At 36.1% G+C, this 230,686-nt stretch carries 189 protein-coding genes, 3 tRNA genes and 1 rRNA gene (2 of these 193 running past the window's edge); 111 read left to right on the top strand and 82 right to left on the bottom strand.

Annotation, left to right across the window (positions count from 1 at the left end; all coding sequences use genetic code 11):
• A protein-coding gene (locus EXIGUO8A_RS13385) for a hypothetical protein (RefSeq protein ID WP_116771996.1) crosses the window boundary here: on the top strand, nt 1–213 show its 3' portion. The gene continues 294 nt to the left of window position 1, outside the view; the window shows 213 of its 507 coding nt (coding positions 295–507); its start codon lies beyond the left edge, outside the window; it ends in the stop codon at nt 211–213.
• Between the two features lies 1 nt (nt 214).
• Here the strand turns inward: EXIGUO8A_RS13385 and EXIGUO8A_RS13380 are convergent, their stop codons facing one another.
• Entirely contained in the window at nt 215–757 is a 543-nt protein-coding gene (locus tag EXIGUO8A_RS13380; RefSeq protein WP_159303521.1) for a Smr/MutS family protein, read from the bottom strand.
• A 59-nt stretch (nt 758–816) separates the two neighbouring features.
• Here EXIGUO8A_RS13380 and EXIGUO8A_RS13375 point away from each other — a divergent pair, with 59 nt between their 5' ends.
• Genes EXIGUO8A_RS13375 through EXIGUO8A_RS13365 form a run of 3 tightly spaced genes read left to right on the top strand, consistent with a single transcriptional unit; the run spans nt 817 to nt 1,788 of the window.
• The gene (locus EXIGUO8A_RS13375; RefSeq protein WP_116771994.1) at nt 817–1,122 is read left to right on the top strand and encodes a DUF2752 domain-containing protein; all 306 of its coding nucleotides are present in this window, start codon (nt 817–819) and stop codon (nt 1,120–1,122) included.
• 15 nt (nt 1,123–1,137) lie between these two features.
• Nucleotides 1,138–1,476, top strand: coding sequence for a CCC motif membrane protein (locus EXIGUO8A_RS13370; RefSeq protein ID WP_159303520.1), 339 nt, complete (start codon nt 1,138–1,140; stop codon nt 1,474–1,476).
• Complete coding sequence (locus tag EXIGUO8A_RS13365) at nt 1,477–1,788, top strand: CCC motif membrane protein (RefSeq protein WP_159303519.1); 312 nt, start codon at nt 1,477–1,479, stop codon at nt 1,786–1,788.
• Nucleotides 1,789–1,839: 51 nt separating this feature from the next.
• Here EXIGUO8A_RS13365 and rocD read toward each other — a convergent pair whose 3' ends face one another.
• Complete coding sequence (gene rocD, locus EXIGUO8A_RS13360) at nt 1,840–3,123, bottom strand: ornithine--oxo-acid transaminase (RefSeq protein WP_159303518.1); 1,284 nt, start codon at nt 3,121–3,123, stop codon at nt 1,840–1,842.
• A 249-nt stretch (nt 3,124–3,372) separates the two neighbouring features.
• Here rocD and EXIGUO8A_RS13355 point away from each other — a divergent pair, with 249 nt between their 5' ends.
• From EXIGUO8A_RS13355 to EXIGUO8A_RS13340, 4 genes are all read left to right on the top strand, one after another.
• The gene (locus tag EXIGUO8A_RS13355; protein ID WP_159303517.1) at nt 3,373–4,545 is read left to right on the top strand and encodes a mechanosensitive ion channel; all 1,173 of its coding nucleotides are present in this window, start codon (nt 3,373–3,375) and stop codon (nt 4,543–4,545) included.
• Nucleotides 4,546–4,729: 184 nt separating this feature from the next.
• Nucleotides 4,730–6,142: a 23S rRNA (uracil(1939)-C(5))-methyltransferase RlmD gene (gene rlmD / locus EXIGUO8A_RS13350; protein WP_159303516.1), complete on the top strand. Its 1,413-nt coding sequence runs from the start codon at nt 4,730–4,732 to the stop codon at nt 6,140–6,142.
• A 1-nt stretch (nt 6,143) separates the two neighbouring features.
• Nucleotides 6,144–6,650, top strand: a complete 507-nt coding sequence (locus EXIGUO8A_RS13345; RefSeq protein ID WP_159303515.1) for a DUF6452 family protein — start codon at nt 6,144–6,146, stop codon at nt 6,648–6,650.
• Nucleotides 6,631–7,419 (top strand): DUF6048 family protein, encoded by a 789-nt coding sequence (locus EXIGUO8A_RS13340; protein WP_159303514.1) that lies wholly within the window; start codon nt 6,631–6,633, stop codon nt 7,417–7,419. The genes EXIGUO8A_RS13345 and EXIGUO8A_RS13340 overlap by 20 nt, the downstream gene beginning before the upstream one ends.
• Before the next feature lie 221 nt (nt 7,420–7,640).
• Here the strand turns inward: EXIGUO8A_RS13340 and EXIGUO8A_RS13335 are convergent, their stop codons facing one another.
• Nucleotides 7,641–8,810 (bottom strand): THUMP domain-containing class I SAM-dependent RNA methyltransferase, encoded by a 1,170-nt coding sequence (locus tag EXIGUO8A_RS13335; RefSeq protein WP_159303513.1) that lies wholly within the window; start codon nt 8,808–8,810, stop codon nt 7,641–7,643.
• A 94-nt stretch (nt 8,811–8,904) separates the two neighbouring features.
• On the opposite strand from EXIGUO8A_RS13335, the gene EXIGUO8A_RS13330 reads away from it, so the two are divergent.
• A complete protein-coding gene (locus EXIGUO8A_RS13330) occupies nt 8,905–9,576 on the top strand; it encodes a ZIP family metal transporter (protein ID WP_159303512.1) in 672 nt (223 codons plus the stop codon).
• Nucleotides 9,576–10,001 carry a DUF4268 domain-containing protein gene (locus EXIGUO8A_RS13325; protein WP_159303511.1) on the top strand — a complete coding sequence of 142 codons (426 nt, stop codon included), beginning with the start codon at nt 9,576–9,578 and terminating at the stop codon, nt 9,999–10,001. Before EXIGUO8A_RS13330 ends, EXIGUO8A_RS13325 begins: the two co-directional genes overlap by 1 nt.
• 22 nt (nt 10,002–10,023) lie before the next feature.
• Here EXIGUO8A_RS13325 and trhA read toward each other — a convergent pair whose 3' ends face one another.
• Nucleotides 10,024–10,656 carry a PAQR family membrane homeostasis protein TrhA gene (gene trhA, locus EXIGUO8A_RS13320; protein WP_159303510.1) on the bottom strand — a complete coding sequence of 211 codons (633 nt, stop codon included), beginning with the start codon at nt 10,654–10,656 and terminating at the stop codon, nt 10,024–10,026.
• Nucleotides 10,657–10,790: 134 nt separating this feature from the next.
• A 5S ribosomal RNA gene (rrf, locus tag EXIGUO8A_RS18860) occupies nt 10,791–10,897 on the bottom strand.
• 634 nt (nt 10,898–11,531) lie between these two features.
• On the opposite strand from rrf, the gene thrS reads away from it, so the two are divergent.
• From thrS to rplT, 4 genes are all read left to right on the top strand, one after another.
• On the top strand, nt 11,532–13,472 hold the full coding sequence (gene thrS, locus EXIGUO8A_RS13315; protein WP_159303509.1) for a threonine--tRNA ligase: 1,941 nt from the start codon (nt 11,532–11,534) through the stop codon (nt 13,470–13,472).
• Nucleotides 13,473–13,500: 28 nt separating this feature from the next.
• Nucleotides 13,501–14,058 carry a translation initiation factor IF-3 gene (infC, locus tag EXIGUO8A_RS13310; RefSeq protein WP_116770903.1) on the top strand — a complete coding sequence of 186 codons (558 nt, stop codon included), beginning with the start codon at nt 13,501–13,503 and terminating at the stop codon, nt 14,056–14,058.
• A gap of 113 nt (nt 14,059–14,171) precedes the next feature.
• On the top strand, nt 14,172–14,369 hold the full coding sequence (gene rpmI, locus EXIGUO8A_RS13305) for a 50S ribosomal protein L35 (protein ID WP_027064530.1): 198 nt from the start codon (nt 14,172–14,174) through the stop codon (nt 14,367–14,369).
• A gap of 98 nt (nt 14,370–14,467) precedes the next feature.
• Nucleotides 14,468–14,812: a 50S ribosomal protein L20 gene (rplT, locus tag EXIGUO8A_RS13300; protein WP_027064529.1), complete on the top strand. Its 345-nt coding sequence runs from the start codon at nt 14,468–14,470 to the stop codon at nt 14,810–14,812.
• Nucleotides 14,813–14,848: 36 nt separating this feature from the next.
• On the opposite strand, the gene EXIGUO8A_RS13295 is transcribed toward rplT, so the two are convergent.
• Nucleotides 14,849–15,127, bottom strand: a complete 279-nt coding sequence (locus tag EXIGUO8A_RS13295) for an EF-hand domain-containing protein (RefSeq protein ID WP_159303508.1) — start codon at nt 15,125–15,127, stop codon at nt 14,849–14,851.
• A 34-nt stretch (nt 15,128–15,161) separates the two neighbouring features.
• The gene (locus EXIGUO8A_RS13290) at nt 15,162–15,584 is read right to left on the bottom strand and encodes a secondary thiamine-phosphate synthase enzyme YjbQ (protein ID WP_159303507.1); all 423 of its coding nucleotides are present in this window, start codon (nt 15,582–15,584) and stop codon (nt 15,162–15,164) included.
• A gap of 92 nt (nt 15,585–15,676) precedes the next feature.
• Between EXIGUO8A_RS13290 and EXIGUO8A_RS13285 the strand changes: the two genes are divergently transcribed.
• On the top strand, nt 15,677–16,471 hold the full coding sequence (locus EXIGUO8A_RS13285) for an HAD family hydrolase (protein WP_159303506.1): 795 nt from the start codon (nt 15,677–15,679) through the stop codon (nt 16,469–16,471).
• Nucleotides 16,472–16,508: 37 nt separating this feature from the next.
• On the opposite strand, the gene EXIGUO8A_RS13280 is transcribed toward EXIGUO8A_RS13285, so the two are convergent.
• Complete coding sequence (locus EXIGUO8A_RS13280; protein ID WP_159303505.1) at nt 16,509–17,480, bottom strand: helix-turn-helix domain-containing protein; 972 nt, start codon at nt 17,478–17,480, stop codon at nt 16,509–16,511.
• A gap of 147 nt (nt 17,481–17,627) precedes the next feature.
• Between EXIGUO8A_RS13280 and EXIGUO8A_RS13275 the strand changes: the two genes are divergently transcribed.
• Both EXIGUO8A_RS13275 and EXIGUO8A_RS13270 read left to right on the top strand, forming a co-directional pair.
• The gene (locus EXIGUO8A_RS13275; protein WP_159303504.1) at nt 17,628–20,045 is read left to right on the top strand and encodes a TonB-dependent receptor; all 2,418 of its coding nucleotides are present in this window, start codon (nt 17,628–17,630) and stop codon (nt 20,043–20,045) included.
• Between the two features lie 20 nt (nt 20,046–20,065).
• Nucleotides 20,066–21,433, top strand: coding sequence for a hypothetical protein (locus tag EXIGUO8A_RS13270; RefSeq protein ID WP_159303503.1), 1,368 nt, complete (start codon nt 20,066–20,068; stop codon nt 21,431–21,433).
• 91 nt (nt 21,434–21,524) lie between these two features.
• Here the strand turns inward: EXIGUO8A_RS13270 and EXIGUO8A_RS13265 are convergent, their stop codons facing one another.
• The 6 genes from EXIGUO8A_RS13265 to tgt all read right to left on the bottom strand — a co-directional run bounded on the left by EXIGUO8A_RS13265 (nt 21,525) and on the right by tgt (nt 28,773).
• On the bottom strand, nt 21,525–22,745 hold the full coding sequence (locus EXIGUO8A_RS13265; RefSeq protein WP_236564540.1) for an asparagine synthetase B: 1,221 nt from the start codon (nt 22,743–22,745) through the stop codon (nt 21,525–21,527).
• A gap of 209 nt (nt 22,746–22,954) precedes the next feature.
• A complete protein-coding gene (gene dnaB, locus EXIGUO8A_RS13260) occupies nt 22,955–24,505 on the bottom strand; it encodes a replicative DNA helicase (RefSeq protein ID WP_116770895.1) in 1,551 nt (516 codons plus the stop codon).
• Between the two features lie 166 nt (nt 24,506–24,671).
• On the bottom strand, nt 24,672–25,625 hold the full coding sequence (locus EXIGUO8A_RS13255; protein ID WP_116770894.1) for an acetyl-CoA carboxylase carboxyltransferase subunit alpha: 954 nt from the start codon (nt 25,623–25,625) through the stop codon (nt 24,672–24,674).
• Between the two features lie 49 nt (nt 25,626–25,674).
• On the bottom strand, nt 25,675–26,574 hold the full coding sequence (locus EXIGUO8A_RS13250) for a DMT family transporter (RefSeq protein ID WP_159303501.1): 900 nt from the start codon (nt 26,572–26,574) through the stop codon (nt 25,675–25,677).
• On the bottom strand, nt 26,561–27,643 hold the full coding sequence (locus EXIGUO8A_RS13245) for an LptF/LptG family permease (protein ID WP_116770892.1): 1,083 nt from the start codon (nt 27,641–27,643) through the stop codon (nt 26,561–26,563). The genes EXIGUO8A_RS13250 and EXIGUO8A_RS13245 overlap by 14 nt, the downstream gene beginning before the upstream one ends.
• On the bottom strand, nt 27,643–28,773 hold the full coding sequence (gene tgt / locus EXIGUO8A_RS13240; protein WP_159303500.1) for a tRNA guanosine(34) transglycosylase Tgt: 1,131 nt from the start codon (nt 28,771–28,773) through the stop codon (nt 27,643–27,645). Before tgt ends, EXIGUO8A_RS13245 begins: the two co-directional genes overlap by 1 nt.
• A gap of 238 nt (nt 28,774–29,011) precedes the next feature.
• On the opposite strand from tgt, the gene EXIGUO8A_RS13235 reads away from it, so the two are divergent.
• Nucleotides 29,012–29,602 carry a porin family protein gene (locus EXIGUO8A_RS13235; protein ID WP_159303499.1) on the top strand — a complete coding sequence of 197 codons (591 nt, stop codon included), beginning with the start codon at nt 29,012–29,014 and terminating at the stop codon, nt 29,600–29,602.
• Between the two features lie 70 nt (nt 29,603–29,672).
• Here the strand turns inward: EXIGUO8A_RS13235 and EXIGUO8A_RS13230 are convergent, their stop codons facing one another.
• The gene (locus EXIGUO8A_RS13230) at nt 29,673–30,632 is read right to left on the bottom strand and encodes an FKBP-type peptidyl-prolyl cis-trans isomerase (protein ID WP_159303498.1); all 960 of its coding nucleotides are present in this window, start codon (nt 30,630–30,632) and stop codon (nt 29,673–29,675) included.
• A 78-nt stretch (nt 30,633–30,710) separates the two neighbouring features.
• Between EXIGUO8A_RS13230 and EXIGUO8A_RS13225 the strand changes: the two genes are divergently transcribed.
• Nucleotides 30,711–31,139, top strand: a complete 429-nt coding sequence (locus EXIGUO8A_RS13225) for an RNA-binding S4 domain-containing protein (protein ID WP_159303497.1) — start codon at nt 30,711–30,713, stop codon at nt 31,137–31,139.
• 48 nt (nt 31,140–31,187) lie between these two features.
• Nucleotides 31,188–31,685, top strand: a complete 498-nt coding sequence (locus EXIGUO8A_RS13220; protein ID WP_159303496.1) for a phosphoribosyltransferase family protein — start codon at nt 31,188–31,190, stop codon at nt 31,683–31,685.
• Here the strand turns inward: EXIGUO8A_RS13220 and EXIGUO8A_RS13215 are convergent.
• Nucleotides 31,677–32,192, bottom strand: coding sequence for a shikimate kinase (locus EXIGUO8A_RS13215; protein ID WP_159303495.1), 516 nt, complete (start codon nt 32,190–32,192; stop codon nt 31,677–31,679). The two genes, EXIGUO8A_RS13220 and EXIGUO8A_RS13215, sit on opposite strands and share 9 nt — an antisense overlap.
• A gap of 143 nt (nt 32,193–32,335) precedes the next feature.
• Between EXIGUO8A_RS13215 and EXIGUO8A_RS13210 the strand changes: the two genes are divergently transcribed.
• Nucleotides 32,336–32,411, top strand: a tRNA-Lys gene (locus EXIGUO8A_RS13210).
• A gap of 96 nt (nt 32,412–32,507) precedes the next feature.
• Nucleotides 32,508–32,580, top strand: a tRNA-Lys gene (locus EXIGUO8A_RS13205).
• A gap of 115 nt (nt 32,581–32,695) precedes the next feature.
• On the opposite strand, the gene EXIGUO8A_RS13200 is transcribed toward EXIGUO8A_RS13205, so the two are convergent.
• The 6 genes from EXIGUO8A_RS13200 to EXIGUO8A_RS13175 form a co-directional block, all read right to left on the bottom strand.
• Nucleotides 32,696–34,648, bottom strand: a complete 1,953-nt coding sequence (locus tag EXIGUO8A_RS13200; protein WP_159303494.1) for an OmpA family protein — start codon at nt 34,646–34,648, stop codon at nt 32,696–32,698.
• 11 nt (nt 34,649–34,659) lie between these two features.
• Nucleotides 34,660–35,598: a PorP/SprF family type IX secretion system membrane protein gene (locus EXIGUO8A_RS13195; RefSeq protein WP_159303493.1), complete on the bottom strand. Its 939-nt coding sequence runs from the start codon at nt 35,596–35,598 to the stop codon at nt 34,660–34,662.
• A 32-nt stretch (nt 35,599–35,630) separates the two neighbouring features.
• Nucleotides 35,631–49,352, bottom strand: a complete 13,722-nt coding sequence (locus tag EXIGUO8A_RS13190; RefSeq protein WP_159303492.1) for an Ig-like domain-containing protein — start codon at nt 49,350–49,352, stop codon at nt 35,631–35,633.
• A gap of 742 nt (nt 49,353–50,094) precedes the next feature.
• Nucleotides 50,095–52,032: an OmpA family protein gene (locus EXIGUO8A_RS13185; RefSeq protein WP_159303491.1), complete on the bottom strand. Its 1,938-nt coding sequence runs from the start codon at nt 52,030–52,032 to the stop codon at nt 50,095–50,097.
• A 10-nt stretch (nt 52,033–52,042) separates the two neighbouring features.
• Nucleotides 52,043–52,975: a PorP/SprF family type IX secretion system membrane protein gene (locus tag EXIGUO8A_RS13180; protein WP_159303490.1), complete on the bottom strand. Its 933-nt coding sequence runs from the start codon at nt 52,973–52,975 to the stop codon at nt 52,043–52,045.
• Nucleotides 52,976–53,000: 25 nt separating this feature from the next.
• Nucleotides 53,001–61,502 carry a T9SS type B sorting domain-containing protein gene (locus EXIGUO8A_RS13175; protein ID WP_159303489.1) on the bottom strand — a complete coding sequence of 2,834 codons (8,502 nt, stop codon included), beginning with the start codon at nt 61,500–61,502 and terminating at the stop codon, nt 53,001–53,003.
• A 951-nt stretch (nt 61,503–62,453) separates the two neighbouring features.
• Between EXIGUO8A_RS13175 and EXIGUO8A_RS13170 the strand changes: the two genes are divergently transcribed.
• The 20 genes from EXIGUO8A_RS13170 (at nt 62,454) to EXIGUO8A_RS13075 (ending at nt 77,498) form a co-directional block, all read left to right on the top strand.
• The gene (locus EXIGUO8A_RS13170) at nt 62,454–63,545 is read left to right on the top strand and encodes a sensor histidine kinase (protein WP_159303488.1); all 1,092 of its coding nucleotides are present in this window, start codon (nt 62,454–62,456) and stop codon (nt 63,543–63,545) included.
• The gene (locus tag EXIGUO8A_RS13165; RefSeq protein ID WP_159303487.1) at nt 63,545–64,864 is read left to right on the top strand and encodes a sigma-54-dependent transcriptional regulator; all 1,320 of its coding nucleotides are present in this window, start codon (nt 63,545–63,547) and stop codon (nt 64,862–64,864) included. Before EXIGUO8A_RS13170 ends, EXIGUO8A_RS13165 begins: the two co-directional genes overlap by 1 nt.
• 215 nt (nt 64,865–65,079) lie before the next feature.
• The gene (locus EXIGUO8A_RS13160) at nt 65,080–65,526 is read left to right on the top strand and encodes a GreA/GreB family elongation factor (RefSeq protein WP_159303486.1); all 447 of its coding nucleotides are present in this window, start codon (nt 65,080–65,082) and stop codon (nt 65,524–65,526) included.
• Nucleotides 65,527–65,544: 18 nt separating this feature from the next.
• Nucleotides 65,545–65,904, top strand: coding sequence for a hypothetical protein (locus tag EXIGUO8A_RS13155; RefSeq protein ID WP_159303485.1), 360 nt, complete (start codon nt 65,545–65,547; stop codon nt 65,902–65,904).
• A gap of 130 nt (nt 65,905–66,034) precedes the next feature.
• Entirely contained in the window at nt 66,035–66,658 is a 624-nt protein-coding gene (locus EXIGUO8A_RS13150) for an MCP four helix bundle domain-containing protein (RefSeq protein WP_159303484.1), read from the top strand.
• Between the two features lie 241 nt (nt 66,659–66,899).
• Entirely contained in the window at nt 66,900–68,189 is a 1,290-nt protein-coding gene (locus EXIGUO8A_RS13145) for a Glu/Leu/Phe/Val family dehydrogenase (RefSeq protein WP_159303483.1), read from the top strand.
• 165 nt (nt 68,190–68,354) lie between these two features.
• A complete protein-coding gene (locus tag EXIGUO8A_RS13140; RefSeq protein ID WP_116770879.1) occupies nt 68,355–68,774 on the top strand; it encodes a GreA/GreB family elongation factor in 420 nt (139 codons plus the stop codon).
• Between the two features lie 129 nt (nt 68,775–68,903).
• The gene (locus EXIGUO8A_RS13135; RefSeq protein ID WP_159303482.1) at nt 68,904–69,752 is read left to right on the top strand and encodes a universal stress protein; all 849 of its coding nucleotides are present in this window, start codon (nt 68,904–68,906) and stop codon (nt 69,750–69,752) included.
• 74 nt (nt 69,753–69,826) lie between these two features.
• On the top strand, nt 69,827–71,077 hold the full coding sequence (locus EXIGUO8A_RS13130; RefSeq protein WP_116770877.1) for a mechanosensitive ion channel family protein: 1,251 nt from the start codon (nt 69,827–69,829) through the stop codon (nt 71,075–71,077).
• Nucleotides 71,078–71,271: 194 nt separating this feature from the next.
• Nucleotides 71,272–72,036 carry a DUF6090 family protein gene (locus EXIGUO8A_RS13125; RefSeq protein WP_159303481.1) on the top strand — a complete coding sequence of 255 codons (765 nt, stop codon included), beginning with the start codon at nt 71,272–71,274 and terminating at the stop codon, nt 72,034–72,036.
• 116 nt (nt 72,037–72,152) lie between these two features.
• Complete coding sequence (locus EXIGUO8A_RS13120) at nt 72,153–72,464, top strand: hypothetical protein (RefSeq protein WP_159303480.1); 312 nt, start codon at nt 72,153–72,155, stop codon at nt 72,462–72,464.
• A 382-nt stretch (nt 72,465–72,846) separates the two neighbouring features.
• Nucleotides 72,847–73,149, top strand: coding sequence for an ArsR/SmtB family transcription factor (locus EXIGUO8A_RS13115; RefSeq protein ID WP_159303479.1), 303 nt, complete (start codon nt 72,847–72,849; stop codon nt 73,147–73,149).
• 44 nt (nt 73,150–73,193) lie between these two features.
• Nucleotides 73,194–73,463: a CBU_0592 family membrane protein gene (locus tag EXIGUO8A_RS13110; RefSeq protein WP_116770874.1), complete on the top strand. Its 270-nt coding sequence runs from the start codon at nt 73,194–73,196 to the stop codon at nt 73,461–73,463.
• A gap of 10 nt (nt 73,464–73,473) precedes the next feature.
• Entirely contained in the window at nt 73,474–74,076 is a 603-nt protein-coding gene (locus EXIGUO8A_RS13105) for a short chain dehydrogenase (protein ID WP_159303478.1), read from the top strand.
• 251 nt (nt 74,077–74,327) lie between these two features.
• Complete coding sequence (locus tag EXIGUO8A_RS13100; RefSeq protein WP_159303477.1) at nt 74,328–74,834, top strand: flavodoxin family protein; 507 nt, start codon at nt 74,328–74,330, stop codon at nt 74,832–74,834.
• 1 nt (nt 74,835) lies between these two features.
• A complete protein-coding gene (locus EXIGUO8A_RS13095; RefSeq protein ID WP_159303476.1) occupies nt 74,836–75,585 on the top strand; it encodes an arylamine N-acetyltransferase family protein in 750 nt (249 codons plus the stop codon).
• A gap of 85 nt (nt 75,586–75,670) precedes the next feature.
• Nucleotides 75,671–76,135, top strand: a complete 465-nt coding sequence (locus tag EXIGUO8A_RS13090) for a RidA family protein (RefSeq protein WP_159303475.1) — start codon at nt 75,671–75,673, stop codon at nt 76,133–76,135.
• Nucleotides 76,136–76,271: 136 nt separating this feature from the next.
• Nucleotides 76,272–76,628: a hypothetical protein gene (locus EXIGUO8A_RS13085; protein WP_201304116.1), complete on the top strand. Its 357-nt coding sequence runs from the start codon at nt 76,272–76,274 to the stop codon at nt 76,626–76,628.
• A complete protein-coding gene (locus EXIGUO8A_RS13080; protein ID WP_201304115.1) occupies nt 76,588–76,803 on the top strand; it encodes a hypothetical protein in 216 nt (71 codons plus the stop codon). The genes EXIGUO8A_RS13085 and EXIGUO8A_RS13080 overlap by 41 nt, the downstream gene beginning before the upstream one ends.
• Nucleotides 76,804–76,868: 65 nt before the next feature.
• Complete coding sequence (locus EXIGUO8A_RS13075; protein ID WP_159303474.1) at nt 76,869–77,498, top strand: chloramphenicol acetyltransferase; 630 nt, start codon at nt 76,869–76,871, stop codon at nt 77,496–77,498.
• Between the two features lie 29 nt (nt 77,499–77,527).
• Here the strand turns inward: EXIGUO8A_RS13075 and EXIGUO8A_RS13070 are convergent, their stop codons facing one another.
• Entirely contained in the window at nt 77,528–79,753 is a 2,226-nt protein-coding gene (locus EXIGUO8A_RS13070; protein WP_159303473.1) for an FUSC family protein, read from the bottom strand.
• A 235-nt stretch (nt 79,754–79,988) separates the two neighbouring features.
• On the opposite strand from EXIGUO8A_RS13070, the gene EXIGUO8A_RS13065 reads away from it, so the two are divergent.
• From EXIGUO8A_RS13065 to EXIGUO8A_RS13055, 3 genes are read left to right on the top strand one after another with little or no spacing between them, the layout of a single operon-like run.
• On the top strand, nt 79,989–83,078 hold the full coding sequence (locus EXIGUO8A_RS13065) for a hypothetical protein (protein ID WP_159303472.1): 3,090 nt from the start codon (nt 79,989–79,991) through the stop codon (nt 83,076–83,078).
• Between the two features lies 1 nt (nt 83,079).
• Nucleotides 83,080–84,327 (top strand): hypothetical protein, encoded by a 1,248-nt coding sequence (locus EXIGUO8A_RS13060; protein WP_159303471.1) that lies wholly within the window; start codon nt 83,080–83,082, stop codon nt 84,325–84,327.
• Nucleotides 84,308–85,855 carry a cellulase family glycosylhydrolase gene (locus EXIGUO8A_RS13055; RefSeq protein WP_159303470.1) on the top strand — a complete coding sequence of 516 codons (1,548 nt, stop codon included), beginning with the start codon at nt 84,308–84,310 and terminating at the stop codon, nt 85,853–85,855. The genes EXIGUO8A_RS13060 and EXIGUO8A_RS13055 overlap by 20 nt, the downstream gene beginning before the upstream one ends.
• Nucleotides 85,856–85,917: 62 nt before the next feature.
• Here EXIGUO8A_RS13055 and EXIGUO8A_RS13050 read toward each other — a convergent pair whose 3' ends face one another.
• The 5 genes from EXIGUO8A_RS13050 to EXIGUO8A_RS13030 form a co-directional block, all read right to left on the bottom strand.
• Nucleotides 85,918–87,147: a glycosyltransferase gene (locus tag EXIGUO8A_RS13050; RefSeq protein ID WP_159303469.1), complete on the bottom strand. Its 1,230-nt coding sequence runs from the start codon at nt 87,145–87,147 to the stop codon at nt 85,918–85,920.
• 55 nt (nt 87,148–87,202) lie between these two features.
• A complete protein-coding gene (locus EXIGUO8A_RS13045; protein ID WP_159303468.1) occupies nt 87,203–88,471 on the bottom strand; it encodes an oligosaccharide flippase family protein in 1,269 nt (422 codons plus the stop codon).
• A gap of 40 nt (nt 88,472–88,511) precedes the next feature.
• Nucleotides 88,512–89,651 (bottom strand): response regulator, encoded by a 1,140-nt coding sequence (locus tag EXIGUO8A_RS13040; RefSeq protein ID WP_159303467.1) that lies wholly within the window; start codon nt 89,649–89,651, stop codon nt 88,512–88,514.
• A gap of 266 nt (nt 89,652–89,917) precedes the next feature.
• Nucleotides 89,918–91,147, bottom strand: coding sequence for a glycosyltransferase (locus EXIGUO8A_RS13035; RefSeq protein ID WP_159303466.1), 1,230 nt, complete (start codon nt 91,145–91,147; stop codon nt 89,918–89,920).
• Between the two features lie 257 nt (nt 91,148–91,404).
• Complete coding sequence (locus EXIGUO8A_RS13030) at nt 91,405–92,265, bottom strand: polysaccharide biosynthesis protein (RefSeq protein ID WP_159303465.1); 861 nt, start codon at nt 92,263–92,265, stop codon at nt 91,405–91,407.
• A 225-nt stretch (nt 92,266–92,490) separates the two neighbouring features.
• Here EXIGUO8A_RS13030 and EXIGUO8A_RS13025 point away from each other — a divergent pair, with 225 nt between their 5' ends.
• The 3 genes from EXIGUO8A_RS13025 to EXIGUO8A_RS13015 all read left to right on the top strand — a co-directional run bounded on the left by EXIGUO8A_RS13025 (nt 92,491) and on the right by EXIGUO8A_RS13015 (nt 96,973).
• Entirely contained in the window at nt 92,491–94,551 is a 2,061-nt protein-coding gene (locus tag EXIGUO8A_RS13025; protein ID WP_236564486.1) for a tetratricopeptide repeat protein, read from the top strand.
• 217 nt (nt 94,552–94,768) lie between these two features.
• Nucleotides 94,769–96,556, top strand: coding sequence for a sensor histidine kinase (locus EXIGUO8A_RS13020; RefSeq protein WP_159303464.1), 1,788 nt, complete (start codon nt 94,769–94,771; stop codon nt 96,554–96,556).
• Between the two features lie 3 nt (nt 96,557–96,559).
• Nucleotides 96,560–96,973, top strand: coding sequence for a response regulator (locus tag EXIGUO8A_RS13015; RefSeq protein WP_159303463.1), 414 nt, complete (start codon nt 96,560–96,562; stop codon nt 96,971–96,973).
• A gap of 14 nt (nt 96,974–96,987) precedes the next feature.
• Here the strand turns inward: EXIGUO8A_RS13015 and EXIGUO8A_RS13010 are convergent, their stop codons facing one another.
• From EXIGUO8A_RS13010 to EXIGUO8A_RS12960, 11 genes are all read right to left on the bottom strand, one after another.
• Entirely contained in the window at nt 96,988–97,698 is a 711-nt protein-coding gene (locus EXIGUO8A_RS13010) for a LytR/AlgR family response regulator transcription factor (RefSeq protein ID WP_159303462.1), read from the bottom strand.
• Nucleotides 97,699–98,019: an Hpt domain-containing protein gene (locus EXIGUO8A_RS13005; RefSeq protein WP_159303461.1), complete on the bottom strand. Its 321-nt coding sequence runs from the start codon at nt 98,017–98,019 to the stop codon at nt 97,699–97,701.
• Nucleotides 98,016–99,080: a sensor histidine kinase gene (locus tag EXIGUO8A_RS13000; RefSeq protein ID WP_159303460.1), complete on the bottom strand. Its 1,065-nt coding sequence runs from the start codon at nt 99,078–99,080 to the stop codon at nt 98,016–98,018. Before EXIGUO8A_RS13000 ends, EXIGUO8A_RS13005 begins: the two co-directional genes overlap by 4 nt.
• Nucleotides 99,080–100,210, bottom strand: coding sequence for an FIST signal transduction protein (locus EXIGUO8A_RS12995; RefSeq protein ID WP_159303459.1), 1,131 nt, complete (start codon nt 100,208–100,210; stop codon nt 99,080–99,082). The genes EXIGUO8A_RS13000 and EXIGUO8A_RS12995 overlap by 1 nt, the downstream gene beginning before the upstream one ends.
• Before the next feature lie 7 nt (nt 100,211–100,217).
• Nucleotides 100,218–102,197, bottom strand: a complete 1,980-nt coding sequence (locus EXIGUO8A_RS12990; protein ID WP_159303458.1) for a PAS domain-containing sensor histidine kinase — start codon at nt 102,195–102,197, stop codon at nt 100,218–100,220.
• Nucleotides 102,190–102,732: a heme NO-binding domain-containing protein gene (locus EXIGUO8A_RS12985; RefSeq protein WP_074672884.1), complete on the bottom strand. Its 543-nt coding sequence runs from the start codon at nt 102,730–102,732 to the stop codon at nt 102,190–102,192. The genes EXIGUO8A_RS12990 and EXIGUO8A_RS12985 overlap by 8 nt, the downstream gene beginning before the upstream one ends.
• An 81-nt stretch (nt 102,733–102,813) precedes the next feature.
• Complete coding sequence (locus EXIGUO8A_RS12980; RefSeq protein ID WP_159303457.1) at nt 102,814–103,215, bottom strand: response regulator; 402 nt, start codon at nt 103,213–103,215, stop codon at nt 102,814–102,816.
• Between the two features lie 120 nt (nt 103,216–103,335).
• Nucleotides 103,336–104,586 carry an NAD(P)/FAD-dependent oxidoreductase gene (locus EXIGUO8A_RS12975; protein WP_159303456.1) on the bottom strand — a complete coding sequence of 417 codons (1,251 nt, stop codon included), beginning with the start codon at nt 104,584–104,586 and terminating at the stop codon, nt 103,336–103,338.
• A 17-nt stretch (nt 104,587–104,603) separates the two neighbouring features.
• Nucleotides 104,604–105,611: a 4-hydroxyproline epimerase gene (locus EXIGUO8A_RS12970; protein WP_159303455.1), complete on the bottom strand. Its 1,008-nt coding sequence runs from the start codon at nt 105,609–105,611 to the stop codon at nt 104,604–104,606.
• A 21-nt stretch (nt 105,612–105,632) separates the two neighbouring features.
• Nucleotides 105,633–107,210, bottom strand: a complete 1,578-nt coding sequence (locus tag EXIGUO8A_RS12965) for an aldehyde dehydrogenase (NADP(+)) (protein WP_159303454.1) — start codon at nt 107,208–107,210, stop codon at nt 105,633–105,635.
• A gap of 118 nt (nt 107,211–107,328) precedes the next feature.
• Nucleotides 107,329–108,246, bottom strand: coding sequence for a dihydrodipicolinate synthase family protein (locus EXIGUO8A_RS12960; protein ID WP_159303453.1), 918 nt, complete (start codon nt 108,244–108,246; stop codon nt 107,329–107,331).
• 132 nt (nt 108,247–108,378) lie between these two features.
• Between EXIGUO8A_RS12960 and EXIGUO8A_RS12955 the strand changes: the two genes are divergently transcribed.
• From EXIGUO8A_RS12955 to EXIGUO8A_RS12930, 6 genes are all read left to right on the top strand, one after another.
• Nucleotides 108,379–109,224 carry an AraC family transcriptional regulator gene (locus EXIGUO8A_RS12955; RefSeq protein ID WP_159303452.1) on the top strand — a complete coding sequence of 282 codons (846 nt, stop codon included), beginning with the start codon at nt 108,379–108,381 and terminating at the stop codon, nt 109,222–109,224.
• An 85-nt stretch (nt 109,225–109,309) separates the two neighbouring features.
• Nucleotides 109,310–109,393: transfer RNA gene (locus EXIGUO8A_RS12950), tRNA-Leu, on the top strand.
• A gap of 111 nt (nt 109,394–109,504) precedes the next feature.
• Nucleotides 109,505–110,404: a MerR family transcriptional regulator gene (locus tag EXIGUO8A_RS12945; RefSeq protein WP_159303451.1), complete on the top strand. Its 900-nt coding sequence runs from the start codon at nt 109,505–109,507 to the stop codon at nt 110,402–110,404.
• 13 nt (nt 110,405–110,417) lie between these two features.
• A complete protein-coding gene (locus EXIGUO8A_RS12940; RefSeq protein ID WP_159303450.1) occupies nt 110,418–111,875 on the top strand; it encodes a phytoene desaturase family protein in 1,458 nt (485 codons plus the stop codon).
• 6 nt (nt 111,876–111,881) lie between these two features.
• A complete protein-coding gene (locus EXIGUO8A_RS12935; RefSeq protein ID WP_159303449.1) occupies nt 111,882–112,721 on the top strand; it encodes a phytoene/squalene synthase family protein in 840 nt (279 codons plus the stop codon).
• A complete protein-coding gene (locus EXIGUO8A_RS12930) occupies nt 112,721–113,167 on the top strand; it encodes a sterol desaturase family protein (protein ID WP_159303448.1) in 447 nt (148 codons plus the stop codon). Before EXIGUO8A_RS12935 ends, EXIGUO8A_RS12930 begins: the two co-directional genes overlap by 1 nt.
• A 4-nt stretch (nt 113,168–113,171) precedes the next feature.
• On the opposite strand, the gene EXIGUO8A_RS12925 is transcribed toward EXIGUO8A_RS12930, so the two are convergent.
• The 6 genes from EXIGUO8A_RS12925 to EXIGUO8A_RS12900 all read right to left on the bottom strand — a co-directional run bounded on the left by EXIGUO8A_RS12925 (nt 113,172) and on the right by EXIGUO8A_RS12900 (nt 122,657).
• Complete coding sequence (locus EXIGUO8A_RS12925; protein ID WP_116770842.1) at nt 113,172–113,726, bottom strand: TlpA family protein disulfide reductase; 555 nt, start codon at nt 113,724–113,726, stop codon at nt 113,172–113,174.
• Between the two features lie 78 nt (nt 113,727–113,804).
• Nucleotides 113,805–116,078 (bottom strand): aconitate hydratase, encoded by a 2,274-nt coding sequence (locus EXIGUO8A_RS12920; protein WP_159303447.1) that lies wholly within the window; start codon nt 116,076–116,078, stop codon nt 113,805–113,807.
• 163 nt (nt 116,079–116,241) lie between these two features.
• Entirely contained in the window at nt 116,242–119,016 is a 2,775-nt protein-coding gene (locus EXIGUO8A_RS12915; RefSeq protein WP_159303446.1) for a bifunctional aconitate hydratase 2/2-methylisocitrate dehydratase, read from the bottom strand.
• A gap of 367 nt (nt 119,017–119,383) precedes the next feature.
• A complete protein-coding gene (locus EXIGUO8A_RS12910) occupies nt 119,384–120,337 on the bottom strand; it encodes an AAA family ATPase (RefSeq protein ID WP_116770839.1) in 954 nt (317 codons plus the stop codon).
• Between the two features lie 3 nt (nt 120,338–120,340).
• Nucleotides 120,341–121,786, bottom strand: a complete 1,446-nt coding sequence (locus EXIGUO8A_RS12905; RefSeq protein WP_407658231.1) for a peptidylprolyl isomerase — start codon at nt 121,784–121,786, stop codon at nt 120,341–120,343.
• Complete coding sequence (locus tag EXIGUO8A_RS12900; RefSeq protein ID WP_159303444.1) at nt 121,758–122,657, bottom strand: peptidyl-prolyl cis-trans isomerase; 900 nt, start codon at nt 122,655–122,657, stop codon at nt 121,758–121,760. The genes EXIGUO8A_RS12905 and EXIGUO8A_RS12900 overlap by 29 nt, the downstream gene beginning before the upstream one ends.
• A 206-nt stretch (nt 122,658–122,863) precedes the next feature.
• On the opposite strand from EXIGUO8A_RS12900, the gene EXIGUO8A_RS12895 reads away from it, so the two are divergent.
• From EXIGUO8A_RS12895 to EXIGUO8A_RS12880, 4 genes are all read left to right on the top strand, one after another.
• Entirely contained in the window at nt 122,864–123,103 is a 240-nt protein-coding gene (locus EXIGUO8A_RS12895) for a hypothetical protein (protein WP_159303443.1), read from the top strand.
• A 15-nt stretch (nt 123,104–123,118) separates the two neighbouring features.
• Nucleotides 123,119–124,252 (top strand): serine hydrolase, encoded by a 1,134-nt coding sequence (locus tag EXIGUO8A_RS12890; RefSeq protein ID WP_159303442.1) that lies wholly within the window; start codon nt 123,119–123,121, stop codon nt 124,250–124,252.
• Nucleotides 124,253–124,268: 16 nt separating this feature from the next.
• Nucleotides 124,269–125,012 carry a 23S rRNA pseudouridine(2604) synthase RluF gene (rluF, locus tag EXIGUO8A_RS12885; RefSeq protein ID WP_116770835.1) on the top strand — a complete coding sequence of 248 codons (744 nt, stop codon included), beginning with the start codon at nt 124,269–124,271 and terminating at the stop codon, nt 125,010–125,012.
• A gap of 106 nt (nt 125,013–125,118) precedes the next feature.
• Nucleotides 125,119–126,429: a carboxypeptidase-like regulatory domain-containing protein gene (locus EXIGUO8A_RS12880; protein WP_159303441.1), complete on the top strand. Its 1,311-nt coding sequence runs from the start codon at nt 125,119–125,121 to the stop codon at nt 126,427–126,429.
• Nucleotides 126,430–126,520: 91 nt separating this feature from the next.
• On the opposite strand, the gene recQ is transcribed toward EXIGUO8A_RS12880, so the two are convergent.
• Nucleotides 126,521–128,731, bottom strand: coding sequence for a DNA helicase RecQ (recQ, locus tag EXIGUO8A_RS12875; RefSeq protein ID WP_236564484.1), 2,211 nt, complete (start codon nt 128,729–128,731; stop codon nt 126,521–126,523).
• 174 nt (nt 128,732–128,905) lie between these two features.
• Between recQ and EXIGUO8A_RS12870 the strand changes: the two genes are divergently transcribed.
• Genes EXIGUO8A_RS12870 through lptB form a run of 4 tightly spaced genes read left to right on the top strand, consistent with a single transcriptional unit; the run spans nt 128,906 to nt 131,868 of the window.
• Nucleotides 128,906–129,883 carry a KpsF/GutQ family sugar-phosphate isomerase gene (locus EXIGUO8A_RS12870; protein WP_236564483.1) on the top strand — a complete coding sequence of 326 codons (978 nt, stop codon included), beginning with the start codon at nt 128,906–128,908 and terminating at the stop codon, nt 129,881–129,883.
• On the top strand, nt 129,883–130,743 hold the full coding sequence (gene tatC / locus EXIGUO8A_RS12865; protein ID WP_116770832.1) for a twin-arginine translocase subunit TatC: 861 nt from the start codon (nt 129,883–129,885) through the stop codon (nt 130,741–130,743). The genes EXIGUO8A_RS12870 and tatC overlap by 1 nt, the downstream gene beginning before the upstream one ends.
• Nucleotides 130,727–131,071 (top strand): carboxymuconolactone decarboxylase family protein, encoded by a 345-nt coding sequence (locus EXIGUO8A_RS12860; protein WP_116770831.1) that lies wholly within the window; start codon nt 130,727–130,729, stop codon nt 131,069–131,071. The genes tatC and EXIGUO8A_RS12860 overlap by 17 nt, the downstream gene beginning before the upstream one ends.
• 56 nt (nt 131,072–131,127) lie before the next feature.
• Nucleotides 131,128–131,868 carry an LPS export ABC transporter ATP-binding protein gene (gene lptB / locus EXIGUO8A_RS12855; protein ID WP_058103464.1) on the top strand — a complete coding sequence of 247 codons (741 nt, stop codon included), beginning with the start codon at nt 131,128–131,130 and terminating at the stop codon, nt 131,866–131,868.
• A gap of 18 nt (nt 131,869–131,886) precedes the next feature.
• On the opposite strand, the gene EXIGUO8A_RS12850 is transcribed toward lptB, so the two are convergent.
• From EXIGUO8A_RS12850 to EXIGUO8A_RS12840, 3 genes are read right to left on the bottom strand one after another with little or no spacing between them, the layout of a single operon-like run.
• Entirely contained in the window at nt 131,887–132,267 is a 381-nt protein-coding gene (locus EXIGUO8A_RS12850; RefSeq protein WP_159303440.1) for a DUF4345 domain-containing protein, read from the bottom strand.
• Nucleotides 132,245–133,528 carry an MFS transporter gene (locus tag EXIGUO8A_RS12845; RefSeq protein ID WP_159303439.1) on the bottom strand — a complete coding sequence of 428 codons (1,284 nt, stop codon included), beginning with the start codon at nt 133,526–133,528 and terminating at the stop codon, nt 132,245–132,247. Before EXIGUO8A_RS12845 ends, EXIGUO8A_RS12850 begins: the two co-directional genes overlap by 23 nt.
• Nucleotides 133,525–134,004, bottom strand: coding sequence for a GyrI-like domain-containing protein (locus EXIGUO8A_RS12840; protein ID WP_159303438.1), 480 nt, complete (start codon nt 134,002–134,004; stop codon nt 133,525–133,527). The genes EXIGUO8A_RS12845 and EXIGUO8A_RS12840 overlap by 4 nt, the downstream gene beginning before the upstream one ends.
• 166 nt (nt 134,005–134,170) lie before the next feature.
• Between EXIGUO8A_RS12840 and EXIGUO8A_RS12835 the strand changes: the two genes are divergently transcribed.
• The gene (locus EXIGUO8A_RS12835; RefSeq protein ID WP_159303437.1) at nt 134,171–135,868 is read left to right on the top strand and encodes an alkaline phosphatase D family protein; all 1,698 of its coding nucleotides are present in this window, start codon (nt 134,171–134,173) and stop codon (nt 135,866–135,868) included.
• A 54-nt stretch (nt 135,869–135,922) separates the two neighbouring features.
• Here the strand turns inward: EXIGUO8A_RS12835 and EXIGUO8A_RS12830 are convergent, their stop codons facing one another.
• Genes EXIGUO8A_RS12830 through EXIGUO8A_RS12805 form a run of 6 tightly spaced genes read right to left on the bottom strand, consistent with a single transcriptional unit; the run spans nt 135,923 to nt 142,034 of the window.
• Nucleotides 135,923–138,103, bottom strand: a complete 2,181-nt coding sequence (locus EXIGUO8A_RS12830) for a B12-binding domain-containing radical SAM protein (protein ID WP_159303436.1) — start codon at nt 138,101–138,103, stop codon at nt 135,923–135,925.
• A 59-nt stretch (nt 138,104–138,162) separates the two neighbouring features.
• Nucleotides 138,163–138,672, bottom strand: a complete 510-nt coding sequence (locus EXIGUO8A_RS12825) for a hypothetical protein (protein ID WP_159303435.1) — start codon at nt 138,670–138,672, stop codon at nt 138,163–138,165.
• Between the two features lie 37 nt (nt 138,673–138,709).
• Nucleotides 138,710–139,654, bottom strand: coding sequence for a tRNA dihydrouridine synthase (locus tag EXIGUO8A_RS12820; RefSeq protein ID WP_159303434.1), 945 nt, complete (start codon nt 139,652–139,654; stop codon nt 138,710–138,712).
• A 4-nt stretch (nt 139,655–139,658) separates the two neighbouring features.
• Nucleotides 139,659–140,726 carry a flavin monoamine oxidase family protein gene (locus EXIGUO8A_RS12815; protein ID WP_159303433.1) on the bottom strand — a complete coding sequence of 356 codons (1,068 nt, stop codon included), beginning with the start codon at nt 140,724–140,726 and terminating at the stop codon, nt 139,659–139,661.
• A 28-nt stretch (nt 140,727–140,754) separates the two neighbouring features.
• Nucleotides 140,755–141,270 (bottom strand): DinB family protein, encoded by a 516-nt coding sequence (locus EXIGUO8A_RS12810; protein WP_159303432.1) that lies wholly within the window; start codon nt 141,268–141,270, stop codon nt 140,755–140,757.
• A 26-nt stretch (nt 141,271–141,296) separates the two neighbouring features.
• Nucleotides 141,297–142,034, bottom strand: a complete 738-nt coding sequence (locus tag EXIGUO8A_RS12805; protein WP_159303431.1) for a CDP-alcohol phosphatidyltransferase family protein — start codon at nt 142,032–142,034, stop codon at nt 141,297–141,299.
• Between the two features lie 393 nt (nt 142,035–142,427).
• Between EXIGUO8A_RS12805 and EXIGUO8A_RS12800 the strand changes: the two genes are divergently transcribed.
• The 13 genes from EXIGUO8A_RS12800 to EXIGUO8A_RS12740 all read left to right on the top strand — a co-directional run bounded on the left by EXIGUO8A_RS12800 (nt 142,428) and on the right by EXIGUO8A_RS12740 (nt 159,422).
• Nucleotides 142,428–145,880 (top strand): pyruvate carboxylase, encoded by a 3,453-nt coding sequence (locus tag EXIGUO8A_RS12800; protein WP_159303430.1) that lies wholly within the window; start codon nt 142,428–142,430, stop codon nt 145,878–145,880.
• Between the two features lie 169 nt (nt 145,881–146,049).
• Nucleotides 146,050–147,234, top strand: coding sequence for a lipoprotein N-acyltransferase Lnb domain-containing protein (locus EXIGUO8A_RS12795; protein ID WP_159303429.1), 1,185 nt, complete (start codon nt 146,050–146,052; stop codon nt 147,232–147,234).
• 17 nt (nt 147,235–147,251) lie between these two features.
• Nucleotides 147,252–149,123, top strand: a complete 1,872-nt coding sequence (locus tag EXIGUO8A_RS12790; RefSeq protein ID WP_159303428.1) for an ABC-F family ATP-binding cassette domain-containing protein — start codon at nt 147,252–147,254, stop codon at nt 149,121–149,123.
• Nucleotides 149,124–149,277: 154 nt separating this feature from the next.
• Nucleotides 149,278–149,538, top strand: a complete 261-nt coding sequence (locus EXIGUO8A_RS12785; protein WP_159303427.1) for a hypothetical protein — start codon at nt 149,278–149,280, stop codon at nt 149,536–149,538.
• 369 nt (nt 149,539–149,907) lie between these two features.
• On the top strand, nt 149,908–150,168 hold the full coding sequence (locus EXIGUO8A_RS12780) for a hypothetical protein (RefSeq protein ID WP_159303426.1): 261 nt from the start codon (nt 149,908–149,910) through the stop codon (nt 150,166–150,168).
• Between the two features lie 384 nt (nt 150,169–150,552).
• Nucleotides 150,553–150,813, top strand: coding sequence for a hypothetical protein (locus tag EXIGUO8A_RS12775; RefSeq protein WP_159303425.1), 261 nt, complete (start codon nt 150,553–150,555; stop codon nt 150,811–150,813).
• Between the two features lie 331 nt (nt 150,814–151,144).
• Complete coding sequence (locus EXIGUO8A_RS12770) at nt 151,145–151,453, top strand: hypothetical protein (RefSeq protein WP_159303424.1); 309 nt, start codon at nt 151,145–151,147, stop codon at nt 151,451–151,453.
• 30 nt (nt 151,454–151,483) lie between these two features.
• Nucleotides 151,484–151,630, top strand: coding sequence for a hypothetical protein (locus EXIGUO8A_RS12765; RefSeq protein ID WP_164674169.1), 147 nt, complete (start codon nt 151,484–151,486; stop codon nt 151,628–151,630).
• Between the two features lie 73 nt (nt 151,631–151,703).
• Nucleotides 151,704–152,279, top strand: a complete 576-nt coding sequence (locus tag EXIGUO8A_RS12760; protein ID WP_159303423.1) for a cob(I)yrinic acid a,c-diamide adenosyltransferase — start codon at nt 151,704–151,706, stop codon at nt 152,277–152,279.
• Between the two features lie 134 nt (nt 152,280–152,413).
• Nucleotides 152,414–152,638: a DUF2795 domain-containing protein gene (locus tag EXIGUO8A_RS12755; RefSeq protein WP_027064442.1), complete on the top strand. Its 225-nt coding sequence runs from the start codon at nt 152,414–152,416 to the stop codon at nt 152,636–152,638.
• Nucleotides 152,639–152,853: 215 nt separating this feature from the next.
• Complete coding sequence (gene secA / locus EXIGUO8A_RS12750; protein WP_116770815.1) at nt 152,854–156,213, top strand: preprotein translocase subunit SecA; 3,360 nt, start codon at nt 152,854–152,856, stop codon at nt 156,211–156,213.
• Nucleotides 156,214–156,497: 284 nt separating this feature from the next.
• A complete protein-coding gene (locus EXIGUO8A_RS12745) occupies nt 156,498–157,718 on the top strand; it encodes a sensor histidine kinase (RefSeq protein WP_159303422.1) in 1,221 nt (406 codons plus the stop codon).
• 144 nt (nt 157,719–157,862) lie between these two features.
• Nucleotides 157,863–159,422: an amidohydrolase family protein gene (locus EXIGUO8A_RS12740; protein ID WP_236564538.1), complete on the top strand. Its 1,560-nt coding sequence runs from the start codon at nt 157,863–157,865 to the stop codon at nt 159,420–159,422.
• Nucleotides 159,423–159,589: 167 nt separating this feature from the next.
• Here EXIGUO8A_RS12740 and EXIGUO8A_RS12735 read toward each other — a convergent pair whose 3' ends face one another.
• The 4 genes from EXIGUO8A_RS12735 to EXIGUO8A_RS12720 form a co-directional block, all read right to left on the bottom strand.
• Complete coding sequence (locus EXIGUO8A_RS12735; protein WP_116770812.1) at nt 159,590–159,847, bottom strand: hypothetical protein; 258 nt, start codon at nt 159,845–159,847, stop codon at nt 159,590–159,592.
• A 232-nt stretch (nt 159,848–160,079) separates the two neighbouring features.
• Entirely contained in the window at nt 160,080–161,435 is a 1,356-nt protein-coding gene (locus EXIGUO8A_RS12730; RefSeq protein WP_159303420.1) for a DEAD/DEAH box helicase, read from the bottom strand.
• Nucleotides 161,436–161,581: 146 nt separating this feature from the next.
• Entirely contained in the window at nt 161,582–162,058 is a 477-nt protein-coding gene (locus EXIGUO8A_RS12725) for an OsmC family protein (protein WP_159303419.1), read from the bottom strand.
• Nucleotides 162,059–162,128: 70 nt separating this feature from the next.
• Nucleotides 162,129–162,350, bottom strand: a complete 222-nt coding sequence (locus tag EXIGUO8A_RS12720) for a PLD nuclease N-terminal domain-containing protein (protein WP_159303418.1) — start codon at nt 162,348–162,350, stop codon at nt 162,129–162,131.
• A 98-nt stretch (nt 162,351–162,448) separates the two neighbouring features.
• Here EXIGUO8A_RS12720 and EXIGUO8A_RS12715 point away from each other — a divergent pair, with 98 nt between their 5' ends.
• The gene (locus tag EXIGUO8A_RS12715; RefSeq protein WP_159303417.1) at nt 162,449–163,036 is read left to right on the top strand and encodes a hypothetical protein; all 588 of its coding nucleotides are present in this window, start codon (nt 162,449–162,451) and stop codon (nt 163,034–163,036) included.
• A gap of 35 nt (nt 163,037–163,071) precedes the next feature.
• On the opposite strand, the gene EXIGUO8A_RS12710 is transcribed toward EXIGUO8A_RS12715, so the two are convergent.
• Nucleotides 163,072–165,570, bottom strand: a complete 2,499-nt coding sequence (locus tag EXIGUO8A_RS12710) for an ABC transporter permease (protein ID WP_159304455.1) — start codon at nt 165,568–165,570, stop codon at nt 163,072–163,074.
• Nucleotides 165,571–165,617: 47 nt separating this feature from the next.
• Complete coding sequence (locus tag EXIGUO8A_RS12705; RefSeq protein WP_159303416.1) at nt 165,618–166,307, bottom strand: ABC transporter ATP-binding protein; 690 nt, start codon at nt 166,305–166,307, stop codon at nt 165,618–165,620.
• Nucleotides 166,308–166,369: 62 nt separating this feature from the next.
• Here EXIGUO8A_RS12705 and EXIGUO8A_RS12700 point away from each other — a divergent pair, with 62 nt between their 5' ends.
• On the top strand, nt 166,370–167,110 hold the full coding sequence (locus EXIGUO8A_RS12700) for an arylesterase (RefSeq protein WP_159303415.1): 741 nt from the start codon (nt 166,370–166,372) through the stop codon (nt 167,108–167,110).
• On the opposite strand, the gene EXIGUO8A_RS12695 is transcribed toward EXIGUO8A_RS12700, so the two are convergent.
• Nucleotides 167,107–167,346, bottom strand: a complete 240-nt coding sequence (locus EXIGUO8A_RS12695) for a hypothetical protein (protein WP_159303414.1) — start codon at nt 167,344–167,346, stop codon at nt 167,107–167,109. The two genes, EXIGUO8A_RS12700 and EXIGUO8A_RS12695, sit on opposite strands and share 4 nt — an antisense overlap.
• A gap of 264 nt (nt 167,347–167,610) precedes the next feature.
• Nucleotides 167,611–168,312, bottom strand: coding sequence for a peptidoglycan DD-metalloendopeptidase family protein (locus EXIGUO8A_RS12690; RefSeq protein ID WP_159303413.1), 702 nt, complete (start codon nt 168,310–168,312; stop codon nt 167,611–167,613).
• A gap of 103 nt (nt 168,313–168,415) precedes the next feature.
• Between EXIGUO8A_RS12690 and msrA the strand changes: the two genes are divergently transcribed.
• Both msrA and EXIGUO8A_RS12680 read left to right on the top strand, forming a co-directional pair.
• Nucleotides 168,416–169,123 (top strand): peptide-methionine (S)-S-oxide reductase MsrA, encoded by a 708-nt coding sequence (gene msrA, locus EXIGUO8A_RS12685; protein WP_159303412.1) that lies wholly within the window; start codon nt 168,416–168,418, stop codon nt 169,121–169,123.
• 212 nt (nt 169,124–169,335) lie between these two features.
• Nucleotides 169,336–170,070 carry a sugar-binding protein gene (locus EXIGUO8A_RS12680; protein ID WP_159303411.1) on the top strand — a complete coding sequence of 245 codons (735 nt, stop codon included), beginning with the start codon at nt 169,336–169,338 and terminating at the stop codon, nt 170,068–170,070.
• Here the strand turns inward: EXIGUO8A_RS12680 and EXIGUO8A_RS12675 are convergent, their stop codons facing one another.
• From EXIGUO8A_RS12675 to EXIGUO8A_RS12665, 3 genes are read right to left on the bottom strand one after another with little or no spacing between them, the layout of a single operon-like run.
• Complete coding sequence (locus EXIGUO8A_RS12675) at nt 170,071–171,489, bottom strand: DUF4097 family beta strand repeat-containing protein (RefSeq protein ID WP_159303410.1); 1,419 nt, start codon at nt 171,487–171,489, stop codon at nt 170,071–170,073. It abuts the gene before it with no gap.
• Nucleotides 171,461–172,048 (bottom strand): RNA-dependent RNA polymerase family protein, encoded by a 588-nt coding sequence (locus EXIGUO8A_RS12670; RefSeq protein ID WP_159303409.1) that lies wholly within the window; start codon nt 172,046–172,048, stop codon nt 171,461–171,463. Before EXIGUO8A_RS12670 ends, EXIGUO8A_RS12675 begins: the two co-directional genes overlap by 29 nt.
• A complete protein-coding gene (locus EXIGUO8A_RS12665; protein ID WP_116770799.1) occupies nt 172,032–172,574 on the bottom strand; it encodes an RNA polymerase sigma factor in 543 nt (180 codons plus the stop codon). Before EXIGUO8A_RS12665 ends, EXIGUO8A_RS12670 begins: the two co-directional genes overlap by 17 nt.
• Before the next feature lie 104 nt (nt 172,575–172,678).
• Between EXIGUO8A_RS12665 and EXIGUO8A_RS12660 the strand changes: the two genes are divergently transcribed.
• From EXIGUO8A_RS12660 to EXIGUO8A_RS12645, 4 genes are all read left to right on the top strand, one after another.
• The gene (locus EXIGUO8A_RS12660; RefSeq protein ID WP_116770798.1) at nt 172,679–173,593 is read left to right on the top strand and encodes an aldose epimerase family protein; all 915 of its coding nucleotides are present in this window, start codon (nt 172,679–172,681) and stop codon (nt 173,591–173,593) included.
• 75 nt (nt 173,594–173,668) lie between these two features.
• Nucleotides 173,669–174,664: a methylmalonyl Co-A mutase-associated GTPase MeaB gene (gene meaB / locus EXIGUO8A_RS12655; protein WP_159303408.1), complete on the top strand. Its 996-nt coding sequence runs from the start codon at nt 173,669–173,671 to the stop codon at nt 174,662–174,664.
• Nucleotides 174,665–174,747: 83 nt separating this feature from the next.
• Entirely contained in the window at nt 174,748–175,707 is a 960-nt protein-coding gene (locus EXIGUO8A_RS12650; RefSeq protein ID WP_159303407.1) for a glycosyltransferase family 2 protein, read from the top strand.
• Nucleotides 175,691–176,578 (top strand): lysylphosphatidylglycerol synthase transmembrane domain-containing protein, encoded by an 888-nt coding sequence (locus tag EXIGUO8A_RS12645; RefSeq protein WP_159303406.1) that lies wholly within the window; start codon nt 175,691–175,693, stop codon nt 176,576–176,578. The genes EXIGUO8A_RS12650 and EXIGUO8A_RS12645 overlap by 17 nt, the downstream gene beginning before the upstream one ends.
• On the opposite strand, the gene EXIGUO8A_RS12640 is transcribed toward EXIGUO8A_RS12645, so the two are convergent.
• From EXIGUO8A_RS12640 to EXIGUO8A_RS12625, 4 genes are read right to left on the bottom strand one after another with little or no spacing between them, the layout of a single operon-like run.
• Nucleotides 176,575–178,170 carry an ArnT family glycosyltransferase gene (locus EXIGUO8A_RS12640; RefSeq protein ID WP_317164604.1) on the bottom strand — a complete coding sequence of 532 codons (1,596 nt, stop codon included), beginning with the start codon at nt 178,168–178,170 and terminating at the stop codon, nt 176,575–176,577. The genes EXIGUO8A_RS12645 and EXIGUO8A_RS12640 overlap by 4 nt on opposite strands.
• A gap of 59 nt (nt 178,171–178,229) precedes the next feature.
• Nucleotides 178,230–178,799 carry a phosphatase PAP2 family protein gene (locus tag EXIGUO8A_RS12635; protein WP_116770793.1) on the bottom strand — a complete coding sequence of 190 codons (570 nt, stop codon included), beginning with the start codon at nt 178,797–178,799 and terminating at the stop codon, nt 178,230–178,232.
• Between the two features lie 5 nt (nt 178,800–178,804).
• Complete coding sequence (locus EXIGUO8A_RS12630) at nt 178,805–179,032, bottom strand: hypothetical protein (RefSeq protein WP_116770792.1); 228 nt, start codon at nt 179,030–179,032, stop codon at nt 178,805–178,807.
• Between the two features lie 38 nt (nt 179,033–179,070).
• Entirely contained in the window at nt 179,071–180,438 is a 1,368-nt protein-coding gene (locus tag EXIGUO8A_RS12625; RefSeq protein WP_159303404.1) for an MATE family efflux transporter, read from the bottom strand.
• A gap of 351 nt (nt 180,439–180,789) precedes the next feature.
• Here EXIGUO8A_RS12625 and EXIGUO8A_RS12620 point away from each other — a divergent pair, with 351 nt between their 5' ends.
• On the top strand, nt 180,790–181,194 hold the full coding sequence (locus EXIGUO8A_RS12620; protein ID WP_159303403.1) for a response regulator: 405 nt from the start codon (nt 180,790–180,792) through the stop codon (nt 181,192–181,194).
• 3 nt (nt 181,195–181,197) lie between these two features.
• Here EXIGUO8A_RS12620 and mazG read toward each other — a convergent pair whose 3' ends face one another.
• Nucleotides 181,198–181,974, bottom strand: coding sequence for a nucleoside triphosphate pyrophosphohydrolase (gene mazG, locus EXIGUO8A_RS12615; RefSeq protein WP_159303402.1), 777 nt, complete (start codon nt 181,972–181,974; stop codon nt 181,198–181,200).
• Nucleotides 181,975–182,133: 159 nt separating this feature from the next.
• Here mazG and EXIGUO8A_RS12610 point away from each other — a divergent pair, with 159 nt between their 5' ends.
• From EXIGUO8A_RS12610 to EXIGUO8A_RS12585, 6 genes are all read left to right on the top strand, one after another.
• Nucleotides 182,134–182,967: a sugar phosphate isomerase/epimerase family protein gene (locus EXIGUO8A_RS12610; protein ID WP_159303401.1), complete on the top strand. Its 834-nt coding sequence runs from the start codon at nt 182,134–182,136 to the stop codon at nt 182,965–182,967.
• Nucleotides 182,968–182,976: 9 nt separating this feature from the next.
• Nucleotides 182,977–183,879, top strand: a complete 903-nt coding sequence (locus EXIGUO8A_RS12605) for an SMP-30/gluconolactonase/LRE family protein (RefSeq protein WP_159303400.1) — start codon at nt 182,977–182,979, stop codon at nt 183,877–183,879.
• A gap of 179 nt (nt 183,880–184,058) precedes the next feature.
• Nucleotides 184,059–184,820, top strand: a complete 762-nt coding sequence (locus tag EXIGUO8A_RS12600; protein WP_262885582.1) for an MIP/aquaporin family protein — start codon at nt 184,059–184,061, stop codon at nt 184,818–184,820.
• 10 nt (nt 184,821–184,830) lie between these two features.
• A complete protein-coding gene (locus EXIGUO8A_RS12595) occupies nt 184,831–185,706 on the top strand; it encodes an alpha/beta hydrolase (protein ID WP_159303398.1) in 876 nt (291 codons plus the stop codon).
• Between the two features lie 6 nt (nt 185,707–185,712).
• On the top strand, nt 185,713–186,402 hold the full coding sequence (locus EXIGUO8A_RS12590) for an SGNH/GDSL hydrolase family protein (protein ID WP_159303397.1): 690 nt from the start codon (nt 185,713–185,715) through the stop codon (nt 186,400–186,402).
• A 12-nt stretch (nt 186,403–186,414) separates the two neighbouring features.
• Nucleotides 186,415–188,025: a family 20 glycosylhydrolase gene (locus EXIGUO8A_RS12585; protein WP_159303396.1), complete on the top strand. Its 1,611-nt coding sequence runs from the start codon at nt 186,415–186,417 to the stop codon at nt 188,023–188,025.
• 68 nt (nt 188,026–188,093) lie between these two features.
• On the opposite strand, the gene EXIGUO8A_RS12580 is transcribed toward EXIGUO8A_RS12585, so the two are convergent.
• Genes EXIGUO8A_RS12580 through ruvX form a run of 3 tightly spaced genes read right to left on the bottom strand, consistent with a single transcriptional unit; the run spans nt 188,094 to nt 189,584 of the window.
• Nucleotides 188,094–188,522 carry a DUF5606 family protein gene (locus EXIGUO8A_RS12580; protein ID WP_159303395.1) on the bottom strand — a complete coding sequence of 143 codons (429 nt, stop codon included), beginning with the start codon at nt 188,520–188,522 and terminating at the stop codon, nt 188,094–188,096.
• Nucleotides 188,523–188,582: 60 nt separating this feature from the next.
• Nucleotides 188,583–189,173 (bottom strand): peptide deformylase, encoded by a 591-nt coding sequence (def, locus tag EXIGUO8A_RS12575; RefSeq protein WP_159303394.1) that lies wholly within the window; start codon nt 189,171–189,173, stop codon nt 188,583–188,585.
• Nucleotides 189,174–189,584 (bottom strand): Holliday junction resolvase RuvX, encoded by a 411-nt coding sequence (gene ruvX / locus EXIGUO8A_RS12570; RefSeq protein ID WP_159303393.1) that lies wholly within the window; start codon nt 189,582–189,584, stop codon nt 189,174–189,176.
• 99 nt (nt 189,585–189,683) lie between these two features.
• Here ruvX and EXIGUO8A_RS12565 point away from each other — a divergent pair, with 99 nt between their 5' ends.
• The 3 genes from EXIGUO8A_RS12565 (at nt 189,684) to EXIGUO8A_RS12555 (ending at nt 192,683) form a co-directional block, all read left to right on the top strand.
• Complete coding sequence (locus EXIGUO8A_RS12565) at nt 189,684–190,499, top strand: 2,3,4,5-tetrahydropyridine-2,6-dicarboxylate N-succinyltransferase (protein ID WP_159303392.1); 816 nt, start codon at nt 189,684–189,686, stop codon at nt 190,497–190,499.
• Nucleotides 190,500–190,540: 41 nt separating this feature from the next.
• Nucleotides 190,541–191,617: a glycosyltransferase family 9 protein gene (locus EXIGUO8A_RS12560; protein WP_159303391.1), complete on the top strand. Its 1,077-nt coding sequence runs from the start codon at nt 190,541–190,543 to the stop codon at nt 191,615–191,617.
• A gap of 271 nt (nt 191,618–191,888) precedes the next feature.
• Nucleotides 191,889–192,683 (top strand): glycosyltransferase family 2 protein, encoded by a 795-nt coding sequence (locus EXIGUO8A_RS12555; protein WP_159303390.1) that lies wholly within the window; start codon nt 191,889–191,891, stop codon nt 192,681–192,683.
• On the opposite strand, the gene EXIGUO8A_RS12550 is transcribed toward EXIGUO8A_RS12555, so the two are convergent.
• Nucleotides 192,665–193,483, bottom strand: a complete 819-nt coding sequence (locus tag EXIGUO8A_RS12550; RefSeq protein WP_099189085.1) for a glycosyltransferase family 2 protein — start codon at nt 193,481–193,483, stop codon at nt 192,665–192,667. The genes EXIGUO8A_RS12555 and EXIGUO8A_RS12550 overlap by 19 nt on opposite strands.
• Nucleotides 193,484–193,649: 166 nt before the next feature.
• Between EXIGUO8A_RS12550 and EXIGUO8A_RS12545 the strand changes: the two genes are divergently transcribed.
• The 6 genes from EXIGUO8A_RS12545 to EXIGUO8A_RS12520 are packed head-to-tail and all read left to right on the top strand — an operon-like array spanning nt 193,650 to nt 199,098.
• Complete coding sequence (locus EXIGUO8A_RS12545; protein WP_236564482.1) at nt 193,650–194,405, top strand: zinc-binding alcohol dehydrogenase; 756 nt, start codon at nt 193,650–193,652, stop codon at nt 194,403–194,405.
• A 17-nt stretch (nt 194,406–194,422) separates the two neighbouring features.
• The gene (locus tag EXIGUO8A_RS12540) at nt 194,423–194,983 is read left to right on the top strand and encodes an L-threonylcarbamoyladenylate synthase (RefSeq protein WP_159304454.1); all 561 of its coding nucleotides are present in this window, start codon (nt 194,423–194,425) and stop codon (nt 194,981–194,983) included.
• Nucleotides 194,984–194,987: 4 nt separating this feature from the next.
• A complete protein-coding gene (locus tag EXIGUO8A_RS12535) occupies nt 194,988–196,412 on the top strand; it encodes a CCA tRNA nucleotidyltransferase (protein ID WP_159303388.1) in 1,425 nt (474 codons plus the stop codon).
• Nucleotides 196,413–196,423: 11 nt separating this feature from the next.
• Nucleotides 196,424–197,458, top strand: coding sequence for a COX15/CtaA family protein (locus EXIGUO8A_RS12530; protein ID WP_159303387.1), 1,035 nt, complete (start codon nt 196,424–196,426; stop codon nt 197,456–197,458).
• A gap of 26 nt (nt 197,459–197,484) precedes the next feature.
• Complete coding sequence (locus EXIGUO8A_RS12525; protein WP_159303386.1) at nt 197,485–197,982, top strand: IS1096 element passenger TnpR family protein; 498 nt, start codon at nt 197,485–197,487, stop codon at nt 197,980–197,982.
• Nucleotides 197,983–198,039: 57 nt separating this feature from the next.
• A complete protein-coding gene (locus EXIGUO8A_RS12520; protein ID WP_159303385.1) occupies nt 198,040–199,098 on the top strand; it encodes a nucleoid-associated protein in 1,059 nt (352 codons plus the stop codon).
• An 81-nt stretch (nt 199,099–199,179) separates the two neighbouring features.
• Here EXIGUO8A_RS12520 and EXIGUO8A_RS12515 read toward each other — a convergent pair whose 3' ends face one another.
• Nucleotides 199,180–200,268 (bottom strand): hypothetical protein, encoded by a 1,089-nt coding sequence (locus tag EXIGUO8A_RS12515; protein WP_116770770.1) that lies wholly within the window; start codon nt 200,266–200,268, stop codon nt 199,180–199,182.
• A 162-nt stretch (nt 200,269–200,430) separates the two neighbouring features.
• On the opposite strand from EXIGUO8A_RS12515, the gene EXIGUO8A_RS12510 reads away from it, so the two are divergent.
• The 6 genes from EXIGUO8A_RS12510 (at nt 200,431) to uvrB (ending at nt 221,179) form a co-directional block, all read left to right on the top strand.
• Nucleotides 200,431–213,264 carry a T9SS type B sorting domain-containing protein gene (locus EXIGUO8A_RS12510; RefSeq protein ID WP_159303384.1) on the top strand — a complete coding sequence of 4,278 codons (12,834 nt, stop codon included), beginning with the start codon at nt 200,431–200,433 and terminating at the stop codon, nt 213,262–213,264.
• A gap of 136 nt (nt 213,265–213,400) precedes the next feature.
• On the top strand, nt 213,401–215,452 hold the full coding sequence (locus EXIGUO8A_RS12505; protein WP_159303383.1) for a DUF11 domain-containing protein: 2,052 nt from the start codon (nt 213,401–213,403) through the stop codon (nt 215,450–215,452).
• A 65-nt stretch (nt 215,453–215,517) separates the two neighbouring features.
• Complete coding sequence (locus EXIGUO8A_RS12500; protein ID WP_159303382.1) at nt 215,518–216,420, top strand: ABC transporter ATP-binding protein; 903 nt, start codon at nt 215,518–215,520, stop codon at nt 216,418–216,420.
• Between the two features lie 12 nt (nt 216,421–216,432).
• On the top strand, nt 216,433–217,266 hold the full coding sequence (locus EXIGUO8A_RS12495; RefSeq protein ID WP_159303381.1) for an ABC transporter permease: 834 nt from the start codon (nt 216,433–216,435) through the stop codon (nt 217,264–217,266).
• 95 nt (nt 217,267–217,361) lie between these two features.
• Nucleotides 217,362–219,131: a T9SS type B sorting domain-containing protein gene (locus tag EXIGUO8A_RS12490; protein WP_159303380.1), complete on the top strand. Its 1,770-nt coding sequence runs from the start codon at nt 217,362–217,364 to the stop codon at nt 219,129–219,131.
• A 59-nt stretch (nt 219,132–219,190) separates the two neighbouring features.
• Entirely contained in the window at nt 219,191–221,179 is a 1,989-nt protein-coding gene (uvrB, locus tag EXIGUO8A_RS12485) for an excinuclease ABC subunit UvrB (RefSeq protein ID WP_159303379.1), read from the top strand.
• A gap of 633 nt (nt 221,180–221,812) precedes the next feature.
• Here uvrB and EXIGUO8A_RS12480 read toward each other — a convergent pair.
• On the bottom strand, nt 221,813–222,238 hold the full coding sequence (locus EXIGUO8A_RS12480) for an Hsp20/alpha crystallin family protein (RefSeq protein ID WP_116770763.1): 426 nt from the start codon (nt 222,236–222,238) through the stop codon (nt 221,813–221,815).
• Between the two features lie 207 nt (nt 222,239–222,445).
• Between EXIGUO8A_RS12480 and EXIGUO8A_RS12475 the strand changes: the two genes are divergently transcribed.
• Nucleotides 222,446–223,714 carry a DUF2254 domain-containing protein gene (locus EXIGUO8A_RS12475; protein ID WP_159303378.1) on the top strand — a complete coding sequence of 423 codons (1,269 nt, stop codon included), beginning with the start codon at nt 222,446–222,448 and terminating at the stop codon, nt 223,712–223,714.
• On the opposite strand, the gene EXIGUO8A_RS12470 is transcribed toward EXIGUO8A_RS12475, so the two are convergent.
• Nucleotides 223,711–224,112: a TerB family tellurite resistance protein gene (locus EXIGUO8A_RS12470; RefSeq protein ID WP_159303377.1), complete on the bottom strand. Its 402-nt coding sequence runs from the start codon at nt 224,110–224,112 to the stop codon at nt 223,711–223,713. The two genes, EXIGUO8A_RS12475 and EXIGUO8A_RS12470, sit on opposite strands and share 4 nt — an antisense overlap.
• A gap of 238 nt (nt 224,113–224,350) precedes the next feature.
• Between EXIGUO8A_RS12470 and EXIGUO8A_RS12465 the strand changes: the two genes are divergently transcribed.
• Nucleotides 224,351–224,728, top strand: a complete 378-nt coding sequence (locus EXIGUO8A_RS12465; protein WP_159303376.1) for a DUF1456 family protein — start codon at nt 224,351–224,353, stop codon at nt 224,726–224,728.
• Nucleotides 224,729–224,776: 48 nt separating this feature from the next.
• Here the strand turns inward: EXIGUO8A_RS12465 and EXIGUO8A_RS12460 are convergent, their stop codons facing one another.
• The 4 genes from EXIGUO8A_RS12460 to EXIGUO8A_RS12445 form a co-directional block, all read right to left on the bottom strand.
• Entirely contained in the window at nt 224,777–225,112 is a 336-nt protein-coding gene (locus tag EXIGUO8A_RS12460) for a hypothetical protein (protein WP_159303375.1), read from the bottom strand.
• Between the two features lie 367 nt (nt 225,113–225,479).
• The gene (locus EXIGUO8A_RS12455) at nt 225,480–225,815 is read right to left on the bottom strand and encodes a hypothetical protein (protein ID WP_159303374.1); all 336 of its coding nucleotides are present in this window, start codon (nt 225,813–225,815) and stop codon (nt 225,480–225,482) included.
• Nucleotides 225,816–226,045: 230 nt separating this feature from the next.
• Nucleotides 226,046–227,239, bottom strand: coding sequence for an ADP-forming succinate--CoA ligase subunit beta (gene sucC, locus EXIGUO8A_RS12450; protein WP_116770757.1), 1,194 nt, complete (start codon nt 227,237–227,239; stop codon nt 226,046–226,048).
• 152 nt (nt 227,240–227,391) lie between these two features.
• On the bottom strand, nt 227,392–228,030 hold the full coding sequence (locus EXIGUO8A_RS12445) for an LON peptidase substrate-binding domain-containing protein (protein WP_116770756.1): 639 nt from the start codon (nt 228,028–228,030) through the stop codon (nt 227,392–227,394).
• Nucleotides 228,031–228,183: 153 nt separating this feature from the next.
• Here EXIGUO8A_RS12445 and lysA point away from each other — a divergent pair, with 153 nt between their 5' ends.
• The 3 genes from lysA to EXIGUO8A_RS12430 all read left to right on the top strand — a co-directional run.
• Nucleotides 228,184–229,422, top strand: coding sequence for a diaminopimelate decarboxylase (gene lysA, locus EXIGUO8A_RS12440; protein ID WP_159303373.1), 1,239 nt, complete (start codon nt 228,184–228,186; stop codon nt 229,420–229,422).
• Between the two features lie 57 nt (nt 229,423–229,479).
• Entirely contained in the window at nt 229,480–230,016 is a 537-nt protein-coding gene (locus EXIGUO8A_RS12435; RefSeq protein ID WP_159303372.1) for a thioredoxin family protein, read from the top strand.
• 150 nt (nt 230,017–230,166) lie between these two features.
• Nucleotides 230,167–230,686: the start of a M1 family metallopeptidase gene (locus EXIGUO8A_RS12430; RefSeq protein WP_159303371.1), read on the top strand. It continues 2,045 nt past the right edge of the window; the window shows 520 of its 2,565 coding nt (coding positions 1–520); the start codon lies at nt 230,167–230,169; the stop codon falls past the right edge of the window.

Genomic DNA, 230,686 nt, shown 5'->3' with positions numbered 1-230,686 from the left:
TTCTGTGATTCACCACCACCTGTAACACCTACCGTCTCTGAAGAAATTGAAGCTGAAAGCGGTAGCATATTGGTAACTACTACAACCGAAAACGACACGTTATTTACACATACCATTCAACTAAGTGGTATATCGTTCTTAAATGAAAATGGTAGTAGAATTACAGATTTACAGATCAATGAGTTTGGTTCTATTACAACTTCTATAGAATAACTTAATAATTCTGAAAGATATATACCTCGGTAGCACCTAACCCGTATTTTTGATAGTCGGCATCATAGAACTTTACATTGTCATATTTTCTAAAAAGGTATCCGAGCTCTTCTTTTAACACTCCCTCACCTACCCCATGAATAAACACTACTTTTTGTATGCGTTTATTAATGGCAAAGTTCAATTGTCGTTTGGCGGTATCTAATTGCAAATTTAGCATATCAAATTTCCCCATCGATTTCGGGTTCTTAACAAGTTGGTTAATATGTAGATCAACTTCCATTTTAGGAGCGGTGCGTTCTTTGGCCTTTACCGCGGGTGCTTTTCTACGTTTTGGAATTTCCTTTTCTTTTTTAATTTTAGCTATATCATAATTAGACACACGAATGTCATCTGATATCAATACCAGTTCTTGAGCATTAAAAGACAACGGAAAACCATCATCACTTACAATAGTGATTGTACTACCATTAATAGATTCTACAACACCTTTAATGACATCATCAATCGTTTCTACGGTATCACCAATCTTAAATTGAGGCATGTTTTTGTTTTGTATGCACAAAAATAATGGTAATTTTCCGACTATTAATTTATTTACAGATGCGCCTTAAGGCATTAATTCTTTTTTTGGCATTAGAAAACTTTATGCTTCCCTGCTTTACTAAACAGTTGCTTGGGGTAGATTGCCCTGGGTGCGGATTGCAACGTTCGTTGTTATTTTTAATTAAGGGAGAATTTATTTCCGCCTTTTTAATGTATCCGGCTATATATCCTATGCTAGCCTTATTTGCCTTTTTGGGCATCAATAAATTTTATCCGATTAAACATTCAAATACTATTACGATTATACTTATGGTGAGTACCGTAGGTTTTATATTGACCAATTACATATTAAAATTTATTTAACTAAACCTTTAAATTATGGAACAACAAAAATTACCCAATGTAACATTAATATTAGTGCTTGGTATTGCATCTATTATACTTTGCTGGTGTTATGGTGTTTTAGGCCTAATACTTAGTATCATTGCTCTTATATTAGCCATGAACAGTTCAAAAACCTATAAAGCTAATCCAGAAGATTACACTAACTATTCAGCATTAAAAACCGCTAAACTAGTTTCTATTATTGGTCTAGTTTTAAATATTCTCTTCTTGATATTTATTATAGGTTTTATAATGTGGATTGGTTGGGACGTTGTTATGAGCCAGGATCAAGAGTTAATACAAGAAAGAATGAATGAACTATTAAATAATTAAATGAACAACTCAGAATATCAACAAATACCAGGTTCTAGCAATGCATTGACATTTGGCATATTATCTATTGTATTAACCATTTTCTGTTGTGGTCCTTTTGGGGCTATATTCAGTTTTTTGGGCTTAAGCAATGCTAATAAAGCCAAAAGATTTTATGAAGAAAATCCTGGTAATTACCGAGGTTTCGAAAATATTAGCACAGGAAAAATTCTATCGTATATAGGTTTGGCACTAGCGTTAATTTATTTAGTTCTCGGTATCATTTATTTCGGATTGATTATCGCATTTTTTGCAAATGGCGAGTTTCAATAAGAATAAAAAGCTCAAAAAAAATCCCCGATGTAGATCGGGGATTTTTTATTTCTATTTTTTAAACTCTTGCAGTGTTTTAATAATAATAGCAACACAATCTAAAAGTTGTTCTTTAGTCATAACCAACGGTGGTGCAAACCTTATAATATTACCGTGAGTTGGTTTCGCAAGCAGACCATTTTCCTTTAGAGCCATACAAATATCCCATGCGGTTGAACTTTCTTCACTATCATTAATAAGTATAGCATTTAAAAGACCTTTACCACGAACACTATTCACCAAATTAGTTGTAGGTATAAATTTATTAAGCTCTGATCTAAAGAGTTCGCCCAACTCAAATGCATTATTTGCAAGCTCTTCATTTTTCACTACTTCAAGAGCTGCCATGCCCACGGCTGCAGCAATGGGGTTTCCTCCAAATGTACTTCCATGATTTCCTGGGCGAATAACTCCCATAATATTGTCATTTGCCAAAACTGCTGAAACAGGATATGCTCCACCAGATAAGGCTTTGCCTAAAATTAGAATATCTGGTTTAATTTCAGGAGTACCGCTACAATGCTTATCTGAACAAGAACAATTGCCACAGGTTGCCAATAAACGACCCGTTCTTGCTATACCTGTCTGTACTTCATCGGCAATGAACAAAACATTATACTTTTCACATAATGCTTTTGCACCACTTAAATATCCTTCAGAAGGCACATAAACCCCTGCTTCACCTTGTATAGGTTCCACTAGAAAGCCTGCTATATTATCATTAGATCTTAAAACTTCTTCCAAAGCTTCTAAATTATCGTACGCTATTTTAATGAACCCGTCTGTATATGGTCCAAAATTTTTACGAGCTACCGGATCATTAGAAAAGGATATAATAGTAGTGGTACGACCATGAAAATTGTTTTCACAAACAATAATCTCAGCATTGTTCTCTGCAATACCTTTTTCTTCGTAAGCCCATTTTCTACAAATTTTTAAAGCCGTTTCAACAGCTTCAGCACCTGTATTCATAGGTAACAGCTTATCGAAATGAAAAGTTTCGGTAGCATATTTTTCATACTTACCCAACATATCATTGTAAAAAGCCCTTGAGGTCAACGTTAAGGTTTTTGCCTGATCCGTCATTGCATTTACAATCTTTGGATGGCAATGACCTTGGTTTACCGCAGAATAAGCAGATAAAAAATCATAATACTTTTTTCCTTCAACGTCGCATACATAAACACCTTCTCCCCTGCTCAATACAACAGGTAATGGGTGATAATTGTGTGCTCCGTGTTTATCTTCTAATGCAATTGCATCTTTAGAAGATGTGATGTTTTCTAAAATTGACATGATAAAAAATTACTTTAAATAAAACTTTAGCAATTCCTTCTATACCTTTTTCCTTTCAGATCCCGATAAAGCCATCGGGACGAAAATTCAGCGTGGGAGAGAAATCATCCTGTAGAATTACAAACTTAATAAATAATTTTTTTGAATCACCATAAAACCTGTAAGAAGCTATGAACTACGATATAATGTGACCTCTAACAAAAAATTGTGTCTTAACCAATACAACCAATTAATTATAAAAAGAACACTATGAACTATTTAGAGAACATTATGACCAGCCTTTCCAACTCAGTTGGCGATTTTTTACCAACTACTATTGGCGCTATACTAATACTTATTATTGGCTGGTTTATTGCAGGATTTTTAAAAAGGCTGATTACCAAATTAATCAAAAAAACGAATGTAGACAGCAAACTTGGAACGGGCAAAGTTGTACTATCATCCTTTATTGGAAAACTAGTATACTTTTTTATCATGATTTTTGTTTTCATGCTTGCGCTAGAAAAGCTGGGAATGAGAAGTGTTTTAGATCCGGTCAAAAATTTACTTAATGGGTTTACAGATTACATACCTAATATTGTAGGTGCAGGCTTAGTAGGTTATATTGGTTATATGTTAGCAACCATAGTTTCTGAACTTGTTGGGCTTTCTGGTGAAACCATACAAAGCTTTGTTCCTAAATTAAAATTACCCGAGAATTTAAATTTAGTGAACATACTTAAAAAAGTCGTTTTTATTTTCATATTCATTCCATTATTGATCACTGCTCTTAATATTTTAAATATGGATGCCATTTCTGTTCCGGCAACACATATGTTAGAACAGTTTTTCAATGCCATCCCTAAAATTATTGTTGCAGTACTAATTCTACTAATATTTGTAATTGGAGGTAAATTTGTTGCTGGCTTAATAACCGATTTATTAGAGAGTTTAAATTTAGATGGCATAGTTAACAAAATGAACTTAAGCAGTATTTCGTCTAAAACCAATCTTGCAAAATTAATTGGTAACGTGGTTTACTTTTTCATTGTTCTTTTTGGGATTATTACCGCACTGGAAAAATTAGAATTTGAAAAACTAACAAATGTATTGGACACCCTAGTTGGGGTTTCAGGAAATATTCTATTTGGACTTGTTATACTGATCATAGGTAATTGGATTGCTTCAACGGCTCACAAAACAATGGCCAAAGATGAAAATAATCTTTTTGTAGCCTCGATAGTAAGAATGTGCATTTTAGCTATTTTCTTAGCGATGGGTCTTAAAACCATGGGCATTGGTGATGACATAATAAACATGGCCTTTGGTATTACATTAGGCACCATTGCAGTCACCATTGCACTATCTTTTGGCTTAGGCGGAAGAGAAGCTGCAGGTAAACAAATGGAGAGAATTTTAAATAAATTCAACAAAAAGAAATAGTAGCTTTTTCTACCAAATAAAATTTAAAAGTCAGGAAATCTTTCAAAACGATATTCCTGACTTTTATTTTTATGAAAACCCAAACCAGTGCATTACAATATTGAACTTCCTTTTTAACTAAATATAACAAGTCAACAGTACTTATTAGTTATAATAAATGCAACGGGATGCTTACTTTTGCCACATGCGAAAAAAGAAAAAGCGACTGGTTTTTGAAAATGTTTTGGTGACCGATGCAGCTGCAAAAGGTAAAACTATTGGTAAAGCCCCAGATGGCAGGGTTATTTTCTTGAACAACACTGTACCTGGTGATGTGGTAGATATACAAACCACTAAAAAGCGAAAAGCATATTTCGAGGGCACAGCAATTAATTTTCACTCCCTTTCAGATAAAAGGGTAGATCCAGTTTGTCAACATTTTAATGTCTGTGGAGGTTGCAAATGGCAAGATATGGGCTACGAGCATCAACTATTTTACAAACAAAAAGAAGTAGAGAACAATCTTAAAAGAATCGGCCATTTAGATTTACCGGAAATGACGCCGATTTTAGGTTCTGAGAAACAGTATTTCTACAGAAATAAGATGGAATTTTCATTTTCCGATAGTCGTTGGCTTACCCTAGATGAAATTCAATCTGACAAGCAAATCGATGATAAAAATGCTTTAGGCTTTCACATACCAGGTATGTGGGATAAAATATTGGACATTAAAAAATGTCATCTTCAAAAAGACCCTTCAAACGCTATTCGATTAGAAACAAAAAGATTTGCAATTGAAAACGGATTAACGTTTTTCAACCCAAGAAACCAATATGGTATGTTACGCACATTAATGCTAAGAACATCATCTATTGGCGAGATAATGGTATTGGTGCAATTTTTTGAAAATGACAAGGAGAAAAGAGAGCTTTTATTGAACCATTTAACAACTAGGTTCCCTGAGATAACATCTCTGTTATATGTAATAAACCCGAAGCAGAACGATACTATTTATGATCAAGAAATCATCTGTTTTTCTGGAAGAGATCATATTTTTGAGGAAATGGAAGGGCTTAAATTTAAGATCAATGCAAAGTCGTTTTATCAAACCAACTCCGAGCAGGCTTATGAGCTTTACAAAATCACCAGAAATTTTGCCGATTTAAAAGGTGATGAATTGGTGTATGACCTTTACACAGGCACGGGAACAATAGCTCAATTCGTATCAAAAAAAGCAAAGAAGGTTGTTGGTATTGAATCTGTTCCTGAAGCTATTTTAGATGCAAAAGCCAATGCAGAAAGAAATGCAATTAAAAACGTAGACTTTTTTGTTGGGGACATGAAAAATGTTTTTAACGAACAGTTTATAGCTCAAAACGGTGTTCCCGATGTTATAATTACCGACCCACCACGTGATGGAATGCATAAAGATGTTGTTCAACAAATATTGAACATTGCGCCTAAAAAAGTAGTGTATGTTAGCTGTAATAGTGCTACCCAAGCTAGAGATTTAGAATTGATGAAAGAAATGTACAACATTATCAAGGTTCAACCTGTAGATATGTTTCCGCAAACTCATCACGTAGAAAATGTTGTACTTTTAGAAAAGAAAATTTAGGATGAGAAGATTATATTTCGGGATATTACTTTTCTGGGCAATTATTTGGGCAACTTCATGTGAAAAGGATGACATCTGTGTTGAAGGTGATACTCCCCTTTTGGTCATAGAGTTTTATGATGCCACAGACACATCGACTTTAAAAGAAGTTACAACTTTGAGAGTTGTTGGCGTCGGGCAAACTGTTACAGTAGGTACATTTACAGATCGCTCAAGTGTAAGCTCCATTACAATACCCTTAAAAACCGACGAGGATAGTGCTAGTTTCATTATAATCAATGAATCTGCTTCAGACGATAATGGTTCAGAAACAGGTAATTTAGATACTATCAATTTTTCATATTCTAGAATTGAAGATTTTTTATCACGTGGTTGCGGTTTCATCGTTAATTATGATGAGCTTGAAGCAAATGTTACCGCAGATACAGATAATTGGATTCAAGATATAGAAATTACGCAGTCTTTAGTCACCAACTCAGATTCTACACATGTCAAGATTTTTCATTAATCTATTATTAGTTCTAAGTACGTTTTTGGCGCTGGGCCAGAGCAAGCCTATAGATTTACACCCGAAAGATTCGGTAGAATACAAGCAATCTTACGGACTAAGAGCAGGTATAGATATAAGCAGAATTATTACGAGCTCATTAGATGACAATTATAAAGGTTTAGAATTTGTAGCCGATTATAGACTAACCCAAAATCTTTACTTGGCAGCTGAACTAGGTAGCGAAGAAAAAACGCGGCAAGAAGATCTTTATAACTTTACTACTAATGGCAGTTATATCAAAATTGGTATTGATAAGAATAACTATTTTAACTGGTATGGAGAACGAAACATGATCTATATGGGTGGTAGAATAGCGTATAGTTCTTTTGACAATACGCTTAATAATTATCAATATTTTGATACCAATAGATACTGGAATCCAGATGATTTTGCTACAGGATCTACCGAAGCTGAGGAATTTTCAGGTCTTTCCGCCACTTGGATAGAAGGTGTTTTTGGCACAAAAGTAGAATTGCTTTCTAATATATATGTTGGTGCAAGTATTCGTTTAGGTCTTATTCTAAGTCAGAAAGAAGATGAACGGTTTCCTAATCTTTGGGTTCCCGGTTTCAACAAGGTAACTTGGGACAGTAATTTTGGAGTGGGTTATAATTTTAGCATCTCATACTTTATTCCTTTCTACAAAAAGAAGAACAAAGCAAAGAAAAAAACTGAAAATTCAACAGAGCCCCAAGGACCACCTCCAAGACCGAACGAAGGTTTATAAAATTTTAAATCCTTTTATAAAAATCCACTTCATAACTATTTTTTTAACACCTTCAATTTTGACTACTGTAAACTTAGGCGCTAAAAATGATGCCGAAATTGCCGCAATTACAGATAAATAAATTGAACTTATTGTTAAAGTCATATGTAGTACAACACGGAATACTATGAATAATAGTGCAAAGGCTAAAAAATTATATACTAATACCTTGTGTTTCAATTTCATTTCTCAGTTCTATTTTGATATTTGGCTTTTTTACTACCTTCATACATTTCATACTTCACCAACCGTGATTCCAAATGACTGTTGAAAACTTTAATCTTTCTTGAAGGTCGTAAACCTACAAATTTCAAAGCTGGTAAATTACTGGTTACAAACCAAGCATTAGTTCCCGGATAACCTTGTTTTAAGGTGTCACCAATGGCACTATAAAAGTTTTCCATCTCTATATCCAAACGTTCGCCATAAGGCGGATTAAAACACATGTGCAATGTTCCTTCTGTTTGTTTAGAGGTTTTAAAGAAATCTTTTCTTTCTACAGTTATATATTCATCAAGATTTGCATTCTCAATATTATCTTGTGATTTTCTTACTGCAGAAGGGGCTTTGTCGTAACCAATGATCTTATGGTGAAACTCTCTAGTTTTCTTTAAACTAGAGTCCACGATTTTCTCATATAACTCCGCATCGAAATCCGTCCATTTCTCAAAAGCAAAACCCTTTCTATTAATATTGGCAGGTATATTACAAGCAATCATTGCTGCCTCTGTCAACATAGTACCACTACCACACATAGGGTCCATAAAATCACATTGACCGTCCCAACCACTCAATAAAAGCAAACCAGAAGCAAGCACTTCATTAATTGGGGCGATATTGGTTGCGGTGCGATATCCCCTTTTGTGCAATGAATACCCAGAACTATCTAAAGATACATTACACTCATTATTATGAATATGAATATTTATTCGTAAATCTGGATCTTTAACATCCACATCTGGTCTTGTTCCATCCGTATCCCTAAACTTATCTACTATGGCGTCTTTTGTCTTTTGAGACACATATAAAGAATGTGTGAACTGTTCTGAATTTACGGTAGTATCAATAGCAAAAGTTTCACTAACAGATAGGTATTCGGTCCAATCCATTGCATAGATTTTTCTATACAGATCTTTTTCATCCCTAACGCGAAACGAATGAATTGGCTTTATAATTTTAATAGCGGTACGCAAACAAAGGTTCGCTTTGTACATAAATCCATTGTCCCCTTCGAAAGAAACATTTCTTACCCCTTCTACTACATTACTAGCCCCTAGATTTCTAAGTTCTTTTGACAAAAGCTCTTCAAAACCGAATAAGGTCTTAGCGACCATTTTAAAATTATTACCCATATTCATCTTTTCACGAACCACAAAAATACGCTAATTTTGACGCTAGTTTAAAATATGACCCAATTCCTTTAGCAAAAGCTTAATTAGCATTTATATGATCTATATTTTACCAATTTTGGGAGTGCTGATTAGTTTTCTTTTTGTGGTGGTTACAAAACCTCAAAAGAATGAATCCTTTAAACTTTTATTGGCATTCAGCGGTGCTTTTCTTTTAGCCTTGACCATCTTTGAAATGCTACCCGAAGTCTATTCAACCATAGCGCCAAAAACAATCGGTGTCTTTATTATGTTGGGTATTCTGTTTCAAATATTTTTAGAATTCTTTTCAAAAGGAGCTGAGCATGGTCATGTACATATATCAACGGATAGTCAAAATTTTCCTTGGTTGCTTTTTATTAGTCTTTGTATACACTCACTTTTAGAAGGCTTGCCCATTGATGCAAATGACACTATTATTTATGGCATATTAATACACAAAATACCCATCGCAATTGTACTTAGTATTTTTCTATTGGCATCTAATATCAAACCACTATATGCCGGTCTGTTCATGTTATTATTTTCAATAATGACACCCATAGGTACCTATTTAGCACATACAATAGAATTATTTACCACTTATGGAATTTATTTAAATGCATTAGTTATAGGTGTGTTCTTACATATTTCAACTGTAATACTATTTGAAAGTTCTGAAGGGCATAAATTTAATTTAAGAAAGTTATTAGTTATTTTACTAGGTATTACAATCGCATATTATCTATAATGTTCAGTAAAGAAGAATCACGAAAATTACGAGAAGAATTTTGGATAGCATTTGGTAAATCATTTCCGTACAAATGGACATTGTACAAAACTGAAGTAAAAGGATTATCCTTTAAATTCCATTTTGATGTAAAGATGGCAATGGTCTCAATTGATGTAGATTCAGATTTTGAACAAAGAATCAAAGTATGGGATAAATTAATAGCACTAAAATCAATTTTAATAGACGAATTTCTTCCAGAAGCCAACTTTGAAGATTTCTATATTCTTAAAAACCAAAAAGAAATTTCAAGAATATATGTAGAATTGAATAATGTTTCCATTCATAATAAAAATACATGGAGGCAAACAATGGAGTTTTTGAACAATAATATGCTTCAAATAGAAAAATTCTACCTAGAGTATAAAGATTTTATTGAATCATAAAAGGGCAAGACAAAATCATTTATCAAATAACATCTAGATAAATAAAAAACCAATGACTAATGGCTCCACCTAATACAAAAAGATGCCAAATAAAGTGATTGTAAGGTATTCTTCTCACAGCATAGAATAGTATGCCTATAGTGTAGAACAACCCACCTAACATAAGTAATTGAATTCCTAATTCTGAAGTATTATCCACTAAATTTTGAAAATCTAATACTATTAACCATCCCATTGCCAAGTACAATAGTAGTGATACCATTTCAAATTTACCGGTGAAAAACAATTTCAATATAGTTCCAATAGCTGCAATTCCCCAAACTATAAAGAAAATCAGCCAACCATTACCATTAACAAGTGTTATTAGTGCAACGGGTGTATAAGTACCAGCGATTAAGTAATAAATATTTATGTGGTCAAGAATTCGCGTTCTCATTTTCCACACCTTATCATCAACGGCATGATATACTGTTGACATCGTCAACATACTTATTAAGGAAATACTATAGATAATGATAGCAAAGGTTGCATATGCAGATTTATACGTATTAGCTGAGAGTAATATAAATAGAGCTACAGTAGCCAATACCGCCCCAACACCGTGGGAAATTGCGTTAAACCTTTCCTCTTTATCCAATAATTTTAGAAGTGGCATATGAATCTATAATTAGTCCTTTAGTATTTCTAAAGAGGTAGTGTATAATTATATTAAAATTATTAAAAGATCAATCAAGTATTAGAATATATTCCATAAAAAAAGCCCCTTACATTGATGTAAGGGGCTTTCGAAAAAGGCGGCTACCTACTCTCCCACTTGGTATAGCAGTACCATCGGCGCAAACGGTCTTAACTTCCCTGTTCGGAATGGTAAGGGGTGATTCCTTATATATACCTCGCGGTATACTATATTCGTATGTTTCTTAATTCGTGTTCCTCTCGTCCAGGTCCTCACCTGAACTCGATTCTTAAATCTCCACAATATTTCAATGAACTTCTATCCACTCGGCTCCAAAGATCTTACGACATTTTCGCTTCGTTTCCCTTAGGTGTTTCCCTAAGCGGCTGCAAATATACAACTGTTTTTTAACCTGGCAACTTTTATCGAAAAAAATATCTTTCTTTTTTTTTCGCCAAACCAAAACAACATATATATGAACCTATTTCCAACTCCCGATTCCAAATTATCTTCCTCGTTTGCGGGGTGCAAATCTACAACCTATTTTCCATTACACAAGACTTTTTACATAAAAAATCGAAAGACTTTCCATATAAAATCTCAACATATTTATTTACAGCTATTTAACTTTAAAATAAAAAAAAGCGGTATTAAATTTAATAAAAAAATTAATACATAAACACCAAATTTTAAAAATTATCACACTTAAAACCAAGACCAAATTACCGCAAAACGAATCAAACCATATAACATGACATCATATACTTTATATAGACACTTCAAAACATAACACTATTCTATTGCGGACATGGATAGTTCATATTATCTTTGGCACCCTATAATATGTATGAGAAATGATTAAAATTACACTTCCCGACGGATCGGTCAAGGAATTTGAAAAAGCAACTACTCCAATGGACGTTGCAAAAAGCATAAGTGAAGGATTAGCACGTAACGTTATATCTGCAAAATTCAACGAAACCATTGTTGAAACCACTACTCCGTTAGAAACGGACGGCACCTTAACCCTATTCACATGGAAAGACAAGGAAGGGAAGACAGCTTTTTGGCATTCCACTTCACATATTGTAGCACAGGCCATAGAAGAGTTATACCCTGGAGTTAAGTTAACTATAGGACCTGCAATTGAAAATGGATTCTATTATGATGTTGACTTACCCAATGGCTCCATATCGGAAAAAGACTTCGCCACAATAGAAAAGAAAGCATTAGAAATAGCTCGGGGAAAGCATGATTATAAAATGAGAGCGATATCAAAAGCTGATGCTCTATCATTTTATAAAGAACAAGGCAATGAGTACAAGGTTGAATTAATTGAAAATCTTGAAGATGGCACTATAACATTTTGTGATCACGATACATTTACAGATTTATGTAGAGGTGGTCACATTCCTAACACAGGTATTGTAAAAGCAATTAAAATTCTGAGTGTAGCAGGTGCATATTGGAGAGGCAACGAAAACAACACACAACTTACCCGTATATATGGTATTTCTTTTCCTAAACAGAAAGAGCTAACTGAATATTTAGCACTTTTAGAAGAGGCAAAAAAACGAGACCACAGAAAATTAGGTAAGGAATTGGAATTATTTACATTTTCACAAAAAGTTGGTCAAGGATTACCACTATGGTTACCAAAAGGTGCCGCTTTACGAGAGCGACTGGAGAACTTTTTAAAGAAAGCACAAAAAAAAGCCGGTTACGAAATGGTGGTTACACCACATATTGGACAGAAAGAATTATACGTAACTTCTGGACATTATGAAAAATATGGCGAAGACAGCTTTCAGCCCATACACACACCGAAAGAAGGCGAGGAATTTCTATTGAAACCAATGAACTGCCCTCATCACTGTGAAATCTACAACACTAAACCTTATAGCTATAAAGAACTTCCAAAAAGATTTGCTGAATTTGGAACAGTATATAGATATGAGCAAAGTGGCGAATTACATGGTTTAACAAGAGTACGCGGCTTTACGCAAGATGATGCACATATTTTTTGTACACCAGATCAATTAGACGCGGAGTTTAAAAATGTAATTGACCTATCATTATATGTATTAGGTTCTTTAGGTTTTGAAAATTTTACAGCACAGGTTTCGGTACGCGACCTTGACAACCCTGAAAAGTATATTGGTTCTGTAGAAAATTGGGAAAAAGCAGAGCAAGCCATTATTAATGCCGCAAAAGAAAAAGGACTGAACTTTATCGTAGAACCAGGTGAAGCTGCTTTCTATGGTCCGAAATTGGATTTCATGGTAAAAGACGCCCTTGGAAGACAATGGCAACTAGGCACGATACAAGTAGATTACAACTTACCAGAAAGATTCGACTTAAGTTATAAAGGCAGTGATAATGAACTACATAGACCGGTAATGATACACCGTGCACCCTTTGGTAGCATGGAGCGTTTTATAGCTTTATTATTGGAACATACAGGAGGTAATTTTCCACTATGGCTAACACCTGAACAAGCTATTATTTTACCTGTAAGCGAAAAACATGAAAAATATGCCGAAAAAGTTTTAAAATCCCTAGAAAATAACGAAATTCGCGCCCTTGTAGACAGTAGAAATGAGACTGTAGGCAAAAAAATACGTGAAGCAGAAATGGCCAAGATACCTTTTATGCTGATCGTAGGAGAAAACGATGAGGCAGACAACACTATATCTGTTCGAAGACATGGAGGTGAAGATTTAGGAGCAATAAGCATTGCGACATTTACAGACTTGGTAAACACAGAAATAAATAGTACCTTAAAGACGTTTTAAATAAAAGTTTAATTAAAAAGAATTAGTCATAGCAATACGTAAAAGATTTAGACCGCAACCTAGAAGGGAAAATAAGAATCCTCATAATATTAATGAGAAGATTACTGCCCCTAAAGTTAGGTTAGTAGGTGACAATGTTGAAGTAGGTGTATATCCTTTTCCTCAGGCTCTTGAAAAAGCAGAAGAATTAGGTTTGGATTTGGTTGAAATTTCTCCAAAGGCAGACCCTCCTGTTTGTAAGATAATGGAGTATAAAAAGTTTTTATACGAGCAGAAGAAGAGAGATAAGGCCATGAAAGCCAAAGCTTCAAAGGTTGTCGTAAAAGAAATAAGATTTGGTCCCAACACTGACGACCACGATTATGAATTTAAAAAGAAGCATGCTGAAAAGTTCCTGAAAGAAGGAGCTAAATTAAAAGCGTATGTTTTCTTTAAAGGACGATCAATTGTCTATAAAGACCAAGGGGAGATTTTATTATTGAGATTAGCATCTGAATTAGAAGAATTAGGAAAAGTAGAGCAGATGCCTAAATTAGAAGGAAAGCGAATGACAATGTTCATTGCGCCGAAATCTAAAGGAAAATAACATAACACTTCGGCATCGTTCAACGACCGAAGTATTTAAAATACTGAACGCTGCTTGCTTTTGTAGGCAGCGTTTAGCATGCAAAGTGAGATTAATATATAAACTAGGAGAAAATGCCTAAACAAAAAACAAAATCGAGTGCTAAAAAGCGTTTTAAGCTTACAGGTACCGGTAAAATTAAAAGAAAGCACGCTTTTAAGAGTCATATTTTGACTAAAAAATCTAAAAAGCGTAAGCTTAAGTTAACTCATGATGGTTTAGTTCATCAAGCAGATGTTAACAGTATTAAAGAACAATTACGTTTAAAGTAATTTCAGTTCTTTAAAAGGTAAAATTATTAACCATGGAGTTAGGCAATAAAAGTTCCTTAAAATAAACAGGGCGCCTACTACAAAAAAAATTAGAAAAAATGCCAAGATCAGTAAATGCAGTAGCTTCCAGAGCCAGAAGAAAAAAGGTGATGAAGCAAGCCAAAGGTTACTTTGGAAGACGTAAAAACGTTTGGACAGTAGCCAAAAACGCGGTTGAAAAAGCAATGTTATATGCTTATAGAGACCGTAGAAACAAGAAAAGAACTTTTCGTTCATTATGGATTACCCGTATTAATGCAGGTGCCAGACAACACGGAATGTCCTACTCTCAATTTATGGGAAAAGTAAAAGCTAACAACATAGAACTTAACAGAAAAGTTCTTGCTGATTTAGCAATGAACCACCCAGACGCCTTTAAGGCAGTTGTAGATCAGGTAAAATAAATTAATAACAATCTCACTTTTTGAAAAATCCGATTCTTATGAGTCGGATTTTTTAATTTTAGCTATTGCCGATTTAAACTCTAGCCAATCTATAAGCTCATCTCCATTTTTGTCATAACCTTCTATAAGCTTTGAAGAAACAATACCCCGTATAAAACCACTAATTTCAGCTTTTTTCAATAATTTTACGATTTCAGATTTTGTTAGTTTCTGATCATTATCTTCATCAAAAAAGTTGAATGCCATTTCAGGAGTTTCAAAATGGTTCGTAATCAATATTTGAATTTTATTTAAAATAGATTCTTCTGTTGTCATACTATCGTACTTTTATTTTAATTTATAAAAAAATTCAATTTCCCCACAACGTAAGAACTATGTTTCTACCAGAAGCATAATTTCTATGTTCGCATAAGTAAATACCTTGCCATATCCCCATATTCAATTTTCCGTTCGTTACAGGTACTTGAACTGAAGCTCCCATTAAAGATGCTTTTATATGTGCAGGCATATCATCTGAGCCCTCGTAATTATGCTTATAATATGGCGCATTCTCTGGCACCATTTTATTAATATGAGACTCAAAATCATCACGAACTGTAGGATCTGCATTTTCATTTATTGTTAAACTAGCAGACGTATGTTTTATAAAGACCTGAAGAAATCCATTATCAACTTTATTGATTTCCGGTATTTTAGATAATACTTTATCTGTAATAATATGAAAACCTCGTTTATACGCAGGTAAAGTAAATTCATTCTGAAATAACTTCATACACTATAATTTATTAAATAAAGGTAAAACTTTGAGCAATAATAACTACGTTAAGCCGCATTCAAATATCTTTGTCTCAAATTTAGAAATATATGGATTTATCGAAGATTAAAATGGTTGTTTCTGACATGGATGGAACACTTCTAAACTCAGATCACAAAGTCAGCGACCAATTCTTTGACCTCTTTAAACAATTAAATTCTCAAGGCATTACTTTCGTAGCTGCAAGTGGCAGACAATATAATAGTATTATTGACAAACTTGCACCAATAAAGAACGATATAATTGTAATTGCTGAAAACGGCGGTTTTGCAAAGAAGAAAGAAACAGAACTTTTAGTCACTCCTTTAGAAGACCACCATGTTCAAGATATTCTAAAAACTTTAAATACAATACCTAATATTCACCCCGTTTTGTGCGGTAAACATGAGGCATACTTGACAGGAAAATCAGAGGAGTTCGTAAGCAAACTAGCGGAGTATTATACCGAGTTTAAAATCATTGATGACTTAAGTGCATTCAATTCTGAAGTCATAAAAATTGCTATCTATCATTTTGAAAGTTCCGAACAGCATATATACCCCTATGTAAAACATTATGAGGGAGATTTAAAGGTAAAAGTGTCCGGAGAAAATTGGTTGGACATTTCCAATATAAATGCACACAAAGGCTATGCATTGATCAAACTTATGGAAAGCTATAATCTAAAATCTGACGAGGTAATGGTATTTGGAGATTACAATAATGACTTAGAAATGTTGGCATTGTCAGATTATGGGTTTGCTATGGAGAACGCGCACCCAAATGTAAAGAAAGCTGCAAAATACACTACATTAAGCAATGATGACAATGGCGTAGAACACATACTTAAGCTCCTTATTAAATAACACCAATCAATTCTGCTTTCCGAAAGTAGCAAAAGTACTATTTTACCGCAGGTTTTAATTCGCTTGGCACATACCCCATTGTTCTTTTAAAAGCAGTAGTGAAATGTTGCGGATTTGCATAACCAACTTCATATGCGGCATGAGCAATAGTAGCCCCATCTTGGGTAATTAAACTTTTGGCCACTTCCATTCTTAGCGCAGTTATATATTTGAATATAGTTACTCCATACAATTTTTTAAAATCTCTTTTTAACTTAGTAGAATTGAACCCCGCTAAATCTGCTAAATCAATTATTTTCAGGGGTTCCTTTAAATTTTTTCTGATATGATCCTCTACCCTAACCAAAGCAAGATAGTCAGTATTCAATAATTTCACATTATTTTTTGAAACCTTAGAAGTTTGTCGACCCAAAAGAAAATCGATCAACAAGACGGTCAATTTACTTTCTAAATATTTTTTCCTTATTTCTCCATTATAAGGACATTGAATAATTTCATTTATTTTACTACGAATATTAGGGGGAATAAATTTACTCTTATCCCACAATACAAATGAATTAGAGTTTTGAATGGCATTCTTCAGTTTCTCAAAAGACTCTTCAAATTCATTGCCTAACAGATTCTTCAGTAATTTAGGTTTTACATATATTTCAAATGATTTCGCGTTACCCTTATAAAATATATCTCTTCCTTCAGTTATTGGGTAATAAAACATATTGCAATGATTCTCTGGTATTTGAACTAGATATTTTATATGCCTAAGCGGTTGATAACAATAGGTGCCTTCTAATGAGAAATGTAATTTTATTAAATGTTTATCGCTAGAAACACAAATTTCAGAATTAAATTCTTGCAACAACTCTGTATTTGAGAAATCTGCCCCTCTAACAAAAGAACTATTATCTTTTGTAGTAACCTCTACTTCATTGAACTGTACGGAGTTATCTAAAAAACTATTTCTAAACAGTTCTTTTACCCTTATTTCTTTCCTTAACAACTCCTCTCTCATATACTTGTTCTCACGGAAATCAATACTTCCTTTTGCGTATGTTTAAATTCCTTTCTCGGTACTACCCTCTTAGAACCTTCTTTAGTTTTGCAAAACTAATTTATTTAGACTAAATCTTAATAAAGATAGTTACCTTTTTTATACCAAATGAAAAACTTCTTTACTGTCATATTTCTTTCACTGTTTCTTTGTGCTCAATCTCAGGAAATTTCAAGTTCAGTTTCAGGTACTGTTAAAGACAATTCTGGCAAACCATTACCGTTTGCAAGTGTTTTTATACAAGGTCTAAAATTAGGTGTACTTACAGATGATAATGGTCAATTTACTATCGAAAAAATACCTCTGGGCAAATACAATGTTATAGTCTCTTTTATTGGTTACACTACACAGTCTAAAGCCATTGAAATTGTTGAAAATAGCCGCCATATTAAGGTCAATTACATATTAAAAGAAAACGTTGAAAATTTAGATGAAGTCAACGTTAACGGAAAGTCTAAAGAAACACAGATCGAAACCAAAGGATTTGCCGTAAGTGCCATAAAAACAGAAGAAGCCAGCTTAAGAAATATACAGACAAACGAATTACTGAACACCACCGTTGGTGTAAAAATTCGTCAAAACGGAGGTCTGGGTTCTGAAGTAACTTATAGTTTAAATGGCTTGTCGGGCAACTCTGTTCGTATATTTATTGATGGTATACCTATCTCCACTTACGGTAACTCCTTCAATCTTAACAGCATCCCGCCTTCTATGATTAAGAATATAGAAGTTTATAAAGGAGTGGTTCCCGGACATTTGGCAGATGATGCATTGGGCGGAGCCATTAATATAGTACTGCATAATGATGCAAAAACAAATTTTAATGCATCAGTATCTTACGGATCATTTAACACCTTACAGGCAAGTGTAAACGGCTTATATCGCTTTGAAAAAACAGGGCTTACAGTTAAAGCTTCGCTGTTCCATAATTATTCAGATAATGACTATAAAGTATCTGGTCGTAGTGTTGTTGTAACCGGACTTGGAGGTGTACAAACACCCATTACCGCCAGAAGGTTCAATGATGCTTACAGATCAACCGGAGGAAAAGCCGAAATAGGATATACAGATGTGAAATGGGCAGATCAATTCTTTGTTGGTATTACGGGATCGGACGACTACAAAGAAGTGCAACATGGTGCATTTATGACCATAACACCTTATAAAGATAGATTTTTAGAATCTGACGCTTTACTTGGTAGCTTAACATACCAAAAGAAAGATTTATTTACTAAAGGGCTTGATGTAAACATAAACGGTTTATATGGAAAAAGAAACCGTGCGGTAAACGATACGGTATCTTGGGCCTATAGTTGGACAGGTGAACGTGCTATAGATTTTAGAGGTGATGAATATCAATATACATGGCGCTCACAACAAGAAGGCGGACCTACTTTGGCTAAAATCAAAAGAAATGTAGCTTCTATTAGAACAGGCGTTTCATATGCTATTAACAATCATCATAAAATATCAGCGAACCATGTATATAGTGGTATAGACAGAGAAGATAGTGATGCCCTTAGGTCTGTATTGGAAAACACATTTGTAGGAACCAGGGATTTGAAGAAAAATATTTACTCTCTTACCTATGAAGTTTCTGCTTTTGATGATAAGTTGAAGACCAGTTTATTTGGAAAACACTATCAACAAAAAACAACAAGTGCCGACCCCGCAATAGAAACCGATGAAAACGGAAACGATGTAATTGTAGACGAAATCGTTAGCAGTAATAATAATTACAATGGCTATGGGTTTGCTGCATCCTATGAATTTGTTCCGAACGTTACCCTATTGACTTCTGCAGAAAAAGCAATACGCCTACCTAACGAGACTGAAGTATTCGGGGATGATGGAGATAATGTAGTAGCGAATTCCAGTATTGACCCCGAAAGTAGTAATAACTATAATTTAGGATTTCGGTTTGGCAATTTTAATATCAAAAAACATGCCTTCACCATTTCTACCAATGTTTTTACGAGAAACATTAAAGATAGAATAGGTTTACCTATAGAAACATCATTAAATATAGATGATGAACTAATCGTTTATGTAAACCAAGGTAGCGGCACATCAAAAGGGTTTGATGCTCAATTAAATTACTCCTACAATAACAATTTTGGTCTGAATTTCAATATATCAAAGTTCGACCTGAAAATAGAAAATCAAGGAATAGAAATCGATGTTCCCAACACTCCTTTCTTTACAATGAACGGCGGTTTACGTTATTCGTTTAAAAACTTGATACAAAAGAAGTCTAGACTTAATGCCTTCTATAATGTGTATTTCACTGATGAATTTTCATTCTTAACGGCACAAGGTAGCAATACCGTAGGCAATGAGTTTTTTGAGGTACCACGACAATTAGCTCAAGATATTGGTTTAAGCTATGCTTTTCCTAATAATAAATTTGTGCTGAGTTTTGATATTAAAAACATTTTTGACGAACCGGTTTACGATAACCTATCCGTACAAAAACCGGGAAGAGCATTCTACCTAAAATTAAATTACGCAATTAATAAATTTTAATCTTTTAATCAATACAGAAAATGAAAAGAACAATTCTAAATCTTAAAACATTTGCTGCCGTTATTTTAACAGCCGGTCTAATGACCGCATGTAGCAGTGATGACGATACCGTTGTACCAACAGATCCCGATACTGAAGAACCAGACACCGAAGAACCGGTTGAAGAAGAGTCAAGATGGATTACCGTTGCAGGTGCCAAGATGGGAGATGAACCAGGCGATGGTAACGGAGGTACCTTAATTTATGCGGTAACAAGTGAAGAAGCAAAAGACCCTACAGTTTCTATTGACCCATTTGAAAACGGGTTTATAGCTCCTTCTAACAGAACGGCCAGATTACAATCTTCAGAAGATGGAAATACAATTTTTAATATTAGCTATGCAGGTGATACCGGTGGAAACTACACCAAGTACACAGTTGAAGGCGGACAAACCTTTACACCATCTGGTTCAGAGGTAAGTATTGCTCCATATGTAGGTACGGCCCCAAGATGGATAAAACTTTTTGACGGGGACCAAACTGGTGCAGCGGTTTACGTTTCTAATGAAAATGAATTTGACGAAAACGACAACTACACGCGTACCGAAGCTACAATTGGCGTTGTAACTCTAGACTTGGTAAATTCTTCTATAATTGAATTCCAAGAGCACAGCGTACCCTTATCTGCTGAAGAAGAAGCCGAAGGTTATTATATTTCTAGAATTGACATGCCAACTTTGAACGCAGCCGGAGATAAATTATATATTGGTGCTCGTTTAAGCAAAGTAGATCCTGCTACAGCAGAAAGTGATAGTGATTATGACAAATTAGGTTCTAAAACTATAATTTTGGACTACCCATCTCTAATGAACCCAACGGTTATTACTTCTACAGTAGGTCATGGTGATACAAATGGTTACCGAAGTATTAATGCTTTTGAATATAATGGTAGTGTTTACCAAGCAAACCAAAATGACCCAGAAGGATCACATATCTTAAAAATTGATGCCGATAATGAATATGATGACACGTACGATTTTAATTTAGATGATGCTTTAGGTGTAGAAGGCGCATATGTTCTTGCCTGGAGACCAGCTGCAAATGGCAAAGCTGTTTTAGCTTACCGTCATAATGGATCAGAAATTGGTCTTGCAGGAGCTCAAGGTTTCTTTGCCCTAGTTGATTTGAATGCTCAAACTGCAGTAAAGATCGAAGATATCCCTTACGATCCAGATTTCTACTTATTCCAATACCAAGGATTTGTAGTTGAAGGAACTGAAATCTACCTTACTCAAGGTGCTGTTGGGCAAAACGGAAACATTTATGTTGTAGATACAGAAACTGGTGCAGTTACTAAAGGTGCTGAATTAGTAAATGCTACAGGAAGTCACTTTATAGGAGTATTCTAGTAGTCCTAAATACTGTTATAAAAAAACCGTTATCAAAACAGTCGTTTTGATAACGGTTTTTTATTTTTTTCTATTACTATTAAAATTACAATTAGGTTTTCTGTTTCTTTTTTCGAGCTGCCGGAAACAGCACGTTGTTTAGTATTAAACGATAACCTGGTGAAGTAGGGTGCAGCTCTAACTCCGTTTTAGGGTCCCCTACCCTATGTTGGTAATCTTCTGGATCATGGCCTCCATAAAAAGTAAAAAAACCTTTCCCTTTTATACCGTGAATATATCTTGCCTCTTCATTTATTTTGTTCTCGCCCAATACTAATACCGTTGGCTTAATTTCAGAACGGGTAAAAGCAGTAGTTTGCCCCATAAAACCTTTTACTAAAGATGTATGATTTTGGCAAAGCATTGTAGGTACTGGATCCCATTTCGCTGAAAAATCCATTAAAGAAAAATAATCAGATTCTTTTGGTACATTACCTCTTTTGCTTGTCATATCAATAGAAGAAAATTCATATTTAAGCGGGCTACGTTCCAAAATAAAATCTGTAAAGGCAAAGGTCTTTCCAAAATCCAAATTAGCTTGGTAGTTAGGGTCTGATGCATCACCATCGAACATTGGCTCAACAATATCAACACCATCTGCAGCCAAGGCAATATCAAAACTATCTGTTGCCGAACACATGGCGAACATAAAGCCACCACCAATTACATAGTTTCTAATCTTTAACGCAACGGCTCTTTTCTCTTCAGAAACCTTATCATACCCTAATTTTTTAGCTAATTTTTCCGCATTTTTCTTTCCTTCTATGTACCAAGGAGTTGCCCTATAAGCTCCATAAAATTTACCATATTGACCTGTAAAATCTTCGTGATGTAAATGAAGCCAATCGTACAATGCCAACTTATCGCCCAACACCTCTTCATCATAAATTGTGGTGTATGGTATTTCGGCATAGGTCAGTGCCATTGTTACCGCATCGTCCCAAGGTTGTTTATCTTTTGGCGAGTATACAGCAATTCTTGGAGCCTTTTCTAGTATTACCGCATCTTGATTTTTAGAAGGACTACCGATTTCATCTAAAATAGCGTTTGCTTGTCCATCAGAAATTATTTCAAAGCTTACGCCCCTAATTTGGCATTCTTTTCTAATGCTTTCCCCATCGGGCAATAAAAATGAGCCCCCTCGGTAATTTAGCAACCATTGTACCTTTTGTTGCTTTGCCAATACCCAATAGGTAATACCGTATGCTTTTAAATGATTTTTTTGAGTGTCGGCATCCATCGGTATTAAAATTGATGACGCAAACATTTGCATTGATAAAAAAAGAAAAAAGACTGAGGTTATAATTTTAAACATATATTATATTTCATTCACTCAAAGATAGAGCAAATTATAAGGTAGAATAATCAAGAACTTGTTAACCCCTTGATAGTTAAGATAACGCTGAATTAGCAAAACGAATTGTTATAAAAACAAAAAAGTCTTCTAAACGAAGACTTTTTTGTTTTATGATTCACCAACTATTAGAATGGCACATCATTGTCCTCTTCAAAATCTGGACTATTGTTCATACTACTACCAAAGGCATCATCTGCACTTGGCAAGTTTTTAGTGGCAAAAGGATTCTCTTCGTTCGCATTCATTTTTGATTGAAATTCAAACGGAGAGTCAAAATCATCAAGGTTATCGAATTTACCTTGATTACCGATAAACTTCAATCTAATATTTTCGAGTCCACCATTACGGTGTTTAGCTACAATAAATTCACCCTGACCTTGCGTTGGTGTACGCTCTTCATCATCCCACTCTTCAATCTTATAATACTCAGGTCTATATATGAACGATACAATATCGGCATCTTGCTCAATAGCACCAGATTCCCTCAAATCCGAAAGAATCGGTCTCTTACTGCCCCCACGAGTTTCTACGGCCCGTGATAGCTGAGATAATGCGATTACAGGCACGTTCAATTCTTTTGCCAAAGCTTTTAAGTTTCTAGAAATAGTAGAAATCTCCTGTTCCCTGTTTCCTCCTTTTTGACTACCACCAGCCGTCATTAACTGCAAATAATCGATCATAATCATTTTTATACCATGTTGAGAAGCAAGTCGCCTTGCCTTTGCACGTAAATCAAAAATGGATAATGAAGGTGTATCATCAATGAACAGAGGTGCTTTCTCTAAAGATTTCACCTTTACGTTCAATTGTTCCCACTCATGTTTTTCTAATTTACCAGTTCTTAATTTTTCTGAAGACAATCCCGTTTCAGAAGAAATCAATCTGGTTATAAGCTGTACCGATGACATTTCAAGGGAAAAGAATGCTACGGGCGTATTTGTATTCACGGCCATATTTCTTGCCATGGATAAGGTAAATGCTGTTTTACCCATACCAGGACGTGCTGCAACGATAATTAAATCACTTGGTTGCCAGCCCGACGTAAGTTTATCTAACTTATCAAACCCAGAAGGAATACCACTCATACCCTCTTTACCGGCAATCTCCTCAATTCGTTTTTTAGCCTGTATAACCAAATCTTGAGCCGTTTCAGCAGAACGTTTAAGATTCCCTTGGGTAACATCATAAAGTTTTGCTTCGGCAGTATCTAACAAATCAAAAACATCGATTGCCTCATCATAGGCCTCCTCTATAATTTCTCCTGAAATTTTGATCAGACTACGTTGAATATACTTTTGAAGTATGATACGGGCGTGAAACTCAATATGTGCAGAAGAAGCTACTTTTTGAGTGAGCTTAATCAGATAAAAATCACCCCCACAAACCTCTAATTTACCAGCTTTCTTAAGTTGAGAAGAAACGGTTAATAAATCTACAGGTTGCGATTCTTCAAAGAGAATAAAGATAGCTTCATAAATAAATCTATGAGCATCTTTGTAGAAAACATCGGGGTGTAAAATATCGATCACTTCATCGACACCCTTTTTATCTATCATCATAGCACCCAGCACAACCTCCTCTAAATCAACGGCTTGTGGCGGAATTTTCCCTTTTTCAAGGTTTATAATAGTAGATTTGTCGATCTTTCGACCTACAAAAGGTTTAGTGTTCTCCATAATGCGAAAGTATACAATTAACCTTTAGTTAACGTGAAAAACATTGATTTCGATGTTCACAGTTGACTAACAATTGATTGTTAATAAATTACAATTTTCTGTTGATAACATAAAAAAACCGAGGAATAAAATCCTCGGTATATTTTTTAGAAGCCTAAAATGCAGATTAGCCGTTAAAAACACCCATTTGGGCATATTTATCCATACGCTGATTTACCAATTCTTTTGGTGATAACTTTTGCAATTCTTCAAAATGAGAAGAAATTTTATTTTTTACCGTCTCAAAAGTTTTTTCTCTGTTGGCATGTGCACCACCTGCAGGTTCACGAACAATTTCATCGATAAGTTTCAACCTCTTCATATCGGTCGCGGTCAATTTCAAAGCTTCAGCAGCTCTTTCCTTATACTCCCAGCTTCTCCATAAAATAGAAGAACAAGATTCTGGTGAAATTACAGAATACCATGTATTTTCTAACATTAGTACCTTATCACCAACACCTATACCTAAAGCTCCACCTGAAGCACCTTCACCAATTATAACTACAATTACAGGTACTTTTAAGCGCGTCATTTCAAGAATATTTCTTGCAATAGCCTCACCTTGACCTCTTTCTTCTGCTTCAATACCAGGATATGCACCAGGTGTGTCTACAAAACAAACTACTGGTACCTGAAACTTTTCTGCAGATTTCATTAAACGTAGTGCTTTTCTATACCCTTCTGGGTTGGCCATACCAAAGTTTCTATATTGACGTGTTTTGGTATTGTACCCTTTTTGCTGACCAACGAACATATAGCTCTGATCACCAATTTTACCCAAACCACCGATCATAGCCTTATCGTCTTTTACGGTACGATCCCCGTGTAGCTCTAAGAACGTATCACCACAAATAGCTTTAATATAATCTAGCGTATAAGGTCTATTTGGATGTCTTGACAACTGTACGCGCTGCCAAGCAGTTAAATTCTTATATATCTCCTTTCTAGTATCAGAAAGTTTTTTTTCTATTTGCTTACAGGTCTCAGTAACATCTACATCACTTTCTTCACCAATTACCATGCACTTGTCCAATTGCTCTTCCAATTCTTTAATAGGAAGTTCAAAATCCAAATATTCCATATTTCAATAAAGTTTCTTTAGTTGCGGCTCAAAGATAAAACTTTAATACCTAAATCTTGGGTACCCTTTTTTTAATATTTGCTCTTTGTTTCAAAATACCGTTCGCAATGACCGTACTGAGTATAATTAAGGCTCCCACATAAAACAAAGGTTTCATTTTTTCTTCTGAGCCAAATATAAACCATGCTAACAGAATACCATACACTGGCTCTAAATTTGTAGTAAGCATAACCGTATAGGGCGTTAATATTTTCATCACTTTTACAGAGGCAATGAAAGCATACGCAGTACATACCAGAGCCAATATGGATAAATAGACCCAATCTGAAGTTGATAAAATGATTAAGCTCATACTCCAATCGCCTTTAACCATAAGAATTACCGTTAAGAATAAAACACCAATTCCCAATTCATAAAAAGATATTATAGATGGTTTATGGGTCTGTACCAGCTTACCATTGATCAAAGAAAAAACCGCAGCTAAAAATGCAGATATTAAAGCTATGGTCATGCCATATACGTACTGGGTTTCGACTTTAAAAATTAAATACAGCCCAATAACCACCAATAAGCCGAAAAAGATTTCATAGCCTATAATTTTTCGTTTATACAAAAATGGCTCCATCAAAGCGGTAAAAAATGCACCTGTAGACATCATAGCCAAAGCAACGGATACCGTAGACACTTTAATCGCCAAAAAGAATGTTACCCAATGCATTGCAACAACAATACCACCACCAAGCAACCACCAAAACGCTTTTCTTGAAATTTTTAGGCTAAATTTTGCAATGATTATATAAACTATAATAAAAAGAGTAGCCAGCCCCATTCTTATCCACACCAATGGAAGTGAATCTATGGTGATCAACTTTCCTAAAATAGCCGTAAAGCCCCAAATAAAAACAATAAAGTGTAAATGCAGTAGATTAAGTAGTCTATCTTTTTGCATTTTGAAGTAGATAAAAAGCCAAACATCCAAATACTACGTTGGGTATAATAACAGCCAACAACGGAGAAAAACCAGATTGTTCTGCAAGGGTACCGAACACCTTATCAAAAAAGATAAATACGAAGGCAATTAAAATACCGAATGCCAAATTAGCTCCCATACCACCACGCCTTTTCACTGAAGAAACGGATACCGCAATAATCGTCAAGATAAAAGCTGTTAATGGTAAAGCCCATCTTTTATATTTTACAAGTACATAGGTATTAATATTAGAAGCTCCTTTTCTCCTTTGATCTTTTATAAAGGTATCCAACTCAAAAAGGTTCTTGGTCTCGGCTACATAAGAAACTGGTGTTAAATCACCTATGTCAAACGCAAAAATAGTATCTAACCTTCTTTTGCTTTCTATAATAGCGGTATCACCAATAACCGTTCTTTTTCTATATGATGTTAAACGGTAGCTAGAGTCTTTATCTACCCAACGTATATTGGCAGCAGAAATCTTAAAATCGAGTTCATTATTTTCCTTAAAGCGCTCAAAGGTAAAATTATGTCCTAACTGCCTTGCAGGATCAAAACTACTCACGTAGATAAAATCGGTCTCGTTTAGCTGATTAAATATGTTATTGGTAACCCTATCCTGTTTACCTTTTTTTAAGTATTTGTATTTAAATTCATTGAAGCCTACACTGGCATTGGGCACAATAAACATGGTCATAAAGAACATGAGTACAGCAATCATTGAAGCCCCTATAATATAAGGTCTTAAAAACCGACCGTAAGACACTCCCGAACTTAAAATTGCAACAATCTCTGTGTTGTTAGCCAATTTAGAAGTAAAGAAAATAACAGAAAGAAATAAAAATATAGGAAATAATAGATTACCGATGTAAATAGTAAAGTTTACATAATACATTACAATTTCGTCCAATGGCGCTTCGTTATCGATCATTTTACCGATCTGCTCTGCCAAATTCACCATAATACCTATGGGAATAAACAATAAGAGCATCAACGAAAAAGTTGCCAAATACCGCTTAAGAATGTATTTATCTATTATTGATAGCATTATAGCCTTTTATCCATTTGTTTAACCATCATATCCTTCCAGGTTCTAAAATCACCTGCTATAATATGTTTACGCGCTTCGCGCACCAACCACATATAAAAGCCTAAGTTATGAATTGTTGCAATTTGTTTACCTAAATATTCATTGGCGGCAAACAAATGTCTTAAATACGCCTTAGAATATTCATGGTCTACAAAAGTTGTTCCCATTTCGTCAATAGGTGAGAAATCGTCTTCCCACTTTTTGTTCTTAATGTTAATGGTACCGTGTGCCGTAAACAACATTCCGTTTCTAGCATTTCTAGTCGGCATTACACAGTCGAACATATCTATGCCCAACGCTATATTCTCTAATATGTTAATAGGTGTACCAACACCCATTAAATATCGTGGTTTATCCTCTGGTAAAATTTCACATACTACCTCGGTCATACCATACATTTCCTCAGCTGGCTCACCAACCGACAGACCGCCAATTGCATTACCTTCGGCACCCGCATTGGCTATGTATTCGGCAGATTGTCTTCTTAGGTCTTTATAAGTGGATCCTTGAACAATAGGAAAAAATGTTTGTTCATAGTCGTACTCATATGGTGTTTTTTCCAAATGATTAATACATCTATCTAACCATCTATGCGTCATGTGCATAGAGCGCTTAGCGTAATTATACTCACAAGGGTATGGTGTACACTCATCAAAAGCCATGATAATATCGGCACCTATTACACGCTGAATTTCCATTACATTTTCAGGTGTAAATAAATGCATAGATCCATCTATATGCGATTTAAATTTTACTCCTTCCTCTTTTATCTTTCTATTCCCAGATAAAGAATATACCTGATAACCACCACTATCGGTAAGAATATTTCTATCCCAACCCATAAACTTATGGAGTCCGCCCGCTTTTTTTAAAATTTCTGTTTTAGGGCGAAGAAATAAATGATAGGTGTTACCTAAAATTATATCGGGGTTTATCTCTTCCTTTAATTCTTTTTGGTGCACTCCTTTTACAGATGCAACCGTACCAACGGGCATAAAAATTGGGGTTTCAATGGCACCATGATCGGTAACAACGGTTCCTGCCCTTGCTTTCGATTGTGTATCGGTAGTATGTAATGTAAATTTCAAACTTTCTAATTCTAGCTGCAAATATAATGAACTGTAGGTGGTAAAAACTTAATAAAAAGCAAAGATGTTTACGAACTACCTAAACCTAATTAGGTTGAATTGTATCCTAATAAAATTGAAATTGACCCAATTGCGTAGGCAAACAATAAAGATATTTTACCTCCGTTCTCCTGATATAACGAGAAATGGAACATTTGGTATTGTATTTGATACTTGTTCCACTTAAAACAACAACGATATGAAAAAAACATTTTTAGTAGCTTTTTTGGCACTCTCTGGGTTTTATGGAATAGCACAGAGTGATTCTGGATTCGGAATTAAAGGGGGATTAAACTATAACGCGAACGGAGATTATTTTGAGTCTGCCGGTGACGCTGCTAGAAACCCAGATAGAAATGTAGGTTACCACTTAGGGGTTTTCGGAAAAATTGGAGCATCAAAAGTTTATCTGAGACCAGAATTGGTGTATACAAAGACAAAATCTGATTATGACGATGCAGATTTTGATATGAGCAAATTAGATGTACCTGTTTTACTAGGAGTCAACGTAATAGGACCTTTACATGTTTTTGCCGGACCTGCTTTCCAGTACATTTTAGATACTGAATTTGATGGAGTTACCATTGATGATGTAGAGAATGATTTTTCTGTAGGAATGAACATTGGGGCCGGAGTAAGCTTTGGTAAACTTGGAATAGACCTACGTTACGAAAGAGGTTTTAATGATAACGAAGCTTCATTCATTAACACTAATATTACCAATGTTGGTCCAAGTAGAATAGACACTAGACCAGATCAATTAATACTGAGCTTGTCATTAATGTTATAAATGAAGTAACAGAAAACAAAAAACCTCTTAAGAATTCTTAAGAGGTTTTTTTATGTTCAAAAATTCTAGATTATAGATCATTATCTAAATGATCAGGTGTACCATCACCATCGGTATCTAAGAAACCAACAAAATTACCATCGGCATCCAATTCAATTTCATCGATGGTTAAAATACCATCGCCATCATCATCATTGTCAGTATGGTTAGCTGAACGAGCAAAAATAGACTCCAGGTCTATATCGGTATTATCGTCATTAAGATTTCCATTACCGTTTAAATCTTCCAAAATTGAAGGAATTCCGTCACCATCCAAATCAGAATCCGGTTCATATGCAAAGGCATCTACCTTAAAAATTAATGGTGAATATGTCGGCACATCCGAGTTTGGAGATGAATCAAAATAAGCCAATGCAGCCGGCATAAAAATAGCGCCTATACCATAGCCCTCATAGCTAACGGTACCATCACCATTTTCAATAGGACCGTTACCTGTCTGAAAATTTTTCATTCCGTTACCAAAACCTTGCACAACGGTAGACAGATTAAAACGAACCGGTTGATTTGTTGAGGCGTCAAAAAGTGTACCGTCCAACAACAAACCTTCATATCTTAAAATCGAAAAATCACCAATTGTCGGCTTTCCTTCTACTATCCCTTGCCTAACGACTAACGTATAAAGCGTTTGGTCTATAATTTCATTATCATCTTCCCTGCCTAAATCTTCAGAATCGACAGTAATTGTTTGTGTAACTAAATAAGGACTATCATAAATAGATTGTTTTGTACTGTTTTCGCCAGCAATGGTGTCAAAACGTATTTTATAATCAAAACCTTCTGGGGGCGTCTCAAACTCATCTGCGTTGTAGAAATGTGTTTGTAAGAACTCAATGATTTCCGCATCATCCTCCTCGGTAACTTCACTTAACAACCTTGGCGGAACAACTTCACCAATAGCATCATCGTCATTTTTACAGGACCCTAGTAATAGTAAACCAGCTATTAACAAATAAGCATTTCTCAATTTCATCAATAATTTATTTTAAACGCGCAAGATACAATTTTCCCTTATTTTTGTTTGGAAGTTAACAAAGAAATGCCCGTCATAATGCGCATAGATAAATTCTTGTGGAGTACACGATATTTTAAAACACGTAACATTGCCACCAATGCTTGTAAAAAAGGTCATGTAAAAATAAATGGTATTACCGCCAAACCAGGTAGAGAGGTATTCCCCATGGACGAAATTGTGGCACGAAAAAATCAAATCGATTACAAATTTACGGTACTTGATATTCCACCGAGCCGCGTTGGCGCCAAATTGGTTGATATATATAGAAAGGATACTACGCCAAAAGAAGCCTTTGAACATAATGAGCTATTACAATATTCTAAAGATTATTATCGAAAAAAAGGCATTGGTAGACCTACAAAAAAAGACCGTCGTGATATTGATGAGTTTTTAGATACTCCTACAAATGACAATAAAGAAGAAAACAGCCCTACCGAAAATTCAAGTAAAGAAATTGACGATTAGTCAAAATTTTTAAAAACATAACTATCTTTATTGTTTTAAGAACTACACATGCAACAGACCATACTTTCACACCAGCAGATTCAACATAAAATTGAGCGTATAGCCTATCAAATTTATGAAGCCAACGTTTATGAAACGGAGATTATAATAGCAGGTATAGAAGGTGGTGGGCTACAATTTGCAAAAAAGATCGTAGCAAAACTTAAAAAGATTACAGAAGCGAAAATTGTACTGTGCAAATTGTCAATGGATAAAAAGGACCCTTTATCTAGCGGAGTTACCACATCGCTACCCGATAATGAATTCGTGAACAAATCGGTAGTTATAGTCGATGATGTTCTAAATTCTGGCACCACACTGATCTATGGAGTTCACCACTTTCTCAAAACACCTCTAAAACAGCTTAAAACAGCCGTATTAGTAAATAGAAATCATAAGAAATACCCTGTAAAAGCAGATTACAAAGGAATTTCTTTATCCACTTCTTTACAAGAGCATGTAAACGTTCTTTTTGAACCTAAAAATGACAGGGTATTTTTAGACTAATTTGTTCACGATTATTTCTGCGATTTCTGTGGGCGTATTGTTATTACTCTTTATTTTATGATGTGCTTGATTGTAGAAGAAGCTTCTCTCAAACAAATGCATGCCAATAAATTCAGTTAACTTGTCGTCCTCTAAATGAGAAATCATTGGACGATGATTTTTTTCTTTCTTTAAACGATCGGTCAGTTCATTTATACCTACATTTAAATAAAAAGAATTGGCTGTTTTTTCATTAATAAGCTCCATATTTTTTCCAAAACAAGGTGTACCACCACCTAATGAAAGCACAAAACTATCATCAATTGAAAAAACTTTTTCAAGGTATTCTATCTCTTTTTTTCTAAAATATATCTCCCCTTTAGTTTCAAAAATGGAAGCTATAGACATATTTTCACCTTCTTCAATATAGTCATCTAAATCTAAAAAATTAACATTCAAATGGTTAGCAACAATTCGACCTACAGTTGTTTTACCACTACCCATATAACCTACCAAAACTATTTTCACATCTTTCTTTTGTACAAAATTGGACTAAATAAAAGGGTTTTCAAAAAAAAATAAATTTATCTCAAAAATGACTTGCAAAATAAAGTTAACGACGTATATTTGCACCCGCATTGAGGGAAACAAATTTCTGAAATGATGAATTTGACCTGGTAGCTCAGTTGGTAGAGCATCTCCCTTTTAAGGAGAGGGTCCTGGGTTCGAGCCCCAGCCAGGTCACCACTAAATATTAGCCTCTTCAAAAAAAAGAGGCTTTTTTATTTAAGCGTTCGAGTTGATTTATTAACTCGTAGACCTTGTAAGTTCTTTTTAAATTTTGACCTGGTAGCTCAGTTGGTAGAGCATCTCCCTTTTAAGGAGAGGGTCCTGGGTTCGAGCCCCAGCCAGGTCACAAAAACCTTCCAATAGTTATTGGAAGGTTTTTTTGTTTTAAGACCTTATCATAATCATAAAGAAAGGTAAGAAACAATGTTCCTTACCTTTTTATAATATCTCTGGACACCTGTTTATTCCACCACAATAAACTCAGATCGTCTGTTTAGCTGATGGTTTTCTTTACTACAAGGAACAGCGTTGTCACAACTATTTGCAAGCGTTGTTTCCCCATAACCTTTATACGAAATTCTATCACTTGAGATGCCTTTTTCGATTAGATATTCTGCAGTAGCCTTTGCCCTATTTTCCGATAATAATTGGTTGTACTGCTCGTTTGCACGAGAATCGGTATGTGAACGCACCTGTATATTCACTTTCGGGTATTCGTTCAAATATGCCAATACCTTGTCGATACTTGCCCGTGCATCATCACGAATAAAATATTTGTCAAAATCAAAGTAGATCGGTTCTATGTTTAAATATTTGGCAAGATCGGTTCCTAAAGGTGCAGATTTATCTACTTGATTCAACATGATCTCCACATCACTTACATCTCCACCCTTTTCTATTACAAAGGTACTTTCGCCCTCATCGTAATCATTCTTGCTTGCTACGATTTTATAGCTGCCTTTTGCGCAATTACCTTCGGTGGTAAAAACTCCCATTTCGTTTGTACTGGAACTAGATACCAATCTATTTTCACTGTTAAAAAGTTTGATCTCGGTATTACCTAATGCCCCTCCTGTTTCTTTATCTTTTACAACGCCTGTAATAATCGTCTTGCATATTAAATCCAAGGGTTTTGTTTCCGTAAAACTATAAATGTCATCGCTACCAACACCACCTTCCCTACTAGATGCAAAAAGACCTTTTTTTGTTTCTTCATCGATAATAAAGGAAAAATCATCTTGTACACTGTTTACAGGTTCTCCAAGATTTAAAATATAAATTGCATTTAAATCATCTATTTTAGTTGCAAATATATCTAGACCTCCAAGACCTGGGTGTCCATCCGATGCAAAATATAAAACATCGTCACCCGTAACAAAAGGAAATGTCTCGCGACTTTCAGTGTTTATTTCATTTCCTAAATTCTTGGGTACGCCAAAAGTGCCGTCTTCATTAATATCTACCTCAAAAATATCCGATTGCCCATAGGTTCCAGGCATATCACTGGCGAAATAGAGTTTTTTCTCGTCCTTACTTAAAGTAGGGTGTGCAACAGAATAGTTTTCACTATTAAAAGGAAGTTCCATAACATCTTTCCATAAACCATCGATTAAAGTTGCTCGGTAAATTTTTAACCTGCTAAGACCTTCCTTATCCCTAAGAAAATTTCCATTCTTGGAATTGTTTCTGGTAAAATAGACCGTTGAACCATCTTTTGTAAATGCGGTAGAACTCTCGTGCGTCTTTTTGTTAAGCTTTTTAGATAGTCGTTCAGCTGCCATATATTCACCGTTTTCAGAAACTTTAGCAGTATACAGATTGGTAAATGGCTTGTTGTTCCATTTATGCACACTTTTTAAAATTCTACCTGTATCTCTTGCTGTTGAAAAAATTAATCGCTCACCAAAAAAAGAAGGAGCAAAATCTGCCGATGTTGAATTAATAGCAATATTCTTTAAGTCATATCTACCACTATTTTTTTTTATCGATTGTAAATAATCTTTATTCTGTTTGAATTTAAGTGCTCTTATATCCGCTTTTTTTTGTTCTGTGAATTTCTGCATCCAAGCATCGGACCCTGTATAATCTCCACTTGATTTTAATGTCTGTGCATATTTGTATAAATATTCAGCATCAACAGTTATATCTGACAGATTAAATAATTGTTCATACCAGTATGCCGAAGCATTATAATTACCTTTTTGATAGTAAGCATCTCCTAAATTTTTATAAATCTCTTCTGAAGTATAACCTTCTTTAACTAATTTTTCATAAGATTCAATTGCCTCTGCATAGGCATAACTATTAAAATCTTGCTTAGCTCTTTGTGTTTTCTTGTCTTGTGCATGAAGTATAAAACCAAATGAAAAAGCTATAAAAAGTAAGCACTTCATGTTATTAATTCTGTAGTTCATAATTTATTAGTTTAAAAGAATCTTGGTGCAAGAATGTTTTTATAGCGGGTTAAAAATTCAAACCTTAAAAAGATTTCGAAAGATCCATCGTTGAACGAGGTGCTTCCCAATTCCGTTATCTCTCGGTCATATGCGAGCCCCAGCATTAGTTTTTCGTTCAGCTGAAACCCGACAAGGGCACTCATCGCCGCATCCCATCTATAGGCAGCTCCCAACGAAAACGTATCATCCAATAAAACCGTCGCCGAAAGATCTGCCTGTAAAGGAGCTCCTTCAACAGCCTTAAAGAGCAATGCCGGTTTTAATTTCAGATCGGGATTGATATCAAAGACATACCCCGTTATCAAATACCAGTTCATGCGCTCTTGGGCTATGTACGAATTACTGTTGCCGCCAGAATCAAAATGTTCGGTCTCAAGAAAATTGGGAACTGAAAGTCCCGCATAGAATTGTTCGGTATGGTAATACACTCCCGCCCCGAAATTAGGGGAGAACTTATTATCGATGTTCGTTTGACCGATAGCGGCATTGGACGGATCATAATTTCTCAACCTGTTAAAATCGATATTCAGAAAATGACCTCCCGCCTTTAACCCAAAGGAGAGCTTTCCTTCTTCCGATGTAGGCACTGTATACGAGAATACCGCATCGAAATAGGTATCTTGATTGGTACCGTTACCTATCTCGTCGTTTACTATGGAAAGTCCCAGACCCACTCGACCGGAAATAGGGCTATGCACATTAAGGGTCTGTGTTGTAGGCGCACCGTCCAGACCTACCCATTGGGAACGGTGCAGGGCGGCTATACTCAGCACCCCTCTAGAACCGGCATAGGCTGGGTTCACCGCTACCGTATTGTACATATATTGTGTGTACTGGGCATCTTGCTGGGCATATACGCCCCAAAAGGATGCCGAAAATAATAGTATGGTTATTAATAAATTCTTCATAGTTAATTTTAATGTTGTAGGATATCCTTCCCTTATCTGTTGATATATAGGTAACCGTTCATTGATTTTGACTGTTCTCCATTCGCATAATCGATAATATAGAAATACACCCCTACCGGAAGTTCATCGTTCTTTTTGACAGTGACCCTACCGTTCGAAATACCTCTAAAAGCATTACCGTTGTTATCATACCCATTCATCTCAAAGACCAGCACGCCCCATCTATTATAAATACGTACCGTATTATTTGGGAACGATTCAATGTTATTGATGATAAAGACACCATTATTCGTATTCGGGTTGATCAGATCGCTCTCTATGCTGATATCGCATGCTACACCTGCAGGTGGTGTACCGCCAATAGAACTACAACCATCCAAAGGATCGGTGTTGCCCTGTATTTCCTGGCCATCGTTGATACCGTCGCCATCGGTATCCTCATTTTCAGGGTCCGTACCCAACGAGTTCTCCTCATCGGTCGTCAATCCGTCTTCATCACAATCGGATGTACCTATCGGACTACCGCCAATCGAATCACAAGCATCTAAAGGGTCGGTATTGTCCAATACTTCTTGCCCGTCGTTTATACCGTCGCCGTCTGAATCAGGGTTCAATGGGTCCGTACCCAAATCTACTTCCTCCCCGTCCGTAAGTCCATCGTTATCGGTATCCGGGTTGTTCGGATCAGTACCCAATGCCGTTTCCTCATCGGTGGACAAACCATCATCGTCACAATCGCTAGTACCCAATGGAGTACCATCTACATGGTCACAATCGTCTAAAGGATCTGTAGTATCAACGTTTACTTCTTGACCATCGTTGATACCGTCCCCATCTGAATCAGGGTCATTGGGGTCCGTTCCTAAAGCAGCTTCTTCGCTGTTCGTTAATCCATCATTATCAGTATCCTCTGAAATGGTCACCGTACCAGTCCCTGAATTACCGGCTTCATCCGTTACAATAACTTGTATAACATCTTCATCAGAAAGAGCAGTAAGACTACCACTATCAGGAGTAGCGGAACCGGTATCTATACTCCAATCACCATTTGGATCAACTGTCACACTATAGGTTACATCAACTATATTATCACCATTAGTATCCAATTCAACTACAAGACTTTCGTTAGCGTCACCTTGCCCAGTTACTACCGGAGTGACATCCGAAGTGCTAAAACTATCGGCACTAGGAGCCGTAGTATTGAGCACTATTGATTCTAAGTCATCGGCAGTATTACCTGCAAGATCAGAAACCACAGCATTGACCGATATCGGACCATTGTTTAATCCGGAAATATCCGCTTCATTAGCCGTCCAGGTCCCAGCAGTAACCGTTGCTGTTGTAGTAACAGAATTTACACCATCATCTAAAATAACGGTTACCGTTTGATTGTCTTCAACCCCTGTGGTTACACCTGAGATTATCACGTCGTTATCTTCCGCTTCATTAACAATATTATCTATTTCTATTGGAGTATTTATCTCAATGTCAATAATAACATCATGAACAATATCGCGACTATCTTGCGCAGCAGGGTTTCCTGCCAAATCACTCACATCTGCAGTGATGGTTTCATTAACATCCAACGCCTGTGCATCTGCTGCAGGTACATCTAAACTCCAAACGCCACCGGTAACTGTTGTTGTATAAGTTTGACCGTTCAAGGTTACCGTTACGGTTTGACCATCCTCGGCATCTGTAGTACCACTAATAGTAACATCATTATCATCTTCAATTCCACTGATAACATCATCGTTAGATACAACATCTATAATTATTGTTGGCGGAGTTACATCATGTTCGATATCTCTTATCGCCTGAATAGCAGGATTACCGGCTACATTACTTACATCTGCAGTAATGGTTTCGTTTGCATCTAATGCCTGTACATCTGCAGCTGGCACGTCTAAACTCCAAGTACCACCTGTTACCAAAGTAGTGTAGGTTTGTCCGTTCAAGGTTACCGTTACGGTTTGACCGTCTTCGGCATCTGTAATACCATTGATGATAACGTCACTATCGTCTTCGACCGCATTAATAATATCATCGATAGATACTACATTGATGCTTATCATTGGTGCCGTGACATCATGTTCAATATCGCGTGTAGCTTCAACAGCAGGGTTACCGGATATATCATTTACATTAGCAGTAATCGTTTCATTTGCATTTAATGCCTGAGCATCAGTCGCAGGTATATCTAAACTCCAAGTGCCACCAGTTACCGTTGTTGTATATGTTTGTCCATTCAACACCACTGTAACTGTTTGACCATCTTCGGCATCTGAAGTACCATTGATGGTAACATCACTATCATCTTCCACAGCGTTAATGATATCATCTGTAGAAACCACATCTATTGCGATTGTTGGCGCAGTGACATCATGCTCAACATCTCGTGTTGCCTGTGTTGCAGGATTACCAGCCAAATCACTAACATCTGCCGTAATCGTTTCCGTTACACCCAATGCTTGGGCTGCAGCTGCAGGTAGATCAAAACTCCATGTTCCTCCGGTTACCGTTGTCGTGTATGTTTGTCCATCTAATAAAACGGTCACTATTTGACCATCTTCAGCATCTGTAGTACCATTGATAATAACATCGCTATCATCTTCAATCGAGTTGACAACATCATCTAAAGCAACTACATCAATCGTAATTACAGGAGCGGTAACATCATGTTCAATATCTCTAGTAGCTTGTGTTGCAGGGTTACCTGCTAAATCGCTTACATCTGCAGTAATCGTTTCATTAGGGTCTAAAGCTTGGACGTCTACTGCCGGAACATCTAGGCTCCATGTGCCACCTATTACCGTAGTTGTATAGGTTTGACCATTTAAGGTAACCGTTACAGTTTGACCATCTTCGGCATCTGCAGTACCACTGATGGTAACATCACTATTTTGCTCAAATTCATTTATAATATCATCTGTAGAAACCACATCTATTGTGATTACCGGAGCGGTATCATCATGAATAATATCTCGTGTTGCTTGTGTTGCAGGGTTACCTGCCAAATCACTAACATCTGCCGTAATCGCTTCCAAAGGATTTAATGCCTGTGCATCTGCTGCAGGTAAATCAAAACTCCATGTTCCTCCAGTTACCGTTGTAGTGTACGTCTGTCCATTTAATATAACCGTTACAGTCTGACCATCTTCAGCATCTGTAGTGGTTCCGCTAATAGTCACATCACTATCATCTTCAACAGCACTGATAATGTCATCGCCCGATACAACATCTATTGCAATTGTCGGAGCCGTAACATCATGCTCTATATCTCGTGTTGCCTGTGTTGCTGGGTTACCCGCCAAATCACTTACATCTGCCGTAATGGTTTCCGTTGCGCCTAATGCTTGAGCTGCTGCTGCGGGCAAGTCAATACTCCATATTCCTCCTGTTACAGTAGTCGTATATGTTTGTCCGTCTAAAACTACAGTTACGGTTTGACCGTCTTCGGCACCTGTTGTTGTTCCACTAATAGTTACATCAGAGTCATCTTCCAAAGCATTTATAACATCGTCTCCAGATACTACATCAATTGTTATTGTTGGCGCAGTGACATCATGTTCAATATCTCTGGTTGCCTGTGTTGCAGGGTTACCCGCTAAATCACTCACGTCTGCAGTAATCGTTTCCGTAACATCCAATGCTTGGGCATCTGCCGCAGGCAAATCAAAACTCCATATTCCACCTGTTACTGTTGTAGTGTATGTTTGTCCGTTCAACTCTACAGTTACAGTCTGACCGTCTTCTGAACCCGTAGTGGTACCACTAATAGTAACATCTGTGTCGTCTTCAATAGCATTAATAATATCATCGGTAGATACTACATCTATTGCTATAGTTGGGGCAGTTACATCATGTGTAATAACTCTGGATGCTTGAGTGGCAGGGTTACCGGCTGCATCACTTACATCTGCCGTAATCGTTTCCGTTACACCCAATGCTTGAGCAGCTGCTGCTGGCAAGTCCAAACTCCATACTCCTCCTGTAACCGTAGTGGTATACGCTTGTCCATGTAAAATTACCGTAACGGTTTGACCGTCTTCGGCATCTGTTGTTGTGCCACTGATGGTTACGTCCGTATCGTCTTCAACCGCATTGATAATATCATCGGTAGTAACTACATCTATCGTAATGGTAGGTGCAGTGACATCATGTTCGATATCTCTTGTCGCCTGAATTGCAGGGTTACCAGCAACATCACTTACATCTGCTGTAATTGTTTCATTAGGGTCTAATGCTTGGGCATCTGCCGCAGGTAAATCAAAACTCCAAGTGCCACCGGTTACCGTTGTAGTGTGCGTCTGACTATTCAATACAACCGTTACAGTCTGACCGTTTTCGGCATCTGTTGTTGTACCACTTATGGTTACATCAGTGTCATCTTCAACTGCATTGATAACATCATCGCCCGATACAACATCAATTGTGATTGTCGGAGCCGTTACATCATGTTCAATATCTCGTGTAGCCTGTGTTGCAGGGTTACCCGCTACATCACTGACATCTGCAGTTATGGTTTCTAAAGCATCCAATACTTGGGCATCTGCTGCAGGTAAATCAAAACTCCAAGTACTACCTGTTACCGTGGTCGTATATGTTTGTCCGTTCAATACCACTGTTACAGTCTGACCGTCTTCGGCTCCAGTCGTGCTTCCACTAATGGTGACATCAGTATCATCTTCAAGGGCATTAATAATATCATCAGTAGATACCACATTAATTGCTATTGTTGGAGCAATCGCATCGTGTTCAACATCTCGCGTTGCTTGAACTGCAGGGTTACCAGCATCATTGCTCACATCTGCCGTTATTGTTCGGGTCGTACCCAATGCCTGAGCATCTGCAGCAGGTAAGTCAAAACTCCATGTTCCACTTGATACCGTAGTCGTATAAGTTTGACCATTTAAGGTTACCGTAACTGTTTGACCGTCTTCAACATCTGTAGTTGTTCCATTTATGGTCACATCGTTATCGTCTTCAACTGCATTGATAATATCATCAGTAGCTACCACATTTATTATAATTGTTGGTACGGTTACATCATGTTCAATATCTCGTGTAGCCTGTGTTGCAGGGTTACCAGCTACATCACTAACATCTGCAGTTATTGTTTCTAAAGCATCCAACGCCTGAGCGTCTGCCGCGGGTACCTCTAAAGTCCATGTACCACTAGTTGCGGTAGTCGTATAGGTTTCTCCGTTCAATACGACAGTAACCGTCTGTCCATCTTCGGCATCTGTAGTACCATTAATTGTTACATCTGTATCATCCTCCAAAGCATTTATCACATCATCGCCCGACACCACGTTGATTGCAATTGTAGGTGCAGTTACATCATGTGCTATATCTCGTGTAGTTTGTGTTGCAGGATTACCGGCTAAATCACTCACGTCTGCAGTTATGGTTTCGGAAGGGTCCAACGCTTGGGCATCTGTCGCTGGCATATCTAAAGTCCATGCATCGCTAGTTACCGTAGTCGTGTATGTTTCTCCATTTAGAACTACTGTTACGGTCTGACCATCTTCAGCCCCGGTGGTCGTACCACTAATAGTAACATCACTATCATCTTCAAGGGCACTAATAATATCATCTGTAGAAACCACATCAATGGTAATTGTAGGTGCCGTATCATCATGTACAATATCTCGTGTTGCCTGTACTGCAGGATTCCCCGCCAAATCACTTACATCTGCAGTTATGGTTTCAGTATCATTCAATGCCTGTACATCTACTGCCGGTACATCTAACGACCATACACCACCGGTTACTGTAGTAGTATACGTGTGCCCGTTTAAAACTACTGTTACGATCTGACCGTCTTCGGCTCCTGTAGTCGTACCACTAATAGTAACATCACTATCGTCTTCAACCGCATTGATAATATCATCGGCAGCAACTACATTTATTGCTATTGTTGGCGCAGTTACATCAATCGTAAGTAAAGCCGCATCAGAAGTAAGAGGAGAACATACAAAAGTTAAATCGGTAATTATAACTCGGTATTCAAATCCGTCTTCGGCAACGGTAGCACCTGTTAGTGTTAGGGTTTCTGTTGTACTGCCTGTATAAATATCCGTACCATTGGCATCATCGATAGCTACAAAACCACCACCTAGCTGATCGTCTACCTCCCATTGGTATGCTAATGAGATTCCTGATGCCGTAGCGGTGAATGTTTCTGGAGAACTACCATTTGTCAATACATCTTGTGGTTGATCTGCGCTTGATGCTATAGTTGGAGTTTCCCCTGGCTGTTGAAAATCGAAATCTGTATTTGTAGCACTATCTACATTATTTGGTTCGGTATATCCGTCCACCACGTTGGTACCAGTTACAACACCATCTGCGTCTACTACCAGAGCTCCGTCTCCTAAAATTCCGTCGCCATTATCATCGGTAAACCCTGCTTCTAGCACATCATTACATAAATCGCCATCCGCATCCAATTCCAAGAAATCGGCAATACCATCTGGAGTTGTCTCCGAATCTAATACCGTATAATTTACAGTACCACTATCTTGTTGACCGCTTGCTTGAACCGAATCTGGAATACCATCTGTACCAACATCGCTATCTAATAGACCATCAGTAAACGCTTGTCCACTACCCGATTCTACAATATCATAAATTCCGTCATTATCGGCATCTAAATCGAAATGATTAGGTACTCCATCACCATCGGTATCAAAATCATCTACAATACCATCACCATTTGCATCGACACCCAAATCAGTATCTCTATAATTTAAAATTCCGTCAGAGTCATCATCGGCACTTGGGTCTATACCTGAAGGACTTTCTAAAGTATCCAAGATTCCGTCATTATCATCATCTAAATCAGCAGAATCAGCGATGCCATCCAAATCATTATCATCTATAGCATTTTCTCTATAATCTACTTCAGGAGTTGTGGTCACAGCTATATTTGGTAAATCTGATGCACCATTATCTTGATCATCGTTAGAATCGAACGGTAAACCTGTAGTATCGACATCATCATAGTCATCAAACAAACCATCGTGATCATTATCTAAATTATTGGATGCCGCAGTAAAACCAGCTTCTTCGGTATCCGAAAGTCCGTCACCATCGGTATCCAAATCCAAATAATCTGGAATTCCATCGCCATCCGTATCTATTGGTGAGACGCCTTCATCACCTGTACCTTCATACTCGTCTCCTAAACCATCACCATCGGTATCATCATTTCCATTGCCATCTGTATTGGCATTTCTTGCAACGTAACCACTTGTAGTTTGCGCTTCAACATTATCTGGAATACCATCGTTATCAGAATCAATATCCAAATGATCTTCTATACCATCATTATCACTATCAATACCTTCGTTAATGGTATACACAGGAGCTGTACCCGGACCAGATGTTTCACCTGAAGGCGTACCGGCCGAATTTACTGCCGATGTAGTATTTGTAGGTGTAAATAATCCGTTAATATCACAAGTTTGAAACAATATAGACCCTAAATAATCATTGGATGAAAAACCTGATTGCAACTCACCTGAGAAGGTTACCGTAAAGTTAGTAGTATCATAATAATTGAAATAAACGGCAAGTTTTGGTCCAAAGTCAACTCCTGACCATGTTTGCGCGGGACCTTCAAAAGTAGTTGTTCCCGTAGCAGCGTTTTCTGAAATATTTAGTAATGTATTACTATCTACAGCATACAAGCCTGGTTGAGCCAAGGTTACACTTTCTTCGGTATTGGCACCGTCAATATCATAAATTACACCACCAAAACGAATTAGATTTACTTGAAAATCTGTTCCTGTTGCCACCAACCTAATATTGAAAGTAATACTACCAACAGCACCTACACCACCACCTACATCAAAACTAGGTTGCCAAGCATCATCACTACCAAAACCACCATTATCAATAGAAGTTAAGGTTGCATTGTTTATATCGGTAATGGCAACAATTGCATCTAATACCCCTAGAGACGAGGTAACCACAGTTGAAAAACGATACTCGGCACCTACAGTGCCCGCACCACTACCTGTAGCCGCTATATATGATCCACCTGTAAAAGATCCTGGCGGTATACCACATTCATCTCCTTTAGTATCCGTAGGTTCAAAACCTAATGATTCCACATAATCCAAAATACCATCATTGTCATTATCCTTGTCCAAATCATTATTAACACCATCACCATCAGTATCTATAGGTGTTAAATGCACATTGGCATCCCTAAAATCTACTTCACTGGTAAAGGGATCTTGATCATTCGGAAAATTATCTACATCTTGATTGTTATTCGTTGCCCCATTTGCATCTGCAATTCCATTTGGTGCACTAATACTTAAATCGAAATTATCATCTAAACCATCATTATCGGAATCTACACCGGAAATTGGAGTATCTGCCGTATTATCCGCATCTGTGTCATATGCTTCTACATAATCGCTTACACCATCATTGTCAGAATCTAAATCTCTAAAATCTGGGCTACCTTGTCCATCGGAATTTTCAGGTTGATTAATAGACTCACCAGAACCGGCAGGAACCACTTCGTAATTATCTGCCAAACCGTTACCGTCAGAATCTGTAGAAGGACTCAAATAACCCGAAGTTGATTGCCATTCTATGTTATCTATAATTCCATCATCATCACTATCCAAATCTAAATAATCTGGATGCGAATCACTGTCAGTGTTTACCAATGTATTGGTAAAGCTACCTCCGTTATCTGCATCAAAAACATCATCGATACCATCGTTATCACTATCATTGTCCGATAATTGAACCAGACCGGCATCGGTTTGAGATTCTACCAAATCTTGAATACCATCATTATCAGAATCAATATCCAAGTAATTGGCACCTCCGGTATTATCACTATTAACAGGAACCGCAGAAACTCCGTTTCCATCAACACCTCCATCTTCTGCAGAATCAGGAATACCATTAGAGCCTGGATCGCTTTCACTTGGGTCTATAGACCCATTACCATCGATATCTAAACTTCCATTACCTGTCTCTACGACATCTGGAATACCGTCATTATCACTATCTAAATCTTCATTATTAGGAATACCGTCATTATCAAAATCGGTTGTTCCTTCAACAGTATCAAGAATACCATCATTATCATCATCTTCATCATTAGTATTACATATTCCATCACCATCTGTGTCTATACCGTCATTATCAGGATCAAAATTAGCTCCAGCCGTAAAATCAGTACTTGCCGTTGCACCACAATCATCACAACCATCGCCATCCAAATCTTGACAAACGGAAGGGTCTAAAGGATTAGTATCAGAACCATCTGCTACGCCATCATTATCATCATCAGGATCACTAAAGTCACATAAACCATCACCATCGGTATCAGTACCATCATTGGCAGGGTCAAAATTAGCGCCCGCAGTAAAATCATTGTTTGCGGTTGCGGAACAATCATCACAACCATCACCATCAGAATCTTGACAAATGGAAGGGTCTAACGGGGCAGTATCTGAGCCATCGGGCACACCATCATTATCATCATCGGGATCACCAGAGTCACATAAACCATCACCATCAGTATCCGTACCATCGTTGGAAGGTTCATAATTATCACCTGCGGAAAAGTCAGTACTTGCTGTTGCCGAACAATCGTCACAACCATCACCATCCAAATCTTGACAAATGGATGGGTCTAAAGGAGCAGCATCCGAGCCATCGGCTACGCCATCATTATCATCATCTAAATCTGAAGAATCACAAATACCATCACCATCGGTATCGGTACCATCATTATCCGTATCAAAATTAGCGCCCGCCGTAAAATCAGTACTTGCATTAGCAGAACAATCATCACAACCGTCGCTATCTAAATCTTGACAAATGGAAGGGTCTAACGGGGCAGCATCCGAGCCATCGGCAACGCCATCGTTATCATCATCGGGGTCACTAGAATCGCAAATTCCGTCACCATCGGTATCGGTACCGTCAGTATCCGTATCAAAATTAGCGCCTGCAGTAAAATCAGTACTAGCCGTTGCGGAACAATCGTCACAACCATCACCATCCAAATCTTGACAACTACTTGGGTCTAAAGGAGCATTATCGTCACCATCCAAAACTCCGTCATTATCATCATCGGGGTCACTGTCATCACAAATTCCATCGCCATCGGTATCGGTACCATCATTAGAAGGGTCGAAATTATTTCCTGCAGAAAAATCGTTATTTGCCGTGGCAGAACAATCATCACAGCCATCACCATCTAAATCTTGACATACAGAAGGATCTAATGGAGCTGCATCCGAGCCATCGGCTACACCATCATTATCATCATCGGGGTCACTAGTATCACAAATTCCATCACCATCGGTATCCGTACCATCATTTGAAGGATCAAAATTATTACCGGCGGAAAAATCTGTACTAGCCGTTGCCGAACAATCATCGCAACCATCGCTATCTAAATCTTGACAAACAGAAGGATCTAATGGGTCTGCATCCGAACCATCGGCTACACCATCATTATCATCATCGGGGTCACTAGCATCACATATACCATCTGCGTCGGTATCTACACCGTCATTATCAGTATCAAAGTTGGGTCCTGCGGAAAAATCTATGCTTGATGTTGCAGAACAATCATCACAACCATCACCATCCAAATCTTGACAACTGCTTGGATCTAAAGGTGCATTATCATCACCATCTAGAACTCCATCATTATCATCATCTTGGTCGCCAGAATCACATAATCCATCACCATCGGTATCGGTACCGTCATTAGAGGTATCAAAATTATTACCTACCGAAAAATCGTTACTAGCTGTTGCCGAACAATCGTCACAACCATCACCATCTAAATCTTGACAACTACTTGGATCAAGGGGCGCATTATCATCACCGTCTAGAACTCCGTCGTTATCATCATCGGCATCGCCTGAATCACAAATACCATCTCCATCGGTATCGGTGCCGTCGTTATCCGTATCAAAATTATTTCCAACAGAAAAATCAGTATTTGCTGTTGCGGAACAATCATCGCAACCATCGCCATCCAAATCTTGACAGCTACTTGGGTCTAAAGGTGCATTGTCATTTCCATCCAGAACCCCGTCATTATCATCATCGGCATCACCAGAATCACATAATCCATCACCATCGGTATCTATGCCATCATTAGCAGGATCAAAATTATTACCTCCTGTAAAATCGTTGCTTGCCGTTGCAGAACAATCGTCACAGCCGTCACCATCCAAATCTTGACAGCTACTAGGGTCTAAAGGTGCGTTATCATTTCCATCTAAAACTCCGTCATTATCATCATCGGTATCGCCAGAGTCACAAATACCATCTCCGTCAGTATCCGTACCATCATTGGCAGGGTCAAAGTTATTACCTGCTGAAAAATCAGTACTTGCGGTTGCCGAACAATCGTCACAACCATCATTATCCAAATCTTGACAGCTACTTGGATCTAAAGGTGCATTATCATCACCATCTAGAACTCCGTCATTATCATCATCTGGGTCACCAGAGTCACATAAACCATCTCCGTCCGTATCCGTACCGTCATTAGTAGGGTCGAAATTATCGCCGACAGTAAAATCATTATTAGCCGTTGCAGAACAATCATCACAGCCGTCACCATCCAAATCTTGACAGCTACTTGGATCAAAAGGTGCATTATCATCACCATCTAGAACCCCATCGTTATCATCATCGGCATCACTGGAATCTGGTGTACCATCACCATCAGTATCAGGATCATTGGTTACCGTTATATTCACTGTTGCGATTTCACAAACATCTGGATCTGGATCCGTGTTACAAACTTGATAAATTACCGTTACCGTTGACCCATTTTCCGTTATTAACGGAGTGTACGCCAATTCACCGGTTAAAGCATCTAAAATCGCAGTACCACCCGCAGTACCTCCAGTTCTGGTTATTGTCGTAGTACCTTGGTTATTTGGATTATTATTTGGTAAGTAATCATCATTACTTAAAATATTGATATTAGTAGCCACACCTAACGTAGCATTAACGCTTTCATCTTGAGCAGTTGGTGCATAAGGGTTTGGATCCGTAGCGTCTAAATGACCATCACCATCACTATCTATATCTAAATGATTAGGCAATCCATCATTATCAACATCGTAAGCATCGGGCACTCCATTTCCATCGGCATCTGTATATATGGTAGTAGAACCGTCGCCAGTATTACCTACATCTTGGCTAATATCCTTAAAATTTAAAATTCCGTCCCCATCTTCATCACCAAAAGGATCAAGACCAGGGTATTCATCTAAATCTAAAATTGTATCATTATCATCATCGGTATCATCATTGTCACTAGTTCCATCACCGTCACTATCCCTTGGATCTCTCCAATCTCTTTCTCCACCAGCGGGATCATCATCTGGAAATGAATTTGGAGTTTGACCATTGTTGGTTGCGGCATTGGGGTCATCCATACCGTTAGCGTTCTGATCAAAATTATCATCTATACCATCTAAATCGGTATCATTACCCGATAAGGTAATCTCTGGTATATCATCTCCGTTTGTATCGTAAGCTTCAACAGCATCTGAGATACCATCATTATCACTATCTGGATCTAAAAAATCTGGGACATTATCTGGTGTTGCAAAAGCTACATCTGTATTAATAGGAATAAGACCTTGATTGCCTGTACCTTCATAATTATCGTCTAAGCCATCGCCATCAGAATCATTACCCGATGGTGCTATGTATGATCCTGAAGCCTGAGCCTCTACATTATCTGGAATACCGTCATCATCGGAATCTAAATCTAAATGATTTGGATAGCTATCATTATCTTGACTCGCTTCAAAAACATCGGGAACCCCATCAGAATTAGCATCGGTGTAGTTGGTTGTACTACCATCGGCATTTGCATTATATGTAGGCACGCCGTCACCAGAATTATCTAAAACATCTTGAAAATTTGGAAGTCCGTCACCATCTGCATCACCATTTGGATCATTACCATTAGATTCTACAACATCTAAAATACCGTCATTGTCATCATCTATATCAACATTATCAAAAACACCATCACCATCTGCATCGCCCACACAAACCGAATACAGAAACGTATTTATTTGATATTCACTTTGGTTAAGGTCAAATTCTTTTACAAACCCAGGATTGGCATAAATATCAAACTCTATAAAATTTATATCGTTAAACTCGAACATTAAATTACTTTCAGGACCATTGGCTTCAGATTCCGTACCAGCAGAAAGAAGTGTAGGTGGTGTAGTATCTATATCAATATTTGTAGGGATATCAGTAGCCGTAAACCGGACAGAATTACCACAATCCGTACCTACAGCTTCATTCTCTATAGGTACATTGGGGTCGGCAGGCGCCGGTGTACCATCAATATCGTTAATTATAATTCTAAAATCGTTCAGAGGAATCAGTGTAGTTTGATCTGCTTGTAAAAAACTGATTCTAATTCTTGATGGAGCACTAGTACCGCTATTGCCAGGGTTGCTATAAAAGAAGTTATCTACAGCGCTAGAATAACCAAATTGACCATTATTTCCTACTCCGCTAATTTTTTGAACTCTAACAAAAGCTAATGAAGATATAGTTGGTGAAGTAGCATTAAAATATGCATCAGTATTGGTTCCGCTCGATATACTGATTATAGAAACTTCTTCAAAATTTTGTGCTTTTACAATACCAGTTAACAACAATGTAATGACTGAAAATAATAGCTGAAAACTACTTTTACTTTTCATGAATGATAGGTTTGATATCACAATCAGAAGCGTTTTTAATACATTGAATACACTTCTCGATTTAAAAGATTGATTTTTGAATGGTAAAATGCCGAATATTTTGCGTGTTTTTAAGTAGGATGTTTTCATATTCTAACTAGGTTGATAACCCCCTATTTCTTTAAGTCATAACCGATATTGAATGGTCTTAAATTCACTCTATCAATTAAGACTCCTGTAGGAAATTTACTTTTTAATGTTCTTAGCTACTATTAAAGTACACAAATTGTAATCTAATGACTACACAATTGTAGTAATTTTTCCTAAATATAAAGTAGGATTAAAATAAACATGTAACATTGTTGCATGAATACCCTAGATTGTTGTGAAAGAGTTCTTTTTGTATGTGTTTGTAAGTGTAAAGAATGCACTTAATCGATGAAATGTTAATTTTAAAAGGGTTACAAGGTCTTAAACTAATCTTTTTGTTGCAAGAATTATTAGCAACAACGATGTCTATTGACCTTTTAAGAGTTGGAAATTTGCATGAAACTGTAAATTTCTATCATGTTCAACCCTAAATGGATTTTAAGATATTTTTTGTAAGAAGAATAATTAATAATGGTAACAAATTATTTTAATAAATCTCTATTAATTTAAAAACCATAATCCGTAAAAAGGAATTTCAATAAAATTTATTCCATAAAAAAAGTGGATAGAAGCATTGCTTCTATCCACTTTCAATACATGAGATTTTCATATTCTATTCCACCACAATAAACTCAGATCTTCTGTTTAGCTGATGGTTATCTTTACTACAAGGAACAGCGTTGTCACAACTATTTGTAAGTGTTGTTTCCCCATAACCTTTAAACGAAATTCTATCACTTGAGATGCCTTTTTCGATTAGATATTCTGCGGTTGCCTTTGCCCTATTATCCGATAATAATTGGTTGTATTGATCGTTTGCACGAGAATCGGTATGAGAACGCACCTGTATATTTATCTTCGGGAATTCGCTCAAATATGCCAATACCTTGTCGATACTTGCCCGTGCATCATCACGAATAGAATATTTGTCAAAATCAAAGTAGATCGGTTCTATATTTAAATATTTGGCAAGATCGGTTCCTAAAGGTGCAGATTTATCTACTTGAGTTAATTTGATCTCCACATCACTTACATCTCCACCCTTTTCTATTACAAAGGTACTTTCGCCCTCATCGTAATCATTCTTGCTTGCTACGATTTTAAAAATACCTTCTTTACATTCGGTTTCAAGCGTGAATGCACCATTCTCGTCTGATTGAATAGTAGATAATTTTTTACTATCGTTGTCAAATACATTTATTGCTACATTGCTAAGTGGTGCTCTTGTTTCTTCATCTGTTACAATACCAGCTATTGTAATATTGCACGTAAAATCTAACGGTTTCAATTCTACGAAGCTATAAATGTCGTCGTTACCTTGCCCACCTTTTCTATTGGATGCAAAAAAACCTTTTCCGGTCTCTACATCAATAATATAAGAGAAGTCATCTTCCTCTCCGTTTAAAGGTCTTCCAACGTTAAAGACTTCTCCGTTTTCATTTTTTAGGTCGGTTGCAAATACGTCTAGCCCTCCAAGTCCCGGATGACCATCAGATGAAAAATATAAAATATCTGAATCTGTCACGAACGGAAAGGTCTCCCTTGCTTCGGTATTGATTCTTGGTCCTAAATTCTTCGGCGTACCGAAAGTATTGTCTTTATTGATTTCAACAACATAAATATCCGATTCGCCTTTGGTTCCCGGCATATCAGAAGCAAAATATAATTTTGTTTCTTCTTTATTTAGTGTTGGGTGAGCTACCGAATAGCTGTCCCCATTAAATGGGAGCTCTTCAATATTGTTCCATTCTCCATCAACCAAAGTAGCTTTATAAATCTTTAATCTACTCACTCCGGCTTCATCCCTTTCAAACTTACCGTCGACTGAGTTGTTACGTGTAAAATACATCGTTTGTCCGTCTTTGGTAAATGCGGTTGAAGATTCGTGTGTTTTCTTATTCAGCTTTTTAGAAAGCCTGTCCACATTAGTAAAATTGCCTTGGTCATCTTGAACTGCCTTATATAGATTTAGAAACGATCCGTTATTCCATTTATGAATATTCTTGGTTATAAGTCCACTATCCCGTGCGGTTGAGAATACTAATTCTTTCTCATAAAACGAGGGTGCAAAATCTGATACCTTCGAATTCAACCCTATATTCTTAAGTTGATACCTACCAGAACGTACTTCAATCTGTTCTAGGTAGTTTTGATTTTGATCAAACACCAATGCCCTTTGATCCGAAGCTTTTGCTACCTTAAATTTTTGCATCCACTCATCGGATTCATTATATTTCCCCAACGATTTCAATGTCTGTGCGTAGCGGTATATATATTCTGGGTCGAAATCCGCTTTTTTCAGTGCGAATAATTTCCCGTACCAGCTTGACGCCTCTTCATAGTTCGCATTCAGATAATTAGCGTTACCGAGATTCTTATATATCTCTTCTTCTGCATACCCATCTTTGACCAATTCTTCGTACGATCGTATTGCCGAAGCATAAGCATAGCTTGTAAATTTTGAATCAGCTTTCTTTATTTTTTTGTCTTGAGCGTTTGCCATTATAGCCATTACCGCCAAGCCACAAAATATATATCGAGTTTTTTTCATGTTGTTTTTATTAAAAGAATCTTGGGGTGATCACTCGTTTGTAATTCTTTAAAAATTCATATCTCAGCATAATCTCAAAAGAACCGTCGTTAAAAGTTGTAGCTCCAAGATCGGTAACTTCTTTATCGTATGCCAAACCTATCATCAACTGCTCGTTCAACTGAAAACCGAAAAGTGCACTCAATGCTGCATCCCATCTATAGGCAGCTCCTAAAGAGAACTTATCATTAAATAGAAAATTAGCACTTAAATCTATTTGCAAAGGAGCTCCTTTAACCGCTTTTACAAGTGCTGCCGGTTTAAACTTCACGTTATTTTTTAGGTCAAACACATAACCTGTTATCAGGTAGAAGTTCATTCGCTCTTGGGCGATCAAACTTGAACTGTTTGAATCTGAACTATCAAAATGCTCGGTTTGTAAAAAATTAGGGACCGATAGCCCAGCGTAAAAACGGTCGGTATGGTAATAGATACCAGCACCAAAGTTAGGAGAGAACTTATTATCGATATTCGGCATATTGCTTTCTGCGCCATAATTACGAAGTTTCGTAAAATCTACATTTAATAAATGCCCACCTGCTTTAAGTCCAAAAGATAATTTACCTTCTTCAGAAATATGTACCGTATAAGAAAATGCGGCATCTATGTACGTGTCTTGATTTGTTCCATTACCAATTTCATCGTTTACCACAGACAGACCTAAGCCCACATTATTAGAAACAGGAGTATGAAAATTAAGTGTCTGTGTAGTTGGCGCTCCATCTAATCCCACCCATTGTGAACGATGAAGTGCAGCAATACTTAACACCCCACGAGAACCAGCGTATGCAGGATTAACCGATATGGTGTTATACATATATTGCGTGTACTGTGCATCTTGCTGTGCATTTGAAACTGCAAATACAGCTACTGTGAGTACTATGGATATGAATATTTTTTTCATGATTTTTTATTTACTGCTAAATATTTTATCTATTGATATATAAGTAACCTGATTTGCTTAGGTTATCGCCATTGTTATTAAACTTGATAACATAGAAATATACACCTACAGGTAATTCTGAATCTGTACTAATGGTAGCCCTTCCATCTGAAGTTCCAGTAAATACATTTGTACTATTATCATAGCCAGACATTTCGTAGACTACAATTCCCCATCGGTTATATATCTGAACTGTGTTATTTGGGAATGACTCTATATTCTCAATTCTAAAGAAGTCATTTACACCATCATTATCTGGTGTTAAAACCTCATTAGCAACCGCTATACCCGTATCTACAACCTCAGCATTACAACCAGCTTCTAAACTTGGAACGCCACCTATAGAATCGCAAGGATTTAATGGATCTGTACCATCTGTTACTTCTTGTCCGTCAGGTATGTTATCACCATCTGAATCTGCATTGTCAGCATCTGTTCCTAATGCATCTTCCTCTGCAGTTGTTAATCCGTCACCATCACAATCACTTGCCGGTAAAGCTTTACCACCTATATGATCACAATCATCTAACGGATCTGTATTATCCAATACTTCTTGACCGTCCAATACACCATCTCCATCAGAATCTGAATTATTTGGGTCAGTACCTAACGAAGCTTCTTCATCAGTTGTTAAACCATCATTATCACAATCACTTATGCCTAAAGGTTCACCACCAATTGAATCACAATCATTTAACGGATCAGTACCATCTGCTATTTCTTGACTATCTGAAATTCCGTCACCATCAGTATCCACATTATATGGGTCTGTACCGTTGATCAATTCTGTACCATTGTCGATCCCGTCACCATCACAATCTGCCATCATCCAAATAGTATTGGTTGCATCGTATCCTATATAACCAACAACTTGGTTAGGATCACAAGGGTTCAGCGCATTGACATCTGTATCATCTGCAACACCATCACCATCGGTATCACCATTATATGGATCCGTACCGTTTGTTACCTCGTCTCCATTCGCTATTCCGTCTCCATCACAATCTGCTGTCATCCAAATTGTATTTGTAACATTATAACCTGTGTAACCAGGCATTTGAGCTGGATCACAAGGATTTAAAGCATCACTATCTGTATTATCTGGAACGCCATCGCCATCAGAATCCTCATTATAAGGATCAGTACCATTTGTAAATTCTTGACCATTTGTGATACCGTCTCCATCACAATCTGCTTCCATCCAAAGTGCATTTGTAGCATCATAACCTATATAACCAGGTGCTTGTACTGGGTCACAAGGATTTAATGCATCAGTATCCATATCATCTGGAACACCATCTCCATCAGTATCCGTATTATAAGGATCAGTACCATTTGTAAATTCTTGACCATTTGTGATACCGTCTCCATCACAATCTGCTTCCATCCAAAGTGCATTTGTAGCATCATAGCCCGTGTAACCGGCATCTTGCGAAGGATCGCAAGGATCCATTAAATCACTACCATTAACAACCTCAACATCATCCAATACACCATCACCGTCAGTATCATTATTATAAGGGTCTGTTCCATTGGTAACCTCTGTTCCATTAGGAATACTGTCACCATCACAATCGGCTGCTGCCCAAATCGCATTTGTTGCATCATAACCTGTGTAACCAGGTACTTGTGCTGGATTACATGGATTTAAAGCATCACTATCTGTATTATCTGGAACACCATCGCCATCAGAATCCTCATTATAAGGATCAGTACCATTTGTAAATTCTTGACCATTTGTGATACCGTCTCCATCACAATCTGCTGCCATCCAAAGTGCATTTGTAGCATCATAACCTATATAACCAGGTGCTTGTACTGGGTCACAAGGATTTAATGCATCAGTATCCATATCATCTGGAACACCATCTCCATCAGTATCCGTATTATAAGGATCAGTACCATTTGTAAATTCTGTACCATTTGTGATACCGTCTCCATCACAATCTGCTGCCATCCAAAGTGCATTTGTAGCATCATAGCCCATGTATCCTGCATCTTGTGAAGGATCACAAGGGTCTATAGGATCAGTAGCATCTGTTACTTCTTGACCATCTAGAATACCATCACCATCGGTATCATTACTATATGGGTCTGTACCATTAGCATCTTCTGTACCGTTAGTTACTCCGTCTCCATCACAATCGGCCACTGCCCAAATAGTATTACTAGCATCATAGCCTGTATAACCAGGTGCTTGTACTGGGTCACAAGGATTTAATGCATCAGTATCCATATCATCTGGAACACCATCTCCATCAGTATCCGTATTATAAGGATCAGTACCATTTGTAAATTCTTGACCATTTGTGATACCGTCTCCATCACAATCTGCTGCCATCCAAAGTGCATTTGTAGCATCATAACCTATATAGCCAGGTGCTTGTACTGGGTCACATGGGTCGGTTCCATTTGGGTCCGCGTTGTCTGGTACACCATCACCATCGGTATCGGTATTGTACGGATCTGTACCATTCGCATCTTCAACACCATTGGTTACCCCATCTCCATCACAATCGGCTGCTGCCCAAATAGCATTACTAGCATCATAACCAGTATAACCGGCAACTTGTGAAGGATCACATGGATCAAACGGATTATTATCTATATCATCTGGAACTCCATCTCCATCGGTATCATTATTATAAGGGTCTGTTCCATTAGTATCTTCCGTACCATTGGCTATACCGTCACCATCACAATCCGCTGCTGCCCATGTGGCATTTGTTGCATCATAACCTGTATATCCTGGAGATTGTGCTGGATCACAAGGATCTAAAGGATCAGAATCTGTGCCATCTGGCACACCATCACCATCGGTATCCGTACTATATGGGTCCGAACCACTCGCATCCTCAGCTGCATTACTTTCTCCGTCACCGTCACAATCGGCTACCGACCACGTAGTATTTGTAGCATCATATCCTGTATAACCTGCTTCTTGTATTGGGGTACAAGGATCGGTAGCGCTAGTATCTGTATTATCTGAAATACCATCACCATCGGTATCTGTATTATAAGGATCGGTATTATTTGTATGTTCTGTACCATTTGTTACTCCGTCTCCATCACAATCGGCTGCTGCCCAAATCGCATTTGTTGCATCATAACCTGTGTAACTAGGTACTTGTGCTGGATCACATGGATCGAAAATTCCAGTATTATTAGAAACTTCTGTTTGATTATCCACTCCGTCACCATCGCAGTCCTCATCATTCCAACTTGTACTCGGCGTTTCTGTAGCACTGCTTAAAACAAAATCGCACCGGTCGGAAGGATCAGTGTAATCTACCTTCACCTCGTTACCATCCAAAACACCATCACCATCAGAATCTGGGTTGTTTGGATCTGTACCTGCAATGGTCTCTTCGTCATTTGTAAGTCCATCATTGTCGCAATCACTAGTTCCAAGTGGTGTACCACTTAGAGAATCACAATCATCTAAAGGATCGGTTAAATCTGTATTTATTTCTGTACCATCATTTACACCATCACCATCAGAATCTGCATTTGCAGGGTCTGTACCCGCAGCTGCCTCTTCATCGTTAGTAAGTCCGTCACCATCACAATCATTCGTACCTTGTGGTTGCCAATTTGGATCACCTGTAGGCTCACATGGATCGTTCTCACTACCTGCCGGTTCTAACGAATCACAAATATTATCACCATCAGTATCAACACAAGCTGGAATGTCTATACTTAATACTGCGGTATCGCATATACCGCCATTACAAACTTGATAATTTATGGTTACGGTATTTGGACTTTCAGTAGGTAAGGCTGTATATGTAATTTCACCGGTTGTCTGATCAACACTTATTGTTCCAGCAGCTGTACCCGTACCTAAATTGGCTATCGTACTACCTACAAGGAAATCATCATTATTTAGCACATTAAACGTTTTTGGAATTCCTACATCTGCCGTAGTAAAATCGTCTATTGCCGTTGGAGCAAACGGATTTGGGTCTGTATCGTTTATATTACCATCGCCATCACAATCTGCCGCCTGCCAAATAGCATTCGTAGCATCATAACCTGAATAACCTGGAGCTTGTGCTGGATCACAAGGATCTAAAGGATCAGCATCTGTATCATCTGGCACTCCATCACCATCGGTATCTGTATTATAAGGGTCAGTACCATTGGCATCTTCTGTACCATTATCAACTCCATCACCATCACAATCGGCTGCTGTCCAAATAGCATTTGTGGGATCATAACCTGTGTATAATGGAGACTGAGTTGGACTACATGGGTCTAAAGCATCGGTATCGATATTGTCTGGCACACCGTCGCCATCGGTATCTGTATCATATGGGTCTGTACCATTAGTTACTTCGTCTCCATTAGTTATGGAGTCTCCATCGCAATCTGCTGCTTGCCAAGTAGTATTTGTTGCGTCGTAACCAGTGTAACCTGGTGTTTGTGAAGGGTCACATGGATCAAACGGATTAGTATCTATATCATCTGGAACTCCATCACCATCGGTATCATTATTATAAGGGTCTGTTCCATTTGTATCTTCCGTACCATTGGCTATACCATCACCATCACAATCGGCTGCTGACCAAATGATATTGCTGGCATCATAACCTGTATAGCCTGTCGCCTGCGTTGGAGAACATGGATCAGATGGATCTGAATCGGTATTATCAGGAACTCCATCACCATCGGTATCATTATTATATGGATCCGTACCATTGGTATTTTCCGTACCATTGGTTACCCCGTCACTATCACAGTCTGCTGCCGCCCAAATGGCATTACTTGCATCATAACCAGTATAGCCTGCTGCCTGTACCGGCGAACAAGGATTAAGAGGGTCCGTATCTGTATTATCTGGCACTCCATCACCGTCTGTATCGGTATTATATGGATCTGTACCATTGATAGCTTCGTCTCCATTATTTATACCGTCTCCATCACAATCGGCTACCGACCACGTAGTATTTGTAGCATCATATCCTGTATAACCTGCCAATTGAACCGGAGAACAAGGGTCTAACGGATCAGAATCCGTGTTATCCGCAACACCATCACCGTCGGTATCGATACTATAAGGATCTGTTCCATTAGTAATTTCCGTTCCATTGGTTACACCATCGCCGTCACAATCGGCTGCTGCCCAAATAGCATTTGTTGCATCGTAACCTGTATAACCTGCTGCTTGAACAGGCGTACATGGGTCTAATGGATCGGCATCTGTATTATCTGGAACACCATCACCATCGGTATCGGTGTTGTATGGATCTGTACCATTGGTATCTTCTGTAGCATTAGTAACCCCGTCACCATCGCAATCTGCTGCTGCCCAAATGGCATTACTTGCATCATAACTGGTATAACCAGCTGTTTCTGCTGGATCACATGGATTAAAAACATCATTTCCGTTAGCAGATTCTGTTTGATTATCTACGCCATCACCATCACAATCGGCACTATTCCACGCAGCACTTGGTGTTTCGGTAACGCTAGAACTCTCAAAACTACAAAGGTCTAATGGATCAGTACCATCAATATTAGCTTCGGTTCCATCCAAGACGCCATCGCCATCAGAATCAGCATTTGTTGGGTCTGCACCTGCTGTCGCCTCTTCTGCTTCTGTTAAGCCGTCGTGATCACAATCGCTACTAGCCAATGGAGTGCCACCGTTAGAATCACAATCATTTATTGGGTCTGTATTATCTACATTGATTTCTGTACCATCGTCTATACCATCACCATCACTATCTGCATTATTAGGGTCAGTACCCGCAGCAGCTTCTTCATCATTCGTTAATCCGTCACCATCACAATCATTGTCACCCTGTGGTTGCCAATATGGATCACCTGATGGCTCACATGGATCATTTATAGTCGCAGCATCTTCTTCAACATCGCACACATTATCTCCGTCTGCATCGGCACAAGCCGGTATTTCAATATAATATGTAGCTATGGCACATACAGTACCGTTACAAACTTGATAATCTATAGTAACCGTGCTAGGGTTTTCACTAACCAATGCCGTATAGGTTATTTCACCCGTAGCTTGGTTAATCGCTATTATGCCCGAAGCAGAACCTGTACCTAAGTCGGTAATGGTACTACCTACTAAAAAGTCATCATTATTTAAAACATTGAATGTTTTTGCTACCCCAACGTCTGCAGTAGTAAAATCATCTGAAGCGGTTGGAGTAAAAGGATTGGGATCCGTGTCATTTATATTACCATCGTTATCGCAATCTGCTGCTGCCCAAATGGCATAATTTTCATCTGTACTCGCAGGTGTTGTGGCACTAGTAACAGAGCAAGGGTCTGCTGGATCCGTTCCGTTTGCCACTTCGGTACCATTATCTTCACCATCACCATCACAATCGGTAGAATTCCAACTCGCATCTGCATTGGCGGTTACTTGATTTGTACTGTACACACAGGCATCATTAGGGTCGGGATCAGTGACATCAAGATCGCCATCGCCATCGTCATCATTGTTTTCTATTGTAATCGTTTCTTCTAAATCATCGGCAGTTTCATTAAAATCTACCTGATCTTGAGTATTTGATATCGTATTGGTTACCGTTATTTCTTTAGTTGGTGCCGCTATAGGGTCTGGGATAGCAACAAGCGTTAAAGTTTGTTTTTCCCCGCCCGTCATTGTTCCAATATTCCAATTTGGTTCTGTAAATGTACCAGTAGAAGGTGTAGCACTACTTAAAGTTAAACCGGTTGGCAATACATCTGTAACAACCACATTGGTTACATCATATACCCCTAAACTCTCTACGGTTATGGTAAAGGTTACCGATTCTTCTTCTGAATAGGTTGATTTATCCGCTGTTTTTGAAAGGGCAATATCTGGATTACAGTAATATATATTGATAACGTTTGAGTCATAAAAGCACCCACCTGAAGATACTTTAACATAGTAATCACCAATATCAGTTGGTGTATACGACGCAAGGTTAGCTCCTACAATCAATTGACCGTCTTTATACCATTGATAGGTATCAAAAGTATTTATCAAATTAATTTCACTACCCACACAACCATCACCAGATATGGTATAATCTACAACGGGTACAGTATCGAATCCCGAGAAATAACCACCTATACCCAATGCACCACTAAGCCCTACAACACCAACTGCGATAGGACCAGAAGATTCTACAGATACATTACCCGTTAAGCCCGGTAAATAAAAACTTTTCCAAGGTAAACCGGTAGCTTCTTGTGCTGCAGGCAAAGCAACAGTACCTGAGCCATCGGTTACAATAATATTACTATCTAAGGTAGTTGTAGAAGCCAAAATAGTTAAACCACCATTAATATCCACTCCAGCCAAATCTTCAATGTTCGCGATATTACTTAGCGTATTTGGCAGTAAACAGTTTACTGGTGCAACAAAGTTTAAGCCATTGGTTGCTGCACTTGTACTACCTGCTAAAGATTGATATGCGTATACGTTGTTTGATGTAGTTACGGTTAAATTACTACCTGCGGTGGATCCAGAATAATTCGATCCTGGAATCACAAAAAATTCGCCATTATTTATGGTAGCTATTGGTGTGGTAGCACCATTTACAAATATATCGGTACCATTTACAGTACCAATAATTATAGGAAATTCTAGAGCGTCATTTCCACCGCCCCTAATAAAAACATATTCTCTACCAATTACATCAATAGGTACTGGCTGGTCTAAACCTGCATCTTGCAAGTTAGACCCAGAGACTACACCTACCAATACATTACCATTACTAATGGCAATATCCCTGGTTGCAGTAATGTCTGCTCCCAACCACCCATAGCGGTTAGCGTCTGTATCGCCGGCCGTTCCTTGGTTATGACCTACATTTTCTAAAACAAAGCTTTCACCTTTATCTAAACTGATGGTGATGGTGTTATCTGGATTATCAATAAAACCATCTGAATCATTGCCTAACCTAAATTTGGTATCTGGGTCATAATCTGAAATGATAATATCGGTATCATCTTCCGTTGCCATAATACCTAAAGTGGCATTATAAATTGTTCTATTATGCAAAAATGGCACCCCACCCCATTTAAAGTGAGTACCCAAACCAATTCTACCTTTAGAGGTTAAAGATGCTCCTTGAGCATTATTCCTACCACGATAATTCACATAGAATTTTTCTCCTCCTGGAGCTATTAATCGAAGTCCTGCAGTCGTAAGTTTTACCCCTACACTGGCATCTGGCATCATGGTAATACCATTATCATTACTTCCTAAGGTATATGTAAATGGAGATGTATTGGACACACTTACCGTGGTTACAGGTGTAGCCGATACCCCTATATATATTTCTACACTAAACGCAGTTTCGTTCGGTGTAGAAATGTACACCGCTTGATCGCGCATATGATTTCCTGTTTGAGTAAGTGGTGGTAAATAATGCAGATCACTTAACTGGGCATATGTACCCAAAGTAGCGAAAAAAATAAGTACCAAACTTAAAAAGCACTTTTTGAATGTAAGAACCTTCATATTCATAATATTTTATTATAACTGATAACTAAGTATCAAATGAAATTTGCTGTTAAAGAAAATCAACTATATTTTAAATAATAGTTTCTAAAGCTTGATTACCAAATTGGTATAGATGAAATTAGATAAAGTGTCTTTCACTGGTTTTTGTATACCTATAAGACCAGTGAAGTAATACTTCTATTCTTTCTAAGAATTAATAGAATTGAATTACTATTTTAGTTGATCACTTTCATAACTTCCAATCAACACCAAATTAGGTTCAATAACTCATTAAGCCCTTTCGAATTTGTTTAGAAAACCTGAGCAAAAAATTAGCGGGGGATAAAAAAATCATAATAAAATGGTTAGTGTTATATTTAAAAGGACTACTCTAAAAGTAAGTGTAGGACTACAAAATAAATGTTACAATTACGAAGTTACTTCAGACATCAAGTGTTCTAAATTTTTTGTTGTGAACTAGTCTACTTTGTATGAGAAATACTGACTTCTGTATACGTAGAAATAAATAAATAATGTATTTAATCGATTACACTAGTAACGACGGACTATCACAGCGTATTGATATTTTTTTAAAAAACACCTAATTTTTCTTATTTGCAAAAAATGTACTAAAACCGGGGGTTGCAAAGAATTCTTTTATAAGAGCTAAATCAATTAAATCTTTTCCAGCAAGTGTAAAACACAGGCGGAGATAAAATTGGCAAACCAGTATTTCTTACAAAAATTATCATAAAAAATAGTAGCGATTCCATTGTTATTGCAAAAAAAATTCCTACAAAAATACTCACCTTCAGAAATCAGATATTCGCAAACCAACGAAAGCTTACACTTATTGAAATTCTCCTAAAAACACGAATTCTGATTAAGAAAAAAGATTTAAATATTCGTTAATACATTTCCTGCCAAATATTGTTCATCTTTATATATCAAACTTGAAATGGAATATCTATGAACACAGTAGAGGCTAAATTAAAAGAACGTGTAAAAGAACTTACCTGTCTTTATGAGGTCACCTCTATTATTGTAAATGCAGATTATGACCAAATAGAAGCCACACTTGAAGCTATTGTCTACTGCTTAAAAAGAGCATGGCAATTTGAAGAAGTCACCGAAGTCTTTTTAAAGGTAGGTAAATGCACGGTTAAAACAGATGATTATAAACCAACAATGGTATGTTTATCATCAAAAATTAAAGTATTTAACAAATTGGAAGGTGAAGTATTAGTGGGCTACCCTTCTGACAAGTATTCACTAGACGACTTTTTAGTTGAAGAGCAGACCCTATTGAACAACGTTGCCCTAGACATAGGTAACCTTATAGAACGCAAGCAAATACGTGATAGTGAAGCACTAACCAGAAGACAGATTGAAAGAGCTGACCGTTTACATATATTAGGTGAAATTACCGCGGGTATTGCGCATGAGTTAAATACACCGCTTGCCAATATACTCGGCTTTGCCGAATTACTGGCGGAGAAAATGACAGACCAACAAGCTGTTAGGGATCTTGAAAAAATAATGGACAATGCCATTTTTAGTAGAGAAATCGTAAAAAAACTAATGTTCTTTGCTTGCGAAATGCCACAGGAAATGCAAAGGGTAAAATTGATTCCTATTGTTACCAACGTCATTAAGTTATTGGCACCATCATTACGTGATAAAAAATTAAAACTGGTAACAACTTTTGAAAATGAAGACTTAGAATTAAAGGCAGACACGGTGCAGTTAACACAGGTAATGTTCAATCTCATTATGAATGCCATTTATTACTCCCCAGAAAATGGAACAATTACAGTCAAGGTCTTAGATACGGAAAGCCATATTCTTTTAAAAATCGCCGATCAGGGCGATGGTATACCTACAAAATTGGAAGATAAGGTCTTTGAACCCTTTTTCACTACTAAACCCATTGGCGAGGGCACCGGACTAGGTCTTAGTGTGGTACACGGTATTATCACGAGCCATAAAGGTAGTATAGAGCATAGTAAAAACACCCCTAAAGGCACTATATTTACGGTTGACTTTCCAAAATTAAACTGATGGATTTGCGCAAAGAGAACATATTAATAGTAGATGACGATATAGATATATTAGAGCTTTTGCAACGACATTTACAAGCTATGGACTACCATACCTACAAAGCTGTGTCTGTAAAGGAAGCCCTGTTTATTCTTAAAGATACTTATATTGATTTGCTCATTACCGATATTCAAATGCCGGAAATTGACGGATTACAATTATTGAAATTTACCAACGAACATTACCCAGAGATACCGAAATTAGTGGTAACCGGTTATCCCTCGGTAGAAGATTCGTTAGAAGTCATAAAATCTGGCGCAACGGATTATTTGACCAAACCATTTACGAAGTCCGAACTAAAAAAAGCTATTGAAAAAGCATTTGAACAAAATGCTACTCGAAAGAATAGAACTGTCCCTTCAACACATACCAACCTCTATTCGGATATGGTGGGCGAATCGGCCGCTTTTAAAAAAGTAACGAATATTATTGAGCGTGTTAAGGACAATAAAGCTACTATTATTATAACAGGCGAAAGTGGCACGGGAAAAGAACTAGTGGCAAGAGCCATACATTATTCGGGCAAATTTTCTAGGGAGCCTTTTATTGCGGTCAATTGCGGTGCCATACCAGAAAATCTTCAAGAGGCAGAACTTTTCGGGTACATAAAAGGTGCCTTTACAGGGGCTAATGAAAATAGAAACGGTTTCTTTCAAGCAGCCAAAGGTGGTACCCTGTTTTTAGATGAAATAGGCACAGCGTCACTTGCCGTACAGACCAAATTACTTAGAGCTTTACAAGAAAAAGAAATTACACGGGTAGGATCGCAAAAAGTGGAAAAGGTTGATATAAGAATTATAGCTGCGACCAATGCAAATTTAAAGGACGAGATAAAGAATGGCACGTTTAGGGAAGATTTATATTATCGACTAACCGTAGTTGAAATTAAAGTACCACCACTACGGGAAAGAAAATCTGATATTGCTATCCTCACAGAAAAATTCATTCGGAAATATGGTATTGAATTTAAAGACCGTTTAGTACGTATTGCCCCCGAAGCGCTTCAAATTTTAGAGCGATATAACTGGCCCGGAAATATTAGAGAGCTTGAAAACATAGTTCAGCGTGCCGTAATAATGTGCGATGGCATCATTAAAGTAAAAGACTTACCAGATATTTTAAAATATCAAATCAACTTCCCTGAAAATGAATTGCGCCCCTTGCATGAAATGGAAAAAGAATACATTCAGCGTGTATTGGTGCATACCGAAGGTAACAAGACCAAAGCCGCCCAAATTCTACAAATAGATCGTAAAACCCTTCGTGAAAAACTGAAGTAAAATCGGGGAGAATATACCCGATCGGGGAATTTTTACCCGATTTTAAAAACACCCATTAATATTTATAAATATTTAAATATTTGATTTTCAGATATTTAATCACAACAACCCAAAATATCTCTTTTTAGGGCATACCAATTGCATTTTCTATTGCGAACAAAAAAGCTACAAGACCTTTTTAAAGGATTCAAGTAGAATTATTAAAAATGCAGTAGATGAAATACGGTAGTCTAGTTTTAGAAGAGAGCGAATTCTTGGCGATTAAAAAACACCTTGAGAACAACCTTTCTATTGAAGATTATGCCCATAAGAACGTGCTAGAAATTCTAGCTCAGAATATGGCCATGGCCATGGTATTGAATACTGCAGATATTCCATTTGATATTGTAACAATTAATTCAACCATTAAGGTTACCGGAGCATCGGGCGTTCATCAAACTTTTAAAATTGTGCCTCCTGAGCAGAATGATGTAAAGCAGCATAAAATTTCTGTGATCAGCAGTTTAGGAGCATCAATTATTGGTCGCGCCGTAGGTGATAGAATTTCATTTGGGCTACCAGGTGAGATAATGTCTTTGGTTATCGAAAAAGTAAATCAGCCGAACACAGCCAACAAAACCACAACTAAAGTTCAATCGACCACAAAAGAAAAAATTCATTAACTCTAAAATCAATTAATTATGTTAAAATACGCAATCGCACTATTATTCTCAGTAAGTCTTTTAAACGCACAAGACAATGTTACAACACAAACAGATGTCAATGTTGGTGATGTTTTAGAAATAGGCAAACCAGAATCGAACAAATACAAGCACATAGATTTCCCAAGAGAAAACTTCATTATTAAACGTGGTGGTATAGCCAATTATAGAAGTGCTCATGGCGAAAAAGTAGTTGTTACCGCAGTTAAACTAAAAAAGGACGGTACAACACAGATTAAAATAAAGAGAAATGATGGCAACCGTTTCTTTGGCAGTCATACGGTAGTAACCGCAGATTACAAAGACGCTATCAGCTCTGGTGAATTACAAATTTTATAAGCTCTTTTTAGTTGGTTGATGCAATCCACTTGGCATCTATAAATAAGTTGGCTGATTTATTAAGATAACGCCGAGTGGATTCATTTTTACAATCATTAGTACAATCTCAATATCAAAACAGAAACCTATTATGTTTTCAAAATTAAAAACACAACAAAGAATGCATGCCATCTTTATATTAGGCATCACCTTCTTATTGGTTTTAGGTTCAAATAGATTGTACCAAAGGCATTTTTCTACACTACAAACTACTGTAAACACAGTTTATGAAGACAGAGTAAAGGTTCAAGACTATATCTATGAGCTAAATAACATTTTTCATGAAAAAAAATTTGAACTCCTAACAGAGAATAACTTTATTATTAGCAAAGAAAACAATGTAAGGGCTGAAAAACTATTGGACGAAGTTGCTCTAACAGAACTTACCAATAAAGAATATACAGCCTTAAACGAGTTGAAAAGTCATTTCAACAAATTAAAAATATTAGAGACCAAAGAACTTCAATCTAACAATGGTCTTCAAAGTACTAACCGATCAAATTCTTTAGAAACACTTGCCCAGATCAGTACCAATTTAAATACGCTGGCAAAAATACAATTAGAAGAGAGCAAGCAACTAACACAACTTTCTAACAAAACTTTAGACAATAATATACTAATGTCAAAACTGGCATTTGCCCTTCTGATTCTTATTGGCATTACACTGCTATTATTAATTTTTTACCCTGTAAAGTCACAGCCAGTTTTTGAATAACGAACAACAGGAAGAACATTTTAATACATCATAATATGGGCTCGATGAAAAATTATATGCGGAGCATATGCTCAACCTGCACACACATTTCTTATTGTTCAATAACAAGAGATAAAAATAGCATTTATGCGTGCAGTGAATATTATCATTTTTTGGATAACACCAATGAAGCCACATTGGTAATTTCCAACGAATTGTCAAGTAACGAAGAAAAAAGAAAATTAGTCTTAAACTAAAAAGAATGATAGCAAAAGTAGCGCCCAAAAAAGCACCTAAACAAGGTATGCTAGAAAATGTAATGCGGCAGTTTGATAATGCCGCAGACATTATTGACCTTAATAAGAACATTAGAAAAATTCTTGAGGTCACCAATAATGAATTTGTTGTTCACTTTCCAGTAAGAATGGACAATGGTGAAGTTGAAATATTTACCGGTTACCGCGTTCAACACAATAACTCATTAGGACCATATAAAGGCGGACTTCGTTATCACCCTACGGTAGATATCGATGCTGCAAAGGCTTTGGCAATGTGGATGACCTGGAAAACCTCATTGGCAGGTTTGCCCTATGGCGGCGCTAAAGGAGGCATACAATTAGACCCGACAAAATATTCAGGTTCTGAATTAGAACGTATTACCAGAAGGTTTACCTATGCCTTAGGAGACAATATCGGTCCGGAATTGGATATACCCGCCCCAGATGTGAATACCAATTCGCAAACCATGGCTTGGATACTTGACACCTACATGTCTACCAAATCGCCGGCGGAACGTTCTACCAATATGCACGTAGTTACGGGTAAACCTATTGGTGCCGGTGGATCTAAAGGAAGGGACAGGGCTACCGGCTACGGAGTTTTCTTGACCATTAAATTTTGGGCAAAAAATAACAATGTAGACCTAAAGAACAAGAAGTTTATTGTACAAGGTTTTGGTAACGTAGGTTACTGGGCCTCTTATTTTTTGGTAAAGGAAGGAGCTCTGTTGACTGCAGTACAAGACGCCTATGGCAGTATAGTCAATGAAGATGGTATTGACGTAGACCAATTACTGGCCTACAGCCAAGGGAACAAAGGAAGCATATTAGGGTTCTCAAAAGCCAGAACCATTGACAACGCAGATTTCTTCTCTTTAGATTGCGATATCTGTATTCCTGCTGCACTAGGTAATCAGATTACGGCGAAGAACGCCAATAAAATAAAGGCATATTTAATTGCCGAAGGTGCAAACGGACCAACCGATGTAGATGCCGAGAACATCCTATTAAAAAAAGGTATAGACATTATTCCAGATATTCTTTGCAACTCCGGTGGGGTTATTGGAAGTTACTTTGAATGGCTACAAAACCGTAACGGTGAAATATGGTCTTTGGAAGAGGTGATGGAAAAGTTAGAAAAGAAAATGTTGACGTCTTTTACCACGGTAATAGAAACCTCTAAAAAAAGAAATGTTGATATGCGCACCGCTGCTTTCATCATTGCTATTGAAAGATTAGAGGAAGCTTATGTACAACGAGGTATTTTTCCTTGATCTGTTGTAATTGACCAAAAAACGATAAAGAATTTTAATACATAAAACTGCCACAAAGAGCGTGGTCGAAATTATTTGAAATAAGCTAGCTACTGTTCTGGGCTGCGCTTAGAATGGCAAGGAACAATATTTTAAAATTCAATTTACACTCATAAAATACAGCATATGAAGTACGGAAATCTGGTTATAGAAAAAAAGGAATTTGTAGTACTAAAGCGATTAATGAACCTATCTGGTTATTACAAAGATGACACCCTACGTAAATCTGTTAGAAAGCTGGCATCAGAATTAGAGACTGCCATAATTTTGGATGCGACCGATATGCACGATGATGTTATACGCTTTAATACTTTGGTTACGATAGTTTCGGAAAGTGGATGGCACAAGAAATTTAAACTGGTACTGCCTACCGATAGTGATATAAAAAACAACAAAATATCTATTCTTACCCCAATGGGCGCTGCAGTAATGGGCTATAGTGAAGGCGATTCGGTATTATGGGAATTTCCATCCGGAGAACAAAAATTAACCATTGAAAAAGTAGAACAAGAGAATGAACATATAAACCTTAACATGGTATTATAACAACAACACAATGGTATTACATATGTGAATACAATGAAAAAAAACATAATATCTAAAGATGAGTACACCAAGGTCTAATACGAACCCGTACTATTAAAAAGAGCACAAACAAAAACTAAAACAAACCATATGGAAAATAGTATTTTAATACCCACAGATTTCTCAAATAATTCATGGAATGCCATACTTTACGCCATAAAATTATTTGAAGACAGAAAGTGCTCTTTTTATATATTACACACCTATTCAAAAGAAACTTATGGGCTAGATAGTTTATCCTTGCTCGATCCAGATGAGGCATTCAATAAAATGTCGGCTATTAAATCAAAGGAAAAGCTTAGGGAGTTAATCGCTAAAATATCCCATTTAAATAAAAATGAAAACCATAAATTTCATGCGGTCTCGGAGTCAATATCATTATTGAGCGCAGTTAAGAATTTAAACAAGAAATTTCAGTTCGACCTTATTGTTTTAGGTGCCAAAGGTTTGGCGAACAAAAATGAAGCTTCTTACGGACAACATACCTTGGATATATTGAAAAACGTAAGGGAAAATCCCATTTTAATAGTTCCCGGCAACGTTAATTTTGACCAGCCCAAAGAAATTGTGTTAACCACAAACTTTAAAACAAATATCAAAAAATCTGAAATTAAATATTTGGTACAGTTAGCCAAATTAAGCAATGCCAGCATACAGGTGTTGAGCATGGAGCAACCTAATAGTTTATCGTTTACCCAAAAAAGAAACAAAGTGCAAATACGCAAACAATTAAAAGGCGTAGCGCACAGTTTCACCACCATGCGCAACGTAAAAATTGCTACCGCAGTAAATTGTTTTGTAGCGATAAGGCATTCTAACATGATCAGCTATGTAGATAAAAAGCCATCATTTTGGGATCGTCTCAATTTTGGCAGAATATCGCTTAACAATTTGGGTTACTATGCAGATGTACCAGTATTGGCCATACATAGCAAATGATAAAATTACCTTAACTGCTTCGGGTTCTTACTTAGGCAAATTGTACCTTTGCCGAGCATAAAAAGAACCTGATAATGAACGACGATTTTCATAGAATACTCTTTAATTATCTTGTGGAAGCGGGTCTTAGCGATACCGCGGCATCATACCTAAATTTAGCCATACTATTAGTCATTGCTTTGGTATTGGCGTGGTTCTTGGACCTCTTGATCTGGAAAGTTTTACGTTCCCTATCACTGAAGTTAGCTAGAAAATCGAAAACCAATTTCGATAATTTTTTAGTGGCGAATAGAGTACCGAGGTATTTGGCGCACATTATCCCTTTAAGTACACTTATAGAATTTGTACCATTTGGCTTTATAGGTTTTGATTTTGCAGCTGAAATAACCATGAAATTTCTACATGTGCTTTTTGTAATCTTAGCACTGTATGTGGTTAAAAGTGTGTTTACCAGTATCAATGATTATCTAAAGACCAAGCCAAGGTTTAGAGATAAGCCTATGGGGAGTTACATACAGGTATTTATGATCTTTGCCTGGGTGGTAGGCATATTTACCATTTTCGCCATTATAACAGAAATTAAGGTTTGGAAATTCTTTACCGCTCTTGGTGCGGGGTCTGCAGTTATACTTTTAATTTTTAAGGATTCCATTTTGGGGCTGGTTGCCAGTATACAGGTAAGCATTAACGATATGGTTCGTATTGGAGACTGGATCAGTTTTGACAAATTCGGGGCAGATGGCGATGTTATTGAAATATCTTTGGCAACGGTAAAAGTGCAGAATTTTGATAAGACCATTACCACCATACCTACCTATGCCCTAATATCCGATTCTTTTAAGAACTGGCGCGGCATGCAAGATTCTGGCGGTAGACGTATAAAACGAGCCTTGATCATCAGTCAAAAAAGTATACGCTTTCTTTCAGAAACAGATATAGCGGAGTTTGAAAAAATACAATTAATAGCGCCGTACCTTAAAACAAGAAACGAGCAGATCAATTCTTACAACACTTCTAACGACATCAATAAAGAACTCGCTATAAACGGTAGAAATTTGACCAATATAGGCGTGTTCAGAAAATACGTAAACGATTATTTAGAAAACCATTCTGCCGTAAATAAAGGTATGACCTTAATGGTACGTCAATTACCCCCAACTCCGCAAGGTATACCCTTAGAAGTCTATGCGTTTAGCTCAGATAAACGATGGGAAAACTATGAATATGTAATGGCAGATATCTTTGATCACCTACTGGCCGCCCTACCCTATTTTCACTTACAGGTTTATGAAATTCCGGTGCCTTCCATTTCCGTTGAAAATTAATTTTTTTATAGCGATATTCTATTGAGCAAAATATATAAAAACAAATATAACGGCTTGTTATAATTTTTGCTCAACGGCTATATATATCAAAAGCCCTTAGTTATTGAATTTCAAGGAAAATTGTATCTTTCTTACAAATAACGCCTATTGCATTTTTTTATGTGTTGTACTTCTTTATGAACAACCTTTAACCAATGATACATTTCTTTAGAAAAATAAGGCAAAAATTACTATCTGATAATAACTTCAGCAAATATCTAATTTATGCAATAGGAGAAATAATTCTTGTTGTTATTGGAATTTTGATTGCTCTTGCCATCAATAACATGAATCAAAATCGGGTTATTCAGGAAAAAGAGCAAACTTATTTGAATGGTTTAAGAGCAGAATTTCAAATCAGTAAAGTTAAATTAAGTGAATTGATTGAAGTTAACAAGAGTAATTTCCAAGGAGCAAAGAAGTTATTAAAATATGTTGGTAATAAAAATGAATCACCATCCGAAAAGCATTTTTCTGAATTATTGTTCAATACATTTTCATCTGATATTTCTTTTAACCCTAACAACTCCCTTTTACACGAAATAATAAACTCTGGGAGCTTGAAAGACATTTCAAATAATGACTTAAGAATACAACTAACCAATTGGATTTCAACAATAGAAGATGTCTCAAAACAGGAAAATGAACTTGGCATCCAAAGGGAAAAAGTTCTTGATATTTTTAGAACAAATGATAACAGCCTGAGAACAATATTTGACCTAACCGGTGTAAACCAAGAAATAGGATTACAAAAAACAGAGCAGAATATTAGTAATCTAGAACTATTAAATTCGAGGAAGTTTGAAAATAATATTTTAATGTTTGTGCTAACAGCTAAGGCAATGGAAAAAGCACATTATCAACCCCTAATGGAAGATTTAGATTCTATTTTAAAACTGATTGAAAATGAAATAAAATAATGTGAGTATAATATCATATATGAATAATACCTAATTAATTGGTTTTTAAATAATTCAAAGCTCAGTGGAACGGCCAATGAAAATTATTAAAAAAGCATGTTTTCAACAAAGCCGGAATGATCAATACTCAATACATTGATAATGCCGATTTCTCGAATATTCCAGAATATGTATTCCGTTATGAGAGAGACAACTTAAATCAATGGCAATCTGTTGAAGGTCATCGGATGGATGAAGTAGTAGGAGCTGGAGGTATCTATCTTAGATTGAATGTTTATGCTAATTATATTGAGAAACTGCGTAATAAATCTCTATTAACTAAAGAATCACATGAATTAATTTTCAAGCCAATTTCAATGAACATGGAATTGCATTCAGAAGATTTAAAAATTCTATTAGATAAAGAATCTTCCTATGCGATGGGTTAGGAAGTGACTGATTCATTAGCTCTTTCAACCGGACTTTGGTATGGGACAAATACTTTCGTGATTTATGACCGAAAGGGCCCCTTAACAATTGTAATGCTTTCAAATTACAACGACTTTTTCAAGCATAGACTAGTAGACAAAACTTATTCAATTGTATACGATTACTTCTTTAATACTACCAACAACCTACAATAGCTAACACTAGCATACCTACAAAAAACTTCACAGATTTTTCATTGGCTTTGTATTTACTAAATTAGATGCTTGAACATCGTAACTAGCTTTATACGAACTTGTTAACAACCAACTATATAAACATTGCACTTCAAATATTATTATGCTTTCATTTTTATATATCGAGAATTATAGATATATTAAAGGTATGAATTTGAAAATAGCGACAGAAATCGGTAAATGTTTATCGAACCAAACCAGGTTTCAGATATTAGAATGGTTGAAAGAACCAGAGAAACATTTTCCGCCACACGAGACATTAAAGCATTTTAATGATGGTGTTTGTGTTACCTATATTCAAGAAAAAGCTGGATTATCACAGTCGACCATTTCAACTTATCTAACCAATATGGAAAAGTGCGGACTTTTAATATCAACAAGACACGGAAAATGGTCTTATTTAAAAAGAAACGAAAAGACAATTCAACAGTTTACAGATTTTCTAACATAAAAAAAATCACCCAAACATATCGACATTTCGCAATATAACAAACTATGAAGTTATTAATTGACATTTTAGGTTGGTCTGGTTCAGGGTTAATAATCCTTGCCTATGCCCTAACCTTAATTGAAAATAAAAAGTATGTAGATTATGGTAAGTATTTGAACTTGCTAGGAGGACTTTTAATAGCTATAAACTGTTATTACTATAATGCAATTCCACCATTTGTAACTAATTTACTTTGGAGTGTCATTGCAACTTTAACGATATATAAGTCAAGAAATAAAAAAGAGAAATGCAACAAGACTAAATGTTTAACGTAAAAATAAAACAATGAAAATTTTAATAATTGGAGGAAACGGAACAATAGGAAAAACTGTTGTTTCACATTTTGAAGAAAAGAACGAAATTTTAATCGCTGGACGAACCAATGGAGATGTGAATGTCGATATAGCCGATAGTAGTTCAATAAAATCAATGTTTGATGACATTGGCAAAGTGGATGCTATAATTTGTATCGCTGGAGAAGCCAAATGGGCTGATTTTAATGAACTTACCGAAGAAGACTATTACATAGGTTTGAAAAGTAAATTAATGGGGCAAGTAAACCTTGTACGCATCGGACAGAATTATTTAAGTTCAAATGGTTCCATAACTCTTTCCACAGGAATTTTAGCAGATGATCCAGTTGTAAAAACAACTAGTGCTGCAATGGTAAATGGTGGAATTCATAGTTTTGTACAAGCGGTTGCACTTGAAATTGAAAACGGAATTAGAGTAAATGTTGTTTCTTCTGGAATGGTAGAAGATGCTTACGACAAATACAAAGACTATTTTCCAGGACACAATCCGATACCAATGAAAAAAGTAATTAATGGCTATGTAAGAAGTGTAAACGGAAAAGGAAATGGCGAAATAATTAGAATTTATGACTGAAAAAGCCAAGGACCAACACTTTAATCGTTGCACAAGCCTTTTTATAAGATGATTTAAAAAATCAAATCATTTGTAACCAAATAGTTATAATTTTAACAAAGTTGAAAAAATAGGTTTTAATATTATATTGTTGCGCAACAGCCGCAATTACTATAAGTAATCGATTGTTCTTACCAATTTTGCTAAGGACCACCGTACTGTTAAGAGGTCAACTTTTGGCTACAACCTAAAAAACGGGTAGATAATAACCAATGAAAAAAGGAATCATAATTCTTGGAAGTGCAAACAGCAATGGAGAAACAAAAAAGATTGCATCGTTTGTAGCAGATAAATTAAACTACCCGATTATAGATTTAAAGACAAAAAACATTTCGGAATTCGACTATGAGTTTAAAAATAGAAATGATGATTTTCATCCCTTGATCGAGGAAATCGTTCGTAACTATAACGTAATAATTTTTGCTACTCCTGTATATTGGTATTCCATGAGCGGAATAATGAAAACATTTTTTGATAGAATATCAGACTGTTTAAAAATAGAAAAAGAGACGGGCAGAAAATTGAGAGGTTTAGAAATAGCGGTTATAAGTTGTGGCTCAGATAAGGTGCTAAAAGATGGATTTCATATGCCTTTTATAGAAACTGCAAAATATCTTGGAATGCATTATATTTCAGATGTGCACTGTTGGGTTGAAAATGGAACAATCCCAATTTCAGTACAAAATGAATTGAATAAGTTCATAACATCGATAGAATAGCATGGATGTACAGGTTTATTTAGATAGAATTGATTTTGAAGACACTATCGCACTACATAAAAATGTCCTTTTTAAACTTCAAAGAAAGCATCTTTTAAATATTCCTTTCGAAAATTTAGACATACATTATAACAGAAAAATAAAGCTATCGGTACCAGCCATTTATCAAAAAATAATAAATGAAAAACGAGGCGGATTTTGCTACGAACTCAACGGACTTTTTCACAGTCTATTAAAACAAATTGGCTTTGATGCAAAATTAATATCAGCTAGAGTACATATAAAAGACGATGACTATAGTCCTGAATATGACCATTTGGCAATAATCGTGAATTTGGAAAACAAACAGTTTTTAGTTGATGTAGGTTTTGGAAAATTTTCTTTAGAACCTTTAAAATTAGAAATGAATCAAACCATCTCCGATAGCTTTGGAAAGTTTCAATTTGATAAATTCAACAAAGAGTATTACCGAATAAATGAAGTAAAGGACACTAATGTATTACCCCAATACATATTTAAAAACGAAGAGCGCAAACTTTCTGAATTCAGCAAAAGATGCGAATTTCATCAGACTAGTGAACATTCCCATTTCACGAAGAAAAAACTAATCTCAATAGCAAAAACTAACGGAAGAATAACTCTGAATAATTCGCAATTAAAAATTACTCACCTTGAAAATGAAGAAGAAATCAACTTTGATGAGCGTGAGTTTGAATCTAAATTGAAGCACTATTTTGATATAGAAATCTAAAAAGGTAATGGTCAAAAAAAGGTGATTTACCACCAAGAACCCAGTAGTATTATTGAAAAAATAAGACAAAACAAAAGTGTCAATTATGACCCCAAAAGAAAACTTGAAAAATTTAGGGCTGCAACTCCCAAAGGTATCAACACCCGGTGGCAGTTATGTTTCAGTAAATGTGCGAGAAAATATTGCTTACATCGCAATTCAATTCCCAATATTGAACCAAAACTATCTTTATCAAGGTAGATTAGGAAAAGAAATCACTACGGAACAAGGGTATAAAGCAATGGAATTATGTGCCTTAAATGTTTTGGCTCAAATAGACCATAAAATAGGTTTTGAAAATATTGTAGGACTTAACCACATTGATGCTTATTTTCAATCAGGACCGGATTGGGACGACTCGCCCATTGTTGTCAACGGAGCATCAGATCTGTTCGTTAAGGTATTAGAGGAAAAAGGCAAACATTCAAGAGCAATTTTTGGGGTTGAAAAATTACCAAGAAATTTTAGTGTAGGGTTAACGGCATCATTTACCATCAATAAAAAGACATAGTAACATAACCTATTTTCCGTAAGCACTTAAATGCCAAAAGGTCTATTTCACTTAATATTTTTATTTTTTAAAAATCACCATATTATATTTATAGCAAATTTGAATAATGACTACAACAGGTTATTAAATTCTATAAATGAATATAACGCCTTTAACAAAACTCAAATTTTTTCTAATACTATTATTGGTTATTGGTTGTGCAGAAAAGAAGCCTAGAAATAAAACTGGTGAATGTAAAGATAAGCCAGTAACAAAAGCATATACGGGTACTGCAAGTGTAAGCCAGGGCATAGCCACTACAATAGCAGAAGATTTGTATTTATGTGATCGTGGCAGAAAAACAGATGTTGGTGAAATTACTTCTAGTGATGGTAAAAATGGACCGCAGCTGCAGAAACCAATTATACGAATGACAGTTCTCCGTATGCCACTGATTTATATAACTCATGCATTTGCAGATTCCAGATGGTTGGATGCAAACCGATTTCGATGACTCCAATTGGCAAGATGCATCAATATACACCAATGAAACCATAGGTGTAGCCAACAAACCTTCTTACACCAATTTCACTACACTATTTGATGACCCTGGCAACGATGGTAAATTTATTTGGACAACCAATGTTATTCTAGATAATGAAGTGCTTGTAAGATATACTGTAAAATAACTTTTTGATTACGCCCATAACCAATATCTTGTAAGCTAAAATTCAATTTGAACGAAAATTAAATGATGCGTAAAGAACTAAATATTGATGAATGGTCTAGAAAAGAACACTTTGAGTTTTTTTCAAAGTTCAGTGAGCCTTTCTTTGGAATTACGGCAAAAATAGATTGTTCATTAGCTTACAAAAAGTCTAAAGAAAACGGGTATTCTTTCTTTATGTACTACTTACACAAATCTTTAAAAGCCGCAAACAGTATATCGGCATTTAGGTACCGCATAGATAATGGCAAAGTTTATGAATATGAGGTCGTAAATGCATCGCCCACCATAGATCGTGCGAACGGCACTTTTGGTTTCTCTTATTTAGATTATAACGAAGATTTTAAAACCTTTTGTGACCTTGCGGTACCCAGAATAGAAGACGTAAAAAACTCCAACAGCCTTATGCCCGCCTTATCAGGAGAAAACGTAATTCATTTCTCGTCTTTGCCATGGATCGATTTTACATCGTTATCCCATGCCAGAAATTATGATTTTCCCGATAGTTGCCCTAAAATAAGTTTTGGTAAAATGACCACGGTAGATGGCAAACAACAGATGTCCGTTTCCGTACATGTACACCATGGTTTGGCAGATGGCTTACATGTTGGTCAGTTCTATGAAAAACTACAAGAGCTTATGGACCATGATGATTAGTTAAAAAAACTTGAATACTAACATCTCATCTATAAAGTAGAAGTCAATTTCATCATATTGGCACTCAAAGAATATAACCAACGTAGCTGCTCCCAAATCAGTTGTTCTTCTTGATGATTTCTTTTGAATTCATGAGTGTCGTTCGAACTTAGGTTTACTTGCTCAGATTGAAATTTGGGCAGTTGCTTTTGAAATGATATGACCTCATCTAAATTCATTTTCTCGCTATTTTTAGAAACTGCAGAAAGCATTTTCAAAACGGACGAAAGGTTCTCATTAATTTTAGAAGTGATGTCATTAAATCGCTCAGAAGCTTCTGTAGTGGTGTGGTGCTGAATATAAATACTCAATGAAGCCAAAGCCGATAAGAAATTATGGTTAAGCTCTACCAACTCATAAATCTTGTTTAAATTTTTCTGTTTTGAATGCGGCTCTTGCGTCATTCTTTGAAATGCAGAACTAAGGTTTGAAGTCTCTAAAAAAGCACTTTTACGTGCCAGACGATAACTCGTTGGCACAGTACCTTTATGAACATAAAAATCTGAAATCTCCTTTAGGTATGTACTATTGGCAGCTACACTTTTAGCTACATCTTTACGTATTTCCTGAAAACTCCAGCTGGGCCATAAAAATAAAAATCCCAAATATGAAAGTGCCGCACCTAATAGCGTATCTAAAATACGATATTGTATAACCGTCATTACATCTGGTTGAAGTATTCCGTAAATAAAAACGATACTTAACGTTACATATATAGCCGATAACTTATAGTTCTTTTGAAGCATCGATAAGGCAATAACAAACGAGATCAAAGCCAAAGTTGCATACACATATACATCTTGTACTAAAAATACAATAACGGTTGCTATGAGTCCGCCAATAATGGTTCCCACAGTTCTATCTTTTGATCGTGTTTTCGTTAAACCATAATTGGGTCTCATTATTAAGATAATGGTCAGTAAAATCCAATATGCGTTCTGAAAAGCGAATAGGTTACCCAATACAAAACCGATCATTAGCGTAATGGACATACGCAGAGAATGCCTAAAAATGGTTGACCTAAAACTTAGGTTTCTTAACAGGATACGCGGACTATAATCTTGTGAAATTAAGAAACGTTTTAAAATTTCTTTATCTATAAATTCTTCCGATGCCACATCATGGTCACTCAATAACCACTTGATCCTTTTAATCTTATCAAACTGTTTTTCTTGATATTCAAGAAAGTTCTGAAACATGATAAATGCTTCATAAGACTTAGCATCTTTCACTTTGCCCAATTCCTGAATCTTTAATGCCAAGTCATCAAAACGATCCTTTAGATGGTTATGCTTGGGTATTTTCTTTGGTTTGTTACCTATTGCCGCAATCATTTGTAACTGCTCAGCCATTTCAAAAATGAGATTTTGAAACAGTGCGGTAAACTCCGGATGCGCTTGAAACTGCTTATCCATCTTGGTATAATTTACAGGATTTGCACCAGCGGTCTCCAACATTTCTATCAGTTGGGCCAAAACCAAAACACGTTTGCCATTATACACCGATCTACCAGAATTTTTACGTGAAAGAATAAGAATTTCACGAAGGGTATCATGTTGTTCGGTCAATTCGCTTTGCATCAAGAACAGACTTTTTAAAAGCTTTTTTCTGTTTGAGAGCTCACTGATCAACTTGCCCCGTTTTTTCATTAACTTACCCGTTCTACCAATAGTTTCGTACAGAATCTCTTCGGTTTGCCCTTTCGGATTTATTTTAAACCACAACAGCGACAAAGCCAAATACCACATTCCGCCAAGGCCAACCAACAACGAATATTCGTAAATTTTTAACTGATCGGGTGTATGTGCAAAACTTATGACCAAGGCCAACAGACCCGAAAAACTAATTAGCGAAGCTCTAAAACCGTAAGAAGAGATCATGGATATCGCAAAACTGACCACACCCAAAATAACCAATGACAGCCATGGGGAAAAGTGCAAATACCCTCCAATAAAACTTACGACCATAACCAAGGCTGCAGAGAATAAAATGCCATATACTTTGTGCTTTAGGCTACCGTGAACATCACTAGGATTACACCAAAAAGCACCAAAACAAATAGCTACGCCGATTTCAGCATATCCCGTAGAAATACCAATGGCCAAAGGAGTAACCACGGCAATTACCGTTAATACAGATTTGGTAAAGTTGGTACTCCCCAAAAATTGAGTTAGCGATTTGATCGTATCTAAAATATAAACTTGAATTTTGCTCAATACCTACAGAATAAAGTACAAAGATAGACTTTGAAAAATAGTTTTGTACGCTTATCAACATTATGAAATAAGTATCTTATGCAATGGTAATTGTATTTCAATTTTCGAAAAACACCCGCTCACATAAAAAAGCCTGTAGGTATTATATTACTAATATTTTAGAATTTCCCTTTCTATTGTAATCTTCAACTCATATATTTAATACTTTTAATAGATTTTGATGCTTACTTAAACCTTGGAAAAAAAAACCAATACCCTCTTAATATTAGCTTTAATCGTAGGGCTAGCTTTTCATGGTTCTGCCATTTTCTTTACACTAGAGTCTACCTACGATGCATTGATACATCTATTTTTTGCGGATCATTATGCCAATAGTTGGTTTGATCCTTGGGAATATAGATGGTACACCGGTTTTACGGTACAATCTTATCCTCCTTTAGTGCACCAACTCATTGGAATCCTTTCTTATATTGGCGGACTCAAATTCGGTATGTATGCGGTGGCATTAATCGCTATAGTACTCTTTATTACTGGCGCCTACAGGTATACCCTGCTTATGACAGGAAGCCGTAGAATTGCTGGTTATGGTGCCGTTATGGCCGTATTTTCTTCAACCTTTGTAGAAACACTGCACATTTTCGGGCAACTGCCAAGCGTTTCGGCCTTATCGATCTTATTACATGCCATGACCGAAATTTACCTTTGGATCAAGACAGGTAAAACACGGTATTTTATAACATCTGCTACCATGTTGGCAGTAACGGTAACATCGCATCATGTTACCCCTCTTTTTGGTATGGTATTCTTTATAGCCCCACTGATGGGCATGGCGGTTATGGATGCGGCTAGGGAAAAAGTCAATTCCTATAAAGCCCTAACATTTAAAGTATTTTGGGGTACAACTTTACAGCATTTTTGGCGCATAGCAAAATTCGGCGGCACTGCTATATTTTTACTTGTATTCTGTATTTTTCCTTACTGGTACAATTCCAAAAGAAACCCCATTACACAAGTCGCCATACCGCATGGATCTAGAGATAATTTTTTAGAGGTAACCTCATCGGGGTTAGTTTTCTTCATTATTCCGTGGGGTGTTTTTCTATTTATACTCCCCTATTTCTTTTACAGATATTTTAGTAAACGATATGTTTTCTTCGGTTTGTCGTTCGCCTTACTGACCATATTGGGAACTGGTGGAACTACACCGATACCATTGATGATGCTTGGTGAAACTGCCTTCAATATTCTTACGCTAGATAGGTTTACCTTATGGGCGACTATTATGGCATTGCCCATTTTTGCCGAATTCGCATACCGCATGGTAGAAGGCGACCTAAAAGTGCTAATACAGTCTAAGTTTGGTGGAGTTTACCATAGGGTCTTAGGTGGTCTCATTGCCGGGGGCATGTTGTTTATGGTACTTTTCACCATGACCTTGGGGTACTTTAGGCCTTCACAACCCGCAAAAATAAAAATGCTGCCCATAGTAAACTTTTTAGGCGCAGATTCCCATGATTCTTGGCGCTACCTTCCGCTTGGTTTTGGGGATCAAATGGCATGGTTATCCGCCCAAAGCGGTGCAATGACCGTAGATGGCAACTACCATTCCGCAAGGCGATTGCCCGAATTGACTACTAGGGCCATTGAAAGAATAGAGAACTCTAAATTTAGAGGTGTAGAAGGTATAGGGTCATTACAACAGTTTTTGACCGTACCAGAGAAATACAACCTAAAGTATATATTCTCCAATGATAAATTCTATGATCCTATACTATACTACTGTGGTTGGCAGCGTTTGCAACAATTAGAGAATGGTATTATGGTGTGGGAAAAACTTAATGTAGCACCCATACCGCAAATTATGCCCAAGCAAGATGTGCCCACTATCATGAAGATTATGTGGGGTATCATTCCGCTAACAACCGTTCTTATCGCAATTTTTGTAAACATACAAATGATATGGGTAAGGCTGTTAAAGTCCAAGAAAATGCCGGAACATTCTTTTATGAAATTAGAATTACCGTACAACAGATTCCCCCCTAAACTATTGACTTTTTCTCATTGGTGGGCTTTGTTAGTATTGATTTGCTTAGGATATGGTATGTATATATTTTACGTCAAAAACGTTGCTCAATTATCGCCCAACAACGTAGTGGAATCCTATTATGATGCTTTGGATTTTAAAGAATTCTCCACAGCCCATTCTTATTTAGATCCAGAGGATAATATTGATATTGCACAGTACATGTTAGAGGTTTCGGTAACCGATGGTATTTTAAGTTCTTATGCAAAATTAGACTCCCTTGGCATTGAAATCTATGATGAAACTGAAAATAGCGCCAAAGCAAAAGTAGCGACCAGATGGATCACCCCATTGGAAAATGTGTTTAACAATGACTATCACGAACTCGTAAAACGTAAAAACAAGTGGTACATTAAATCTGAGAAGGTTGACAATGACATACCGCCAGATCAATTATTTACTGCGAACGGTACCACTTATTACAATCACGGTCGACGAAAAATAACAACGCAGGAAACCTATCATGAAGATGTACTAAAACAACCGGTACTGGAAATTTTATCAGCAAAACTGGTGAAGTACAGAGGGCAATACAGCGTAATTGGCGAATTACAAAATGTTGATAATACACCTGCCGATGTGGTTATCAATGCAACCTTGTACAATGATGACAATAAAGAGTTGGCAAATTACAATGCAAAGCACCAGATCAAACACAAGTTGATGCCCAAAGAAACTACCACGTTCAAAATAAATTTTGAAGGTATAGCCTGGTCATCTACCAAAGACACCTTACCCCCAACTTTTGATCCAGACCAATTTACACCGGTAAGTTTTGAAGAGCAACCTACCAAGTTTAATTTGCAATCTGCCGGTAACACCGCAAATACCGATTTATACAAACATGTTGCTCTACAAGACCTGGAATATACCGAACAAGGTTTTGATGGGGTTTTATTCAATTCGGGAGTACAAGAGGTGACCATACCGCAATTAATTATATCTTATTACGATGAAAATAGCGAACTGTTATGGGTGGATCATAAATTTATAACCGAAGGTGTACGTATACAGCGTAAGCAATTCTTTAATTACAAACCGTTAGAGTTAGATAGTTTAGAAGTCATAAACAGTAGTCTAGAAAATGTTTTTGTAAACGGCTTACCCAACAAAGCGGTTGCTGACAAAATTTTTCCGAATAGAAAAATAATACATGGTAAACAGCAAACCCAACCTTTTAATGGCAAAGGATTTGAGTATCTAAAGTTTGAGATTAACAGTTATATAGGTAATCCAAAATAGTATGCGCATTAGAATAGTATTCATTTTAAGTCTTATACTAATAGGTTGTTCCGATAAACAAGAAGAACAAGCTAGCAAAGTCGTATACCCAAAAGTTGACCTCGTTTCCAATATTACCAATAGTATAGCGGGCGAAGCTATATCATTGACCTTTAAAGCCGATACAGACATCAACAATATTAAATTACAGATAAAAAATGCCTTTGGTAGTGTGCTATTGTCGCCCGATGCATCGAAAAAAGAGAATATTGTATTCCAAATTCCGAAAAACTATACAAGAGTTGCCGGTCCGTGTAGATGGCAACTTTTAGTAGATAACCATACTCTACAAAAAGGTACATTCGATATTGCAACAAATGCCCCGAAAGCAACATATATAGAATCTTATTTTGGGCCCCGCAGTGTTACCGCTGGAAACAACGATTTCTCTATGCTAACCATTGCCCCCACCGACGCGTATGACAATCCGTTAGATGATGGTACACCCGTTACGGTCAAATATCAATTTCAAGATAACATTGATGAGCTACAAATTGAAACAGAAAGCTTTTTTGCTTTTTACAATGTAAGATCAACATTAAAGTCGGGAAGAATACTGGTAACCGCCGAGTGCAACGGAACATCGTCAAAAGAACTTGCTACCATAGTTTACCCAGATAACGCGGTCAATTTTTCAATAAGCAGTTCAAGTGCCCACAACTATGCTGACGGCAACCAGATCATAACTTTTAAATCTGACGTTATCAAAGACCAATACGGCAACATTGTAACTAACGGCACTTTGGTAACCTTTGTAATAAAGAATGATAAAGATGCCTATCTATACACCATTGGCACCACAATAAACGGCGTTGCAGAAGCAAAAACATTACATCCGGATAAGGCGGCAACGTGGGAAATACAAGCCTTTGTAACCGGGGCAGCCGAAAGCAATACGGACAACTTTACTTTTAAAGCCGCTATAAAAGATTATCCTGTTCATTTCTCTAAAGGCAATAGAAATATTGATGTAGGTCCGTTTGAAAGTTTCATGAAACAGTTAATACCAGATGGCTTGCTTTTACAGCTAGATATCTATGATATGAATGGTGCTTTTGTTACCTCAAAGAAAACCACTACCAAAAACGGAGTGTGTAATATTTATTTGGGAGAATATTTCTTAGCAGCGGGCAAGTATAACCTTAAGATCAGCGCTGCAGGTATAACCAAAGAATTTATAAAAGATATAGATGGCGATACAGTTGAATAAAACGTTGTACAGAACAGTACTTATAGTCACCTTTTTAGCTATAAATGGGCTAATTCTCTATGGTATTGGGGCGGCTTGGGCATTTATGAATACCGGTGCTGATAAAACATCTATGCTACATTTAGAAGTGCCTATGGAAGATGTCTATAAACCAAATATGGATTGGGTTAGTTTAGACAACCCAGGTAGGCCTATGGAAGATCAAGCCTTGGCCGAGATAACCAATGATTATATGAATGCCTGGCATGTAAGAAACATAGCTTATAAAAAAAATGACCGCTACGGTATTGAAGATTTCTACACCGATAGTGCCAGAGCTAGACTTTACGATATTATCGACATCAACAAAAAAAACAATCATTGGTACAAGCGCACTACCCTAAACCATAATTCTGCCTTAGATTTTTATACTGCCGATGGTACAATGGTTGTCTTTAAAGATTACAATGTTGAAGAATATCAAGAGATTTATGAAGGTGAGACCTTAGTGATGGCCGAAAGAGACACCACCAGTTACCAAGTAATGATGCTTTTAGAAGATGGTTTTTGGCGCATAAGGCATTTAAAAGAAATTCCTTCGCCTCCAGATACACTTCCCGAAGAACCTAGAAACATAAATATCCAACTGAAGAAAGTTGAACAGATAAAAGGAATAAATTATTACCCCAAAGATTCTCCTTGGGATACGTTTGGCAAGAAATTTAACGACTCAATTATTGAGCAAGATTTTAAGATCATACAAGATATGGGGCTCAATACCATTCGTATATTTATCCAATATGAAGATTTTGGTAAGAACAAGGTAGACCAAAAGAAGCTCAACCTTTTAAAAACACTTTTAGACAGTGCAGAAGCCTATCAGTTAGACGTGCTAATAACTTTATTTGATTTCTATGGAGATTATGATGTCTCTAACTGGACATTGACACATAGACATGCCCAACAAATAGTAAATGCCGTTAAAGACCACCCCGCATTATTGGGTTGGGATATCAAAAACGAACCGGATCTAGACTTTGGTTCCCGCGGGCGGTTACGCGTATTGAGCTGGTTAGAACAAATGATCGCCAACATTAAAAAATGGGATAAAAACCACCCGGTTACCATAGGTTGGTCTACTCCCGAAGCCGGCATAGAACTAGCCAATAAAGTAGATTTTGTATCCTTCCATTACTATAAGGATGTTGAAGATTTTAAAACTGCATATGAAACGTTAAGTGCTGCAGTGCCCAACAAACCTAAACTACTTCAAGAATATGGAATTTCATCTTATAAGGGAGCATGGAATTTTTATAGAGGAGCAGACCAAGAAGGGCAAAAAGAGTACTATAGCGAAATGCAGCAAATATTAAGGGAGAACAAGATACCGTATATGTTCTGGACCTTGTACGATTTTGAAAAGGTACCAAGTGCAGTGGCAGGAAGCTTACCTTGGAAAACAAAAAAACAGCACTATTTTGGCTGCTTAGATACATTAGGAAACAAAAAACCTTCTTATTCCGAACTCGTCGTAAAAAAGAAGGAGTAACATATTTTATTATTAAAAAGGGCTGGTGACTAATCAGCCCTTAAACACTAACCATATCGATTCTAATGAACCAATTTCTTCTCCATAGTCGATATATCAATATTAAAACCAGACGCTTTAGATTTCTGAATGGCCTTAAAGTAATCTATATACATTTGTGTAATGGCCGACATTGGTAGCGAACATGCCGCTCTATAATTTTGTTTGGCCAATTGAATTCTATATGAATCATCGGAAATAATTTTTTCAATGGCATTTGCCAAAGATGACGTATCGTGGGCGTCAAAAAACTCACCAACATACCCCTCCTCTTTAACAAGAACGCTTAAATCACCTAAATCGGGTAAGGCAACGGCATTACCATAACTACCGGCTTGGTGTAAAACTCCCGAGCTACCGGTGGTAGATGTATAAGGAAAAACGGTAACGGCACTATCTCCAAATATTTTAGGCACATCTTCTTCTGCCACATAACCTGTAAACCTAATTTGAGGTACATGACTATATTTTTGTTTCATTTCATCTAGATAACCAGGGGTATTAGGGCTATCAGTACCTGCGATAACAATTTCAATATCGGCATTGCTTCTTGATCTGATCTCCTCAACGGCCTCTATTAGAATCTCTACTTTTTTATAGGTACCAAACTTACCAAAGGCCATAACTTGTTTTGGACCTTCAGGAAGTTTAAAATCTGGTTCCGGTGGGGTTTCAAAAGCACCATGAGGTATTAGAACTACATTCTTAACCTTATACTTCTGTTCTAAGGTTGTCACGTATTTACTTATGGTCACCGCAAGAATATCTGAAGCTAAAACAAACTTTGTTAACGTTGTTCCTATAAAATTGTAAATACTTTGTAGTACTTTATTTTTAGTAAAACCGGCATTTTCCAAATCTACCTGTTCAAGTATATTGTGCAATAAAGATATTGTTGGTATTCCTTTAGATTTACAAATAAATGGTAGCATAAGCCCCAAAGCCGCAGGTATTTTTTTATCACCGAACTTTAAAAATTGTAGATTAAAAAGAACGGCATCCGGTTTCGTTTGAGAGATAGTCTTACTAATGCTAAAAATATTCCCGTAGTTATTAAAGCTCCAACATTCTTTAACCGTTATTTTACAACCTTCACCTTCAAAATTCAAATCTTTCGGTTCATTGGTACGATCGGTAATCAATATCAGTTCCGTTACTTCTTCTTGAAGCCTAAAGTGTTTCACCAAATAATAACCATATTCTGTTAAGGTTACTTTACTAGGCGGATATGCGGTTACAATTGCTAATTTCATTTGTGGTTAATTTTAATAAACTAGGTTATATAAAGTGACGTAGGTGATAAACTCCTTACGATTTTTGTTGTTCTTTTATAATTTTAGAATCGGTTTTATTCTTAATAATGAAGAATAATAATTGGGCAACCAGTAGAATTACCATTGCAATGATCTGCATGTGTACAACAGTTTCAAGAGCATCATGATAAAGCATGATCAATGCCACTTGAGAAAAGCCTAACAATCCAGATAATATTACCGGTGAGTACTGATTGAGGGATAAAAAATAGTATGCAAAAATATTGGACACGGCAAATAATGAAGTTGCCAAAGCATATTTCCAAAGTAAAGGAGCAATGCTTAAATAAGCATCACCGAACATTAACGTAATAATCAAGTTGGGCAACAGATAACAAACCGCCACTATAAATGCTGATAATGTTCCAATAAAAAATACGTACTTAAAAAGTACCGGTGCGGTAGGCTCGCCATCTTTTTGTTTTTGAATAACCGTTGGCATCAATAACATTACAAACATCCAAGCTACAAAATACACTACCCTACCGATCAAGGCCAATGATGAATATAGACCAGCCTGCTTATCATCAAAATAATGTTTCACCAATAAGATGTCACTATTATTAATTATGATTTGCGTAAGTTCATACCCTGCGGTCAAGCCAATAAAAATCCACACTTGTTTTAAATCTACCGTAGACAATCTTTCTTTCGAAAACACCTTGACTCCCTTAAAATCTGAAGGAAAGAGTCCGAAAACAAAAGAAAGGGAAATACCTGTGGCAATTAAAATACCAGGTTCAAAAGGCAGCAATAAAAGAAGTGCGAATGTTAGTAACAATCTACTCCACATTTCTGTTTGGTAGGTACCAGCCAATTTGCTAAAATCATGTCCTCCTTGAAATCGACCCCTATTTACGCTCATAACAAAGTACAAGGGTATGGCAACGGCAAAAATCATGAACATATAATGATTTTGTGTATTGAAAAGCGCTTGAAGGTTTTTTGAAAAAATGAGTACTAAAATACCGGTAAACACACCAAATACAAGAGCATATCTATACATGGTATTCTTGAAAGTTACCCAGGTTTGATCAGAAAACAGTACTGCGAATTTGGTGGTAGCCAATTGAAAAGTCATACCAACAAAAGACAATACCAAGAGTAATGTCACCAACAAAGCAGCATCTGCAAAAGCCTCGGGACCTAACAATCTACCCAATAATAAATTATATAGGTAATTACCGCCATTTACAAGCAAAGCGCTAACCATAAACAATTGTTTAGGGGAAATTCGCTTTAGTGCTAACTTTATTGTTGACATAAGATAAAGGTGGTTTAAAGAGGGTTTGTTTTAATGGGTATTACCTGTAAACGATAGCTATTTTTGCTAATTGGCCAACAATTTTCACAGAATCTTTCATCGACAATTTAGAACCATCTGCATGGATCCATCGTTTTAAAGGCTGCTCGCAAATAAGTTTTTTAGCTTCGGTTTTACCATAATGCTTTCTCATACGAATAAACATTTCAACATCAAACAACCATTTGGTAATAAATGATTTATTGAAAAGTAACGGTACCACAGAGCGGTCCATAACTTTTGCTCCACATTGCGTATCGTTAAAAGGCATTCTTAATATGGTTCTAATGATCAGGTTAATAGTCATACTGATCACCTTACGGGCAGATTCTTTGGTAATATCGGCGCCCATTCTACTCATTCTAGATCCACTTACTATTTTAAAATTCGATTTATCTAGAGTTTCGACCAGATCATCAAAATCCCTAAAATCTGTGGAAAGGTCGGCATCTAAAAATCCTATATAGTCTAACTGAGTATCTTTCGCCATATGAAGCATTCCTAAACGAACAGCTTCTGCCTTACCTCCATTTTTCTCACAATCGTATATACTTATATTACTCTCGTTGCCCTTTCTTAATTCTTCTAATACCTTTAAGGTATTGTCTGTACTACCATCGTTGACAAAACAAAGATGATACCCAAGGTTACTATGGGCGAAATCTTTAAACTCGGTACCTAAAAGACGTTCTTCTTCATTATAACAAGGAATAACAACCCCAACACAATTCTTTTGTAGCATTCTTCCACTACCTGTTACTTCAGATTTTTGTTCTACAACAGGGGCTCCTATCAGCCTTTTAATTCGTGCAGACATTTCTGATAAGCTCACTGGCTTTTTCATGTAATCGTCTATACCCAATGTAAAGCCATCCATAATAATAGCTTCTTCTGTGTTACCTGACATTACTAGAACAGGAGTATTACCTCTATCGCTATTTTTAATATGCCGTACAACCTCTAATCCAGAAATATCGGGCATGTTAATATCCACTAGAACTAGATCAGGTTCAAAAGAGTCGAACAAATCAATTCCTTTGAGGCCAGAATCAGCAGTCAACACATCATAGCCAAGTTCAGTAAGTCTTTTTTCAACAGACAAAAGAATAAGCTGTTGATCATCAATAGTTAGTATTTTCATGGTTTATTACGTAAGATTTAACCTACATATAACGTGGTAATTTTAAAAAATTGTAGGTTTTTAAGAAAATTTTATAATTTAACAGTTGACTCTTACCTACCTAAACAACTGATTTTAAGCTAGGGCACCAATTATTTCGCTATTTAGCTGTGTAAGAATTGTATTAGTTTTTAGTTCATATTAGCAATCGGTATTATTAAAGAGAATTGATAAAAAGGAGCAGCTAACCACACTACTCCTCTTTGCACTTAACCTAACTGTAGTGTTTAAAACACTATATTTTTCTCTACTAAAGGAACATCTAAGGTGAATCCTTTAGATTTTGCAACTTGTATTACTTTAAAATATTCAATGTATTTTTTGGTGATTTTAGACATCGGCAATAAGTTGGCGGCCCTGTAATTAGCCTTTGCCAAATATTCTCTATACGAATCATGTACCAATATATTCTCTAATGCATCTGCTAGTGATGAAGCACTGTTTGAATTAAAAAATTCGCCCTTATACCCTTCTTCATTAATTAATGTACCTAAATCTCCTAAATCTGGCAAGACAACTGCTTTACCATAGCTACCCGCTTGGTGCAATACTCCAGAACTACCGGTAGTAGACGTATATGGAAATACTACAACAGCGCTTTCCTCAAATATAGTGGCTACTTTTGCCTCTTCTACATACCCTGTAAAACATAATTGTTTAACATGGGCATATTTCTTTTTAACATTGTTTAAGTATCCAGGCGTGTTAGGACTATCTGTACCCGCTATCACAATTTCTATATCTTGTTTAGAACGATTTCTGATCATTTCTACTGCCTCTATCAATATCTCCACTTTTTTATAGGTACCGAATTTTCCAAAAGCCAATATTTTTTTAGGTCCGGCAGGTAAGGTATAATCTGGTTCTGAAGGAGTCTCAAACGAGCCATGTGGAATTAAAGCCACATTTCTAGATTGATATTTGTTTTCTAATATTGTTTGGTACTTTCCGATAGTTACGGCAACAATATCTGAAGCCAAAACAAATTTTGTAAGCAGATTACCAATACAACGGTAAATCTTTTGTAAAAACTTATTTGATGTAATCCCCGCATTATTTAAATCTACCTGCTCCATTATATTATGTAATAACGAAATGGTTGGTATGCCTTTCATTTTACATAACAAAGGAAGCATTAGCCCTAACGCAGCCGGTATTTTTTTATCTCCAAACTTTAGAAATTGAAGATTAAAGAGTACAGCATCTGGTTTAGTACCAGAAATGACCTTGTTAACCTTGATCAAGTTAGTGTAGTCATTAAAGTTCCAACATTCTTTGACAGTAATTTTACACCCTTTTTCATTAAAGTTCAGGTCTTTTTTTCCTTTTGTTTTATCTGTAATCAGAATAATTTCAGTTACCTCTTTTTGTAATCTAAAATGTTTTACCAAGTGATATCCGTACTCGTTCAGCGTAACTTTACTTGGGGGGTATGCGGTTACAATTGCAAGTTTCATAAGGTTAAGTTTTAAATTCTATTTGGTTATTCTGATACAAATATCTAACTAAGACAATGGTTTTTTGTCTGCTTTTAGGTGGGTGAACGATTACTATAGACGAATGGGAAAAATCACTAGTTAAACAAAAAACAAACTACATAAGAATCACATAATCAATCATTTAAATAATTTTATGTTATTAATTAAACATGTTATAGCGCTAAACCCATTAGCATCGACATGCACTGCGTTCGACATGTTTAGCTGGTTAGCCATTAACTGAATTTACTAAGTATACTATTGTGGGTGATGTAAAGTAGATGAGCCAATAGTAGCGCAACCATTGCTATAATATGCACTTGTACAATAATCGACAAGCTATTATGCAAGAAGGTGATTATTAGAATTTGAGAAATTCCTACAACAGCAGAAATGATTACTGGGGTATATTTTTTCAATGATAAATAGTAAAAGGTTATCACGCTTGAAATGGCAAATAAAATTGAAGCCAGAATAAATTGCCATAGCAATGTCGATACAGTACTATAGGTTTTCTTATATATTCTCTGTAGAATAGGTTCTGAAAATAATGCACAACAAAAAGCAACTAAAATGGCAACCAATAAGCCCATAATAGTATATTTTAAAATTCTAGAGTTAGCCATCTTACCTTGTTCACCTCTTTCAACTATATGAGATATGAGAATTACCGAAACCACCCAAAAAATAAAGTAGACAAAATGCCCTATTAAGGTTATTGATGCATATAATTCTGCTTCCAAAACACCCATATAATGCCTTATAAAAAATAGCTGCATATAACTAATGGTTATATGTACCAACTCATAACATGCTATCCATACAATAAATTTTTTGACTCTTTGATATGCCAAGTCATAATTGGTATTATACATAGCAGAATCCCTTGTTATTATATGATGATACGCAAATCCAATTAACCCCAATAATATTACAAAACTGGTCAACAAGAAAGCCGTACCATTAGATGTACCGGTAAATACCCTACTTAAAAATTGGTTTGCTATATAATTACCTCCAATGATAAGAACCGCAATACTTGTCATTAACAATTGCTCTGGTGAGAAGCTTGTAAGTATTCTTTTATTTGTTGTCATAACTATTATGTTAAGTGCCTTAAATTATATTTTCATTCAAGCCAAATTTCAGTACAATCGCCATTTATTTTGGTGTGGTTTAGGTGGCTTGCACATTACTGTAGGCCAATGGCAATTATCTTACTTCGGGAATTATGAAGGGGCATTTACCTTTACATTGTTGACAGCGACTAATAAATTTCAATAATTACCGTTAGGTATTTGTAGTATTAATCTTACCTTAAAATGATTCGTAAAATAATATTCCTTTTTCTAGTAACCACATCATTGCTAAATGCGCAATCTGATATGACCAAAGGCTTTGGTTTATTAGAGCAAGGTAATTTTCAAGCAGCAGAAGATTTTTTTGCTGAATACCTTACAAACGACCCTACTAACAAAACTGCAAAACTTTGCTATGGCAGGGCTGTAGGGCTAAGTGGTGAGCCTAAAAAAGCAACCAACTTGTTTGCTGACCTATTAAAGGAATACCCAGGAGATTTTGAAATATTAATCAACTACAATGAATCTTTTTTATGGGCAAAAGAATACGAACAGGCGAAGCCTTTATATGCAGATTTGGTTGAAAAATTTCCAGATAAATTTGGTGCTGTGCTAGGCTATGCAAATACGTTAAGCAACCTTAAAGAATATAAACTTGCTTTAAGTTGGGTAGAAAAAGCAATAGCTCTTCAACCAGAAAATGAAAGTGCTAAAATTTCACGAAAGTTTATGCGACTAGGTTATGCCAATAGTTTTGTAAATGACCAACAGTATAAGAAAGGAGAGCAAACATTAAAAAAAATATTTGAAGATTTCCCTAATGACAAAGATGTACTTATAAACTTGGCCAATCTCTATTTAATAATAAAACAGGCAGATAAAGCAAAAAGTATGTATGCTCGTTATGCCACAAATCAAAAAGATTCAATTACCGCCTTAAACGGTATAGCATTGGCACAACATATTGACGAGAATGATAAAGAAGCATTACTTACATCGAAGAGCGCTACTAATGAAGTGGACAAAATAGATGATGTGGCTCTTACCGAAAGTACATATGATAGATATGTACAAGCATTGATCTGGAATAGAAAATTTATAACTGCGAAAAAAAAGATAGATAGTTTAGAAGTGCATTATAAAAATAGAAACTGGATACATGCGTTAAGGGCAACTTTAGGGCTTTATACGGGCGATGCAAAATCAAGCGTTAAAAGCTATGACAGAATATTGGTAAATGACAGTGCTTCTTTTGATGGTAATCTTGGTAAGGCAAATGCACTTTTTGCTTCAGATCGAATTGTACCTGCGTACAAAATGGCCAACCAGACACTAAAGTTTTATAAGAATCAAAAAGATGCCAAAGGGTTTATAGAAAAATTAAACTTAATGCATACCCCTACTACAGAAGAGCATGCCGCTTATACTTTTGATAATGGTAATAATACCGCCTTCTATACTAATACTACGGTCGATGTGCCTTTTTCTACCAAATTTAGAACCACCTTTTCTTATTTCTTTAGATCTACCGAAAATACGGTGACAGATAACAAAGCCACTTCTCATGTAGCATTAATGGGTTTACAATATAAACTATTCCCTAAGACTGTTTTAAAAACGGTATTGGGTTTTAACAACTCTAGGTTTTTAGATGAAGCATATACACAGCCTGTTCTTGATATAAAATTAGATTTACAACCTTTTAAGCTTCAAAACTTAACCTTGGGTTACCAAAGAGAAGTACAAAGTTTTAATGCCGAATTAATAGAGCGTGAAATTGTACAAAACCACTACGGTTTAAATTTTAATTTAGGTACCAACGTTAATTTTGGGTGGTACACCCAATTAATGCATACACAACAAAGTGATGAAAATGTAAGAAACCTTTTATTTACTTCTTTATACTATAATATACTGCGAAAACCAGCCTTAAAAATGGGGCTAAATTATCAATATATAACCTTTAAAGATCAAGTGCCAACTATTTATTTTAGTCCAGAAAAGTATCAAGCGGTGGAGCTTTTTGCAGACCTTCGCGGTAAAATATCAGAAAAAACAAGCTATGCAGTAAGCGCAGCAACAGGTATACAACAAGTTGAAGATGACCCGAACACCAATATATTTAGGGCCGAAGCGTCTGTACTACATCAATTCTCTAAACGCTTTAGTTTAAGTATATATGGAAAGTACAGTAATATTGCTTCTGCCACAGCTGCAGGGTATGAGTTTACCGAAGTAGGCCTTAAGGCTAAATGGTTATTTTTAAAGAAACCATTATTCTACAAAAAATTGAAACTAGATTAGTAGTACCTTAAAATTTATCTTTTCCGGAGAAAATTTATTTTTCTTTTAGGGCTACTAAATTAGTTCACCACACTTCGAATAAATCAGCTATATCTTTTATTTACCCTGATTAATTTATTATAATTGTAGGAATTTTACTTACATTAGCGTAAGTTGTTAAACACAACCTTTCCCTAACGAGAAATACGAATAAAAATGAAACTCTAATTGATTTTTTATGTGGAAAAGAGTTTTAAAAATGTTTTTAGGGTTATATCTGCCTTTATTAACTCTAACTCTGTATGTTTTTTATTTTCAAAAAGATAAACAGATTACTGGGTTATCCGAGTATCAAAAGCGAGATGCAAAAATAAAAAAGGAATATTTTCTTGAGCAATGTAATAATCTGCTACATGATACCAAGTACTGGTCTAACCTTGAATATCCAGTAAATTTTGACCCCATGAACAAGCATACCGCCTTCATGGATCGTTATATAGAATTAATAAAAGAAATTACCGATTATGACCAATTTCGCTTTATTGATTTAGAAGGAAAGGAGTTCTTTAGAGCAGTTAGAAAAGGTGCCGACTCCGTAGTTATTGGTAATCTCCAAAATAAAGAAAACCATTTATATGTAATGGAAGGCTTGGAGTTGGAAAAAAATCAATTATACCTGTCCCATATTAGCTTAAATAGGGAAAACGGTGTAATTGAAAAACCCAATAAACCGGTCATTAGAGCAGTAGCCCCCATTTTTGACACCACAGAAACCAAAATCGGCTTAGTGGTCATTAACTTTAAAATGAAAAGGGTTCTTGATCAGCTTAAAGCCAAAACAGTAGATACAGAACTTTATCTGTTAGATGAAAACAAAAGAGTTATTAGCAGTAGTTTACACAAAGAAGATTTGCCTTATGAAACAGGCATAGTAGACAACTTATTACCAAAAGATTTAATTAGCAATACCATTGGAATCTCCCATGACAGTACTATTATAAAAAAAGAACATATCTGGCGCCTACAGCCCATAATATTGAACGGTACGACCAATTCGTTCGGTTCAATTTCTAATCAACCTTCTGAAATAGTTACTCCTACAAATTGGTATATGATTGTAGAAATACCCCCAAGGTTGGTAGCATCTTACATTGAACCTCTATACGATAGTCTTATAACTTTCAACGCTATTTCATTTATTAGCCTTTTTACCTTGTGTTATATATTTCAAAAAAAGAAATTAGAGAAAGAACATTTTTACAAAGAGCTGGAAAGTAAAAATATATTGTTGACCAGAAGTAAAGAAAAATTAGAAGAAAACAATATTAAGGTCAAAAAAATAAATAATAGCCTAGAAATAAGAAATAAACAGCTTAGCGACTTCAATTATTTAATATCCCATAATCTACGTTCTCCGGTAACCAGCATGTCGGTTGTTGTAGAAATGATCCGAAAAGAGAAAAATCCAGAAATACTAAATCAGTTATTGCCCAAACTAGATCAGGTTGCAAATAGCATCACCAATTTAACCAAAGATATTAATGAGTATGTATCCATTTTGGATAATAAAGAAATTAAACTGTCTAACATTAATCTTACGGATTTAATTGAAGAAGTAAAACATGAATTCACCGAAACATTGTTAGATGACAGTGATTTTGAAGTTTTGTTAAAGCTAGATGCCTGGAACCAAATAACTTTTTCAAAATTTTACCTGCAAAGTATATTACAAAATTTCGTTTCCAATGCCATTAAATATAAGAGGGAGGATGTTGATTCTTATATTTTATTTGAATCGGCCATAGAAGACAAACGCAAGGTTTTATATGTGCGTGACAACGGTATAGGGCTAAACATTAATAGGCATGGCGACAACGTATTTAAATTATATAAGAGGTTTCATAGAAACATATCTGGTAAGGGTATGGGTCTATTTTTAATAAAATCACAATTAGAAGCTTTAAACGCTACCATATCAATTGATAGTGAAGAAGGAGTAGGAACAACGTTCAAAATAAAATTTTAGATTATGAATACAAAGCCGAATATTTTGTTAGTAGACGATGATGAGCTTTATTTATATTTAATGGAAAAGACCATTCATCAACTATCAAAAGAATTAGTAGTCTCTACTTTTACAGACGGGGAACAAGCTGTTGAATATATTGCTGAATGCACAAAGCAGAATCTAGATCTGCCCGAGGTAATATTCTTGGACATCAATATGCCATTTTTAGATGGTTGGGGCTTTTTAAATGAGTTTAAAAAACTTAAACCAAAAATTATAAATAACATCAATATTTATATGGTAAGCTCATCTATGCGAGATAGTGATATAAAAAGAGCGTCTAACTTTGAAGAACTTACCGGCTATGTGGTAAAACCGGTTAATAAAATTCAATTATCGGAAATATTTAAAAAGATATACCAAGAAAGTTGGTAAAACATTACACACTTCTACAATAAATTCAACCTTCTCATTAGCTCTGGGCGGTTAGAGCGGCTAATAGGTACAACGTTCTTTGCAATTAACACACTATTATCTTCAATATCAATGATTTTAGTAAAGTTTATGATATAAGAACGATGTATTTGTAAAAACAACCGTTCTGGCAGTTTTTCCTTAATCTTCTTTAATGTGGTGTGCACCCTATAATCTTCCTTCTCCGTTTTAACGTCAATATAATCACCTTTAGCCTCTATGACTAAGATCTCATTCAACTTTAATTTAATAAGCCTTCTGTCAATATTGATATAAAGATCTTCGCCTTCTTCTTTTTCATTACCTGTAGCTGCTGGCTGCACTGGTTTGTGAGCTGGTAAACTTGATATTTTATCAATACATTTCTCAAACCTTTCTTGTGTAATTGGTTTTACCAAATAATCTACAATACTCTCATATTCGTAGGCAGCAATAGCAAAATCAGTGTCTGAGGTGGTCAAAACAATCTTTGGCGGATCCTTTAAAGTTTGTACAAAGTCTACACCACTAAAACCTGGCATGTGAATATCTAAGAAAATGACATCTATAGTCTGCTGATTTAAAAATTTAATAGCCGAGATGGCATTGTCAAACTCTTCAATGACATCTAGGTTAGGAATTTTAGAACACAATTGCTTAACAATTGCCCTTGCCATAGCCTCGTCATCAATTATAATACAGTTCATTTATATTGTTTTAATATATTCATCAATAGTTTGGAGAACTTTTATGAATTTTGACTTACTATCTTGGTTACCTTTTAACAACTCCATTTCATAGGTTACCGCAAGTTTGTATGAATCTTGCATCCCTAAAATATTGAATTTGTGTTTTAATTTATGTACTATTTCTGCGGTTTCCTTAAATCTATTATTGGTAACATGACCAAAATACTCTTCTTTCTCTAATGGAAACTCCGCTTTAATTATTTCTATGAACTGACCTCTAAAAGCAATATCATCGCCAGCAAGTTGATCGACATAATCTAGGTTTGGTTGCTCTATCATGTATTCTTTTTTAAAGTTATAAAAAATGTAGTACCTACATTTTCTTCTGACTCTAACCAAACACTACCTTCATAAAGAACTGTAATTTTCTTAACAATTGCAAGTCCAATACCAGTAGAATTAATGAAAGTCTCTAATTTTTTGAACATTTGAAATATACCTTCTTGGTGCTTTACAGGAATACCTTTCCCATTATCAGAAACACTAAATTTCCAATAGGTATCATCTGGTTCATAACCAATTTCAATTACTCCGTTCTCCAAATGTTCAGTTGCCGTAATGGCATTTAAGAATAGGTTCATGAACAATTGTTCTAACCTCTCTTTTTCGAACTCCATTTTCGGAAGATCTTTTTGATATTTAAAGGTTACATTCTCTGGAACGTAAATAGTTTTCTCAATATCCTTTAGGCTTTCCTCTAAACTGAACATTACCCTTTGCTCTTTAGTTTCACCCATCGTTGCATGGTTTAAAATACCCGTAACCAGCTTATCCATCTTAATTAAATTTTCAGATACTAATGAGCAATTATCTTTACTGATCTGAGAAAATTTATCTTTTTCATCTTCCATGATCCAATTCATCAATGCGCTGATGTTTCTAATGGGCGATCTTAAATCATGAGATACCATGTGTGCATAATTATTTAAAGATTCGTTCTGGTTTTCTAAATTAGCAACCAGTTTATCTTTTTCAGTCGTCATATTAGAAACCTTAGATGCCAAACTGCTTATGTACGAAGCTAGATGTTCTGCGTTGAATTCATTCTCGATATTAAATTCGAATTCCTGCTCATCATTTAAATTCTCTCTTAAACTATGAATAGCCTTTTCTAATGAAACAAGAATATTTTTTTGCTGTAACGCCTCTTTCTGTAATTTTTTGTTCGCTTCAAAAAGTTCATCAGAACTTATGGTAGAAGCCCTATGCAACATAGAAAATTTATCTTCAAAATTTTCATAAGACTTTTCTATAGCTTCTAAAAAGCTATCCATTTCTGGATGCGCCCTTAAATCGGCCGGTAAGTACTTTCGTATTTGTCTTTTTAAAAGAGAATGCATTATTCACTGAATAAAGTTAGTGTCATGGTCTGATTGTGCAATTTACAACTATCTTGACCACCAAAGGGTGCCATTTCTCCATAAGAGTAAAACCCGCTGATTACGGTACTATCACCAATTACCGCCTTTACTTCTTCTATTTCTTCTTCGGTACGTTGATCCATTACCAATTTTCTACCAACACAACTGATCAACAAAGCCAACTCTGGCGCTGCTTTTCTGTTCTGCATAGCCAATTCTGCCGCATGATAAGCCCCATTGGCAATATCGTCTACAGAAGACATCATTAGCTGTACCCTAGACCCTTCAGGTATATCACCGGCTAGGGTCATTGTACTTTCAACCTCATCTATATTTATAATTGTGCGTACCAAAGGTTCAGCATCTTCTGTTGCCTTTACACTTAGCGGATAAAGCAATGCAGATTTTGGTAGTTCATTGGCTTTTTCGCCTAAATAGGTTTTATAAAGATCTAAAGCTGGTTTACCATCCAATTCAAATAAAATGTTGCCTTTAGATTTTGTAATGATTCTTTCAGGACCAAAAGTAGTCCACCCGCCATAGTTTGCACTTGAAATCTCTAGTGTATCTCCATAAAAACCAATGGCAACGATTTCCCCTTCTTTAGGATTTTCATTGTACGAGGCTAAAGTGCGTTCAAAACGGTCATCATCACCACATAAACCTCCAGAAAGACCAAAGTTGTTACTATTTAAATGTTCAATTCCTTCAATTAAAGCACTACCGTTTACCGTACTACCTTCTGAAATAACGAATAGGTGTTTTAAATTATCCTTTGGAAACTGTGCGGCTAAATTAGCTCCTAATTTTTTATCATCATGTTTGTAATCTTTTACATTACATCTTTTCACTAAAATTTTACTTTTTTCAAATTCAATGGCGGTCAATACCACTGTACCTTCTAAAACATTATCATCTATTATTTCGCCAGATGTGGTACCAAATACGATATGACCTTCTGGAAAAAGTGCTCTGATTTCATTATACAAACCATCATCCTCAAGCAAATACCTGTTACCAAATACCAAAACCAAAGGCTCCTTTAACCGACCTGGATTTTGAAGTACTATAGGTTCATTTCCTTTTTTAATTGCTTGAACTATTTTCATATTTCTGTTATTCGTTATGGTCTTTTTTAATTGTAAAGTGAAACTGGGTACCTTCACCTACTACACTATCTACCCAAACCTTACCTTGGTAACGATCAATTATTTTTTTTACGATGGATAAACCAATACCTGTAGATCTTTCATTATTACCAATAGACTGGAAGATGTCGAAGATTTTCTTATGATATTCCTCCGGTATTCCTACTCCATTATCACTGATCGTAAATTGCCAAAAATCACCATTATCTTTATAAAGTACTTCTACCAGACCAACTTCTCTTTCTATATGCACTACTGCATTACCTATAATATTCTGAAATACCTGATGTACTTTAATTCTATCGGCCATAATGATCGGCAGTACTTTTGGCACTTCTAATTTCACGTGTTCGGGAATAAAAATAGTCTCACCTATATCGGCAATTACACTATTTAAATCTACTTTAGAATTATCTAAGGCAGAACTGTTTGCGGTTGAATACTCGAGTATACCATGAATTAACTTATCCATAGAAGCCACCTTTTCTTGCATTAGCTCTAAATTCTGCTTACCGCCTTCATCCAAAACATCTTTATAGTCATCACTTAACCAAGTGGCAAGAGCACTGATACTTCTTAAAGGTGATTTAAGGTCGTGGGAAACAATATGTGCATATTCTTGTAAACCTTGATTACTATTTTCAAGGTCTTTAACCAATTTCTCTTTCTGTAATTCCAGTTCTTTTTGCTCAGTAATATCAAGTGTAATACCAATTGAACCAATTACCTCATGGTTTTTATTATAACGAGGAGCAACACTTATTAACCAATGCCTTTTTTCTCCAGACTTGGTAATAACATGTACTTCATATGAATCTGAATTTCCGTTTGCACGGGTTTTGATCTTATCGGCTACTTTATTTTTATCTTCTAGGCTTACAAAATCTTTGGCATCTGTATTAAGCAATTCACTTTCTTCAAAGCCGATCATATCACAAAAACTTTGATTGACCATTTGAATAACGCCTTCTCTATTTGCCTCTAAAAGCCCTAAGTTCATATTGGCAATTATTCCACTATACTTTTCCCTTTCAGACTTTAAACGTTCTTCAGCTTCTAACTGTTGGGTAATGTCTTCAACCATCATTACGATATAGTTGACTTCTTTATAAATATTCCTTACCGCATTGACAGATAGTTTTACTTGTAATTTTTCTCCATCACTCTTTATGAACTTCTGCTTAATAGTATAATTGTCTATTTCACCATTATTCATTTTAGTTGAGTATTCTTTGGCTAGTTCTAAACTTTCTTTATCGGTAAAGTCCTCAACGTTCATTTTCATAAAGCTGTTCAAAGAATAGCCCAATAAAGAGGTCATTGTATAATTTACCTTAAGTATTATGTTGGCATCGGCAAGTATAATACCTAAGGGGGAACTGTTTACAATTACATCTAATTGTCTTTTTTGTTCAGACAGCAACTCCCTTACTTCCATTTCTTGGGTAATATCCCTTACAATACCTTGGGCGGCAACAGGTTGTTTTTCTTTATTGTAAACTAAACTGGCATTAATCTCCACCCATTTTTCAACTCCGCCTTTAACCAATATTTTTGCTCTGTAGTTTTTAAGCTTGCCTACCTCTTTTAAACTACTAAAAGATTCTATGGTATATTCCATATAATCTTTATGTACCATTTTCCAAAGGTTTACCTCTTCGATATTATTATCATAACCCAAAAAGTTTTTTGCAGATAAATTCATACTTACCACGTTAAATGATAAGTCCATCACCACATAAGGGTCAATGATATTTATAAAAACGCCATCTAACTCAGACGTTTTTTCGCTCAATAAATTTTCCAGCTTAGCATTAGATTCCCTTAAATGGCTGGCCACCTCATAAAGTTCATGAGATTTTTCCTCCAATATCTTTTCAGCTTGCTGTCGTGCTCTTTTTTGTCTTTCGAGGGCTTTTTTTAAAAGAACAACTTCTTTACTATCCATGTTGTACAACGTCAAATTTTACTTCGGTACCATCATCCTTTAGAAGTTCATAAGTAATATCTGCCTTACCATTAAAATGTTCAAATGCTTTTTCAATTAAACCATGTGCCAATCTATATAGCCCTCTAGAAGAACTATATATCATAGATATGGAATTATCTGTCTTTTCAAGAATTTTGAAAGTAGGCAGTTCCGCTTCCGGATATAATTTTTTAACGTGTACATGAATATGGTCTTCTATTGAATATAAAAGACCTATTGGTGACAAATAACTTTGTATAACTTCAGGATGTGCATTTTTTAGACTTGAGAAAAGATAAAGTCCAAATGCGTAAATAAGGTCACCAGCAGGTAAATCTACCTCTTCACTCAATTGGGTGACCAACGCCACCATTTCATTAAATTCGTAGGTAGCTACAGAGGTATAAATGCCCTGAGAAGGCAAATCTGCTTTTTCTATAATATTATCAACGGTCTCTAATCCAAATTCAGATTCGACCATTTCTAAAAACTCAGTAAATACTATTCCCTTCATTTCAATATTTTAATAACGTTTCCCAAACGTAGGAAAATTAATACGAAAATGCAGGAAAATGTTGTGAAATGAGCTTTTTTGTTAGCCTTTCACTAGTTGGTTAACACTCCAGTACTCTAAAACAGCGTTTAGTTTGTACTCGTAATCCTCGTATTTTAGTGGTTTTATCACGTAACCTGCAATGCCCACTTCATAACATTTTAATAAATCTGCTCTATTTTCAGAAGTAGTTAAAATAATTGTAGGTAAGTATCTCAACTGCTCATCTTCCTTCAATATCGATAGAAATTCTATACCGTTCATTCTTGGCATATTTAAATCTAACAATATAATATCAGGTAATTTTTCACCAGAACGTAAATATGTTAATGCTGATTCTCCGTTTTTTGCCTCAACGATCGAATGCTTAAGATTAAGTTTAGAAACTGTACGCTTCAACTTCATTACCTCTATTAAATCGTCTTCTATAAGTAAAATATCCATTGTTGTTCATTTTGATACTACAAATGTCAGATATAAGTCACAAATAAATTGATCACTGTAGACGAATGACGTTTAAGTGTCGGTGAGCGGTATTTAAGTTACGTTAAGCTTTTAACAAATTTATTGAAAATTTCGGTTGGGATCAAAGGAAAATACGTTCATAGACGTCTTATTATCAGTCAATAACTCTGAAATTAACTTGCCTGTTGCCGGTCCTAAACTCCAACCCATCATGGCGTGCCCTGTTCCTATTAATAAGTTTTTAATAGTTGTGGATCTCCCAATATAAGGTAATCCATCTGGTGACACCGGTCGCAATCCTGTTTTTACATTTTTAATTTCAGTTGCATTGATTTTAACATCGGGATAAAAGGAACTAGCGCCATTGGCTATAGCCAGAACCCTTTCTTTTCGAATAACATTATTATTACCAGAAAACTCCATAGTACCGGCAAATCTGGTAAAACCGTTCATTGGTGTAACTGCCATTTTAGATTCCATTAAAATGGCGGGAATAGTAATACCCGTTTCTCTAGCTACATTTATACTATAGCCTTTGCCGCCTTGCAGAGGTAATTTTAAATGTAGCAATTTCGCTAGCTCACCACTCCATGAACCAGCTGCCAAAACTACCTCATCTGGTTTATAATTATTCTTGTTGGTAATAACTTCGTTAATAGTGTTTCCAGTAGTTTTAAGATCAATCACTTCTTCATGGGTTTTAATATGCACCCCATTTTTATTTAAATATGACAACAATTTGGGCATAATCTCATTTGGTGTAGTATGAGCATCGCATTGGTAGTGGATAGCACCTTCTGCCTCAATTCGTACATTAGGCTCTAACTGCTGTAATTCGATCTTGTTTAATTCGGCAACATCAAGACCTTCATCTTGAACCCTTTCTGCAATCTTTTTTTCATGAAGATATGTTTCATCTGTTTTGTATAACATTAAAAGACCTTTTCGCTCTAATTGAAAATCACCAAGATCTCCAGATTTTTTAATATCGGTAAACAACTCCCTACTCAACAGATTTATTTCCTTTATTACAGAAATTGCTTTCTCCACCTTTATGGCTGTAGATGATCTATGAAAATACCAAGACCACTTTATAAAATCAAGATCAAGCCTTGGCTTCATGTAAAACGGACTTGCCGAATTGAACATCATTTTAATTCCCTTTGCTATCATACCAGGAGAAGCCAATGGAATAATATGGCTTGGTGTAATATAACCTGCGTTAACAAATGATGCACCTGTAGTAATATCGCCCTTATCTATAACCGTAACCGCACAACCTTCTTTGTGTAAATAATATGCTGTACTTAAACCAACTATACCGCCGCCAATAACAACTACATTCTTCATTTACTATTTTGTTATAATTAAATTACTTGAATCCCATGAGCATAAGGGTCATCATCATCTATGGTGATGGTATTTTGACCGTAAATTTTGGCCCAACCCTGTATACTTGGTATAATTGCTGGTCTACCAGCTAAGATAGCTTCTTCTTCTACCCTACCAATAAATTGAGACCCAATATAACTTTCATGTATAAATTCTTCTGCTATTTTAAGTTTTCCCTTGGCAAACCATTGTGCCATTCGGGCAGACGTTCCCGTACCACAAGGTGATCTATCAATGGCTTTATCGCCATAGAACACGGCATTTCTAGCAGTCGCTTTTTCTGAAATAGTATTTCCTGTCCAAAGCATATGACTAACATTTCTTATCGTAGAATTTTCTGGGTGAATACATAAATCAGGATATTTCACATTAATTTTTTCCCTTAATTCTTGACTGAATTGAATCAATTGACTGGCTGAATACTCTTGTATGCCTTTGAAATTCTTTTGTGGGTCTACTATAGCATAAAAATTACCTCCATAGCTAACATCAAAAGTTAGTTTGCCTAAATACGAAGATTCTATAGTTAGGTCACTAGCTGCTAAATAAGATTTAATATTGGTTAGTTTTACCCAATCTACCTTTTGGCCTGTTTGCTGATATGTTATGTTCACCAAGCCTGCCGGAGTTTCCATACGAACTTCACCAGGAGTTTTAGGCTGTATCAACCCCTCTTCAATACCAATGGTTATGGCTCCTATAGTTCCGTGACCGCACATTGGCAAACATCCGCTGGTTTCTATAAACAGGATACCAAAATCATTACTAGGGTCACTTGGCGGATAAAATATACTACCACTCATCATATCATGACCGCGAGGTTCAAACATTAATCCTTTCCGTATCCAATCATACTCCCTTAGAAAATGCTGACGCTTTTCACTCATTGTAGCACCGACCAAATCTGGACCACCTTGCTTTATGACCCTAACAGGGTTACCACAAGTATGGGCATCGATACAAACAAAAGTGCTACTGGCCATAGTAAGAGTATGTTATTTTTTTCAGTTTTTAGTGTATTCGCCTTCTACCAGTCGGGTGATTTTAAGAGGGTTTTCATTTTGCAAAGCCAACGGTAATAATTTATTTGGCCAATCTTGAAAAGAAACGGGGCGCACCCATCTTTTAATAGCCGATGTACCTACAGAGGTAAAACGAGGATCTGTAGTTGCAGGGAACGGACCGCCATGTACCATAGAAGAATTAACCTCTACACCAGTTGGCACACCATTGAACAAAATACGACCTACTCTACTCTGCAAAGCATCTACAACCCCATAATTATTCTCTAAATCTTCTTCAGAGCCTAAAATAGTTCCTGTTAATTGTCCTTCTAAATGATTCAAAATATTTACCATTTCGGCAGTAGCCTCACAGATTACCACCACTGAAAATGGACCAAAAACTTCTGTATGTAATTTTGTATTCGCTAAAAAATCTGCTCCGCTAACTTTTAAAATAGAAGGTTTGGCAGTATTCGCATTGGTATCCTTCTTATAATCTGCGGTAATAGTTACTCCGCTCTGTGCCGATAATTCCTTTTTACCTTCATTATACTTTGCATAGATGTTTGGGTGCAACATGCAGGTAGGCTCCAGTTTTAATATTTCTTCTGATAATGTTTTTATAAATCCATCTAACTTTTCACCCTTAACTGCCAACACCAAACCAGGGTTAGTGCAAAACTGACCAGCACCTAAAGTAATTGAAGAAGCATATTTAGTTGCCCAAGCATCACTATCGTTTTCTAAAGCCGATTGTAAAACAACCACCGGATTAATACTGCCCATTTCTGCAAAAACGGGAATAGGCTCATCTCTTTCGTTTGCCAATTTATATAATGACGTACCACCTTTTATACTGCCTGTAAAGCCAACAGCTTTTACTTTTGGGTGTTTCACCAATTGCTGCCCTACTTCTATACCGCTACTGTTCAAATTAGAAAATACACCATTTGGCATACCCGTTTTCTCAGCTGCCTTGATAATAGCAGTAGAAACCAATTCACCGGTACCAGCATGCATTGGGTGACTTTTTACAATTACAGGACAGCCTGCCGCAAGAGCACTTGCCGTATCTCCCCCAGCTGTAGAAAATGCCAACGGAAAATTACTTGCGCCAAATACAACTACCGGTCCTAAAGGAAATAGCATTTTACGTATATCTGATTTAGGCATTGGCTCCCTATTGGGCTGGGCTTTTTCTATTACGGCTTCTACCCAAGAACCTTCTTTTAATACCTTGGCAAAGGCACGCAACTGACCCATAGTTCTACCACGTTCACCCATTGCTCTACCTTGTGGCAAACCCGATTCTTTACAATAGGTATCTATCAGCTCTTCTCCTAAGGCTTCTATTTCAACTGCAATCGCTTCTAAAAACTCAGCTTTTTTTTCACCCGAACAATCTTTATACACTTTAAAAGCTTCCGTTGCCAAAGCAACAGCTTCATCAATTTCACTTGAAGATGCTTCATAAAAAGTCCATTCCGTATCTTTATTTTGTTTTGGATCGAAAGTCTTAAAAGTTTTCTTCCCTTGTTTTGAAGCTTTATTTCCTATTGAATTTGTACCGCTGATCATTTTATATTTTTATCGTATTACTCAAAAGTAAAGAAAGTACCTGTAACAATTATCTGCACCATAACTACATTTCATTAAAGTTTCAGGTACAGCATATTATGTAATGGTTTTTAAAAAATTATGTCAAATTTTTGTAATCTGGCAGGGTAGGTCTTGTGGCTATACCTTGCTTGATAATTGCAGCCACTTTATCTCGTTCCTTACCTATTAATGGTAATCTTGGCGCCCTAACATTTTCAGTTCCAATATCAGTGGCAACTTCTGCCATTTTTATGTTCTGTACCAATTGCGGACTAATATCCAATTCTAATAATGGCAAGAACCATCGATAAATTTCTAAAGCTTCTTTAATTCTTCCTGCCCTAGCCAGTTCAAAAACAGCACATGTTTCTGCCGGAAAAGCACAAACCAGTCCAGCTACCCAACCATCGGCACCCATTAATGTACTTTCTAACCCTAGTGTATCAACCCCGGTTAAAACATTGAGCCTATCTCCAAACCTTGTTTTGATACGGGTGATATTGGATATATCTCTAGTAGATTCTTTTACAGCCTGTATATTCTCGCAAACCATCAACTCATCTAACATATCAAGAGTCACCATAATTCCATAATCTATAGGGTTATTATAAATCATGATCGGTAAATCTGTACTATTAGCCGTTTCCTTAAAATAAGTAACCGTTTCATGGTCATTTGCCTTATAGCGCATTGGCGGTAGCATCATTAATCCTGTTGCACCACATTCCTTAGCAACCTCAGCCGCATGAATAGCTCCTTTAGTAGTTTGCTCGGCAATATTGATAATAACAGGTATTTTACCTTCTACCAGTTTTACCGTTTCTTTCATTAAAACCCTTTTTTCTTCATAGGTAAGTGTACTGGCTTCACCAAGTGTTCCTCCTAAAATTATGCCACTTACCCCGGCATCTATTTGGGCTTTTATATTGATGGAGAACATATCTAAATCCAGTTCATCCTTATCGGTAAATTTTGTTGTTACTGCTGGCATAACGCCTGTCCATGATATACTCATTTTTATTTCTTTTGATGATATTCAAATTTAAGCTTGGTTTCACTAGCCAAGTGTTTTTATATTATCCAGACATAGTACTATATTACCATATATTATCTTAATATGAAATTAATAATGATAACTTAGATGCATATGAAAGTGTATCCCTTTAAAATACCAAAACCCACCAACGAACATTTAATTATTCAAGTGGATAAGGAGCCTGTATTTTACAATAGGTTACATCAACATGAAGAAATCCAAATAAGCCATATTATCAATGGAAGCGGAAAATTATTAGTGGGAGACAGTATACACCAATTTTCTAAAGGTGATATTTTTGTAATTGGCAGTAATTTACCTCACGTATTCAAAAGCGTACCAGGTGAAAAAGATGCCCATATGATTACCGTTTTCTTTACCTCACAATCATTTGGCCCTAATTTTTTTAAACTCCCATATTTTAATGATTTTGAGTCGTTCTTTATAAACATCAATGCAGGTTTTAAAGTTGAGTCCAACAAAAAGAAAATTATACATCAGCTTTTAAAACTAGAGTCTCAGCATAAACTAAAACGCTTAGTTTCTTTTCTTGAACTATTAGAGGAACTTAGGCAAGCAAGTACTCAAGTATTAAGCAAGTTTGTTTATACAAAATCGTTGAGCACAAATGAAGGTGAACGTTTACAGCTTGTTTTTGAATTTGTATTCAAAAATTTTCAAAAACCTATTTCATTGGAAAAAATTGCCAAGATGGCTTTTATGACACCAAATGCCTTTTGCCGTTTTTTCAAACAACGAACCAATAAAACCTTTTTTCAATTTTTAATAGAGTTAAGGCTTGCACATGCCTGCCAACTTTTAAACCAGAACAAAGAATTGAACATCAATATAGTAGCAGATTTATCTGGATTCAATTCTATTTCAAATTTTAATAAAAAGTTCAAGAAGATAAAAGGAGTTACCCCATCACAATACCAGCAGTCGCTCGTACTTTAATAAATATTAGGTCATATATTATCATCATAATATTTTAAATTGAAAGATAGGTTTCTATATTTGCCATCCAGTAAACTTCACATAAGCCCACGTGGTGAAATTGGTAGACACGCTACCTTGAGGGGGTAGTGTTCGCAAGGACGTGCTAGTTCGAATCTAGTCGTGGGCACAAAAGGTTAGATTTAGGTCTAACCTTTTTTTTATTTTGATAATTTTAACTTTTTGGTACTCCACTGCATTTTAATAAATTGTAGATTTGTTTAATACTTTTTCAAAAAACATGAACAATGTAAAAAAGCAGTTTAGTATTAGAGACCTTGAAAACCTCTCTGGTATTAAAGCACACACCATTAGAATTTGGGAAAAAAGATATAATCTTTTATCTCCAGAACGAACAGATACTAACATTAGAACGTATAGTTTGGCAAGCTTACAAAAATTACTTAATGTAACATTGCTTTACAACAATGGCCACAAGATATCTAAGATTGCAAAAATTTCTGATAAGGATATTCCATATGTAGTTCGTGAAATTGTAGCCAAGCATAGCCATAAAAGCCAAGCAATAAACGCTTTTAAATTAGCAATGGTCAATTTTGATCAAACCATGTTCTTTAACACATACAATGCTCTTTTGAGTGAAAATTCATTTAGGGAGATATTTAAGGAAACCTTTGTTCCTTTACTGAATGAGCTAGGTCTATTATGGCAGACAGATACTATAAGTCCGGCACATGAACATTTTATGAGCAGTCTTATAAAGCAAAAAATACTGCTAAATATTGAAAAGCTGCAACATTTAGAACCTACAAAGACCGATAAGGTGTTTGTTGCATTCTTACCCGAGAACGAGATTCATGATATAGGACTACTGTATATCAATTATGAAATCATATTAAAAGGATACAAATGTATTTATTTAGGACCTACTATTCCTTTAGAGAATTTAGAAGACGTTCTCAAGTATTTTGACGACATATATTTTGTCTCGTACTTTACCGTTTTTCCTGAAAAAGATCGCGTAAACAAATATTTAGAAGATTTCAGTGAATTGGTTGCAGACTACCAAAATCCTAATTTTTGGATTCTGGGCAGACAGATCAATTTTATTGAAGATACTACAAAACCCAAGTATTGTCGAACATTCTCTTCTATAGATAGTTTAGTAAGTAATTTATAAGCGGTAGCAGTAAATGAGCAAAAGTTGTATAGTTATAGGTTCGGGGTTTTCTTCTATATCTGCTGCATGTTATTTGGCAAAAAATGGCTGGGAGGTAACCATATTTGAGAAAAATGAATCTGTTGGCGGTAGAGCTTCACAATTTATAAAAAACGGATTCACATTTGATATGGGTCCAAGTTGGTATTGGATGCCAGATATTTTTGATAAATTTTTTGCCGATTTTAATAAACAAACTTCCGATTATTACCAATTGGACAAACTTAGTCCCGCTTATAAAATATTCTTTAGCGATGATGTTATTACCATAGGTGACAGCATGGAAAAAATCTGCAAAGAGTTTGAAAGAATAGAGCCAGGCAGTTCAAAGGCATTAAAAAAGTTTATTGATAAAGCACAAGAAAATTATGACATTGCCATTAATAAAGTAGTTTTAAGACCAGGTCTTTCGCCTTTAGAATTGGTTACGAAAGAAACCGTTTTAAAAGTTGACCAATTTTTTAAAACTATTAGCTCGCAAGTACGTAAGTCTTTTAAAAACCCGAAATTGGTATCAACTTTAGAATTTCCTGTGTTGTTTCTTGGAGCTAAACCAAGTAATACGCCATCATTCTATAATTTTATGAATTTTGCAGATTTTGGTTTAGGTACTTGGCACCCAAAAGGAGGAATGTACGAGGTTATTAAAGCAATGGAAAACCTTGCTAAAGAACTAGGTGTAGAAATTCATACCAACGCTGCAGTAGACCAAATATTGGTATCCGATGGAAAGGCCATAGGTATTATGTGTAATGGTGAAAAACACCTTGCCGATAAAGTACTTAGTGGGGCAGATTATCAACATTCAGAGAATTTACTCGAAGAAAAACATCGGCAGTATAGCAAGAGCTATTGGGAGAAAAAGGTTTTTGCACCGTCTTCTTTACTATTCTATATAGGATTTGACACCAAATTAGACAACATAGAACATCATAATTTGTTTTTTGATACCGATTTTGAGCTTCACGCACAAGAAATTTACGACCAGCCAAAATGGCCTACAAATCCTTTATTCTATGCTAATTTTCCATCTGTAACCGATGCTACTATGGCACCAGATGGATGTGAAACAGGATTTTTCTTAGTTCCCATAGCCACCGCCCTTGAAGACACCGAAGAACTTAGGAATCAATATTTTGATTTAATTATGGACCGTTTTGAAAAAAGGACAGGTCAAAACATCAGAAATAATATTATATTCAAGGAAACATTCTGTGTCAACGATTTTATAGATCGTTACAACTCATACAAAGGTAATGCCTATGGAATGGCAAATACCCTAACGCAAACAGCCTTTCTAAGACCAAATCTTAGAAGTAAAAAAGTTGCGAATTTATATTTTACAGGACAACTGACTGTACCTGGTCCAGGAGTACCACCAGCATTGATCTCCGGCAAACTAGTGTCAGAATTAATTATAAAAGATAATTAGTAGTTTATGAAAGATACTTTTGACCAAGTTTCGTATCAATGTAGTAAGATCGTTACCAAACGATACAGTACTTCATTCGCACTTGCTACAAAGATGTTGCATCCATCTATACGTAGCCACATCTACAATATTTATGGTTTTGTACGCTTTGCAGACGAAATTGTGGACACTTTTCATGACTACGATAAAGAAATACTTTTTAACAAATTTGAACAAGAGTTAGAAGCTTCTTTAAAAGACCGAATAAGTTTAAACCCCATCTTAAACTCATTTCAACATACATACCATACATACAATATACCCAAACATTTGGTAGATTCATTTATGAAAAGTATGCGTATGGACCTCTTTAAAAACGTGTACAGAACCGATGCAGAATATAAAGAATACATTTATGGTTCGGCAGATGTTGTAGGCTTAATGTGTCTACAAGTTTTTGTAAAAGGCGATATTGACGCTTACAATAAGTTAAAGGAATCTGCCATGGCCTTAGGTTCTGCTTTTCAAAAAGTGAATTTCTTAAGAGACGTAAAAGCAGACTTCGAAGAATTGAACAGATCTTATTTTCCAAACACCAATTTAAAAGAATTGGACGAAGCTTCTAAGAAGAGAATCGTTGAAGAAATTAAAGAAGATTTCAAGTTGGGTTACCAAGGTATTGTAGGTTTACCTGCCGAAGCTAAATTTGGTGTTTACACTGCCTACAAGTATTATTTTAAGCTCCTTAAAAAATTACAGGGCACACCGTCTTTAGAAATTAAGAACGCGCGTATTAGGGTTCCAAACTACCAAAAATTTGGACTATTGGCCCGTTCGTATGTTAAATTTAAAATGAACTTAGTATAATGGATATAGTTATTTGGATACTTATTTTTCTAGGCACTTTTCTATTTATGGAATTCATGGCGTGGTTTACGCACAAATATGTAATGCACGGATTTCTTTGGAGTTTGCATAAAGACCATCATAAAAAAGACCATGATTCTTGGTTTGAGAGAAATGATCTTTTCTTCATTTTCTACGCCATTGTAAGTATGTCATTATTTTATGCAGGTACTACCGGTTTTTGGTATGGCTACCCATTGGGCTTTGGCATTCTTGCCTATGGCATTGCTTATTTTTTAGTGCATGATATTTTTATTCATCAACGTTTTAAATTGTTTAGAAATGCTAATAATTGGTATAGCAGAGGTGTGCGAAGAGCACACAAAATGCATCATAAACATTTAGGCAAAGGCGATGGAGAATGTTTTGGAATGCTTTTCGTACCTTTTAAATACTTCAAAAAATAATTATTTATTCCGCTATTAACTTGCTGATTAGCTCGTCTATTTTATCATTGTCCCAATCTGCAATCGCGTTTTGATGAATTACTATTGCCCCATTCTTGTCTATAAGATATGACCCTGGTGGTTTTAGCAATGTTATAGGACTTGGTTCCCCTATTATCTGGTAAGTTACGGGAAAGCTATACCCCTGCTCTTCCATAAAAAGTTCTACAGGCGCTCTATCCTCATTGGTAATGACATAAAATTTCATCTTATCACCATAGGTATCGTACAAATACTGCACGTCTTTTAATTGCGCTTGAGAAGGCATATGCCAAGATGTCCAAAAAGTGATAAAAGCAACTTTTCCCTTTGCCTCATCAAAATTAAAGAACTTCCAATTTGCATCTTTCAACTTCCAATCGTAATCGGTAATCTTACCCCTTTTTTCTGGTTTAATGATAGTTGGTGAAGTGGCAAAGAACCTGTTGAGCATAATTTTGCTATAATCACCCAATGGGGTAACAAAAAAAGAAAGTACAAAAGCAATGATCAATAAGGTAAAAACCGTTTGTCTCTTCATAAAAGTTAGCTAGGCGTCAAAACTAAAAAACTCCTGAATAATATCAGGAGTTTTCCTTATAAATTTTAAAAGGTTGCCTTAAGAAGCATTTTCTCTCTTAATTACATTTAAAGCAGAACCTTCTCTATACCATCCAATCTGGGCGGCATTATATGTATGGTTCACTTTAATTACGTCTTTACTACCATCGGCATGTACCACTTCTACCGTTAAAGGTTTATCTGGTGCAAATTCCGCTATATCAATAAAATTGAAAGTATCGTCTTCTTGAATTAAGTCATAGTCGTTCTCGTTGGCAAAAGTTAAGCCCAACATACCTTGCTTTTTCAAGTTTGTTTCATGAATACGTGCAAATGACTTCACTATTACCGCAGCAACCCCTAAATGGCGTGGTTCCATAGCAGCGTGCTCACGTGAAGAACCTTCCCCATAGTTATGATCACCCACTACAATACTTCTAACACCTGCCGCTTTGTATGCACGTGCAGTATCAGGAACTCCTCCATATTCGCCGGTCAATTGATTTTTGACCATATTGGTTTTCTTACCAAATGCATTAACGGCTCCAATTAAACAGTTATTGGATATATTATCTAAATGACCACGGAAACGTAACCACGGTCCGGCCATAGAGATATGATCCGTTGTACATTTACCAAATGCTTTGATCAATAGTTTGGCTCCTATTAAACTTTCATCTTTAATTGGAGTAAACGGCTCTAACAATTGTAATCTTTCAGAATCAGATGCTACTTTCACTTCTACTCCAGAACCATCTTCCCTTGGAGCAAGATAACCTGCATCTTCAACCTCAAAACCCTTAGGCGGCAGTTCCCATCCCGTAGGTTCGTCGAACATTACCTCTTCACCTTTTTCATTGATTAATTTATCCGTCATCGGGTTAAAATCCAGTCTACCGGAAATTGCAATAGCAGCAGTAACCTCAGGTGATGCAACAAAGGCATGTGTATTAGGGTTACCATCGGCTCTTTTCGCAAAGTTTCTATTAAACGAGTGAACTATACTGTTCTTAGGTGCATTTTTAGGATCGTTATAACGTGCCCACTGACCAATACATGGTCCACATGCATTCGTAAAAATTTTAGCATCTAACTTCTCGAAAATTCCAAGTATACCATCACGATCTGCAGTATATCTAACTTGCTCAGAACCAGGATTAATACCCAATTCCGCCTTCATTTTTAATCCTTTATCGATTGCCTGTTGTGCAATTGAAGATGCTCTTGACAAATCTTCATAAGAAGAGTTAGTACAAGAACCTATTAGACCCCATTCAACTACTAACGGCCATTCGTTTGATATTGCCTTCTCGGTCATATCGCTACCTACCTTGGTTGAAAGATCAGGAGTAAAAGGACCGTTTAATAACGGAGTCAATTCAGAAAGGTTAATTTCTATTACCTCATCAAAATACTGTTCAGGATTTGCATACACCTCAGCATCTGCAGTTAAATGTTCTTTCACTTTATTTGCCGCATCTGCAATATCAGCTCTATCCGTAGCTCTCAAATAGCGCTCCATAGACTCATCGTAACCAAAAGTAGAGGTCGTTGCCCCAATTTCAGCCCCCATATTACAAATGGTACCTTTACCAGTACATGAAAGATTTTTGGCACCTTCACCAAAATATTCAACAATAGCACCGGTACCTCCTTTTACAGTAAGTATTTCGGCTACTTTTAAAATAACGTCTTTAGGAGCAGTCCATCCAGAAATATTACCGGTCAACTTAACACCTATCAATTTTGGGAATTTAAGTTCCCAGGCCATACCCGCCATAACATCTACTGCATCTGCACCACCAACACCAATAGCGACCATGCCTAAACCACCTGCATTTACGGTATGCGAATCGGTACCGATCATCATTCCACCAGGAAAAGCATAATTTTCTAAAACAACTTGGTGAATAATACCTGCACCTGGTTTCCAAAAACCTATTCCGTATTTATTGGAAACAGACTCAAGAAAGTCAAAAACCTCGGCACTTGTCGTATTAGCCGATTTTAAATCTGCCGTAGCACCACTCTTAGCTTGGATCAAGTGATCACAATGAACTGTAGTTGGCACTGCAACTTTTGGCTTACCTGCCTGCATAAATTGCAATAATGCCATTTGGGCAGTAGCATCTTGACAAGCAATACGATCAGGAGCAAAATCTACATAGTCCTTTCCTCTGGTAAATGCTTCAGTAGGGCTACCATCCCATAAATGAGAATACAAAATCTTTTCTGAAAGAGTAAGTGGCTTACCCACAACCTCTCTTGCTTTGTCTACACGTTCCGCCATGGAAGCATAAACTTTCTTAATCATATCTATGTCAAAAGCCATAAAATCTATTTATAAAATTGTTAATCTATCTTATCCGTACAAGATACGAAATGTACACTGATTTTAAGTGCGCATATGAAATTAAGAATGATTATAAAAAACGGAAATAAAAAAGCCCGAGCAGTTATACTCAGGCTTTCCATATATTATTATTAATGAACTTTTATCTCACTAATTCCTTCGTAGAAGGCTTGAACTTCGTTAATACAATACCATCAACAGCAGCTTCATATTCTTCCATTGTAGGTGTTCTTCCAAGAATTGTAGACATGACTACAACTGGAGTTGAAGATAATAATGATTCACCTTTTTTCTCACCTGAATCCTTCACTACCCTACCTTGAAATAAACGTGTAGATGTTGCCATTACCGTATCTCCCGGCTCAGCTTTTTCTTGATTACCCATACAAAGGTTACAGCCTGGTCTTTCTAGATAAAGCATATTTTCGTATTTGGTACGTGCCAATCCTTTAGGTGCACTATCGTCAAATTCAAATCCCGAATATTTTTGAAGTACTTCCCAGTCTCCTTCTTCCTTTAACTCGTCTACAATATTGTATGTTGGCGGAGCTACAACCAAAGGAGCTTTAAACTCTACCTTGCCTTGTTGCGCCTCAATATTTTTCAACATTTGAGCTAATATTTTCATGTCGCCTTTATGCACCATACAAGACCCCACAAAACCTAAATCAACCTTTTTGGTACCGCCGTAATATGATAACGGACGAATAGTATCATGCGTATAACGCTTAGAAACATCTTCGTTATTTACATCTGGATCGGCAATCATTGGCTCGGCAATTTCATCCAAATCAATAATTACTTCAGCATGGTATTTAGCGTTTGCATCCGGTCTTAAAGATGGTCTAATACCAGTTTTAAGTTCGGTAATTCTTGTCTCTGCCTTTTCAACAAGCCCCTTAAGCACTTGCTTCTCGTTGTCCATACCTTTATCGATCATAATTTGAATACGACCTTTAGCTATCTCAAGAGATTCTATCAATGTTTCATCTTCAGAAATACAGATAGATGCTTTTGCTTTCATTTCAGCGGTCCAATCGGTAAACGTAAAGGCTTGATCAGCTGTTAGCGTACCAATATGCACTTCTATTACGCGACCTTGGAAAACATTTTCGCCTCCAAACTGCTTTAACATTTGTTGTTGTGTGGCATGTACAACATCACGAAAATCCATGTACGATTTCATTTGCCCTTTAAAGGTCACCTTTACCGATTCTGGAATTGGCATAGAAGCTTCACCAGTAGCCAATGCAAGTGCAACGGTACCTGAATCTGCACCAAAAGCAACACCTTTAGACATACGGGTATGAGAATCACCACCGATAATAATATCCCAATCACCCACGGTAATATCATTCAATACTTTATGGATCACATCGGTCATTGGAAAATACACTCCTTTTGGATCACGACCTGTAATTAAACCGAAGTCATTCATAAACTGCATTAACCTCGGTATATTGGCTTTAGATTTATCATCCCAAACAGATGCCGTATGACAACCTGATTGATAAGCACCATCAACAATCGGAGAAATAACCGTTGCGGCCATCATTTCCAATTCCTGAGATGTCATTAACCCTGTAGTATCTTGAGACCCTACGATATTTACTTCTGCACGAACATAAGAACCTGCATGTAAAGTAGCTCCTGAAGTACCAACGGCATTTCTATTGAATATTTTCTCTACTGCTGTTAATCCTTGACCTTCAATTGAAACTTCTTTTGAAGGTGCATAAACTTGAGGCACATCTATACCCAAGACCTTACAAGCAAATGTTTGCAATTTCTTTCCAAAAACCACGGCATATGAACCGCCTGCTTTCATAAACTCCATTTTTTGCGGAGTAAATGCTGCAGAAATATCTTTTAGCTCAACCTTACCATGGTACAATTTTTTCTCTTTAGTATTAATCGTTAAAACAGTTCCTGTTGCTACAGAATACATTTGTTTTAACACTGGTTCACCATCTTCATCAACAATGGTTTTACCATTTTCATCTTTTTGTTGAACCCAGTTTTTAAGGTCCAAACCAATACCACCCGTTACACCAACTGTGGTCAAGAAAATTGGGGCTATACCATTGGTTCCTGCAATTACCGGAGCTATATTAATGAATGGCACATAAGGACTGGAAGGAATACCTGTCCATAACGCAACGTTGTTAACACCAGACATTCTAGAAGACCCAACGCCCATGGTTCCTTTTTCTGCAATTAGCATTACACGCTTATCCGGGTGTTGCTCTTTTAAAGCTAATAATTCAGCTTGCATTTCTTTATTATGCTCAAACATACATTGACCATGAAGTTCACGGTCTGAACGTGAGTGTGCATCACCACCAGGAGAAAGTAAATCTGTTGAAATATCACCAACACCGGCAATATAGGTTACCACTTCTATTTCCTCTTCAACCTCTGGTAGTTTGGTAAAAAACTCAGCTTGAGCGTAACTTTCAATAATATCTTTAGCAATTTCGCTTCCGTTCTTTAAAGCCTCTTCTAAACGATCAGTATCGGCTTCATATAAAAACACCTGTGTTTTCAAGACCTTTGCAGCTTGCAATGCCAACTCTTGATCATCACCCAAAGCGATATCCAACAATACTTTAATCGATGGACCTCCTTTCATGTGAGACAATTGTTCTAAGGCAAAAGCAGGAGTAATTTCTTTCACTACAGATTCTCCGACAATAATTTCTTTAAGAAATTTTGCCTTTACGCCAGCAGCACTAGTTGTACCGGGCAGAACGTTATAGATAAAAAAGTTTAGAGACTCTTCTCTATACTCGTTATCTACATCTTTTATTTGCTCAATAATTTTGCTAAGTAAATCAGCGCCATCAATTGGTTTTGGGTGAAGACCTTGACTTTTACGCTCTTCGATCTCCTTTAGGTAATCTTTATAAATGCTCATTAATTAAGTGATTTGTATTTTAGATTGGATATAAAAGTTGAATAGTGATTAAAAATTTCTCTCTGAAGATTTGTGGAAATGAAATTCACTATTACTACAAATTGACAGAATTAGTTGATTATTGAATATCATTTATTCAATTAGAACAATGCATAGTTCTTTACTAGTATCAAAATCAAATGTCATCTGTTAATTCATTTAAGTTAACGCAATTTCGTAAAATTACGTAATAAAGAACGCATTTAAAACTAAATAAGTATGATTAGCGACTTTTTCTCAAATCAATTAAAAAGTCGATAGTTATCAAACAATTTTAATATCAAAATTGCTCAACCCTTTAAATAAACGTAGAAAAGTATGTACTTTATTAAAGTAACTTATCAATGATATCCTCTTCACTGATGCCTTCTGCCTCTGCTTTGTAGTTTTTTATGATACGATGGCGAAGAATTCCTTTTACTACTGCATGCACATCTTCAATATCTGGAGAAAATTTACCATGTATTGCCGCATTGGCCTTGGCTCCAAGAATAAGGTTTTGAGAAGCTCTTGGCCCTGCACCCCAATCTAAGTATTGCTTTACGTAATCTGATGCCGTGTCTAAATTTGGTCGTGTACTGTTTACTAACTTCACCGCATATTCCACTACATTATCGGCTACAGGAATTCTACGCACCAACTCTTGAATGGCAATGATATCTTTAGCGTTAAAAAGTGCATTAACTACTTGCTTAACATCAGAAGTAGTATTCTTAACCACCATGATCTCTTCTGCAATTGAAGGATATTTCAATTCTATAGCAAACATAAAACGATCCAATTGTGCTTCTGGTAACGGGTAGGTTCCTTCTTGCTCAATGGGGTTCTGTGTTGCCAAAACAAAATAAGGGAGTTCTAATTTGTGTTGATGACCGGCAATGGTAACAGCTCTCTCTTGCATAGCTTCTAGAAGAGCCGCCTGTGTCTTTGGCGGAGTTCTATTAATTTCATCCGCTAAGATAATGTTGGAGAAAATAGGCCCTTTTAGAAATTTAAAACTTCTATTCTGATCTAAAACCTCACTACCAAGAATATCACTTGGCATTAAATCTGGCGTAAATTGTATTCTTTTAAAGTCTAACCCCAAAGCTTGGGCAATGGTATTTACCATTAACGTTTTGGCTAAACCAGGAACCCCGATCAGCAATGAATGCCCACCTGTGTAAATTGAAAGCAATATTTGTTCAATAACCTCATCTTGACCAATAATGATCTTGGCTATTTCTTTTTTAAGCTCAGCATGTTTTACTACTAGGCGTTCAATTGCTGCAACGTCTGACATATTTTATTCTTTTACCCAATTATTAGCGAAATCACAATCTTTGTTCTCATCGTTAACGCTTATGTAGGTATCTTTAATATGCTCATCCATCCATTTTTTTATGGCGTTGTATTTTTTCTCGGTTAACGCCAACTCTTGTATTTTGGTGTAATCTTTAGAAAAATCTGCCACATGCTCATCGAACCTATTGGTAATCTTTAAGATTTTATATTTAGGCGCACCACCTCTTGGGTCTTCTTCTAAAACCGGGTAGGTAATTTCATTATCCTTTAAGTTCTGAACTTGATTGTACAACGTAGGATCCATTTTTGTCAACTCAAATTTAGAGTCGAAATTTACAGGATTACGTAACAAACCACCATCAAACTTGGTTTCTTTCTCATCTGAGAAATTTAACGCAGCCTCGGCAAAAGTAAATTCGCCATTCATAATTTTTTTACGAATAGTATCCAACTCAGCTTTAGCTTCATCCAAAACATCTTGAGATATTTCTGGCTGAATTAAAATGTGTCTAAGATCCAATTCCTGTCCTCTAATTTTTTCGATATAGATGATATGATAACCAAAAATCGTTTCAAAAGGTTCAGATACCTCACCTTCCTTTAAACTAAATGCTACATCTTTAAACTTCTTGTCAAAACCAGTGTCTTTGGTAATACTGTAAAAACCACCTTTAGATTTAGACCCAGGATCTTGAGAGTACAGAATAGCTTTAACACTAAAACTAGCATCGTTATCCTCTACATCTGCCTTAATTTGATTTAATTTATCTACTACCTTTTGCTTTTCTTCCTCAGAAGGCTCTGGCTCTTTGGTAATTTGTGCAATTTCTAACTCAGCACCAAAAACAGGGCGTTCATCTTCTGGAATCTTATTAAAGAATTGACGAACCTCTTCAGGTGTAATTTCAATATCCTTAATAATATCTTGCTGCATACGCTCAGATAGCATTCTTAGCTTATTGATCTTATAAAGCTCTTCTCTAAAACTCGCTTCATCGGTTTTCTTGTAGTACTTCAGAACTTTATCCATAGAACCGATCTGTTGTACTAACGATTGCAACTGACGATCACCTGTGGCATTGACCTCATCATCTGAAACCAAAATACTATCCTGAACGGCTTGGTTTGCATACAACCTATCCTCCATCAATTTACCTAGTAGTCCGCAATGGGTGATATCTTCTGTAGATGCACCCTGACTTTTAAGGTCGATCAATGTTTTTTCAATATCAGAATCCAATATTACATAGTCACCAACAACAGCTGCAATACCGTCTAATTTAATTCTCTTGAAATTGTTTGTAGAGTCTTTTTCTACAGTATTCTCTTCTGCAACAGCCTCCATTGACTGTGTTTCGTCTGGTATAGAGTCTTGCGCGGTAACTAAACCAGAAAGCAGTAATGCCCCTAAGTAAATACTATTTTTTGTTATCGAAAACTTCAAAATCTTTATCCTTGATTGCTTCATCTAATAATTCAGTTTCTAGTTTGCGTAGGTAGTCCATCTTTCTACGACTTAATAAAACTTGTTCTATGGTAGGTTTAATAAATGACAATGGTGCAATTTCATTAACATCCTTTGTCTCTACTATTTTCCCCAAATATACCCCGATTGAATCCTCTAATTCAAAAAATTGTGAATTTTTTAAGTACCTATTGGCATTCTCGGCGGTAATTGGTGGTATTTCTTCATAAATTCTAGTGTTTCTTACCCAAATTGAATCATTAAAATTCAGTTTACTGAACTGAACACCAATAGAATCCAAATAACGTAAATCATCTTCTTTGAACCTTTTTAAGCGCCTACCCACTTCGTCTTTGTCCAAAAAACCCTTTGGCAAGGCAACAAATCTAATTCTGGCAATGGGTTCTTTAAGTTTAAAATTTTCCTTAGCTCGTTCGTAAAACGCCTGCAATTGCTCTGCTGTTATTAACGTGTCAGTAGCTTGTGACACCAAAGCTTCTTTATAAACACTGGTATACAATTCAGTTCTATAATCATCTACCAGCGCATTATATTCCGCAAGTTTTTCTTCAGATAAGTTGATCTTTGCTTTAGATAATAACAATTGTTTAGAAGCCCAGTTATTTATGTAATTGGTGGCAAATGACGCACTATCGGCCTTGCTCATATTTTCTGTAATTAGAGGAGCCAAATCCTCCTTATACAAAAATGACTCGCCCACTCTAGCGACCGCCTCTCGCTCCTCATCTTTTTTAAACATACCCTCACATGAGGTATAGCCAATGGCAATAAGCCCTACACAAAGTAAAATGTAGAACTTGTTGAGTAATAATTTAGATTTCTTAGAAAACATCGAGCAAAAATAGCAATTACCAAATCGTGTGCAAGTGCTTAATGATTTACTTAACACCTTTTTTTGAGGCTTACAATATAATCAAATACCTAATAATCAATAAATATAGCTTTCTCAAAAAATGTAATCGCCTTTAAAATTGTAAGCGAACTAAGGTTTTTTAGGTAAATTTGTCTACTTATTTTTTTAATTAAATATCTACTTTTTTGAACCGACAAATAAAACTAATTTGGGACTTTAGAGGTCCTACCGCCCTAAAAACGGCCGAGCACCACGTAAAGCATCTCAATGAATTTATAGCATTGGAAAAAACCGCTCTTAATATAACCGGTTACAATGAAATTAATGATATGTACAGTACTGCATTTATGGTGGTCGAAGAAAATGAAATGATCAAAGTAAGAGACCTATTAAAGCCGCACAGAGGTGAAGTATACACTCCTTAAATGAAACAATATCATATGAAACATTGTATACTTTTCATTTGCTGCGCCATTATAGTTTCTTGCTCTACGGAAAAGCAAAGCTCAAATTTTCTTGAAACGGCGTTGGCTTCAAAAAACCCAAAGATCAAAAGGGTAATGGATAGTCTTGAAAAGTATAAGGTTCAAATAAGGTACACCCAAATTGACAGAAGAAACGATAGTGTTTTCTTTACCGATTACGATTTTCAAATACATGACAGCACGTACTTCTACCCCGCTAGCACGGTAAAATTCCCAACTGCTATTTTAGCCTTGGAAAAAATCAACCAGACCGATAGCCTTACCATGTATACCAAATACTATATAGAAGGAGATACTATTGAAAGTACTGTTGCAAATGATGTAAATGAGATTTTTGCGGTTAGCGATAATTTAGCCAACAACAGGTTGGTCGAGTTTCTTGGCTTTGAAGCCATCAACCAACAACTAACCAATAAAGGCATATCTCCTGTAAGGTTGTCGCACCGTTTAGGTTTTCATTCAGATGATCTACGAACCAAACCGATCATCATCTACCTTAATGATTCCACTACCGGCATAACTCAATCCATTTTAAACAAAACGCCAAAGGCTTTAGAGCTTATAGATATAGAAAAGGGAAAAGGTTATTACGAAAATGAAGAATTCATAAATGAACCATTCAGCTTTAAGGAGAAAAATTATTATCCTATATCTGCACAGCACGATGTATTAAAAAGAGTAATTTTCCCGGAAAAATTTTCAAGTAGCGAACAGTTCAATATAAGTAACGAACAGCGTGATCATGTATTAAAGGCAATGCATACAGTGCCAAGAAAAATGGGATATAATAAAAATGAATATTATGACAGCTACTGTAAATTTTTCATTTTTGGAGACTCTAAAGATGATATTCCAGAACATATAGAAATATACAATAAGGTAGGCTTTGCCTATGGCACATTAACTGATTGCGCATATATTAAGGATACCAAAAAGAATATAGATTTTCTTTTGACCGCTACCATATTGGTAAATAAAGATGGTATATTCAACGATGATGTCTATGAGTACGACGAAATAGGCATTCCTTTTTTAGCCCAATTAGGTCGAGAAATATATCAGCAGGAATTACAACGAAACAATCATTAGAAACAGGAAGTCGACTATGCAAGACAATGCCGGTAAAACCAGAATAAACAAATACTTAAGTGAAGCAGGTTATTGCTCACGAAGGGCTGCGGACAAACTTATAGATCAAGGTAGAGTTACCATTAATGGCAAAGTACCAGAAATGGGCACCAAAATTTCAGCTGGTGATATTGTTAAGGTCGATGGTGAACTAATCAAAGAACCTAAAGGCAAGTCTACATACCTAGCATTTAACAAGCCGGTGGGCATTGTATGCACAACAGATACGGGAGTTGAGAAGGACAATATTATTGATTTCATTAATTACCCGAAGCGTATTTTTCCGATAGGAAGATTGGACAAACCTAGTGAAGGACTCATATTTCTTACAGATGATGGTGATATCGTAAACAAAATTTTGCGAGCTAGAAACAATCACGAAAAAGAATATTTGGTAACGGTAGATAAACCTATCACCATTGATTTCTTGAACAGAATGCGAAAAGGTATACCCATTCTAGATCAAGTAACAAGAGAATGTGAGGTGTATGAAGTAAGTAGATACCAGTTCAGAATTATATTGACCCAAGGACTCAACAGACAAATTAGACGTATGTGCGAGTATTTAGATTATCGTGTAAAAAAGCTGAAACGAATTAGAATTATGAACGTACAACTTGATGTACCCGTTGGCAAATGGAGAGATTTAACCGATGAGGAACTAAAAGAAATCAATAGACTTGTAAGCACCTCTTCCAAAACATTCGACGGAAAAAAATAGAGACTCTTCTTTTACTCTTCATCTTTTGATAGCACTAGAGTGAATAAACCTTAAATAATTAGCTTAATTCACTAAAAATCATTATTTTAAGTAAAAAATTTGCACTATGTCAACTTTCAACTACACAACAAAAAAGTCTCTTAGCATCTTCTATGTTTTAACCCTGATATGTTATTTTGGATTGGGAGTTCATGCTATGATTGCCCAAACTTCTAATTTCACCGAATACACAGGCGAAGTATTAGACGCTGACAGCAAAAAAGCTTTGGTATTTGCTACCTTAACGGTAGATAACACAAATGTTACAACCATAACCAATTCAGAAGGTCAATTTTCTTTAAAAGTGCCAAACGAGTATAAAGAAAATAGTTTGATCATTGCTTTTTTGGGTTATAAGACCAAACAAATCAATATTGCGGAACTACAATTAGAAAAGAACAAAATCTTTATGGAAGAATTTGTTATGGCTCTATCCGAAGCACAAATAGACGCCCCAAACAACGCTGAAGCATTAGTAAAAGAAACTTTGGACAAAAAGGGAAGCAATTATTTGAACGAAAATGCGGTTATGACCGCCTTTTATAGAGAAACTATTAAAAAGAGAAGAACAAATGTAAGCCTCTCTGAAGCTGTGGTCAATGTATATAAAGCATCATACACCTCTAACAAGTCCGATGCATTAGAACTGTACAAGGCGCGTAAGAGCACAGATTATAATAAACTTGATACCGTAGCCTTAAAGTTGCAAGGAGGTCCGTTCAACACTTTATTCGTTGATATGGTAAAATACCCTAAATATATTTTCACAGCGGAAACCTTAAACTACTATGATTTTTCCTTTGATACTTCTACCCGAGTAAATGATCAATTGATTTATGTGGTAGACTTCAAACAAAAACCGGAAATTATTGACCCTTTATACAAGGGAAAACTATTTATAGATGCTGAGAATAAGATTTTGACCAGTGCTATTTATTCCTTGAATATTACCGATAAACACTTAGCTTCTCAAATGTTTGTTCGTAAAAAACCTAAAAATGCCCAAGTTTGGCCTACCGAGGTATCTTATCGTGTAGATTATAGAGAAAAGAACGGAAAATGGTATTACGGTTACAGTAATGTACTGTTAGAATTTAAGGTCAATTGGGATAAAAAATTATTCAACTCAGTATATAGTATGAGTTGTGAAATGGCCGTAACCGATTGGGAACAAAATCTAAGCAACAGTATACCTAGAACAAAAGATAGAATGAAATCTTCTATCATTTTAAGCGACGAAGCAATAGGTTTTGCCGATCCAGATTTTTGGGGAGAATACAATATTATAGAACCAGAAAAATCAATAGAATCTGCCATTAAAAAAATACAACGACAATTACGTAGAGGCAAGTTAGATAATGGTGCCGCTGCCCGTTAAACTTATTTCAAGTGGGTTTTGAAAAAAATTCCCTTTGGTTTTCTTCATTAGAAAAACAAAGGGAATTTTACTTTTATGATACCAAACCTAATTAGTTGGCTACCTCGCTAATAAACTTAAGTCTGTACAAACGAAGTTCTTCCTCTTCGTATTCACCATCAAATTCGGTCATAGCCTCTTCAAGGTTATCACTATCGGCCTCTAAGAAGTATTCATGCATTTCTTCCTGTTGATCCTCATCTAAAATCTCATCGATCCAATAATTTAGATTCAACTTTGTACCGCTATAAACAATTTGCTCCATTTCCTTAATAAGCTCTGGTATCTCTAATCCTTTCGCCGATGCAATATCAGATAATGGTAGTTTTCTATCCACATTCTGTATTACATAAAGCTTTAAAGCAGAATTTGCACCGGTACTTTTTACAACAAGATCATCTGGTCTAATAATTTCATTATCGGTTACGTATTCATTAATAAAGGCAATAAAAGGTTTTCCATATTTTTTAGCCTTTCCTTCCCCTACACCATGAACATTTAATAGTTCTTCATGTGAAATCGGGTATTTTAAGGCCATATCTTCTAAAGAAGGGTCTTGAAATACCACAAATGGCGGAACTCCCAATTTCTTTGCTTGTGCTTTTCTAAGATCTTTTAATTGCTTCAGTAATTTTTCATCGGCAATTCCGCCAGATTTGGCAGCACCAACTATGGCATTATCGTTCTCGGCATTATACACGTGATCTTTGGTCATCATGAACGAAGATGGATTTTTCAAAAACTCCTTACCATTATCCGTTACGTGCAGCACACCGTACTGTTCAATTTCTTTCCGTAAAAGTCCGGCAACCAATGTTTGGCGAATTAAAGCCATCCAATAGCCCTTATCCTTATCAGAGCCAATACCAAAGAACTCCTTCTCATTGGTTTTATGAGACGAAATAATTGCATTTGTTTTACCTCTTAAGGTATTGACTATCTCTTTAGATTTAAATTTTTCACTTGTTCCCGTCACCACTTTTAGAAGCTTCTCCACGCCATCTTTTGCCTCTTCTTTCTCCTTAGGATTTCTGGTATTGTCATCCATATCAGCACCTTCACCATTGATCTCATCGAATTCCTCCCCAAAATAATGAAGCATAAATTTACGTCTAGACATAGAAGTTTCGGCATAGGCCACCACCTCTTGTAAAAGTGCATTTCCTATTTCTTGTTCCGCAACCGGTTTACCAGACATAAACTTTTCTAACTTCTCTATATCCTTATAAGAGTAATAAGCTAAACAATGACCCTCGCCACCATCACGACCTGCCCTACCCGTTTCTTGGTAGTAACTTTCAATACTTTTTGGAATATCATGGTGAATTACGAAACGAACATCTGGTTTGTCGATACCCATACCAAAGGCAATAGTGGCCACAACAACATCAACATCTTCCATCAAGAACATATCTTGATATTTTGATCTAGTTTTGGCATCGAACCCAGCATGGTAAGGCACGGCACTTACTCCGTTTACCTGTAATACTTGTGCTAATTCTTCTACCTTTTTGCGGCTCAAGCAATATATAATACCAGATTTACCCGAATTTTGTTTTACGAAACGAATAATATCGGCTTCAATATTTTCCGTTTTCGTACGCACCTCATAAAATAAATTTGGGCGATTGAAAGAAGCTTTAAACAAGGTAGCTCCACCAATACCCAAATTCTTTATAATATCTTCTTGAACCTTTGGGGTAGCTGTAGCGGTAAGTCCTATAATCGGAATATTATCGCCCAAACGCTCCACAATAGATTTTAAATTTCTGTATTCCGGTCTAAAATCGTGACCCCATTCAGAAATACAATGTGCCTCATCAACTGCTACAAAAGAAATAGTGACCGAGCGTAAAAACTCCACATTCTCTTCTTTTGTCAATGACTCTGGTGCCACATATAAAAGTTTGGTAACACCATCTGTTATATCTTGCTTCACCTGTTTTATTTCCCCCTTGTTCAAAGAGGAGTTAAGCACATGGGCAATGCCGTTTTCAGAAGATACTCCGCGAATGGCGTCTACTTGATTCTTCATCAAAGCAATCAACGGAGATACTATAATAGCCGTACCTTCTTGCATTAACGCGGGCAATTGGTAGCAAAGCGATTTACCACCGCCCGTGGGCATGATCACGAATGTATTATTCTGTCTTAAAACATTTTTAATTACCTCTTCTTGAAGTCCTTTAAACTGAGAAAACCCAAAATATTTTTTTAATGAGGAATGTAAATCGATATTGTCAAATTCTTTACTGTCTGTCACATTTTACATTTAAGGGGACACTACTTACTTTAAAAATCTATAAGCGAACAAAATTAAACTTTTGCCTAGCTTGGCGTTTCTAAATTATTATGCGATAATCGGCATTTAAAATTAAGTTTGTTTAATTTTGTCATCTTAAAGATAATACATTCTTTTAGGAATACAATCCATAATTTGAATAATAGATTGATTGCAACGGACACCATTATTGGCTTAGCGAAAAAAACCATTGAAACTGAGCGTGATGCTATAGCACAACTTTCATCTCTTTTAACTGACGATTTTGCCAGTATTGTCAACTGCATTATTGAGGCAAAAGGACGCGTTATAATTTCAGGTATCGGCAAGAGTGCCATCATAGCAACAAAAATAGTAGCAACCCTGAATTCTACCGGTACTCCGGCTATTTTTATGCATGCCGGCGATGCCATTCATGGTGATCTGGGAACCGTGCAAGATAATGATGTGGTAATTTGTATTTCTAACAGTGGAAACACTCCCGAAATTAAGATGTTGGTTCCGCTAATTAAAAGAGGTACCAATACATTAATTGCCATGACAGGTAATACGGACTCTTTTTTAGCAAAGCAAGCAGATTTTATTTTAAACACCCATGTAGAAAAGGAAGCTTGCCCTAACGGATTGGCCCCTACCACAAGCACCACTGCGCAATTGGTTATGGGCGATGCCTTAGCTATTGTACTTTTAGAAATTAAAGGATTCAGCAGTTCTGACTTTGCCAAATACCACCCAGGTGGTTCATTAGGAAAAAGACTTTATTTAAGAGTATCGGACCTAGTTAGCAAAAACCAAGTACCTAGCGTTCAAAAAGATGAGGAAGTAAAAAGTGTTATTGTTGAGATTTCTAAAAAAATGCTAGGTGTTACTGCCGTATTGGATGGCGAAAAAGTAGTTGGTATCGTTACCGATGGTGATATTAGAAGAATGCTTAACAAGTATGACAATATAAAAGGATTGACCGCAAAAGATATCATGACCACCAACCCTAAAACAATCTCTTCAAATACTCTGGCTATTAAGGCTTTAGAGCATATGCAAAAAAAAGGGATTTCACAATTGTTGGCCATGGAAGAAGACACCTATGTTGGTGTAATTCATTTACATAATTTAATAAACGAAGGTATTTTATAATGAGTTCCAAAGCTACCACGCCACCAAACGAGATGTCATTTCTAGACCATTTAGAAGAATTAAGATGGCATTTAATTAGATCAGTTTTGGCAGTTGTCATTATTGGAAGTATTGCCTTTTTAATGAAGGATTTCATTTTCGACACGGTCATTTTTGGTCCTAAGAAAATGGATTTCCCTACGTACAAGCTATTTTGTGATATAGCCACCTATTTTGGATTCGATTCTGCCTTTTGTGCCGATAAACTTCCGTTTACCATTCAAAGTAGATTAATGTCCGGACAATTTTCTGCACACATTTGGACATCAATTTGGGCAGGATTCATAATAGGCTTCCCTTATGTGCTATATGAAATGTGGAAATTTATAAGTCCAGGTTTGTATGAAAAAGAACGTAGAAACTCTAGAGGCTTTATTTTTATAGCTTCTTTCTTATTCTTTTTAGGTGTACTGTTCGGGTACTATGTGGTTTCACCATTATCCATTAACTTTTTAGGCACCTACCAAGTAAGTTCAGAGGTAACCAACGAGTTTGACTTGGCTTCTTACATATCTACCGTTAGGGCGTCTGTAATTGCCTGTGGTGTTTTATTTGAGCTACCGATCATAATTTTCTTTTTGACCAAAATTGGTTTGGTTACACCAGAGATCATGAGAAAGTATAGAAAAATAGCATTGGTAGTGGTGTTGATCTTATCCGCGGTTATTACCCCGCCAGATGTTGCCAGTCAAATAATAGTAGCAATACCGGTATTGATCTTATACCAAGTTAGTATATATATTTCTGCCATGGTATTGAGAAAAGAAAGAAAAAAAGCTGAAAAAGAAAAAAAAGCAAATAGAAATGTCAAATCAAATTGAAGAATTTAATGCTTACCGTTCTAAGATGAACGATAAGTTGTTGGCTGATAATAATAAAATCGTAAAACGTATATTCAACCTAGACACTAACGCTTTTGCCGCAGGTGCTTTAGATGTCAAAACCAAAGAATTATTGGGTCTAGTGGCGTCAACTGTTCTTCGTTGCGACGATTGTGTAAAATATCATTTGGAAAGCTCTTACAAAGAAGGCGTCTCTAAAGAAGAGGTTATGGAAACCTTGAGTATTGCCACACTAGTAGGTGGTACCATTGTAATTCCACATTTAAGAAGAGCCTATGAATATTGGGAAGAATTAGAAAACCAATAGGTTAAAAAATCCCTAATTACTTTTCTAACAGACCAATAACCAATAGATTTGAAAACATGAAGTTACGTGCCGACAATATTATGAAATCCTACAGAGGACGTAGGGTGGTAAAAGGAATTTCCCTTGAAGTAAACCAAGGAGAAATTGTAGGGTTGCTTGGACCAAATGGTGCCGGTAAAACCACATCTTTTTATATGATTGTTGGCCTTATAAAACCAAATGGTGGCAGCATCTATTTAGATGACATGGAGATTACAAAATTTCCCATGTACAAAAGGGCCCAAAACGGTATTGGTTATTTGGCACAAGAAGCATCGGTATTTAGAAAGTTAAGTATTGAGAAGAATATTCTCAGTGTTCTTCAATTGACCAAATTAAGCAAGAAAGAGCAGCACATGAAAATGGAATCGCTCATTGAAGAATTTGGTTTAGGGCATATTCGTAAAAACCGTGGCGACCTACTTTCTGGTGGTGAGCGAAGAAGAACGGAGATCGCAAGAGCCTTGGCAACCGATCCAAAATTTATTTTATTGGATGAACCTTTTGCAGGTGTAGATCCGGTAGCCGTTGAAGATATTCAACGTATTGTAGCGCAGTTAAAGAATAAGAACATTGGTATTCTAATTACCGACCATAACGTGCAGGAAACACTTGCCATTACAGAACGTTCTTACCTAATGTTCGAAGGCGGAATTTTAAAATCTGGTATTCCTGAAGATTTAGCTGCCGATGAAATGGTGCGTAAAGTCTACCTTGGTCAAAACTTTGAGCTACGAAAAAAGAAGCTCGATTTTTAATATCGCATAGTTAGAATGCTACTCTTTGTATTTTTTTAGATTATACAATCCCCAAGCGAAGAACAAAAGATCTAGAATTAATGCGGGAGTAAATAATGGTGATACACCATCAAAAATGGTACTCACGATTCTGCCAAAAGAAATTCCTCCCATAAAAAGCACATTGCAGACCGTTGCCCCGTACCAAAATTTCGTTTTAAAAGCACCTAGAAGCCAATACACGCCAACCCCTATATAAATACCCATTACGGCACGCAGCATGTTCTTCAGTTCTAAATCAACTACCTGAAAACCTAAAAGCTTAGGCATTACAAATGTTGGATGACCACCGTATACAATCCCGCCAATTATCACTATTATACCAGAAAATAGAAGATTAAGATGTTTTGGAATTTTCATTGAACGGTTTGCCATATAGTTGAAAATATCTGAATGCCGCTATTCCACCGATAAAAGAAAATGCAGCAAGCATATAAAATACATGTTGATGCCCTTTCAAACCCGGGGATGCATCTAAAAAGTACCCCATTGCGGGACCTGCAAATATATCTGGAGTATAACCTATTAATGATATTATACCCACTGCTGTACCGGTAAGTACCAAAGGTATTCTACCGCTTTGCATCACCGCAAAATATAACGAACGAATGGCGTAAACACCCAAGGCTACTATCAATATTGAAAATAAGAAAAAGAAATAGGAAACATTTGCAACCATTCCTGAAGCAAAAACCAAAGAACCTACCAAAGCAATGATAAAACCTAAAAACAAGAATAAACTTGGTCTAGAACGGTCTGCCACCACACCGATCAGAACCCCCACTACCGGTCTTGCAAACAGTAAAATAGTACCCACTTCTGCCGAAGCTACTTCATCTAACAGCATAACATCTTGCGCGTAAAGTGAAAAAATATCGGTGATTTTATACCCTACATAAGCACATAAAATAATAATCATCAATAGTAAAACCGAAGGTAGACGAAGTACTTCTTTAATTTGGGAAACGGTAATTTTTTCAACAACTATTTCTTTTTCAAGACTTGCAGGTAATCGCATAAAAAACCAGACCAAAACTCCTACAACAGAAACTATACCAGACGAAGTCAATATCACATAGCGAAAAGCAAACCTACTTTCTTCTAAAGTGGCGACCTCCAAATTAGCCGTCATAAAAAAGGAAAACACAAGTACCCCTAAGGTACCAAATAAGGCTCCTACCAACCCTCTGCCGCCATCTAGCAACCCAAATGCCTTACCTTGAGACCCTTTTCCTCCCCACACACGTGTAGCCTTGATCATAGGTGACCAGAACAAGAAAATTGTGGTGAACCCCCAAAAGCCATATAATACCTGTAATACAAAATAACTAGGGAATGTAGAAAAGACCAATCCGCCCAAAGCGGTCATCCAAAGTGCTATAGCAATTAATTTTCTTGGCTGAAATTTATCCGCCAAAGGTCCGCCCAATAAATAGGAAACCAAAGCAACAAAGCCATACACGGAAAAGCATAAACCCAACGAAACATTATCAAGTTCAAATACCTTTAAAACTGTAGGTCTAAAAACACGTTGTAAAACAAAAGGCAAAATAAAGACACTCTCCCCTGCTAAAATCAGCAATAGCAGGTAATACCATGGAGCTTTTTCGGGTTGTTTCATTTTTCTTGAATCGGAATCCACACCTCTTCTTCTGAATTTGGATCGTTGTTTTTGTATTTTGCTCCCAAGACTTCAAAATGCGGTCTGTTATCTAAGTTATAATCGGAATTAGGAATCCATTCCCCATAAATATATTGAAAAAAGGAAGCTACATTTTGTGCACTCCCCTTGTAATTGAATACGGCAAATAGTCCGCCATCCAAAATAAGTCTATTCATTCCTTCAGGAACAGAATTAAAATCTTCAACCTCAACGCAAGCCCACTTCACATACTTTGCAATAGGAGAAAATTCCTGAAAATAGTTAGCAGGATATTCTTGCAAGGAGATAAAATCATCGGACGACCTATTGACAATTTTCGAGCTTCGTTGCCTAAAGTTTTTCCAAAGTTCAGAAGTTCTATTATCCACCAAACTCATCTCGGTAGATAATCCGACCAATTTTTTCTTTTTAAGAGGAACGATTTTCGGGGTCATATTATTCATGCTAATCATCAAACTTAAGGAAATCATTCAGAATCTAGAAAATTGACCAACCCCAATTATCAATTCTTATCACCAATAATTTCAATAACCTAAAGATAAAGTTGAACTAACATGCATTCATTAGAATTGGAACAATTTTGAAGAAACTACGAACCAAATGAAAACTACGAAAAACACCAGAAGAAATTTTATTCAAAAAACCTTAATGGCATCAGGGGGTATCATTTTAGCTCCTAACTTTATAAGCTGCAGTGATGATGACGATTTACAAGTTGATTATGACGAATCTCAGTTAACGGTACAGAACTTTACCTATGGGGTTGCCAGTTTTGACCCAAGTAATTCCGGTGTAATAATTTGGACGCGCTACATGGCTGCAGATGTTGAAATCATTTGGGAAGTTTCGACCCAAAACGATTTTAGCAGCATTCTAAGAACGGGGAAAATAACCACCGAAAGCTCTAGAGATAACACACTTGCCATTGAATTGACCGAGCTGGAAGCCGATCAAAAATTATATTATAGGTTTATAAGCACTTCGGATAATTCTATTTCTGTTGTTGGGGAAACTATTACCCTACCAACAGATGCTACGCAAGCAAAATTAGCAGTGTGCTCATGTTCTAACTACCAAGCAGGTTTGTTCAATGTTTACGATGCCATGGCAAATTCTGATGCTGACATTATTGTTCATTTAGGGGATTATTTTTATGAATATGGCGCCGGCGGGTATGGCTCTACAGAAGAAAATGCTTTCTTGAACCGTTTTCATGAACCTACGGGAGAAATTATTTCTTTGGATGACTACAGAACCCGTTACAAGCAATATAGATCAGATGCTTCCTTACAATTGGCACATCAAAAGAAACCGTTTATATGTGTTTGGGACGATCATGAAATTGCAAATGACACTTTTAAAGAAGGTGCAGAAAACCATGATGAAGCTACAGAAGGTAGTTTTGAGGCCAGAAAACAGAATGCACTGCAAGCATATAGCGAATTTTTACCGTTCTCAAGAATTTCAGCAGATGATAACAGCGTTATTTACAGATCTGTAAATATTGGGAACCTAGTGAATCTTGTACTGATGGATACCCGCTTGATCGGGAGGGACAAACAATTGAACATTACCGATTATTTCACCGCTACAGGTTTTGATGCCGAAGCCTTCCAAACTGCGTTAACGGATCCCACACGTTCAATTTTAGGTACGACACAGCGAGATTGGGTAATTTCTGAAATAACCAGCAGTTCAGCTAAATGGCAAGTATTGGGGCAACAGGTATTAATGGGTAAAATGAATGTACCGGCAGAATTATTAACTGCATTTGGCTCACCTAATTTTGCTGCCATACTTACAGAACTGGTAACGATAAAACTTAGATTGCTAAACAACGACCCAACATTAACAGCAGAAGAAACTGCCCGGGTGACCTCTGTTATTCCATATAATTTAGATGCCTGGGATGGCTACCCAATAGACCGTGAATTAATATACGGCGCATTGAACGGTAAAAAGATTGTAACACTTGCCGGAGATACCCATAACGCTTGGCAAAATACACTAACTGCTGCAGATGGATCAGAAGTGGGAATAGAATTGGCAACATCTTCTGTTAGTTCACCTGGTTTTGAAACCTACCTTGGCGCTAATGTCAATGCTGAATTAATTGCAGGTTTTCAAGATGCTATGATAGCCTTAATTGATGAGCTTAATTATTTTGATGCTTCTAGAAGAGGTTTTATGATGACCACTTTTACCACGACAGAAGTAACTTCTGAATGGATTTTTGTAGACTCAATTCTTTCGGAATCGTATAGTACTGAAGTTGGGTACTCCCTTACCTATTCATAAACCAAACCATAATTTATATTTTGAGGCTGCATTGAAAATTCAATGCAGCTTTTTTTATAGAATTATTAGTCCGTGTTCTCGTAATCCTAATACTTGTTTTGAATACCAAAACAATTCAAAATCTTCAAATTGCGCCTCAAAATCTTTCTTTAATTGTGCGTATGTGGTCGGTTTGTTTTCCGGACGCAGTTTTTCTAAACTTTCTGATAGCCATTGTCCTTGCTCTCTATCTACCGTAATTTCATAGGCATCTGAAGTGGAATGAAAATACATTTGCAATTGTTTCCATGTCACCCCTCTTTTCTTTTTTTCTTGCTCTTGTACTAATGGCAATTGACCTATAAAGACAACTTTTGCCGTAGGTTTTGTTTTTAAGACAACTTCCTGTTGCAAGCAATCATAAATATAATCGGGTGATATGGTAGACTGCGGAATTTCAAAATCGAACCATTCTTGCAAGCTCATATCGAAACCGATACCGTGCATAAAATTAAAGAGCGATTTTTTTAACCCAAAGCTAAAAATACTATGGTCGATGCCCGTTTCATCTTTAAAATCAATATCATTGTTTGCAAAGCTGATGTTTTTCAAATCGGGCAGGACCCCGTATTCTTCCGGATGCAAACCTACCGGACTATGAGCGGTCAATGCAAACTGATGCCAAAAACCGGATTGTATAATACCTAATTCAAACAACTGACGCACCATTTCTAAACTATCTACAGTTTCTTGAACAGTCTGCGTTGGGTAACCATACATTAAATACGAATGCACCATGATATTCGCTTCGGTAAAATTTCGTGTTACTTGTGCCACTTGTGCTACAGTAACGCCTTTATCTATGAGTTTTAATAATCGGTCAGATGCCACTTCCAACCCACCGGAAACCGCAATACAGCCCGATGCTTTTAAGAGATAGCAAAGATCTTGGGTGAAATTCTTTTCAAAACGAATATTCGTCCACCAAGTAATGGTCAATTTCCTTTTTAAAACCTCTAAAGCAAAAGCCTTCATTAAAGAAGGTGGTGCCGCTTCATCAACAAAATGAAACCCGGATTCACCGGTTTGTTCCATCAAAGCTTCTACGCGATCTACCAACATACTAGCTGCAACCGGCTCGTAAATTTTAATATAATCTAAAGAGATGTCACAAAATGTACATTTCCCCCAATAGCAACCATGTGCCATGGTCAATTTATTCCAACGACCATCGCTCCATAAACTGTGCATGGGGTTGGCAATTTCAATGACCGAAATATAGTTGGTTAATTGCAAATCGGCATAATCTGGTGTACCAACATCTTGTTGTTTGTAATCTTGCCTTAAACTATTGTTCTTATAAACAACTTTACCATCCTCTAAGACAAAAGCTCGCTTTAACTCCCCTTCCTCATTGACCACATATTGATGTACCAATTCTAAAGGAAGCTCACCATCGTCTAACGTTATAAAATCGAAGAATTCAAATACACGAACATCGGTAAGGCTGCGCAGTTCTGTATTTGGGAATCCGCCACCCATGGCAATTTTTACATCAGGATAATTTGCTTTTATAAATTGGGCACAACGAAAAGCACTATATAAATTACCAGGAAAAGGAACCGAAAAGCACACCAATTTAGGTTGTACTTCTTCTAATTGTTCTTTTAAAATCTTTAGCGTTAACTCATCAATAAAAGTGGGTTCTTCGTTTAGATGTTTATAAAGCTCATCGAATGAATTGGCACTGCGCCCCAATCGTTCTGCATACCTACTGAATCCGAAATTGGGGTCAATACATTCTACAATAAAATCTGAAAGATCTTCAAGGTACAAGGTTGCCAAATGCTTGGCTTTATCTTGCATACCCATAGTACCAAAAGCCCATTCTAAATCATTTAACTGCTCGAAACGAGAAGCTTGTGGCAAAAATTTATCAGTACATAATTGCCTTGCCAAGGTGTCATTTTTACCTTGTAGAAATAGGATTATGGCGTCTAAGGTTTTTAGATACTCATGCCTAAGGGCATATATTCTTTGCGTGTTTTCAGTAACAATAGCATCTGTTTCGTAGGCTATTTCGAATAATTTTTGAAATGTATTTTTATTGAAGAGGGATAGAATTACCTCTATTCCTAAATCAGACTGAAAAGAAGAAATCCCTTTTGTATTCAAAAACCCTTTAATGTAAGCCGTTGCCGGATACGGAGTGTTTAACTGGGTAAAAGGTGGTGTAATTAAAAGAAGGTCTTTCACAAGCGATTTTTAGAACAATACTGCAAAGATAACCGTTACTCTACTCATTATTCAATATCTCACGCACCGCTTGTCAATATGCTCTTAGATCGTTGACTTCTTTTGGCAAGTTTCTGAATAATGCGGTAATTTTCTGCACGATCTGGCAAAAAAGAAAAGAACTTATTTTCAATATTTACAATTATAGCATCTGGAGTTTTGCTCACTGTAAGGATAGAATCAATAATTTTTCTTTCAATTTGAACTTTTAATTTATTCTCTGTTTTCTCTGTAATTTTCAGTTTTAACAATGGATTTTCAATCATTTCTTGAAACTTAGACCAGTTTTCCTCACTGTTATCCAATCTTAAGCTATGCTTAGATTCTAAAAAATCTTCATATGCAATATCACTATACTTTTCATAATCAAAAAGCTGCCAAAAAGTTAAACCAAAAGCTCCAACAAATCCTACAACAATTTTAAATATCCAATCATTCAAATCAAATCCATCGAACCATAACATTACTCCAAAACATACTGGAAAAAACATAAATACTTTCAATAGAAATTTGATGGTTTTATTTTTCATAAACAGACATTAACACACCACTAATCTAAGAAAAATCTCACTCATTATTCAATATCTCACGCACCGCTTGTTGATATGCTCTGGGATTATTAGCCTTTTTTATTTTCTTGAATGCTTTGTGCGGATTAGATGTTGACAGTGCAAAATACTCCCAAAATCCTCTCATTTTCATTTTAATAGGTGTTGGTCCAGATAAAGCTTCATCATATTGCTGGTATATCGTATCATGAAATTCTGAAAAAATCTTCCAACGGTCTTTTGGGTATTCGGTGGTATTGTTCTTAATCATGCTTGGTAGAAACGGGTCGGCAATTAACCCTCTTCCCATCATAAAATGGTCAATACTAGGAAAACGCTCTTTCATTTCAATGAACTTAGCTACAGTAGTAATATCACCATTATAGTATAAAGTATGTTTGGTACTTTCCGTACATTTCTGAAAAGCATCTAAATCTACTCCGCCTTTATACAGTTGCTTGCCTATACGTGCGTGGATAGCTATATTCTTTAACGGATATTTATCTAGAATAGGAAAAACATCTAAAATCTCTTCTGCATTTTCATAACCCATTCGCATTTTCATGGATACCACCACATCGGTTCCTTCATGAGCGCGTTTTAAAATATGGTCAATTTTCTCCGGATTACAAATGAGTCCGCTACCCATACCTTGTTTTGTAACCATAGGATATGGACAACCCAAATTCCAGTTCAGCTCTTTATACCCTAAACTCTGTATGTATTTAATGACGAACAAAAACTCATCTGCATCACCCGTCATTACTTGAGGTATCACCTCTAAAGTAGTATTGTTTTCTGGCTGAAGATCTTTTTGATACGAATTTTTAATCACCATTTTTCCGTTTAAACGAATGTATGGTGCATAGAAGGTATCGATACCTCCAAAATATTTATGGAAAGCATTTCGGAATCTAAAATCGGTAAAGCCCTGTAATGGAGACGACAATAAGGTAACTGACATGTATTTATGACTGTGTTATGTGCAAACCTTTCAGTTTTGCAACAACAGATTCAGCTGCAAAAATAGCGCCTTCCATGTAACCAGAGTGATGTTTTGAGGTTTCTGCACCAGAAATAAACAATTTATTATCGTATAAAGGTTCTTGATACAGTGCATGACCACCATTTTGATGTGGAAACAAATTATCTGCCTGTCTATGAGATTTGGTAAACTCTTCATTATACCAAGCCGTTTCATGATATGATACATAATTTAGGGCATCATCCCCAAATACCAATTTCAATTGTGCTTCAATTTTTTCAATTCGCTGTTCTTTAGTAAAACGAGCACAGCTACCAGAAGCAAAACCAACTAAGGCGAACGACTCAATTTCTAAATTAGATTGATCGTAGAATTCGCTCAAAGGTCCCACATTACTAAATATCGTTCCCGACTTACCTTGCGTTCTCCAAAACGGCTTTTTATAGGTTAGGGCAACTTTAATGGAATCTTGCATCCAAGTATGAGTTTGCTCTGCTAATGAAACCAATTCATTAGGTAACTGAGGCGAAAATGTTATTTGATCTATTAACGCTGCTGGTGGTAATGTGGTAATAACGATATCTGTATTTAAAGTACGAGCAACTGTTTTCACCTCAGCGCTATTTTCTGAAACATTAACCTCATTAACCTCTTCATTTAAAAAGATAGTATTTGGTAACAGTTTAGTAGATATGGAATTCAGCAAATCAATAGTTCCGTTCTTAAACCGATAACTAGGACTATCATTTGGAACCGCTATTTCTTGTGGTGGTACATTTGAAAATGTTTGAAAATAAGATGTACCGGTCATAAATTGTTCAAAATAGGGAACCTTGAATTCTTCTACAACGTCCAATAAATGAAAATGACTATCATTAAACCATGTTGCACCCATTTCAACTTTAGCATTCCCCGATTGCAAGGTGTGTATTCTTCCACCAATTCTATCTCGTGCCTCTAATACTTTAACATCAAAACCCAATTCTTGCAAACGATATGCCGTCAATAAACCCGTTAATCCTGCGCCGATGATTATTACCGATGTATCCATACTCTAAGCAAATACTAATTAAAAAGTTTTATGAAATCTTAGATTGCAGTACGCTAACGGTCACCAATAACTGACCAATATGTCTCTGGCTGTGTTCCGCTGCGTGAAAAAGCAGTCCCATTACGGTAGACGGTAGTTTTTTTCTACCCACCGTTCTTTTTTCGGTAAGTGTACTTTCAGGAATAGTTTGAAAATATGCTAGCGCTTCAGCTACTTTTGCAGAAAATTGCTCTTGCAAATGGGTAACCTCTTTGTTCATATCAAAGGCACCTTCCTTTTTTAAAAGTTGAAATTGTTCTTCGGTAAGAGACTCGCCTTTTGCATAGGTGATCATTCTATCCAATACCCCAGTTACATGATTCATATGGAAACCAACGGAAGCCCTACCGGCGGTTTTCGCCCATAATAATTCTTTCGGAAAATCTGCAGTGTATTTCTTTAACTCTCGCTCGCTCTGTAATAAAGCATGTGCGGCTGGTTGTAATAAATTAGGTACATTGGGTATAGGACCGCTTAACCAATATTCATATTCTTCATTTTCCATAATGCTTCTTCCTATTTAATCTATTATTAAAGTCTCTCTTGTATAACAGAACTTACTACATAAAACAGAATAATTAAAGGAATAGCCATGAATTTCATGGTAATAATAAGCACAAGACTGATGATAATAAATATGTATCGCATAGCATTATCCTTAAAACTTGTATTTTTAAACTTTAAGGCGAACAATGGTATATTGGCATTTAACAAATAAGCACTTAGGATAGTCAAAATAAATAAGAACCATTGGTTAAGAATCAATGTATTTAGAAATTCATTATTCTGATACATCAGTATAAGTGGCAAGGAAAGTATCAATAAGGCATTTGCCGGTGTTGGTAACCCTATAAAAGAAGAGGTCTGATTTTCATCAATATTAAATTTAGCCAATCTATAGCCAGATGCCATCGTAATTACAAACCCAAAAAACGGTAATAAATTTTTAAATTGGAGAGAACCACTTTCTAAAAAAAAGTGAGAACCATCTCCCCATCCACTGGTTTGAGACATTGCCAATAATTGAAACATAACAATACCGGGAACTAGTCCGCTCGTAATCATGTCCGCAAGCGAATCTAACTGCAAACCCAATTCACTTTTAACAACAAGGGCACGTGCCGCCAATCCATCAAAAAAATCAAAGAAAATACCTAACGCTACAAAAATAGCGGCAATTTCCAATTTGTTCAACACGGCAAAAACAGCAGCTACACAACCGCAAAAAACATTTAAAAGAGTTATAAAATTTGGAATATGTTTTTTCATAATCATTAAAGTAAAGTATAAAACAAACCTGCTTTTGGGTCTATCCTAAAATATTTGCTCTAAAAATAATATAATTAAACGGTGGCAAAGATATTCGCAAGAAAAATACCACTAGGCAACAGGCATGCTTTACGACCATTAATGATAACTTAATCCAAAAACAGCAATATAATCTACAGATTTACTAGGAGTTATGTGGATTTCTTTAAATTAAAACCTAACTTTTACAGCAACATATCACAAAATAAATAGGATATGAAAAATATTATGCATGCATAGCATTGTTTAGTTAATATATTAGAATTAAATTATTGCCTTTGTAACAATATACACTAATAAATAAAATTTTGTAACAAAATTAAATAACACTAACCATTAAAAAGTTGTCAAGAAATGAAGATTAAAAAGGTTTTAGTAGCTAACCGAAGTGAGATTGCTATACGTGTATTACGAGCCTGCACCGAATTAAATATTAAAACGGTTGCCATTTACACTTATGAAGACCGATATTCTCAACACCGAAACAAAGCAGATGAGTCTTACCAAATAGGTGAAGACAATCAGCCATTAAAACCTTATTTAGATATTCCACAAATTATTGCCTTGGCAAAAGCGAAGAATGTAGACGCCATTCACCCAGGGTACGGCTTTCTATCTGAAAACTCTGAATTTGCTAGGCAATGTGCCGCCAATGATATCATTTTCATAGGTCCGGATCCAAAAGTAATGGACGCCTTAGGAGATAAGATTACGGCAAAGAAAGTTGCTGTAAAATGTAACGTACCCATTATTGAGAGCAACAAAAAGAAATTGACCTCTGTAAAAGTTGCTTTGGCAGAAGCAGCTAAAATTGGATACCCAATAATGCTGAAAGCTGCATCTGGTGGAGGTGGAAGAGGAATGAGAATCATTAGAAAAGATGAAGATCTAGAAATGAATTTTGACTCTGCCCGAAATGAAGCCCTAAATGCTTTTGGCGATGATACCATGTTTCTTGAAAAATATGTTGAAGAACCCAAGCATATAGAAGTACAGATCGTTGCCGATAACCATGGTAATATTCGTCACTTGCACGAACGCGACTGCTCTGTACAACGCCGTCATCAAAAAGTAGTAGAGATTGCACCTTCGCACAATTTAAATGAAGAGGTTAAACAGAACTTGTACAAATATGCCGTTGATATTGCCAAAGAGGTCAACTATAACAATATAGGTACCGTAGAGTTTTTGGTAGATAGGGACGACAACATCTATTTCATTGAAGTTAACCCTAGAATTCAAGTAGAACATACGGTAACGGAAATGGTTACTGGAATAGATTTGGTAAAAACACAAATCTTTGTCGCCGGAAATTACAAGCTAGACAGTCAGCAAATTAAAATATACGGACAAGAAACCATTGCCACCTACGGCTTTGCTCTACAATGTAGATTAACAACAGAAGACCCAGCAAACAACTTTACCCCAGATTACGGTACCGTAACTACATATAGAAGTGCTTCCGGTATGGGTATTCGTTTAGATGCGGGTAGTATTTATCAGGGCTATCAGGTGAGTCCTTTTTTTGATTCTATGCTGGTCAAGGTATCGTCTCACGGTAGAACATTAGATGGTGCTACCCGTAAAATGGTACGTGCATTAAAGGAGTTTAGAATTAGAGGTGTAAAAACCAACATTCACTTTTTACAGAATGTTATTCAGCACCCAACATTCAAAGATGGCAAGGTAACAGTTAATTTTATTCAAAATACGCCTGCCCTATTTGATATAAAACTACCACAAGACAGAACATCTAAAGTAGTTAATTTCTTAGCGGAAGTTATTGTAAACGGTAATTCCGATGTTAAGTATATAGACGAAAACAAAGTCTTTAGAAACGCGAAGGTTCCAAAATTCAATCCGTTAGAAGCACATCCGAAAGGAACAAAAGATATGCTGACCGAAATGGGTCCCGAGAAATTTTGTGCTTGGTTAATGGATGAAAAGAAAATTCATTTTACGGACACCACCATGCGAGATGCCCATCAATCTTTGTTAGCTACCAGAATGCGTACTTATGATATGTTGCGTGTTGCTGAAAGTTATGCTAAAAATCACCCAAACACATTTAGTATGGAAGTTTGGGGAGGGGCAACTTTTGATGTTTGTATGCGATTCTTACATGAAAGTCCGTGGACACGACTACGTGAACTTCGTAAGGCAGTACCTAACATATTGTTCCAAATGTTATTACGCGGATCAAACGGAGTAGGTTATAAAGCATACCCAGATAACTTAATCGAAAAATTCGTTGAGAAATCTTGGGAGAACGGTGTAGATATATTCAGAATTTTTGATTCGCTCAACTGGGTAAAAGCCATGGAGCCAAGTATTAATTATGTACGAAACAAAACAGGTGGAATTGCAGAAGCAGCTTTAAGTTATACAGGTGATATTCTAGATGTAAACGAAACCAAGTACAACCTTAAATATTACACGCAACTAGCAAAAGACCTAGAAAATGCCGGTGCGCATATGATTGCCATAAAAGACATGGCGGGTCTATTAAAACCCTATGCTGCCACAGAACTGGTAACCGCATTAAAAGACACGGTAAAGTTACCCATACATTTACATACGCATGACACCTCATCATTACAAACGGCTATGTATTTAAAGGCTATCGAAGCTGGTGTTGATGTGGTCGATGTAGCGCTAGGCGGATTATCTGGATTAACATCTCAGCCTAACTTCAATTCTGTCGTAGAAATGATGAAAAATCAGCCAAGGGCACATGAGTTTGATATGCAGAAGCTGAATCAGTTCTCTAATTTCTGGGAAGATACCAGAGAATTATACTACCCTTTTGAATCGGGATTAAAATCCGGCACAGCAGAAGTATATGGTCATGAAATACCTGGTGGGCAATATTCTAACTTACGCCCTCAAGCAACGGCATTGGGACTTGGAGACCGCTTTGATGAAGTAAAGAAAATGTATGCCGATGTCAATAAACTATTTGGAAACCTGATCAAAGTAACACCGAGTTCAAAAGTAGTTGGCGATATGGCTATTTTCTTGGTAACAAATGAACTTACTACCGAAGATGTAATGACACGTGGTGAGGAAATATCGTTCCCAGATTCTGTTATTAGTTTCTTTATGGGAGATTTAGGTCAGCCCGTTGGAGGATTTCCTAAAAAGCTTCAAAAAATCATTCTTAAAAATAAAAAACCATATAAGAACAGACCCAATGCCCATTTGGCTCCAACTGATTTTGACAAGGAATTTAAAGCCTTTAAAAAGAAGTTTCAAAAAGGGTTTACACGCGCCATAGAAATGGAAGATTTTCTTTCATACACCCTTTACCCAAAGGTATTCAAGAAAGCTCATGAGAATTATAAGCTTTACGGCAACTTAGCACTGGTACCTACCAAACATTTCTTCTACGGCATGAAATTACGTGAAGAAACCTTAATAGAGTTAGAACCTGGTAAAACGGTAATAATAAGATTACTATCTGTAGGTATACCAAATGAGCTAGGTATGAGAACCGTATTCTTTCAAGTAAACGGGGAAAATAGATTCGTTGATGTTTTGGACACTTCCTTAAATTTAAAAATTGAGGAAAATGAAAAAGTAGATCTGGCAAATACCGATCAAATCGGTGCTCCTTTACAGGGTTCATTGTATAAAGTTTTAGTCAAAAAAGGTCAAGACGTAAAAGAAAACGATCCGTTATTCGTTATTGAAGCCATGAAAATGGAAACAACGGTTACAGCATATAAGTCGGGCACAGTACAATCCATTAGTCTAAAGGAAGGCAGTATGGTAAAGCAAGATGATCTTGTGGTAACTATTTCATAGTAATCTTATCTAGTATTAGATTTTAAAAGCCACCTAATTTAGGTGGCTTTTTCGTTTAAACAGATTCATAAACACAAGTAAATGCCTTTTACAAAAAATTATAAAAAACCAATATCAGCGAAGTCTGTTATTATTCGCATCTTTGTATCTGCTATGGACTAGTACGGTTATGTTCAAAAAAATCACTTTCTTATTCCTATTACTTATCTCCGCATTTTGTGGATACTCTCAAAATGCCCAGCTATCTCCGTTATCTAAAATAAGTCTTTTAACGGTAGGTACAGGCGAAGAATTGGCTGCAAAATTTGGGCATAGTGCAATTCGTTTACAAGACCCGACTCTAGGTATTGATGAAGTTTACGGTTATGGTACCTATGACTTTGAGGACCCCAACTTCTATTTGAATTTTACTCGTGGTAAGCTTTCCTATACCATTTCACGTATACCGTTTAAATATTTTAAATATGGGTATCAGCAAGAAAAAAGGTGGGTACGAGAGCAAAGTTTAAATTTAACCTTAGAGCAACGCAATGCTATTGTTACATTTTTAGAGCACAATTTGTTGCCGGAAAATAAAAAATACAAATACGATTTTCTTTTTGATAATTGTGCTACCCGTATACCAATGGTTTTTGAAAAGACCTTGGGTAGTGACTTTGATTTTGATTATAGTTACTTAAAAGAACATCTTACGTTTAGAGAATTAATTCGCCTAAAATTAAACCCCAACACTTGGTCCAACTTCGGCATAGACCTGGCATTGGGTTCTGTAATTGACCGTAAGGCGAGTCCGTACGAGCATTTGTTTCTTCCTATTTATGTTTATGAACAAATGAAGAATACTACTATAAACGGTAAACCAATAGTCAACAAAGAAACCGTTTTGGTCGATATTCCTGAACAAGTAAGTGACTCTCCGTTTTATTTAAGCCCTGCCTTTTGGTTGGGACTATTGGTACTACTAGTTGGCTATATCACATTTAAGGACTATAATAACAGAGAACGAAGTAAGTGGTTAGATTTCGCACTCTTTTTTATCACCGGAATAGCAGGTGTTTTAATTGCCTTTTTATGGTTTGCGACCGATCACTTAGCCACCAAGGCTAATTTTAATGCGCTTTGGGCTTTTGCCCCTAACCTTGTTATTGCATTTATACTAGTAAAGAAAACAATACCCAAATGGATGCTTACCTACACCATTTTTCTAACCATTTTATTAGGTATTACATGTGTATTATGGGTTTTAAAAATTCAAGTATTTTCAATATTATTAATCTTGGTAATGTTAGCTTTAGCTATGCGCTACTTGTACTTGATACATCATATTAGAAAAGAAATCTCAATCAAAAAATAAAATTTAGCGATCCTTATATGAATTTACTTACCGTTGAAAATATTTCAAAATCCTATGGCGAAAGGGTACTTTTTGATAACCTTTCTTTTGGTATCAACAAAGACCAAAAAATAGCCTTGATCGCTAAAAACGGTACAGGAAAAACATCGATACTTAATATACTTTCCGGTGCCGACACCCCAGACAGCGGTCAGGTAAACTATCGTAAATCTACCCGGGTATCTTTTCTTGCTCAAGAACCTGTAATGGATCCAAATTTAACCATTGAGGAAACTATTTTTGCTTCTGACAATGAAGTTCTTGAGGTTATTAAAAATTACGAGAAAGCCCTTCAAAATCCAGAAGATGCAGATGCATATCAAAAGGCATTTGAAGCTATGGATCGTTTTCAAGCATGGGATTTTGAGACCCAGTACAAACAGATCCTTTCTAAGTTAAAGTTAGATGATCTTACCGCCAAAGTAGATAAATTATCCGGCGGACAGAAAAAGCGTTTGGCATTGGCAAATGCGTTAATTAACAAGCCAGACCTTTTAGTATTAGATGAGCCTACCAACCATTTAGATTTAGAAATGATCGAATGGTTAGAAGAATTTTTTGCTAAAGAGAACATGACCTTGTTCATGGTTACGCACGACAGATACTTTTTGGAACGCGTATGCAACGAAATCATAGAACTCGAAAACGGTAAATTATATCCATACAAAGGCAACTACTCTTATTACTTGGAGAAGAAAGAAGCCCGTATAGAACAAGAAGCCGTAGAACATCATAAAACAGAACTTCTTTTTAAAAAAGAACTGGCCTGGATGCGCAGGCAACCAAAAGCTCGTACTACCAAATCTAAATCTAGAATAGATGATTTTGCCGTAATAAAAGACAAGGCAAGCCAACGTAGAAAAGACCATCAAGTTCAGCTAGAATTGAATATGGAGCGTATGGGAAGTAAAATTCTTGAGCTCCATAAAATATCGAAGTCTTTTCCAAACAAACCTATTCTAGACAAGTTTGAATATGTTTTTCAAAAAGGGGAACGTATAGGTATTATAGGTAAGAACGGTACGGGTAAATCTACATTTTTAAATATACTAAGTGGACGCGACCAAGCAGACAGCGGTAAGGTAATTGTTGGTGACACCATAAAATTTGGGTACTATACCCAGAAAGGCATCAAAATAAAGGAAGGTCAAAAGGTCATAGATGTAATTCGCGAATTTGGTGATTACATACCTTTAATGAAAGGGAGACAAATATCTGCACAACAGTTATTGGAACGTTTTCTATTCGATAGAAAAAAGCAATACGATTTTGTGGACAAATTAAGTGGCGGAGAGCGTAAAAGACTTTATCTGTGTACCATATTGATACAGAATCCTAATTTCTTGATACTAGATGAACCTACCAACGATTTGGATATCGTTACCTTAAATGTTCTAGAAAGCTTCTTAATGGATTTTCAAGGCTGTTTAATGGTAGTATCTCATGATCGTTACTTTATGGATAAGATCGTAGATCACCTATTTGTATTTAGGGGCGATGCGGTGGTAGAGGATTTTCCTGGTAACTATTCTGATTATCGTGCTTATGAAGACAGCCAGATTCAAGAAAAAAGAGAGCAGAAAGAATCTCAATCTAGCAATAAGACCAATTGGAAAGAAGCTGACACCACTACCAAAATCTCATACGCAGAGCAACAAGAATTTAAAAAGTTGGAAAGAGAGATTCAAAAACTGGAGAAATCTAAAGTTGCGCTACAAGAAAAATTCACCGATGGTTCGTTAAGTGGTGATGAAATTAAGAATCTATCTATTGAGTTGAACGACATTTCCGATGCAATAGATAGCAAAACCGAAAGGTGGTTTGAACTCTCTGCCCTTATGGAGGGATAAATAATTTTACATCTCCCAAAATTACATTTTCAATACTTGATTAAAATAGTAGACGAATGGTTTTTACCATTCGTCTATAGTTAAATGTCGCCCAACTATGAGCGGCAAAATATGTTTGTTCTTGCCTGTACTTTAGCAGTGTAAAACAAATATTATGAAATCAATTATTCTTTTAACCGCTCTTTTCTTCACATGTTTCTTCGCTCAGGCACAGGCTAACGAAGAGAATGTTTCTTTAGAGATCGAAACTGTACAAGTAGAGATGGTTAAAACTATTGAAAGTAATGATATCGTTGTTCCGACTATCGAAACCGAAAACACGATCGAAGTTGCAAGGTTGTACAAGAACAAAAACAACAGAGTGATCAAGGCTTTAAAGTTCGCTACTAAATTGAACAGAGCTAAACTTTCTTAATACCATTATTAAATTTCCTTTTCGCCCCCGATCTTCACCTACCCCATTTCTTACCGTAACCTACTTTACATTCAAGTTCAAGTTCAAGCTCAAAAATCAAATTCAATCTCAATCTCAAGATGCAATGACAGTACGCCAGTCATCGTACTTCTCTCTATAGTCAGCTTTATTACAACACAAAACTCAAACAACATCAATGTTTATAGCTACTTCGCTTGTTTTCTTATGCTGATATACTAGAAATTCATAGTTCGCTCAAATTAATAATCGAACCCTAATTACCATTCGTCTATAGTTAAATGGTAACCGACGACGAGCGGCAAAATATGTTTGGTCTTGCCTGTACTTTAGCAGTGTAAAACAAATATTATGAAATCAATTATTCTTTTAACCGCTCTTTTCTTCACATGTTTCTTCGCTCAGGCACAGGCTAACGAAGAGAATGTTTCTTTAGAGATCGAAACTGTACAAGTAGAGATGGTTAAAACTATTGAAAGTAATGATATCGTTGTTCCAACTATCGAAACCGAAAACACGATCGAAGTTGCAAGGTTGTACAAGAATAAAAACAACAGAGTGATCAAGGCTTTAAAGTTCAATACTAAATTGAACAGAGCTAAACTTTCTTAATAAAATTATCAAATTTCCTTTTCGCCCCCGATCTTCACCTATCCCATTTCTTACCATAACCTACTTTTAAATTCAAGTTCAAAAATCAAGTTCAAGTTCAGAAATCAAGTTCAAGTTCAGAAATCAAACTCAATCTCAAGATGCCATGACAGTTCTGCCGGTTATCGTACTTCATTCTATAGTTAGATTTATCAAAACTCAAACAACATCAATGCCTACAGCCGATACGCTTGTTTTCTTATGCTGATATACAAGAAATTTACAGTACGCTCAAATTAATAATCGAACCCTAATTACCATTCGTCTATAGTTAAATGGTAACCGACGACGAGCGGCAAAATATGTTTGGTCTTGCCTGTACTTTAGCAGTGTAAAACAAATATTATGAAATCAATTATTCTTTTAACCGCTCTTTTCTTCACATGTTTCTTCGCTCAGGCACAGGCTAACGAAGAGAATGTTTCTTTAGAGATCGAAATTGTACAAGTAGAGATGGTTAAAACTATTGAAAGTAATGATATCGTTGTTCCAACTATCGAAAACGAAAACACGATCGAAGTTGCAAGGTTGTACAAGAACAAAAACAACAGAGTAATCAAGGCTTTAAAGTTCGCTACTAAATTGAACAGAGCTAAACTTTCTTAATAAAATTATCAAATTTCCTTTTCGCCCCCGATCTTCACCTGCCCCACTTCTTACCCGTACTTACTACTTACAAATAATAATCGTTCCCTATAATTTATTAGTTGCATCACTATTCTTACTTTTGGCAAAATTGAAAAAGTAAAACGTGTACCGCTTAATTTCTTATTTAAAATTTCTTTTTTCTGCCACCAACCAACACGGTGTACATTCACCTTTCGTATATAACTACGTCACCAAATGCCTTTACAGAAAAACGAAAATTAAGCTTCCAATATCTTTAAAAATACTTGTTAAGAGTCTTACTTATTTTGAATATAACACGCTTCAGTTATTGAAGTCCGATAAAACATCCGAAGAAAAAATAAAAAAGAATTGCCCAAATATATCCATCGTTGATAGCCACGCCGATGTTGTTTTTGGAAAGATGTCCGTTTTAGATGAGACCGAATTTAATGTGAATAAATTATCAAATGATTCGATGCTGCTTTTAGACGGAATTCATAAAAATCGACAGAATTTCGAAAAATGGATGCAACTGAAAGAATTAAAGCATGTTCGTGTCACCATTGATCTCTTTTATTGTGGTCTCGTTTTCTTTAGAAAAGAACAAGAAAAGGAACATTTTAAAATACGGATTTAAACCAGTAATTTTAAACTAAAGTAATTTACAATGCAGAATAATACTATATATATTGTATTAGGGGTTGTATTCGCTATTTACATAGCCATACGAATAACTAACAAGGGAAAATCTAACGCTCGTAAATCTAGAAAGTTCATGGAAGATTACAAGCGTAAATCCAAAAATGAAGAATAGAAGTATTCTTACCACTGCCCATCTTACGATTATCAAATAACCTCGTTTATAGCTTAACTCCAGAAAATTTAAAATGAAAGTATATACCAAAACAGGTGATGACGGTACAACAGGTCTTTTTGGAGGCACGCGCGTGCCCAAGCATCATATACGTATTGATAGTTATGGAACGGTAGATGAATTAAATTCTTGGCTTGGTCTTATTAGAGATCAAAAGATAGATGTAACCCACCAACAACAATTGATAGTTATTCAAGAACACTTGTTTACGGTAGGCGCTATTTTAGCCACAGATCCAGAAAAAGAAATTCTTAAAAATGGTGAAGAAAGATTAAAAATCACGAAAGTTGGTCTTTCTGAAATTAAGTTTTTAGAACAGGCTATTGATGAAATGGATGGTGAACTTCCACAAATGACACATTTTATTCTTCCTGGGGGCCATACCACAGTGTCATACTGTCATATAGCAAGAACTGTTTGTAGAAGAGCAGAAAGAATAGCAACTTTATTATACGAATCTGAACCATTTGATACGAACGTTTTAATGTTCTTAAATAGACTTTCTGATTATCTATTTGTATTGGCACGAAAATTGTCGTATAATCTACATGCGAATGAAATAAAATGGATCCCTAAAAAAAAGGACTAATAATTCCGTAATTTATTCGTTATCAATAAACAAATGCAAAAAAAATATCACGATAACTTGAAATTTACACTTAATTTCTTTGCTGTCTCGATTTAAAAATTACTTTTGCAAAAAATTAAAATCAAACAATTACTATGTATTGGACATTAGAATTAGCATCTTATTTGAGTGATGCACCTTGGCCGGCAAGTAAAGATGAGTTAATAGATTACTCCATCAGAACTGGAGCCCCATTAGAAGTCGTAGAAAATTTACAGTCTATGGAAGAAGAAGGTGGCGAGATATATGAATCTATCGAAGAAATTTGGCCGGACTATCCTACGGAAGAAGACTACCTCTGGAACGAGGACGAATATTAATATTCGATATCATAATTACTACTAAAAAGTCTCCTTGGAGGCTTTTTTTTTATGTAATTTTGACATGTTTTTGGGTAATTCGGTCGAAAAATCAAGACTGGAATACCTTTTGCTCTTTTATAGCGTCGAAAATATTTATCGGCTCTAAAATATTTTGAAATTTATTCTTACCATAAAACAGTGTAGAAAGTTTCAATTCTAATAGTATAAAAAATATGAGTTTCATTAATTCCATCCTAAAGGCTTTTGTTGGTGACAAATCACAGAAAGACGTTAAGGAATTGCAGCCTTTAGTAGATAAAATAAAATCATTTGAATCGCAGCTTGAACAGCTTAGCCACGATGAACTAAGGCAAAAAACCATAGAGTTTAAAAGAGCTATACAAGATGCTATCAAAGAAAAGACAGATCAAATTAGCACTTTAGAGGAAGAGGTAAAAAACTCGACCGATATTGACAAGAACGAAGATATCTATACAGAAATAGATAAGTTAAAAGCAGAAGCTTACACTATTTCTGAAGAAACCCTTAATAATATATTACCTGAAGCTTTTGCCGTGGTTAAAGAAACCGCAAAACGTTTTGCCAATAATGAAACAATAAAGGTAACTGCTTCTGAATATGACAGAACGTTGTCAGGCTCTAAAGACTATGTAACCCTTGACGGTACAGATGCCATTTGGAAAAATTCTTGGGACGCTGCCGGTAAAGAAGTTACTTGGGACATGGTACATTATGATGTACAATTAATTGGTGGTATTGCCATGCACCAAGGAAAAATTGCAGAGATGCAAACAGGTGAAGGTAAAACCCTTGTAGCAACATTGCCTCTATACTTAAATGCTTTAAGCGGAAACGGTGCACATTTGGTAACCGTAAACGATTATTTAGCAAAAAGGGATAGTGCTTGGATGGCTCCTATTTTTCAATTTCACGGACTATCTGTAGATTGTATAGATTACCACAGACCAAATTCTGATGGTAGACGCGCAGCCTATAATGCAGATATTACCTATGGTACCAATAACGAATTTGGTTTCGATTACCTACGGGACAACATGGCGCACACACCAAAAGATTTGGTTCAACGCCCACATAATTATGCCATCGTCGATGAGGTCGATTCTGTTTTGGTCGATGATGCACGTACACCATTGATCATATCTGGTCCGGTACCAGAAGGTGATCGCCATGAATTCAACGAACTAAAACCAAAGGTTGACGAAATCGTAAGAAAGCAACGTCAACACTTAACCGGTGTATTGGCAGAGGCTAAAAAGTTGATTGCCGAAGGTGACACTAAAGAAGGTGGTTTCTTATTACTTAGAGTATATCGTGGTCTCCCAAAAAATAAAGCTTTAATAAAATTCTTAAGTGAAGAAGGAGTAAAACAACTACTTCAAAAAACAGAGAATTTCTACATGCAAGATAATAACAGGGAAATGCCTGTTGTTGATGAAGACTTACTTTTTGTAATAGACGAAAAGAACAACCAGATAGAATTAACGGACAAAGGTGTTAATTACATTTCTGGTGAGCAAGATAAGGACTTCTTTGTAATGCCCGATATAGGTGCAGAAATCGCGAAAATCGAAAATCAAAATCTAGAAATAGAAAAAGAGGCCGAGTTAAAAGAAGAGCTTTTTAAAGATTTTACCGTAAAGAGTGAACGTATACATACCATGAGCCAATTATTAAAGGCTTATACCCTATTTGAAAAAGATACGGAGTATGTGGTTATGGACAATAAGGTGATGATCGTAGATGAGCAAACCGGTCGTATTATGGATGGCCGTAGATACTCTGACGGATTGCACCAAGCTATTGAAGCAAAAGAGAATGTAAAAATCGAAGCATTGACACAAACTTTTGCAACGGTTACCTTACAGAACTACTTTAGAATGTACAGCAAATTATCTGGTATGACGGGTACTGCTGTTACAGAAGCTGGTGAATTCTGGGAAATCTATAAGTTGGATGTTATGGAAATTCCAACCAACAGACCAATAGCAAGGGAAGATAAAAATGACCTTATCTATAAGACCAAAAGAGAAAAATACAACGCTATTATTGAAGAGGTAACCAAAATCAGTAAAGCGGGAAGACCGGTATTGATCGGTACAACTTCGGTTGAAATATCAGAATTATTATCAAAACTATTGAGCGTACGTAAAGTACCTCACAATGTATTGAACGCAAAACTGCATAAAAAAGAAGCAGATGTTGTTGCAGAGGCAGGTAATGCAGGTGTAGTAACCATTGCAACGAACATGGCAGGTCGTGGTACCGATATTAAATTGTCCGACGAAGTCAAAAAAGCAGGCGGTTTGGCAATTATTGGTACAGAAAGACATGACTCTCGTCGAGTTGACAGACAGTTACGTGGTCGTTCTGGTCGTCAAGGAGATCCAGGTAGCTCTCAATTCTACGTTTCATTGGAAGATAACCTAATGCGTTTGTTCGGTTCTGACAGGGTTGCCAAAATGATGGATAAAATGGGCTTGGAAGATGGTGAAGTTATTCAGCATAGCATGATGACCAAATCTATTGAGAGAGCACAGAAAAAAGTTGAAGAAAATAACTTTGGTGTACGTAAGCGTCTGTTAGAATATGATGATGTTATGAACGCACAACGTGAAGTTGTGTATAAAAGAAGACGCCATGCCTTACAAGGTGAGCGTTTAAAATTGGATATCGCCAACATGGTATATGATACCTGTGAAGTAATTGTTGAAAGCAACAAGGCAGCCAATGACTATAAAAACTTAGAGTTTGAATTGATCAAGTATTTTTCAATGACGGCTCCGGTAGAGGAAACGGAATTCAATAAATTATCTGCACAAGAAATTACCGGAAAAATATACAAGGCGGCTTACGAGCATTACAACGATAAAATGGAGCGCAATGCAGCTGCAGCTTTCCCAGTTATTAAAAAAGTACATGAAGACAATGCCAATAATTTTGAGCGTATTGTAGTACCATTTACCGATGGTATCAAAAGTTTGAATGTTGTTACCAACCTTCAAGAAGCATACGATAGTAACGGTAAGCAGTTGATCACCGATTTTGAAAAGAATATTTCATTGGCGATTATCGATGATTCTTGGAAAACACATCTTCGTAAGATGGATGAATTGAAACAATCTGTTCAATTGGCCGTTCACGAACAAAAAGATCCTTTATTGATTTATAAGTTCGAAGCATTCGAACTTTTTAAATCAATGATCGAAAAGGTAAACAAAGAAGTGGTTTCTTTCCTTTTTAAAGGAGAATTACCTTCTGAAAATGCAAGTGCCATTCAAGAAGAAAGAAACATCAGAAAAAAGGAAAATCTACAGACTACGAAAGAAGAAATTCCTAATAGCGATGAGTTAGCGGCACGTAGTAGAGCAGTTAGTCAAAACCAAACTCAGCGTCCTGCCGTTACTGAAACAATTACAAGGGAACAACCAAAAATTGGAAGAAACGAGCGAGTTACCATTAAAAATGTAATGAGTGGAGAAAGTAAAACGGTAAAATTTAAACAAGCCGAGCCACTTTTACAAAACGGGTCGTGGGTTTTAACTCAAGACTAAACGAGTTAAGAATTATAATTTCAAAAAGGCATCCGGGTTTGGATGCCTTTTTTATTTTAAAGTTTAACTTACTTAAAATAAACTACATATAAAGAATTCAGTTTTACTTTAGATTTTTTCGAATTAGAAGTGAAATGAACCATTAACAGTTTATTTCATATTTTTAACCATTATTTAGACAAAAAAAATATGTAATTCAGAAAAATATTCGTGGTTTTAACTATACTAAAGCAGAAATTACTAGTAACGTAATTCGTATGTTTTCTAGTACATAAATAATATCTATGCCCGGATTTACCATTGACAAAGAACGTCTACAGGATAAAACCAAACTATTTTTAAGGGTAAATTATACCACAAGCATTATCTCCTTATTATTTGGAGCATTGTGCTATTTCTTTTTAAATATTACCCAAGTAATCCCTTTTGTATTTCTTGCCTTTGCTGCATTGAATCTTATCAATCTTTTATATTTTAGGGTTCATAAAATTATTTTACCCACATTCAATTTCTCTTCTATTATTGGGCTTATTGCCGCAGTAGTAATTACCGTTTATAGTGGCGGTATTAATAGTCCGTTCATATTTATGATTCCATTAATTGCCTTTGGCGGATTTATCTACAGTACACGTTATGGAAGAATTTACCTCAATATTATCATATTACTGATTCTGTTAATTTTCACACAGACAATTCCAGAATTACGTATTACGGAAAATTACGTACCGGAAGCATCAAGACCAATATTTAGCTTGGTATCCGTTTTATTTTCTGTTTTTATATTAGGTAACACTTTGGGCAAAACTTTATTAAAGACCTATAACGCTATGTATAGTTCTAAAAAAGCGTTGTATTTACAGGTCCATGAAAAGGAAAACCTATTAAAAGAAGTACACCATAGGGTAAAGAATAATTTACAAACGGTTTCCAGTCTATTAAGCTTACAATCCAGAAATATAGATAACGGCCCTATGAAAGGACTTTTAAAGGGTACACAAAACAGGGTTATCGCCATGGCCATGGTTCATGAAATGTTATATATGCGTAATGACATTAGTCATATTGAATACAAATCTTATGTACAAGAACTAGGAGAATACCTTATAAGATCCATAAAAGGCAATGATAACCATGTAGATTTTAAAATAGACATTCCAGATATCAAGTTAGGTATAGATACCGCCATACCTTTAGGTCTTTTAATCAATGAAGCTTTGACCAATGCTTTAAAATATGGTATTGAAGGTGATAAAGAAGGTATCATCAGTATTAAACTACAAGAAGATACCGAACAGAAAAATTGCTATATTTTAGAAATTGGTGATAATGGTGTTGGTTTCCCAGAGACGGTGAACTACAAAACAACAAAATCGTTAGGGTTAAAACTAATTCACAACCTAACACGTCAGTTAAAAGGAACCATTACCAGAGACATGACTAAAAAGGGAACTAATTATATTATCAAATTCCATGAAATTAAGCAGCAATTATCTCCCGTTGCTTAATTAGAATAGGTCATAAATATCAAATCCGTTTTTTATTGGTAAAGTTGAGTTGCGTTGACCGTTCTTTCTGTTGCTTTCTTTATATTTAAAGTAACTAACTCAAACTACCACCTTATGTTTCGCAAAGAACTGCTTGTTGCAGCAATGCTCTTATCCGTTTTATTCTCTGTTAACGCCCAATCACTTGAAGGTGATGGCCCGCACAATCAAATGATCATTAGAGGTGTAATGCTCATAAACGGAAATGGAGCTCCACCACAAGGTCCTATTGATATTGTTGTAGAAAATAACATCATTAAAGATATAAAGGTTGTGGGTTACCCGGGAGTTGCTATCAACGATTCAAAAAGACCACAATTAAAACCCGGCGGTAAAGAGTTGGACTGTACGGGTATGTACCTAATGCCCGGGTTTATAGATATGCATACGCATATTGGAGGTGATGCACAAGGTGCAGACCCAGACTATGTATTTAAACTATGGATGGCACATGGCGTAACTACTGCCCGTGAAGTTGCCGGTAGAGGTATTGATTACTCCCTAGACCTAAAACGTAAAAGCGAGAAAAACGAAATTATTGCCCCGCGTATTATATCATATACGGCATTTGGACAAACTAGTGCATCTTTTAACCCTTTAAACGATGTTCCCATTTCAACCCCAGAGCAAGCTCGAGAATGGGTACGTGCAAATGCAAAAAAAGGTGCAGACGGTATTAAATTCTTCGGTGCCGAACCAGAGATTATGGCAGCTGCATTAGACGAGAATAAAAAATTAGGGTTAGGTTCCGCCTGCCATCATGCACAAATGAGCGTAGCCCGATGGAATGTATTACATTCAGCAAGGGCAGGACTAACATCTATGGAGCATTGGTACGGATTGCCTGAAGCTCTTTTTGATGATCGTACAGTACAGAATTTTCCGCTGGATTACAATTACCAAAACGAACAAGACCGCTTTGAGAACGCCGGAAAATTATGGGCGCAAGCAGCAAAACCCTATTCTGAACATTGGAATAATGTGATGAACGAATTACTTGAACTAGATTTCACCTTAGATCCTACGTTCAATATTTATGAAGCAAGTAGAGACTTACAACGTGCTAGAAGAGCAGAATGGCATGAAGACTATACCTTACCTTCTTTATGGGAGTTTTATCAACCTAGCAAGGTCTCACATGGATCATACTGGCACGATTGGGGTACAGAGCAAGAAGTTGCCTGGAAGCACAATTACAAACTTTGGATGACCTTTGTCAACGAATATAAAAACAGAGGCGGTAGAGTAACTACAGGTTCAGATTCTGGTTTTATATTTCAACTATATGGTTTTGCATATATAAGGGAAATGGAATTATTACGCGAAGCGGGTTTTCACCCATTGGAAATTATACAATCGGCAACCTTAAACGGAGCCGAAGCCCTAGGTATGGATGACCAAATTGGCACAGTTAGCATTGGCAAACTGGCAGATTTTGTAATCGTTGAAGAAAATCCTCTTCAAAATTTCAAAGTATTATACGGTACGGGTGCGATAAAGCTTACCGAAGACAATGAGGTGGTTCGTGTTGGTGGGGTTAAATATACCGTTAAAGATGGTATCATTTACGATTCCAAAGCTTTACTGGCAGACGTTAAACTACAAGTAGATGAGGCAAAAGCAAAAAGTAATTATACCATTAAGCAGCCCGGTGTAAAAAATTAAAACTTACGTTTGTTCACAGGTACTTTTATTGGACGTAATTTTTTCTTGTCATTTGAAGAAACTGCAACCGCTACTACTATTATCAAAGCTGGTACTAAAAGTGTAAGTAACATCATAATTTTAAATTTATAAGGTGCTTCGTTGCACCTTTTAATATATGGCAAAGATTATGCCAATTTACCATAACTCTTGTTGGTAATAAATGCCAATTCTTTGTTAACCCTTGCGTTCTTGTATCTGTATAAACGGGCTACAGATGTTTCTTCAGTGATATCAATCTTTTTCTTAGGCTTAAAATCATTAAGGCTATCAACCATAACAATACCCATTTCAGTAGTGTGAACTTTATCATCTGTTTGGGGTGTTTGGGCCAACGCAATTGCTCCGGCAAAAATTAAAACTAGTAGGGTGAAAAATGCTTTCATATCGTATTATTGAACAATATAAAAGTACCCTCAGCTTAGTAAACATGCCCGTTCACCTCGCTAAACTGCTATAATTTTCGGCTAGTGTAGATATTTATGATGAATAGACATAAAGTGTCGACGAACGGTTTTTGCCCTAAATACAGCATATCGAAACGGTGTGCATTTCATCGATATTCTGTTTCACAAAATGTGCAAAAACAATCAAGAATGCGATAGGAAAAGCATCAAATTATTTTTTGTTTCTTCCGCGTTTACCGTAGTTTTTATCTCCACGCGTCTTTGGTTTAGAGTATTTCTTTTTAATGATACGCTTATACGACCCACCTTGATTTTCTTTCCTGTTCTTTTCAGATTTCTCATGAAAACTTTCACCACGTTCCTCTTCATTAATATTTAACGGGTTTTCACGCTCTCTATGCTTTGGCTGCTCGTCGAAAGTAAGTTGTGTGGCAATTTCCACATCTTCTGGCAATGGTAATAAGTTTACCTTGAATGACATTAAGTCTTCAATAGCATTTTTTGCATCTTCCTCTTTTGATGTAAAAAGCAAGATCGATGTACCTTCTTTCTCTGCCCTGCCCGTTCTTCCAATTCGGTGCATGTAATTTTCAGGATAAGTAGGTGTGTCAAAGTTTATAACATGCGATATCTCTTGCAAGTCCAACCCACGTGCCATAACATCTGTAGTTACAAGAATACGGTTCTTGCCCTCATCGAATTGATTTATAGAACGTAATCTGTAGTTTTGTGTTTTATTGGAGTGTATAATGCATATCTCTTCACTAAAAAATTCAGATAACTCTTTGAACAGTAGATCAGCACTTCGTTTACTAGAAACAAAGACCAAGACCTTATTATACACCGCTTCATCTTGCAATAACTTCACTACAAGATTCACTTTGGTATAAAAATTAGGTGTAGCATAGGCAAATTGAGCTATATTCTCCAATGGTGTACCACTTACCGCAACAGCTATCTTTTGAACACCGGTGAAAAAATCGGTAATGAACATTTCAATATCATCTGTCATGGTGGCAGAGAACATTATGTTCTGTCGTCTCTGAGGTAATAACTCAAATATATTTACCAACTGAAACCTAAAGCCTAGATCTAACATAACATCGACCTCATCAATTACAAGTTTCTTAACTTGTTTTAGTTGAACAGCTTTTGTTAATATCAAATCATATAAACGTGCAGGCGTGGCTACCAGCACATCTGTGCCCAATGCCAAGGCCTCTTTTTGTTTCAGCATACTTTTTCCTCCAAATACTCCAAGAACACGTGTACCTGAATACTTGGCCAACTTTTCTGCTTCTTCCACAACTTGCACTACCAACTCCCGAGTAGGCACTAAAACAATAACTTTTGGATGAATTTCCTTTGAAAACTTTAAGGTATTTAAAATAGGAAGTAAATATGCGAATGTTTTACCTGTGCCTGTTTGTGCAATACCAACCACATCGCTACCACTCATAACAATAGGAAAAGCTTTCTCCTGAATAGGGGTAGTATTTTCAAAACCTAAATCCTCAAGTGCTTTTTCTAAGTTTCTAGTTATTTTTAAATCGGTAAACAATGGCATAACATTCACTTTTGTATTTCAGGTGCAAAGCTAGGCTGATTAGTTGACAAATCATGTATAGTGAAGAACTTATCGCATTTAATATGGGGTGGAACCTATTAAAACAATAAAATTCATTCTAAAATCATATTCAAGTAGAAAATAACTTAATGACCCAACACTTTACAAGTTGCTTGATGTTTGACTTCAAAATTTACAGATTTGGCGATGAAGCAATAATCATTAGCCTTTTCATGTAAAGTTTGTGCCTTTTCAACCATAGAAGCATCTTTTACGGTTACCACTGGGTTTAAGCTTACTTCTCTAAAATGACCACTACCGCTAGAAGTTTCTTCCATTACACCTGTTGCGTTATCAACATAAGCGACCACAACTACCTTTGCCTCTGAGCATAAATGTAAATACCATAGCATATGGCAAGAAGATAATGAAGATACCAACATCTCTTCTGGATTATACTTGTTAGCATCTCCCCGAAAAGCAGGATCAGACGAACATAAGATATCGGGTTTGTTCGTTACAGATACCACATGACTCCTTTCAAAATCCCGATAGTTAGAAGTACCTGAACCGTTATTCCCTGTCCATTCTACTGTAGTTAAATAGGTATGCTGCTTATTCATTTCTAGATAAAGTATTTAAAGAAGAATAATTAAAATCTAAATTACCGAAAAAGGAAATAGAAAATCAAAATCAATTAAAGATGACACGTCTTGTTTTTCCTGTTGAAAGATAAAGTGCCGAACCTAAAATTGGTAGAAAAAAGACAATTAGAAACCAAGTTATTTTTCCATCATTTCTGAACTTATGACGTAGAATATCTATCAAACAATAGGTCCATACTAAAAGTACCACCAACAAAAGTGTTTGCCATGCCAATAACGTAATTGAAAAAGAGATACCGAAGTTTTCCATAACCAATTGATTTCTTTATAATTGAATCGTATTTAAAGTTATAAAAAATAACACAGTATAATGAATACTATTTTTCAAAAAACAAGTAATTATATTTTATGAAGTCCGCTAGTCTTATTTTACTAATAATCATTCTATTATTCATCACTCCTTTGACATCTCAAGAATCTTCTATTACTTATGAGGAAGCCATAAATAAAGAGATTGCACATCAATATCCTGAATATTACAAAGAACTAGGGAGACTATTGGACGATTTTCAGCAGGAACTTATTTCTAAAGGAGTAATAAAAACGGGTACCTATAAACAATATGTTCAAGTTTTATCAGCAATAAGTAAAGATAGCACCTTCGAAATTTTTAGTGATTATGCAATTGGAGATACTTTGAGACAACTTTCTAAACAAGTGAATTATGATCACCTCAATATAATGAAAGCCGCACCAATGATTTTTTTCAAAAAAAATGCAGAAATAAAAAGTGTAGTATTCAATAATAAAGCTTCGCAGATCTATGCCGAAAAAAAGAATTTATCTCGTTCAGACCATGCCAAATTATTTTTAGATGTTTATAATGAAGCTGATTTTCAACTACCAACAATAAGAGAACAGCTATATAGATTCTTAGATCCAAATACAGATTACATTTTGTATACATATATTGGAAAGCCCACTTCACAACAATAGGGAAGTGAGCTTCAAAATTGCAATTGAAATAAATATCACCCTTCATTTCGCAATACCTGTAAAGGCGGACTATTTAATACTCCCCTACTATTCATTAATCCAATAGTCAAGACTAGTAATGCAATACCCGGAAATACCACCAAAAAAGGCACCCATGAAGGAATAAATGGAGTATCGAAAATAAAGTAAGCCAATAAAAAACTACTGACCAAAGACAGTAAAACTCCCACACCACTTCCTAAAACACCTAAAAACAAATACTCTAAAGCGTTTATTTTTAAAATCTGTTTACTCTGTGCTCCAATGGTTCTTAACAAGACACTTTCTCGAATGCGCTGGTATTTACTATTACGAACAGAACCTATTAGCACAATTATACCTGTGAGAATACTAAAGAATGCCATAAAGGTGATTACCCAAGATATTTTATCTAAAATATTTTCGACCAAGGTAACTACCTGTCTTAAATCGATTATAGAAACATTGGGGAATTTCTTCACCAATTCTCGTTGTAAATCTGCAGAGGATTTTTTATCAGGTGCGTTCGTGGTTACTACGTGAAACTGGGGTGCTTTCTCTAAAACCCCATTTGGAAATACAATTGAAAAATTTAATTGCATACGAGCCCAATCTACTTGGCGAATATTGCCAACAACCGTAGTCATTAATTTACCCTGTACGTTAAAGAGTAAAGTATCGCCCAAAGTCACCAATGCATCGTTAGCCACATTATCTGACAATGAAATGGGTATAACTTCTGAGTTTGGAGAAACGGACGGTATCCACTCCCCTTCCAACAATTTTTCAGATGCTATCATTGAATCTCTATATGTAGTTCTAAATTCATGATTCAATATCCATTTATTGATGCGTGTAGTGGTGTCTAAACGAATATCATTGACATTGCGATCCTTAATGCGTTCCAAACGCATGGTAACGATAGGTATATTATCTATTACCGGCAATCCTTTTGGGGTGATGGTATTTGCTACAGCATCTCGTTGTGCCGTCTGTACATCGAAAAGTATCAAATTAGGACTATCGGCACTTGCCTCAAACGAAGTTTTAGCGAGAAGAAAGTCTTTGGTAAAATATAATGTGCTGATTAAAAACGTACCGATACCGATGGCCAATATCAATACTACGGTTTGGTTGTTAGGTCTGTATAAATTTAAAAGACTTTGACGAGCGGCAAAACTCCATGACTTAGGAAAATTACGTTTTATCAATCTCATAAAACCAATGGAGACCCCTGCTAAAATTGAGAATGTCACCAAAATACCTGCAACGAAACTAAACGCGAACGTCCACCTTCCCAACAAATAATAAGCGAACAACAAAACAAAAACTACAATGGCAACTACAACCCATATTTGCAAAGGTCTTGCTTTTTTACCTATATTTTCCTGCACCCTTAAAACTTGCAGCGGCGATACAAACCATGTATTCACCAATGGGGACAAAGCAAACAGAACGGACATGCAAACCCCTAAAATTAAGCCCACAAATATTGCTTGAAAAGAAGTTGTTATCTCAACTTGAAAAGGTAAGAACTCCTGCAAAATAATTGGAAAGGTTTGTTGTAACACCAATCCGATAACGGTTCCTATGAGTCCGCCCAAGAATCCCATTCCTGCAATTTGAATAAGATAAATGTAGAATGTTTGCTTGCGGGTAGCTCCCAAACATTTTAGAACGGCTACTGCTTTCAATTTTTCCTTAATATAAATATGCACAGAACTAGCGATACCAACGCAACCCAATAAAAGCGCTATAAAAGCCACTAAATTCAAGAACCTACCCACATTTTCATACCTACGCCCTAAGCGCTCACTAGTATCTGTATGGGTATCCATATCCGCATTTTCCGCGTCTAATAGAGGATCAACATCCTTACTCAAAACTTCTAGATCCGCTTTGTCATTGTTGAAGTAATAATTGTATCCTAAACGACTACCACGATCTAACAATCCGCTACCTTCCATAAAGCGAAACGGCACTACAATTGGCGGTGCTGCGGTTGCTCCAATACCCGTACTACCAGGAGCAGTGATCAACGAACCGATAATAGGAAAAGTGGTATTTCCCAACTTTACACTATCACCTGGTTTTAAATTGTATTGTAGCATTGCGGTAGCATCTACTAGTGCTCCTCCTTTTTCTTGGTATGCTATTGCCGCACTGGCAGGTTCGCTCTCCAGCTCACCGTAAAAGGGAAAATTGCCTTCAATGGCACGTACTTGAACCAATTTTGTAGAAAGGCTTTTAGGAAATGCTGCCATAGAAGCAAAATTTACTTCACGTGCATCGTAACCACCCAAAGAATCCATTATTTCGGACACCCTTTCATTTGCCGGCTGATTGCTATCTATTAAAAAATCGGCTCCCATTAATGCCTTGGACTGTAAACCGATATTATCCTTAAGGTTATCGCTAAAAGATTGAATGGATACTACCGCGGCAATACCCAAAATAATAGACGCCATGAACAAAAGCAACCGTTTATCACTAGCTTTGCCATCTCGCCATGCCATTTTTAACAACCAATTAAAACCTGCTTTTGATGTTCTTTGTATTTCGCTCAAGATAGTGCTGTAGTTTCGTTGATTACTATTTTACCACCTTTAAGTCGTAATACATGCTTATTTAAGTTCGCCAATTCTAGATCGTGGGTAACAATGACCAAGGTAGTGCCCATCTCCTTATTAAGGTCGAACAAAAGTTTAATCACCTTTTCACCCGTTTCTTCATCTAAATTACCTGTAGGTTCATCTGCAAACAAAATAGAAGGTTTATTCGAAAAAGCTCTTGCCAAGGCAACACGCTGTTGTTCACCGCCCGATAATTGTGATGGGTAATGATCATAACGGTCACCCAAACCAACCTTATTCAAAAGTTCCATTGCAACTTTTGTAGCATTGGGCGCCCCTTGTAATTCTAAAGGTACACTTACATTCTCTAAAGCGGTCAGCGTAGGCAGTAATTGAAAATCTTGAAAAATGAATCCTACTTTCTCATTTCTTAAAAGTGCTCGTTGATCTTCGTTCAAGACACTTAAATCTTCCCCACAAAGTTCAATGGTTCCTTCATTTATCTCATCCAAAGCGGCACAGAGTCCTAATAAGGTTGTTTTACCACTTCCCGACGGACCCACAATTGCAAAAGTATCTCCTTCTTCAATTGAAAAAGAAATATCATCGATTACCGTCAAATTCTTTGATCCGCTCGTATACGTTTTCTTTAGATTACGTACGTTTAATATCTTTGTCATAAATCATTTTGGTACAAGACAACAAAATAAACAAATGATTTGGAATCTAATAAGTTAAGACTATGTTGAAAGTATTAAAGTTTCGTTATTTTTTGATAGCGCTGTTGTTCATTGGATGCGGAGAGAAAACCGAGAAAAAACAAACGGAAACACCAACAGAGGTAGAAAACGCTGTTAAAAAGGATGATATTTCTACAGATGATAAGGTCATATTGTTTTATGGCAACAGTCTTACCGCAGCATATGGTTTAGATGTAAAAGAAGGATTTCCAAATAGAATTCAACAACGCATTGATTCATTAGGTTTAGATTACAAGGTGATTAACTCGGGTTTAAGTGGTGAAACTACATCTGGTGGGTTAAATAGATTAGATTGGGTATTGAACCAGCCTGTTGATATTTTTGTTTTGGAATTGGGGGCTAATGATGGCTTGCGCGGCATTCCTATTTCCGAAACCATGAATAATTTACAGGAAATGATCGATATGGTGAAAGACAAAAATCCTGATACCAAGATTATATTGGCAGGTATGCAGATACCACCCAATATGGGCGCTGACTATGCGTCTCAATTTAAAGCCATGTATCCTGCATTAGCACAATCAAACAATACATATTTAATCCCTTTTTTACTAGAGGGAGTCGCGGGCATACCAGAACTAAATCTAGAAGATGGTATTCACCCAACTGCCGAAGGACAACGTATAGTTACAAATAATGTTTGGGAAATTTTAAAGACTATTGTGTTACCTGTAAGGGGAACAGAGGTAACTGAAAAGGACTTAGTTGAAGAATTGAACTAGGCAAAAAATAATGTTCTCACCCTTGGCTTAAAAAGTAATGCTTGTTTTACTCTGGCATTCTTCACTTTAAAAAACCTTGCAGCTGTTTGAAAACCCTGAGCGTTTACGTGAGACTTAATTGTTACATCTGCCATGGGCATAACAATGGTCTGCACTTTTGTGTCTGGTGACTTCTCTTGTGCTTGGGACTGGGTTCCCAAACAGATAACAAGGAATAAAAAAATAATTGTACGCATAATAAAGTAGGTAAATTTGGTTTATAGATAACCCCCTACCCTTAAGTAAACGTATTTTCGAATCGATAAGCGGTATCATTTTCACGATGAAAAGACACTTTTTCGATGTATTACCAATTTTTGTAGTCCGTTTTCCTACAAAATTTACTCCCGCTAAACCCCTAAATTGTGTATTTCATCGAGTTAATAGGTATTTTCCTACAAAAAATTAAATTACTCAAATAGGTGGACTACAAATTTTAAAAAAATGTTGCTTGTATAGACCTATCGAAATTTAACCACTTGTGTCATCTTTAAAAGAAAATCAGGATCCGGACAATTGGTTTTATAGAATGACAAGTCTTTCTTTGCACAGACCCCAGGATAATCACCTTCATTACCCTCTAAATCCTTTATTATTTGAAAATGAAGATGTGGTGCATAGTTTACGTTAATATCAGGCGTTCCCAATTTCGCCAAGGTATCTCCTGCGGAAAACGACTTTCCCTTAACAAGACCTGATATTGCATCTAGCGTTAAATGACCATAGAGAGTATAAAAAGTAATATTATTTAAAGAATGTTCCAATACTATAGTTGGTCCATAATCTCCAATGCTACTATTATTTTTAAAACTATGTACTTTACCATCTAAAGGAACAATAACCTTAGTCCCCGCTTTGCACCAAAAATCCGTTCCCAAATGAATATTTCTTTTAGGTTTGTTCAACGGGGTAAAACCTACCTTATCAGTATACAGGTTTCGTTCCTCTAAATAACCACCATAAGCTATTTGACCATTCTCCTTTTGTAATACTTTATCTATGTAGGATTGACAAGTTATATGATTTGTAATATCTACATCAACCAATTCCTTATTATCTTTAGATAGGTCTAGGGGAATATATTTATCGATTGATATAGTAGAATCCAATATAAAAATGGGTTGTTCAGAATATGATAAAAGCAACCGTTCCAATTCGTTCATTTTTCAAAATTATATCATCTTAGTATCTCCTTAACATATTTTAACCGTTTTCCTCGTAAGTACTTTGTAAATTATCCTACAAATTGCAAAAAGAAAAAGAAATATGAAATTATTACAAATTGCTTTATTGGCCACTGCCAGCTTAATTGCTACTAGTTGCCAATCAAAGAACAAAAAACATACAGTTTCTGAAACCACATCGGCTATAGAGGCGGAGCAAGAAGAAGTGTATGAGGAAGTGAAGTTGAGTCGGCAACAATTAAGTAAATATGAAACAGCATATTTTGCTAGTGGTTGTTTTTGGTGTGTTGAAGCAATTTTTGAAAGTGTTAAAGGTGTAAAAGAAGTTATTTCAGGTTACGCAGGCGGTAAACAAAAGAACCCAACATACGAAGAAGTTGGTTATGGAAAAACAGACCATGCCGAAGCTGTAGAGGTATATTACGACCCCAAGGTTATTTCGTTTACCGAATTGGTACAAGTATTCTTTGGTTCTCATGATCCAACCCAATTGAATAGACAAGGGCCAGACCGCGGTAGACAATATCGCTCTATTGCTTTTTACAAAAATGATGAAGAGAAGAAAATTATTGAAAATTATATTCAAGCTTTAAAAGATAATAAAGTTTATGACGAAGATCCTATTACAACAGAGGTAACGCCATACACGGTATTTTATGAAGCAGAATCGTATCATCAAGATTATGAAAAAAACAACCCTAACAATTCTTATATAAGAAATGTTTCAGTGCCACGGTTAAATAGATTTAAAGCAAACTTTGGCGAATATTTGAAAAAGAATGCACATTAAGAAATTTAGTAATTTACTGCTAAAGACCAGCGCCCCTATGGGGCGCTTTTTTATTCACATTCACCAATAAATCACTAATAGTGTATTAGTTAACATTAAGATTACCAACAGCCTTTATTTTTACCATATCTTGTTTTAAATACCGAAGTACTATAAATCTTACAATATTTAAGGGAATATTGTGTTTAAATTATAGATTCCAAACTAGTATTATGAAATGGACTATTTATTTTTTACTTGTAGTATGCGTTACTTCGTGTACTAATACTAAAAGCAAAAAAAATACCCACATAACTCCCGTTTCATACATAAAAGAGACACCAACACTTGATGGCAGACCTATTGAAAATTACTGGAACCTGTTAGAATGGCAGCCTATAGACCAAAATTGGATAGGAGGACCATTTGATCATGAGGACTATAACGGTAAATATAAAATGGCCTGGAATGAAGATGGTCTTTATATACTGCTTGAAATTGTTGACGACACCCTTTTTGAACAAACAGAAGACCCTTTAAAACTTTGGTGGAACGACGATTGTGTAATCGTATATGTTGATGAAGACAATTCTGGTGGTCAACATAGATTTAACCATAATGCATTCACCTATCACGTTGCCCTAGATGGTAATGTAGTTGACTTGGGTGTAAATGAAAAACCGACATTATATAATGACCATATCATCTCTAAACATCAAACTGAAGGCAACACAACGTATTGGGAAATGCACGTAAAAGTATACTCAAGTATTTTTAACGATAAGCCTACGGTAAAGCCGGTTGTATTGAGCGAGGGCAAAAGAATCGGTTTTGCAATTGCCTATGCCGATAATGATAAGAGTAAAGAAAGAGAAAATTTAATTGGGTCTGTCTTTGTACCCGGAGAGAATAAAAATGCAGGTTGGATAGATGCCAATGTATTTGGGACATTGGAATTACTGAAATAACTATTGCAATACCACTTCACTATAATCTGATGTTATTATTACAGATCGGTTACTGTTACCGTTTATATGATACCCTTTATGTATAGAGGTACTACCGTTTTTGGTTTCCACAACTTTTAAATCTGGCGGTAATTTCAAAGATGATGAATTTCCCTTCACATAAATATTGCTTGCTACTTTTGGTAAATTCACATTCAACTCTCCGTTTTTAACACTAATATCCAACTCTTCAAAATCGCTTCCCATTTCAAGAATGTGCACCGCACCAAAATTATTTTTTACAAAAGCGTTTTTAAACAACTTATCTATGGTAACGTCTGATGAAGTTGCTTGCAATTGTAGTTGCACCACCTCAGCCAAAGATATTTCTTCAGAATAAGATGTGCTTAATTGCCCATAATTCCATTTTTGAACGTTCACCGGTGTATAGGCTGCCGAAACTATGGTTTCTTCGCCATCAATAGTTACTGCCCAAAGGCTTGAATGCGAAAGGTTCGCATTCAAGTTTTTGGTATTCTCTGCCAATTTAACCTCACCATGTCTTACATCCATTTTTATTCTGGTAGACTTTGGTAAACTGATTTTAATGGTTTTTTTGATCTTAAAATTCTTTTGTTTCCCTTCAGATGAATAATAGAAGATATTCGGAGAGCCTTCTCCAGAATTGATAAACATTCTACGTTCCTCTCTTTCCTCGTGCATTTTTTCTCGCCTCTCCTCCATTTTTTCTTGTCTTTCTTGCATGGCTTCCTCTCTCTTCTCCATCAATTCCTCTCGTCTTTCATTGTACTCCTCCATTCTTTTTTCGATTGCCTCACCTTTCTCTTCCATACGCTCAGCCCACTCTTCCAATCTTTTTTGATGTTTTTTATCAAAGCTTTTCTCAAAGTTCTTTTGCCATTTCTTCATGTATTTTTCACCATCTTCTTGGTATGCTTCATAATCGAATATAAAGGCTTCGGTTTGTGGTAAGGGCGGCATCTCTGGAAAAGGTGCAATCTGAGGTACACTAACTACGAACGAAGCTATTTCGGGTACCTCAATGTGCATTTCGTTATCATCAAAGAAGGTATTCGAGTCGAATCTTTCAAAAAAATCATTGTTTTTAGACTTCGAAGAAATTTTAATCTCCTTGCTATTGCCTAAGATTTCGATGGGACTATTTTCAAAATACTCCTTTGCTTCTTCTTTGGTAGCACCTTCTAGGGAAATGGTGGCCGTAATGGCCACCTCATCCTTATCCCAAGTTTCAAACTCAATATCAGCATAGCTGGTATTGATATTTACCACAGCATCATCTGCTACAATAAATCGTTCTTGAAAAGTTTTACTTTCCGCTTGCGAAAAAACGCTCGCTGAAGTTAAAAGACCTAATGCAATGATGAGTTGCTTAGATACTAGTGTCATTGATCTGTTCATTTTTTGATAATTTTAATTCGTTTAACTTTCTTTTTAATTTCTGTAATAATTGTAATCGTAATTGTAAATTCTCTATAAGTGCGGTAATAGTTTGATCATTTGGACCTAATTCTTTTAGTTCTTTATTTAAAGTTTTATATTCTAGGTTCAAGTTATTTAGCTGCTCCATAAAACTATCTATTAACCCTTTCGTATCTGGCGAAACCTCTAGTTTAGCCAATTCCATATTAATGTTCGCTACATAGAAATTCTCTACTTTTTTAAGATCTGGCGACAGATCACCGAACGTAAATTCATTTTTTTGTTCTTCAGTGGTCGTGTTATCAACCACTGTGGTGCTATTCTGACTGTTTTCTCCATTAAAGTATACCACGCCTAAGCCTATACTTGCAATTATTGCTATAGATGCTGCAATCTTTAACCAACCCCATTTCTGCTTTTTATTTACCGGTAAGGCTTCTTCAAGTTTATTTAAAAAGCGCTCTTCATGACCTGGTTTAATGGCATGCTTTTGCTGCTCTCTATCTTTCCTGAACATTTCCCTAAGATCCTGTTCCATAATTCTTTTCTTTTAATAATTCTTTTAATTGACCTTTTCCACGAGACAATCTTGTTCTACAGGCAGATGATGAAATATTTAAAACTTCTGCAATTTCTTGGTGATCATATCCTTCTACCAAAAACATTAGTACCACATATTTATATTTTTCTTGTAATTGATCTATGGCCAACCTTACCTCATCAATACTAATCACAGAAGGCACGTTCCAATTATCATCTTCCGCAACAACCTGCATGTCATGCTCATCAATAGATATTTTATCTTTTTTAGATTTTAAAAAATCTATACTCTTGTTCACCACTATTCTCTTTAACCAAGCTCCAAAAGTGACATCTCCTTTATACTGATGAATTTTTTGAAATGCCTTAATAAAAGATTCCTGTAAAACATCTTCCGCATCATCTGCATTTTTTACAAAGCGGTTTGCTACCACAAACATACCGTCACAATATTTTCTATATAATTGTAACTGGGCAGTGCGGTCGTTTGCCTTACATTTCTCTACGACATTGCTTTGAAACATCGGTTAATTAGATTGGTTTTTGGTTGTTGTTATATTAAGGACGATATAAAAAATAGAATGTTGCAAAAATTTTTATTTTTACACTACACTATTAAAAATTTCCTTTGAAACAAGTTACAATTTCCAATGCCTATTTAACCCTAATGGTTTTAGATTATGGCGCAACCATTCAAAAATTACTTGTTAAAGGAGAAGACGGTAATTATACAAACGTAGTTGTTGGTTACAATCACCCAAGCAGGTATCGCTTAGATGACAATGTACTAGGCGCCAGTGTTGGGCGATATGCCGGCAGAATTTCAAATGGTGGTTTTGTAATAGACCGAGCTAGATATGACCTCTACCAAGAAGATGGTGTTCATTTACATGGAGGAAAAGAAGGTTTTCATCAAAAATATTGGACAATAGACGAAGTTGACAATAGCGATAAACCATTCATTAAACTTACATACAATAGCAAACATTTAGAAGAAGGTTACCCAGGCAATTTAACCGTAAGTGTCACCTATAAACTAATGGGTAACGCATTACAGGTAATTTATGAGGCAATGACAGACCGTAGTACGGTAATCAACCTTACCAACCATTCTTATTTTAAGCTAGATAAGAACCCCTATATAGATGATTATGAGTTACAGCTAAACTGTCCCTATAGATTGGAAACACAAGAAAATTTATTGCCCACCGGAAATATTATGCCGGTTCGTAAAACTGAGTATGACTTTCTTTTGCCTAAAAAAATAGGTTTACAAAGGTTTGACGCTATTTATGTGAAAGATATAGGTAATGAAAAGGTGGCAGAACTACATTCTAAAACTTCGGGTATTACAATGAAGGTGTATACCAATCAACCTGCATTGGTCGTCTATACTCCCGATGATTTCCCCGGAATATGTTTTGAGACCCAAAATTACCCTGATGCGCCTAATCAACCAGATTTTCCAAAGAGTGTTTTAAGACCGGGCGACCTGTACAACAATATTTCTATCTTTAAATTTGATATTGCGTCTAAAGACTAACTATAGCATGATAGAGCTAATTAAAGGCTAGCATCAATAAATAGTATCTTTGTATCACTATTACAGGTTTAAGTAATGACCATGAATTTAGCCAATCTTACTACATCAGAAATTATTGAGGGCATCTATTCAAATAACGTTGCAATAGTAAGTAAAGCTATTACCCTTATAGAAAGTACAAAGCACGAGCACCGCCTAATCGCCAATGATATTATTGCCGCTTGTATTTCAAGAAAAAATGATGCGATAAGAATTGGCATTACTGGAGTACCAGGTGCCGGAAAAAGTACTTTTATTGAAAAGTTTGGAAATCTGCTTACCAATTTGGGCAAAAAAGTAGCCGTTTTAACCGTAGACCCATCAAGTAGAAGAACAAAAGGTAGTATTCTGGGCGATAAAACGAGAATGCAAGAATTGGTAAAAAACCCTAACGCATATATTAGACCATCGTCATCTGGTACTTCTTTAGGTGGTGTAACCAGAAAAACAAGGGAAAGCATTGTTATACTCGAAGCCGCCGGTTTTGATAGTATTTTAATAGAAACTATTGGCGTTGGGCAAAGCGAAACAGCAGTGCATGACATGGTAGATTTCTTTTTATTATTGAAGTTGGCCGGTGCCGGTGATGAGCTACAAGGTATTAAAAGAGGTATTATTGAAATGGCAGATGCTATTGCTATAACAAAAGCCGATGGAGATAATGTGCAGCGTGCCAATTTTGCCAAAATGGAATTTACCAGAGCGCTACATATGTTCCCTCCGAAAGAAAATGGTTGGTCTCCAGAAGTTTTAACCTGTTCTGCTATAGAAAACAAAGGACTTACTGATATCTGGGAGTTGATCGATTCTTATTGTAAAAATATGAAGGCGATTGGTTATTTTGATAGCAATAGGCAACAACAGAATGAAAATTGGCTCATTCAATATGTAGAACAAGAATTGCTATCAGAATTTTATCGGCACCCGAAAACGAAAGAGCTATTACCACAATTAAAAAAAGAGGTCATCAACGGAAAATCATCGCCTTTCTTAGCAGCGGAAAAACTACTAAAAGCTCTAAAACCTACCTGAACACCCCAGAACGTTACTACCATTCAAGTAGACCTCCTTTAGTTTAAAAAACATAACTTTGCACCGATTTCAAAAACAACCCAATGCAACCTGTTACCAATTCTCTACTTTCTGTCGTTGTTCCCCTATATAACGAGGAAGACAACGTTACTCTGTTGACCCAAAAAATTCATGAAAGCTTGGTAGGATATGATTACCAAATCATATATGTAGATGACTTTTCAAAAGACAAAACCAAAAAAGTAATTAAGGATTTAAAAGACGATAAGGTTCACCTTATCGAACTTAAGAAAAATTACGGACAGAGTTTGGCATTGGCGGCTGGTCTTGACTATGCCGATGGGGATTACATCATTACTATGGATGGGGATTTACAAAATGACCCTTCCGATATTCCACAAATGCTTACCTATGCCGTAAGTGGTGAATATGATGTGGTAACCGGTATACGTCAAAAAAGAAAAGATTCCCTAGTTAAAAAAATACCCTCTAAAATTGCCAATTTCTTGGTTCGTCGTGTTACCAAATTAGACATTAAGGACAATGGTTGTGCCTTAAAGGTTTTTACAAGAGATATTGCCAAAGATTTAAATTTGTATGGAGAAATGCACAGGTTTATAACCCTATTAGCATTTCTTGAAGGAGGACAGATAAAGCAGGTACCCGTAAAACACCATGCACGTAATGCAGGGGTTTCTAAATATGGATTAGAACGTGTATTTAAAGTAGTTGCAGATATGATGCTGTTACTATTTATTCGCAAATACTTTCAACGCCCAATTCACCTATTCGGAATTTCCGGTTCTTTAATGATTATTATAGGTGTTTTTATTAACATATATCTATTGATCGTTAAGTTCGGCTTGGGCGAAGATATCGGTACAAGACCTTTGTTGACCGTAGGTATGATGTTCATTTTTGCCGGTATTCAATTATTTACAATAGGTATTGTTATGGAATTGTTGATCAGAACCTATTACGAATCTCAGAACAAAAGACCGTACCGCATTAAAAAAGTAAGTGTAGGTGGCGAAGTTAAATAAAAAAGTAACTACCGTATTAAAAGTACTGATCAGTACCGTTTTAATTTATTTCATCTTTACTAAAATCAATGTAAGTGAAATAAAGAGCATACTGATCAAAAGTGATTTAGTTTACTTGCTATTGGCTGCACTATTCTTTATCATCTCTAAACTTATAGGGGCAGTTCGTTTAAATCTATACTTTCATACGCTTCAAATTATGCTTACCCAAAAAAGCAACTTTAAGCTTTATTTGCTGGGTATGTTCTACAACTTATTCTTACCCGGTGGTATTGGTGGAGATGCATACAAGGGCTACATTTTAAAGAAAACCTTTGAGGTCAAAACCAAAAAAATTGTAAGTGTTCTTGTTTTAGACCGCCTTGCAGGCTTACTACTATTGTTCATTTATGCCTGTACACTAATAGGATTTTTAAACAATGAATTAATAGATGATTTTCGTTGGATGTTCTTATTGGCCATACCATTATCAGTATTGGTTTTCTGGTTATTGAATAAACGGTTTTTTGGTTACGTACTACCGATTTTTTGGAAATCGATTGGATTATCTGCACTGGTTCAATTGGCTCAATTGGTCAGTGTTTGGTGTATTCTACTTGCCTTACATATTGATACCAATCAAATTTCATACCTCATTATTTTCTTGATATCCTCAATTGTAGCCGTAGTTCCATTGACCTTGGGTGGTATTGGAAGTCGTGAAGTAACCTTTTTCTACGGAGCAAAATTCTTAGGTCTAGACCAAAATATATCTGTAGGTGTTAGTGTGCTGTTTTTTTTAATAACAGCTATGGTTTCTTTAGTAGGAGTGTATTTTCACTTTAAGAAAATTAAGCTAGAACTAGCAAATAACCCTAGAGATTTATCTTAGTAAAGATGTAACAAATGCATTTTACGTGTTACCTTTTTACGCGTATTAGGATTCAGGAATTTTCCTTGTAATCTTGTAATTCTAAATTGATCAACCGAAAGCTGATCATCCCAATCAAAGCCCTTTTCCTCTAGCATAGCCATTTCAGCATCGTTCACATATACCCAAACATCTTTTTTATTTTTTAAAACCTGTGGCGTAGTTATTTGCACGGGATATTGGTTATAAAAATCCAATGACCAAGTATGGTCACTCCCTACCTTATAAATACGGTCTACCGGAATATTTTTCTCCGTTATAATTTTTGACATAGACGACCCTCCTTGATAGTCTAAGAGGTTTGGATAAAAATGTAAGTTCAAGACAGCATTCAATAATAAAGAAGCACAAACCGAAATAGTAACCAATTTCATAAACACGCTTTCCCTTTTTAAAGCATAGTAAACTATTATGACTGCGGCAACCAATAAAAAGAAGTATGCCACCAAACTACGCAATTTAAACACATAAAAGCATATTAAGGCTGAAGCAATAAAGACGATACTCAGTACAAAGTATTGCCCAATAATTAAAGACTTTACGGTTTTTATATTATTCGCAGTGTACAACTTATTTATATATGCTGCAGTGATAACGGCAAATAAAGGAATTGTGATATTTAGATAGTGTGGAAGTTTAAACTGGGCAAAACTTATAATTATAAAAATTAAGGTAATACCGCCAACGGTTAAAAATTCCTTCCCTTGTTTAAACTTGAATTTTTGACCTATGAATGCTCTAATCTGATTATAGAATGCTATAATTCCTAATATGGTCCATGGGAGAAAGACCCATAGAAATGTGTGAAAAAAGAAAAAGTAATCACTACTATTTTTACCAATACCTTCACCGCTCAACCGTTCAAAACTCTGTTCCCAAAAAATAAAGAATATGCCGCTACGATTTGCCTTACCACGAATAACTTTCTCTGGGTGCATATCGAACTGAAGGTAATAAGCATATAACATAGGAGTTATGGTCACTGCAAAGATTACAAGTGCCAATAACACCTTCCAACTGATAAAAGCTTTCCATTTTCCCGTGTAGAACAAATGACATAGGATGGGTAGACCTATAACCAGCAATGCTATTTGCCCCTTGGTCGAGAAGGCTATACCCGCTGCAAACGCCCCAATAGCAATAGCTTTTGCACTACCTTTTTCAATATATGCGGCTAGTTGCCATATAGCCAGAATACTGAAACCCGTTAAAACCGCATCGGTACGAACATCGATTGCCCCAAGAACAATGGTCTGTGCCGTCATAAATATCAAAGCGGAAAGTTTACCTACATTTTTATTATACAGCAAATTGCCCAAACCATAACAACTATATGCTGCCAATAAGGTAGCCAGCACTCCAGGAATACGGTATGACCATTCGGTAATTCCGAAAATTTTATAAGCTAACGCTGCCAACCAGTAATGCATGTGCGGTTTATCTAGATACTCTTCGGGTCCTTTAAACAGGCTGAAAAAATCATTCTCCTGCACCATTCGCATGGCCATTACAGAAAACTGTGCAGAATCATTTTCAAATAACGTTACGAACATACCTGCAACGTATACCAAAAAAATTAAAACTATTAAAAACCAGTACCTTAGATTAGATATCATAGGGAGAATTTGCGAAGTGCAAATATAAATAACTTTACAAACAACCAGCCGAACAATGAGCCTATTAAAGCCCCCGTAATAATATCTAGCGGAAAATGAACACCTATGTATACACGACTATATGCTACCAATGCCGCCCATAAAACAAGAAAGAAGCCTAAATACTTAATGCTAGCTTTTAGAATGCTACCAAAAAAAACTGCTAGGGCAAAAGAATTAGAAGCATGTGCCGAGAAATAACCGAACTTACCGCCACAGTAACTCTTTACCAAACGCATATATGGCTCAACTTCTGGATCATGACATGGCCGTAACCTTGCAACTCCATATTTGAAAAAATTACCTAACTGATCGGTAACCGTAATTAAAAGGGCTACGGTAATTAAAAGCACGAAAGTTCTTTTACCACCATATTTCTGATAAGACAGAATTAGTAAAAAAAGATACAATGGTATAGCACTGAACTTATGTGAAACAAATTGAAAAAAATTATCCCATTGTGGCGTACCTAATCCATTAAGATATAAAAAAAAGTCCTTATCTAACTGTAATAGCTCTTCAAGCATAGTAGTTAATCTTCGTACCTAGAAACTTCGCGATCATAAAAAGCGGTTGCCGCCTCAATTAAATTTTCAGCCTCTTCTTCCAATTCTTTTTCATCCTCCTTAGAAAATTCTTCAAGCCACTCTACCTCATCATTTTCCAGGTTGATTATAAACCTTGGAAACTCGGTATGTACTACAAATATTGCCGTTGGATAATCAGTATTATCGCCCAATAAAAATTTTGGAAATTCCATAAAAATCTAGTCTATAATTGTATTGAATCCACTGCAGTTTAAGCAGCAATTAGTTTTTTAGTTAAATAATTAAATCGAAGATACAACATAATAGCAGATGCCGTTAACCCTGTAAGTAGACCGATCCATATTCCAGTACTTTTTAAATCTGTATGAAGACATAGATAATAACTTACTGGGAAACCTATGATCCAATAAGATATAAAGGTAATCAAGGTTGGTATTTTCACATCTTGCAAACCACGTAAAGCTCCCAAAACTACAACTTGTACCCCATCTGAAATCTGAAAGAAAGCTGCGACCAACAGTAATTCGGCCGCAATTACCAAAACCTCGGTATTATCGGCAAAATTCGTCATATCATCAATATCCAAATATAATGAAGGAAACCAATGCCTACCTATTAAAAACAAAGCGGCAAAAACGATTTCCAACAAAAAGGTCAGCAAGAAAATAGATTGGGCAATACGGCGCAATTCTTTAAAGTTGGCCAAGCCTTTTTGATTACCCACTCTGATCATAGCGGTAACCCCTAATCCCATACCGAACATAAAGGTCATACTACTCAAGTTCAATGCAATCTGGTTTGCCGCTTGGGCATTTTTACCTAGTACACCGCTTAGCCAAACTGCCGAGGTAAAAATACCAACCTCAAAAAACATCTGTAAAGAAGAGGGAAAACCCAATTCTACAATTTTCTTTATGACCGTTTGCTCTAAATTGGCAAAATTGAATTTTGTTACGTAATACTTGAACTTTTCTTTGGTTTTAAGAATAAACCATAGGTATAATACCATAAAAAATCTTGACACCAAGGTACCTATAGCCGCACCTACGATACCCATCTCAGGAAATCCGAAATTACCGAATATTAGCAGGTAGTTTAAAATAATGTTGATGACATTGGCGACTATTGTAGCATACATAGGGTACTTGGTCTGTGAAAGACCTTCAGAAAACTGCTTAAAAGCTTGAAAAATAATAAGTGGAACCAAAGAAAATGCGACCAAATCAAGGTAAGGCAAAGCCAGTTCAACCACTTCTAAGGGTTGTTTCATGGTATACATTATAGGCTTTGACAAAAGAATAAGACCAAACAGCGTTAGCCCTAAAACAGTACATAATACCAGACCGTGTTTAAGTGCGCTTTTGGCACTTTCTTTATTACCGGCACCATCAGCTTCGGCTACTAAAGGCGTAATTGCCGTTGAAAATCCGATACCCAAAGACATGGCTATAAAAACAAAACTATTGCCCAAAGATACCGCTGCTAATTCTGCAGTACCCAACTGACCTACCATTATATTATCTGCCAATTGAACAAATGTATGCCCTAACATTCCTAAAATTACCGGAACGGAAAGCTTAATATTATAACGAAATTCTCTGGTATACTTCTTTAACAAAACCTAATCTAAAATTTTGTCAAAGGTAGGGTTAATCGAATAACTTTTATTAACCTAAAGGTGGTTAAAATCATTGATTTTTTTAATTAATTATCATTAAAAAATGATAGTCTAAGTAAATAAAAAAACACTTTAACTTTACACTAAATTAACCTCTGTATGAAATGTAAAACCAGTATAAAATAACAAATACACTACTAAAAATCAGATAGATAATACTCAAATAGTTAATCTTATAAGTAATAAAGTCCACTCCAAAAACTGTTAAATTTTCAATCTATAGGATTAGATCAATACTATTATGCAAAAGGATGTCGTTATATCAACCTAACACACCATTAACCATAAAATATGTATCAAGATCCATTGGTTTGGATTATCGACGATGACGATATATCCAAATATGTAATGAAGCGTTATCTAAATCAATTATCCGTGACTAGGATTATTGATTTCCCCGACTCATTGCAACCCTTAAAATTTATTCAGGATAATGTTCGTTCAACAGATGAATTACCAGATATTATTTTCTTGGATTTACACATGCCAATTTTAAATGGTTTCGACTTTATAAAGGATTTTCAAAAAGTAGCTTCGCAGATAGAAAAGGATATTAGAATAGTAATGTTAACCTCCTCTATTAATGCTGAAGATGTTGAAATAGCCAAGTCATTTCCAGAAATTTCAAATTACTTCATTAAACCCATTAAGCATAGAGACTTAGAAAAAATTATGAACATTGAATTTAATAATTAACACTTATTCATAAGTTTTAGCTTTGCTCCAATAAACGTCCATTTCTTCTAAAGTCATATCTTTCATATCCTTACCCATTTCCTTAGCACTGTTTTCCAGAAATTGAAAACGCTTTATGAATTTTTTGTTTGTACGCTCAAGTGCGTTTTCAGGATTTACACCTAAGAACCTCGCATAATTGATCATGGAGAAAAGAACATCTCCAAATTCCGCTTCTATTTTTTCACTATCCCCTTTTTGAACCTCTACTTGCAGCTCTCCTAATTCTTCCTGAACTTTTTCAAATACTTGTTGTGGCTCTTCCCAATCGAACCCTACTCCCGCTACTTTATCTTGAATTCTATTTGCTTTCACTAATGCGGGCAAACTTCTTGGCACACCTTCTAAAACACTTTTCTTGCCTTCCTTTAACTTAATCTGTTCCCAATTTCTTTTTACATCTTCTTCATTTAACACCTTAACATCTCCGTATATATGTGGGTGCCTATTCACCAATTTATCACAAATGGCATTGGCAACATCTGCAATGTCAAAATCATTGGTTTCAGAACCAATTTTTGAATAAAAGATTATATGTAACAGTACATCACCTAACTCCATTTTAACTTCATTAAGGTCGTTATCTAAAATTGCATCTCCCAATTCATAGGTTTCCTCAATAGTCAAATGCCTAAGTGACTGCATGGTTTGTTTCTTATCCCATGGGCACTGCTCACGCAATTCGTCCATAATGGTCAACAATCTATCTATCGCCTCTAATTGCTCCTTTCTGCTGTTCATAAATGGTGTTTTAACAAAAGTACACAACCCTAGATTGTCTCGCTAAAAATGCTGTTTTGTTTTCGTACATTTAAGATTAATTATCTGTAGTGTTAATTTTTTATACAGTTATAGATAATTAAAAACAACAACTTTTACAGCTACTCAACAACAACACCAATGAAAACACGTAGAAATTTTATCAAACATGCAGGTCTATTAAGTGCCGCTACCTTAATAATGCCACAATTAAGCATGGCATCCGCTAAAAATTCAAAGTATGGCGTACAGCTCTATTCATTTAGAGATGGTATGCTAAAAAATCCGAAGAAAACTTTAGAAATGATTGCCAGCTTGGGCTTTAAAGAAATTGAAAGCGCAGGTTCTAATAAAGGCTATTATTATGGGTTATCTCCTGCTGAAATGGCAAAAACTTGTCAAGCATTAGGTATGTCACTCACCAGTGGTCATGTGCATTTAGATGACAAATTTGAAAGAACCATGGCAGATGCGGTAGCTTCTGGTCAAGAGTACTTAATTTGTTCATCCTTGCCGACTGAAGGTCAGACTATAGATAACTACAAAAAAGTAGCCGAACAATTCAATAAAGCTGGAGAAGCCTGTAGACAGCATGGTTTAAAATTTGGCTATCACAATCATGAGTATGAGTTTGAAACTGAAAATGAAGAGGTACTTTATGATGTTCTAATGGATAATACCGAAAAAGAATTGGTACATATGGAATTAGATTTAGGATGGGTAGTTGTTGCCGGGAAAGAACCGCTTCACTATTTTAAAAAATACCCGGGCAGGTTTCCTTTATGGCATTTAAAGGATATGGATATGCATGAAAAAGAAAGTACCGAATTTGGCAAAGGAGTACTTGATGTACCATTAATGCTTGAATTAAAAGAACTTTCGGGAGTTCAACATATTTATATTGAACAAGAAGAATATTCCAGCACTCCGTTTGAAAGTATGCAGCACAACATGAATTATTTACGAAATCTATAAGCTGCACCTATGAAAACTACTTATCCTTTTTTAAGCACAATTGCTCTGACAATTTTTGTTTTATCTTGTAAAGCCCAGCAAACATCTATTGTCAAAAATGGGGCAGAATTGGTTAAAGTATCTAATGCTTACAGCTTTACCGAAGGTCCTGCTTCAGATAAGGAAGGTAATGTCTATTTTACCGATCAGCCTAACGATAAGATTATTAAATGGAATGCAGAAGACAACACTTTAAGTGTATTCAAAGAACCGGCAGGTAGAGCTAACGGTCTATATTTTGACCACAACGGAAATTTACTAGCCGCTGCCGATGAAAAAAATGAACTTTGGCGAATTGATAATGATGGAAACGTTGATACTTTACTCACAAACTATAACGGTAAAAAACTTAACGGACCTAATGATATTTGGGTTGATCCCAAAGGAGGTATTTATTTTACCGACCCATACTACCAAAGGGATTATTGGTCAAGAACCGCAGCTGAACTTGAGGATAAAAACGTGTACTACATAGCTCCGGACACAAATAAAATTTCCATTGTAGCATCAGACCTAGTACAACCTAATGGTATAATCGGCACACCCGATGGCAAAACACTTTATGTTGCAGATATAGGAGACAGGAAAACTTACACATTTACAATTAATAAAGATGGCACCTTAACCAACCGAAAGTTATTTACAAAAATGGGTTCTGATGGTATGACCATTGACAACCTAAGCAACATATATTTAACTGGTGAAGGTGTAACGGTATTCAACACAAAAGGAGAACAAATTCATCATATTCCCATTGATGAAAACTGGACCGCCAATATCACTTTTGGCGGTAAAGATCAAGATGTTTTATTCATTACAGCAATGGGAGCAATCTACACTTTAAAAATGAATGTCAACGGGGTAAGGTACTAGTTAAGTACATTATGAATTCGAATGGTCTTAAATGCAGGCAGGGCTATAAATAAAACTTTGTTCCTTTTTTACCAAGAAGCATAAAACTTCTAAGTGCTGATATTCATACAATTCGACCTATTTAATTATCAATACCACAACAAACTTGTTTAATTATTCATAATCCCTCGATTTTAATTATCTTAAACACCTTAAAATCCAACCAAACTATGATGACATTTATTTTTGAATTTATTGGCACTGCAATGCTGATTTTAATAGGAAACGGTATTGTTGCCAACTTAGTTCTAAAAGGCACAAAAGGGAGTGATTCGGGCTGGACCGGCATTTCACTTGCTTGGGGTATTGCGGTATTTATCGGTGTTTTCATTTCAGCCGATACCAGTGGTGCACATTTGAACCCAGCGGTAACCATTGGCTTGGCCGTAGCCGGCAAATTCTCTTGGTCATTGGCACCAGGTTATATTGTAGCTCAGATCCTAGGTGCCATGATGGGAAATTTTCTTGTTTGGCTCAACTATAAAAAACAATATGAAGCAACGGAAGATACTGGTGCTATTTTAGCTACCTTTTGTACATCGCCGGCTATCAGAAGTCCGTTTTGGAATATGGTCACTGAAATCATCGGTGCTTTTGCCCTAGTGTTCGGTGTTTTTTATATTGCCGGTGGTACTGTGGGCGATAGCCCAGTTTCATTAGGCTCTTTAGATGCTCTACCTGTTGCATTATTAGTAATGGGTATAGGTTTTGGGTTAGGAGGTCCTACAGGTTATGCTATTAATCCTGCCCGAGATTTTGGTCCCAGATTGCTGCATGCCATACTGCCAATTAGAAACAAAGGTAAAAGTGACTGGGGTTATGCCTGGGTGCCAATTGTAGGTCCAATTATTGGTGGAGTATTAGCTGCCTTAGTATATATGCTTATAGAAATAATGCAATAAAAAAAAGAATATGAAGAAAATTATTTTACTTACCTGTATTTTTATCTCCATGAATGTACTTGCACAGAAAATGGTAGAATTGCCCTATGAAGAAAATGCCGCTGTAACTTGGTCAACAGCTGAAAGAGAATATTACTCTGATATCTGGGAAAATGAAGTAGTAACCAATGTAGCCATACCAAGGTTAGAAGTTTTTGAAGCAGACCAACCTAATGGCACTAGCGTAATTGTTGCACCTGGTGGCGGACTTTACGGACTCAGTATTAAAAGTGAAGGTAGAGCTGTGGCCAAGTGGTTGAATGAAAAAGGAATCACAGCATTTGTTTTGAAATATAGGTTAGTACCAACAGGTGTAGATGGCATCAAAGAAATTACTGATGAAGGTGCAACCAACCCTGCTAAGATCGGGGAAAGGGTAGCCCCAGTCTTACCACTATCTATTGCAGATGGTCTTGCTGCTATTACCTATGTAAGAACAAATGCCTCTAACATGCAATTAGACCCCAATAAAATAGGGTTTATGGGCTTCTCTGCAGGTGGTGCGGTAACTATGGGGGTGACATTTAATGCCACAGAAAACAACAAACCAAATTTTATAGTGCCAGTTTACCCTTGGATGACCGTAATCGGAGAGTATACCGTACCAAAAGATGCACCACCTATGTTGGTTATTTGTGCTTCTGATGACCCTTTAGGTTTGGCAAAACCAAGTACCGATTTATATTCGGCTTGGCTAACAAATGGTAAAAATACCGGTATGCATATGTATTCAAAAGGCGGTCATGGATTTGGAATGAAAACCCAAAACCTTGCCTCAGATAATTGGATATCGCAATTTTACGAATGGGCGATTACAGAAAAACTTACAGAAACTATCAATAAATAAATTAGCATGTGCTACCAACTTCCTATTTTTAAAAACTTACAAAAAACCAGCATACTAGCCGCGTTCACTTTTCTTCTTGCCATAGCCAGTTTTGGACAAGAAGAAAATATGTTTACCCAAGAAGTAAATAGCATTACCGCTAAATATGACAGCATTTGGGACGCTAGCAAAGAAACTATTGTTTTTACGGGTAGTTCAAGCGTTCGTTTATGGAGAAAGTTGCAAGAAGAGTTTCCAGACCACCAAATAATCAATAGCGGGTTTGGGGGTTCACAAGCATCTGACCTTCTGTATTTTGTAGATGAATTAATTTTATCGTACAACCCCAAAAAAGTTTTTATCTATGAGGGCGACAACGACTTATGGGCTAAGAAAAGACCTTCTGATGTTCTTGATACCACTGCAGATATCATCCGTCGAATAAAAGCAAAAAACACCGCTACACAAGTTATATTAATCTCGGCAAAACCAAGTATTAGCCGATGGAAAATTCGTAGAAAATATAAAAGGTTAAATAGAAAAATGGAGCGTTTTACTCAGAACGACCCAAATTTATTCTTTGTAGATGTATGGAAACCCATGCTGAACAAACGTAAACTAAAGACCGATATTTTTATCGAAGACGGGTTGCACATGAACCAAAAAGGTTATGATATTTGGTATGAAACCATGAAAGATTTAGTAAACCAACCCTAATTACACAACAAAATGAAAACCCTTTGTATTCGAAGTCTATTTTTTGCAAGTTTAGCCTTATTACTAATTGCTTGTGCCGAAAAGAAGAAAGAGCGAATAGCAATGCCTACTACAGATTTATCAAAAGTTAGTTTAATACCAAAGCCATTAAAAACGATACCTACAAATTCCGCTTTTGCATTAGACCAATTTACGGCAATATACACTTCTAAAAATGCGACAGCTTTTGAAGAGGTCGGCACTTTTTTAGCGGAAAAGTTAAAGGATAAAATCAACTTAACAATACCTGTAAATAGCGAAGGCTCTAACAGTGTTGAGCGTGTAATCTATATTAACCAAAGCGATAGCACCGATTTAAAAACACCAGAAGCATATCAGCTATATATTAATCAAGATTCCATTATCATCAACTCAAACACCGCTGAAGGAGCGTTTAGAGGCATACAAACATTGAGACAATTAGTACCGTTAAAGAGCAACGACACTTTGGCGCTTCAAAAAATATGGCCTGTACCATCCGGTAAAATTGTTGACAATCCTAATTTTGCCTATAGAGGTTCTATGTTAGATGTTGCAAGACATTTCTTTAGTGTTGATGATGTTAAAAAATATATTGACCTATTATCCTATTATAAAATTAATGTGCTCCATTTACATTTAAGTGATGACCAAGGTTGGAGAATTGAAATAAAATCGTGGCCCAAATTGACGGAAATTGGTGGTAGCACAGAAGTTGGTGGAGAAGCTGGCGGATACTACACCCAAGAAGATTACAAAGAAATTGTACGTTATGCAGCTGAAAGATACATGACTATTATCCCAGAAATCGATATGCCCGGTCATACCAATGCTGCCTCTGTTTCTTATCCTTTCTTAAATGGAAATGGTAAAACACCTAAACTTTACGAAGGTATGCGCGTTGGCTTTAGCACTTTTGATACTAGAAAAGATACCGTATATGCTTTTATTGACGATGTAGTTCGCGAAATCTCTGCAATTACTCCGGGTCCATATTTTCATGTTGGTGGAGACGAAAGCCATGTTACCAAAAAGAATGACTATATCCATTTTATCAATAAAGTTGAAAAAATAGTACAGAAGCACGGTAAACGAATGATCGGTTGGGATGAAGTTGCCATTGCAGATGTAGATTCCACCTCCATTTCCCAATGGTGGGCCAGTGAAGAGAACGCTAAAAAAGCAGTGGATAAAGGCATGCAAATTATTGTTTCTCCTGCAAAAAAGGCTTATTTGGATATGGAGTACGATACACTTTCCAAGTTTGGCTTACACTGGGCGGCATACATACCTGTAGATACCGCATATATTTGGACCCCGGAAGAATATGGCATTCCATTGGAGAATATTTTAGGTGTTGAAGCGCCATTATGGTCAGAAACTATTAGCAACATAGATGAATTGGAATACTTGGCTTTCCCAAGAATTATTGGCTACTCAGAATTAAGTTGGAGTATAAAAGAAAACAGAAATTGGGAAGATTACAAGGTAAGATTGGCAGACCAAGCTCCATTTTTAGACCGCATGGATGTAAAGTACTATCCTTCTGCCTTAATAGATTGGAAAAAAAGCGAGTACACTTACGAAACCATAGAAAAAGATTAAAAAAATAAACCTATAAAAAAAGCCTTGATGAATATTCATCAAGGCTTTTTTTTATCAACTAAGAAAATTTATTCTTCCTCTGTAGCTTCTTCATTCTCTACCTCTTCGCTAGAAAAATCCGTGATATCATTATCTACCAATATGTTATACCACTGAATAACTTTTTTAATGTCACTTACATAAACACGATCTTCATCATAATTAGGCAGTACTTCAAAGAAATACTCCTCTAATTTAATTTTCTCCTCTTTATGACCAATAGATGTTTTGCCACCATTTTCCTTTTCCTGTATCTTCTTGAACACATCTCTTAAAGGAACCTCCTCTTCAAGTGTGTAAATGGCGATTTCAGATAACACACTTACACTACTGCGCAAGCTTACCGTAATTCTTTTTCCATCCAATAAAGACTCTGCCACAAATCCTGTCCTAGTTTGGGTAATTAATTTATATAAACCTGGTTTTCCTGCAACGGATAAAATTTTCTCTAAACCCATATACTCTTTTAAAATTTTAGTCGACAAATATTATACTTTTCTATTAATAATGATGCGATTTTAACGTCCTTTTTTCATGGACGGAAATTTCATACGGTATTCAACACCAATCTTTCCTTTAGAAATATTGGTCAACCTACCTTTAAGCATTCTTTTCTTTAAAGCGGATAACTTATCGGTAAACAACACCCCTTCTATATGATCGTATTCATGCTGAATTACGCGTGCCAATAGTCCGTCATACGTTTCAACATGCTCTTTAAAATTCTCGTCCAAATAACTAATTTTAATTCTTTCTTTTCTACGAACATCTTCACGAACATCGGGTATACTCAAACAACCTTCATTAAAAGCCCATTCTTCGCCAGATTCCTCCTCAATGGTAGCATTAATGAATACACGTTTAAACCCGTCTAACTGTTTCTGTTCTTCCGGTGTTAAATCCTCATCACCGCTGAACGGAGTAGTATCTACCAAAAAGATTCTAATTGGCAGCCCTATTTGAGGAGCTGCAAGACCTACGCCACTAGCATTATACATGGTTTCCCACATGTTGGCAATCAATTCATTCAGTTTTGGATAATCTCTATCTATATCATCCGCAACTTTTCTTAATACGGGATCACCGTAAGCAATAATGGGTAATATCATTTAAACTGTTTTTAAAAAATCTTGTAAAATAATCGTTGCACTGATCTCATCGATCAATGCCTTGTTCTTTCTTTGTTTCTTCTTTAATCCGCTATCCAACATGGTCTGAAATGCCATTTTTGATGTAAAACGTTCATCGTGCCTTTTAATAGCTATGCCCGGAAATTTATCTGCCAATTTCACTAAAAAAGGTGCAATATGCACTTCAGATTCAGAAACGGTATTATTCATCTGTTTAGGCTCACCTACAACAATGGTATCTACATTTTCTTTTGGAATATAGTCTGCCAAATATTCAAATATGTTGGCAGTAGCTACGGTAGTTAAACCAAATGCTATCATTTTCATATCATCGGTAACTGCCAGCCCAATACGTTTTTCTCCGTAATCAATTGCAAGGATCTTTCCCAAACTAAATTTTTGGCAAAAATAAAGGATAATTTGTTATATGTGCTTTTGCACATGGGTAATTACTGTACTTCAACTTATATTTGAGGAAATTTTATGAAAATGACAGAATTAAGAGCTCAAATAGAAAAAGTATGGGAAAATAGAGACCTTTTAAAAGAGTCTGCAACCCAAGATAGCATTAGAGAGGTCGTAAACCTTTTAGATTTAGGAAAATTAAGATGTGCAGAACCTACAGAAAACGGGTGGCAGATCAACGAATGGGTAAAGAAAGCAGTAGTTATGTATTTCCCTATTCAAAAAATGGAAACCTTAGAAGCTGGTATTTTTGAGTACCACGACAAAATGCCATTAAAAAAAGGATACAAAGAAAAAGGAATAAGAGTAGTACCTAATGCCGTAGCAAGACATGGTGCATTTATTTCAGCAGGTACAATATTAATGCCTAGTTATGTAAACATAGGCGCATATGTTGATGAAGGTACCATGGTAGATACTTGGGCAACTGTTGGTAGTTGTGCACAAATAGGTAAAAACGTTCACTTAAGTGGCGGTGTTGGCATCGGCGGAGTTCTTGAACCATTACAAGCTTCTCCTGTTATTATAGAAGACGGTGCATTTATTGGTTCTCGCTGTATTGTTGTTGAAGGTGTTAGAGTTGAAAAAGAGGCTGTTTTAGGTGCTAATGTAGTTTTGACCATGAGTACTAAAATCATTGATGTAACAGGAGAAACTCCGGTTGAAACCAAAGGTGTTGTACCAGCGCGTTCAGTTGTAATACCTGGTAGTTACACTAAAAAATTCCCAGCTGGTGAATTTCAAGTACCGTGCGCATTAATAATTGGAAAAAGAAAAGAAAGCACGAACAAAAAGACATCATTGAACGATGCACTTAGAGAGTATGATGTTGCGGTTTAAATAACAGTTACATTTATAACCATTTTAATAAAGTATTATTTGTGGCGGGAAATAAATTTTTAGTGATTCAACAAAAAATGATTGGCGATGTACTAAATAGTACGCTAATTTGTGAACATCTAAAAATTCATTTCCCCGATGCCACAGTACATTATGTAATCAACGAACACACGTTACCCGTTGTAGAAGGCAATCCTCACATTGATAAAATAATACTTTTTAAAAAAGAGTACAAAAGAAGTAAAATCAAGTTTTATAAATTCCTCAAGGATTTTAAACAGGAAGAATATGCCGCTGTAATCGATGTATATTGCAAAACAGAAAGCAACCTAATAAGTTACTTCGCCAAGTCGAAAACAAAGATTTCTTACGAAAAATGGTACTCAAAATTTATTTACACAGATCTCTTTAGGTATTCAAATTCTACCAATAGCGAATTAGGCTTAGCCGTTGAAAATAGATTACTTCTACTGAGTCCACTAATCCAAAATTTAAAAAAGAAGAACCTAGCACCTAAAATATTCTTAAAGGAAAAAGAGCTTTCCCAAGCTAAAGAGCTTCTAATTAAATCTAACTTGGATTTATCCAAACCTTTATTGATGGTTGGTCTTATGGGCAGTAGCAATAGCAAAACTTACCCTTTGGCATATTTAGCAGAATTAATAAATGAGATTACCAAAGCAACAAGTATTAACATACTTCTTAATTATACTCCTGAACAAAAACCTAAAGTAAAAGAGTTTCTTAATTATTGTTCTGAAAAGTCTAAAAGTTGTATTCATGAAGAGGTTTTTTGTAATTCACTTAGGAGTTTTTTAGCCTTACTAAAACAATGTGACGGTTATCTAGGTAATGAAGGTGGTGCCTCAAACATGTCTAAAGCATTAGATGTTCCAAATTTTGCAATATTCTCCCCTTGGATTTCCAAGGAAGCTTGGTTTACCTATCATCAAAATCCAAAGAATTGGGCTGTACACCTTAAAGATTTCAAACCGTCGCTAATTCAAGGTAAGTCAAAGAAAGAGAGAAAAGAAAATGTAGAATACTTATATCAAGAATTTATTCCATCTCTATTTAACGAGCAGGTTATTTCATATATCGAAACCCAAATATTGTAGTATTTCATAATTATCAACACAATACTTTAATCCTGTTTTTTTTGAATTCTAGGCAAAAAATTACATGATTAATTTATTAACTATAAAAGATAAAAACTTTTCAGTATTTAAACGCAACCAAAATAAAATACACTCTCTTATAAAAAAGATTAAGTCTATATGGCTAGCATTCAATTATGTAAGAATTTTACTTCTTAACACAATTTTTTAATTCTTTTTTTGTTATAACTTTGTTCGCTCCAATGAGAGCAAACCTACCAAATTGGATTGTATGAGTACCAAAAAAGAACAACTTACCGCATTAGTCATTACATATAATGAAATTGGCTACATTGAAAAGTGTATTGAATCCGTTTCATTTGCTGACGAAATTATTGTGGTTGATTCTTATAGTACCGATGGAACTTATGAATACCTAAAACAGCATTCAAAAGTAAAGGTTATTCAAAATCCGTTTGAAAATTTTACCGCTCAAAAATCGTTTGCTTTAAAACAAGCTAAAAATGATTGGGTTTTGTTTTTAGATGCTGATGAAATTGTTTCTGATGTTTTGCAAAATGAAATAACGGAAACCATATCCAGTGATACAGAAATTGCTGCATTTTGGTTTTATAGACAATTCATGTTCAAAAATGAAAAGTTGAATTTTAGTGGTTGGCAAACAGATAAAAATTACAGACTTTTTAGAAAAAGTAAAGCAGTTTTTTCTGATTGTAAAATCGTTCATGAAACTTTAGACGTTGATGGAACATCTGGAATTCTTAAAGAAAAACTCACGCATTACTGTTACAAAAACTACGAAGATTACAAAGGAAAAATGCTGAAGTACGGTCGCTTAAAGGCTATTGAATCATTTTATAAAGAAAAGAAGTTTAGTTATGTAATGATGGGGCTAAAGACAAGCTGGAAGTTTTTTAATCATTACATATTACGACTTGGTATTCTTGACGGTAAAAAAGGTTTTACCATCTGCTATTTAAATTCTTTGGGTGTATTGGAACGTTACAGAGAACTTAAAAGATTAGAGCAAAAAAATGAGCTTGCCTATTACTTGGTTATGCCATAGTGTGTCCACACACTTTTCTCTTTTTTGGTAGCATTTCTTATCCCAACATTTTTTGCAATGGATTCTGGTGTTTTATACCCTCTTTTATGATCTAAATGAACACATACGGCACTATAGCGTAATTGTTTAGATTTTATGCCGAAATTGAACAAACGTTCCCCCAGCTCTCTATCTTGACCACCGTATTGCATGCGCTCATCAAAACCGTTTACATTTTCAATATCTTTTTTCCAACCAGAAGAATTATGACCGTTCCAGCTAGCATTGGTAGGTGTTACCCAATTTAGAATCTTAGAAATAATACCACGTGCTGTCAACTTATTATTTTTAAAGGTCTGCGGAATTCCTTTCTCTTTCAACCATTGAATGTTGAAGCAACGTTGTTTTTCTATATCATCTAGGGTTATCAATTTAGATATATTCATTGGGAGCATATAGTATCCTCCAGATATAAAATAACCAGGTTCTTTGTTTATATAATGCACCTGAACAAAATCTTCCCTCGGAATACAATCCCCATCGGTCATTATAATATAATCTGCAGAACAAGCAGTAACCGCTTTATTGAGTATTCTAGATTTTTGAAATCCGTCATCTTCTTGCCAAACATGAACAATTGGGTAATGAACCTTTTTCGCCATTTCTTCAAGAAGTATTTTGGTAGGCTCTTTAGAACCGTCATCAGCAATAACTACCTCAAAGTCTTTAAAAATCTGTTGCTCAAAGCCCCAAAGCACCTTTTTTAACCACTCTTCGGCATTATACGTACTTACAATGATACTTATTTTAGGAATCTCCATGCTAGGTTTCAAATTACAGCAAAAATATAAAACTCTTATCTATCTTTGAGTAAGAAAAGATGGTCTATTTTATGTAGATCAAATTACTACATTGAAAATGAAGTTAAAGGAAATACCGGTTTCAATATATAGTTCTGCTAAACTTTTATCAAAATCTTCCAAAAGCATGACTAAAGAAGTTAAAGAAGAAATTCCCGTGATTGTATCTTTGACTTCCATTCCATCGAGGTTGCAAAAGTTACATTTAACCATAAGAAGTGTGCTCAATCAAAATGTAAGACCAAAAAAAATAGTATTATGGCTTCATCACTCATTGAAAAATGAAATTCCGAACAAATTGGCATCCTTGGAATCTGACTTGTTTTCTATTCTATATTCCGATTTAACTTGCTCACATAGAAAATTAATTCACAGTTTGGAACTTTATCCCAATGATACAATCATAACATGTGACGATGATATGATGTATAGAGCTAACTGGCTCAGTTTGTTATATGAAAAACATAAGGCAAACCCAAAAAACATAATTGCCAATCAAACGAGGTACATAAAATATTCTCCGAATGGCGATTTACTTTCTTACAAACATTGGGTCAGCGAAGAAATAATCAATGAGGCCGCCGTTATTCCCATTGGTGCTGAAGGCGTACTTTACCCACCAAATAGTTTGTACAATGAGGTCACAGATTATAAATTGTTTTTAGAATTAGCTCCAAAAGCCGATGATTTGTGGTTTAAAGCTATGTCTCTATTAAAGGACACAACGGCTATTTTAGCAAGTAATAGAGCAAAAACTCCTATACCAATAATTGGTTCTCAAAAACATTCTTTGAAAAAAACCAATATCGGAGGTGACAAAAACAAAACCCAATGGAAAGCTATAACGGAACATTACAAAATAAAACCAGAGACTTTTCTATAATTTTAGCTTATAAAAAGATGAATAACGAAATCAACAGTTGCATAGAAGTTTTAGAAAATGGCGGACTCATACTCTACCCTACCGATACAGTTTGGGGTATTGGCTGTGATGCAACAAACGAAGAAGCTGTTAAGAAAGTTTTTCAACTGAAACAACGAGATGATAGTAAGGCACTTATTTGTTTGGTGGCAAATGACGCTATGCTCGAAAAGCATATAGAAAAAGTTCCTGAGCTTGCTTACGACCTAATGGACCTCTCCACAAAGCCAACAACGATAATCTATGACAATCCGCGCGGTATTGCCAAAAATCTTATTGCGGGCGATAACACTTTGGCAGTTAGGGTAGCTTCCGATAAATTCTGTCGATATTTAATTGGCAAGTTTAAAAAACCTATAGTATCCACATCTGCCAACGTATCGGGAAACAGCACTCCAAAATCTTTCCAAAATATAGATCAAGCCATTTTAAAAGGTGTAGACTATGTGGTAAATTTGCACAGAGAGAAACTGAATAGCTCCGCCTCATCTATTATTAGACTTTCTAATAACAATACGGTGAAGATTATTCGAGAATAAGAACATGCAAGAGAGCCATATAGACGCTTTAAACAACCCTATTTTCAAAACTATTTCAGAAGCTGCAGAAGAACTTTCTGTAGACTGCTATGTTATCGGTGGTTTTGTAAGAGATTATTTTTTAAAAAGAACAATACCTAAAGATATAGATGTCGTTGCAATTGGAAGCGGTATAGCCCTAGCCGAAAAAGTAGCCTCTAAATTAAAAGGAAAACCACAAGTTTCCGTCTTTAAAAATTTTGGCACCGCCATGATCAAAAGTGAAGGCATAGAGCTAGAATTCGTAGGTGCCCGTAAAGAAAGTTATACCAGAGATAGTCGCAAACCCATAGTCGAAAACGGTACTTTAGAAGATGATCAGAAAAGAAGGGATTTCACAATAAATGCTTTAGCTCTTTCATTGAACACTTCTAATTACGGAGAACTGTTAGACCCTTTCAACGGCATTGAGGATCTAGGGAATAAAATTATAAAAACTCCTTTAGAGCCGGGCATTACCTACTCAGACGATCCATTACGTATGATGAGGGCGATACGATTTGCAACTCAATTAAACTTTCAAATTGCACTACCCTCTTTGCAGGCGATAACAGAAAATAGAGACCGTTTAAAGATTGTAAGCAACGAACGTATTTTAGATGAGCTCAATAAGATAATGCTATGCCCAAAACCTTCTATCGGCTTTTCACTACTGCACAAAACGGAGTTATTGGAGTTAATTCTTCCAGAACTTACCGCTTTACAAGGAATTGAAGAAATAGAAGGTCAAAAACACAAAGACAATTTTTGGCATACGCTAGAAGTGGTCGATAATATTTCTGAAGCTACCGATAACCTTTGGCTACGTTGGGCCGCATTGCTACATGATATCGGAAAGGCACCTACAAAACGATTCCATAAAAAAATTGGCTGGACATTTCATGGCCACGAATTTGTTGGGTCTAAAATGGTCTACAAATTATTTAAGCGACTGCGCATGCCATTGAACGATAAAATGAAGTATGTACAAAAGCTCGTTTTAATGAGCTCAAGACCTATAGTTTTATCGGAGGATTTTGTGACGGATTCTGCTGTAAGACGACTAATTTTTGATGCAGGAGACCATGTAGAAGACTTAATGACCTTGTGCGAAGCAGACATTACTACCAAGAACCCTAAAAAACAGCGTAGATATCATCAAAACTTTAAAATTGTACGTCAGAAAATTGAAGAGGTAGAAGCTCGTGACCATGTAAGAAATTTTCAACCACCAATTTCCGGGGAAGAAATTATGGAGACTTTCTCCTTAAAACCATCTAAAGAAATCGGTATTATAAAAGAAGCCATTAAAGAGGCTATTTTGGAGGGAGAAATTCCAAATGAATATAAAGCAGCACAAGAATTCATGTACATTAAAGGTGCTGAATTAGGTTTACAAGTTGCTAAATAGAACGGATACGTATGGACATAACATTTAGAAAAATTGCCAAAATATCGTTAGTCTTAGTTTACCTGGTTATTGTTGCAGGCGCAGTGGTTAGAATGACCGGCAGTGGTATGGGTTGTCCAGATTGGCCTAAATGTTTCGGCTATTATATACCACCAACAGAAGTTACCGAAATTCAATGGCAGACCAATAGACCTTTTGAAAAAGGTCAGGTAATCATTTGGAAAGAAACACTACAAATATCAAAAGAAACGTTCACTACCGCAGATTCTTTTAACGCAGAAAACTGGGAGATGTATACAAAGCACGACTATGCCGAGTTTAACCCTTGGCACACTTGGATCGAATACATTAATAGACTATTTGGTGCCCTAGCAGGTTTGGCTACCCTAGTTCTTGCCATAATATCAATTAAATATTGGAAGAAGAAAAAACGTATTCCTATCTTATCTTGGCTAGTTGTAATAGGTATGGTTTTTCAAGCTTGGTTAGGCGCTACAGTAGTATATTCCGTTTTAGAACCCGCTAAAATAACCATACATATGCTCATGGCATTGGTCATTGTAGCAATGCTCTTATATGTAATCTATTTGGCCAATAATGAGAATAAACGAATAAAGTATGACAAAACTGTTTTAAACTTTAGTGTAATGGCACTGGTATTGACCCTTATACAAATTGCTATGGGTACGCAAGTTCGTCAATTTGTTGACGAGCAAATAGATATTTTCGGCTATGATGCCAAAAGTTTATGGTTGCAGAATCCTGAAGTTTTATTTTACGTACACCGATCATTTTCTATCATAGTGCTTTTAGTCAATTTCTATCTGGTATACAGAATTACCAGGTTGAATTTAGGTCACTTTAAAATTTACTGGGTCTTGTTTTTATTGGTTGTAGAAGTAATTACGGGTATTGCCATGAACTATTTAGATTTCCCCTTTGCCAGTCAGCCCTTACACTTGGTGTTGGCGTCAATTCTATTTGGAGTTCAATTCTACATACTTTTAGATGCATTAAAGCCTAGGAAAAACACTAAAACTTCGTAACTTTGCCCTCCCGCAAAAAATAAGGTATGATTTATAAAATTCGTGTAATTCTAGACGCCGAAGAAGATATTTTTAGAGATTTGGAGATAGAAGCTCACAATTCCCTAGAAGACTTTCATAACGCTATTACTCAAGCATTTGGGTTTTTAGGCAATGAAATGGCATCTTTTTATACATGTGATGAAGAGTGGAAACAAGATGAAGAAATTGCTCTTTTCGACATGAGTGAATCTGGATCAGATGTTAGACTAATGAACGAAACGTTCTTAGAGGATGTCATGACAGAGAACAACCCAAAGTTGATCTATGTTTACGATTTCATGAATATGTGGACATTCTTTGTTGAACTTGCGGATATACAGCCAAAAGAAGATGGCCGTGCCTACCCTAATGTTTTATTTACTTTTGGTGAATTACCTGAAACTCCGCCAGAGAAAAATTTTGAGGCAGAGAACAGTGCGTTTGATTTTGATGATACCTTTGATAACTATGACGATTTGGATTTTGACGAAAACTGGAACTAAACCAGCAATTTCATCTCAATCAAAATTTACATATAACCATTTAATTTAGAACATTTTATGATCAACCTATATGCTACCCAAATAGAAAGTATCTCTATACACAGAGTTGGTAACAAAAATAAGAATGAAGGCATTTTTCTTTCTGAAGAACCTTTTAGGCTTAACGATGAAACCACCGGTTTATTAAAAGAATATTTCTTTAAACCCTTTAGGGAAAAAGAAGAAAACTATTATAAACTCGCTAATGAAGTTGACGTAGAATTCAATGAATTGTTTAAAATTGTAAGTGAAGTATTCGAGGATCCTTCTAAGGCACACTTAAACTCTAAAAAAGTGGCTTCATTGTTATTTGAACAATCTAACCACCCACATATAAAGAGTGGAGAGGTGTATGTAACATATCTATCCGGTCTTTTGTTAGACAATAATAAGGTAGATGCTATTGGTATCTTTAAAAGTGAGCTAAAACACGATTTTATTCAGTTTGAAGAAAAAGGTAGCAACTTAGATATCGTAATTCAGCAAGGTATCAATATTAATAAGCTAGATAAAGGTTGCTTAATATTCAATGTAGATAAAGAGGAAGGTTATAAAGTTCTATCTGTTGACAGTAATAAGTACGATACCAAGTACTGGTTAGAAAATTTCTTAGGGGTTGATCCACTTTCAGATGATAACTTTAAAACGAAAAATTACTTAAAACTTTGTCAGAATTTTGCAAAAGATGTGGTTTTACCTGCAGAAGATAAACAACAAGAAGTATTGTTTATGAACCGTGCCGTAAATCATTTCGCAAAAAATGATGCCTTTGAGGAGACGACCTTTTTAAATGAAGTAATGGAAAACCCAGAATTGATTCCTGAGTTTAAACATTACAAAACAGAAAAAGGACCTAAATTCAGCATTGAAGATGTATCTAATTTTGATATTGCGAACAAAGCGGTATCGGATGCTCGTAAAAAAATAAAGAACGTCATTAATCTAGACACGAATATTCAAATAAAAATGGATTTCATAAACCCTGAATCTGCCGAGAAATTTGTGGAAAAAGGATGGGATGAAGAAAGACAAATGTATTACTATTTGGTATACTTCAACAAAGAACAGAAAAGCTAATATTTACAGCATATTTTATATTAAAAAGTCCAATTTTCACATATGAAAATTGGACTTTTTACTTACATAAATTAGTACTCCCTAATTATGTGCTTTAATTCTATGCTCAATAATTTGCCTTACACTTACATCTTCGTAATTTCTTCTAACAAAGTTCAACGCTAAATCTAGCACCTCTCCCATCGTATTGCAGTTTTGGAAATCCATATCCAAGGTAAGCTCCTCAATTTGTTCTCTAAGCATTGCTATATTCTCCGGAGTAGAGATTTCATCTGTTTTGCAAATTGCACGTAACTTCTTTATTCTATTACCAGAACTTAGTATTCTTTTGGCTACCATAGAACGCTCTTCTAGTTTGTATTGATCAACCGAATCGTGTGTTAATTTACTGCGTACCAACTCGACCATTTGATAGTTTTCCTTAAAAAACTGTGGCCTATATACTTTTAACTTACCTTCGAAACACTGTTGATCAAAATCTATTGCCCTAATTTTGTACACCACATGGTCAAAATCATGCGTTGGTACAATAACATAATTATATGAACGCATATCTCCTAAAAGACGAATCATACAACGTTCATTGAACTTTACGAATTCCTTTGCCAATTGGGCTTTTTCACGAGGTGTACATTTTGGTAAGTTATGTTTTATAAATTCATCACCCGGTATACCGGCAATATGCTCTTCAATTAAAGTGTCTTTATACACCAAAAAGTTAAGGTTGTACGGGGAAAGCATATGTTCCAATTCTAACCCATAAATACGAGAGGCATCGGTTTTTTTAATGTAGAAATACGTAAAATTATCGTTTAAAACATTACGGATTTTCACCCGAAAAGGTTTCGAATTTCCGAACGTACAGAAATCTACAGCATCAACATTTAAGTATTGATGAATATTATCACTACCATCAGAAAGCAAAATAGAATAAACTTTCTTTAAACTATCGTCTATTTCCTTTCTATCAAATTCAGAATAATATGCTCTTACCCATAAGGTATCTTCATCATTTTTATCGTACACTACAACAGATCCAGAAAACCTAAGCAAATCGTCGTAAAATATAGGGATTTCAATTTTTCTACTATAGTGATCCAAGTAGCCATCCAAAGCCTCACTTACTGGATAAGCCGGCTTTTTTTTTGACATTAGTTTTTCTTCTGACATAAAACGAATTTACTAACAAAATAAACATTTCGGGATAATTATTTTTCCCAAGCATATGGAATTTGCGATTACATTCACATAATACGCGGTTATACAACATTTTTTTAGATAGGAGACAAAAGGTCTCTTTATTTGTTTTAAGTACTACTTGAAACCATACCGATGATTACTAAGAATAAAACCAGTATTAAATCCCTATTGTTTTTTCTGCTTGCCTTTAGTTCCTTTTTTGGATCTGCACAATTAAGCGACTTGCATTATTTACCACCAATGAAGCAGGGTCAAAATAACGCAGGTATTCAAAACCAAGCAATATATTTATCAACACCTGAGACTACACCATTTGACGTTTACGTCTACAGAGGTACATCCAACACTATTGAAAGAACAATGACCATAGATAACCTGAACCCAGGTGTTTGGACATTAGGTAATGGAGACAATAACATTACGCTTGTTGACAATAACAATACCGGAGTAGTGTTGACCAATAGTGGTTTGCGTTTTATATCGGCAAATGGAGAGAAATTTTACGTCAACTACAGAGGAAAATCTGGTTCTCAAGCTGCTTCTTTAACCGCTAAGGGTAGACAAGCAATGGGTACAAATTTTAAATGGGGCGGTGTTCCAAACAAAGGTACCCACTCATCAAAATCTAACACCTTGGGTATTATGGCTACCGAAGATAATACAACAGTGGTATTATCTGGCTATGATTCCGGTTGTGAATTTAGGGTTGGTGGTAACAGAGCTGGTATTACTGCTGATTCACATACAATTACATTGAACGCCAATGAATCGTTTGTGTATGAAACCTACATTGGCAACACCCATACACAAGCTCACGAAGATGGATGGATCGGGGCATCGATTGTTTCTACAAAAGATATTGTGATAAGTAATGGTTCTATAAACTTTGGTAGTCAAGATGGACAAAGTCATAGAGATGCAGGTATAGATCAACCTGTACCGATCAATAAGCTTGGTAAAGAATATGTTTTTATTAGAGGAAATGGAAATACAAATGGTCTTACGGAATTCCCGTTGGTAATTGCTACGGCAGACAATACACATATATATGTAAACGGAAGCACAACTGCCATTGCTACTATTGACAATGGAGAGTATTTTAAAATACCTAGTAGCTATTATTCTTCAAATACAGTGGGGGCGAATATGTTCGTTCAAACTTCAAAAGATGTCTATGCCTACCAATCTATGGCGGGATCTAGTAATTTATATACGCAAGGTTTAAATTTCGTTGCGCCGGTCAACTGTCTTTTACCAGATGTAATGGACAACATACCAGATATTAGAAATATCGCAGGAACTACGGTTACAGGCGGATTGACCATTATTGCTTCAGTAAACACTCCTGATGCCAATGTAAAGGTATTTGAAGACGGAGTAGAAATTTCAAAACCGGCTTCTAATCCCGTTGCCGGATCAGATGATTGGAAAACTTTTTACATACCAAATCTAGATGGCGACATAAGTGTTACCTCAACTGGACCAATGGCCATTGGTTTTTTTGGCTATAATGGAGCTCAAGGGGTTGCAGGATACTTTTCAGGATTTGATACAGTACCAGAAGTTGTTTTAAAAATTAATGGTGGTGTTGAAGGAGAGTGTTTTTCCGGTTCAAGTATTTTTGAAGCTTCTGATGATAACTTCGATGCTTACCAATGGTACTTTGATGGTGAAATCATTCCTGGTGCAAATTCATTTGAATATGCAGCGACCATAGCAGGTGATTATTATGTTAGAGGTACCAAAGGACCATGTACCTATGATTCTCAAACCATAAAAATCTTTTATTGCGAACCAGATGTTCTTATAGAAAAAACTGTGGACAAACCCGAAATAGTTGAAGGGGAAACTGCCACATTTACCATTAGAGCAGAGAATTTATACTATAATGATATAACCAATTTACAGGTTACAGATAATATTCCCGCCGGGCTATCATTAGTACAAGCGTCAACAATAACAGGTACATTTAATGGTAGTGTTTGGAATATTGGAACGTTGGCTCCCGGTGAAGTTGCCTTTTTAACTTTAGAGGTAACTGCAGATGAAATAGATATTTTGCCTTTACTAAACCTAGTAAATATCGCAACTAATACTCAAGACCAAACGGATGCAAATCTTACAAGAGATGAGCCCTCTGCACGAATTATAGTCCATAACGATTTCGATAATGACGGTGTTGTAGATAGTGTTGATTTAGATGATGATAATGATGGTATTTATGATGCTGTTGAACAAATGTGTATTATATCCAGTGATGTAAATTTCACTTCACCGTCTAGCACTGTACAAGGTGGTACTGCGGTAACGGAAATTTTCTCCAATTTCTCTGGTTTTTGGAGAAGTTCTACCTCGTCAAATAATCCCGTATTGCCAAACTTATCTCATGAATTATTGGCATTCACCACCGGTGGAACCACGTTTACCACTGGGGTTGCAGACGATAACCTTTATGACGCTAACGGTAATGGTTTATCAGACGGCATAGATTCCAATAATGATGGAATTGCGGATATTTCTGCTACAGAATCTAGCTGGATGGCCTTGACACCATCTAACAATATTTATGGCGAGGCAACCTTTGAATCTAATTTAAATGATGGCAATAATGACAACGCATTAGGCTTAACGATTATTAACGATCCTACCACAGATCCATTGAATCCTTTATTGACCCACGGTCAAAATGGATTGGACCTTGGTTCCGGTATTGTTAACATCGGCGATACATGGACTTATGAAATAGACCCTATCGTAGCTACCAACGTTGGTGATGGTATACCAGATATATTATTAACTCAAGTTGCAGACCCAAGTGGTGTTGGTCACGTTGTAAGTCTTTATGATGCATCAGGTGCTCCTCTAGGAAATGCCGTACGTGTGCAAGCCTATAGTGGTGGAGCACTGGCCAGTATTGTTGGTTCGTACAGATTAGATATTTATCACGCAAACGGAAGTATTTTCTATAATAACACCACGAGAGATTACCGATTAGCAACAGTAGAATTGTCAGAATTCGGTATACCCACAGCTAATTTGGCAGACGTGGCATACCTACGACTACAATTAAGTTCTAATGCAGATGTTGCCTTTTTATCCTATAATACAGCGTCCTTTTCTGGATTTTGTGCGAATCTAGATACGGATATGGATGGGTATCCAGATCATTTGGACTTAGATAGCGATGGTGATGGCTGTAGCGATGCCAACGAATATTATAAAGATGATGCTACTGACGGTGGCGATGGTGGTGAATACGGTACAGGTGTGCCTGCAGTCGACCCTACCGATGGTACCGTAAACGCGGCATCTTATACTCAAGTATTTGCCCCGGTAATTGTTTTAGGCAATACCTCAGAAACATTGAGTGGTACAGATATAAATGGCGAAGATGTTGATTTAGGCGATACTTACAATTATGTATTACGTTTTCAGAATACCGGAGATGACGATGCCACAAATTTCACCATTAAAAATGTTTTACCTGAAAATGTGACATTAGATAATATTAGTGTTGACGATGCTCCCGGAGTAACGAATACTTATGATGAGAGCACGAGAACTATAATTTTTACCGTACCGGACGGATTGGTTCAAATAGACGATCCAGAATATAAAATAGAAATTACGGTTTCAGTTGATGGGGACTGTTCTGAATTTGTTGCGGCATGTGCTTCTCAATTGGAAAATCATGCTTATGCTACATATACAGGTACATTAAATACAAATACTTTTTCAGACGAAGACGGTAGCAATCCTGCAGGTGCTTGTACCACAACGCTAGAAGTTGCAACAAACAATGTTTCAGATGCTTTGGCAAATTGTAACGTGGCTCGTTCAGTACAACTTTGTGGGGCTAGTGGAACACTTTCTGCTGGCTTAGGTTTTGACACCTACACTTGGGCGCTAGACAACAACAATAACGGTGTTATCGATACTGGAGATACTATTTTAGATGACGGTACGTCAAACACTTTAACAGTAACCAACATAGGTAACTATATAGTAGAAAAAACTTCAACATCTGGTTGTGCAAACCATACAGAATTGATTACTGTAGAACGATATGGTGAAACACAGACCAACCCAATTATCAGTTATTTAAATCAAGTAAATAGTGATAGTAATCCTGATAACGACATCCAAGGAGAAACAGTAACATGTTCTAACGATAACAGTTCAATGCCACACATCTTTCTTTGTGGTGATCTGGATAGTGCATTTATACAACTGGGCATTACCGATGCATTAAGTATTACCTGGGAAAAACTTGACGAAACAAGTTGTGATAATGCCACTTGTGGAGATGTAAGCGACAACTGTGCCAATACAGACGGTAACTGGACATGGGAAGAGGAATCCGACGAGAATAATTTTACTATTACACAAAGTGGTAAATACCGAGTAGTTATTGGATATGAAGGTGGATGTTTCAGTAGGTTCTATTTCAATGCATACCAAAATACACTGGACATTCCTGAGCCAGATTCATCTGATATCATTTGTGATACAGACGGTTCTATTAGAGTTATTGATTTAGGTAGTGGTTATGGTTACCAGTTATTCGATGTAGAAAACAACAATATAGCAGTACCTTTCAGCGCAGGTCAGGGTCCTAACTTTGATATAGCTACGAGCGGAACTTATAAAGTTCAAATTACACAATTAGACCCTTCAACAGGTTCTCCAATAGCAAACAGTTGTGTTTTTGAAACAGAAGAAATAGGTATTTCAGACAGGGTTTTTGAGGTAACCGCCAGTTCCACTCCGTTTGATTGTACCGATGCAGGAACCATAGCAATACAGGCCTTGAATGTATCACCAGAATATAGCTATGAACTATATTTCGACAATGGCAGTGGTGGCCGTGGTGCGTTAGTAGCAAACAAATTAGTTTCTACAGATAATACCCATACGTTTACTGGTCTTGCAGCAGACGATTATGTTATAGTAACTACCACTGTAGATGGTTGTAGCGATGAGAGTACTATTACGGTAGATGAAATACCTGAACTACGATTAACAGCTACAAACCAAGAAAATATTACATGTACTTCTGGTATAATTAATTTAACCGCCACTGGTGGTACAACAGGATATGAGTATGCTATCTATAGTAAAGATGGTGTTGCTCCATATGCCGACGAGACTACTATTCCAGATGCTGAATTCACATCTAATCCATCTTTCTTATTTGGATATGAAGGTACACCTTCTACTTATGTTCCAAATGAAGATGGTGATTATGTATTTGTAATTAGGGATGATAACGGATGTTATGGATTCTCGAATATAGTTTCTATGGAAGATTTAGGTTCTATAACAATTACTGCTTCAAATTCAGATATTACTTGTGCAGATTCATCTACAGCCGTATTAACGATCAATGCAACAGGTGGAAATGCTCCATATAAATACAGTCTTGATGGTGGTATCACTTACCAAACGGAAAACTTTTTCAATAATATTTCTGCCGGTAATTACACTATTACTGTAATGGACTCCAACAGTAATCCTGGAAACGCTTGTACTGAGACTATTGAATATGAAGTTACTCAGCCTTTTAGGTTAACAGCTTCACCTTCAATAATTGAAGATGCTTCTTGTGATACATCTGGCGCCACCAATCCTACGGCTTTGGTTAAAATACTAAATGCTAGTGGCGGACAATCACCTTACACATATAGTTTTGATGGTGGTAATACATTTACGGGGGTAGATGAGCAACGTTTAGCTCCCGGTACTTATCAATTGGCAATTAAAGATGCTTTAGGTTGCGAAACACCTTTAGAAATCACAGTGCCTAGTTCGGTAATAGACCCAACTTTCACCAATGATATCACCTATGAATGTGATGGTGACGGAGTAGTGACAATTACACCTTCTAACACCACTGACTTTACCTATACCTACAAACTAAACGGTACTGATAACACACCAGTAGATAACAATATTTTTAATAATGTGGCTTCTGGTACCCAAACGATAACTATTGGGTATACCAGTACTGTTGCTGCGGAGCAAAGTACCTTATTTTTAGAGAATTTTGGTGCTGGGGTTACTACACAAATTGCAGAAATAGGACCAGGATATTGCTACGAGCCACAGGATGGTACTGAAACGGACTGTAATTTAGGTCCTGCAGGAATACTTGTAAATGCGGAATATGCAGTAACGAACCAAATTACCAACCCTAACACATCTTGGAGAAGCCCTAATGACCATACAGGTATAACCGATGGTAGGTTTATGGCAATTGGCGTAAGTACCTCTGCAGGGAACAACAATGTTTTATGGTCAAGAACTGGGTTAGAAGCACTTGCCAACCAAGATATTACGATATCATTCTATGCTTACAACATTTTAGTCGATAATGCTTCAGGTAACGACCCAGAGGTATTGGTAGAGTTGGTAGATGGATCTGGTAATGTAATTAGCAGTCAGGCTACGGCAGCCATCCCACAAAATAACAATGCAGATGATTGGCACTTAAGAACGGTTACATTTAACCCAGGAGCCAATACTGCGGTAGGAGTAGTTTTACGAACCAACCTAGATAGTGATAACGGTAATTTCTTGGTATTGGATGATATTCAGGCTTCACAGACTCCTGAATTATGTGAGCAAACAGAAGACATTACGGTAATAGTAGAAACAGGAAAAACTTTTGAAGTTGCCATTTTAGGTAGTACAGATCCTACTTGTAACGGTAGCAATAATGGTAGTATCCGTTTTGAGGTTTCTAACTTCGACCCTACTGTTGGGTATCAATATTCTGTTGACGGTGGAACAACATGGACAACGGAAACCACATCACCGATTACAACCCCTGCGACATTGGCAGATGGTACGTATACTGTAATGGTAGAAAAAGTAGATGACAATTCATGTACCGCAACCTCAGCAACATCTGCAACGTTGACTTCGCCAAACGCATTAACGGCAGATCTTCAACAAACAGCTGAATTTACTTGCTTTAATACCGGAGCAACTTTACAAGCATCTGCAAATGAAGGCACACCAGGTTATGAATATCAATTAGAATTAACAGATAATACGGTAATAAGAACCTACTCTACCTCTACACAGTTTTTGAACGTACCAGCAGGTACCTACCATGTAAGAGTAAGGGATGACAACAATTGTGAAGCAGTTTCAACTGCTACCGTAACCGTAACCCAACCGGAGACTATTGCTTTTGATTTAACGGCAACACAATGTTATGATGGCCAAAATAATGGAACCGTTACAGCAACGGTTACTGATGGTAATGGTAATTACTCATTTAGAATCAATGGAGGAGCATGGCAAACACCTGCTACTGTAACAGACGTAACATATACATTCAGCAACTTATCTGAAGGTACTTATGATGTAGAGGTAAATGATGAATATGGTTGTGTTACAGCCGTACAATCCATTACCATTGCACCTACAATTTCTCTAAGTGTAGTACCCGTAAATGCAAGTTTATGTGCCGACGGCAGCTTGACTGCAACGGCATCAGGTGGAGACAATAATTTCATGTACGCTTTTGTTCCATCTGGCGATGCAGTTACCAATGCCGATTTCTCAGCTAGTAATTCTACAACAATTGCCTTGGCAGATATTGGAGCTTATGATATTTATGTAAGGGATAAAGCAAATGGTACAGATGCTTGCCAAGCTATGGTAACCGAAACTATTTCAGCAAACCCAGTATTGGATATTTCCGCAGTAGCAACCGACCCAGATTGTCATGATGGCACTGGTAATATTGCTGTAACTATCAATGACGGACTATCTCCTTACGATTACATGTTGGTAGATAAAACCAATGGCACACCTGATCAAGTACAAACTAATGTAGTGGGAACTACTAAAACATATTATAACCTAGCACCAGGTGAGTATGATGTAATTATTACAGATGAAGGCGGATGTTCTGAAACAGAAACAGTTACAATCACTGCACCAGATGAACTTACGGCAGATATTGTATTGGCTTATGCCAGTGATTGTAGCGGATTAGATACCGATTTTGGTTTTGATTTTACAAATGTCACCACAGGTCTTACAGGAACAATAGAATATAGTCAAGACGGAGGTAGCACTTGGCAGACGGGCAGTAGTTTTAGAACGGGATTGTCGTCTGGTGATGAGGTATTTCCTTCTCTTAGAACTATAGATGGTAGTGGTAACGTAATTTGCCAAACTGATTTACCAAGGGAAATCATTCCTTATCCTTTAGATGATTTAGATATTACTACCTCATCGGTAGTTGAAAATTGTGATGAATTAAAAGTAAAAGTACAAGGTGGTGAAGGAGTACCAGGGTATGAATATACTTTTTCAAGTGACCCTGCAAATTTTGATGAAAGTACAGCAACATGGTATCCAGGTGGCAGCACTCATTTAGATGGAAGCACTGTAACCGCAGGGCATGGTATGTATGAATTCACCAATTTAATACCTGGTAAAACCTATGTATTTTATGTTAGGGACAATAATACACCTGTAACTTGTATTAGACAAAGTACGGTAAATGTAAATGAAATTGCAGGTGGTCTACCGATGACCATTACACCTGAAATCAACCCTTCTTGTAATGCAGCAAACAACGGTGAAATAACTTATACGATAGTTGATGAAGATGGATTGACCGAAAATAGGATGGAATGGACATTATTTGATACAAATAATAACATTATCGACCAAAGCGCAGGATTTGTAACCTATAGCAATACAATAATTGTAAGCGGACTTTCAGCAAATGAATATTATATTCAAGTAACTCAAATTGACGATGCAGGTGACCCACAATGTATTAGCGCAAGTGAAAATGCTATTTTAGATGAATTAGAAATTATTACAGGAGACACCCAATCTATTCAAGATATTTCGTGTGAAAACCCTGGATTAATTTTAATTGACAACGTACAAGGCGGTGGAGGTGATTACTTCTATACCATTTCTGGTCCTAGTCCTTTTACCTCAATTACGGCAACAGGTGACAACCCTATTGAGATTGCTGCAGGTTCTCCAGCAGGCATTTATACCGTTACGGTAGAAGATCAATATGGTTGCTCTTACCCGCTTAACGATGTTACCATGAGCTTTACGGTTGCACCGGCTATTGACAGTATTGATATTTCAAATTGTAGTACAAACGCATCGGTAAATATCAATGCGACAGGATCTGGTACAATACTATATTCTATAGATGGTGGTACTACCTACCAAAATAATGGAGGTGTCTACAACACGGTACCAGCTGGTAGTTATAATGTATTTATCAAAGATGCTACAGGCTGTACCGAAGACACAAATATTGAGGTACACCCTACTCTACAAGCTTCGGCAACATTAGCTAAACAATTAGGTTGTGGTGTAGGATATGAGGCAGAAATAGCTATAGAAGGTATTTCTGGTTCTGGAAATTATGAGTTTGAAATTTTAGATAGTGCATCTGCAGATGTGGAAGCAAGACAAACTCTTACAGGTGGAGCCATGAATGTACCAGTAGGTGTTCCAGATAATACCATAGACACAGATTATACGGTCAATGTTTATGATATTGGCACCACTTCTCCAAATTGTTTTAGAACATTTACAGTGACCATACCTGCGGCTATTCGTCCGGATTTTACGGCAACCCCAATTGAGGTTAGTTGTGCAGGAGCTGAAGATGGAAAAATTGAAATGGTTCAAGTTAACAATGGAAACAACCCACTTGATTATGCTTTAACTCCAATGCCTGCTGGTGCATCATGGGATGCAAGCACACAATCTTTTATAGATTTACCAGGTGGCACTTATGATGTAACAGCAACAGGACCAAATAACTGTACAACGGTAAAAACAGTGGTTGTTGACGAAAACACGGCCGTAACATTTACAGCTCCCGTTCCTGACCAATTTGGTTGTGCTAACGGTAACGACACCAATAATGCCACAATTACCATAGATGCTTTAACATTTGGTGGTGGTAGTGGAACGTACAATCGATTTGAATTCATTGATGACGCAACGTCTACTGTGCTACAAAATGGAAATAGTTTAACCTATACCCACACAGATGCAGCTGGTGGTGATATCATTGTTCGTGTTTATGATGACGCTGGGTGTTCTGCAGAACATATAGTTACCATAGACCCTTATGACACATTTATTGATGCAATAGTAAATGTTGATAGAGATTTAGATTGTGTTAACAGTGGTGAAAATATAACAATAGATGTAACTAGTACAGTTACCAATTCCACGGCAAATCTTGCTAACTATGAGTTTAGAATATTACCATCTGCAACATACCAAACAGGTAACAATGTATTTACCAACTTGGCAATTGGCACCTATACTATTGGTATTAGAAATGTAACGACCGGTTGTGAAATTACAAGAACCCATATTGTCGATGATCCAAATACATTTGAAATCGAAGTGAACAAACTTGCAGATGTAGTGTGTTTTGGAACAGATGGGGCTATAGAAGTAACATTTATAGATGCTACTTATACCGGTGATTTCAATTGGGAAGTAGTAAATGCCGATGGTACCGATACCACGCGCACCGATGATGAAGGCATATTTACAGGAACGGGAACTACGGCTTCTATACCTGTAGCTGCAGGTAGCTATATTTTAAGAGCTTCACAAGTTGGAACTCCCGAATGTATTCAAGAAAGATCATTTACGATTACATCACCAAGTGCTGCAATAACATTGGCAACCATAGCAACCACAGATGTAGGTTGTAGTAATGATATGGGTACTGCAAATATTACACCTAATGGAGGTGAAGGTCCTTTCGATATTGTATTAAGACATGTTAGTTCCACAACAACTTACACAGCTAACCAAGTGAATAGTAATTTGTTTACCGGTTTAAGTGATGGTCAGTATACAGTAGAGGTTACCGACAGTTTAGGTTGTAGTGAAACCTTTACCAATGCGTTCACCCTAACTCCACCTGAACCGATTGTAGCAAATATTCAGTCCGTTCAAGGTTTAGAATGTGAAGGTGATACGGATGGAGAAATCACAGCTGGGTTTACACCAAGGTCAGTTTCCACAAATTATAGGTACATTCTTAATACCTATGATGGCAATGGTACAGGTGCCACCCTGTTGGAATCAACAAGTACACAAACCTCTGCTACATTTAGTAATTTAAGATCAGGATATTACAGTGTTACCGTTATAGATGATTTGAATTGCTCAGACGAAACTGCAATTGTTGAAATTGTTGAGCCTGTTGAGGTTAAAGGTCAGTTGGTCACTGCACAAAGAGCCACATGTTTAAATGATACGGAACTGTTATTAACCGCCTCTGGTGGTACAGGACCATATATGTGGAATACAGATGGTACATCTACCTTTAATGCTATGAATGAAACCAACGGACCAAACACTCATTTATTCACTGGTATTCAACCAGGAACATATGAATATTATATAATAGATAGTTTAGGATGTGTTTCAGTCATAAGCAACAGCATAACCGTAAATCCTATTGAGCCGTTAGTAGTCGAATTGGACAATGACAACCCTACCATTAGTTGTAATGGTGATGATAGCGGTGTTATTAATGCAGAAGCTCAAGGCGGATTAGGTAATTACCAATATGCACTATTCTCGGATGCCGGTTTTACCGCAGAGGTACGTGCTAACCAATCTACCGGTCTATTTACAGACCTGTTTGCAGGTACCTATTACGTAAGAGTACAGAGCGATGATTGTGAAGTATCGTCGGCGATGATCAATATTACCGAACCTGCACCACTTTTGATCGATACGAATAACACTACTTTTGTTGATGTTACTTGTAACGGTGCCAATGATGGTAGTATAACTGTTAATATGCTTGGTGGATCAGGTGTGTATCAATATGCAATATCACCAAACTTAGATCGCTTTAGTGATGATAACACTTTTGATGAATTAGCTCCTGGTGATTACACCATAATCGCTCAAGATTCTAACGGTTGTTTTGAATTGATAGAAGCGACTATTACCGAACCAGAAATTCTTGAAGTGACCATTGAAAGCACTCCGGAAATCTGTGTAGGCGAAGAAGATGGAACCATAGACTTAACCATAATTGGTGGTACTGCTCCTTACAGCACTCGTCTAGAAAGCGAAACGGACTTTGTACAAGACAGGTTGAGCTTTACAGACTTGGCAGCAGGTGATTATATCATTTTTATTGAAGACGCCCAAGGTTGTGATGAAACCATTATAGTTACAATAGACCCAGGTGTTGATCTTGGTGCAACCGTTGAACCTGTATATGGTTGTAATGGTAATATACCTAGTAACTATGTAAATATTGTTCTTAACGACCCTAGCATAGAAAACGATGTCTTATTTGGTCTGGATACCGTTGATCCTTTAGAAATGCAATTGACTCCAATGTTCAGAGAGTTGACACCAGGTACTCATTACATAAGTATTTCGCATGCAAACGGATGTTTAACTACTTATGACATAGAAATAGAGGCATTTGAACCTCTTGAGATAATAGTTGAAGAAAGCAACATAAATCAGATAACCGCAACTGTTACCGGCGGTAGAGAAAACTATACTTTCTATTTAGGTGACAGGGATATGGGCTCAGATAATGTATTCTATATTACCGAGACCAATACCTATGATGTAACCGTAGTCGATGAGAATGGTTGTGAGTCTACTGCTAGTATATTCATAGAGTTCATCGATATTGAAATTCCCAATTTCTTTACGCCGAACGGTGATGGGGAAAATGATTTATGGATGCCGGATAATATTGAAATATATCCTGAAATATTCATATCGATCTATGACAGATATGGTAGAACCGTTTATACCTTTAAAGACAATGAAGATGGTTGGGACGGCTTTTATCAAAACAATGAACTGCCAACTGGAGATTATTGGTATATCATTAAGTTAAACGGTGAAGCAGACACTAGAGAAATGGTGGGCAACTTCACACTTTACAGATAATTAAAAAGTAGAGGCGGTAATTTTTGCCACCTCTACTATTTTTTACGAATACCACAGATTACTGGTGTTTGACAACTATTAATTGTGATTTAAAGGTATTGTGAGTTTCTTTGTTTTCCCGCACTCCAAACATACAATGAGGCAAAAGTTAATTTTATTCATAGTATTCATGATGGTCTCTGCAGCTGGATTTTCCCAGTTAAGCGATCTTCACTATTTACCACCTTTAAAACAAGGTAGTAACAACTCATCGGTAAAGCAGCAAGCCATTTATCTTTCTACTCCAGAAACGACCGCCTTTACTGTAAATGCTTATATAGGTACCGCAACTACGCCCGCTGCAACTTTTTCAATATCAAACATAGCACCAGGTGTTTACAACCTTGCCAATGGTGACAACGATGTTACTATGGTAAAAAGTGCTAATACAGGGGTTGTAATAAACAATAGCGGACTCCGGTTTGAATCGCCTGGCGGAGAAAAATTTTATGTAAATTATAGAGGTACCTCTGGCTCACAGGCAACATCATTAACCTCAAAAGGTAGACAGGCTTTGGGTACAAATTTTAAATGGGGTGGCGCTCCCAATTATGCCACAACCTCAGATATTTCTACCTCACTTGGTATTATGGCAACAGAAGACAATACCGTTGTTGATATTACCGGATACGACCCAAATTGTGAATTTAGATTACAAAACGATAGAGATGGTATTACTAGTGATAATATCCAAATTACTTTAAACAAAAATGAAAGTTTTGTACTAGAAGCTTATACCAATGAAGTTTCGGCAAATATAGATGGATGGTTAGGCGCATCTATCGTTTCAACTAAAGATATTGCCATTAGCAATGGAGGATTAAATTATGGTGTAGTTACCACCTCAACAGGAAGTAGAGATGCTGGTATAGATCAACCTGTGCCGATAAATAAAATTGGTAAAGAGTATGTATTTATTAGGGGAAATGGTAGGGATAGCACAGAATTTCCAATTATCATCGGTACTCAAAATAATACCGAAATATTCGTAAACGGTTCCACTACCCCAATAGCAACGATCAATAACGGAGACTATTTTATGGTTCCGGGTTCAAATTATTCTGGCGGTTCGGCAGGTGCAAACATGCTGGTCACTACCTCAAAAGATGCTTATGCGTATCAAAACTTAGCGGGTAGTTCTGGGGTGCAGACCGTTGGCTTAAACTTTGTTGCCCCTGTCAATTGTCTATTACCAGATAACTTAGATAACATTTCAGATATTACGAATTCTGCCGGTACGACTCTTACCGGAGGTATAACCATAATTGCCTCCACTTCTACCCCAGACGAAAATATTTCGGTAAACGATGGCTCAGGTGCCGTAACATTACCTGCTTCAATACCCGTTACCGGATCAACGGATTGGAAAACTTTTTATATTTCCAACTTAACAGGTAATGTAAGTGTGCAATCCACAGGTCCTATTGCCGTAGGTTTTTTCGGTGTAAACTCCAACCGTGGTATTGCAGGGTATTTCTCAGGATTTGACACTGTGCCCGAAGTTGATCTCGAAGTTAATGGTGGAGGATGTTTACCAGGAGCAATCATTACTGTTGTCGATGCAAATTTTGATGCTTATCAATGGTACCAGAACGGATCTATAGTTCCCGGTGCAATATTCTCAAGCTACAACCCTACCGAAGCTGGCGATTATTTTGTTCGTGTAACCAAAGGTGGTTGTACCTATGATTCCCAACCCATAGCAGCATATTATTGTTTTTCTGATGTAGTCATTAAAAAGGTTGCGGATACAAATACAGTGGTCGATGGTGATGAGGTCACTTTTACCATCACTGTAGAGAATCTAGGTGTTGACCCAATTACAAATGTTGTTATAACCGATGTTCTACCCGACGGAATCTCTTTTGTATCATCATCTATTTCCAAGGGAAGTTTCTCTTATCCAAATTGGTCAATTGGCGATATGGCAAGTGGCGATCTTGAAACTTTAACCTTGGTAACACGAGTTACGCTTCCAGATGTAAATACTTCTACGGCTACATACACAAATAACATTAGTAATTCTCAAGATCAGACGGATAGTAACATTACAACAGACGACCCTTCCGAAAGTGTAACGGTCAATTTTAAAACCCCTACAACCGTCATTACCAATAGAAGAATTACCTTCAGAGCAACAAGAATGTAATAATTTTTGTAACATTCTACCATTTTAGTCGTCAAGTAAGCATAATCAATCAAAAAACACTTGACGTGAGTACTATTCTATCAGTCAATCATCTTACCAAAAAATTCGGATACCTTACTGCGGTAAAAGACCTTTCGTTCACTATTGAGAAAGGGAACGTTTACGGAATTTTAGGGCCCAACGGTAGCGGAAAATCCACAACATTGGGCATTGTATTAAATGTAGTCAACAAAACCAGTGGCGATTTTGCTTGGTTCGGTGGCGGCACTTCTACACATGAAGCCTTGAAAAAAGTTGGGGCTATAATTGAGCGCCCAAATTTCTATCCGTACATGACAGCTTTACAAAACCTAAAATTGGTCTGTAAAATAAAAGAGGTGTCAGAAGATAAAATTGAGGAAAAGCTTGAGCTTGTAGGTTTATTGGATAGAAAAAATAGCAAATTCAAAACCTATTCCTTGGGGATGAAGCAGCGTTTGGCAATTGCCTCTGCCCTACTCAACGACCCCGAAATTTTAATTTTAGATGAACCTACTAACGGTTTAGATCCGCAAGGAATTCATCAAATAAGGGAAATTATAAAGACTATTGCGGCAAAGGGTACAACCATTTTATTAGCTTCGCATTTATTGGACGAAGTAGAAAAAGTATGCTCTCACGTAGTCATTTTAAGAAAAGGAGAAAAACTGTATTCTGGCAGGGTAGATAGTTTACAAGCCAGTTTTGGCTTTTTTGAACTAAAGTGTTCCGATACCGATAAACTATTCTCTTACTTAAACAGCAATGAACATTTTGGTGAAATAAAAGAAGAGAATGGTTTGGTCACAGCTTTTTTAAATACTGAATTAGATGCACAAACATTAAATAAATTACTTTTTGATAATGGCATCATTGTTTCGCATTTAGTCAAAAGAAAAGAAAGTTTAGAAGAGCAGTTCTTAGCACTAACCAAAAATGTCAATTCTTAATACCCTTACATCATGATAAGATTACTTCAAATAGAATTTATAAAATTATGGAACAACCGTGCCAGTAAGGTGTTAATCATATCTTACTTCGCTCTGTTGACTTCTATCGCTTTGGTTGCCGCTATAAAATTTGACATAGGACCAATTAAGTTTCATTTGGCAGACCAAGGTATTTTCAACTTTCCGTATATCTGGCATTTTAACACCTTTATCACCGCATTTTTCAAACTATTTTTGGCGATAGTCATTGTTTCAATGATGTCAAATGAATATAGTAACAAGACAATTAAACAAAATTTAATAGATGGTCTTTCTAAAAAGGAATTTATACTTTCTAAGTTTTTGACCGTTATTTCCCTTTCACTGGTATCAACAATATTCGTATTTATTGTTTCACTGATTTTAGGGCTATTTTACTCCGATTTCAATGAAATATCAATCATTCTAACCGATTTAGAGTTTCTTTTTGCTTTTTTTGTAAAATTAACGGGATTCTTTTCGTTCTGTTTATTTCTAGGGGTGTTAGTAAAAAGATCAGCATTTGCATTAGGTTTTTTAATTCTATGGCAGGTGCTTGAGGGTATTTTTAGAGGTATCATCCGTTGGAAATTATTTGACGGGGAAACTACTGATTTCATTATGAACTTTTTCCCCTTACAGTCAATGTTCAACCTAATTAAAGAACCATTTTCTAGATTGGGCGCCGTACAATCGGTTGCCAACCAAATGGGAGAAAAATTAGCTTTAAACTATAACGTTCATTGGTACGAGGTACTTATAGTCTTAATTTGGACGGCAATTTTTATCTATGGTTCTTATGCTATATTGAAGAGACGCGACCTTTAATTCATCAATTAGAAAAAACACATGGACCTATTTATCAGGTCTAACATATCGTAAATTTTCATTTTGTAGTATATTGTATTGTTCACGTAAATACTATGAAAGAAAATTGGAACATAAGAATACCCAAGGTAATAGCTCTGCCTTTACTTTTAATTGTGTTTCTATGTAACAACTTTGCTTCTTTTTCCCAAGAGTGTCCGCCATTGCTTAGTCCTACAAATGGTGCTACTATGGTACCAGTAGATTCCCCCATTACCTGGGAAGCGGTAGCCGGAGTGCCAGGATATATCATCTCATTGGGAACGACCGAAGGTGGTAATGACATTTTAAATGAGAGGAATGTTGGTGCAGCTACCACGTTCACACCGACTACGGGACTACCTGAGAATACAGAAATATTTGTTACGATTACTCTTTTCTTCTTTAACCAACCCAATATAATCTGTGATAGTCAAAGCTTTACCACGGCAAGTTTAACCGATGTGCCTGACTGTGTACCAGCGAGCATACCTGCAAATAATGCAATAGATGTCAATACCGGCACCAACATTACTTGGAATGCAGCTACCAATGCTACAGGGTATTTTTTATCGATTGGTACTACTCTGAACGGTAGTGAACTACTAGCAAGTACCGATATTGGCAATGCACTTTCATATAACCCACTAACCGATTTACCGTCAGAAACGGATATTTATATAACTATAATACCTTACAACAGAATAGGTATGGCAATAGGTTGTAGCACTGTTCTTTTCACTACTGCGGCTGCAGCTGTTCTACCGATATGCACCAGCATGATTTCTCCTTTTGATGGAGAAACCAATGTACCTTTGAGTCCCACACTTGAGTGGAATGCCGTACCAAATGCTACTGGTTATAAAGTGTCTATAGGTACTTCACCTTTTGAAAACAATATTTTAGAAGATGCCATATTATTCAATACTTCGGCAGTGGTCATCGATTTTGAACCAAATAGAACGTTCTTTATCTCCATTGTTCCATTCAATGAAGCAGGAGAAGCGATAGGCTGTACACAAGAAACATTTTCAACATTACTGGGTTGTGGCCCCTATTACGACCCAACAAGTGGAGATTTGGTAGTTTTAAATCCTGAATTAACATTGCCGGATTCAATTTCCATTTGCGAAGGAAATAGTTCAAATCGTATAGCAGCAACCGATGAGGCAGATGGGTATAGATGGTATAAACTAGATGATAGAGGTAATGAAACGTTACTTGCAACTACTGAAGAAGTAGTGATAGATGAAGAAGGTGAATATTTGTACGAAGCCTATATAAATATTGAGGACTCTGGGCGAATAGTTGAATGTGCCTCATCAAAAACTTTTAACGTAATAATCTCTCAAGCACCCAAAATAGAAGATGTTGAAGTACAAATAAACGCAAACTCATTAGACTATACCATTAGAACTACTACAAATGGAAATTATGAATATGCATTGGATTACGAGGATGGTCCTTATCAAGATTCCAATAGGTTTGCCAATATCTCACTTGAAAATCATACTGTATTTGTGCGCGACAAAGGAGGTTGTGGCATATCAGATTATTTGGTTCAGCAAGATTTTACCGTAAACGGCTTCCCTAATTTTTTCACACCAAATGGAGATGGTATTAATGATTACTGGCAATTTATTCCCCCAACCGAAATGAAGGAAAATAACATTTTAGTAATTCACATTTTTGATAGGTTTGGTGCTCTTTTAGCTCAAATAAATCCAGGTACAGATGGTTGGAGCGGAAATTTAAACGGCAATCAACTGCCAGAATCTGAGTATTGGTTTAGAGCCAGACTATTAAATGAACAAGAAATCACCGGTCATTTTACCTTAAAGCGATAGTTGTAACGATTCTTTTTATCGAACCCTTTTAAATGGTGCTTCTTTCGTAATTTTATAGCATGAAATTCAAAGTAGTATCAGAGTTCAAACCCACTGGAGATCAACCAAATGCCATAAATGAATTGGTAAAAGGTCTAAATGAAAATGAAAAATACCAAACCTTGTTGGGTGTTACGGGGTCGGGTAAAACCTTTACGGTCGCCAATGTTATTGAAAAAGTTCAGAAACCGACCCTGATTTTGGCTCATAACAAAACGTTGGCGGCTCAGCTATATTCTGAGTTTAAGCAGTTTTTTCCAGATAATGCCGTTGAATATTTTGTCTCTTACTACGACTACTACCAGCCAGAAGCCTATATACCTACTAGCGGAGTTTATATTGAAAAAGATCTCTCTATTAACGAGGATATTGAAAAGTTAAGACTGAGTGCCACTTCTTCTTTACTCTCTGGCAGAAGAGATGTTGTTGTCATTGCCTCTGTTTCTTGCTTATATGGTATTGGTAACCCTATTGAATTTCAAAAAAATGTTATTTCTATTAAAAAAGATCAGGTAATTGCCAGAACAAAGCTAATGCATCAATTGGTGCAATCGCTATATTCTAGGACTATGGCCGATTTTAAAAATGGAAACTTTAGGGTTAAGGGAGATGTTGTGGATGTTTTTCCTAGTTATGCCGACCATGCCTATAGAATACACTTTTTTGGAGATGAAATTGAGGAAATAGAAGCCTTTGACCCTTTCAATAATAATATTATCGAGGTGTATGAGAATCTAAATATTTATCCTGCCAACATGTTTGTAACATCAAAAGATGTGTTACAAAATGCAATCCATAATATTCAAGATGACTTAGTGAAGCAAATAGACTACTTTAAGGATATTGCAAAACCACTCGAAGCGAAACGATTAGAAGAACGCACCAATTTTGATTTGGAAATGATACGCGAGCTTGGTTACTGTTCGGGAATCGAGAATTACTCCAGATATTTAGACGGTCGAGAACCGGGTACAAGGCCTTTCTGTTTATTGGATTATTTTCCAGATGATTATTTAATGGTAATCGATGAGAGCCACGTTACTATACCGCAAGTGCATGCCATGTATGGTGGTGACCGCTCAAGAAAGGTCAATCTAGTGGAGTATGGTTTTCGTTTACCAGCAGCAATGGACAACAGGCCACTGAAGTTTGAAGAATTTGAGGCTTTGCAAAATCAGGTTTTATATGTGAGTGCCACACCTGCGGATTATGAATTACAGTTAAGTCAAGGTGTATATGTTGAACAAGTTATTAGACCAACCGGACTTCTAGATCCGATAATAGAAGTGCGACCAAGCTTAAACCAGATTGATGATTTGGTGGAAGAGATACAGGTTAGGGTTGAAAAAGATGAAAGAACATTGGTGACTACACTGACCAAAAGAATGGCAGAAGAGTTGGCTAAATATCTAGATAGAATTAATATTAGGTGTAGATATATACATAGTGATGTTGATACTCTGGAGCGAGTAGAAATCATGCAAGATCTACGAAAAGGTATTTTTGACGTACTGATCGGAGTGAATTTATTACGTGAAGGATTGGACCTACCAGAGGTTTCTTTAGTAGTTATTTTAGATGCAGATAAAGAAGGTTTTTTACGTAGCAACAGATCACTTACACAGACCGTTGGTAGAGCAGCAAGAAACTTAAATGGCAAAGCGATCATGTACGCAGATAAGATAACGGAGAGTATGCAAAAAACAATTGACGAAACTGCATACCGAAGAGAAAAACAGATAAATTATAACACAGAAAATAACGTTACGCCTAAAGCTTTAAATAAAAGTTTGGACAATGTTCTTTCAAAGAATTCGGTATCCACATATCACTTTATAAAAGAGGAATTGAGAGCCGCCGAACCGGACATGGATTACCTTACAAAAGAACAAATTGAAAAGCTGATTAAAGATAAAAGAAAGGCAATGGAAAAGGCAGCGAAAGAGCTCGATTTTATGCAAGCAGCAAAGCTTAGGGATGAAATAAAAGCGCTTCAAGAGCAAGAATAAATAGTAACTATCAATTTTTAGATAAAATATTTAAAATACAAATTAAAGCTTTATTCAAATACAATTAAAAAACTGGCAATTAGTTTTTTACCATATTTTTTTAGACAAGACTAAAACAAGTACAATTGAATTAAACAGGTGATTTTAGAAGAAATGTAGTGAAGAATTCAACTTTGTAGAAATTCAATATAGTTATAAAACTTTAGCTTAACCATTGAGTATAAATATTAGTGCTATTATCACGAATTTACGTTAATTTTTTAAACTATGAAACTCAAGTAAATTCATCAATTTCCATTAAATATTTTCAAAATTTATTTTGAGTTTATTTCCAACAAATAATTTTCACAAGTACGTTTAAAAATCTAAAAACAGCTCCTGCCCTAACCTTAAAACGTAACGAAGTATCGCACCGATTGTAATCCTAAATTTAGTCAATACTAAGAATTAAAAATTGCTGCTTTGAAAATCCCAAATGAGTTAATCAGCATTTATAACAGACCTAGAAATTATAATGTTTAAATCTTTTTAATCTAAAATGGGTACCAGATTTAATGAAAGTTTTTGAAGACAAAAAAAAGTGCTTTGATTTCTCAAAGCACTTAACTAAACAACTCAAACCAACCTAAAAAACTACTTTAATTCGATCATTCTTTTTGGCTTAGGCAAAGCCTCTTCTTTTTTAGGAAGATTGAATTTTAAAATTCCTCCTTCATACGTTGCATCGATTTTATCGGTTGCAATTGTTTCCGGTAAAGTAAATGATCTTGTGAAAGATGAAATGCTAAACTCTTTTCTAGTATAATTATCATTCACCTCTTCGTTCTCACTTTTAACTTCAGATGAAATAGTTAAAACAGCTTCATCTATTTCAATGGTAAAATCTTCTTTACTTCTACCTGGCACAAAAAGTTCTAAGTGATACTCTTTTTCACTTTCTCTAATATTTACTGCCGGTACAGAACCTCTATTGTTTTCAATACCACCAAACCAATCTGGCTTAAATATTTCATTCATTAAAGCCGGAAACAACACGTCATTTCTTTTTACTAAACTCATAACTATATTTTTTTAAATTATTTGATTTTTAAATTCGATTAGTAATGGACAAAATACGTACCACACGAATTTTTAGTGTCATTTTGACATATTTTATATCTAAAACACTGTCAAAATGACAATATACACCTAAAAGAGCTTGTTATTTCCGCAAATCAGTCCAAATAAGGCTGACATTTAAACTAGTTTTAAGACATACTTTCATCCATGGATAGACTTCTAAACTTTTTTAAACACATACGATCCAAGATTGCGTTCTTTCCCTCAATAATTGCATTGGGAGGATTGGTATTGGCCTTTTTGCTGATCTATTTAGAATCCATCAACATTTCCTCTTCTCTAATTGATGTCGCTCCTTTTCTGGTAATCGACGACACAGATACGGCCAAAACGATTCTAAGCACTTTAATTGGCGGATTGATATCATTAACCGTGTTCAGTTTTTCAATGGTAATGGTATTACTTAATCAAGCTTCAAGCAATTTTTCACCTAGAGTGCTACCGGGTATTATCTCAGACCAAAAACATCAAATCGTATTAGGGCTATATATTGCGACCATTTTATACAATATTTTCATATTGATCTCTATAGAACCTACCGAGAATGAATATCAAACACCAGGGTTTTCAGTTCTTATAGGCATTATACTAACAGTTCTTTGCTTGGCAGCATTTATTTATTTTATCCACCATATCTCCCAATCAATACAAGTTGGCAACATACTTACAGCAATACATACCAGAACTAAATCTGAATTAGCCACAATTATAGAAAACCAAAAAAATAAAAATTTAGATTTTCCATCAACCGAACACTGGGAAGCACATAAAATTGACCAAGGAGGGTATTACTATGGATTATTAAAAGATGACCTTTTAGAACTATGCGAAAAAAATGCTTTAAAAATTCAAATACCTCTTCACAAAGGACAATTTATCATTGATGGAACAACAAGCTTTTTTACTGAAAAACCAATAGATAACAATCTAAAAAACAAACTAGAAAAAACAATGCTCTTTAGCCATATAGAGCTCATTGGAGAGAATTACATATATGGCTTTAGGCAAATTTCAGAAATAGGAATTAAAGCAATGTCACCAGGTATAAATGACCCTGGAACAGCCCTAAACACAATTGATTACCTATGCTCATTATTTATTGACCTTATGCAGAAAAAGGACATCGAATATTTGACGGATAAAGATTCGCTTAATTGGGTAAGTCAAAAATGCCCAACGTTTTCAGAAATTCTTTATAATGTTATGGCTACTTATAGACAGTACTGCAAGCATGATATTACAGTAATGCGTAAGTTAATGCACATGCTTAAAACTTTAAAATTACATGTTATACACTCAGACCAATTGAACATTATTGATAATGAAATCACTCAATTGAGACAAGATGCTAAAGCTAAAATTATGAATAAAAGAGATTATGAACAATTAGAAACCGATTACTTCTCGTGGTCTTAATTGTAATGTGCCTTGAAGATTGCAATCAAAATTTCAGGTGGCACTATCTTATCAGGATACTTATGCATAATAGTCAAAACTTGCTGAATGGCTCCTGGCGGCAACCCCATATTTAAACCAATGTCATAAATTTTATTCACTTCTTCATCCTCTTGCTCATTATCTACGTTCATTAAAAGAACCAACCTATGAAATTGCATTAACCTTTCTGATTGAGATTTGGGTATTATATGCTCCACATTTGTAGTAAAAAGACGATCAAAGGCTTTCTTGGTCACACGTAATTGCTGAGCCACAGAAAACAAGAAATCATATTCAGAATCCTTAATTTCGTTGTTTACTTTAGCAAACGAAATCATTTCCGACAAAATACTAAGCTTCTCTTTTTCAGTAGGCATATGAATATTCAAATAAATTATATAATAATATTATAACTTTATTTTTATGACTAAAGTATACCATAGACCAAGTTAACATATTGAAGTGATGTTTTTTTTGATTACCAAAACCAGATATAGTTTTATACATTCAACTCACAGCATACTTAAAAAGACAACAGCTGCTCGCACATGAATAATATGAATGATTGATAACACCTCATATTTTTATAATACCTTGCAGGCATAAAATTGCGATATGACCAATAATGATATTTTTAAAAAATTAAGAGTAGCCCTAAAATTTAGGGATGATGATATTGTAGATATTCTACAACTTGTAGATTTTAAAATTTCTAAAAGTGAGTTAGGGGCATTTTTCAGAAAAGAAGACCACCCTAATTATATGGAGTGCGGTGATCAAGTATTGCGTAATTTCTTAAACGGTTTGGTTATACACTTACGAGGCACTAGAGATAACCCTAAAATACCAGGTGAGGTTTTATTAACTATGGCAAAATCGACCTCTAAACCAGCGACAAGAAATTCTGAAAAGAACGATTTCAAAGCAAAACAGATGAAAAAGATTGATACCGCCATTGATTCTGTAAAATATAAAAACAAAAAAAAATCTTGATACATCTCTATGTATCAAGATTTTTTAAAAAGCATTTCCAAAATTTGGTTATGCCTTAACACGCACAGGAATAGTATACACTTTACCCTCCTCTACATTTGCCAAATTAACCTTTTGATAGTTTAATTTAGCTTTGACAAAACTTTCCATTTTATCAAACTCTGTGTGTACAGACAATACAACGATTTCCCCATCTGTATTTAAAGTAAAACGTACTTGGGCCGTTAAATCGTTATGTTCTTCAGAAAAATTATTCTCTGATAACATTTCTGAAATCTGTACAGATAATTTTTTTGTAGGGTTTTCACCTGCTACATCATTTGCTAATACATTACCTGTTGAAAGTAGCATTGCAGCTACGACTACTAAACTTAATTTTCTCATGACTTTTTGTTTTTTACTTCAGATTATCTGAAGCATGATTAATAATTGATTGATGATGAATTACTAAAAAGACGACTGAAAAATGATAATGTTACAATTTGATTTACTTTTAACATCTCTTTAATATTAATTCCTCAATTTACACCTCAAAATTAGAAATTCAAATCGTTCAAAAAACAAGATATTAAAGTCTTAACCTTTATTTCAATCAAGTAACATTAACCACAGATTAAACATAGATTAGATTACGTTTATTTAAATTTAACTATACAATAAATATCATATCGATAAAATAAGGGTGCCTAAATCCACAAAAAAAGAACGCCATATAAGCGTTCTTTCTTTTAGTCTAGATAAATGTGTAGTATTACTCTGCTATTTCAATAGGAACAACATACACTAAATCCTTATCTCCCGGTTCAAGATTTTCAAAATCAATTCTTGCCTTGATAAAATCCTTTAAATGTTTATTGTTGGTTTTAACAGATAACAATCTATATACACCATCATCTGCCAAAGCAATTTTGATTTCGGCCCTTGCTCCTCTAATTTGATCGGGAATTTCTTCATCGGCCAACATCTCATAAATCTGAGTAGTGATCCATTTAGCGCCTTTGTCTTCATTATTCACCTTTTCATGAGCTGTAACAGTACCTATTCCAAGAGCAAAAACAAAAACCAATAATAGTTTTAAATTTTTCATATTATATATTTTTAATAATTTGACTTAAATAAGATTTATTAAACATATAATAAAATTAACTATAATAATTATGAATATAATAATTTCAACATCTATTTAATATTAATTTAATAAAATATTCATCTATATGGCGCTGTTAGTATGTTTTTATCAAAAACGTTTAACTGAAAATAACGCATAAAAAAAGACCATTCAAATGGAATGGTCTTTAAACTTATAATTAAGGTGATTTAAGCCAAAACAGCTTTTACCTTATCTGCAGCTTCTTGGAACTGTACAGCAGATTCTACTGCCAATCCAGAATTGTCTATTATCTCTTTTGCCATTTCAGCATTAGTACCTTGTAATCTAACTATAATTGGCACCTGCATAGCATCGCCCATATTCTTATAAGCATCTACAACACCCTGTGCAACACGATCACAACGAACGATACCACCGAATATGTTAATAAGAATTGCTTTCACATTAGGGTCTTTAAGAATAATTCTAAAAGCCTCTTCTACTCTTTTTGCATCTGCGGTACCACCAACATCTAAGAAGTTAGCCGGCTCACCACCTGCCATCTTAATCAAATCCATAGTTGCCATTGCAAGACCTGCACCGTTTACCATACAACCAACATTACCATCAAGATCAACATAGTTAAGACCAACTTCTCTCGCCTCAACTTCGATAGCGTTCTCTTCTCTAAGGTCGCGCATTTCAGCATACTGCTTTCTACGGTATAATGCATTATCATCTATAGAAACCTTAGCATCAACAGCCATGATCAAATCATCAGACGTTTTTAACACAGGGTTAATTTCGAACATACTTGAATCACTTTCAACGTATGCTTTATATAAAGAAGCAACAAATTTTGTCATTTCTTTGAATGCAGTACCAGATAGACCTAGGTTAAAAGCAATTTTTCTTGCCTGAAAACCTAGAAGTCCTGTTGCTGGATCAATTTCTTCCGTAAATATTAAATGTGGTGTACTTTCTGCAACCTCTTCAATATCCATTCCTCCTTCTGTGGAGTACATAATCATATTCTTACCTGTAGCTCTATTTAATAGAACGGACATGTAAAACTCACTAGTTTCACTTTCGCCTGGGTAGTATACATCTTCGGCAACCAATACTTGGTGTACTTTTTTACCTTCCGCAGAAGTTTGCGGTGTAATCAAGTTCATACCAATAATTTGGTTTGCTATTTCTTCTACCTCTTTAAGGTTCTTGGCTAATTTTACACCACCACCTTTACCACGACCACCTGCGTGTACTTGTGCTTTAATAACGTGCCATCCAGTTCCGGTTTCAGCAGTTAATTGCTTTGCAGCCTCAACAGCCTCTTTTGCATTTTGGGCAACTATTCCTCTTTGGATGCGCACCCCAAAACTTGCTAATATCTCTTTTCCTTGATATTCGTGAAGGTTCATATATTCGGTGAATTTTAATTGTTAAGCAAAAATAGGAAACAGGAAGTAATAATCTAAAAATACTGAGGATTAATTAGGATAACTATTATAATTAACCTTATAAAAACACAAAACACTTAAAAATGAATTGAATTTTTCTTTCGTTCATCACTTTAAATTTCAATATCCTTAAAATCTAAAGGGTCGAAATTTTTAAAGTGTCCATTAAGCTCAATAATCTTTTTGGTACGTTCTACTTCAGATAAAACCGTAATTGTAGAAGTTAAATGTAACCCTATAAAATTTAATCGATCATTTTCTGTAGGTATCTGTAGTAGTTGGTACTCTTGCTCAAACGATAGTCCGATCTTATGGGCCAAAGTAAAACTATTGAACTCTTTTACGTTCAATTTGGTATATGGCACCTCCATAATAGCGTATAACTGTTCTATACCATTTATAATCGTTTGCTTTTTTTCTTCGGATGCTTCATAATCGTATTCCATCAACTTTACAATACCGCCGGCGTACAATTTGTTTTCCATAATATTATCAAATGCCAGTAGTTTAAAAACTTGCCGTGCCACGCACACTACATCCATTTCTCCGGTTTCATAAGTAGTTACCACTTCTACCAACTGAACTTCTACACCATACTCCATTTTATTGTTTATGAACACAGGTATGCCAAATGTAATAGCCTCGTTTCTGCAATCATTTATCAATTGCTTATAACGCTCTTCAAAGATATGTAGCGGCACGGTTTCACCCGGAAAAAATATGGATTGTAATGGTAATAATGGAAGTTTCATATGACTAAAAGTACAAAGGTATTAACGTTGTGCCAAAAAATATGATTCGATAATAATGTTTCAAATATCACAATTTGTTATTTTTCATAACTTTTGTTATTATTTTTTGTACTTATACATTTAGAAAAGTAAATTCGCATAAAAATTGTTCATATGAGAAATGAGGATTTATTGCAGATTGCAAAAACCTACGGTGATCCGGTGTATGTTTATGACTCGGAAAAAATAGTTTCACAGTTTAATAGATTGACCAATGCTTTTGGTTCAGTAAAGAAATTGAAACTTAATTACGCAGCCAAAGCACTTTCTAATATTACTGTTCTTAGATTAATGAACAGTCTTGGCAGTGGCTTGGACACTGTATCTATACAAGAGGTACAATTAGGTCTGTTGGCTGGTTTTAAACCGGAAAGTATCATATTTACCCCAAACGGAGTTTCTTTAGAAGAGATTGAGGAAGCCGCCAAATTAGGCGTTAGAATAAATATTGACAACCTGTCTATATTAGAGCAATTTGGTAGTAAGCATCCAAACATCCCTGTTTGTATTAGAATTAATCCGCATGTTATGGCAGGTGGTAATTCTAATATATCTGTAGGACATATAGATTCTAAATTCGGAATCAGTATTCATCAAATTCCGCACTTGCTTCGTATCGTTGAATTGACGAAAATGAATATTAATGGTATACATATGCATACCGGTAGCGATATTTTAGATATCGATGTATTCTTATATGCTTCTGAAATTCTATTTGAAACCGCACGTAATTTCAAAAATTTAGATTTCATTGATTTCGGTAGCGGATTCAAAGTACCTTATAAAGAAGGTGACATAGAGACCAATGTTGAAGAACTTGGAAAAAAATTAAGCAAACGCTTCAACGAATTCTGTAAAGAATACGGTAAAGATTTAACCCTTGCCTTTGAGCCTGGTAAATTCTTAGTTAGTGAAGCTGGTGTATTCCTTACAAAAGTGAATGTCGTTAAACAAACAACATCTACGGTATTTGCCAGTATAAACACAGGGTTCAATCATTTGATCAGACCTATGCTTTATGGCGCTACGCACACTATAAAAAACATTTCTAACCCAAGTGGTAGAGAGCGTTACTACTCTGTTGTTGGTTATATCTGTGAGACAGATACATTTGCCAGTAATAAGAGAATAAACGAAATTACCGAAGGCGATATTCTGTGCTTTAAAAACGCAGGTGCATATTGCTTTACCATGGCAAGTAACTACAATTCAAGATTTAGACCGCCAGAGGTTCTATGGCACAACGGCAAAGCAATTCTAATACGTGAAAGAGAAACTTTTGACGATTTAATTCGCAACCAAGTAGATGTTAAAGATTTGTTCGCTGTTAAAGAAACGGCAAAAGTGAAATAAAGCAATTAAAAATACGTTAGTTTTGGTATAATAGTTGGACTAATCCATAAAAAACTCATGAAAGCGTATTCTTTATTTTCCACCAAATCGATTTTATTCATAGCGGTACTTTTTGTTACCACCTTAAGTAGTGCGCAAGAGGTGAAATGGATTACTTGGGATGAAGCTGTACAATTAACCGCAACTGAAGAAAACCCTAAGAAAGTATTCATTGATGTATATACTGATTGGTGCGGATGGTGCAAGAAAATGGACAAAGACACCTTTCAAAATCCAGAAGTAGCCGCTTATATGGCTGAAAACTACTACATGGTAAAGTTAGATGGAGAAGGAAAAGAACCCATTGAGTATAAAGGAAAAACATACAAATTTGTTCCATCTGGCAGAAAAGGATATCATGAGTTTGCCGCTGCTTTGATGCAAGGTCGCCTTAGTTACCCAACAACTATTTTCTTGGACGAAGAATTAAATATGCTTTCACCGGTTCCTGGATATCAAAAACCAGATCCCTTTATGGAAATAGCACGTTACTTTGGTGATGATATCTATAAAGAAAAAGACTGGAAAGCTTATGCCGGTGAAGCCGGAAAATAATTTCCTGCACTTTGGTCTAATAATATTCAGTAAGCCCAAATTGCACGTATTTTAATTCATAATACAAATCTCAAATAGCGTTATACGTTGTTCAAAAATTGGAAAGCATTTTCCATTCAAGTAACTTCACAATAACAATAACGCTATTACATGAGGACCTTAATTTATTTTTGCTTTTTAGCCACATTAATCTGTTCATGCACTACTGAGCATCACGTTTCAAAGACTCCAGATGCGGGAGTTCCAGAGAAGATGGCTATGTACAGGGCATCGCAAGTTACTAATGTTCATTACAACTTAAGTTTTGACATCCCCCTTAACCAACAAGACCCTATTCTCTCTCAACTCGTCTTAGATTTCGACTTAGCACAACTTCAAGAGCCTGTTTACTTAGATTTTAAAGAGGAAACTTCTAAAATTAAATCAGTCTCCATTAATGGTGGTAGTGCAACCATTCTTCATGAGCAAGAACACATTATACTACCAAAAGAGCATTTAACACTTGGCAAAAATACTGTTACCATAGGCTTTATAGCAGGTGAACTTTCTTTAAACAGAAATGAGGATTATTTATATACGCTTCTTGTACCAGATCGCGCTAGAACATTATTTCCATGTTTTGATCAACCTAATATAAAAGGTAGATACACCCTACATATTACCGCTCCAA

Source organism: Maribacter litoralis, assembly GCF_902506355.1.
In the GTDB taxonomy this organism is placed as follows: Bacteria; Bacteroidota; Bacteroidia; order Flavobacteriales; family Flavobacteriaceae; genus Maribacter; species Maribacter litoralis.
The sequence above is the reverse complement of the archived record's forward strand: the minus strand, read 5'-3'. Positions and strand labels throughout refer to the sequence as shown.

What these genes read in the sequence shown, in the direction of transcription:
- EXIGUO8A_RS13380 (WP_159303521.1), bottom strand. Translation starts at nt 757, where the DNA reads ATGCCTCAATTTAAGATTGGTGATACCGTAGAAACGATTGATGATGTC.
- EXIGUO8A_RS13375 (WP_116771994.1), top strand. Translation starts at nt 817, where the DNA reads ATGCGCCTTAAGGCATTAATTCTTTTTTTGGCATTAGAAAACTTTATG.
- EXIGUO8A_RS13370 (WP_159303520.1), top strand. Translation starts at nt 1,138, where the DNA reads ATGGAACAACAAAAATTACCCAATGTAACATTAATATTAGTGCTTGGT.
- EXIGUO8A_RS13365 (WP_159303519.1), top strand. Translation starts at nt 1,477, where the DNA reads ATGAACAACTCAGAATATCAACAAATACCAGGTTCTAGCAATGCATTG.
- rocD (WP_159303518.1), bottom strand. Translation starts at nt 3,123, where the DNA reads ATGTCAATTTTAGAAAACATCACATCTTCTAAAGATGCAATTGCATTA.
- EXIGUO8A_RS13355 (WP_159303517.1), top strand. Translation starts at nt 3,373, where the DNA reads ATGAACTATTTAGAGAACATTATGACCAGCCTTTCCAACTCAGTTGGC.
- rlmD (WP_159303516.1), top strand. Translation starts at nt 4,730, where the DNA reads ATGCGAAAAAAGAAAAAGCGACTGGTTTTTGAAAATGTTTTGGTGACC.
- EXIGUO8A_RS13345 (WP_159303515.1), top strand. Translation starts at nt 6,144, where the DNA reads ATGAGAAGATTATATTTCGGGATATTACTTTTCTGGGCAATTATTTGG.
- EXIGUO8A_RS13340 (WP_159303514.1), top strand. Translation starts at nt 6,631, where the DNA reads ATGTCAAGATTTTTCATTAATCTATTATTAGTTCTAAGTACGTTTTTG.
- EXIGUO8A_RS13335 (WP_159303513.1), bottom strand. Translation starts at nt 8,810, where the DNA reads ATGGGTAATAATTTTAAAATGGTCGCTAAGACCTTATTCGGTTTTGAA.
- EXIGUO8A_RS13330 (WP_159303512.1), top strand. Translation starts at nt 8,905, where the DNA reads ATGATCTATATTTTACCAATTTTGGGAGTGCTGATTAGTTTTCTTTTT.
- EXIGUO8A_RS13325 (WP_159303511.1), top strand. Translation starts at nt 9,576, where the DNA reads ATGTTCAGTAAAGAAGAATCACGAAAATTACGAGAAGAATTTTGGATA.
- trhA (WP_159303510.1), bottom strand. Translation starts at nt 10,656, where the DNA reads ATGCCACTTCTAAAATTATTGGATAAAGAGGAAAGGTTTAACGCAATT.
- thrS (WP_159303509.1), top strand. Translation starts at nt 11,532, where the DNA reads ATGATTAAAATTACACTTCCCGACGGATCGGTCAAGGAATTTGAAAAA.
- rpmI (WP_027064530.1), top strand. Translation starts at nt 14,172, where the DNA reads ATGCCTAAACAAAAAACAAAATCGAGTGCTAAAAAGCGTTTTAAGCTT.
- rplT (WP_027064529.1), top strand. Translation starts at nt 14,468, where the DNA reads ATGCCAAGATCAGTAAATGCAGTAGCTTCCAGAGCCAGAAGAAAAAAG.
- EXIGUO8A_RS13295 (WP_159303508.1), bottom strand. Translation starts at nt 15,127, where the DNA reads ATGACAACAGAAGAATCTATTTTAAATAAAATTCAAATATTGATTACG.
- EXIGUO8A_RS13290 (WP_159303507.1), bottom strand. Translation starts at nt 15,584, where the DNA reads ATGAAGTTATTTCAGAATGAATTTACTTTACCTGCGTATAAACGAGGT.
- EXIGUO8A_RS13285 (WP_159303506.1), top strand. Translation starts at nt 15,677, where the DNA reads ATGGATTTATCGAAGATTAAAATGGTTGTTTCTGACATGGATGGAACA.
- EXIGUO8A_RS13280 (WP_159303505.1), bottom strand. Translation starts at nt 17,480, where the DNA reads ATGAGAGAGGAGTTGTTAAGGAAAGAAATAAGGGTAAAAGAACTGTTT.
- EXIGUO8A_RS13275 (WP_159303504.1), top strand. Translation starts at nt 17,628, where the DNA reads ATGAAAAACTTCTTTACTGTCATATTTCTTTCACTGTTTCTTTGTGCT.
- EXIGUO8A_RS13270 (WP_159303503.1), top strand. Translation starts at nt 20,066, where the DNA reads ATGAAAAGAACAATTCTAAATCTTAAAACATTTGCTGCCGTTATTTTA.
- EXIGUO8A_RS13265 (WP_236564540.1), bottom strand. Translation starts at nt 22,745, where the DNA reads ATGCAAATGTTTGCGTCATCAATTTTAATACCGATGGATGCCGACACT.
- dnaB (WP_116770895.1), bottom strand. Translation starts at nt 24,505, where the DNA reads ATGGAGAACACTAAACCTTTTGTAGGTCGAAAGATCGACAAATCTACT.
- EXIGUO8A_RS13255 (WP_116770894.1), bottom strand. Translation starts at nt 25,625, where the DNA reads ATGGAATATTTGGATTTTGAACTTCCTATTAAAGAATTGGAAGAGCAA.
- EXIGUO8A_RS13250 (WP_159303501.1), bottom strand. Translation starts at nt 26,574, where the DNA reads ATGCAAAAAGATAGACTACTTAATCTACTGCATTTACACTTTATTGTT.
- EXIGUO8A_RS13245 (WP_116770892.1), bottom strand. Translation starts at nt 27,643, where the DNA reads ATGCTATCAATAATAGATAAATACATTCTTAAGCGGTATTTGGCAACT.
- EXIGUO8A_RS13235 (WP_159303499.1), top strand. Translation starts at nt 29,012, where the DNA reads ATGAAAAAAACATTTTTAGTAGCTTTTTTGGCACTCTCTGGGTTTTAT.
- EXIGUO8A_RS13230 (WP_159303498.1), bottom strand. Translation starts at nt 30,632, where the DNA reads ATGAAATTGAGAAATGCTTATTTGTTAATAGCTGGTTTACTATTACTA.
- EXIGUO8A_RS13225 (WP_159303497.1), top strand. Translation starts at nt 30,711, where the DNA reads ATGCGCATAGATAAATTCTTGTGGAGTACACGATATTTTAAAACACGT.
- EXIGUO8A_RS13220 (WP_159303496.1), top strand. Translation starts at nt 31,188, where the DNA reads ATGCAACAGACCATACTTTCACACCAGCAGATTCAACATAAAATTGAG.
- EXIGUO8A_RS13200 (WP_159303494.1), bottom strand. Translation starts at nt 34,648, where the DNA reads ATGAACTACAGAATTAATAACATGAAGTGCTTACTTTTTATAGCTTTT.
- EXIGUO8A_RS13195 (WP_159303493.1), bottom strand. Translation starts at nt 35,598, where the DNA reads ATGAAGAATTTATTAATAACCATACTATTATTTTCGGCATCCTTTTGG.
- EXIGUO8A_RS13190 (WP_159303492.1), bottom strand. Translation starts at nt 49,352, where the DNA reads ATGAAAAGTAAAAGTAGTTTTCAGCTATTATTTTCAGTCATTACATTG.
- EXIGUO8A_RS13185 (WP_159303491.1), bottom strand. Translation starts at nt 52,032, where the DNA reads ATGAAAAAAACTCGATATATATTTTGTGGCTTGGCGGTAATGGCTATA.
- EXIGUO8A_RS13180 (WP_159303490.1), bottom strand. Translation starts at nt 52,975, where the DNA reads ATGAAAAAAATATTCATATCCATAGTACTCACAGTAGCTGTATTTGCA.
- EXIGUO8A_RS13175 (WP_159303489.1), bottom strand. Translation starts at nt 61,502, where the DNA reads ATGAAGGTTCTTACATTCAAAAAGTGCTTTTTAAGTTTGGTACTTATT.
- EXIGUO8A_RS13170 (WP_159303488.1), top strand. Translation starts at nt 62,454, where the DNA reads ATGAACACAGTAGAGGCTAAATTAAAAGAACGTGTAAAAGAACTTACC.
- EXIGUO8A_RS13165 (WP_159303487.1), top strand. Translation starts at nt 63,545, where the DNA reads ATGGATTTGCGCAAAGAGAACATATTAATAGTAGATGACGATATAGAT.
- EXIGUO8A_RS13160 (WP_159303486.1), top strand. Translation starts at nt 65,080, where the DNA reads ATGAAATACGGTAGTCTAGTTTTAGAAGAGAGCGAATTCTTGGCGATT.
- EXIGUO8A_RS13155 (WP_159303485.1), top strand. Translation starts at nt 65,545, where the DNA reads ATGTTAAAATACGCAATCGCACTATTATTCTCAGTAAGTCTTTTAAAC.
- EXIGUO8A_RS13150 (WP_159303484.1), top strand. Translation starts at nt 66,035, where the DNA reads ATGTTTTCAAAATTAAAAACACAACAAAGAATGCATGCCATCTTTATA.
- EXIGUO8A_RS13145 (WP_159303483.1), top strand. Translation starts at nt 66,900, where the DNA reads ATGATAGCAAAAGTAGCGCCCAAAAAAGCACCTAAACAAGGTATGCTA.
- EXIGUO8A_RS13140 (WP_116770879.1), top strand. Translation starts at nt 68,355, where the DNA reads ATGAAGTACGGAAATCTGGTTATAGAAAAAAAGGAATTTGTAGTACTA.
- EXIGUO8A_RS13135 (WP_159303482.1), top strand. Translation starts at nt 68,904, where the DNA reads ATGGAAAATAGTATTTTAATACCCACAGATTTCTCAAATAATTCATGG.
- EXIGUO8A_RS13130 (WP_116770877.1), top strand. Translation starts at nt 69,827, where the DNA reads ATGAACGACGATTTTCATAGAATACTCTTTAATTATCTTGTGGAAGCG.
- EXIGUO8A_RS13125 (WP_159303481.1), top strand. Translation starts at nt 71,272, where the DNA reads ATGATACATTTCTTTAGAAAAATAAGGCAAAAATTACTATCTGATAAT.
- EXIGUO8A_RS13120 (WP_159303480.1), top strand. Translation starts at nt 72,153, where the DNA reads ATGATCAATACTCAATACATTGATAATGCCGATTTCTCGAATATTCCA.
- EXIGUO8A_RS13115 (WP_159303479.1), top strand. Translation starts at nt 72,847, where the DNA reads ATGAATTTGAAAATAGCGACAGAAATCGGTAAATGTTTATCGAACCAA.
- EXIGUO8A_RS13110 (WP_116770874.1), top strand. Translation starts at nt 73,194, where the DNA reads ATGAAGTTATTAATTGACATTTTAGGTTGGTCTGGTTCAGGGTTAATA.
- EXIGUO8A_RS13105 (WP_159303478.1), top strand. Translation starts at nt 73,474, where the DNA reads ATGAAAATTTTAATAATTGGAGGAAACGGAACAATAGGAAAAACTGTT.
- EXIGUO8A_RS13100 (WP_159303477.1), top strand. Translation starts at nt 74,328, where the DNA reads ATGAAAAAAGGAATCATAATTCTTGGAAGTGCAAACAGCAATGGAGAA.
- EXIGUO8A_RS13095 (WP_159303476.1), top strand. Translation starts at nt 74,836, where the DNA reads ATGGATGTACAGGTTTATTTAGATAGAATTGATTTTGAAGACACTATC.
- EXIGUO8A_RS13090 (WP_159303475.1), top strand. Translation starts at nt 75,671, where the DNA reads ATGACCCCAAAAGAAAACTTGAAAAATTTAGGGCTGCAACTCCCAAAG.
- EXIGUO8A_RS13085 (WP_201304116.1), top strand. Translation starts at nt 76,272, where the DNA reads ATGAATATAACGCCTTTAACAAAACTCAAATTTTTTCTAATACTATTA.
- EXIGUO8A_RS13075 (WP_159303474.1), top strand. Translation starts at nt 76,869, where the DNA reads ATGCGTAAAGAACTAAATATTGATGAATGGTCTAGAAAAGAACACTTT.
- EXIGUO8A_RS13060 (WP_159303471.1), top strand. Translation starts at nt 83,080, where the DNA reads ATGCGCATTAGAATAGTATTCATTTTAAGTCTTATACTAATAGGTTGT.
- EXIGUO8A_RS13055 (WP_159303470.1), top strand. Translation starts at nt 84,308, where the DNA reads ATGGCGATACAGTTGAATAAAACGTTGTACAGAACAGTACTTATAGTC.
- EXIGUO8A_RS13050 (WP_159303469.1), bottom strand. Translation starts at nt 87,147, where the DNA reads ATGAAATTAGCAATTGTAACCGCATATCCGCCTAGTAAAGTAACCTTA.
- EXIGUO8A_RS13045 (WP_159303468.1), bottom strand. Translation starts at nt 88,471, where the DNA reads ATGTCAACAATAAAGTTAGCACTAAAGCGAATTTCCCCTAAACAATTG.
- EXIGUO8A_RS13040 (WP_159303467.1), bottom strand. Translation starts at nt 89,651, where the DNA reads ATGAAAATACTAACTATTGATGATCAACAGCTTATTCTTTTGTCTGTT.
- EXIGUO8A_RS13035 (WP_159303466.1), bottom strand. Translation starts at nt 91,147, where the DNA reads ATGAAACTTGCAATTGTAACCGCATACCCCCCAAGTAAAGTTACGCTG.
- EXIGUO8A_RS13030 (WP_159303465.1), bottom strand. Translation starts at nt 92,265, where the DNA reads ATGACAACAAATAAAAGAATACTTACAAGCTTCTCACCAGAGCAATTG.
- EXIGUO8A_RS13025 (WP_236564486.1), top strand. Translation starts at nt 92,491, where the DNA reads ATGATTCGTAAAATAATATTCCTTTTTCTAGTAACCACATCATTGCTA.
- EXIGUO8A_RS13020 (WP_159303464.1), top strand. Translation starts at nt 94,769, where the DNA reads ATGTGGAAAAGAGTTTTAAAAATGTTTTTAGGGTTATATCTGCCTTTA.
- EXIGUO8A_RS13015 (WP_159303463.1), top strand. Translation starts at nt 96,560, where the DNA reads ATGAATACAAAGCCGAATATTTTGTTAGTAGACGATGATGAGCTTTAT.
- EXIGUO8A_RS13010 (WP_159303462.1), bottom strand. Translation starts at nt 97,698, where the DNA reads ATGAACTGTATTATAATTGATGACGAGGCTATGGCAAGGGCAATTGTT.
- EXIGUO8A_RS13005 (WP_159303461.1), bottom strand. Translation starts at nt 98,019, where the DNA reads ATGATAGAGCAACCAAACCTAGATTATGTCGATCAACTTGCTGGCGAT.
- EXIGUO8A_RS13000 (WP_159303460.1), bottom strand. Translation starts at nt 99,080, where the DNA reads ATGCATTCTCTTTTAAAAAGACAAATACGAAAGTACTTACCGGCCGAT.
- EXIGUO8A_RS12995 (WP_159303459.1), bottom strand. Translation starts at nt 100,210, where the DNA reads ATGAAAATAGTTCAAGCAATTAAAAAAGGAAATGAACCTATAGTACTT.
- EXIGUO8A_RS12990 (WP_159303458.1), bottom strand. Translation starts at nt 102,197, where the DNA reads ATGGATAGTAAAGAAGTTGTTCTTTTAAAAAAAGCCCTCGAAAGACAA.
- EXIGUO8A_RS12985 (WP_074672884.1), bottom strand. Translation starts at nt 102,732, where the DNA reads ATGAAGGGAATAGTATTTACTGAGTTTTTAGAAATGGTCGAATCTGAA.
- EXIGUO8A_RS12980 (WP_159303457.1), bottom strand. Translation starts at nt 103,215, where the DNA reads ATGGATATTTTACTTATAGAAGACGATTTAATAGAGGTAATGAAGTTG.
- EXIGUO8A_RS12975 (WP_159303456.1), bottom strand. Translation starts at nt 104,586, where the DNA reads ATGAAGAATGTAGTTGTTATTGGCGGCGGTATAGTTGGTTTAAGTACA.
- EXIGUO8A_RS12970 (WP_159303455.1), bottom strand. Translation starts at nt 105,611, where the DNA reads ATGGCCAGTAGCACTTTTGTTTGTATCGATGCCCATACTTGTGGTAAC.
- EXIGUO8A_RS12965 (WP_159303454.1), bottom strand. Translation starts at nt 107,210, where the DNA reads ATGATCAGCGGTACAAATTCAATAGGAAATAAAGCTTCAAAACAAGGG.
- EXIGUO8A_RS12960 (WP_159303453.1), bottom strand. Translation starts at nt 108,246, where the DNA reads ATGAGTATATCATGGACAGGCGTTATGCCAGCAGTAACAACAAAATTT.
- EXIGUO8A_RS12955 (WP_159303452.1), top strand. Translation starts at nt 108,379, where the DNA reads ATGAAAGTGTATCCCTTTAAAATACCAAAACCCACCAACGAACATTTA.
- EXIGUO8A_RS12945 (WP_159303451.1), top strand. Translation starts at nt 109,505, where the DNA reads ATGAACAATGTAAAAAAGCAGTTTAGTATTAGAGACCTTGAAAACCTC.
- EXIGUO8A_RS12940 (WP_159303450.1), top strand. Translation starts at nt 110,418, where the DNA reads ATGAGCAAAAGTTGTATAGTTATAGGTTCGGGGTTTTCTTCTATATCT.
- EXIGUO8A_RS12935 (WP_159303449.1), top strand. Translation starts at nt 111,882, where the DNA reads ATGAAAGATACTTTTGACCAAGTTTCGTATCAATGTAGTAAGATCGTT.
- EXIGUO8A_RS12930 (WP_159303448.1), top strand. Translation starts at nt 112,721, where the DNA reads ATGGATATAGTTATTTGGATACTTATTTTTCTAGGCACTTTTCTATTT.
- EXIGUO8A_RS12925 (WP_116770842.1), bottom strand. Translation starts at nt 113,726, where the DNA reads ATGAAGAGACAAACGGTTTTTACCTTATTGATCATTGCTTTTGTACTT.
- EXIGUO8A_RS12920 (WP_159303447.1), bottom strand. Translation starts at nt 116,078, where the DNA reads ATGGCTTTTGACATAGATATGATTAAGAAAGTTTATGCTTCCATGGCG.
- EXIGUO8A_RS12915 (WP_159303446.1), bottom strand. Translation starts at nt 119,016, where the DNA reads ATGAGCATTTATAAAGATTACCTAAAGGAGATCGAAGAGCGTAAAAGT.
- EXIGUO8A_RS12910 (WP_116770839.1), bottom strand. Translation starts at nt 120,337, where the DNA reads ATGTCAGACGTTGCAGCAATTGAACGCCTAGTAGTAAAACATGCTGAG.
- EXIGUO8A_RS12900 (WP_159303444.1), bottom strand. Translation starts at nt 122,657, where the DNA reads ATGTTTTCTAAGAAATCTAAATTATTACTCAACAAGTTCTACATTTTA.
- EXIGUO8A_RS12890 (WP_159303442.1), top strand. Translation starts at nt 123,119, where the DNA reads ATGAAACATTGTATACTTTTCATTTGCTGCGCCATTATAGTTTCTTGC.
- rluF (WP_116770835.1), top strand. Translation starts at nt 124,269, where the DNA reads ATGCAAGACAATGCCGGTAAAACCAGAATAAACAAATACTTAAGTGAA.
- EXIGUO8A_RS12880 (WP_159303441.1), top strand. Translation starts at nt 125,119, where the DNA reads ATGTCAACTTTCAACTACACAACAAAAAAGTCTCTTAGCATCTTCTAT.
- tatC (WP_116770832.1), top strand. Translation starts at nt 129,883, where the DNA reads ATGAGTTCCAAAGCTACCACGCCACCAAACGAGATGTCATTTCTAGAC.
- EXIGUO8A_RS12860 (WP_116770831.1), top strand. Translation starts at nt 130,727, where the DNA reads ATGTCAAATCAAATTGAAGAATTTAATGCTTACCGTTCTAAGATGAAC.
- lptB (WP_058103464.1), top strand. Translation starts at nt 131,128, where the DNA reads ATGAAGTTACGTGCCGACAATATTATGAAATCCTACAGAGGACGTAGG.
- EXIGUO8A_RS12850 (WP_159303440.1), bottom strand. Translation starts at nt 132,267, where the DNA reads ATGAAAATTCCAAAACATCTTAATCTTCTATTTTCTGGTATAATAGTG.
- EXIGUO8A_RS12845 (WP_159303439.1), bottom strand. Translation starts at nt 133,528, where the DNA reads ATGAAACAACCCGAAAAAGCTCCATGGTATTACCTGCTATTGCTGATT.
- EXIGUO8A_RS12840 (WP_159303438.1), bottom strand. Translation starts at nt 134,004, where the DNA reads ATGACCCCGAAAATCGTTCCTCTTAAAAAGAAAAAATTGGTCGGATTA.
- EXIGUO8A_RS12835 (WP_159303437.1), top strand. Translation starts at nt 134,171, where the DNA reads ATGAAAACTACGAAAAACACCAGAAGAAATTTTATTCAAAAAACCTTA.
- EXIGUO8A_RS12825 (WP_159303435.1), bottom strand. Translation starts at nt 138,672, where the DNA reads ATGAAAAATAAAACCATCAAATTTCTATTGAAAGTATTTATGTTTTTT.
- EXIGUO8A_RS12820 (WP_159303434.1), bottom strand. Translation starts at nt 139,654, where the DNA reads ATGTCAGTTACCTTATTGTCGTCTCCATTACAGGGCTTTACCGATTTT.
- EXIGUO8A_RS12815 (WP_159303433.1), bottom strand. Translation starts at nt 140,726, where the DNA reads ATGGATACATCGGTAATAATCATCGGCGCAGGATTAACGGGTTTATTG.
- EXIGUO8A_RS12810 (WP_159303432.1), bottom strand. Translation starts at nt 141,270, where the DNA reads ATGGAAAATGAAGAATATGAATATTGGTTAAGCGGTCCTATACCCAAT.
- EXIGUO8A_RS12805 (WP_159303431.1), bottom strand. Translation starts at nt 142,034, where the DNA reads ATGAAAAAACATATTCCAAATTTTATAACTCTTTTAAATGTTTTTTGC.
- EXIGUO8A_RS12800 (WP_159303430.1), top strand. Translation starts at nt 142,428, where the DNA reads ATGAAGATTAAAAAGGTTTTAGTAGCTAACCGAAGTGAGATTGCTATA.
- EXIGUO8A_RS12795 (WP_159303429.1), top strand. Translation starts at nt 146,050, where the DNA reads ATGTTCAAAAAAATCACTTTCTTATTCCTATTACTTATCTCCGCATTT.
- EXIGUO8A_RS12790 (WP_159303428.1), top strand. Translation starts at nt 147,252, where the DNA reads ATGAATTTACTTACCGTTGAAAATATTTCAAAATCCTATGGCGAAAGG.
- EXIGUO8A_RS12785 (WP_159303427.1), top strand. Translation starts at nt 149,278, where the DNA reads ATGAAATCAATTATTCTTTTAACCGCTCTTTTCTTCACATGTTTCTTC.
- EXIGUO8A_RS12780 (WP_159303426.1), top strand. Translation starts at nt 149,908, where the DNA reads ATGAAATCAATTATTCTTTTAACCGCTCTTTTCTTCACATGTTTCTTC.
- EXIGUO8A_RS12775 (WP_159303425.1), top strand. Translation starts at nt 150,553, where the DNA reads ATGAAATCAATTATTCTTTTAACCGCTCTTTTCTTCACATGTTTCTTC.
- EXIGUO8A_RS12765 (WP_164674169.1), top strand. Translation starts at nt 151,484, where the DNA reads ATGCAGAATAATACTATATATATTGTATTAGGGGTTGTATTCGCTATT.
- EXIGUO8A_RS12760 (WP_159303423.1), top strand. Translation starts at nt 151,704, where the DNA reads ATGAAAGTATATACCAAAACAGGTGATGACGGTACAACAGGTCTTTTT.
- EXIGUO8A_RS12755 (WP_027064442.1), top strand. Translation starts at nt 152,414, where the DNA reads ATGTATTGGACATTAGAATTAGCATCTTATTTGAGTGATGCACCTTGG.
- secA (WP_116770815.1), top strand. Translation starts at nt 152,854, where the DNA reads ATGAGTTTCATTAATTCCATCCTAAAGGCTTTTGTTGGTGACAAATCA.
- EXIGUO8A_RS12745 (WP_159303422.1), top strand. Translation starts at nt 156,498, where the DNA reads ATGCCCGGATTTACCATTGACAAAGAACGTCTACAGGATAAAACCAAA.
- EXIGUO8A_RS12740 (WP_236564538.1), top strand. Translation starts at nt 157,863, where the DNA reads ATGCTCTTATCCGTTTTATTCTCTGTTAACGCCCAATCACTTGAAGGT.
- EXIGUO8A_RS12735 (WP_116770812.1), bottom strand. Translation starts at nt 159,847, where the DNA reads ATGAAAGCATTTTTCACCCTACTAGTTTTAATTTTTGCCGGAGCAATT.
- EXIGUO8A_RS12730 (WP_159303420.1), bottom strand. Translation starts at nt 161,435, where the DNA reads ATGCCATTGTTTACCGATTTAAAAATAACTAGAAACTTAGAAAAAGCA.
- EXIGUO8A_RS12725 (WP_159303419.1), bottom strand. Translation starts at nt 162,058, where the DNA reads ATGAATAAGCAGCATACCTATTTAACTACAGTAGAATGGACAGGGAAT.
- EXIGUO8A_RS12720 (WP_159303418.1), bottom strand. Translation starts at nt 162,350, where the DNA reads ATGGAAAACTTCGGTATCTCTTTTTCAATTACGTTATTGGCATGGCAA.
- EXIGUO8A_RS12715 (WP_159303417.1), top strand. Translation starts at nt 162,449, where the DNA reads ATGAAGTCCGCTAGTCTTATTTTACTAATAATCATTCTATTATTCATC.
- EXIGUO8A_RS12710 (WP_159304455.1), bottom strand. Translation starts at nt 165,570, where the DNA reads ATGGCATGGCGAGATGGCAAAGCTAGTGATAAACGGTTGCTTTTGTTC.
- EXIGUO8A_RS12705 (WP_159303416.1), bottom strand. Translation starts at nt 166,307, where the DNA reads ATGACAAAGATATTAAACGTACGTAATCTAAAGAAAACGTATACGAGC.
- EXIGUO8A_RS12700 (WP_159303415.1), top strand. Translation starts at nt 166,370, where the DNA reads ATGTTGAAAGTATTAAAGTTTCGTTATTTTTTGATAGCGCTGTTGTTC.
- EXIGUO8A_RS12695 (WP_159303414.1), bottom strand. Translation starts at nt 167,346, where the DNA reads ATGCGTACAATTATTTTTTTATTCCTTGTTATCTGTTTGGGAACCCAG.
- EXIGUO8A_RS12690 (WP_159303413.1), bottom strand. Translation starts at nt 168,312, where the DNA reads ATGAACGAATTGGAACGGTTGCTTTTATCATATTCTGAACAACCCATT.
- msrA (WP_159303412.1), top strand. Translation starts at nt 168,416, where the DNA reads ATGAAATTATTACAAATTGCTTTATTGGCCACTGCCAGCTTAATTGCT.
- EXIGUO8A_RS12680 (WP_159303411.1), top strand. Translation starts at nt 169,336, where the DNA reads ATGAAATGGACTATTTATTTTTTACTTGTAGTATGCGTTACTTCGTGT.
- EXIGUO8A_RS12675 (WP_159303410.1), bottom strand. Translation starts at nt 171,489, where the DNA reads ATGAACAGATCAATGACACTAGTATCTAAGCAACTCATCATTGCATTA.
- EXIGUO8A_RS12670 (WP_159303409.1), bottom strand. Translation starts at nt 172,048, where the DNA reads ATGGAACAGGATCTTAGGGAAATGTTCAGGAAAGATAGAGAGCAGCAA.
- EXIGUO8A_RS12665 (WP_116770799.1), bottom strand. Translation starts at nt 172,574, where the DNA reads ATGTTTCAAAGCAATGTCGTAGAGAAATGTAAGGCAAACGACCGCACT.
- meaB (WP_159303408.1), top strand. Translation starts at nt 173,669, where the DNA reads ATGACCATGAATTTAGCCAATCTTACTACATCAGAAATTATTGAGGGC.
- EXIGUO8A_RS12650 (WP_159303407.1), top strand. Translation starts at nt 174,748, where the DNA reads ATGCAACCTGTTACCAATTCTCTACTTTCTGTCGTTGTTCCCCTATAT.
- EXIGUO8A_RS12640 (WP_317164604.1), bottom strand. Translation starts at nt 178,170, where the DNA reads ATGTTCGTAACGTTATTTGAAAATGATTCTGCACAGTTTTCTGTAATG.
- EXIGUO8A_RS12635 (WP_116770793.1), bottom strand. Translation starts at nt 178,799, where the DNA reads ATGCTTGAAGAGCTATTACAGTTAGATAAGGACTTTTTTTTATATCTT.
- EXIGUO8A_RS12630 (WP_116770792.1), bottom strand. Translation starts at nt 179,032, where the DNA reads ATGGAATTTCCAAAATTTTTATTGGGCGATAATACTGATTATCCAACG.
- EXIGUO8A_RS12620 (WP_159303403.1), top strand. Translation starts at nt 180,790, where the DNA reads ATGTATCAAGATCCATTGGTTTGGATTATCGACGATGACGATATATCC.
- mazG (WP_159303402.1), bottom strand. Translation starts at nt 181,974, where the DNA reads ATGAACAGCAGAAAGGAGCAATTAGAGGCGATAGATAGATTGTTGACC.
- EXIGUO8A_RS12610 (WP_159303401.1), top strand. Translation starts at nt 182,134, where the DNA reads ATGAAAACACGTAGAAATTTTATCAAACATGCAGGTCTATTAAGTGCC.
- EXIGUO8A_RS12605 (WP_159303400.1), top strand. Translation starts at nt 182,977, where the DNA reads ATGAAAACTACTTATCCTTTTTTAAGCACAATTGCTCTGACAATTTTT.
- EXIGUO8A_RS12595 (WP_159303398.1), top strand. Translation starts at nt 184,831, where the DNA reads ATGAAGAAAATTATTTTACTTACCTGTATTTTTATCTCCATGAATGTA.
- EXIGUO8A_RS12590 (WP_159303397.1), top strand. Translation starts at nt 185,713, where the DNA reads ATGTGCTACCAACTTCCTATTTTTAAAAACTTACAAAAAACCAGCATA.
- EXIGUO8A_RS12585 (WP_159303396.1), top strand. Translation starts at nt 186,415, where the DNA reads ATGAAAACCCTTTGTATTCGAAGTCTATTTTTTGCAAGTTTAGCCTTA.
- EXIGUO8A_RS12580 (WP_159303395.1), bottom strand. Translation starts at nt 188,522, where the DNA reads ATGGGTTTAGAGAAAATTTTATCCGTTGCAGGAAAACCAGGTTTATAT.
- def (WP_159303394.1), bottom strand. Translation starts at nt 189,173, where the DNA reads ATGATATTACCCATTATTGCTTACGGTGATCCCGTATTAAGAAAAGTT.
- EXIGUO8A_RS12565 (WP_159303392.1), top strand. Translation starts at nt 189,684, where the DNA reads ATGACAGAATTAAGAGCTCAAATAGAAAAAGTATGGGAAAATAGAGAC.
- EXIGUO8A_RS12555 (WP_159303390.1), top strand. Translation starts at nt 191,889, where the DNA reads ATGAGTACCAAAAAAGAACAACTTACCGCATTAGTCATTACATATAAT.
- EXIGUO8A_RS12550 (WP_099189085.1), bottom strand. Translation starts at nt 193,483, where the DNA reads ATGGAGATTCCTAAAATAAGTATCATTGTAAGTACGTATAATGCCGAA.
- EXIGUO8A_RS12545 (WP_236564482.1), top strand. Translation starts at nt 193,650, where the DNA reads ATGACTAAAGAAGTTAAAGAAGAAATTCCCGTGATTGTATCTTTGACT.
- EXIGUO8A_RS12540 (WP_159304454.1), top strand. Translation starts at nt 194,423, where the DNA reads ATGAATAACGAAATCAACAGTTGCATAGAAGTTTTAGAAAATGGCGGA.
- EXIGUO8A_RS12535 (WP_159303388.1), top strand. Translation starts at nt 194,988, where the DNA reads ATGCAAGAGAGCCATATAGACGCTTTAAACAACCCTATTTTCAAAACT.
- EXIGUO8A_RS12530 (WP_159303387.1), top strand. Translation starts at nt 196,424, where the DNA reads ATGGACATAACATTTAGAAAAATTGCCAAAATATCGTTAGTCTTAGTT.
- EXIGUO8A_RS12525 (WP_159303386.1), top strand. Translation starts at nt 197,485, where the DNA reads ATGATTTATAAAATTCGTGTAATTCTAGACGCCGAAGAAGATATTTTT.
- EXIGUO8A_RS12520 (WP_159303385.1), top strand. Translation starts at nt 198,040, where the DNA reads ATGATCAACCTATATGCTACCCAAATAGAAAGTATCTCTATACACAGA.
- EXIGUO8A_RS12515 (WP_116770770.1), bottom strand. Translation starts at nt 200,268, where the DNA reads ATGTCAGAAGAAAAACTAATGTCAAAAAAAAAGCCGGCTTATCCAGTA.
- EXIGUO8A_RS12510 (WP_159303384.1), top strand. Translation starts at nt 200,431, where the DNA reads ATGATTACTAAGAATAAAACCAGTATTAAATCCCTATTGTTTTTTCTG.
- EXIGUO8A_RS12505 (WP_159303383.1), top strand. Translation starts at nt 213,401, where the DNA reads ATGAGGCAAAAGTTAATTTTATTCATAGTATTCATGATGGTCTCTGCA.
- EXIGUO8A_RS12495 (WP_159303381.1), top strand. Translation starts at nt 216,433, where the DNA reads ATGATAAGATTACTTCAAATAGAATTTATAAAATTATGGAACAACCGT.
- EXIGUO8A_RS12490 (WP_159303380.1), top strand. Translation starts at nt 217,362, where the DNA reads ATGAAAGAAAATTGGAACATAAGAATACCCAAGGTAATAGCTCTGCCT.
- uvrB (WP_159303379.1), top strand. Translation starts at nt 219,191, where the DNA reads ATGAAATTCAAAGTAGTATCAGAGTTCAAACCCACTGGAGATCAACCA.
- EXIGUO8A_RS12480 (WP_116770763.1), bottom strand. Translation starts at nt 222,238, where the DNA reads ATGAGTTTAGTAAAAAGAAATGACGTGTTGTTTCCGGCTTTAATGAAT.
- EXIGUO8A_RS12475 (WP_159303378.1), top strand. Translation starts at nt 222,446, where the DNA reads ATGGATAGACTTCTAAACTTTTTTAAACACATACGATCCAAGATTGCG.
- EXIGUO8A_RS12470 (WP_159303377.1), bottom strand. Translation starts at nt 224,112, where the DNA reads ATGCCTACTGAAAAAGAGAAGCTTAGTATTTTGTCGGAAATGATTTCG.
- EXIGUO8A_RS12465 (WP_159303376.1), top strand. Translation starts at nt 224,351, where the DNA reads ATGACCAATAATGATATTTTTAAAAAATTAAGAGTAGCCCTAAAATTT.
- EXIGUO8A_RS12460 (WP_159303375.1), bottom strand. Translation starts at nt 225,112, where the DNA reads ATGAGAAAATTAAGTTTAGTAGTCGTAGCTGCAATGCTACTTTCAACA.
- EXIGUO8A_RS12455 (WP_159303374.1), bottom strand. Translation starts at nt 225,815, where the DNA reads ATGAAAAATTTAAAACTATTATTGGTTTTTGTTTTTGCTCTTGGAATA.
- sucC (WP_116770757.1), bottom strand. Translation starts at nt 227,239, where the DNA reads ATGAACCTTCACGAATATCAAGGAAAAGAGATATTAGCAAGTTTTGGG.
- EXIGUO8A_RS12445 (WP_116770756.1), bottom strand. Translation starts at nt 228,030, where the DNA reads ATGAAACTTCCATTATTACCATTACAATCCATATTTTTTCCGGGTGAA.
- lysA (WP_159303373.1), top strand. Translation starts at nt 228,184, where the DNA reads ATGAGAAATGAGGATTTATTGCAGATTGCAAAAACCTACGGTGATCCG.
- EXIGUO8A_RS12435 (WP_159303372.1), top strand. Translation starts at nt 229,480, where the DNA reads ATGAAAGCGTATTCTTTATTTTCCACCAAATCGATTTTATTCATAGCG.